Origin of the sequence: Paludibaculum fermentans, assembly GCF_051172195.1 — a bacterium.
Lineage (GTDB): Bacteria > Acidobacteriota > Terriglobia > Bryobacterales > Bryobacteraceae > Paludibaculum > Paludibaculum fermentans_A.
In genome coordinates this window covers 1266570-1497255 of record NZ_JBPJAQ010000002.1, presented here as the reverse complement: position 1 = coordinate 1497255, position 230686 = coordinate 1266570, and the positions used below count along the sequence as shown (strand labels likewise).

Genomic DNA, 230686 nt, shown 5'->3' with positions numbered 1-230686 from the left:
CTTCCTGAACACAGTAATGCTGCGTGGCCAGGCGGACGTGGACGGCCGGGGTTTTGTCCAGTTTTATCCGCAGAAGCTGGTGGCGGCGCCGAACGGGCAGTGGGCGCAGGAGGGCGATCGCGGGGTCTCGTATGACGAATTCCTGGCGTTTCAGAGCCAGGCGCCGTCGCTGTACCAACTGGCGGGCTGGAGCGAGTGGCGTCCGGCCTATGAAGCCAGCGACACGACCGCCAATCCGACGCGCGTGAAACTCGTCTCGTGCGACGCCATGAGCGTGGTGGGGGTACGGCAGCCGCTGTTGGGGCGTTGGTTCACGCAGGATGAGTGCGCGCCGGCGGGCGACGGCTCTGTCGCGCTGATCGGGGAACGGCGGTGGCGGGAGACTTTTCGCGCCGATACCGGCGTGCTGGGCCAGAAGGTGCGGCTGGAGGGGCGGACACTGACCGTCATCGGCGTGCTGCCGGAGTCCTTCGACAACCGCGCCATGGGTGCGGCGGATTTCGTCGCTCCGCTGTCGTTCCAGCGCCTGTTGGGCGCGGACGCGGGGCTGTTCCACACCACACGGTGGCTGGAAGTGACGGGCCGGCTGAAGCCGGGGGCGAACCTGCGGCAGCTGCATGAGGAGTTGAATGCGGTGGCGCGGCAGTTCGATACACAGAATCCGCGCGAGTCGATGGATGTACTGGTGACGAACGGATCGATGGTACAGCGGCCGTTCCTGCGTCCCAAGCTGATGCTGATCCTGCCGCTGCTGCAGGCGGCGATGGGCCTGGTGCTGCTGATTGCGTGCTCGAACGTGGCCTCGCTGCTGCTGTCGCGGGCGGCGGTGCGGCAGCGGGAGGTGGCGGTGCGGTTGAGCCTGGGGGCGGGCCGCGGGCGGCTGCTGCGGCAACTCTTCACAGAGAGCGTGCTGCTGGCGGCGGGCGCGGGGGCCTTGAGCCTGTGGCTGGCGCTGCGAGTGCCGCCGTTGCTGGCGATCATCATTCCCGCTCCGCAGAGGCCGATACTGGCGCCGGAGTTCCACCTGGATCTGAGAATCCTGGCCTATACGGCGGCGGCGGCGCTGCTGGCCGGACTATTGGCGGGGATGGCGCCCGCTTTCGAATCCGTGAAGCTGGACATCTATTCGTCGCTGAAGGGCACGGGGTCGGTGTGGTCGGGGCGGCGACGGTTCCGGGGCTGGCTGGTGTCGGTGCAGGTGGCGGCGAGCCTGGTGCTGCTGCTGGGCTCGGGATTGCTGCTGCGCACGGTGGAGTCGGTGCGTGAGATGGGCAGCCAGTTCCGGCCGGATACCCTGATGGTGACGGATCTGTGGTTCCGTACGGAGACGTACGATGCGGCGCGGGCGCTGCGGGCGCAGGACGAGTTGCGAAGACGGGTGGCGGTGCTGCCGGGGGTCCAGGTGGTGTCGTTTTCCGATGGCCTGCCGATGCGCGGGGCTCACCAGCGCGAGATCGTGCTGCCGGATGGCTCGCGCCGGGGCGGCGCAGCGCGGCTGACCGATGGCGGCTACTTTCCGGCGATGGGCCTGCCGCTGCGGTTGGGCCGGACGTTTTCTCCGGCGGAGTTGGAGTGGACCAGCGCCGAGGTGTGGCCGGCGGTGCTGGCGCAGGAGGCGGCGCGGGCGTTCTTCCCGGGAGTGGATCCGCTGGGTAAGCGTCTGGAATTGGAGCAGCCGGGTGGACGGATCCGGGCACAGGTGATCGGCGTGGTGGCCTCCACGGGCCCCATCCCGACAGAGAGCCCGAATGTGGTGTATCTGCCCATGGCGCTGGCGCACGGGCGGGCGTTTCTATTGACCCGGTTCAGTGGCGAGGGGACGGCGTTAGGGCACGCGCTGCAGGAGTTGCGGCTGGGGTATGAGCCGGGCCTGGTGCGGGGGACGCAGACGCTGACGCTGGTCTATGAGGACATGCTCGCCGCAATGAAGCCGTTGGCCGGAGTGGTGGCGGCGATCAGCGGACTGGCGGTGGTGCTGGCGATGGTGGGCATCTACGGAGTGTTGGCCTTTGCAGTCAGCCAGAGGACCCGGGAGTTGGGCATCCGGCTGGCGCTGGGGGCGAAGGCGGGCGAGGTTTCGTCCCTGATGATGAAGGCGGGGTTGAAGCCCGTGGTGGTGGGCCTGCTGGTTGGCCTGCCGTTTGCCGCGGGCCTGGTGAAGATCCTGTCGCGCTTCACGGCGCAGATGGGCGTAGGGGCCTGGGATGGGCGGCTTTACGGTCTGGTCTTGTTGCTGCTGCTGGGCTCGGCTGCGCTCTCGATGGTGGTGCCTTCGATCCGCGCCGGCCGGGTGGATCCCTTACGCGCCTTGCGGGAGGAGTAGGCGCCCATAAAGACCGGCGCGCCTTCGGCCGATAATCAGGGCATGAGGACCATTGCGTTCCTACTCGCCTTGCCGGCGGCCCTGTTGGCGCAGCAGAGCCAGTCGACCACCGCGGTTTATGACATCAATGGACATCGCGTCGACTGGTCGCAGAGCCAGGCCGGCGACGGGCGGACGGCGCAGACGCAGCGCAACCTGAATGGCCGCACGGTTCCGATTGAAAAAGTGGAAGAGAAGGTGATCCGGAACGAGGGCGGCGTGCGCGTGGTGGAGCGTACGGTGAAGCGCTATGACGTGACCGGCAATCCGCTGCCACCGGAAAAAGTGGTGATCGAGACGGAGACGCGCCAGGACGGGACGGCCGTGGAGAAGTCGACGGTGTACCGCGGCGACCTCAACGGCAGTATGCAGCCGGCGGAGCGGACCGTGAGTTCGACCCGCAAATCCGGCAATACGGCGGTGACGGAGACCGACGTGGAGCGCAATACGATCAACGGCGGCTTTGAGCGCGTGGAGCGGCGCGTGGCGCAGGAGACGAAGGAGAAGACCTCCAGCGAGCGCGACGAAACGGTCTACACGAAAGACGCGAACGGCCGGTTCTCGGAGGCCGGCCGTAAGGTGGTCCGATCGAAGACCGAGGGCGGCGTGCAGCAGGAGCAGGTGGACGAGTATGAATCCGCTACCTCGGGCAGTTTGAAGCTGGCGCGGCAGACGGTGGCCCGGGTGACCAAGGCGGCGGACGGTACGGAGAAGCGCGAAGTGGATGTGTTTGGACCGGCGGCGCCCGGCCGTGCGATCCCCGACAGCAGCGCCATGCAATTGCGCGAGAAGCAAGTCTTCACCTCAAAGCAGAGCGGCGACGGCAGCGTAGTGCAGGTGTTCGCTGTGCAGCGCCCTTCCGTGAACAGCACGAAGGAACTGGGCCCGCTGCAGAAGATCAGCGAGACGGTGTGCCAGGGGAAGTGCCAGTAAACTGCGCTTTGTGGTGATGCCAGCCGGTGCGGTGTTTATGCTCCTCCAGCGCGTTGTAGAGGATGGGGCAGATCCACGCATTGCGGACAACGGATGACATCCGGCTGCCCAGAGTCGAGCCGTGCGCATCCACATGCGGGAAGTTGTGGCAGGCGTCCGGACGGGCTTCGTAGATCAGGCAGAGATTGCCATCGAGGAAGACGCACGCGTCGTTTTCCTGGTGCAGCATGAGCCGGTGATCGGCAGGATCCTCTTCGACGTATTCGTGCAGGTCTGTTTCCACGGGGTCGTGGAGGAAGGCAGCGATGCGGGCGATCTCCGCGGCGTTGACGTTGACACGGGTCTGGCGGCAGCAGTTGGCGCAGGCCTGGCAGTCGATGTGGTGTTCGACCTCGACGGCGACGTCGTAGAAGGCCTGGTCAGGGATGTGGTGATGGCGCAGGAAGCGCCGAAACTCAATGTTTTCGGGTTCCTTTGCGTCGGCCAGACTCCGGATTTGCACCAGATCCGTGACCAAGTTTCAGGATACACCTTCAGTCTTTGTGAGCGATGATCTCGAAATTGCTGCCCATGCGGCGCAACGGCGGGAGGGTCAGGATTGCGTTATCGGCCCAGCGGGCGAGGTGATAGCCGGCGGCCCAGCCGGGGAACAGTCCGGCCAGGGGCGAGGATCCGAAGTCGTAGAAATCGAGGTGGACTACCGGGAAGGCGCTCCGGAAGAGTTCGGCTGTGCGGCCGGGATGCAGTTCGCGTTCATCGTCGGTCTGGTAGTGCTCCATGAGTTTGGGCACCAGCAGGCGGCCCACTTTGCCGGAGAGGCGGTTGACACTGGGGTCGAGCGAATAGAACGCCCCGCCGGGCTCCAGCAGTTCATTCAGTTCCCGGGGAAAGCGCTCCAGTGCGGGATCCGGCAGGTGGTGCAGGAAGAAGATGGCGATCACCGCGTCGAACTTGCGGCCGGCCACGGCGTCCGAAGTACCTTCCACGAATTCGACATTGCGGATGCCCTGGCGTTCGGCGTCGGCGCGGCCCTGGCGGATGGCGGCGGGGGAGAGGTCGAGGCAGGTGACATGGCCCGTATGCGGAGCGAGCAGGAGTTCCGTATCGCCGATGCCGCAGCCGATACTGAGGACGCGGGCGTTGGGTTGGATCCGCGTCCGGGTTAAGATGCGCCGCACCATGTTGCGCCGTAGGGCGCGTACGGCTGGACGGGCGAAATGCATCTGGGCGAAGCCGGAGTAGAGCTCCTCGTGATAGCGCAGCTCGCGTTCCAGGACCTGGCGGGTGTCAGGCCCGTTTTCGGGGGCCGCCATGAGATCTTTAGCGATGGCCCAGGAACATCAGCCAGCCGAGGCCGAAGACGGTGGCGGCGAACCAGCCGAACGACGTCAGGCCGTAGTGCAGGCGTTCCTTGTCGGTCTTCTTGGTCACCACGCCCAGCACGGCGCTGGTGAACAGGGCGAAGAGCATGGTGGCTTCGAAATGGGAGAGATTGATCTTGGGCATGCTGCTAGTCCTTGCGTCCCACGGCGATTTCGAAGGCGTCGACAACGGCCAGAACATTGAAGAGTCCGGCGGCGACGAGGAACTTAGTGCCGTAATCGACGGTGTGGCCCGCGATGTCGGGCGCGGAATAGCCGAACATCTTGGCAAGGATGTAGAGCACCCCATTGGAGAGATCGGCCAGGAAACCGCCCACATAGATGATGGTGGTGAGCAGGTCGCCGGTCATGGGCTGGAACATGTAGCCGCGCATCGTGAGTCCCAGCAGGAACATGATGACGGAACAGCCGCAGAGGATCGCGCCGCGATAGGTCTTTTTCAACAGGAAATGGCCGCCGCCCGGCACCAGCCAGGCGACTGCGACAATGGGCAGCCACTTCGTGATCGGCGGCATCGCCGGGTACGGACTCATGACCTTTTCGCTCATAGGTAGTGTCTCTATCAGCCTAACATGACCTCTTTAGTGAACCGGCTGCGTGGCCAGCCAGATGAGCGCTTCCAGCACCCGGGCGCGCTGTAAATCGTTGACAATCAAATACCGGTCACGGCCGTTGGCGGCGGCCTGGAACTTCGTCATGCCCTTGTCGTCCACGGCCACCTGACCGGGTTGGGACAACGTAAAATAGCCGGCATCGGGCCGCAGGGCGGCGAGCACAGCCGTCAGATCCCAGGTTTCCCGGTCGTAGGGAAACTTCATGTAGTTCTTATAGCCGTCGACCACCGGATTCTTCGCGGACCAGGCGAAATCGTTGCTGATGGAGCGGGCCGGAAACTTGATGGTCTGCCCGATCTCGAAGCCGCTCCAGACCGTGGGCGTCGGCCAGCCGGCCACGAGCTTCTTCGCACTGGGCACATCTTCCTTAACGTTGTACTCGGGACCGTGGTTCGTAAAATCTCCGGCCATGAGGGACAGCAGCTTCACTTTCTTCGCGATCAACTCCCGTCCTCCGGGCGAGTCCAGCAGCCTGGCCAGATTCGTGGAGAAGCCGACTTGAATGACGACCACGCTGCCGTCCGGCTGTGCGGCGAGGGTCTGCCTAAGGAGTTCCACCGCGTCCTGGGTCTGATTGCTGAAAGGATAGCGGCCGCCGTCGATGGATTTGCGGAGGTAGTTGCCATCCTCTTTGGTGACGCCGTTCTTCACCATGCCGATGGGGATGGCGGCGCGGCCGTAGAAGGTATTCACCGCGCTCACAAAACGTGGAGCCCAGGGATTGTCTTTGGTGACGGTGACGGCGACCAGGCGGATTTCGCCGCGCGACTCCAGGCTGTGGAGCATGGCCAGCGCCAGCGCGTCGTCGATGTCGTTGCCCATGTCGGTATCGAAGATGACCGGGATGGGGGGAGCCGCGCTCAACGCCAAGGCGGCGGCAAGAAACAGAATGGCGAGCTTACGTTTCATGGTTAATACTCCACATTCAGCAGGCAGAGTCCGGAGGCCGGGACGGCGGGTCCCGATTTGGCCGGATAGCCGGGTTGCAGGCGGGCCAGCAGATCGTCTGCGGTCAGGTTGCCTTTGCCCACCTCGAGCAGCGTGCCCATGATCATGCGGACCATGTGCTTCAAAAAGCCGCTGCCGCGGACACGATACACCAGTTCCCCGCCCTCGCGCCACACGCTGGACGCAAAGATGCGGCGGACCTTGGAGCGGCCGAGTTCGTCTTTCTCGTCGGCGGCGGCGAAGGCCGTGAAGTCGTGCTCGCCTTCCAGCAGCGGAGCGGCGGCGGTGATGGCGGCCTCATTCAAAGGATAAGGATGGTGGAAGACATAGAGGCGGCGCATGGGCGGACAGATCTCCTCGCGCCAGATCCTGTACTCATAAGTCTTCTCCTTCGCCTGAAAGCGGGGATGGAAGGCGGCGGCGGCCTCTTCCACGGCTGTGACCCGAATGGAGCGCGGCAGCAGGCGATTGACCGCCTTGCGCAGGTTGTCGCAGGGGATGGGATTCTCCAGATCGAAGGCAGCGACCTGGGCGAGGGCGTGGACTCCGGCGTCGGTGCGACCACTGCCATGGACGTGTACGGGTGCGCTCTCGATGCCTGTGAGAATCTGTTCCAACCAGCCCTGTATGGTGGGCAGGCCGGGTTGGACCTGCCAGCCGTGGAACTCCGTGCCATCGTAGGCGACGGTGATGCGGATGCGGCGCATGGGCCGGCTCAGGAAGGGCGCGAGCCGGGCTTGACCACGGGCAAACCCTGCTGGCATAGCGGGCATTCGGCCGGATTGTAGGTGGTGACATTCAGCGTGACGAGAGCGGCTCGTGGGACACTGACGTCGGCTTTGCCGCCGCTGCGGTCGATGACGGAGCCGGCCGCCACCACTTCCGCGCCGGCCGCCTTGAGCAGTTCGACTACTTCCAGGGTGCTGCCGCCGGTGGTGATGACGTCTTCGATGACGACGGCCCGTTCACCGGGCTGAAGGGAGAACCCTCTACGGAGAGTCATCTTTCGATCTGTATCGCGTTCCGTGAAGATATGACGGACACCGAAGGCGCGAGCCACTTCGTGGCCGATCATGAGACCGCCCATGGCTGGAGATACAACAACATCCACGGAAGATGTTCCGGTGGCGGCGGTGATGGCCGCGGCCAGTTCCCGGCCGCAGGTCTCGGCGTGATTGGGATGCTGCAGGACCAGGGCGCACTGCAAATATTCGGGGGAGTGTAACCCACTGGTCAGCCGGAAGTGTCCTTTCAAGTACGCGCCGGTCTGGCGGAAGATGTCCAGGAGGGATTCAGAAGAGAGTGCCACTTCGCGAATAGTCTAACATTGGAGCCGCCCGGGTGAGTGTGATTCGTCCCACCATCGCTACAGTCTGTCCGAAAGCGGACACATTTCATCCGCGGGCTAGGGTTTCCGGGGGCGTCCCTGCGCTACCATTGAGTTGATTTTGCAGGAACATCCGCCTCGTCAGCAGCGTTCTAGAGTTTTGACCTAAAAACGCAATAAGCCGAGCATCCATACAAAGCAGGAAGTTCTCAAGATGAATTTGATCCGACCGATTCTCGCCGTGTTCCTCGCGGCGCTCATGATTGCACCGGCCAGCCTGGCTCAGGCTCCGCAGGCGCCGGGAACGCCCGCGTCCTCGGCCGTGAACACCGATTTTTCGACATTCCCGCAGGCCAAGGGCCGGTTCTTTCTCCGCGACTACAAGCAGGCCGATGTCGCACCGATCAACCTGCAGAACTCCAGCCGCCTGGAAGCTCTCATTCGCGGCGGCAAGATCTATCTCGGGCTGGACGATGTGATCGCACTCGCCCTGGAGAACAACCTGGATCTCGAGCTTCAGCGCTATACGCCTCAATTAGCGCAAGCGGATTTACTGCGCGCCCAGGCCGGCGGCTTGTTGCGCGGTGTTCCGACGGCTGTCAGCAGCACCTCCGGCTCCGCCCAGTCGCAGGTAACCGGCGGCGCCACGGGCGGCACGTCGAGCAATACGTCCGGTTCCAGCAGCACGACCTCCAGCGCCGGCGGCGCCGTGATTACGCAGACCGGTACCTCGATCCCAAATCTTGACCCGTCTTTCTACTTCTCCAGCCAGTTCGGCCACCGTTCCTCGCCGCAGTCCAACACGGTGACCACCGGTACGACGGCGTTGATCTCCGACTCTCGCTACTGGAGCGCGGGCTATCAGCAATCGTGGCTCACCGGCACGACCATGAGCTACGGCTGGAACAACACCTGGTTCAAATCGAACAACTACCGCAGCGACATCAACCCCGGCTGGAATCCCAACATGACTCTGCAGATCACGCAGAATCTGTTGCAGGGGTGGGGGCTGGCTGTGAACAACCGCAACATCCGGGTGGCGAAGAACAACATCCGGCTCTCGGACCTGACGTTCAAGCAGCAGGTGATGACCACGGTCGCGGGCATCGTGAACCTCTATTGGGACCTGGTGAGCTATAGCGAGGACCTCAAGGTAAAGAAGAAGGCCCTCGAAGTGGCGCAAAAGTTCTATGAGGACAATAAGAAGCAGGTGGAGATCGGCACCCTGGCGCCGATCGAAATCGTCCGTGCGGAAGCCAACGTCGCCCAGGCCCAGCAGGACCTGACGAATTCGGAGACCTCGCTGCTGCAGCAGGAGACGATCGTGAAGAGTGCGCTCAGCCGCACGGGTGTGGCCAGCCCCAGCCTGTCGGAGGCCCGCATCGTACCCACCGACACGCTGATCCAGCCGACGATCGACCTGACGATCGATCTTAAGCAACTGGTGGACACGGCGCTGAGGGAGCGGCCGGATGTGGCCCAGACCCAGATCAATATCGACAATACGAAGATCGGTTTGAATGGCAGCCGCAACGCGCTGCTGCCCTCCCTGCAAGTGCAGGCCACTGCGACGAACAACGGCTTGGCTGGTCCCGCCAACACAGTGCCCGCCCCGGCAGGGCAGGACCCCGTTGTACACAATGTGGATCCCTTCTTCCAGGGCGGCTACAGCACAGCCCTCTCCCAGTTGTTCCGGCGCAACTTTCCGGACTATTCCATCGCCTTCAGCCTGAACGTGCCCATCCGGAACCGTACGGCCAAAGCCGACTACGTCCGCGATACTCTTTCGCTGCGCCAGCAGGAAATCAACGCCCAGCGGCAGATCAACGACATCCGCGTGAACGTGCAGAATGCGCAGATCGCCGTCATCCAGGCCAAGGCGCGGTACGATTCGGCGGTGAAGGCGCGCGTCCTGCAGCAGCAGACGCTGGACGCGGAGAACAAGAAGTATGCCTTGGGCGCCTCGACGGCGTTCCTGGTGGTCCAGACGCAGCGCGACCTGGCACAGGCGCAGGGCACGGAAGTTTCGGCACTGGCCGGCTACAGCCGTGCGAGAGTACAATTGGATTTGGCGACGGCTCAGATCCTCAACAAGTACAAAGTGGAAGTGAATGAGGCGCGGGCTGGCAAGAGCTCGCGGCCGATTACGACGCCACAGAATTAGACCTCGGCCTACCTCCTCGGGCCTGTCGACGGGGGCCAGTTGCTAGGGAGTCAAGCGATGAGCAATGACTTCCGTGCGACTGGCCCCCGAATTCATGCAATCCACCCTCAGCAGCAGCTCCAGCTTCCGCACCTTTACCCCGGGCTGAATATTACGTTGCCGCAACTCCGCCCGCAGTAGGGGTAGATCTGTCAGGAACTCGCCGGCCGCCTGGGTGGCATTGGCATTGGTGCCCGCGATGAGCAGAATGGGTCCCTTGTTGGCCAGGTTGGGCAGCAGCGCCACCACGGCGTAGGCGATGCCGGCCGCCTGGTTCTGGGCCGTGGGCACATAGGAGGCCGCTTCGCCCGGCCGCGGCGCACGGTTGAGCACAAGCTGGATTCCGCGCGCCACGTCCACGCTGACGTGGAAGTTCAGGTTGTCATTCACCAGTTCCGCCCAAGGGTTGGAAGGGGCGCTGCCCAGCAGGACCATGGCGCGGTCTTCTTTGAAATCATCCACCTGCATGCTGCGGGCGGAACGGACAAAGGAACTGGCTCCGGCGTGGTCCAACAGGATCCCAATCTTCGCAGCGGTGACCGCGCTGGCGACGCTGGTATAGGGCACGCCGCTGAGTGGCAGCATGGCCGGAGCCTGCGCCTTGAGTTCGTACAGCCAGTCGAGACTGGAGTACTCGGCCAAGGTCATCTCGCGATGATTAAAGGACTTATGGAGCGTGAAATTGGCGTCGGTGAGGACGATACCGGTGTCGGTGCGATTGGCCAGCGCCGACCACGGCAGGATGTCGAGACGCGGCGGAGCGGCCACGGTGGAGCGCAGCCGCCAGTTCTGATAGCCCAGAGCCGCGCAAACCGCCAGAAGCGCCGCCAAGGCGATCAGCATGGGGGTATTGCTCGATGCGGGCCGGGTCGCCATGGGGACGGTAGCCGGCACGGCTGAGGCCGCCTCCGCCGGCTCCACAACCCGCTGAAACTCGGGGGCATAGGTACCAGCAGGCAGGACGATCCGGATACTTGAGCCATTGGGCACGCGGGCATAGTAGGCTTGCAGGCGTTTTCGCACGCTATTCGCTGACACACGGACAATGGCGTCCTGTCCGGTATCGTAGGAGGCATCGCGGCCGAAGATCTCGATGCCGATGGTGCGTTCCTTCAGGCGCTCCAGGCCGCCGCTCAGGGCATTCTCGACGAGGTACGCCAGTAACGTGCGGCCGCGCTCGGAGCCGGTGAATTCCTGGCTGTCCAAAACACGGCGCAACTCATCGAACGCTTCCGTGTTGCGCACTCCGGCATCCTGCATCGCGGGATTTGTGGCCGCGGAGGACGGCACGGGGTCGGGAGTGGCCTTATGTGCCATGTTACGCCACAGCAATGCTAACACCTTAACCGTTTTGCAGCAATTGCCGGAGATCGCTATAAGATTCAACAACGTAGCGAGGAGTTAGCAAACCTGTTAATACCACCATTGACCGTACAGTAAGAGCAGAATTGACAGGCGGGCTTTTGGAATGACTCACTTGGCCCGGGTAAACATACGATTGAGTCCATGTTCCTCAAAGGGGTCAGATTTGAAGCTCAGAGCAATCGCAGCCCTTCTTGTCATGCTTATTGCCAGCAGCTTGACGCTTGTAGCGCAAGCCGTAAACGGCACCTTGTTGGGCACCGTAACAGACGCCAGCGGGGCAGCGGTCCCCAACGTCAAAGTCACCCTGACTGAAACCAACACCGGGTCCGCCAGAGTGGCGACCACCAATGACAGCGGCAATTACAACTATCCCGACCTGCCGCCCGGCACCTATAGCGTGACCTGCGAGGTGACGGGCTTCAAGAAAGTCACCCGGACTGGGGTGACGCTCCAGGTGAACACCACGTCGCGTGTCGACCTGGTGCTGCAGCCGGGCAATGTCTCAGAGACGATTGAAGTGTCAGCGCAGGCCGCCCTGTTGCAGACGGAAACGGCGACCACCGGCAGCCAGATGTCGGCGGTGCACACGGAAAACCTGCCGCTGGGCACAAACCGTAACTTCCAGAATCTATTGAACCTCGTACCCGGCACGAGCCGGGCCTCGTTCCAGCACTCGCAGTTCTTCAATGCCGCCAGTTCCCTGCAGACGCAGGTGAACGGGCAGATGCGCATGGGCAACAACTACCAGATCGAGGGCATCGACAATAACGAGCGGACCGGCCTGCTGCAAGTCTATATTCCACCAATCGAAGCCATTCAGAACGTCGATGTGGCCACCAGCAACTTTGACGCGGAACTGGGCCGCGCGGCCGGAGCCGTCACGAACGTCATGCTGAAGTCGGGCACGAATGAACTGCATGGCGCGGCGTACTACTTCATGCGTAACAGCGCGCTGAACGCCCGCAACTTCTTCGATGCCTCGGTAGGCCACCAGGCTTACAACTACTTCGGCGGCAACGCCGGCGGGGCGCTGATCAAGAACAAACTGTTCTACTTTGGCGACTACCTGAGAATCACCGATCACCAGGCGAATACCAACCGCCTGACCATTCCGGCGGCGGATTTGCGCACGGGCGACCTAAGCCGTTCCACCACGCCGATTTACGATCCGGCTACCGGCAACGCCGACGGGACGGGCCGCAGCCTGTTTACCAACAACGTAATTCCCACCAGCCGCATCAACCCGATCTCGGCCAAGATCCTGGGCCTGGTGCCGGCGCCGACCTCCGCGGGCGACACCAACAACTGGTTCGGCCTGCTGCCGTTCACCAAGGACACCGACTCGTTCGACTGGAAGATGGACTACAACAAGTCGGACAAAGACCGGCTCAGTGGGCGCTTCAGCTTCGCCCGGCCCGTGGTCTTCCAGGCTCCGGCGTTCGGCGCGGCCGGCGGCGCGGCCCAGAGCGCCTTCGCCGGCACCGGCATTCAGCGGACCTATAGCGCCGGCCTGAACTATAACAGGGTATTCTCGACAACACTGGTTTCTGAATTCCGCGTGGGTGTGGCCCACTACCGGAACGATGCCCAGAACGCCGACTTCGGCACCAACGCCTCCGAATCGTTGGGGATTCCCGGGGTCAACATCGACGCGTATTCCAGCGGCTTGGTGGGCATCAACCTGAACAACGGATTCTCGAATCCGTTGGTGGGCTACAGCGCCAGTCTCCCCTGGAAGCGTGCCGAAGCCAATATCGACATTGCCAATACCTGGACGAAGACGTTAGGCAACCACACAATCAAATGGGGCGTCGACATTCGGCGCGTCCGCGACGATTTGCTGCAGATGCAGACGTTCAGCCCGCGCGGCGTCTACAACTTCGGCGACGGTCAAACCTCCATTCCGGGCGCCAAGACCAGCTTTATGAACAACATGGCCAGCTTCCTGCTGGACGTGCCGAGTTCCGCCGGGCGCGACCTGGCCACCTACTTCCCGGCCTACCGAGCTTGGCAGTCGTTCTTCTTCGTCCAGGACCGCTGGCTGGTCACCCCCAAGCTGACCGTCAATGTCGGCCTGCGCTGGGAGCTCTATCCCCCGGCCACGCCGCGGTTTAAGGGCGGCTTCTCGAATTACGACCCGTACAAGAACACCTTGTCGGTCGCCGGCTACGGCAGCATCCCGATGAACCTGGGCATCACGAACCACAAGGACTACATCGCGCCACGCCTGGGCATCGCCTACCGTCTGAACGAAAAGACAGTGATCCGCGCTGGCTCCGGCATCAGCTACACGCCGTTCCCGGATAACAGCTACGCCTACAACTACCCGGTGCGCGCCAACAATTCCTTCAACCCGGCCGTGGCCAGCTACGGTCCGGCGATCCTGCCGGACGGTTCCGTCGCCACCTTCCAGAAGGGGTTCCCCGCGCCGATCCAGGTACCCATCCCGGACAGCGGCATCATTACGAACCCCGACAAGAATCAGGCGTATTTCGTAGTGAATCCGGACTACAAGAATCCGCACGTCATCAGCTGGAACTTCGCCGTTCAGCGCCAGTTGCCGATGCAACTCGCGCTCGACATCACGTATGTGGGGAACCACGGCGTGAACACGGGCCTGAACTATAACCTGAACGCCGCTACCGTGGTAGGCCAGGGCAACAATGGCCTGCCGCAGTTTGGACCGTTCGGCCGCACGGCCTCGACCAACCTGCTGTTCGCGGGCTACTCCTCGATGTATAACGCCCTGCAGGTGAAACTGGACCGCCGCTTCCATTCCGGACTGACCATGACGACCGCGTACACATACGGCAAGGGCATGGCGTTCCAGGACGGCGACGACGGGGGCGCGGCGTACTACATCAACTTCCGGCGCAACTATGCCCGCACCAACTGGGATCGCACGCATACGTTCGTCCAGAGCTATGTGTACGAACTACCTATCGGCAAGGGCCATGCGTTTCTGAATTCCGGCTGGGTCGCGCATGGGCTGGGCGGATGGAAGGTCAACGGAATCCTGACGTTGATGTCCGGGTCGCCAGTCAACTTCAGCTACAGTGCCGCGGGCCTTTCGGCTCCAGGCAACAGCCAGTCTCCGAATCAGATCGCACCTATCGAAGTCCTGCACGGGATCAACGTGGGCAACCCCTGGTTCAGCACCGGCAGCTTCGCCGCCCCGGCGACGGGTGTGTTTGGCAACGTGGGCCGGAACAACTTCAGCGGGCCGGGGTTCTTCAACCTGGACTTCTCGCTGTTCAAGTTGTTCTCCATCACAGAGCGGATGGGTTTGGAGATCCGCGCCGAGTCGTTTGGCCTGACGAACACGCCGCAGTTCAACAACCCGAACACCACGCTCGGGAACGCGAACTTCGGCTTCATCACCGGCGCCGGCGGCGGCCGCAACATGCAGTTGGGTGCAAAGCTCACGTTCTAGAACCTCCTTCTTTTAGGACGTGAAACCGGCCCGGATGTCCACACAGCATCCGGGCCGGTTGGCATTTCCGGCGGCCAATCCGGCGAATGGGGGGTGCTGGATTCCGTTTTGAAACTCAATTCCATTTCGGGACGGAGCATCTGGCGTAAGTGCTTGAATTCACGTTGCTGGTTTTTGGTCAGCCGCCTGCAATAGATGAGACTGTGAACCACAGGGCGAACTCAAGAAGCGCGGCTCTCACCTACTTCCCTGAACTGCTACTCCTCTCCTCCCTACCCTGTTCCCCATCGATCCCCGCTTTCCCTTCCGGCCGGCTTCTTGAGTTCAAAGTTTCTTCGGGCGGCGGCTCAGGTTTCCCTAATCTAGCTGGACCGACTGGCCGATGAGATGTAAAGCATGGATCAATCAATGAAAGATCTCGAAGCGATCATGAAGTTCCAGCAGAGCCTGCTGCGGCTGGTGGTTCATGGTTCGGAAGAAGATGCGAAGAGCAAGGTGGTTGAGCCGGCTCAGGCGCAACAGTTGGAAGTCTGGGTCCGCCGGGTGAACACCAGGCCGAACTAGCTTGAACTGGCGCGCGCCGTACCCGAGCGCCCATACCTTCCTTGAAATCGCCATCGAACACCGGGTGAGGCTGTGTCACGCGTCCGCGCTCCAACATTGCCCCGACTGCAATATGATGTGCGGATCATGCGACATGGCGAAACGGTCGACGAGATCTCCGCTCCATTCGTAACCGTCGCGACACGCGTCGGCGAAATCGCCAGGCAGAACGTGGAGGCTGAGCAGTGAGGCTCCTGGAATACCGCGAACAGCACGCAGGCTGCGCTCCGTTCCTTCTCGTCGTAGCCAACGTCGGCGGCGTCATTGTCGAATTCACGTTCTTCCCCCTCGAGGGAGGAGGGAAGGTCTGCGTGATGGTCCGGAATATCATCGACGACCCGACGTCCAATGTCAGCTACCCTATCGAGGACGTAAAGCCGCTCGCGTGGAGCCACGAGCGCACGCAGGCTTATCGCGAAGGCTTCCAACATGGCTGGCATTGCGCCCTGGCAGAGCAGCGGAAGATGAGCGCACCAAAGGCGGGCTGGTCGTAATGCAGGGGCTGATTAAATTCGTCATGGTCACTTTGTTCTGGGTCTTGGTCGCCATCCCCTGCCTGGGCGTGGCCCTCATACTCGTCGATGCACTGCGGCCAGCGAGGGCCCTCTACCCCGAGCCCAACCCTGACCCGCACTACCTCGACGCCTTCAAGCCGGGGGATCTGGTGAAGACTACGGTAGAGGCCAAATGCGACGGCATAGTATGGTCGCGGAACCTTATCCTGCGCGTCACCGAATGGACCCCACTGAGCGCCAAGGTGTACGGGCCGTTTAACTCCAAAAATAAGCGAGCTTACAACTGCGTGATGGTCAACCCGAGCTTCAGGAAATGCCCGAACAATGACGACCTGGGCTGCTCAGTGCCTAATGTGGTAGACCCGCCCCACCAGACCACCGAAGACATCGAACGCGAAATCCGGATGCGCAAGTTTGACGCCGCGCAATAATTGCTGCAATCCCTAGGACAGAGGTGTCCATGGATCAACTATCATTTGCACGTATTGCACTGGACGCCCTGCTCTGGCAGCGCGAGGAAATCGATGAACGTATTCGCGATCTACAGACGTATATTGGCATAGGGCCTAAGCGTGGTCCTGGCCGACCGTTGTCCGCAAAGCTCATCCCACCTATCCTCCGATCCTCCGCCAAATGGCGCTGAAACGTCTCAAGAACTTCACCGCTGCCTATTTCTACACCCATCCAGTCCGGCGAAGTGCTTGCATTTGTATCCTTTCCCTGGTTTCAGACCTCCGTCTCGTAAACTCAATCACGCCCTTCTGAATCGGGTACAATTCTACTGATTCGGGTCAGGCGCGCACTTGGCGCCGGGACACGGAAGGAAGGGGTTCGTGCATGAGTGAAATCCTCGATCCCGAGAACCGGGAAAAGCGAAAAGGCCGCGGTTTTTCCCGCCGCGGTTTTATGCAGGGCATCGGTGTCACCGGAGCCGTTGCTCCAGCTCTGCTTCCTGAGCAGGCTCAGGCCCAAACGCCTCCTGGCGTCATGGGACCGGGCGCGGTAGCGATTACCCTGAACATCAACGGAAAGCCAATGAAAGCCAGCGTGGAGCCGCGCGAGACGCTGCTCGACACGCTGCGCAATCAACTCGACATCACAGGCGCCAAGCGCGTCTGCGATCGCGGCACCTGTGGTGCCTGCTCTGTCCTCGTGAACGGCAAGGTCTCATACGCCTGCTCCATTCTCGCCATCGACGCGCAGGGCAAGCAGATCACCACCATCGAAGGCTTTGCGATGTCGGGGGGTAAGCCCCATGCCGTCGTGCAGGCCTTCGTCAACAACGACGCCCAGCAGTGCGGTTACTGCACACCCGGCTTCGTCGTTGCCTCCAAGGCGTTCCTGGACCACAATCCGAATCCAACTTATGAACAGGTGAAAGACGGCCTGGGCGGCAATCTCTGCCGCTGCGGCACATACGTCGGTGTCCGCAAGGCTGTGCTCGAAGCCGCCAAGATGATGAAGGGAGGTTCGAATGCCTAATTACAGTTGGCCGCCCATGGCCAGCCGGAAGGTGATGGGGCAGCGCCTCAGCCGTACCGATGGCATCGAGAAGGCCTCCGGCCGCGCGAAATACAATTCAGACCTGAACAAGCCCGGCATGCTGCATGCCGTCGTACTCGCTTCTCCGTTCGCGCATGCGAAGGTGAAGTCGATCGACACCAGCGAGGCCGAGAAGCACTCCGGGGTCGCCGCCGTTCGTGTGGTTGCACCGGCCGGCACTGAGATCCAGTGGGCCGGCTGGGAGATCGCGATTGTGGCCGCCAGCACCGAACTGGCCGCGCGCGACGCGGTGAAGAAGATCAAGGTCGAGTACGACATGATGCCGCACGTCGTAGTCGAGAATGACCTGAAGAAGGTGAAGACCCGCGCCAAGCCGGCGGGTGAACAACTGGAAGGCGACCCCGACCAGGCGATGAAGGATGCCGACGTCACGCTGGAGGCCAGCTACGGCATTCCCACCTTGACCCACTGCTGCCTGGAGCCGCACGGCCAGGTCATTGGCTGGGGCACGGACGGCAAGGTCGAATTCAACCCCTCCACACAGTCTGTCACCAGCATTCGCGGCGACCTGGCCCGCCTGCTGAGCATCCCCGCCACGGACATCCATGTGCATCAGGATCACGTCGGCGGCGGCTTCGGCTCAAAGTTCCAGCCGGACCGTTGGGGCGTGGAAGCGGCTCAACTTTCCAGGGCGGCCGGCGGCAAGCCGGTGAAGCTGTTCCTGGAGCGTTCAACCGAACTGATGATCGCCGGCTGCCGTCCCTCGGGCTTCCTGAATGTGAAGCTGGGTGCAAAGAAGGACGGCACCCTCACCGTGTGGCAAAGCGAAAGCTGGGCCTCCGGTGGAATTGGCGGCGGCGGATCCCCGCCCATCCCATACGTCTATACAAAGATTCCGAACCGGCGCCAGAATCACACGGCTGTCAGCCTGAATACGGCACCCATCCGTGCCTGGCGCGCTCCGAATCACCAGCAGGCGTCCTATCTTACCTGCGCGCCCATCGAAGACCTGGCGGCCAAGCTCAAGATGGACCCGCTGGACATGTTCATCAAGAACGCCAACCTGACGCAGCGGGAGGACACTTATGTCCGCCAGCTGAAGAAGGCCGCAGAACTCTCCGACTGGAAGAAGTTGTGGCATCCGCGCGGCGATGCGGGCAAGGGCCCCATCAAGCGCGGGCTGGGCATTGGCGTGAATACGTGGGGCGGCGCGGGTCACGACTCGACGGCGCGCACCACCATTCATCCCGACGGCACCGTGGAAGTGGAACTCGGTTCGCAGGACCTGGGCACCGGCACGCGCACGATCATCGCGCAGGTGGCGGCCGAGACCCTGGGACTGCGGGTTCCTGACATCCGCGTGAAGTTGGGCGATACGAACTATCCTCCATCCGGCACTTCGGGCGGATCCACGACGGTGGGCGGCGTCACCTCCTCCACCCGCAAAGCGACTGTCAATGCGCTGGACAAGCTGCTGGCGGAAGTGGCCGGCGGATTGGGCGCACCGGTCGATCAATTGGAAGCCGTGGACGGCAAGATCCAGGTGAAGGGCAATGCGGCGAAGAGCCTGACCTGGAAGGCGGCCTGCCAGAAGCTGGGCGTGAAGACCGTTTCAGAGACTGGCTCCAACGTGCCGCGCGAGGCTCCGAAGGAAGGCCTGAACACGGGCGGCGTGGGCGGCGTGCAGATCGCCGACGTCAGCGTCGACGTGGAGACCGGCGTAGTCAAGATGAACAAGCTGGTGGCCGTGCAGGACATCGGTTTGGTCGTCAACCCCAAGACCGCTGAGAGCCAGGTGTTCGGCGCCTGCATCATGTCCATCTGCGGCGCTCTCATGGAAGAGCGCATCATGGACGAACTCACAGGCCGGATGTTGAATGCGGACATGGAGTTCTACAAGCTGGCCGGCATCAAGGATATCGGCGAGATTGTGGTGCACTTCGAGATCGACGAACTGAACGACAAGCGCGGCGTCATCGGCCTGGGCGAACCCCCCGCCATCGGCGGCATTGCGGCCATCTCGAACGCGGTGGCCAACGCCATCGGTACACGGGTACCAACGGTGCCCATGAGCCCGATGAATGTGCTGGACGCGCTGAGTGGGAGGAAGTCCTGATGCAACCCTTCGAGTACGCAAGTCCGAAAACGCTGAAAGAAGCCCTGGCCCTGTTGGGTTCGGGGTGGAACGACGCGGCGGTGCTGGCCGGCGGCACTGACCTGTTGAGCCTGATGAAGGATGGCGTGGTGGCCCCCAAGCGGGTGGTCAACATCAAGGAAATCGCCGAGCTGAAGGGTATCTCCAAGACCGCCGGCGGCGTCCGCATCGGCGCGGCGGTGACGGTGGACGAGCTGATGTCCAACCCCATCGTGCGCGCTTCCCTGCCCGCGCTCTCCCAGGCCGCGCAGGGCATCACCAGCCCGCAGATCCGCAACATGGGCACGGTCGGCGGCGATCTGTGCCAGCGGCCCCGCTGCTGGTATTTCCGGGCCGGCTTCGGCCTGCTGCCGAAACACGAAGGCACCGACCTGGTGACCGAAGGCGACAACCGCTACCACGCCATCTTCACGGATGGCGCGGCCAAGTTCGTCTCGGCCTCGAGTTTCGGGCCCGCGCTGGTGGCGATGGGCGCCAAGGTGAAGTTGGCCTCGGCCGGCGGCACCCGCGAAGTCGATGCGGCGAAGTTCTTCGTCGCTCCGTCGAACAATGACGCCCGCGAAGTGGCCCTGCTGCCGAACGAGATCCTCACGGAGATCGTGGTGCCGGTGAAGGCCGGTGAGAAGAGCGCCACCTACGAAGTACGCCAGAAGGACGCGATGGACTGGCCGCTGGCCGCGGCGGCGGTCACCCTGACCATGAAGGGCGCGACCGTGGCATCGGCCAATATCGTCCTCGGCCATGTGGGGCCAACGCCTTATTGGGCCGAGAAAGCCTCCAGCATGCTGGCCGGCAAGGCGATCACGGAAGAGACGGCCGAGGCGGCGGGCAAAGCCGCCGTGGAGGCCGCCAAGCCGCTCAGCCACAATACGTACAAAGTGCAACTCGCGTCGGTGGCGGTGAAGCGCGCCCTGCTGGCAGCGGCCGGCGTGAAGAGCTGAAAGGAGACCAGGCATGGCAATCGTCAACGGCGAACGCGCAGGTTTGACGCGCATCGGCGATGACCGCTGTGAATGTCTCCGCTGGAAAGGCCTGTATGTCGAGGCCGAGTGGGACCCAACGGTGCCGCACGGCAACGACCGGGCTTTCTGGTGCGAGAAGACGCAAATCTGCATCGGCCCCGACGCGAAGGTGGTCGATGAGTACGAGTGCAACGAAACCCGGAAGTGTTACCGGGAGTTGTAGATCCTGAACACGATAGAATCAAGCCCGGGCCCTGACAGGGGTCCGGGCTTTTTCGTTGTTGGAAGGAGAGAGCGTGAGACTTGGTTATTGGCTGGCAGCGGGTGGGCTGTGCCTGGCGGGCGCGGCGTTGGTGACGGCAGAGAAGACAGGCGTATTCGCGGTGCTTTCGAGTACGGTCAGGGGCGGCAAGCAGCCAGGGGGTGTCTATCTGATCCCCACGACGCAACTCCTGCAGCCGTGGGGCGATCCGGTTACCCTTGCGGGGCGGCCCGTCGACCTGGCCTTCGATGCGGAGAAACGCGTTCTTGCCGTGCTCAACACAAAAGGCGTCCTCTTCTACGAACCCACAGCCATGTCGCTGCTGGGGGAGACGAAGTCGAAATCGACCTCCTACGCCGGCCTTGCGTTCCGGCCCGGTACCCGCGAAGTGTGGGCCAGCGAGACCCTGCGCAATGGTCCGGACGGACTGCTGATTATCACGGTGGACGAACGGGGCATCCCGCGCAAGGAAGAGCGGGTCGAACTGAAGCCCCATCCGCTGCCCATTGGTATCGCCTTCTCGAAGGACGGCGCCACGGCGTATGTCGCTTTCAGCCGCAATAACACGCTGGCCGAGATTGACGCCTCGACGCGCAAGGTGAAGCGCGAGATTCCGGTGGGCATTGCGCCGTTCCACGTAGCGGTGGAGCCGCGGTCGGGCCGGGTCTTTGTCGCCAATCGCGGGGGCCGCCGGCCGAAGGAAGGGGACGTACTGGCTCCGTCGAGCGGATCGAAGATTGCGAGTGATCCGGTAACCGGGTCCTCGGTGAGCGGCACGATCACGGTGATCGATCCAGACGGATCCAACCCGCGCGAAGTGGCCGTGGGCCTGGCGCCCTCGGGGCTGGCCCTGCGCGGAGACGGCAAGGAGTTGGCGGTGGCCAACGGACACTCCGATAGCGTGACCCTGGTCGACACCGCGACACTGAAGACGCGAGAGGTGCGCATCCCCAGCTATCCCGACGGCACGCGTGGGAGTATTCCCACAAACGCAGCCTATTCCCCCGACGGCCAGACTCTGTACGTGCTGTGCGGCGGCACCAATTCAATCGCCGTAGTCCGCAGGAATAAGGTGGAAGGCGCCCTCCCGACGGGCTGGTTCCCGTCCGGCATAGCCATCGACATGGCCGGCGCGCTACGCGTCGTCTCCATCAAAGGGACCGGCAACACCGCGCTGCCGGGCGGCAATTTCAACTCCCGCGCCTATGAGGGCATGATCCAGACGATGCCGGCACCGGCGAAGGCCCAGTGGCTGGCCGGGTTGCGGGAAGTGAGGGCCGCCAATCAACCGAAATTCACTCCGGCCGGCGGTGTGGAGAATCTACGTTCCCTCGGCATCCAGCACGTGTTCTTCATCATCAAGGAGAACCGGACGTACGACCAGGTGTTCGGCGACATTGCCAAGGCGAACGGCGACCCGAAACTGGCGATCTATGGCGGCGACGTGACACCCAACCACCACGCCTTGGCGGAGCGGTATGTCGTGCTGGACAACTTCCTGACTTCGAGCTCGATCAGTTTCGACGGGCACCAGTGGCTGATGATGGCCTTTGTCAGCGACTACACCCAGCGTGCTTTCGCGGCCTCGCCGCGCGGCTACGCCTGGGATATGAGTGACGCCCTCACCGTCTCACCGGCAGGGTTCTTCTTCCAGGGTGCGCCGCCGGACGTAAAGGTACGGATTTTCGGCGAGTTCTGCCTGCCGGGCAAGTTCGATCCCGCCACGCAGCAGGCCGAGGACATCAACGAACGGGTTGGACAGGGTTGGAGCTACTACTGGGATCTGTACAAGTCCGGCAAGTGGCGCGACCAGGTGGGCTGCAGTGCGGCCGGCCTGCCGGCCCTGAAGCCGTTGATGAGCCCCAGCTATCCGCAGGATGACACCGTCATTACCGACCAGATCCGCGCCGAGGAGTTCCTGCGGGAGTTGAAGGAGCGCGAGAAGACCGGCGAGATGGCCAATATCAATATCCTCACGTTGACCTCCGACCACACCAACGGAACCAGGCCCGGTTCGCCGACGCCCAAGGCGATGGTGGCGGACGACGACCTGGCGCTGGGCCGTATTGTGGAGGGCATTTCCAAGAGCCGGTTCTGGGCGCACAGCCTGATCCTGGTGGTGGAAGACGATGCCCAGGACGGGCTGGACCACGTCGACGGCCACCGGACGGTTGCCCTGGCCATTGGGCCCAACATCCGTCGCGGGGCGGTCGACTCGAACCACTACAACCAGATCTCGATGGTGAAGACGATCCAGGAACTGTTCCAGATTCCTCCGCGGACCGTCTTCCTGCAGAACTCGCGCACGATGACGAGTGTTTTCACGCCCGAAGCCAACCTGGAAGCCTACACGGCGATCCCGAACCGCATCCCGCTGGATCAGATGAATCCGCCGCTGAAGGCGTTGAATGGCCGTAAGTTGTGGGCGGCCCAGCAGTCGGCGGCCATGAACTGGGGGGATGTGGACGACATTCCCAGCGACGTCCTGAACCGGATCCTGTGGTGGGATGCCAAGGGGTATGACCAGCCTTACCCCGTGCTGAAAACGCAGGCCCGCCGCTAGAAACGGAGACGCCCGCAGGCCTCGGAAGAGACCTGCGGGCGCTGCCAACAACCGGAGCAAATAGGGTTAGCGGGCGGTCTGGACCTTGGGTGTGGCCAGATAGCCGACGATGACGTCCTTCTTCACTTCATTGACGACGATTTCGTACGGCTGGCGCGCCTTGGAGCTGTAGAACTGAACGGGCTCGTTGACGCCCTTGTCCTTCTTCTCCACCCGCTTGTCGTCGGCCGTGATCTCCACCGTGTACTTGTTCTTCTTGTTGTCGGTCTTCTTCAACTGCATGAAGATGTCGCCGACCTTCTGCGGAGCCTTGGTTTTGGCCAGGTTGAACTCAAAGTAGTTGCGTTCGCCCAGGGCCTTGAGGGCTTGCAGTTCCTTGCCGTTGGTGGCGATGAGGCCGCTCTGGACACCCAGGTCGCCGGAAACCGTCTTGAGGCTGGCGATCGTCTTGTCCAGTTCGGACTTGGTGTTGCTGAGGTCGGTCTTGACGCCGGTGACGTCCGTGGCCACTTCGCCGATCTTGGTATTGGCCGTGGTCGCGGCCTCTTCCACCTTCGAAATCTGGCCCTTCATCGCGGTTTCGCTGGCTTTCTGCTGCTGGGCGAGGCGGGCGGCCAAATCTTCGGCGTGCTTGGTGGCATCCACCTTAGCCTGACCGACGGCCATGGAAGCCTGGCGGCGGGCTGCTTCCAGCTCTTCCTTCAGGGTGTCCATGTTCCGCTTGGCTGCTGCTGAAGTGACTGAGGAGGTTTCCTTCACACGGCCCACCTCTTCGAGGATGGAGTCGCGGTTCTTGGTCATTTCCTGCTTCAGCGTATCGATCTGGAGAAACAGGTATACATTGGCCGCGATCAGCGCGATCACTGCGCCGAACAGGATGGCCATCTTGACACCAGAGCCGCTGGAGGCCGGTGCGGGCAAAACGTAGCTGGGCTGACCGCCACCCTGCGGTGCGCCGTATTGTGGATCGCTCACTTCGATATCCCTCTCTTATTGAACAGTCAGGCTGCTAAACCTATGCTAACACCATAGATGTTGCTGGCATGTCAGACGGTTTCATCCGTTTTGCGGCGTCCCCGGTGACATGATTCTGGGATTGGTGAAGTCCAGATACTCCTGCCTGGGAGCCCCCGGATCGAAGCAGTGCCGGCAGCGCGCTTCGTACATTCCGGTGGCGCCCACCACGATGAGATCACTGGAGTCCACCAGCCGTTGCGTATGCTTGGCCGGATTGCCGCACCTGAGGCAGATGGCCAGTGTCTTGGTAATGGACTCGGCCACGCAAAGCAGGTCTGGAACCGGCGGAAACGGCCGGCCCATATAGTCGGTATCCAAGCCGGCGATGATCACCTGCTTGCCGGAGTCTGCCAATTGCTGAGCGACGCCCACCAGATCCTGCCCCATGAAGTTCGCCTCGTCGATGCCGACTACCTGCGTACGCCAGTCGAGCCGGGTGAGAATCTCCGCCGGCCCCTGTACTACTTCACTGCGCATTCTGACGTCAGCGTGACTCACGATTTCATCGGCCGAGTAGCGAATGTCGATGACAGGCTTAAAAACCTGCACGCGCTTGCGCGCGATCAGCGCCCGCCTCAGCCGCCGGATGAGCTCCTCGCTCTTCCCCGAAAACATCGGACCGCAGACGACCTCGATCCAACCTACATGACCCGAGATAAAGTCCATCGTATGACAGGATAACGCGCGCAGCTTCCAAGGTGGCCGCCGTGTTAGATTGAACCCTGTGAAGCGACTCCTGATCCTGGTACTTTCGTTGGCCGTCATCGCCGTTGCCCTGCTGGCCATCCATCCGCCGCTCCGTTATTGGGCACTGGTACTGATTGGCCGCGGCGCAGGCTGCACCACCCAGCGGGCCTGGGCGATCCAGGCGGAGAAAGAGGAGCTAACCCGGGTGAAGGACAGTATCCTGGCCCATACCCGCCTGCTCCAGAAGGAATACAAGGGGCTGGAGCTCTACCAGACGCCTTACGGCAATTTCTGGGCGCCAGCCGGCAGCCGCTTTATCCTGCCGTTCAACCTGTCTGAGGAAGCAACCCACATCTACGGCACCGGCGAGCAGTTTGTCCACAAGGGCGACATCGTGCTCGACTGCGGAGCTAACGTCGGAACCTTCGCCCGATTCGCGCTGGATGCCGGCGCCAAACTGGTGGTGGCGATCGAACCCGCACCCGACAATCTGGAATGCCTGCGCCGCAACTTCGCCAAGGAGATCGGCGAGAACCGCCTGGTGATCTACCCCAAAGGCGTGTGGGATAAGGACGATACGCTGGAATTGCTGGTGGATGAGGACAACCAGGCGGCCGACAGCTTCGTGATTCACCGCCAGGGCGCCAAGGCGGTGGCGAAGGTCCCCTTGACGACCATCGACAAGATGGTGGACGAGCTTAAATTGGAGCGCGTCGACTTCGTGAAGATGGACATCGAAGGTGCGGAAGTAAAGGCCCTGGCGGGCGGCCGCGCGACGATCGCCAAGTTCCATCCGCGGATGTCTTTGTCGGTGTACCACCAGGACGATCACCCTGTGGAAGTACCTAAGGCCGTGCTGGCCGCCTGGTCGGGGTACACCACGGAGTGCGGCCCGTGCAATGCGGTGGAAAACCGTGTCCGGCCCGACATCATGTACTTCCACTAAACCTGTCTTAGGCTATCTTTCGTCCGAAGGACGACCCAGCCCCGGCAACCCGGCCGGAATTACCTGTTACAACGGGCATTTCTGCTGTGCGTGAGAGTTGCGCCTGGAGGGCGGCGCGGCCCGGGCGGTCCAGCGGACAGGACGCTTCCTCCGCTTAAGTGACTGGAAATAAAAAGGCCGATGGGGACTCGGAGGAAGATCCCCACCGGCACAAAGCCAGCTTGAATCGGAGGAATGCTGGCCTACTCGTACTAGATGTACGCTCTACTGGAGATAATATCACAACCCCCCTAGGCTGCACCCCTCCCGTCAAGCGAATGTGTACTTTTTGTGAAGACTCTTAAGTATCCCTAACATTCCTGATTAAGTTCTTACCATCCAAGGAGTAAGGTCATTTACCTAACTTGACGAATGACGTCAAGAAGTAGCCCGTTTAGTACTATCTTGCGCTGCTTTCAGTACTCAAAAGCAGGTGACAGCCTTAGCTCATGTAGAACAGGCTGAGGCGTGGCAATCGGAAGTGATCATAGACTTTCTTGTCCAGATAAGTCTTCTCCAACCTGATCAACTGATCGGCGGTCATCTTGCCTCGATAGGGCTTCAATTGCAGGTCCAATTCGCGCCTCATCCGGAATAACTCCTCCTCGGAAAGGCGGGTGCGGGCGATGGCGGACATCTTGTCCTCCAGGGCAGTCAGCCGTTGATCGAGCTCTTCCAGGTGCTGGAAATGCTCTTCCATCCCGGCCAGCAGGGCATCCACCGGCTCGGCGATCTGCCCATAGCCCGGCGCCGCCCGCAGCGCTTCGGCGCACTTGGCCAGGTGGGCCTTAACCGACTCGATGGGAAACGGCGACTCCTGCTCCGCAGCCTGCGCTGACGACGGCAGATTGTTGGCCATGGCTTCGGCTTCCTTCATCACCGCCTGGGTGCAGTAGGCCAGCGAATTCACCATCTGCGTCTTCTGCTTGCGCGACCGCCACTTCTCAAAGGCGGCGTCAATGCCACGCAGCACGGCCTCCAGGGGGATGCCGGAGTTCTTCCAGCTCTCCACCATCGCCCAATCGAGCGGAGACATCAGGAACAGATGGCTGGCCCGGGCGCGCTGGAAGTGTTCCTCCACCTCAGTGAAGTAGTTGAAGTAGTTCAGCTGCCAGGCCCCGTCGTCTTTTGGCTCGGTCACCGGCGATTCCGCTCCCAGATCATGCGCAGCCCTTCCAGGGTAAGATCCTCATCGGCGACCTTCACAAACCGGGAGCCGCGCGTAATCAAGGTTGCCTGGCCGCCCGTCGCCACCGATTTCGTATCCGGCCCCATTTCGGCGATCATGCGTTCGACGATGCCGTCGATCATGCAGATGGTGCCGTAGTACAGGCCGGACTGCATGCTCACGACTGTATTCGTGCCGATGAGTTTCCCGGGATCGCGGAAATCGACCATGGGCAGCCGCGCGGTGCGGGTGAAGAGACCTTGGATGGACATTCCGATGCCGGGGCAGATAATGCCGCCCAGGTACTCAGCGTTGGCGCTGACGGCGTCGAAAGTGATGGCGGTCCCGAGGTCGACAACAATGCACGGCCCCCCGTACTTGGCGATGGCGGCCACCGCGTTCACGATGCGGTCCGCGCCCACTTCGCGCGGATTGTCGTAGAGGATGTTCAGGCCGGTCTCTGTATGCCCGGTGACAAACATGGGTTCGACGGGAAAGTAGCGGCGGGCCATGCCGGTAAGGGACGATTCCAGCGGCGGCACCACGGTGGCGGCGATGATGCCGCTGATCTTTTCGAGAGGCAGGCCCTCCAGGGCAAACAGGCTGCGGAGCTTGATGCCCCACTCATCCGGAGTCTGGTCGTGGACGGTGCGCAAGCGCCAGCGGGTGATGATCCGCGGACCGTCGAAGATCCCAATCGTAACGTTCGTATTCCCAGCGTCAATAGCGAGCAACATGGCAGTGAAATCGGTGAACCCTCAGGCTAGCATCGAAGCGGGCAGGGCGTCGTAGCAGGGCTCACACATGTGTGCTGCGGTGATGGGCGCCTGAGCGCAGGACTCCCCTCCAGCAGCCAATAGGCCAAACAAAGAGCAGGAATCAGCCCCGGCATTTGCGATCTCTTTTCAGATAGAATTCTGGCATGTTTGCTCTCGCGCTCTACGCCCTGCTGCAGGCCCCTCCGGACGCGAAGGAGCTGATTGACCGCGTCTCGAAGCACTATACGGAGATGAAGGAATTCCTCGTGGAATACCGGCAGAACGAGCAGTCGCCGCGGGCTTTGGCCATTAACGCGCAAGGCACGCTGACGATTAAAGCAGCAAAATCCGGCGACCGCTATTTCTATGCGGAGTCGGGCCACCGGAGCTTCCAGATCATCGGCGATCGCGAGAATATTTGGCACTACGACATCAGCCGCAAGCAGTACGTCGTGGAGCCGGCGGGCCTGCGCTCTGACCAGTTGGCTCGCGAGGGGCTGCGATCCGCATTCCTGCGCTTCCGCATGCTCGACGGGCTGGCCATGAACGCACGATTGGTGCGCATGGACCAAAGGAAGGTGAACGGCAAGACAGTGCCGTGCGCCGTGATCCAGATTGGTACCGCACGCACGGACCCAAACCCCTGGACGGAAAGGCTGTGGATTGATCCGGAAACCGCCACTATCTACCGCTCGGAGTTCGAGGGCGCCGGAAACTCACCCCATGGCGGCGCACTCAAGACCGTGCGCGAGTTCACCCTGCCGGCCGGCGTGCAGGCACCGGATCCGGCCATGCTCGAGTTCACCCCACCCAAGGGCTCCAAACAGGTGGATCAATTCACGGGCATCAGCCTGGATTCCAGCCCCGGGGGCCTGATCAGATAGGCCGCAAGCCGCCCGCGGTGATCGTGATCTCCTCGCCGTCGTCCTTGCGCAGCAGCAGGAAGCCGTCCGGCGTGAGTCCGGCCGTGGTGCCGGTGACATCTCCGCCCGGCAATTCCACCTTCACGCGCTTGCCCGACACATAGGTGGACGCATTCGCGAACAGCCGCAGGATCGCAGTCACTCCGCTGGTCTCCAGGATCTCGATATGTGTATCCACGGAAGCCGCGATCGCCTTCAGCAACACCTGTTTGTTGTGGATCCGGTCGGTCTCGCGAGCCAATGACGTAGCGATGTTCTTCACATCGTCTGGAAACTCCGACTGGCTGACGTTGAGCCCGATACCGGCCAGCACCGCTCCCGCATGCCATTGCGCCAGGATCCCCACCAGCTTGCGATCGCCCACCATCACGTCATTCGGCCAGCGCAGATCCACGCTGACGCCCGCGAACATCTGCAAGGCATCCGCCACGGCGACGCCGGTCGCCATGGTGACCATGGGCAGTGCGCGCATCTCCACCTTGGGCCGCAGGATCATGGTGAAGTACAGCCCGCCCTCGGTGGAGTGCCACGTCCGTCCGAGCCTGCCCTGCCCCGCCGTCTGAAGATCAGCCCCGACGATGGTGCCGGCCGGGCAGCCTTCCGCCGCCAGCTCCGCCGCGCGGTGCATGGTCGAGTCGATCCTCTCGTGCCACTCGATCCGTCTCATGCCAGGGTCAGCCGGAAGTTGATATCCATCGCTTGCGCCGAGTGCGTGATCGCACCGCAGGAAATGTAATCCGCCCCAAGCACTGCATAGGATCGAATGGTCCTCAGCGTGATGCCGCCCGAAAGCTCCACCACGGCCCGCCCCGCAATGTGCGCAATCCACTCCCGCGCCTCGTCCACAGTGAGATTGTCGAGCAGCAGCCGGGTGGCTCCGCAGGCCAGGGCCTCGTCGAGCTCTTCCATCGTCCGCACTTCGATCTCCGCCGGAATCGGCTGACCCTTCACGGCCTCCAGCGCCTCGCGCACGCCGCCGGCCGCCGTGATGTGGTTGTTCTTGATTAGAATCGCGTCGAACAGACCCATGCGGTGATTCGTCACCCCACCGGCCGCCGCCGCCATCTTCTCCAGGATCCGCAACCCCGGCGTGGTCTTGCGCGTATCCAGCACCTTACATTCCGTGGCGGACACGGCGTATGCGTACTGCGAGGCCAGCGTCGCCACGCCGCTCAAGCGCTGAACAAAGTTAAGAGCAGTCCGCTCACAGCGCAGCAGCGTGCGCGCGTGCCCCTCGACTCGCGCCAGGCAGTCACCGGGCACAACATGTGATCCGCTGGGCTTCAGAATCTCCAGCTTCACCCCGTCGCCGCCCAGCCCGTAAACCACTTCCAGCAGTTCGATACCCGCCACCACCATAGGTTCGCGGGCAAAGAAGGCACCCGACGCCTGTTGGGCGCCGGGCACGGTGAGTTCGCTGGTGATGTCGCCAAGGCCGATGTCTTCTTCCATCGCCCGCGCCACGGCGTTCATCACCTGCGGATGCGTGATGTCGAAGTGCATCAGGCCCCCAGGTCCGCCAGCGCCGCCTGGCTCTTGGCCACTTGCGCTTCGTAGTCGGCCAGCTTAGACCGGATGCCGTCGATGACATGCGCCGGCGCCTTGGCCACGAACGCCTCGGAGCCCAGCTGCTTCTGGCTGTTCTGAATCACCTTCTGCAGCTGTTCGATCTCCTTCACCAACCGCCCGCGCACAGCGTCCACCTGGGCGCCGCTCAGCTTCAACACCATTTCGAAGTCGTTGGTGGCGCGCGAAGCGCCCGCGGCACGTTCCGCCGAAGCCGCGCCTACCTCAAACTTCGTATTCGTCAGCGCCTGCAGCAGCGGCAACTCGGTGGCGCCCAGCATCGCGGCCGTCGCATTGGCCGGATACAGGAACCCGTCCTGCGTCGCCTTCGGGTCCAGCTTCTGGTCGGCCCGCAGCCCTCGCGCCGCCACCGTCATCTCCTGCAGCAGCGCAAACGCCGCAGCACCTTCCGGATCGGCCGTGGAATCCAGCGCCAGCGGGAACGCCGCCAGGCAGATCGACTCCGGCAGGCTGTCGCACTTCTTCATCAGCCGCTGCCAGAGCTCTTCCGTCAGGAACGGCATCACCGGATGCAGCAGCCTGAGCGCGAATTCAAACACCGTCAGCAGGTTCCGCAGGTGCGCATGCATGTGCTCGCCCTGCTGGATGCGGAACTTCTTCACTTCCAGATACCAGTCGCAGAACTCATCCCAGAGGAAGCCCCAGATGAGGTCGGCCACTTCGTGATAGCGGAAGTTCTCCTGCGCGGCGTGGATCTTCGCCGCCGTCTCGTTCAGGCGGTGGAAGATCCAGCGGTCCTCCAGCGGCAGCACCCCTTCGATGCGCTCTGCCGGAGCCACATGGCTCGCCAGGCTCTGGATCTCCAGGCTCTCGACGCCCACCTTCTCCATCTGCAGGAAGATGAAGCGCGCCGCGTTCCAGATCTTGTTGCAGAACGCACGCGAGCTCACCAGCCGCTCTTCGCTCAACACAATGTCGGTACCCGGAGCCGCCCCGCGCAGCAGCGCGAAACGCACGGCATCCGTCCCGTACTGCTCTGTCACCACCAGCGGATCGATGGTGTTGCCCTTCGTCTTCGACATCTTCTGCCGCTCGGCGTCGCGCACCAATCCGTGGATATACACGGTCTTGAACGGCACGTCGCCCATGCACTCGATGCCGAGCATGATCATGCGCGCCACCCAGAAGAACAGGATGTCGAAGCCGGTGATCAGCAGGGTCGTCGGATAGTACGCCGCCAGTTCGGGCGTCTTGTCCGGCCAGCCCAGCGTGGAGAACGGCCACAGTCCGCTGGAGAACCACGTGTCCAGCACATCGGGATCCTGGGTTATGCCGGCGGAACCGCACTTCGGGCACGCCGTCAAATCTTCCCGCGACACGGAGACTTCGCCGCACTCGCCGCAATGCCACGCTGGAATGCGGTGCCCCCACCACAACTGGCGCGACACGCACCAGTCGCGAATGTTGTACATCCACTCGTAGTAGGTCTTCGACCAGTTCTCGGGCACGAAGACGATGCGGCCCTCTTCCACAGCCTTGATGGCCGGTTCGGCCAGCGGCTTCATCCTGCAGAACCACTGCTTGGACACCAGCGGCTCCACGATCGTCTTGCAGCGCTGGCAGCGGCCGATGCTCAATTGGTGCGCGGCGGTCTGCACCAGCAGGCCTTGCGCGTCCAGGTCCGCCAGCACGCGCTTGCGCGCCTCAAAGCGGTCGAGCCCGGCATACGCGCCGGCTTCCGCGGTCATCTCGCCGCTGAGGCCGATCACCTTCACATGCGGCAGGTTGTGGCGCTTGCCGGCTTCGAAATCGTTCGGATCGTGCGCCGGAGTGACTTTCACCACACCCGTGCCGAACTTCGGATCGGCCAGTTCGTCGCAGATCACGGGGATCTCGCGGCCCGTCAGCGGCAGGATCACGGTCTTGCCGTGCAGGTCGAAGTAGCGCTCGTCTTCCGGATTCACGCACACCGCGGTATCGCCGAGCATGGTTTCGGGGCGCGTGGTCGCCACGGTCACAAAGCGGCCCGGCATGTCCTTCACCGGGTACTGGATGTGCCACAGGTTGCCCTGGGTCTCCTCGTGCACCACTTCCAGGTCCGACAGCGCCGTGTGGCACTGCGGGCACCAGTTCACCATATACTCGCCGCGGTAGATCAGGCCCTTTTCATAGAGCCGCACGAACGTTTCGCGCACAGCGCGGGAGAGCCCTTCGTCCAGCGTGAAGCGATTGCGCGACCAGTCGCACGAGTCGCCCATGCGTTTCATCTGGTTGATGATGGTGCCGCCGTATTGCTCTTTCCACTGCCACACCCGCTTGACGAACTCTTCCCGCCCCAGGTCGTGACGGGTGATGTTCTCAGACGCCTTGAGCGCGCGCTCCACCACCATCTGCGTGGCGATGCCGGCGTGGTCCTGGCCGGGCAGCCACAACGTCTGGTCGCCCTTCATGCGGTGCCAGCGCGTGGTGACATCGATCTCGGTGTGCTCCAGCATATGACCGATGTGCAGGCTTCCGGTCACATTCGGCGGCGGGATGACCAGGGAAAACATGTCACGGCCCTCGTGCCTGGAAGAGGGCGCGTGGAAGAATCCACGGTCAATCCACCACTGGGCCCAGTGCGGTTCAAACCGCTGAGGCTCATAGACTTTATCAAGCTGCATGGGAAACCTCTTATTTTATCACGCGGTGTGTTTCCGGCCCCTGGGACTGGGGCAGCCCCGGCGCACACCACGACCTGGACGCATGAATTAGGGAGGGGAGGAGTCTGGCTCGCAGCGGAGCAGGCGGCTAGGCGCGACGCACGCCAGCCGCCACCGGTACAACTACCGCGGTGTGGTCAGGCGCAATGGTCAACGAATTCGTCGGGAATCGCATCGGCGTCTCACGGCAATGAACAACCTCAGTGTAGTCCGAATTCATGAATCAGGCAAGACATGAACCCGCTGCGAATGAAGAGGACATCCTCCAGTCTTACTCTTTTCCATCTTCCAAGAGATCAGTGAATTGCTGGTACCACTTCACCTAGAATGCTAAACTGGCTCGTCACTGATGGCCACAACAAATCGCCATGAGGAGCCCTCGACGCCTCCTCGCCATCTATCCTCCTGGAAAGAGATTGCGGCCGTTCTGGGGATTAGTGTCCGGACCGCGCAAATCTACGAAAAGAGCCGCGGCCTCCCGGTTCAGCGCGATGGCAAGCGAGTCGCCGCCCTTGAATCAGACTTGCTCGAATGGCGCAGCCGCCGCCTGGCCGAAATCCATTGGTGGACCAATGTGGTGATTCTGCAGCGCATCGCCGCCGCGCTGGCGCTGGGCATCCTTTCCCTGGCCGGCATGCTGCTCTGGACAACGCGTAGCGCCTGGCAGACCCAGCGTGTCGCTTATGCTACCTGGCACGGCAATACCATCACCGCTTACAGTGCGGAGGGCAGCCCGGTCTGGCACCGAGTATTCCCATACCCCATTAACGAGGATGTTGACCTCCGGACGCCCCGAGTTGCCTGGGTCGGAGATCTCGATCATGATGGCGAGCCGGAAACACTCTCGATTTATCCACACGTACAGCGCGAATCAAAAGGTTGGGAATTGTATTGCTTTTCCTCCACCGGAGCCAACCGCTGGAAACTCTCCATCTCCCAAGCAGTCCAAAACTCAACCCGCGAGTTTTCGCCCCCCTATGTTGTCCGGAGCTTCGTAACATTCCCCTCGCCGGAGCACGATTCCACCTTATGGACGGCTGCCGTCTTTGTCCACCACACATTGAGCCCTTCCGTCCTGCTGGTGGTCGATTCCAGCGGGCGGCAGCGTGGTGAATACTGGCAGTTCGGCCATATGAATGTCGTGCGCGCCCTGGACCTTGACGGCGACGGCATCGACGAGATCCTGGCCGGCGGAATCCGGGAGTCGGACCATCAGGCTGTTCTGCTTGTGTTCGACCCCCGCAATGTCCACGGCTCACCTCCACCTGAGAGCCCGGCCAGCCAGGTGCAATTGCGCGGCATGTTCCCCGGAACCGAGAAGGCGGTCGTCTATTTCCCCCGCACGATCCTTAACCGCAAACGCGAACCGTTCAACTTCATTGAGACGATAGACCTGATCGGCGACTCCATCCAGGTGACCGTGCACGAGACCCTCGAAGGTCAGAAGGGTTATCTGCTATACACCTTGGATCGTCAACTGCAAGCCGTCGACGTGGCTCCGTCGGCCGCCTTCAACTCCGCGGTCATGCGCCTGCATGCTGAGCAGGATCTCGCCCGTGACCTGGGCCCCGAAGGGATCAACACTCTCCGCAAACAGCTGCGCATCGACCGCCGCTAGCTTCTGCGCTTCGCCACCTCTGCGTAATACAGTAGACTCATGCGCATTGCCGAGATCCAGCAAGCTCTTCGCGAGGAGGGGCTCGACGCCTGGCTGTTCTTCGACCACCACCACCGCGACCCGCTCGCTTACCGGGTGCTGCAACACGAGCCGGGCCAGATGGTCACGCGCCGCTGGTACTACCTAGTCCCGGCCGAGGGTGAGCCGGTAGGGCTCGTACACAAGATTGAAGCCAAGGTGCTGGGGAACCTGCCTGGCGCCCGCCGCCAATATGCGGGCTGGATGCAGCAGCGCGAAGCCCTGGCCGCACTGCTCGCTGGCTACAAGACCGTCGCCATGCAGTACTCTCCTAACTGCGCTGTGCCCTACGTGGCCAACGTCGATGGCGGCACCCTGGAACTCGTCCGGGCGACCGGGGTGGAGATCGTCACCTCCGCCAACCTGGTGCAGCTATTTGAAGCGCGCTGTTCGCAGGAACAGTACGAGTCGCACATGGCCGCTGGGGTGAAGGTCGATGCCATCCGGCGCGCTGCCTTCGCCAAGGTCAGCCAGGCTCTGGCCTCGGGAACGACCGTCACCGAGATAGAGATCCAGCAGTTCCTGCTCGATTCCTTCAAGGCAGAAGGACTCTTCACCGATCACGGCCCCATCGTCGGCGTCAACGCACACGCGGCCGATCCGCATTACTCGCCCTCACCCGAAAACAGCGTGGCCATCCAGCCGGGCGACCTGCTGCTCATCGACCTGTGGGCCAAATTCGACAAGCCTCGTTCCATCTATTACGACATCACCTGGACCGGCTTCTGCGGCCCGGTACCCACCGACGCCATGCTGAACGTCTTCGCGGCAGTGACCGGCGCGCGCGATGCGGCCATCCGGTGCGTGAAGGAAACGGTGGCCACCGGCAAGTCGCTGCAGGGCTACCAGGTGGATGACGCCTGCCGCAATCACCTCATCGAAAAGGGTCTGGCCGAGCACTTCTTCCACCGCACCGGCCACTCCATCGGCGAAGAGGTCCACGGCAATGGCGCCAACATGGACAACTATGAGACCCACGACGAGCGCCTGGTCATCCCCGGCGCGTGCTTCTCAGTGGAACCTGGCGTGTATTTGAGCGACTTCGGCATCCGCAGCGAAATCAATATGTTCCGCCACGAAACTTCGGCCGAAGTGACCGGCGAGATCCAGACTGAGCTGATGCGATTGATGTAGTCCCGGCGGGGGCTACATCGTGAAGGTGCGGGTCAGCGCGAACTGCCAGAAGGTGTTGTGCTGCATGCCAGGCTGCTGGCCCCACTGCTTCCGGTAGCCGCCTTCCAGCGTCGTGTTTTTCCAGGAGATCACCAGCATCGTCTGGTAGCGCCAGATCCGTTCGCCCTGTGTGCCCCAGAAACCCCAGGAATGGGTGTGCGCGGGCCCGTGCCGGAACTGCACCTGCACATCGTCGCGCTTCACCAGCGGATGGATGACCCACCCTTGCGTATGCAGGAGAGTCCCGCGTTGCAGGGTGCTGGTGGGCAGGGTCCACGCGTCACTGGTGACGAGGATGGGCAGCTTCGGCTTCGCCTGGTACTGCAGGTTGATCGGAATCATCCAGTCGTTGACGCCTGTTTTCACGCTGGGAAAGCGGAGCTTGTAAAAACCAGTTCCGAGGCTCAGAAACTGATCCCGGTGCTTCCACACGGGCGCCTTATACGCCAACCCGGCCATCCAGTCGTTGGAATGCGACGGCGAGTCATGGGTATTCCACCCATGTAGATAGAGCATGTCGCCCTTCACCACCGCATTGCTGATCCCCGTTGTCACCTTCGTCTGCCAGGCAGGACCTTCCCCGAACAGGCCGCCGAGGGTAAGTTGGAAACAATCCGCAAACCCGGACGAAACAGAAGTGACCCACCGGCGCGCCGGACGGTTGGAGGGCGCTGAGTCGCTGGAGACAGCCTGGCCGAACAGAGGACCGATGGCAAGGGGAAGTAGGATGGACGCGAGTTTCAACAGACTCATAGTACCATGTAATCGGATCTTTTTATCCTTGTTTGAGTAAATCTTCAGGACAAAAGAAAAGGGGAACCACACTGGGTCCCCCTTTCAACTACACGAAACTGTAGAGTTTTTCTATTCGGTCACATGGAAGGTGCCGACATAGGCGCTCCGCTTGTCGATGCTGGTCCAGCGCGCCCTCAAATCGCCGGTCGGCGAACCGCTGAACTTGCTCTCCATGGTGTAGGCCGGCATCGCGTGTTCGGTTTTCGAGAGCGGATCATACACTGTCGCCTCGTGGCCGCAGGTGGAATCGCTGTCCACCAGTGCCCGGGTCCGGATCTCCGCCAGCGTGCCCGCGTTCAATGTCACGCGCTTTTCGTGGATGTTGTTGTTCGCTACCTCGAACGAGATCGGCAGCGCATCAATTCGTACGATGTCTTCCAGAAGATCGCCCGTCATCCGCTGCGCGAATTCCTTCAGCGCCTGTCGCTGCTCGAGATTCGCCTTCTGGTCGACGATCAGATAGGCTTTCACCGGGTAGGGCTGCCCCGTCCTGTCGCCCAGAGTCGAATTGGCCCGAACCGCCGCGGCCACATTCAGGCCGTCCAGCGATACGCCCTTCCAGGCGCCCTTGTTGATCTGCCAGCCGAAAACCGCCAGGTTTCCAACCAGTTGCACCTCGGAGTTGGCGAAACACGCACCTACGTACACATCGGCCGTGCGTGATTCGACATAATTGCCGGAGACTTCAGTGGTAGGTTCGGCGGCCATGCCCAGCGCCGCGAGCGCCACTGCACAGACACTCGTCTTCCAGAACTGCGTCATCGTATGTTTCTCCCAGATGAGAAGTGAACTACCTCCAGCATAGCGCCTGCCCGCCCCAGCCGTTGGCGCCGCTATTCCGCTGCCAGCGCCTCAGCCCCAAAGCCTGGCTCGGGTTCTGCCTTCTTACGATGCCCCGCCGTCAAGATAATGACAGCCGCCACAATCGCAACCATCGCGCACAAGGCGCGGACGGTCAGGGGCTCACCCGCAATCAGCCACCCCAGGATGACTGCTACCACCGGATTGACGAAGGCATAGGTGCTTGCCTTGGCCGGAGTAGTCGCGGTGAGTAGATAGGTGTAGGCCGAGAACGCCAGAATCGACCCGAATACGACAAGGTAGCCCCAGGCCGCGATCGACACAGCGGAGAACTTCTCGGGGTGAACTTGCGGCAACTCGCCGCGCAACAAGCCCGAAAGGAACAGCAGAGTCCCGCCGCTCAGCATGGTCATGCCGTTCGCCAGCATCGGAGCCGGAGCCGTTGGAGCGTCCATGCCATAGATTGACCCGACCGCCCAACCGAATGCGGCGCTCAGCACCAGGGCGGCGCCGATCAGGTCGGCCCCCGGTCCGCTCACATTCGACGGCCAAACCAGCACGGCCACGCCGGCGAAACCAAGGAAGATACCGGCGAAATCGCGGGCCTTCGGCCGCAGACCGCGCGGTGCGGCCCAAGCCACCAGGACGAGCATGAGCGGCTCGCTGGCCACCAGCAACGCCGCCAGGCCGGACGGGATCCGCTGCTCGGCCAAGGTGACAAAGCCATTGCCACACAACAACATGAGCGTACCCATCACCAGCGCCGTGCGCCAGTGCTTCCAGGTGGGCCGCGCCTTATTGCGGAAGAGGCTCCAGATCAACAGGATCGACCCGGCCGTCAGGAATCGGGTGCCCGCCATCAGCAGCGGAGGGATGGTCTCAATCGCGTAGCGGATGCCCAGGTAAGTCGAGCCCCACACCACGTAAACAATGGCAAAGGCTAGCAATAGCTGCCAGCGGATGGGTATGGTTCTGGTGTCAGACACGGCTCTTTTCCCCCTTCCCCGCCCCGGCCTTTGGCGCCGGAATGGGCAGCGTGGAAACTTCCTTCACTGTTTGGAGAACGATGGTCGTGCGGGTCGAGCGAATGGTGGGAATGCTGCCGAAACTCTCGCGCAATAGGATGGCCAAGGCGTCGGTGTCGTGCACGCGCAGTTTCACCAGATAGCAGTCTTCTCCGGCAATATGGTGGACTTCCTGGACTTCTGGAATCTCCGCCAGTTGGAGCGAAGTCTCCTGCGCGCCGATGCGCTCCTCGGCCCGCACGAAGACAAACGCCGTGAGGCCAATGCCTAGCGCGCGTGCGTTCAATTTGGCTTCGTACGCTCGAATTAGCCCGCGCTCTTCCAACTTCCGGACGCGTTCCAGGACGGCGGAAGGAGCCATGCCCACCTGCCGGGCGAGTTCTACATTGCTGACCCGGGCGTCAAACTGCAGCGCGGCGAGTAGTTGGGCGTCGACGTCGTCAAGCATTGCGAATCTCCTATGCTTCCCAGCATAAGCTTCGCAATTCCGACAGTCAAGACGAATGGAATTCTGTTACGTATCCGTATCTCAGAACATCGTTCTTACAAACGTTGAATCAGGATGTCTTTGAACTCCAGCCAGAAGCCTTGCCGGTGCGCCTGCAGTTCGATGAACCCTTCTTCCAGGTTCTCCAGCGTGGCGTACTCCAGGACGGTATCCCCATCGATGCGTACCCGGCATTGCTTGTCCTTCACCCACAGCTCGAATAGAAACCACTTGCCGTCCTCGATCCGCGGGTAGCGCGCGCGCTTGAAGTGGTACAACGACCCGGTGGGGAAGTGCGCCTCCTCCACATTGTGGAGCTGGATCTCATAGCCTTTGCTGGGGTTGGTGCCGCGGCCGCCGCTGCGGAACAGGACCCCGCCATTGTGCTGCGGGCAACCCCGGATGTAGAGCTGCAACTGGAAGTCGCGAAACTGCTCCTTCGACGCCAGATGCCCTGCTCCGTCGGCGCGCAGGATATCGCCCAGTTCAGTAAAGTTTGGCTTGCCTTCGGAGACCGCCCATTTCGCGGCCAGATCGCCCGGCTGGCTGTAGAGCGGCTGCCACTTCTGCTTGCCTGGCAATTCTTTCACCCGCAGGTTTCGGAACTTGCACTCGGCCGAGGCGGCGACGATCCCCAGGTAGCCGCTGCGCAGCCGCGGCGCGAGGTCCGGGTTGGCGGTAACATCCAGATCCTGCACCACTTCCCCATTCACCGACACCTGCAGTTTCGGCCAGTCGAAGACGACCCGAATGGGATTCCAGCCGGGCTGGACGTTGATCTTCGATGGCGCGATCAGGGGGAACAAGGCGCCAACGGAATAGGGGGTCGGTTTGGCTTCCTTTTCGTGAAAGACCTTGATCTGGAACCCGGCCAGTGATGGACGGCCGAACTCGGGGGCATGCAGGTAGAGCCCTGAGTCCGTCCAGCCCTTCACGAAGAACTCGCCCCGCAGCTCAAAATTCTCAAATTGCCGGCCGGAGCGCAGCCAGCACGGGAAGGAGGCGTGCGAATGCACGGCAACCTCGGAACCGGAGATGGTATAGGCCGAATCAGGCCCATCGACAATCGTCCAGCCGGTGACGGGCTGGAATCCGGACTCGTCCGCCTGCTGGGCGAGGGCGGCCACGGGAACGGCGGCAAGGAAGGTGCGTCGGGAGAGCATTCCCTCAAATTGTGCAACAACCGGGCGTCCCGAGGGTAACTCTCTATCGGATGACGATCTCGACGCCGCCCAACATTGCCCGGCCGGGCAGCGGGATGCTCAGGATTTCCTGGTAGCGGGTGTTGGCCAGATTGGTGAACTGGACGAATGGGCGTACCGGACCACGATTCCGCGCCAGGTATAGATCCCATACTCCGTAGGGATCGCGGGCCCGGCGCTCCATGGCGCCGATGCGCGTCCTGGCCGTGATGGAACCGGGCAAGGTGCCTGTCCAGGAGGCCACTGCGGAGTGGATGGGATAGTTGAAGGAGTACTTCGTATAGATTCCAGGCAGCAACTCGGAGACGCCGCGCAGGCCCGTGTAGCTGACATCGAACAACTGGTGGCGCCAGCGCCAGGCGGCCGAAGTCTCCACGCCGGTGAAGTTCAGCCGGACAATATTGGCGGCCACCCATGGCCCCGTCGGAGAAGCGCTCATGTAGTCGATGCCGTTGCGGTCGCGGCGATGGAAGGCGGTCGCCTGCAGGCGCAGGTTGGCGGTGGGCCGGTACTCGGCGCCGGCTTCCGTGCTCCAGGCGGTCTCGGTTTTCAGAGCCGCGTTGCCCTGGTTGGCCGGATCCTTGTAGTACAGTTCCGTGAAGGTTGGCAGCCGGTAGGCCCGGCTCACTCCGCCTCGCAGCTTGAACTTCGAGGTCGCGTAGTAGCCAACCCCAACCGAGGGGCTCACCTGGTCGAAGACCCCGCGGTAGCTCTCCGTCCGAATCCCGGTCGTGAGCGAAAAGCGCTTCAGCGCCCGGATGTCGAGGGAAACATAGCCCGTCCCGCGCGCCCTGCTATGGACACCCAGGTTGGTCGAATTGATATTCTCACCGAAGCTTTCGACGCCGTAAAAGAGCGTCATCGTGCGGCCCAGCGGTTCGCGGCGGCGTACGCTGGCCTGCCAGCTTTCGGCCACGTGGTTGTTCTGGTAGCGCTGCGGATTATCCCGGTAGAGATAGAACAGATCGGTGTGGCGTCGGAAGCTGAAGGCCGCTTCGGTGCGTTCCCCAAACGACTGGCGCAAGCCGCTGTACCAGGTTTTGGTCCGTTCCCATGACGGATAAGCGCCGTAGAAATCCTGGGCTCCGAAGGGCTTATCGGCGTAACCCAGATCCACGTCAGTCGAACCCAATTTCGAGGCATAGCGTGTAGTGGAGCCGAAGGCCAGGTTCCGGTAGTCGCGATTAGCGATGAAGCCCGTGGAGAAGTCGCGCGAGAAAGTGAACTGCTGCGTGAGCGGGCCAACCAGTCCGGTGACGGTGGCCGATTCCTGGTTCGTCCCGAAACTGCCGGCGGCCAGGCGGATGCGCGCCTGCCAGGCCTCCGGCGGAGCGGTAATGATATTCACCACGCCACCTACCGCATCCGAGCCATATAGCGTAGAGCCCGCACCGCGTAGAACCTCAATTGACTGAATGGCTTCCATCGGCACCGGCAAATCCATATTGTGATGCCCGGATTGCGGATCGTTCATCCGGCGGCCATTCAACAGGACCAGGGTCTGGCCGAAACTGGCGCCGCGGATGGAGAGGTCGCCCTGCACGCCGTTCTGGCCGCGCTGGCGCAGGTCGAGCGACGGGTCCAGCCGGAGCAGGTCGACAAAGGTGTTGAAGAGAAGAGTTTGGCCGCGGACCGGCAATGAGTCGATGCTGCGGTCGGCCTCTTCGAGCGGCAGGGGCTGCCAGGTGCCGGTCACTACAACGGACTGCTTCAGGACGGGCGGATCGGACTGCGCGAACAACAGGCAGGAAGCTGGCGTCAGACAAAGACACAGGAGAGGAAGGCGCATGAGGAGATGAGGGTGGCATCGCGCATTTCGGACAACCCACCCTTCATTTCCATTTTCGCAGATTTCCCCGGCCGGTACGCCTGGACCTAATTGGCCTCAGTGGTGGAAATCCTGACCTTCGCACCCATATCGAGCCGCGTCAGGCTGGAGATGGCGACGGTCTCGCCCTCATTCAGCCCCTCCAGGATCTCGATCTCCTTGGGGAACCGGTCACCGACCTTCACGTCCCGCACGTCGATGGACTCGTCCTTTTTCACGACGTAGGATTTATTCGTACCAAGAACGTACAGAATAGCCTGTGACGGCACTACGCGGATGTTCTCAATCTTGTCTGTATCGAGACGCGCCCGGGCGTAGGAACCGGGTTTCAACTCGTGATTGGTGTTCTGGATGAGCGCCTCAACGACAAACGTCCGCTTGGTCTGGTCCACGGTGGGGGAGATGCGCCAAACCTTGCCTTCAAACTTGCGGCCCTCGAAGGCTTCCACGATGACTTCGGCCCGCTGGCCCAGTTTCACCCAGGGCGCCATGCGTTCCGGCACTTCGACGCGCAGCCGGATGGGATCAATCTTGACCAAAGTGAACAGCGGCGAATTGGCGCGCACATAGGCGCCGACTACAGCCTGGCGATCCTTCACGAAAGCGGCAAAGGGGGCGCGCACGGTGGTATCCCGCAGCTTCTTCCGCTGCAGGTCGAGGCTGGCCTTATAGCGTTCAATCTCCTGCACCAGGTTGCGGGTCTGGTTCAGCGTCTGGTCATACGCGGCCTGCGCCGACTGGAACCGGGCCTGGGCCTGGTCGAGGTCCGACTTCGGGCCGATGCCCTGATCCACCAGTTCGCGGGTGCGCTTATAGCGAACCTCCACCTCAAACAGGTCGGCTTTGGCGCGGCGCACGTCGGGCGCTTCGCGGACGTCCTGCAACCGGTCTTTGTCGTCCTTCAGGCCGAGACGCTCCAGCGCCTGGCGCAGTTGCGCCTCCTGCTGGGCAACGAGATAGCGGGCCTCTTCGTCGGAAATGCGGGCCAGCACCTGTCCTTGGGTGACGAGGTCGCCCAGGTCGACGCTCACCTGCTGCAGAGGACCGTCGGTCTCGGCACTGATGATGGCTTCGTCATAGGGAAAAAGCGTGCCAACGCCTTCAACCGAGCGTTGGATGGCTCGAAGGGAGACGCGTGCCACTTTCACGGGTACGGGTCCGGTGTCTTTCTTTGCAGCGGCCGGGGCGGTGCGCGTGCAAGCTGAGAGAAACAGGATGGATACTGCGCTAAGAAGACCTAAAAAAGAACGATTGAAATCCATGCGGCTACCTGGGGGACACCTTCCGCGCACCCCAATGACTAGGCGCGCTTCGAGGGGGGAAGGTTTCCGGAAGCCGCTATTGTATCGAGGTTTATGGTCCGCCCGCCGCGATATTCTTACTTGACTAAAAGGAAGAACCCGGTGTTGCTGGCCGTATCGTTCGGCTTGCCTTGGCCGTTGGAGACCGGCAGGTTGTTGGAATTGCTGAAACCAGCCAGAAACGCGCTGCCCTGGGCATCCACGGCCATGGTGGTGACGACATCGTTCAGATTGCCGCCGAAGGTGAGCGACCAGACCAGGGCCGAGGCGTCGAACTTGGTTGTATCGATGCGCGCCGCCCACGATTCCACCAGGCGGACGGGCGGCTTGGTGTAGCCATCGATATTCTTCAACGGGAAGTTGGCCGAGGTCGTATAACCGCCCAGGGTAAAGGTTCCGTCCACCGGGCTCTGCGCTAAGGCGTAGGCAATATCGGTGCCGGTATCGCCGAAGTAGGTGCAGTAGGGGATGATCGCCGCGCCTGTCTTGGAGGGATCCACGGCCAGGAGGAAGGCATCGACGCCACCCGCCAGTGACAACTGATAAGCACCGGGCGTGACCGGCAGATCATTGGAGGTGGTATAGCCCGCGATCCAGGCCCGGTCCTGCGAATCGATCACCATGGCCTGGCCGGAATCAATACCGCGGCCGCCGATATAGGTCGAGTAAAGCAGCGAATCGAAGGCTGTCTGGTTGGGATCGAGCTTCGTGAAGAAGATGTTGCCCCCAGCCTTCGCAGAGGATTGATAGCTGGCGCCCGCCAGGGGGAAATCGCTCGAAAGAGTCGAGCCCGAGACGTAAACCATGCCCTTGCTGTCAAAGCCGATGGCGTTGGCGACGTCGGTGGAGTTGCCGCCCAGGAAGGTGGACATGATGAGGGTACCCGGCACCGTATCGGCAAAGGGCCGCACGACAGCGATGAAGGTGTCCTGTCCTCCGCGGTTGGAGGGCTGTAGGGCAACGCCTTCCTTGGCGCCATACAGTACGCCCGAGTTCGTGTAGCCGGTGATGGCCAGCGTGCCGTTGGGGCCGGCGGCGATCGCCTGCCCGACATCGGTGCCGGTGCCGCCGTAGAAAGTCGAATAAGTGAGGGTATCCAGGCCGCCGGCGGCCGGATCGTAGACGAAGACGAAGGCGTCGATGCCGCCCGCCACTTCGTCGTCGTCCGCATCCTCATTGTCAGGATTCGGGTCGCCGAGTTCCAACTGGAACGCATTGCCGCTCAACGGGAAATCAGTGGAGGCCGTGCTGCCGGTCATCGCCAGGCGGGAACCGAACCACGTCAGGCCATTGGCTTCGTCGTCTGCGGTGCCGCCAATGTAGCTCCAATAGACCAGCTTCCAGGAGGCGCCGTCGGAGACGATCTTGGCCAGGAAAACGTCCTTGAGGCCGCTGTTGGTCAAATAGTACGGATTGGTATCTTCCGGGATATCCACCTGGGCCGCGGCTCCGCCCGCTACCCAGAAACCGCCCGCGGGGTCTGCGACCACCGCATTGATGATGTCGGCGCTATCGCCGATCACATAGCCGGCCCAGGAGACGACGGGGTCGATCACCAGCGGCAGGTTGCGGTCGTATTTGCCGAGCCGGAAACCCACTTCGCCATTGCGGGCAATCTCGTAGGAACTGGTCACCGGGAGGCGACGGCCATCCCGCATCTGGTAGGCGACGGGGGCGTGCTGGCGAATGCCGGCCGCAAGTTCCAGTTCGCCGGTCTCCACCAGTTTCGGCCGGGCGCCGGAGAAGCGAAGGCGAATTGCCTTAGGATCGGAACCGGGCTGGACCAGGAAGTCGTACTCGAGCTGCTTATCCTGCGCGTAGTAGAGGACATCGATTCCGGGGTAAGCACCGCGCACGGCAACACGATCAAAATGAGGGACATCGGCGCGCCACTTGGAACGCTGGCGGCCGATGATGTAATTCGAAGTCGCCTGCTGCCGCTGCACGCCTTCCAACCGCGCGTCAGCCTGGCCGCCAGCCAGGGACATGCGCAGCTTGCCGCCTAACATCGCACCAGAGGCGTCGATGGAAACCGGCATGGTGGAGAGGTGGGAGGTGAACCGCGTATTATCCGGTGCCGGTTCGAACCAGGCCGGTAACAGGCTGAGAGCCTTATGGGGATCGGAGGGGCTGGTGCCTGCGACAGCGGTCACGGCGGCGGCAATGGTAAGGATCGGCAGGATGCGCATGCGAGTTTGTGGATGAGGCAGGCTGACTGCCCCAAACTAAACATTATACGGTCCTGGATGGGGGCGCGGGTACAACAAAACCCAAAGGGAGGGTATGCGCTCAATTTTCAGGCAGTTGGCGGTCAGCGGGACTCGCCGGCGACGACCAGAAAACCGGTCTGGACCTCTCCGTCCAGAATTCGGTTCCAGATTGCCCGGGCACGGCCCTGGGCCTTGCTGTGTTCGAACAACACTTCCTGCCCGCGCGCCAGCCCGGTATCGGAATGGGCGGCACGGAAGCCTGTCTCACTGACATCGATCAGGCGGCCTTCGAAGGGCGCGGCCCCGGCGTTGTCCACCGCTCTAAAGGTGACGCGGCCTTCGGCGCGAAATCGCGGCTCACGCCGTTTTTCCAGGTAACTCTCTGTCATGGTTCCACTTATGGCCATTCACCGGCACTTCGGACGGTTCCTCTTCCAGACGGTATTGTCTGAGCTTCCTACTCAAAGTTCGGCGTGAGATGCCCAGCAGATCGGCCGCCCGTTGCCGGTGACCGCGGGTTTCATCCAGCACGCGCATGATTGTCTCGCGCTCCAGCCCATCCAGGATAGCCCCATGGGCGGAATGGGGGGAGGCGGCTCCGGACTGAGGCCCACTGCCGATCTCGACGGGCACGCGCGATGGGATCGACTGTAGGCGGACGGGCAGCTCCAGATCGGAGCTGAGGATGACGCCATTGCGGGCCAGGATGGCGGCACGCGTGATGACATTCCTCAATTCCCTTACATTCCCGGGCCAGGAATGGTGAATCAATGCTTCCAGCGCTTCGGCGGACATGTGCATCGACGGATCGTGCAGATTGAGGAAGTGCAACGCCAGGGCCTGGGTGTCTTCAGGCCGCTCGCGCAGCGGGGGCACTCGCAGGGTCATCTGGCTGAGGCGGTGGTAGAGGTCACGGCGGAATCGGCCCTCGGAAACCGCTACCTCCAGGTCAACATTGGTGGCGGTGAGGACGCGGACATCCACGGTAATCTTCTTTGTACCACCCAGGCGGTAATAGGGCATGCCGTCGAGCACACGGAGCAGTTTGACCTGCATACGCGGCTCCAACTCGCCAATTTCGTCAAGAAAGAGCGTGCCGGTATTGGCCAGTTCGAATAGGCCGGGTTTGGAGGAATCGGCGCCGCTGAACGCTCCTCGCTCATAGCCGAACAGTTCGCTCTCGATGAGATGCTCCGGCAGGGCACCGCAACTGATATCCACCCAGGGGCGGCTGCCGCGCAGGGAGAGATGATGCAAAGCGCGGGCGATCAATTCTTTCCCGCTGCCACTCTCGCCCTGGACGAGCACGGTGGCCGAGGTCCGGGCCACCCGTTCGACCAGGTCGAGGGCAGCCAGCATGCGCGGGCTGGCGACGATCGCTCGCATCCCAAGGAACTCGAATTCGTGAACCGGCGGCACTGGCATGGAAGTGGCCTATTTGTTCATTCGACGATTTCCTCTCCAGGCTATAGCCGAAATCATCGAGAAACCGCACCCAAACTAGCCTTAGATGAGCGTAGGAGTTTGCTTAGCCTCCCAGAATGGTAATGTTTCCATCGACTTCCTCCGATGGTTCACGGGTAGAAGCACACATGTCGAACGTGGCTAAGACCTACACCCGGATCATGATTGTTCTTGGGATCGCTGTGTTCCTGCCGCAACTGCGGTATTGGAACAACCAGGATCCGGTTCAGTACCTGAGCTATTTCACGCTCGCCATCCTGGCCTCGGTGCTGCAGGTTGGTTACCACACGGAACTCGGCGTGGTCCCGATCAACCTGCTGTTTGTACTCATTACGTTGCGGTCGCTGTCCCCGGCCGAGACGATGGCCCTGGGTGCGGCCAGTGCGCTGGCCCAGAAATGGATGTCGTCGAAGAACTCGCGCACCAGGATCCTGGACAGTCTGTTTGCCGTCTCGGTGATGTGCATCGCCATCGCGCTGGCCGATTACGCCTCGCGCGGGGTTTTTGTGATGGAGGGCCGGCGGGAACTGAACGACGCGCTGCGGGCGATCCTGACGGGCGCCACCTTCTTTGTAGGGATCTCGTTCCCCTGGGCGACGAAGGAAGCGCTGGAAACCCGGGTGAAGATGCCGGTGATCTGGAAGAACCGCTACTTCTGGATGCTGCCGTTCTATGTAGCCGGCGCCGTGCTGGCCGGGATCTTCGACATTGCTCGGGGAGAAGTGGGCTGGCAGTTGCCGGTGCTGGCGGTGCCGGTGCTGTTTCTGCTCTACCGTTCCTACCGCATCTATATGGCGCGGCTGGAGGACGGCCGGTCGCATGCCGAAGAGATGGCTTCCCTCCACTTGCGGACGATCGAAGCCCTGGCGCTGGCCATCGATGCCAAGGACCAGACCACGCACGAGCACCTGGAACGCGTGCAGGTCTATGCCATGGAAGTGGCCAAGGAACTGGGGCTCAACGAATCGGAGATGGAGGCCTTGCGCGCGGCTTCGCTGCTGCACGACATCGGCAAGCTGGCCGTGCCGGAGCACATCATTTCCAAGCCTGGCCGCCTGACTCCGGAAGAGTTCGAAAAGATGAAGATTCACCCGGTGGTGGGTGCGGAGATCCTGGAACGGGTGCGATTCCCCTACCCCGTGGTGCCGATAGTGCGTTCGCATCACGAGAAGTGGGACGGCAGCGGCTATCCAGATGGACGTTGGGGGGAAGACATACCGATAGGCGCGCGGATCCTGTCTGCCGTTGATTGCCTGGACGCCCTGGCCAGCGACCGCCAGTACCGCAAAGCGATGCCGCTGGACCAGGCGATTGGCGTCGTTGTACAGGAGGCTGGACGCGCGTTTGACCCGAGGGTAGTCGAAGTGTTGGCGCGGCGTTATGTGGAACTGGAGCGCATGGCGAAGGCGCGCAAGATCGAGCCGCTGAAACTTAGTACCGATATCAAGATTGAGGCAGGGGCTGCGCCCGCGGCCGGCTTCGAAGGCTCGGACAAATCGGCGGCCTCCAAAGCGGCCGCGATTCTCGAGCAACCGGATTTCCTGAGCAAGATTGCCGCGGCGCGGCACGAGGCTCATGCCCTGTTTGAGCTCGCGCAGAATCTGGGCAGTTCGCTGAGCCTGGACGAGACGCTGTCCGTCCTGAGTGTCCGCCTGAAGCGCCTGGTGCCCTACGATTCGATGGCGGTCTATATCCGGCGAGAAAACCTGCTGCATCCCGAGTTCGTCAGCGGCGACAACTTCCGGCTGTTCTCCACGCTGGAGATTCCGGTAGGCCAGGGCCTCTCGGGCTGGGTGGCGGAAAATTCGAAGCCGATTCTCAACGGCAACCCTTCAGTGGAGCCGGGTTACCTGAACGACCCGTCGAAGTTCTCGACCCTGCGCAGCGCGCTGGCCGTGCCGCTGCAGGGGGTGAACGGCGTGATCGGCGTATTGGCCCTGTACAGCAGCGAGCGGGATTCCTTCACCAAGGACCACTTGCGCGTGCTGTTGGTGGTGAGTTCGAAGCTGTCGCTGGCGATCGAAAATGCGCTGCGCTACCGGCAGGCAGAGACTTCGGCGACCACCGATTTCCTCACCGGCCTGCCGAATGCGCGGTCCCTTTTCCTGCATCTGGACAGCGAGATTGCGCGCTGCAAACGCAGCGGCGAGGTGGTGTCGCTGCTGGTCTGCGACCTCGACAATTTCAAGCAGATCAACGACCAGTATGGGCACCTGGAGGGCAACAAGGCCCTAAAGGTGGTGGCAACGGCGCTGCGGGGCAACTGCCGGGAGTACGACTATGTGGCGCGCATGGGCGGCGATGAATTCGTGGTGGTGCTGCCGGGCCTGGATGCCGCCAATGCGGCACAGCGGGCGGAGCACATTCGCAAGATGGTGCTGGAAGAGGCGCGGCTGCAGACTGGGCTCGAACTGTCGGTCTCGATCGGAAGCGCCACTTATCCGCATGGCGGAGCCGATGCCGAGGATCTGCTCTCCTCAGCCGACCGGGTGATGTACAAGGTGAAGGCGGCGAGTCCGGAGCGGCTGCGCTCCCAGAAGAACTGGGCGCTCTGGCAGCAGAGCACCCAGGGCACGCAGACGATCCACTAGCCGCGCGGCTATTCGACCACGCGACCGTGCAGGCGGAAGCGATAGACGAGCGCTCCGGAGACCAGGGTGGCGGCGGCGAGGGCTGAAATCACGGGCGCGAAGCGCAGTCCGACGAAGACGAGCACGACGCCAGGAACCACGAACAGCAGGGGGATGAGCGGATAAGCGAAGCTCACGACACCCAGCTTCTGCCAGCCGGGACGGCCGCGGAATTTGAAGAGGCTGGCCACGGCGAGCATGGCGAACAGGCTGAGCAGATAGCCGATGTAGGTCATCAGGTTGCCGAAGTTGATGAGGGTCATCAGCATCGCGCAGGCGCCCTGGCAGAGGATGGCCGGCACCGGGGTGCGCCATTCGGGGTGGATCCTGGCGGCGACGGGCAGGAATGCGCCGTTCTTGGCCATGGCGTAATAGAGACGGGGCCCGATGGTGACCATTGCGTTCACGGTGGACATGAGGGAGATCGCCAGCAGGCCGCTGAAGAGCCCCGCCACTTTCTCGCCAAACAGCGCCTTCGCCGTGAGGGAGCCGACGGCGAGTACGCCTTTCATTTCCGAGAGCGGCGTGGCGTAGATGAACACAACGTTGAATAGCAGGTAGAGCCCAGCGACCAGGATGGTGCCGATGGTCAAGGCCAGGGGCAGGGTGCGTTCCGGGCGTTGGAGTTCTTCGGCGATATAGGTGGCGGCGTTCCAGCCGCTGTAACCGACATAGATCCAGAAAAGGCTGATGGCGAACTGCGCGGTGAGGGGCGCGGAGGAGGTGCGCACGGTCGACTGCGTGAGATGGCTCCAATCGCCCTGTCCCATCAGGAGGCCGAAGCCGATGAAGGCGACCATGACGAGGATCTTCACGGAGGTGAGCGTGTTCTGGATGCGGGCGATGAACTCGACACCGAAGAGGTTGAGCACGGTGAAGACGAGAATGATGCCGGCGGCCATGATCTGGGCTCCGCCGAACTGGAAGCCGATCTCCCCGGCGCTCCAGCGGAACCAGGCGTTTTGCTGTTTGAGCGCCGGAAAGAAGTAACCCACATAGTCGGAGAGCGCGAGTGCGGCGGCGGCGATGGGCGCCGAGAAGCCGGCGAAGAAGCTGACCCAGCCGCTCATGAAGCCCAGCGTGGGGCCGTAGGCGCGGGTCAGGTAGACGTACTCGCCGCCGGACGCGGGAAAATTCACCCCCAGCTCTGAATAGGAAAATGCTCCGGCCAAAGCGATGATGGCGCCGACCAGCCAGATGCCGAGCACCAGTTTGGGATCACCCAGGTCGCCGGCCAGGAAGCCGGTCGACGTGAAGATGCCGGTGCCCACCATGTTCGAGATGACGAGCGCGGTAGCGGAGTATAGACCTAAACGTCTAAGAAGAGTGGGGGAAGAGGTCATTGGATTGAATTGTAGCGGACGCGAAGAGTTCAGGTTGTGACGGGGCCCGGCGCTGCTGCGTTTCCAGGGATTTTGGGCAAGTTTGCGCTACACCGCGGACAGGAAGGCGCGGCCGGAGGAGAGGGTGACACCGCCGTCGACGGTGAGGACGGTTCCGGTGATGTAAGACGCGGCAGGCGAGGCGAGAAAGAGGGCGACCTCAGCGATTTCGCGGATCTCGGCGAACCGGCCGAGCGGAACGGCGGCCATGGTTTTGGCGCGGGCCTCCGGGGTGGGCGCGAGGCGGCGCATGCCTTCGGTGCCATCGACGGGGCCGGGCGCGATGACATTGACGCGCACTCCGGCTGGCCCCCATTCCAGGGCGAGGACCCGATTCAGCATGTCGACCCCGGCTTTGGCCGCGCAAGCGTGGGCCTGGCCCTCATAGGGATGAGAGCCGTGCGTGGCGGAGATAGAGATGACGGAGGCGCCGGGTTTGCGCAGGTGCTGATAGGCGGCGCGGCAGGTGTTGAAGGTGCCGAGGAGATCGATGTCGACGACAGCCTTGAAGCCATTGGCGGACATACCCAGGACGGGCGCGGGGAAGTTGCCAGCGGCTCCGCAGACGAGGATGTCGATGGGTCCAAAGGCCTGCAGGCAGGCTTCGGTGGCGGCGAAGTCGCGCACATCGGCGGCGAAGGTTTCACAGGGGAAAGTGAGGGCTGCGGCGGCCAGCTTATCGGGATCGCGTCCCTGGATGCCGACGCGGGCGCCGTGTTGGGCGAAGAGTTGGGCGATTCCGCGGCAGATCCCGCTGGAGCCTCCGGTGAGGTAGGCCGACTGGCCGGCCAGAAGGTTATCGCGGAATACGCTGGGCATCGGAGACACTATAGCGGAGAAACCCAATTCGATGTGCCTGTCTGGCCATGACATTTCGAGGAGGCCGTGCAATCTCACAGGCGCGGGGAGAGATCTCAGTACGCGCTGCATTCCCCCTGTCAGAAGGATGATGAAGCACGCGAGTCGCTACGAGAACAAGTCGCATGGGAATTGGAGTATGGTTGAGTGCAGGTTATTGCAGCAATGTGGTACTTATCAGTCGTAATTCTCATCGTGCTTGCCTGGCTCGCGCGGAGGTGGATGAATCGCCGGCGCCAAGGAAAGAGCGCCCCACCTGAGAGCATTGTCCTCTTTCATAGCCATCCGATATCGCTAAATGCGACCACCCTGGCCCAGTGGTTCGGTGCCGCGGCAGGGTGTGAGGTCGAAGTCATCGATTCGTCGGAGGAGACCGGCGTAGAGCCTGACGAGCCGGCGCCAACGAGTTGGTTGACCGGGCAATCGCCACACTTCATCTGCTGCATCCGAGGAACCATGTTCATGGCGCACAACCTGTCTGCCCCCTACATGACAGATCCTCTTGGTGCCAGCCAGGGGCAGATGGAAATGAGACTGAGCAAAGCAATCAAAGAACACAAAGCATGGGCTTCCGTAGACGTTCTTCATCCGCAGGAAGCAACCGCGGAGAATTACCGAATCGTGGCGATGGTAGCTGCAAAGATGGTTGGACCGGACTGCCTAGCCTTGTACTCTCCTAAACTAAGCAAGTTTGCTCCCTGCATGGGTGATGAGACGATCGAGAAGTTGCTTTCTGCGGATCCCCTACAGGCCGTGTTTGTGGAACACGGAACGGTGCCAGTGATTCCAATGCAAAGTGACGACCCGAGGTTGCTAGCAGCTGAGGCTGAGGCACGGAGCAGATTCCACGAATTCGAATCGGCGTTCAACTCTAACTCCAACGGCGGATCTCACTTCTCGGTCAAGACAATGATTACTCGTGGAGACAACTCCGAACATATTTGGGTCGACGTAACTCGGATCGAGGGGGAGACACTCCTGGGGCTATTGGGGAATGAACCAGTAGACTTGGGAGACCTGAAACTCGGATCCGAAGTTAGCCTTGACCGCAGCCAGGTAGAGGACTGGGCCATTATGCGTGGCGGAGAACTGATCGGTGCCTTCACCCTCACAGCACTGCAGAATGCCCATCCGGCCGATTCAGGTGGGGACAAGCAGTAATTAATCGGTGGCCTCGCATACGCGAAGCTATCAACCTCCTCCCGCGTCCTTACTCCGTCCGGTCACACAGATAATTGGGAAAGTGCGCCTGGAACGCGGCGAGAGTCATATTGCGATCGGGCTCCATGCCGTACTGCGTGCTGCGGCCGCTGAGCAGAAGCACCTTCGATCGCGTGTCGATGGTGCACCAGCCGCCGCCCAGGGGCTTCAGACCGTACTTCTCGGCGATGTCGCGATGGAATGTTGCTGAGTCGTCGAAGACGATGGCGAGTTTGCCACCCTCTTCAGGGATGAGGCCCATGACGTACTTGCCCTCCACCTTTTCACGCTCGGCGGCGTGGAGGATGAGGACAATGGTCTGCTGGAGTTCAGGCAGACGCAGGCTTTGGCGCAGGTTCATGTTGGGCCATCCACGATTGCATGGCTTCGAGCAACGCTTCGATGGTGGAAGGGACGGCCTCCACGGTGACAGTCAAGCCGTGGCGGCGCGCGACCTCGGACGTCACGGGTCCGATGGACGCAATTTTAGACGCCGACACCAACTCCGGACCGGCCGCGGCCAGGAGGTTTTTCACGGTCGAGGAACTGGTCAGGGTGATCCAGTTGGGTTTGGCGGCCAGCAGCAGGGCTTGCGCCTGCTGCGCCAGTTCAGGCGGCACGATGGTCTTGTAGACGGGCAGGACGTCGACCCGCGCGCCCAGTTTAGTCAATTCCTCGGGGATCACGTCGCGGCCGACGGAGGCTCGCGGCAGCAGGATGGAACGGCCTTCCAGCCCTTCCGCGCTGAGGGCGGCCACCACACTCTCGGCGAGATACTCATCCGGCACGACGGAGGGCTCCAAGCCGCGCTGACGCAGCGCTTCGGCCGTGGCGGAGCCAATCGCGCACAGCTTCGGCCCTGACTCCGGCTTCACTTTGTCGAAGAAGAACTCGACGCCATTCACGGAAGTGAAGATCGCCCAATCGTACGATTTGAAGTCGGGCGCGGAGAACTCGAGGGGCACAAAGTCGATGACGGGCAGTTCGAGCACGTCGGCGCCTAACGCACGCAGGCGGGCGGAAAGCGATCCGGCCTGGCTGCGGGCACGAGTGACGACGACACGCTGGCCATGCAAAGGCTGATTCGCTCCGTACACCTGCACGAGAATTGCCTGGGCTCCGCCGGCCAGCAGACGGCCCGCGGCGGCGGTACCGAGAGCGGCCGCCTCGGTCACGGGGCCGCTGGTCTCATCCACGATTAAAGTTCCGCCCTCCGGATCGATCACGACTGAGCGCAGTTGCAGCGCATCGCCGGAGACGACGGCGTAGGCTCCGATGGGCACCTGGCAGCCGCCGCCGAGGGAGGCGAGCACAGCGCGTTCGGCGGTGACCGCGGCTCGGGTGGCCGGGTGATCCAACTGACTGCAGACCTTGAATGCATCACCGCCGTCATCACGAGTTTCGATGGCTAGCGCGCCCTGGCCGACGGCGGGACACATGATTTCCGGCGGCATCAATTCGGCGATGCGGTCGCCCCAGCCCAGGCGGCGCAGGCCCGCTCCGGCGAGCATGATGGCGTCGAACTGACCTTCGTCGAGCTTTCGCAGGCGGGTGTCGAGATTGCCGCGCACGCTTTCGATGCGCAAGTCGGGGCGGAGCTTTTTCAACTGTGCGGAGCGCCGCAGGCTGGAGGTGCCCACTCGCGCACCTTGCGGCAGTTCAGCGAGCTTACAGCCGATGATGGCGTCCTGAGGCGTCTCGCGTTCCGGAATCGCGGCGACCGTCAAGCCGGCCGGCAGCACGGTGGGCAGGTCCTTTAAGCTGTGAACAGCCAGGTCAATGCGGCCTTCCAGCAGGGCTTCTTCGATCTCCTTCGTGAACAGGCCCTTGGAACCCACCTTGGCCAGCGGCACATCCGTGATCTTGTCGCCGGTCGTCTTAATGATTTCGAGGTCTGTCTCGACGCCGAGCGCAGCTAGTTGCGAGGCCACCCAGCGGGCTTGCCACAGCGCCAGTTGCGAACCGCGGCTTCCGATCTTGAGCTTCATGAATCCTCCAGCCGGAACATCCGGCGGATCAGGGTGAGTACGCGGTCGCCTTCAGGCTGTGCGGCAGCGCGGCGGATTTCGGTCAACGGCCCGTGCGCGAGCTTGTTGAGCAGGCCTCGCGTGTAGGCTGCCAGGACTTCTTCCTGTTGGGGCGAGAGCGTGCCCAGTTTGCCGCGAATGCGTTCGAACTCCAGGCGGCCCATCTCTTCAAAGCGATGCTGCAGGCTGACGATGGTGGGGGCGACTTCGCGCGCCTTCATGCGTTCCAGCAGGCGGACGATTTCTTCGTCGATGATCAGTTCGGCCTGGTCCGCTTCCAACTGGCGAGCCTTGCGATTCTGTTCCACTTCGCGGCCGAGATCGTCGATGTCGTAGAGGTAGATGTTTTCGATGTCGTTGAGCGCCGGATCGATGTTGCGTGGCACGGCGATATCGATCAGGAAGATCGGACGGTTTTGGCGCTTCTTGAGCACCTGTTTCATCTCGTCCTTCTTCAACAGATAGTCCGGGGCTCCACTGGAAGTGATGACGATGTCCATCTCCGGCAACCGGGTGTGGAACGTCTCGTAATCGATCACCTGTCCGCCTACGAGTGCGGCCATCTCCTCGGCGCGGGCCTTCGTTCTGTTGGTGACCAGGATCTGCTCACAGCCGGCGCGATGCAGGTGGCGGGCCGCGAGTTCCGACATCTTGCCGGCGCCCACCAGCAGCACCTTCTTGGAACTGAGCTGGCCGAAGATCTGCTTGGCGAGTTCGATGGCGGCGTAGCTGACGCTGACGGCACTGCGGCCAATTTCTGTCTCGGAACGAACCCGTTTGGCGACGGTGAAGGCGCGCGTCAGCACGGAATCGAGGAAATTGCTGAGGGAGCCGTGCTCCTTGGCAGCCGCGTAAGCAGCTTTGAGCTGGCCCAGGATCTGCGGCTCGCCCAGCACCATGGAGTCCAGGCTGGCGGCCACACGGAACAGGTGGCGGATGGCCTCTTCATCGCGAAACGTGTACAGGTAAGGCCGCAGCCACACGGCGTCAATGCCGCGGTTTTGGGCGATGATGCCCAACACCTGGTCGAGATCGATTTCGCCGTTCATGGCGATGGCGACCTCCACCCGGTTGCAGGTGGAGAGGATCATCGCCTCTTCGGCGCCGCCTTGGGAACGCAGGTTGCTGAGGGCCTCGCCGAGTGCGGATTCGGCAAACGCCAGGCGTTCGCGCACCTCCACCGGCGCGGTCTTGTAGCTGAGACCCGTGAGCATCACCTTCATGCGCGTGTCTCCATCATTTGGCGAGCAGCGGCCTCAATCCGACGTGCGCGGCCCAGGTAATCACCGCGAATCCAAGAACGGTTAGAGAAAGTACAGCGGCTTTGCGGCCGCGCCAGCCGGCGGAGATCCTCAGAAAGACCATTAGCAGGTAGAAGCCCCAAGTGACGAGGGATACGACGATTTTGGCCTCGCTGATCCAGCGGGTTCCATATTCGATTGAGGCCCAACTGCTACCGGCCACCACGGCCAGGGTAACGGCCACGAAGCCGACACTCATTGAACGCGTGATCAGCGTATCCAGGGTTTCGAGTGGCGGCAGGCGGTCTGGCGTCACCAGCGCGATGAAGTCCTCCGTGCTGCCCTGTTTCCGTTTGAGACGGCGTTCCTGCAGGAGATAGAAAACAGCGGCTCCGGCGCTCAGCAGCAGGCCGGCATAGCCCACCAGCACGAGCAGGATATGGGTGATGAGCCATGCGTTGCGTACGCGCGCATCTTCCCACGAGGCCATGGGGGCGCCCATGGCGGCGATGAGGGTCAAGAGTGAGACCAGCGGAAAGATGAAGATGCTGAGAATCGCGAAATGGTAGCGCCACTCCACGAAGAGATAGACAACAGCGAAGATCAGGCCGCACAAAGAGGCGGTTTCGTAGAAGTTATTGGCCGCCAGGTGTCTCAGTTCGACACTGTGCTCGACGAACGACACAAAATGAAGCACCACTGCGACATGAAAAGCGCCTAATGCGTAGGGGAAGAAGCGGGCGCCCCGGCGGAGCACGGTCAAAAAGGCGTGTACCAGGCCTGCCGCATAGAGCAAGGCGGCGACACGCAGCCAGAATAGGCTCATGTCGGGCATACACCACCAAACAGGGAAGAATTCGCCGGCACGCTTAGAGTATATCGCGGCGAGGGCGGCTTCCAGAGTGGGAACATGTCAGCATGACACTGAATCTGAAGGGAAAAACGGCACTAGTGACCGGCGGAAGCCGGGGGATTGGGCGAGCGGTGGTCGAGCGGCTGCTGGCGGCGGGCGCGAATGTCGCCTTCTGCGGCCGCTCGCAGGCGAGCATTGACCAAGCTTCATCAGAGATCCGGGGGGCGAATAGTACTTTCGCCCTGAAGGTTGCAGGCCGAGTCGCCGATGTTGGGAGTGAAGAGCAAGTGCGGTCCTTGTTTGAGTGGTTGGATGTGGAATTCGGCGTGCTTGACATCTTAGTGAACAACGCCGGAGTGGGGATCTTCAAAGATCTGGCCGCGATGGAGCCAGATGAGTGGCAGACAGTGATCGGAACGAATCTGACGGGTGTATACAACTGCTGCCACCATGGTCTGCCGCGCCTGCGGAAGCAGGGTGGGGGCTGGATCGTGAACATTGCGAGCCTGGCGGGGAAGAATTCATTCGCGGGCGGCGCGGCGTACAACGCATCGAAGTTTGGATTGTGCGGAATGAGTGAAGCAATCCTGCTGGATCACCGATATGAAGGTGTGAAGGTCACAACGGTTCTTCCGGGCAGCGTGAGTACGGATTTTGGACGGGCGGGTAAGGCGGAATGGAAGATTGGGCCGGAGGATGTGGCGGAAACAGTGGCCATGATCCTGGCGATGCCTGACCGGACGTTGGTGAGCCACGTGGAGATTCGTCCCTCGCGGCCGCCAAAAAAGTAGATTAGCGGGCCACACGGCTTAGCGCAGCAGAGTCGAGCGTGAGCGGGGCGGGTTGTATGCAGGCGTACCCGGCGCGGCGAAGGAAAGGAGCCCATCTTGGGCGACGCGTTTCACATGGAGATACCGGCGGACTTCATTTCGCCGGCGGCGAAGGACAACAGGCGCTTTGCGTTCTCCAGGCGGCTGGGGAGCCCGACTTCGCGGGCGGCAGGCGCCGCCAAGGTGAGTCCGGCAGCCGGCAAACTGCTCGATCCCAACCGGACCGGGCGGGAAGCGGCTGTGCTCGAGTCCAACCTGAAGCAGTACATCGTGGGTCAGGACGAGGCGATTGAGCAGATCGTCAACATCTACCAGATGCATCTGACGGGTTTGAATGCGCCGCAGCGTCCGGTGGGCAATTTCCTGTTTCTTGGCCCCACGGGTTCCGGCAAGACGCGCATTGTAGAGGCGACGGCGGAGGCCCTGGTCGGCTCGCCGCGCTCCGTGATTAAGATTGACTGCGCCGAGTTCCAGCACAGTCACGAAATCGCGAAGCTGATCGGTTCGCCGCCCGGCTACCTGGGTCATCGCGAAACCCATCCGTTGTTGAGCCAGGAAGTCCTGAATCAGTACCACAATGAGCGCACAAAACTCAGTTTCGTCCTTTTCGACGAGATTGAGAAAGCCTCGGACGCGCTCTGGAATCTGTTGCTGGGCATCCTGGACAAAGCCACGCTGACGCTGGGCGACAACCGCAAGGTCGATTTCTCGCGGACGATGATCTTCATGACGTCGAACCTGGGCGCGGCGGAGATGAGCTCGATCATGAGCCCACGCCTGGGCTTTCTGGCGATGCCCGACGGGACGGGTGAGGCGGTGACTTCGGCTGTTTCGGGCAAGATCGCCCGCAGCGGGCTGGAAGCGGCGCGGAAAAAGTTCACGCCCGAATTCATGAACCGGCTCGACAAAGTAGTGGTGTTCCAGCCGTTGGGCAGTGAACAGCTGCGGCGGATTCTGGACATCGAACTCGGCATGGTGCAGCAGAGAGTCTTCTGCTCCGCGCCGGATCGCAGCTTCGTCTTCACGGTGACACCGGAAGCGAAGGACCATCTTCTGGCCGAAGGCACCGATTTGAAGTACGGTGCGCGGCATTTGAAGCGCGCGATTGAACGCTTGCTGGTGCAACCCCTGTCAAATCTGATCGCGACAGAGCAGATTCGTGGAGGAGATCTGTTGCGTGTGGATTTTGATGTGGATAGCAGCGAGCTGGCGTTCGCGCGCGAAGCGGAAGGTTTAGCCATTCAGGCGATGGCGGAACTGGTGGATGCTCCGGTGAAAATGTGGATGAAGGCGGCCGGAGCGGGTGTGGTCGATACACAGAAGGCGCCCGCGGTGCGGACGACGCGGCGCGGTTAGCTACGGCGTTTCATTGGCTTTGATCTGACGTGGGGAGAGAGCCGGCATGGCACCGGGCCGTTGCGTAATGGCGATAGCGCGCGACGATCCGGTGCAGCCGGGTAACGGTTCCACGGAGTAGTAGTTCAACCCATACAACCAGTTGCGGTGCAGCGCCTCGACGCAGGTGTTATCAGCGTGCGGCTGGACACGGCGCCAGAAGCCCCGGGCGGAGACGATCTGGTCGAGCACAGGGGCGGCGCTCAACTTCACAAACAACAACCCAAGGGCAGCTCCAACGGCGACAACGGCGACAGCAGCCGTGCGCTTGCTGGTTCGTTCCAGCCACCACGCGGCGAGGGTGAAGGGCAAAGCCAGGGCGAAATACTCCCAGTGGGTCTCACCCAGGTTGGCGCGTCGCAGTCCATACAGGAGTGCGTCGGGCAACAGGGTGGCGATTATTGGACACAAACCCAGCAGAAGTGTCGCCAGTGCCAATTGACGCTTCGCGCTGCCGGCAGCAGCCAGGCCGGCAGCCAGCACGATGCAGAGCGGCGGCAGCAGCGGCAGGATGTAGCCCGGCAGCTTGTTGGCGGACACCGAAAAGAAGACGAGTCCAAAGCAGAAGACCGCCAGCAGGATGCGGCGCCGCCGTTCGCTCCAGCAGTCGGGCCCCAATAGGCTCAACACCGTAGGCCAGGGGAACAGGCTGGCCACCAGGACGGGCACGTAGAACCAGAACGGCTGCTCGTGCAGCAACGCGCCGTCGGCAAAGCGGGAGAAGTGGTGTTTGACGAAGAATTCGTCCCAGAAGGGCTTTCCATGGCGGACGAACATGGCGGCGTACCATGGCACGGCAACCAACAGGGCCGCCACAGCCGGGAGCAGCAATTCCTTCCAGCGTCTCCAGGCGAACCAGAACAGTGGCAGGATCAGCACTCCGGCGACGAGGCCCTTGGCCAGCAGCGCGAGTCCAAAGCAGACGCCGGCGGCCAGGGCAGCTCGTTTTGAGCCGGTCTCGATCCACAACAGGCCAAAGAGAACGGTGGCGTTGAAAGTCGCGGCCAGGGGCAGATCCGTAACGCCGATCTGGCTTTCGGCGGCCCAACCGGCGGTGGTGGAAAGCAGCAAGACGGAAATCCAGGCGATACGGTCGCCTTCCAGTCGTCGTACGACAAGAAACTGGAGTAAAAGATACACGAGACTGAGGATGGCGACGGGCAGGCGCGGGGCGAGATCGTCACCCAAGCCTGCCAACTGTCCGGCGGCCACCATCCAGTACAGCAGGGGCGGCTTTTCGAACCAGGGTTTGCCCCACAGTGTGGGTGTGATCCAGTCGCCGGAACGAGCCATTTCCCGGCCAATCGAGGCATAGCGCGGCTCGTCGGCGCTGAGCAGGCCAACCCCGTCCAAGGCTATGCCATAGACAAGGGCAAGACCGCCAAGCAGGAGCAACAGCAGGATAATAGTACGAGGCGTAAGCCCAGCCAATGGCACGTCACCAGTATAATGGCCGCAATGCCTCGACTAACCTGTCTCGCTGTTCTGGTTTGTGTATTGGCTTGGCCAGCCGCCGCCGATGTGTCCGGATGTGCTTGTGATCCCAAGAATCCCGAGACGCTGAAGGTGCGGGAGTGCAGCCTCTGCGCGGAAGCCGAAAAGCAGCCGGTCGATGTGCCATTCTTTGTGCTGAAGGATGTCAACCCGCGCAAACCCAACCGGTGGCTGGTTTTACCGAGAGTCCACGGCGAGGGGCCGCACCCGATCCACGATTTACCGAAAGCACAGAGGGACGCGTTGTGGAAGTTCGCCATAGCCACGGCGAAAGAGAAGATCGGCGACGGGTGGGGTCTCGCGTACAATAGCTGGCACGTGCGCACGCAATGCCATCTGCACATTCATGTCGGCCGCTATATTACGGCGGCGGAGAATTCGCGGTTCGTCGTGGTCCGGCGGCCGGAGGAATTCCCCGCTCCGGAACATAGCGGAGTCTTCATCCATCCGGTTAAAGGCGGTTTCCACGTGCACACCGGAGAGCGCATTATGGAGACAGCGCTGGTCCGCTGAGCCCGTTTGAGGATAGAGTCAGAGGGAACAATATGAGCCTGGTGGAGATCCAACAACCGCCGACCGCCGAAACGGCCGCGATTCACCTGCACCCGACCGACAATGTCGCGGTGGCGCGGCTGACTCTGGGCGAAGGGCAGACTGTCTCCGCCGGCGGCGTGACGGTGGTGCTGCGCGAACAAGTGCCGGTAGGCCACAAACTGTCGTTGCGCCGGATTGCCGCCGGTGAAAACGTGCTGCGCTATGGGCAGGTAATTGGACCCGCGCTCATCGACATCGAACCGGGCCTCCACGTCCACAACCACAATCTGGGCTATCTGGAGGGGACTCGAGTCTACGAATTCCCGGCAGAGGAGCATGCGGTGCCCGCGCCGCCGGCCTCCGTGCCGACGTTCCTTGGCTATGCGCGGGATGACGGCCGGGCCGGTACGCGTAACTATATCGCCGTGGTGGCGGCTTCGAACTGCGCCGCCCACACCGCCGAGTGGATTGCGTCCAGCTTTGATAGCGAGACGCTACCCCCGAATGTCGATGGAGTCGTGGCTTTCCCGCACGGCGAAGGCTGTGGGCATTCCATCGGACCTGACACTGAGCAACTGCAGCGCACACTGTGGGGCGTGCTCGACCACCCGAACGTCTCTTCCGCCATCGTTCTGGGCCTCGGCTGCGAGGTCAACCAGATCGATCATTACCTCGGCGTGGCCGCCGGCAGTGGACCGCGCGCCTCGCGTATCGTCGGCATGACTTTGCAGGAGAGCGGCGGCACACGCGCCACGGTGGAACAGGCGCGAAAGACGATCGCCACCATGATGGAGCGCGCCACCGAGGAACGGCGCAGCGAGCTGCCGGCCTCAAAGATCTGCCTGGGACTGAACTGCGGCGGATCCGATTCATTCAGCGGGATCACGGCCAACCCGGCGCTGGGTTACTGCTCCGACCTGCTGGCGGAACTCGGCGCAACCAGCGTATTGGCGGAGACGCCGGAGATCGTCGGGGCCGAACACCTGCTGGTCAAGCGAGCCCGCAATCGCGCGGTGGCCGAGAAGCTGCTGGCCATGATCGCGAAGTATAAGACGTACCTTTCGAGGTTCGAGGGCAGCTTCGACGACAACCCATCTCCGGGCAACAAGGAAGGCGGGCTGTCGAACATTCTGGAAAAATCACTGGGCGCTGTCGCCAAAGGCGGCACGTCGCAACTGAATGAAGTGGTCGACTATGCCGAGCGGGTCATAGGCCCCGGCTTCGCTTTCATGAATACGCCCGGTTACGACCCCGTGTCGCTGACCGGCCTGGCCGCCGGCGGCGTGAATCTCATCGCCTTTACCACCGGCCGCGGCAGCGCGATCGGTTTTCCGACCATACCCGTGTTGAAAATAGCGACCAATAGTTACACCTACCGCCGCATGACCGGCAACATGGACATCAATGCGGGCCGGATTGCGGATGGAGAGGCGGGTGTGGAGACGATTGGCCGCGAGATCCTGGACGCCCTGTTGAAGGCCGCCTCGGGCTTGCGCACGAAGAGCGAACTCCTCGGTCACAAGGAATTTGTTCCATGGCGCATCGGTCCGGTCATGTAATTAGTGAATAGCGGTGTTACCCTGAATGAATTCTCCCAGAGGAACCATGAGAATCCTGGTTGTCGAAGACGAAAAGCGAATAGCTGACTTTGTGAATCGCGGCTTGGAAAGCGCGGGGTACACCGTCGATCTGGCCGAAAACGGCGAAGCCGCGTTGGAACTGATCCACGCGCATGATTATGATCTGGTAATCCTCGACCTGATGTTGCCCGACATGGACGGATTGTCGGTCCTCGAAAAGGCGCGCAACCGGAAAGTCAGCCCACCTGTGCTCATCCTCAGCGCGCGTGGTGGAGTAGACGACCGGGTGAAGGGTCTCGAACTGGGTGCCGACGATTACCTGGTCAAGCCATTCGCCTTCGTCGAGCTGCTGGCGCGCGTCCGCGCCCTGTTGCGCCGCGGCCAGTCTACGCCTGAGCGCCTGATGGTAGGCGACCTCTCGCTGGACTGCGTGCGCCGGAAGGCCAGCCGGGGCAACGAGCCGGTTGACCTGGCGCCCAAGGAATTCAGCATCCTCGAGTATCTGATGCGCAACCGGGGCCGCCCGCTGAGCAGGACGATGATCGTGGAACACGTCTGGGACATGGAGTACGACGGGCTGACCAACATCGTCGACGTCTACATCCGGCATCTGCGCAGTAAGATCGACGACCGCTTCCCCGTGAAACTCATCCACACGGTGCGCGGCATAGGCTACATGCTCGATTTGTCGGAAACCCCGGGCAGTGCCTCCGACAAGCCCGAAGAAGCTTGACCGGTTCCCGGCGAAGCCGCGCCGCGCTGTATGCCAGATAAGAATCGCAAGTCCACGTTCTGGCTCCGCACCCTTCGTGGACTGCGCATGCGTCTCGCGGCGACGTATGTGCTGCTGTTCGCGCTCGCTTTGGTGGGCTTGGGCTTTGTCTTCCGCCAGTCGGTCACAGGCATCCTGAACCAGCAGAGTGAACGGGTGCTGGACGAAGAGTGGCGGGCCATGAAGGCCTATCTGCGGTTCCAGCGCGGCGAACTGATGTGGACATACGATCCCGAGGATGCCGAGGAGGCCTATGCGGTGGATCGCCTGCGCCGGGTTCTCCTGCTGACGGATGAGCGTGGCAACGTCCTGGAATTGTCCAACGGCTATTCGGCGCTAGGCAGCGAATCGATGCAGCAGATCAGGAGCGTCGTGCGCTCAAACGAACCCGTAACGGTGGTGCGGCGCGACTTCCGGGGGGAAACCTATCTTGTCCGCATGGGTATCATGCGGGACCAGGGGCGGGCGTTTTTCGTGGCCATCGGCCTGCCGGTGGAAGATACCCTGAGAATCCCGAACCACCTGCTGCGTCAGTACCTGCTTTCCGTGCCGGTCATGCTGCTTGTCATCGTCTTCGTCGGCTGGTATATGGCCGGGCGGGCGTTGCGGCCGTTGCACCAGGTGGCCGAGACCGCCAGTGCCGTGGCCGGGGGCAACCTGAGTCTCCGAATCGTGCCGCGCGGATCGGGCGACGAACTGGATGTGCTCATTGGCGCCTTCAACCAGATGCTGGAGCGGTTGGAGCTCAACTTCCAGCAGATCCGCCAGTTCTCCATCGACGCTTCGCACGAACTGCGCACCCCCATCACCATCATTCGAGGCCAGTTGGAGGTAGCACTCTTCACCGCCGAGACCAGGGAGCAGTTCCGCGAAGCAATCATGACGGCGCTGCTGGACGTGGAGCGCATGGGCCAAATTGTGAAGTCGCTGCTGCTGCTGGAACAGGCGGAGTCCGGCCAGGTGGTGCTGCAGAAGACACCGTATGACATCACCAGATTGTCCGAGGAACTCGTCTCACAGTTCCGCGTCGCTTCGGACGAAAAGGGCATTGATCTGGAAGTAGTCGCGCTGGGGCCGTGCTGGGCGGAGGTGGACCGGGTCCAATTCGACCGCCTGCTGTCCAACCTTTTGTCCAATGCGCTGAAGTATACCCACGCTGGAGGCCGGGTGGAAGTGATTCTGGAACAGGCCGAAGGCGCGGCGCATCTCATCGTGAGCGACAACGGCCAAGGCATTCCAGCGGCCAACCTGCCGCATGTCTTCGAGCGGTTTTACCGTGTCCGTGAGACCACACCCGATCCCGACCGCGGCCTGGGGCTTGGGTTGGCTTTCGTCGCCTGGATTGCGCGAGCTCATGGCGGGCGGGTGGAAGTGAAGAGCGAACCAGGCCAGGGTTCTCAATTCCTGGTGGTTTTCCCCACCCCTACGCCCAGCGGCGAGCCGGGTCCTGAAACGGAATCCACCGCGGGACTGCTGTCCTGACGGCGTGAGATTTCCCTAAACACTCCCGCGGCCGCGCGCGTCTATCGTTTCGATGAATTTCGCACGCTGGATTTTCGCCTTTTTGTCACTCGCAGCCGTTCTCGTGTGGGCCCAGCGCGATCGAGGGATCGCCCCTTCCAGGGATCTGCCTACGTGGGAGTACCGTCACCTACAACCCCAGGAGATCGCACCGGGCGCCTATCAGCAGGTGGACTGGAATCTGGTCATATCCATGGGCGCGCAAGGGTGGGAGCTGGTCAACGTCACGCCCTGGGTTTTGCGCAACGATCTCCACCAGCAGGGTAAGGAGGGGGAACCCAAGCTGGTGACCCAGAACTACATGGCGTTTTACTTTAAACGCCTGCGGGCGGAGCAGCGCTGAACCTCAGGCAGTGCGCAAAGAGCTGGCGATCAGGCTCGACACACGGCCAGTCCGGCCGGCGCTGGGGGTGACTGTCCCTTCGCGGGGCAGGCAGGAAATCAGCACTGTCACCCCATCGCGTGTTTCCACCCAGGCCTGCCACCTGTCCGGCAATTCCAGGGCAGACGGCCACCATGCGGGATGGGCCCTTACAAATACCTTGGCAGGAACTCCAAAGTGCCACAAATGCTCGAGTTGCGCGTACGGATCGGCCTGATCCAACAGGAGTTTCACCGTTTTTCGGGGCCTCTTCGCCGGCAGTGCGGCGGGCGCGGGCAGGAGTGCCGCGGCAGGGAGGGCAAACAAGTCGCGTCTGCGCATGGTCCCTCCCATGGTAGCGTGAGCTTATGGATGCTCCGAAAGATCGAGTGCTGGTTGTCGACGACGAGTCGAATCAACGCACGGCACTCGCGACCATGATCGCTGGCTGGGGCTATGAAACTGCATCCGCCGCCAACGGGGCCGAGGCGCTCGACCGGCTGCGAGAGTTCGAAGCCAGCGCGATTGTCACCGACCTGATGATGCCGGGCATGGACGGCAGCGAATTGCTGCGCCGGCTGAAGGACCAGGGGCAGTCGCCTCCAGCCATTGTCCTTACCGCCTTCGGAAATCTGGAAACTGCCATAGCGTTGGTACACGACCTGGGCGCCTTCTGGTTTCTGGAGAAGCCGCTGCAACCGGGCGCCTTACGCCTGCTGCTCTCCCGCGCGGTAGCCCAATCGCGGCTGGCCGACTACAACGAAGCCCTGGAACGCCGCTTGAGCGAACAGGGTGTACTGGGCAATCTGGTGGGCGGCTCGGAGGTCATGCAACGGATCTTCTCGCTGATCCGGCAGGTGGCCCCGACCCGCGCCACTGTTCTGATCACCGGGGAAAGCGGCACCGGCAAGGAACTGGCCGCCCGTGCCATTCACGACCTGAGCCCGCGCCGCACAGCGCCCTTTGTCGCCATCAACTGCGCCGCCTTGACCGAGACGCTGATCGAAAGCGAGCTTTTCGGCCACGAGAAAGGTTCGTTCACAGGCGCGGTGGAGCGCCGCCGGGGCTGTTTCGAACTGGCCGACGGCGGCACGCTGCTGCTGGACGAAATCGGCGAAATGCCGGCGCCTACGCAGGCGAAACTGCTGCGTGTGCTGGAAGAACGAAAGGTGCGCCGCCTGGGCGCCGCCCGCGAAGTGGAAGTAGACGTCCGCCTGCTGGCCGCCACCAATCGCGACCTGCTGGCCGAAGTGAAGCAGAACCGGTTCCGCGAAGACCTCTTCTTCCGGCTCAACGTGTTTGAGGTTTCGCTGCCGCCGCTGCGTGACCGCCGCGAGGACATCCCGGCCCTGTGCGAGGTGATGATCCGCGACATGAACATCCGCCATCAGTGCCGGGTCAGCGGGGTGGATCCGCAGGCCATGGCCCTGCTGCAGAACCAGGAATGGCAAGGCAACGCCCGCGAACTGCGCAATGTGGTGGAGCGCGCCGTCATCCTGGCCGGAGAAGGCCTGGTCCAACCCTGCCATTTCTTCGGGTTGCACACGGCCGCGCGGCCTCCTGTGGTCAGCGGCGACGAGGTGCGGCTGAGCGTAGGCGCCACCATTGACGAGGCGGAACGCGCGTTGATTGAAGCCACATTGCGGCATACCGGTAACAATCGAACCCGGGCCGCCACCATTCTCGGTATCAGCCAGAAGACACTTTTCAATAAGTTGCGCGAGTATGGCGCGCCCGGTGGAACTGAGTAGAATACGCCCATGTCATTGCGCCTCCGATTACTGTTGTTGATGATCGGCATGGTGGCTGCCTTGTCCGTGCTGATGCTCGGCATCCAGTTGAACTCACTGGTGTCGGTTTGGCTGAACCACACGGCGGAAAGGGCGGCCTCCACGGCGCAGTTTGTCAAAAGCTATGTCCTGGAGCGGGCCCAGGAGCGCGCCAGCAATATCCAGCCTCCACCCGGCGATCTCAACAATCAGATCCGGCTGTGGCGCGCCGCCATCTCGGAGGACGAGGAATTGCCCGATCTGCTCAATTCCACCCTCACGCAGACCCGCTCCATCGTCGAAATCTCCGTGTCCGGCGAGCGCGGACGCATCCTGGCGTCCTCGAATCCTGACCGCAGAGGCCGCATGATCGGCGGCATGCTGCCCTTCAAATCCCTGGTGGATATGAATCCGTTTGACCGCTTCCTGCAGGTGCTGCGCGGCCAGATGGACTATGAAAACCGGGTGGACCTGGGCGTACCTGGACAAAAGGAAGCCGTCTTCACCATCCAGGTGCTGGTTTCCAGTGCCTTGCTGCGCGACGCCATCGTGCCGGAAGTCTATAGAACGGCACTGGCCTCGCTACCTCTCTTCGTCTTTTCCATCCTCATCGCCTGGGTGGCCGCCCAGATCGCCCTGCGGCCGCTCGCCGGCATCAGCCAGACCATCGACCAGATCACGCGCGGTGAATCGATGACGGAGCACTATCCGCACATCTCCTCGACGCGTGAACTGGCCGCCGTGCAGGAGAAGTTGCGCTTCCTGGGCGAGCAGTTCCGCGGAGCGCAAATGGGCGCTACTCAACTGCGGGGCAGCGTCGAGCGCCTGCTGGAACGGCTGGAAGAGGCCATTTTTCTTTTCGATTCCAGCGGCCGGCTGATCGTCTGCGGCGAGCCTGTGGAGCGTCTTCTCAATATGAAGCGCTCGGACATTACGCGACGCAAGATCGAAGAGCTGTTCCCTGCCTCCATGCCCGTCGGCGCGGCCATCGCTTCGGCGATTGTCGAGCGGCGTCCGCTGCGGGACACGCAGGTGGGCCGCCTCATCCTCAATCTTGACTTTCTGCCTGATGGCGCGTTGCTGCTGCGCATCCGGGACGCCGAAGGCCGCCAGCTTGTAGAGAAACAGTTGAGCCTGTCCACGCGCCTGGCCGCCATCAACCGCCTCACCGGCGGTGTCGCCCACGAGATCAAGAATCCGCTGAATTCCATTGCATTGCGGCTGGAACTGCTGCGCTCGCGAGTGCTGCCCGAAGTGCCCGAAGCGAATGGCGAGATCGAAGTCATTGCACAGGAGATAACCCGGCTCGATCGCGTCGTGCGCACGTTTCTGGACTTCACACGCCCGCTGGAGATGCGGACCAAGGAGTGCGACCTGGGCTGTCTCGCGGCCGAATCAGTGGAACTCATCCGGCCCCAGGCGGAACTTGCCGGCATTCGCGTGGAGACTTTCGGGTTGGATTCGCCGGTTGATGTGCGAGTCGACGACGACCTCATCAAACAGGTGCTGATGAACATCCTGAGCAATGCCATGGAGGCGATGCCGGAAGGTGGGCATCTTCAGATTAACTTGCGAAACTCCGGCCGGGAGGCGATACTCGACATCTTGGACACAGGTCCCGGGATTCCCCAGGAGATGAGGGACAAGATCTTTCAGCTCTACTACACAACAAAGGAAAAGGGGACCGGTATTGGATTGGCGATGGCCTTTCGAGCCATGCAAATGCACGACGGAGGAATTGAAGTGGGTGGAGGAGAAGGCAGAGGTACGACTTTCCGGTTACGGTTCCCGGTCCACGATGGAGCAGCAGAGTGACAATGCGATCCATTCATCCCTGGATCCTGGCAGCGGCGATGGCCCTCGGACTGTCAGGATGTTCCAAGTTCAAAAAGGCGCCAAAACCGCCGCCCGCCCCGGCTCCCGTCCAGCCGAAGATCGAGCCTCCGTCCACTCCGGTTCCGCAGGCCAAGCCCATGGAGGAGCCGCAGTTGCCGGCGACGCCCCTACCTGCGCCGGAGATTGAGCAGCAGGTGATCCGGCCGAAGATCGAGCAGGTGGAGCCGCCCAAGCCCACGCCGCCGGCCCGCCGCAGGAGCAGGCCGACCCGGAGCGCGGCCAGTCCTAAGCCGGTGAAGCCGGCAGATCCGGCGCCCTCCGCGCCGCAGCAGCAACCCCCCGTCCAGCCGCCCGTCCAGCCTCCAGTGCAGCCGCCGCCGGACCCGGCACCGGTCAATCCGGCTCCGCAGACGCCGAAACCGGAAATCAAGCTCGCTGAGGTGTTGACGGAAGAGCAGCGCCACAGCTACAACCAGACGATCGATGAGAGTGTGGGGGAGGCCCGCCGGGCCCTGGTTTCGCTGCAGGGGCGAACCCTTAGCCGGGAGCAGAGCGAAAACGAAAGCCGGGTGAAGACGTTTATCCGGCAGGCGGAGGACACGCGAACATCCGATGTGCGGGCTGCCGCCCAACTCTCGCGGCGCGCCGCCCTGCTGGCCAGGGAACTGCTGGAGACGTTGAAGTAGGCTTACTGCATCAGCCCGAAGAGGCTGGCTGCCGCGTCGTTCGCCATGCCGCCCAGCGAAAGCAATGCGTTTGTCACGAAATGGCGTGCTTCGCTGCCGCCTGTGAACATCCAGACGGCAAACGCGATCCAGAAGAGAGTCCAAAGCAGCGACCAGAACGGCGCGGTCTGATTCCGGCCGCACTCCTCAGCCCATTGGGCTCTCATGCGGCCGTGCTCGGCCCGCCAGGCGTGTTTCATCTGCGCCTGCTCGGCCCGCCATGCGGCCCGCATCTGGGCACACTCCGCCGTCCACTCCGCCTTCTGGGCGGCTTGCCAGGCCTTAGCCTGCCAGCGCCAGGTGAATGGGCCGAATGAGGACCCGAACAAGCTGGAGAACGAGTTGGGATTGGATCCGAATCTCATAAGGAACTCTTCCGTCTGTTACGAGTGCAGCACGTTTCCGGTTCAGTAATTCTACATCAACGGCCCAAAGTGTCCGGAATTGGAACTTAGCCGTCCGATCCCGAATTGCACAGGCGTTTAGATGAATTGCGGCGCCAACGGCGGCAACTCCAACTGCAGCAACTCCTTAACGCCATCCGGACCACGCAGGTCCAGCAGCAGGTCGCCGCCGGAGGTGAAGTGCAGGCTATAGCTGACGAACGGGCAACTCTTGCGCTGCAGGCGCATCCACTCGATCACATCGGCGGGCTCGGTGTTCTCGCTATCCAGCACATAACGGAACCCGTCCGAGAGCTCGGTCCGCACATTGGCCGTGCCGATGACGCGGTTTGTAAGCGACTGGTAGCGCTCGCTTTCTGCATCGGAGAGGGATACTTCGGCCGGGGTCGACACGTCTGTGGATGGCGGCTTCCAGGGCTCCGCCGGAAGTGTCATGCAGATCGCAAGCAGGAAAACCAGGTGATGTAGTCTCTTACGCATATCGCCTCTCCGGATGCCGCCGGCCCCTCGCCGGTCTGTCGTTGGAATCACAGTGAATGAAGTTTCCGCCCGGGAACCGGGTCAAAGCCGCACAGGGGAAACAAAGCCGTCATCGGTTGTTACGCACATTGCAAGCAGCGCACCAAAGGTAAACGGCGGTTGGCGGACCGCCCGCCAACAGATGGGGAGCGTATCGATGGTGTACTCTGATTCACTATGAGGAGCACGGAAATCGAGACGGTTCTCGATTCGTTTCTGTCCGAGCAGCAGGCCCGCGTTCAGAAGCTGATTTCCGCGTTCGAAGCCGCCTGGCGCGACACTCAGATCCTGCTCGCCGCGCAGGCCGACCTATTTCGCACTCATCCGGGCAAAACCGAACCAGGCGTAGAACTTACGGCCATCGAGCGCCTGATGGAGTCGTCGGCTCGCCCCTTGCTTTTCGACCTCGTCGCCGGCCTGCGGCGAGTGAAGCCGCAGGAGCGGGCGCTGTCGGGTCTTGAAGACTACGAAACAGCCTCCGAGGATCTGCTCAGCCGCCTGCCTGTCGAAGTCGAAGTGCCGCAGGCGGTCTGGCTCAACGTCCTCACCCCACTGGCCGGCAGCCCCGTAATGGCTATGGCAGCCAGGCTGCGCCACCACCCTGAGGTGCTGCCGCTGCGAGAATTGCTGGGCTGCTTCTTCCAGCAGGAATCGAACCTGAGGGCACGGCTGGACGGGGCAGTCTTCGTGGTTCTCGCCAAGGCCGTGCTGCTGCTTCTGGAACCATGGCAGCAGGTGCGGCGTGAGGCGCTGGGGGTATTGGCGGGGCACAACGGCGGTTCGTTCGAGGAGGCCCGGCTGCGCTGGATGGATGCGCTGCTGGCCCTGCATCACCAGGGGGAAGATGCGCTGCAGAATCAGGCCGCCTGGGCAGCCGCCTCCAGTGAGCGCGCCGCCCGGTTTCTGCTTCGCCACAACGCGCCGTTCTCTCCACAGCAGCATCAGGATCTGCTCGACAACAGGCAGAATCTGTTTCGCTACTGGGCCCGCCAACGCCGCAGCGTCAACGCGGCGGTGGATGTGGAATATGAACTCGGCCAAGCCGCGCTGGAAGGCGTCTCGTGCGGACGCGCCATCCTGCTGCAACTCGACCAGGAGCAGGCCGGCTTGCTGCAGGAACTGGAATCGGTCATCACCTGGCTGCAGACCTTCGGGATGGATGACGCGGGCGACTTCCCCGCCCCCCAGAACAACCTGGTCTCGGGCGAGGACCATGCTTCGGACTGGCAGCGCCGCATGGAAGCGTTCGCCGAATCGCGCCTGCCGCAGGTTTGCGATGCACTGCAGCCGCACAAACCGCTGCCACCGCGGGCCGGCGCCTGGCGGCAGCTTCACCCGCGCAACGTTCTACTTTCCGCCCTCGACGGCATCGGCCATGCCCGGGTGCTGGAGGGCTGCCGCGAAGCGGAGGCGGTCCACCGTTCGGTCGTGCGCGAGATTGAACGCACGCGGGAAGTGGTTGAGTTTGGGCTGGAGACCGCCCAGGAAGAAGGCCAGGGCGCCATTGCCCAGGAAAGCGTCAGCAACGCGCTGGCCCTTGCCATCCATCAGAGGGAACGAACCCAAAGCCCACGGGCGCTGGTGGAGCAGCGGCTGGTGGAGGGGCTGGCGGGCACGTTGTTCCTCACTCACTTCACCCTGGAGCAGCGGCGCCTCGGGCTGTTGACACAGCTGATCCGCAATCGCGGCTCAGAGGCCTTTCAGACCGCGCGTGAACTGGGCTTCCACGGCACATCGGAAGGCGGACGCAGGCTTTATCTCGCGGTGGGGTCAGCTTACCGCGCGGCACTGATCAAGATCGGCTGGGAGCCGCCGCCGGTCGAGGCCCTGGAACAGGTTACGCTGCGCGGATATGTCGATGAAGTACTGAATCTGCGCTCAGACGTCTACGACCTGCCGATGATCTACCGGCGGCTGTTCCGGCTGGCGCCATTGCAGGATCCCCGCTTCCTGGTGGGCCGGGAAACGGAAATGTCGGCCCTGGCCGCGGCGCGCGGTTTGTGGGATGCGGGCCGGGGAGTGGCGGTGCTGCTGGTGGGCGCCCGGGGTAGCGGCAAGACCAGCATGCTGAACTGCGCGGTCGCCGGGCGCTTTGCCGATGTTCCGGTGGTGCAGAGCTATTTTTCGCGGCGGCTGACAACTGCCCACGACATCCACTTGTTTCTGTGCGATTTGCTTCAACTGCCCGAGGGCAGCGACTTTCTCCAGGAGCTGCGGAGCACCCGCAGGGTAGTGATCCTCGAAGAGTTGGAGCGGACGTTCCTCCGGCGCCTGGGGGGCTTCCAGGCCATCCAGGAACTGCTGCGCATCATTTCCAGCACTTCCCGCACGACCCTCTGGGTGCTCAGCATGAACCAGCACTCGTTCCGGTTTCTGGACGCGGCTGTAGGCCTGGGCGAGAACTTCTCCCACCGCATCAATGCCATGGCCGTCACTCCGGAGGAGTTGAAGAGCGCCATCCTCATGCGGCACCACCTTTCCGGGTTGCGGCTGCAGTATCCGCCGCCGCTGAAGATGGATCCGCAGATGGGCCGGCTACGCGCCCTGCTGGGGCTGCAGCAGGATCCGGAAACGCGCTTCTTCGACGCACTCTACCGGCAGTCAGAGGGCATCTTTCGCAGCGCTTTCGAGCTCTGGCAGAAGTTCATGGACCGGGTGGAAGGCGGGGTCCTGTATTTGCGGCAGCCGGAAGAGCCGGATTACGAACCTCTGCTGGCCAGCCTGACCTTGCGCGATTCACAGGCGCTGCACGCCATCGTGCAGCACGGCAGCCTCACCGCGGAAGACCATGCGGGCATCTTCGAATGCACAGTGGCGGACAGCCGGCTTCGCTTGGAGAAGCTGATCGCCCTGGAGTTCCTGGAGTCCGACCCGTTGTGCCCCGGGCTGCGGATCCGCCCCGAGGCCGGCCGTATCGTGCACATGGCGCTGCACCGAATGAATCTGATCTAGGAGGATGCCCATGCGACCAGCATTCCTGACAGTCTCCGGAGGCTTTGATTTCTTCAAGGTGTTGACCTTCGGCAGTGTGGCCGAGGCGATGATCGTGCTGGCAGTGGCCTGGCTGGCCATCCGCTGGCTCACGCAGTGGCTGGATACGCTGAGCGCGCGTAGCACGCAGGCCCGGTTCTTTATCAACTGGCTGCAGCCCGTCGTGCGCATCACACTCTGGTTTGTCGCAATCCTGCTCTGTTTCCAGTTGCTGGCGCCATCGCGGGATACATTCTTCGCCGGGGTGGCCTCCATCGGCATCGCCTTGGGCCTGGGTGCGCAGGATCTGGTCAAGAACCTGATCGGCGGGCTGGTGGTGCTGGCGGACCGGCCGTATCAGCTGGGCGATCGGGTAAAGATCGGCGACGCCTACGGCGAAATCGATCATATCGGGCTGCGCAGCACCAAGCTCACCACGCCCGACGATACGCGCGTCACCATCCCGAACGCGCTGATCCTCAGCCAGCACGTCTTCAACGCGAATTCCGGGGTGCCTGATTGCCAGGTGGTGACGGATCTCTTCCTGCCGCCGGATTCAGACCCCGATGTAGCCGCTCATGTAGGCCGGGAGGCGGCGTTCTGTTCGCCTTTCCTTCTGGCGCGCAAACCGGTGGTGGTGCTGACCCAACAGGGATTTGACCAGGGGCCGTATCTGCGGCTGCGGATCAAATGCTATGTGCACGATCATCGATATGAACCGCGGATCCAGAGCGATATCACGGCACGAGCCAGCCGGGAGCTGTTGCGGTTGGGCGTTCTGCAGCGCTGGATCCCGGAGACCTGAGGCGCGGCCCCCTACTGGGGAGGCCGCACCCGCAAGGGGGATATCAGTCTTCGTCGTGTTGGGCTGAGAGACGTGTCACCACCCCGAGGTCTTCGAGGGTCGTCACATCGCCTGTCACGGTGTTCGAGGTGACAATTTCACGCAGCAGCCGCCGCATGATCTTGCCGCTGCGCGTCTTCGGCAGCGAATCGGCGAACCGGATCTCCTCCGGCCGGGCAAACGCCCCGATCTCGTGGGCCACCCATTGCCGCAGCTCCTTGCCCAGCACGCCGTGATCCCAGTTCCCCTGCTTCAGCGAGACGAAGCAGCACACCGCCTGTCCCGTGATCTCATGGGGTTTACCGACCACGGCTGCCTCAGCGACTGCCGGATGCCGCACCAGCGCCGATTCCACCTCCATGGTCGAAAGCCGGTGACCGCTGACGTTCATGACGTCGTCGACGCGGCCCAGCACCCAGAAGTAGCCATCCTCGTCGCGCCGCGCCGCATCGCCGGTGAAGTAAATACCGGGCATGCGGCTGAAGTACTGCTGCTCAAACCGTTCAGGATCGCCCCAGATGGTGCGGATCATGGACGGCCACGGCTTGCGGATGATGAGGAACCCCTCGGCCCCCGCTGCCACCTTTTCACCGTAGAAGTCGACGACATCTGTCAGAATTCCCGGCATCGGCAATGTGCCCGAACCGGGCTTCAGCGGCACTGCTCCGGGCATGGGGGCAATCAGGATGCCGCCCGTTTCGGTCTGCCACCACGTATCCACAATGGGGCAGCGGCTCTGGCCGATCACGCGGTAGTACCAGTCCCACGCGGCCGGGTTGATGGGTTCGCCGACACTGCCCAGCAGGCGCAGCGACGAGAGATCGTGCTTCTTCGGGTACTCGTCGCCCTGCTTGATCAGCGCACGGATCGCAGTGGGCGAGGTGTAGAGGATGGTCGCCTTGTGGCGCTCGACAATGTCCCACCAGCGGTCCCAGGCCGGGAAATCCGGAGCGCCTTCGTAGATCAGGCAGGTCGCACCGCAGGCGAGCGGGCCATAAACGATGTAGGAATGGCCGGTGACCCAGCCGATGTCGGCCGTACACCAGTAGATATCGTTCTCCTTGAGATCGAATACCCACTTCATCGTGCTCGCGACGTAGGTGAGGTAGCCGCCCGTGGTGTGGAGAATGCCCTTGGGCTTGCCGGTGGTCCCGGAAGTGTAGAGAACAAACAGCGGGTGCTCGGAATCGAGTTCCTCGGCCGGGCACTCCGGGCTGACGCCCGGCAGCAGGTCGTGCCACCAGTGATCGCGGCCGTCGTGCATGGGGCACTCGCCGCCGGTGCGGCGGTAGACCAGGACGTCCTTGATGCCGGGGCAGTCCTTCACCGCCTCGTCCACGGCGCCCTTCAATTTCACTTCCTTGCCGCGCCGCCAGCCGCCGTCGGCGGTGAGCACGAGCGAGGCATCGAGGTCGAGGATGCGGGCTTTCAGGGCCTCGGCCGAAAATCCGCCGAAGACCACGGAGTGGATGATGCCCAGCCGGGCGCAGGCCAGCATCGCAACGATGGCCTCCGGAATCATGGGCATGTAGACAATGGCGCGGTCGCCGGCCTGGAAGCCGCGCGACTTCAGCACGTTCGAGAAGCTACCGACCGCCTCGTACAATTCGCGGTAGGTGAGGGTCTTCTGGTCGCCCGGCTCGCCTTCAAAGATGATGGCGGGCTTGTCGCCGCGGGTTTCCAGGTGCCGGTCCAGGCAGTTGTAGGCGGCATTGGTTTTGGCGCCTACAAACCATTTCACGAATGGCGGATGCCACTCGTAGACGTGGCTCCATTTCTCGAACCAATGGACCTCGCTCTCGGCCCGCTCAGCCCAGAACCCTTCCGGGTCTGCCTCCGCGCGCCGGTATAACTCTTGGTAGGCCTCCAGGGAGCCCACGTGGGCTTGGGAGGAGAACTCTGTACTTGGAGAATAGACTTCGTTCCCAGACATGTTTTTCTGGAGTGTAGCAAAGCCTGTAGAATCTCGTTCATGGCCAAAATTGAATGGAACCGGCAACCGACCTACGAGGACGCCAACTTGTTGCTGCGATTGTACGAAGAGCGGCGCGAGGAGAAACTGCGCAAGGCCCGTGCCTGGTTCGTCTCGGAATGCAAGTACAAGACGGTGGAGGACTGGCAGCGGCTCTGCCCGCCCGGGTCTGAAATGAATGCCTACTACCGGATGGTCACCACTTATTGGGAGATGGCGTCCAGCTTCGTGGTGAGCGGAGTGCTCAATCCCGAACTATTCATCCAGAACGCGATGGAGCATGCCCTGGTATGGGAGCGCATCCAACATCTCGTCCCCCAGATCCGCACGATGAACAATGCTCCACATCAGTTGCACAACCTGGAGACCATGGCAGGCTATACGAAGGAATGGTTGGCCAAGCAGGGAGAAGGCGTCTACGAGAGCTTCGCGGCACGCTTCAAGGTCTAAGCTTCTTCAGGAGCCGTAGTCCCAGGAATAGGGCTGCCGCACCGGCCGGTGAGATGGTGCCGGCGTGCAGTCCCAGTGTGTGGATCAGTTCCGCCTCGGTGGTGAGGGGGATCCGGGTGAGCCCGGGTAGAAACTCATCGCTGAGGCGGAACGGCCCGGAGTGGTCGAGCAACAGCAGGGTGCAGATCTCCGGGCGAAGGTTCAGCAGATTGATGCCAACGCCCGAGAAATAGAGGCGGCTCGGGTCGAGGTCTACGCCCAGTTCTTCACGCAACTCGACGGAGACGGCATTCTCTATCGAGTAAGGGGGTGCAAACATGCCGGAGGGCACCACATGCCACTGGCCGCTACGGTGCGGCATGGCCTTCGGCGCCAGCCTGCCCAGCAGGATCTCCGTGTCGCAGACAACGAGAGTCGCTACTCCGATGGCGGCGTGCAGCGACATGGACGCGTTGCGGAGTTCCAGCCGGCGGTCAAACCGCGCGAAATCGACGGTGGAATGGCCGCGAAGTGACGGCAATTGCGCCAGCAGTTCGATCTCGAGCATCTCGTTGGTGTTCATGGAAGCGAAGTACGAGCCAAGGCGGCAGTCCAGGGAAAGCTGCGGGCGGCGCCTGAGCCGGTCCATCGAATAGACTGCTCCGTCAAAGAGGTTCAGGCCCTGGAAGCGTGCCGCCAATTCAACGGGAGGAGGCGCCGTAAGGTCCAGACTGCCCTGGACCGATTCCACTCGCTGCCACTGGCTGGCCGGTGCAGGGATGCAAGTAACGGGAAACACGACGCCCTCACGACGCAGCAACGACCGCGGTCCGTACTTCCAGGCTAAGAACCCGCACAAGGCATCCATACGTTTATAGGCCCTCACTCCAGTGTGGACTAGGGCGCGTGCCCCACCCCCTATTTCAGGCTAAATCCTCTCTCCTACTCTTCGTCGCGCCGCCGATGGAGAGAGAGAGGTCGGTGAAGTGCAGCGTTTGGCCGTTGTTTTCATGTGCGTGACGGGGCTGTTCCTCCTCCACATCCCCGCCAGGGCCAGGGAAACACAATGGATTCGAGTGGCTTCACCGCACCTCGAAATGTTCACGACGGCAGAGGCGGAGACCGCCGCTCAAGCCCTTATAGAGTTAGAGAGCCTACGAATTTGCTTCCGTTCAGCAGCGCCGGACTCAGCAACCGAACCGGCCCGTCTGCGGATCGTGGCTTTCTCCTCTGAGTCGGAGTACCAGGTATTCAGACTGAACTCCTACTCTCCCGCGTACTTCGTCGGCGGCTCGGGACAAGGAACGATTGTTCTGGGCCGCCTGGCGAAGGAAACCCTTCCAGCTCTTCGACATGAGTATATCCATGCGCTTGTCGAGCAAAGCGGTTGGCACTTGCCGCCGTGGCTGGCCGAAGGGTTGGCGGAACAATTTGCGGGCGTCGATGCGGGGCGGGTCCGGTATCGCAAAAACCTGCTGAAACGGCAGGGCTTTCCTTCCTTGCAGGCGCTGGAAATGGTCCAAAGCGCCTCCCAGGACCGCGAAGCGGCGCTGAGGTTTTACGCCGCCAGTTGGGCGCTGACGAACCTTCTCTTTATCGAGGCTCCTTATCGAGACCATGTGTGGTCCCACATCAAGGGCAGCGAGGCAGGATTGGCGGGGTTACTGGCGGCGGTGGGGCGGTCAGAAAGCCAGCTTCGGCGTGACCTGCTGCGGCATATTGACCGACTCAAAACAGTATCCCCAAATGAGGGTACTACCCCTGTTTCTGTCGTATGCGATGTCCAGCCGGCCGCGGACACGACCGTTCAGCTCGTGCTTGCCCGAGTGCAGGAGCGGGCGGGCGATGCTTCCGGCGCCCGGGCGCGACTGGAGGCGCTGCCGGAATCGGCACGGCAGGAGCCCGAATATTGGGTGGTGGCCGGCGATCTGGCAATGCTCAATTCACCCGTGGAAGAAGCCCTCCATGACTATGAAAAGGCAATGGATCTCGGTTCGCGGGACAGCCGGATGCTGCAGCGATTGGCGGTGCTGCGGCAAGGCCGCGCCGAGGCGGTGCCGGTGCTGGAAAGGCTGGTCGAGGTAAGCCCCTGGAATGACGAAGCGCGGCTGGTATTGAGTTCTCATTACCTGCGCGATCAGCGCTGGCCGGAAGCCCTGACACAGCTTCGGCAAGTGAAACATGCGCCGCCCGAGCGAGAGGACTTTTACCGGCGGGCCATGGCGATCGTAGAATCTCACCTAGAACTACCCCCCGTAATTCTCAGTACACGATAGTCCTACAGGTCGGCGAATCCTTATCACCTGATAAGGGGTTTCGCCTATGCTCGATGGCACCCTTCGGGTCCACAATGGCCCCGAGGAGTACCTAAAAGTGCCTACGTCCGTCCAGTCGCGTCGCAGCCGGTCAGTCCGGTTGTCCGACCTTGTTTCCGCACTCTCCTACGCGCTGGACCTCACGGAAGGCCAGCCGCTGGGTCATGCGCAACGGACCTGCGTGCTGGGTATCCGCCTAGCTCAGGCGATTGGCTTGTCCGAGGAGGAACAGGCAGACCTGTTCTATGCCCTGCTTTTGAAAGACTCTGGCTGCAGCAGCAATGCGGCGCGCATGTACCAGATCCTGGGCAGCGACGAGATCCGCGCCAAGCACGATGTGAAACTGGTCGACTGGCGCAGCGTGAATTGGTCTTCACTGGTCTACTCCCTGCGTCATGTGCGCGTGGGGCGTCCGGCGTGGGAGCGGCTGCTGGCGTTGTCGCAGGTGGCCTGGCAGAGGCATCGCCAACAGAAAGAAGTCGTGGAGATCCGCTGTGAACGCGGCGCTTCCATCGCCTTGAAGATGGGCTTCCCCAGCCGCACGGCGGAGGCGATCCGAAGCCTGGACGAGCATTGGGACGGCGGCGGTTACCCGCTGGGGCTGCGTGCGGACCAAATCCCGATCGCGGCGCGCATTCTCAGCCTGGCGCAGACGCTGGAAGTATTTCACCGGCAGTCGGGCATGCCGGCGGCATTGAAGGTGGCCCGGGCACGCAGCGGGCGCTGGTTTGATCCGGAACTGGTGAAGGCCGCGCACGCGATTGCCCAGCAGAGCTCCCTGGACAGCGAACTTGCCTACGCGGCGCAAACCGTGGCACGCCTGTCACCGGCCGAAGGCAGCGTAGCCGCTGGACGGGAACGAGTGGATGTGATCTGCGACGGATTCGCTGAAGTCGTTGACGCAAAATCACCTTACACGAGCGAGCATTCGCGGCGAGTGACGGAGGCGGCGGTTGGGATTGCCCAACACATGCAGGCCGAGAAGTCGACGATCACCCTGCTGCGCCGGGCGGCCCTGCTCCACGACCTGGGCAAACTGAGCGTTCCGAACTCGATTCTGGAGAAGCCGGTGGCGCTGACAGCCGACGAGTGGGCCATCGTCAAGCGGCATCCGTTCCACTCTGAAGCGATTCTGAAGCGGATTGAAGGCTTTGAACAGATTGCGATCGTTGCCGGCGCGCATCATGAGCGGCTGGACGGCACCGGATACTTCCGAGGGGTGAAGGCCGAGCAGCTGTCGATGCCGGCAAGGATACTGGCGGTCGCGGATGTGTTTGATGCGCTGGCGGCGAAGCGCCCTTACCGGGAAGCGATCCCATTGGATGAAGTTTTCTCCATGATGAGGCGCGACGCGCCGCACGCGCTGGACGGAGCCTGCGTGGAGGCGCTGGTGGAGAGCCAGCGGCTGTCGCGGCCTGCTCCGGCCTCGGAGGGGCTGGCCCTATTGCAACGGGCCATCAGCACGCACCACACGAGCCAGCGTGGTGTCGCCTGAGCTGCGCGCCGTACGCAGCCAGTAAGCGTTAGTGTATTGTGGTTGCAGAGGCGTACTCTGGCGCAATGGCCTTTTCTGTTCGTGACCGTGGATACGGCCCCCCTCCCATGAACCGCATGACGACAGGCGTCAAGTGGTTGCTCATCGTCAACAGCGTTCTATTTGTCGTGTATTTCCTGAGCGCGCGGACGGTGCTGAACGACTTTTTCCTGTTGCTGGGCCTGGTGCCCCGCTCAGTGTTGAGCAGCTTTGCCATCTGGCAGCTCTTCACTTACATGTTCCTGCACAGCCCGTTCGGTTTCGGGCACATCCTGATGAACATGCTGTCGCTGTGGATGTTCGGCACTCCGCTGGAGAGCATCTGGGGCACGCGGCGATTCCTGCAGTTCTACTTCTTCTGCGGCGTGGGCGCGGGCATCTGCGTGGTGATCCTGAACCTCTTCTTCGGGTCGCTGGACACGCGCACAATTGGCGCCTCGGGCGCGATCTACGGCACGCTGATGGCGTTCGGCATCCTGTTCCCGAAAGTGACCACCTATTTCTTCGGGCTGTTTCCGATTGAGGCGCGTTGGATGGTGATCATCATTGGCGCCATCGTGTTTCTGAGCTCCCTGGGCGACAGCGGCGGAGCGGTGAGCCACTTCGCGCATCTGGGTGGAATGGTTTTCGGCTATGTCTGGCTGCGGTTCAACCTGGGGCACAAGGTGAAGGTCCGGACGGACTGGCGGGGCGATCTGCAGCAGCGTTATAAGGATTGGAAGCTGCGGCGGGCCAAGAAGAAGTTTCAGGTGTATCTGAAGCGGCACGGCTCGACCACGCAGGACAAGCGCGGCGGACCGGGCGACTGGATTCAGTAGCGCGTCGCAACCGGCCGGCCCGGGTTGTACGTCTTATCAGCATTAGAAGGGGAATGTCATGAAACTGCGCCGATTCCTTGGACCGACACTGGTAGCCGCGGCTGTCGCGATGTGTGGCCTGCTGCCCGCCCAAACCGGCCCGAAGAAAGAATCGGGCGACACGGTATCGCGCCCCCGCAAGAAAGCTTCGGACGAAACTCCGGCCGAGAAACCGCCGGAAGCACAAGGCGAGAAGATTCCCTCAAAGCTGCAGAAGAAGCCGGGCGAGAAGGCCGAGGCAGGCCAGCCCACCTTCCGCAGCGATACGCTGACCGTGAATGTCGACGTGGCGGTGCTGGACAATCGCGGGCGGTTCATCCCGGGCATTCCGGCGGGCAATTTCCGGGTGCTGGAAGACGGCGTACCGCAGAAGGTTTCGGGCTTCACCACGGGTGAATCGCCCATCACCTTGGCGATGGTGATCGAGTTCAGCAATCTGTACCAACAGTACTGGTCGTACGGCTGGCAGGAGACGCTGACGGCCTGTTATGGCTTCCTGCAGACCCTGAAGCCCGAGGACACGGTGGCCGTGGTTGCCTTCGATATGCGGTCTGAGATTCTCAGCGACTTCTCCACCAACCGCCAGGACACGTACGAGGCCATGGCCCGATTGCGGATCCCGGCCTTTTCGGAATCAAACCTGTACGACGCGCTGACGAGCGTGGCCGACCGCATGAGTGACATTGAAGGCCGCAAGGCGATTCTCTACATCGGTAGCGGCATGGATACCTTTTCGAAGATCACCTTTGATGTGACGCGGCGGCGGCTGCAGACGGCGAGCGTGCCGATCTATGCGTTGGGAACCTTACAGGCGATGCGTGAGTATCTGGACTCGCACGGCTACATGGGCCCGATCCAGCGGCTGGACTTCCTGCAGGCCGACAACCAGTTGAGGACCTTTTCAAAGGAGACGGGCGGGCAATCCTGGTTCCCGCGTTTCTTCGGCGAATATGGCGGCATCTTCCGTCAGATCTCAGAGGCCCTGCGGAATACGTATTCGCTGTCCTACCAGCCGACGAATACGGCGCGCGATGGCAAGTACAGAAAGATCAAGGTTGACCTGGTGGACCCGCGGACGGACGCGCCGTTGAAGGTCACGGATGAGAAAGGCAAGCCGATGAAGTACACCGTCGTGGCGAAGACAGGGTACCAGGCACCGCGCGAAGTAGAGTAGCGATCGGCTGACCACAGCGCTCCTCTGAAGTCAAGCATTGGATCTCGCCCCGGATGAGTGCGATACAAGTTCGTTGACACCCGCAATTCCGCTTTGCTACCTTCGGCAAGGTTTCTCGTAATGGCAGCTCGTTCCAAGTCAAGTTTAGTGCCTTCGGCACGAATCCTCCTCGTGGATGACAATCGCGCCGGATTGATGGCTCGAAGCACGGTTCTGCAGGAGCTGGGCTATGCGACGGATGGAGCCCCGGACGCACGCAAGGCGCTGGAAATGTTTCGCAGCGGCAGTTACGACCTGGTGGTGACCGATTACAAGATGCCGGAGACGAATGGCGTCGAACTGATCGTGCAACTGCGCGCGGAGAAGCCCCTGACGCCGGTGGTGCTGATCTCGGGTTTTGTCGATGCGCTTGGCCTGACTGAGAAGAACACGGGCGCGAACGTCGTGATCATGAAGAGCGCTAATGAAGTGCAGCATCTGATCCGCGCCGCCAATCGTTTGTTGAAGATTCCGCGCAAGCCGATGTCCGAAGAGCGTCCTGCCCTGCGGGTGCGCACGCGCAAAGCCGGCAGCTGAGCTGACGGGCGTGGTCCCGGCCCCTTTGTTCTCTTAACTTTCAACGGCGCCAATTGCGCCCATCATTCCCTACTCGTGTGATCAGTACCTTGCCTGGCGGTGGCCGATGCTAGGCTGGAGCTGATGCGTCTGAGCCTTGCCATCCTAGCCGTGATTCTGCTGAGCGGTATGCCCGCGGCGGCGGCGAAAAAGAAGCCTGCACCAGCTAAGCCCGCGGTATTGCCGAATACGGGCGTAGCGCAGCATTGGCTGAAGTCGATGACTCCGGCCGAGCGAGCCGCGCAGTTGCTGATGATCCACTTCTATGGCGATGCGCCCAATGCGAAGTCGAAGGCGTACAAGCAGTATGTGGCAGCGGTGCGCGATCTCAGGGTGGGCGGCCTGATCGTCCTCAACCGGGTGCAGAACGGCATTGTGCAGAGAGCCGATCCATATCAGATGGCGGCGTTCCTGAACCGCATGCAGAAGCTGGCGAAGACTCCCCTGATCGTGGGTGGAGACTTCGAACGCGGCGCTTCGATGCGGATGACCTCAACGACTCAGTTTCCTCATTTGATGGCCTACGGCGCCGCCAATGACCTGGAAGCGACATTCCAACTGGGCAAGGCAACGGCGCGGGAAGCGCGCGCGATGGGTGTCCAATGGGTGTTCGCGCCCGATGCGGATGTGAACAACAACCCGGACAACCCGGTGATCAACACGCGCTCGTTCAGCGAGAATCCGCAGGTGGTTGCCGCGCATGTCAAGGCCTTCCTGGAAGGGGCGAAGAGCGACCCGAAGGTGCATGTCCTGACTACGGTGAAGCACTTCCCCGGCCATGGGGATACAGCCACCGATACGCACCTGGGGCTGGGTGTCGTGACGGCCTCGAAAGAGCGCATGGAACAGGTGGAGCTCGTCCCGTTTAAGGCCGCGATCGAAGCCGGAGTGGATGGCGTGATGAGCGCTCATCTGCACGTGCCCGCATACGAATCGGAGAAGCTGCCGGCGACCGTGTCGAAGAACATCCTCACCACCCTGCTGCGCGAGGAATTGGGCTTCAAGGGCATCGCGGTGACGGATGCGATGAACATGCAGGGGCTGACCAGCCAGTTCCCGGCCGGCGAATCGGCCGTGCGGGCACTGGAGGCTGGCGCGGATCTGCTGCTGGTGCCGGCCAATGCGCAGGAGAGCGTGCGGGCCATCCTGGCTGCGGTGAAGAGCGGCCGGCTGACACAGAAGCGTGTCGATGCCTCGGTGCTGAAGATTCTCAATGCCAAGGTGCATGTCGGCCTGAACAAAAAGAAGCTGGTGGATGTGGAGACGCTGAGCGATGAAATCGACTCGCCGGAAGACGAAGAGAGCGCGCAACATGTGGCCGAGAAAGCGCTCACCCTGGTAAAGAACGAAGGCGCGCTGCTGCCGCTGCGGAATCCAGGGGGCAGCTGCCATTACATCCTGTCAGCGGGCCGTTTCTCGACCCAGGGCCGGGACCTGGCGGACCAACTCCGAGCTGGACTGCGCGGCGCGAAAGTGCAGTTGCTGGATCCCCAACTGCCGCAGGAGGAGTTCGGTCAACTGGCGCAGGCCGCGGCGGCGTGCGAGACGGTGGTAGTGGAAGCGTACGTCACGGCCAGCGCTTCCCAAGGCAACGTCGTGCTGTCTGGCAACTACCCCGCCTTTGTCGAGAAACTGCTGGCGGGCGGCAGGCCGGTAGTGCTGGTGGCCTTCGGGAATCCCTACCTGCTCAGGACCTACCCGAACGCGCCGGCATACCTGGCAACATACACGACCGTGGCTCCGTCAGAGACCGCGGTGGTGAAGGCGCTGGCTGGCGAGCTGACGGTCGACGGTAAGCTGCCGGTGACGATTCCAGGACTCGCGGAATACGGCTTCGGCTTGAAGATGGAGCGAAGCAGGTAGGGACAGCCGCGGCTTCATTGCCGAATGAATGTCAGCGAGATGTGGAGCCGGCGTCCGGTGCAGCGATTCTCCCTGTAGAGCCACACCGCCTGCCCATGGCGTAGCGCCAGGAGATTGAGGACATCGATCACCGGCATGTCGCGGATCTCCAGCGGCTGCGACTTGGGCGGCTCGGGATCACCGGGCTGCCGCAAAGAACTGACGGAGACGAAGCTGGCCCACATGGAGGCCCCCATTGCCAGCAGGGTCTGGTGAAAGGCAGGGGTCTCTTCCATCTGGCTCAGGGAGAGGGTCAGGTTCGAAGGATCCTTGATGGTCAGCTTTTCGATTCTGACGTTGAGGAGGGCGGGTGTGCCCGAGAGCGGCAAAACGTTGACGACGCCGTTTCGCTCTTCCTCCCGGTAGGCCGCGCCGGTGAGGGCCAGCACCTCATTGAGGGCAGCCTGCAGTTCCATGCCGGCAGGAACCTGGATAGCCACCGGAATATCCGCCTCGCAGGTTCGCAGGGCGGCAAAGCCGGAAGGGACTTCGGCCACCCGCAGCAGGATACTGATGGCCTCAAATGCGGAAGGCTGCTCGCTGTGATAGCCGGTAAGGAATCGCCAACTGCCGCCAGTGGCCGGCTGGGCGAGGGCGCTTAGGGCAAAGAGAAAGCCCAATGCGAACGGGAGTATCCGGCGGTACGGCTGACACATGGATCTTCACCGTGATTATGGCAACTGCGAACCCCGGGTGACAGCGGGTGTCCATCGTGATACTGTGACGCTGGCTGGCTGCGGGACCTGCAATCTGAACCCGGGCCGGCTGGCGGCACGCCATGTGATCCGCCGGCTGCCGGTGACCATTCCGGAGCTGGCCAGCGATGGATCTGGTTGGAAATGGGACGGCTCAAGCGATCGCCACAGGAGGTAAGTATGGCGTTCCGAGTTCGAGTTCCCGCCTGCGATGAAGGCGGAACAATGCCTAAGCGGCACACGGGCGAGGGAGAAGACGTTGCCCCGGCCATCGAGTGGGAAGACGCGCCGCCCGGCACCAGAAGCTTTGCGTTGATCGTCGACGATCCGGACGCTCCGGCCGGAACGTGGACCCACTGGCTGTTATGGGACATTCCGGGAGCCGAGCACGGCCTGCCTGAGGGCTTTCTGCCCGGCAGCCTGGGCACCAGCGGAGTGAACGATTTCGGCAACGAGGGCTATGGCGGGCCGATGCCGCCAGTGGGGCATGGTCCGCACCGCTACCAGTTCAAGCTCTATGCACTGGACACTGGGCGCCTGATGCTGCATGTGGATTCAAGCCGCGCCCAATTGGACAAAGCGTTGCGCGGGCACGATCTGGCGGAAGCCTGGACGACAGTGAAGTACGAGCGGCAGTGAGCCGCGAGTTTCACTAGAATAGTGCCCATGATCGAAATCACGTGGCTTGGGCATGGCACGTTCCAATGGAAGCTGGATAGCGGCGAAGTCGTGGTGATCGACCCCTGGGTACAGGGCAACCCGTCGTTTCCCACGGGTTTTGAGTTCGAGCGAATCGACACCATGCTCGTGACACACGGGCACTTCGACCACATCGCCGATGCTGTGCCCCTCGCCCGGAAACACAAGCCGAAGGTGATCTCGAACTACGAGATCTGTCGCTGGCTGGAATCGAAAGGGGTAGAGAACGCCTGCGGCATGAACAAGGGCGGCTCGCAGGAAGCCGGGCCGCTGCGTGTGACGATGACCCATGCCGTGCACTCGTGCGGAATCAGCGACGAAGGCAAGATTCTGTATGGCGGTGATGCGGCGGGCTTCGTGGTCACGTTGCCCGATGCCCGGCGAGTCTATTTCGCGGGCGATACAGCGGTGTTCTCGGACATGGCCCTGATCGCCGAGATCTACGAGCCGGAATTGGCTTTCCTGCCGATCGGGGATCTATTCACCATGGGACCGAAAGAGGCGGCGGTGGCGTGCCGCCTGGTGAAGGCGAAGAAAGTGATCCCGATGCATTTCGGGACCTTCCCCCCACTGATCGGGCGGCCGGCGGACCTGGCGGAGCTGATTCAGGGCCACGTAGACGCGGAGATCTGGCCGCTGGAAATTGGCGTCGCCGCGGAGTGGTAAGCGGCTAGGGTAGAAGGATGCTTTCGCGCCGTACGCTGCTCACCGCGCCTGCCTTCCTGCAGGGCCTGTCCCGTTCCAAACCGAATCTACTGCTGTTGATGAGCGACCAACATAGAGCGGATTGGATGGGCTGCGACGGCAATGCGGCGGTGAGCACGCCCAATCTGGACGCACTGGCCGGCGAGGGCGTCCGCTTCCGGCACGCCTTTTCCTCTACGCCCACCTGTACTCCAGCGCGCGCCGGATTGTTGACGGGGATGTCGCCCTGGCGCCACGGCATGTTGGGCTATGGGCAGGTGGCACGGCAGTATCCGGTGGAAGGTCCGCGCGTGCTGCGCGACGCCGGCTACTACACGACCGGCATCGGCAAGATGCACTGGACGCCGCAGCGCAACCTGCACGGGTTCCATCAGACCCTGCTCGACGAGAGCGGCCGCGTGGAATCGCCGGACTTCAAAAGCGACTACCGCGCCTGGTTTGCCTCCGAGGCTCCGAATCTCGATCCCGATGCCACAGCGATCGGTTGGAATGACAACACGGCGAAACCGTACGTCCTGCCGGAGCGCCTGCATCCAACGACGTGGACGGCGGACTGCGCGGTGCGCTTTCTGGAGTCGTACCAGAGGCCGCAGCCGTTTTTCCTGAAAGTCAGCTTTGCGAGGCCTCACAGCCCCTACGACCCGCCGCAGCGCCATTGGGACCGCTATGCCGAGGCGCGCCTGCCCGAAGCCGTGGCGGGGCAATGGGCCGCCGGGAACAAGCCGCGCAATTCGAATCGCGATGACATCTGGCATGGAGACGTCGGTCGCGAGTTGACACGGCGTGCGCGCGTCGGCTATTCCGGATCGGTCTCGTTCATGGACGAGCAGCTCGGCCGGGTGACCGAAGCGCTGCGGAAGCGCGGCTGGCTGGACGAGACGCTGATTGTTTACCTCAGCGATCACGGAGACATGACCGGCGATCACTACTTATGGCGCAAGTCGTATGCGTACCAGGCATCGGCGCGCATCCCGATGATCGTTCGTGGTCCGGGCGCCGCCAAAGGCACAGTCAGCGACGTGCCGGTGGAGATCCGCGATGTCTTGCCGACTTTACTCGCAGCGGGAGGGGTGTCCGTGCCGGCGGCCAGCGACGGGCAGAACATGCTGCAGGCTAAACGCCAGTGGATCGACCTGGAGCACGACGTCTGCTACGACAAAACGAATCATTGGACGGCCTTGACCGATGGGCGTTGGAAGTACATCTACCACGCCTTCGACGGCCGCGAGCAGTTGTTCGACCTGGTGAGCGATCCGCACGAGCTGAGGGAGTCGCCGGATGCGGATGCCCTGCGGCTGTGGCGCGGTAGGATGACGGCCCACCTGGAACCGCGCGGCGAGAAGTGGGTGCAGGGCGGCAAGCTCGTGCCCCGCCCCGCCAGTATGCTGTATTCGCCGAACTACCCGACCACGGCCTCTTCATCCACAGCGGCGGCCGAGAAATAGGCACAGTCCGGGTGGTGGAAGACGAGGGCGCTCACCGACGCCTCGGGCTCCATCATCATCCCCTCGGTCAACTGGACGCCGATCTCCTCAGGCTGCAGCAGGCGGAACAGTTCCTGCTGGTCGTCGAGGTTCGGACAGGCCGGGTAGCCGAAGCTGTAGCGCTTGCCGCGGTAGCGCGACGTGAACCGCTCATGCATCGTTAGCGTGGGAGGATCCGGCGCACCCCAGTCTTCGCGCAGCCGGCGGTGCAGCCACTCGGCCGTAGCTTCGGCGGTCTCGATAGCCAGGGCCTGTAAGCCGTGGGCCATGAAGAACTCACCCTTAGCCTTCGCGGCCTCGGAGTGTTCCCGAACGCCGGCCCCGGCGGTGACCACAAACATGGCCATGTGGTCGCGGCGGCCGTTCTCGTCGGGATCCAGAATGTAGTCGCTCAGGCACAGGCCGGCGGGCTTGTTCTGGCGGGCGAAGTGGAAAGTGTGCAGCGGCTGGGTGGCGCCAGGCTCGAAGAGCTGGATATCATTGCCGGCTCGTTCCGCCTCGAAGAAGCGCCACACGGCGCGGATCTTCATGAAGCCCAGGGCCGCCTGCCTGACCTCCTCCATGTCGTGGAAGAGCGAGAGAGCCTTCTCTTCGCGATCGTGCAGCGCCTTCTCGAAATTGCCCTTGTAGCCGAGATGGCGGCCATAGAGCATGAAGGGATTGATGTACGACCAGACTTCCGAGAGTTGCGGCACGTCGCGCACCTTGCGGTCGAGGTAGGGCGCCGGCGGGATGGGGATGTCCGTGCGGACCTTGGACGAGCGTTCGGTGCCGAGTGAGAACTTCTCCTCGACGGGGCTCGCAGCGGCCGGCAGTGCGACGGGCACGGTGAACGTATGGGAAGTCAGGGAACTGTCGCGAGTCTCCGGATCCATGATCTCGTTCATGAGGCGCAGGCCGGTCATGGCGTCCTTGGCATAGAACGTGGGCGCCGAGTAGGCCGGGCCAATCTTGCCGTTGGTATAGCGCTCGCTCAGCGCGGCTCCGCCCACCAGCAACGGTACGTTGACTCCGGCGTTCCTGAGATCCTCGCCGGTGATCACCATCTGCTGGGCCGACTTCACCAGCAGGCCGGAAAGCCCGATGGCGTCGGGCTGGTGCTGCTTGAAGGCCTTGATGAGCTCTTCCGGTGGAACCTTGATGCCGAGGTTCACGACGTTATAGCCGTTGTTGGACAGAATGATCTCGACCAGGTTCTTCCCGATGTCGTGGACGTCGCCCTTCACGGTGGCGAGCACGATTTTGCCGCGCGCCGCTGTGTCGGCTTTCTCCATGTACTGCTCGAGGTGGCTGACCGCGGTCTTCATCGCCTCAGCCGATTGCAGCACCTCGGCCACGATGAGTTCGTTGTTGTTGAACAGGCGCCCGACCTCGGCCATGCCCGCCATCAGCGGCCCGTTGATGATATCGAGCGGCGCCATGCCTTCAGCGCGCTTGCGCTCCAGGTCTTCCACCAGCCCGTCTTTCGTGCCTTCGATGATGTAGTTGCCTAGGCGTTCGTCCAGCGGCAGTTCGGCCGCGACCTTCTTCACGCGGGCCTGGGCTCCACGGAAATGCTCACTGATCACCGCAATGTTGTGCTGGTTGACGGCGATCTTCTCTTCCCGCGACTGCTCACGCCAGTCCTCCGAGACACCCGGCATGGATGCTGGCGGCGTATTGAACAGCAGGGCCTCGGCCAGGCGGCGCTCCTCCACCGGGATCGAAGCGAAGCGCTCCAGCTTCTCGGCGTTGACGATGGCGAGATCAAGGCCCGCCTTGGTGGCGTAATACAGGAAGACCGAGTTGACGATTTCACGAGCTGATCCGGGTAGACCGAAGGAGACGTTGGAGACGCCCAGTACAGTCTTGACGAACGGGATCTTCTCCTTGATCAGCCGCAGCCCTTCGATGGTCTCCACGGCGCCGCCGATGTAGTTCTCATCGCCCGTGGCGCAGGGAAAGACCAGCGGGTCGATGATGATGTCTTCCGGCGGAATGCCGTACTTGGTCGTCAGCAGGTCGACACTGCGCTGGGCCACGGCCAGCTTGCGCTCACGGCGGAATGCCTGCGCCTCCACCGGATCCTCATCGATGGTGCCGACCACCAATGACGCGCCGTAAGCCTTCGCAATCGGGCAGATGCGCTCGAACTTCTCTTCGCCATCCTCCAGGTTGATGGAGTTGATAATCGACTTGCCCTGGCAGTAAGTGAGCGACAGCTCCACCGCCTTGGGGTCTGTCGTGTCGATCATGATCGGCGCTTTGATCTTGCGGATCAGCTTGTCGTAGAACACCGGGATGTCGGTGATCTCTTCGCGGTCGGACGACTGCAGGCAGACGTCGATGATGTGGGCGCCGTTGCGCACCTGGCGGCGCGCGATGTCAGTGGCTTCTTCCCACTGCTCGGCCGCGACCAGGTTCTTGAACAGGCGGCTGCCAATGACGTTGGTGCGTTCACCGACAATCAGCGGACGGTTGGAGTCGTCGGCCTCCACCATCTCGACGCCCGAGAAATAGGCGCGATGCGTAGGCTGGGCAGGCCCGCGGGGCTGTTTGGTCTGGACCATCTGCGAGATGGCCTGGATATGTTCCGGCGTCGTGCCGCAGCAGCCGCCAATGATGTTCAGCCAGCCGTGATCGACGAACTTCTCCAACTGGCTGGCGAGCGAAGTGGGCGTGGTGTCGTACTTCCCATCTTCATTCGGCAGGCCGGCATTGGGATAACAGGAGACGCGAGTGTTAGAGAGTTCATGGATGGTGCGGATATGGTCCGTCATGAACTCCGGGCCGGTGGCGCAATTCAGGCCGACGGCGAGCAGGTCTGCATGCGCGATGGAAGTGTAAAACGCGTCGGCCGTCTGGCCGGCCAGCATCGTGCCCATCGGCTCGATGGTGCCCGAGACGACCACCGGGATGCGCCGCCCCAGCTCTTTCGAAAGCTGGTCGATGGCCAGCAGCGCGGCCTTGATGGTACGTGTGTCGTTGCAGGTCTCCACCAGCAGCAGATCCGCGCCGCCTTCCACCAGTCCCTTGGACTGCAGGTAGTAGCCGTCGCGCAGTTGCTGGAAGGTGACGCCGCCCGAAACCGAGATGGCGCGCGTCGTGGGGCCGATGGAGCCGGCCACAAACCGCAGTCGGCCGGGCTGGTCGTATTCAGCGGCAGCTTCACGAGCCAGGCGCGCCGCCAGCGTATTGACTTCCAAGCACTTATCTTCGATGCCGAACTCAGCCAGGGTGATCAGGTGCCCGCCGAAGGAGTTGGTCTCAACGATATCCGAGCCGGCGGTGTAATACGCACGATGGACGTCCTTGATCCACTCCGGGCGGGTGAAGAGGATGTTCTCCGAACAGTTCTCAAACTTCGAGCCGCCCCAATCCTCCATAGTGGGATTGCGCTGCTGGATCATAGTGCCCATGGCCCCGTCGAGTACGAGGATGCGGGTGGCTAGGGCGTCTAGTAGAGCCTGTTGGCGGTCTTGCCAGTTATTCATTCGGGGATGTATCTATTCTATCGCATGTGATTGAAAGCACCCGGCGTGAGGCGCTTCCGGATTGGGTCGCCAGCTTCTACAATCAGGAATGCATCCGCCGGTCGAAGGTGGAGATTGAATCTTTCATGTGGAAACTTTGCTTCGCGGTACTCATTCTGCTGTTCTTACCGGCTGTCGGCTGCAAGCGTGCGCCCGACGCCGCTGCACCCAGTCCTCTGGTTTTCGTCTCCAGGAAGTTCGACAAATCGGTCCCCGGCTGCGGGGATAAACAGAAACGCGAGGAGGCCTGCGTCACCTTCCGAGTCTCGTGGGTGGAAGCCAGCAGCGCCGCCTCGGACGAAGTGAAGACGAAAATCAACGCGGCAATCCTGGCCGCGCTCCAGCCCAAGGAGGCCCCCCGCGGGTTTGACGCGGAGGCCGCCGAGGTGGCGCAGGACTACGACCGGTTCCACAAGGAATTCGACGACAGCGCCATCACCTATTTCATCCGCCGCACGGCCGATATCCTGATGAGCAACGCCACCATGTTGAGCCTCGAGATCACAGAAGAGGAGTTCCGCGGCGGCGCGCATCCGGAATCGCGCCGCACTTACCTCAACCTGAATCCCGCGAATGGCCAGGATGTGTTCCTCAAGGACCTGGTCCGCGATGGATCCATGCAGAAATTGACCGAACTGGCCGAGAAACGCTTCCGCGGTGAACGGGAGGTTCCGGAAGGGAAGAAGTTGTCGGAGGCGGGCTTCACTTTCGCCGACGATAAATTCGCCCTCAGCAAAACCTGGGGCGTTTCCCCGCGCGGCCTGGTGATTCACTACAACGCGTATGAGATTGCGCCTTACGCAGTCGGGCCGACGACGATCATGCTGCCCTGGAACGATATCCGGCCCCTGATCCGGAAAGAGGCTGGCATCCTGCCCCCGTCCTCCTAATCTGCGCGCGTTCGGATTAGACTGGAATGCAGCTTTATGGAACTCACGGACTCCGCTCCTCCTCCTCCCAGCTCTGAAATGCGCCGGTTGACCGGCGTCTGTTTTGAGCCAGGAGCCGTATTCACCGATATCGCCAACAATGGCCGCTGGTGGGTGGCCTGGCTGATTATCGCTGTACTGATCTCCGCCTTCACCACGCTGATGGTGAACCGCATCGGCTACGACCGCATGATCACAAAGGCGTTCGAGACCAATTCCCGCATGCAGGAGATGCCGGCGGACCAGAAGGAAAAGGCCTACGAAATGCAGCGCAAGATGATGCCGATCTTCGTGCGCATCATGCCGCCGGTAGGCCTGCTGGTCGTCATGCTGGTAGCGGCCGGGGCTCTGTTGTTTGTCTTCAATTTCATGCTGGATGCGGGACTGAAGTTTAAACAGGTGCTGAACCTGCACGCCTATGCGGGCATCCCACCTGCAATTGTCTCGACGGCAGCCACAATTCTCGTGTTGTACCTGAAGCCGCCGGACGATTTCGATATGCAGAATCCGCTGGCCTTCAATCTCGGCGCATTTCTGCCGGAGAGCACCGCCAAGTGGCTGCACAGCTTGGCTTCCTCGCTCGACCTCTTCACCTTCTGGCAGATTGCCCTGCTGGCTGTCGGCTTCTCGACGGTGTGCGGCGCCAAGCGGATGCCCTTCAGCAAAGCGCTGATCGGGGTGATCATACCGTGGCTGGCCTACGTGCTCGCCAAGGCCACCTGGGCCGCAATGTTCGGGTAGAGAACGCTTTCATCAGCCAGAGGACGAGCTCCGCCTTCCGGGCTACACTGGAAGCAGACGCATGCAACTGGTGATTTTCGACCTGGACGGCACGCTGGTCGACTCCGTTCAGGATCTGTGCAATTCCGTAAACGCTACCCGCACCTATATGGGCATGGAGCAATTGCCCATGGAACTGGTGGCCTCGTATGTCGGCAACGGCGCGCCCATCCTCATCCGCAGGGCCATGGGACCTGGCGCTTCCGAGGCCAAAGTCGAAGAGGCCTTGGCCTATTTTCTCGGGTACTATCGCGAACACATGCTCGATCACACCCGGCCCTATCCCGGTGTGGTGGAGGCGCTGGAGCAGATCCACGAACAGGGCTCGCGCATGGCCGTCCTCACCAATAAACCCGAGCGCTTTTCCCGCGACATGTGCACGGGGCTCGGCTTCGGCAAGTACTTCTTCCAGGTGTACGGCGGCAACAGCTTTGAACAGAAGAAGCCAGACCCCATCGGCATTCACACGTTGGCCAAAGAGTGCGGCGCTCACCTGTCGGGCACCTGGATGATTGGTGACTCTTCGACGGATATTCTCACGGCCCGCAATGCCGGCGTCCGCTGCGCCGGCGTCACCTATGGCATCAGTCCGGAATCGCTCAAGGCTACGCCGCCTGACTATCTGATGGATTCCATGCTGGAACTCCCAGCCCTCCTGACCGCCAAAGCCTGACCTGTGGCGCGCCTGCGGGAGCACACACGCGCGCCGGCCCATCCAGTCCGCCTCTCGTCATCCCGCGCAGACGGAAACGCACTGGATTCCTCCAATCAATGACGGTCCGTGCCTAAGACCCGCCACCCGCCAATTCCACTACAGCCCAATTCCCTTTCAGCCTCATTCCGCGGGTGTGATTCAATGGACCTCGTGCGCCTTGCCACTCTCCTCATGCTCTCTGCTTCCCTGCCCCTGGCCGCGGCCGACCGCGCGCAATCCCGATCCATTGTCTATTCCCAGGACGGGATTGTCTCCACCAGCCACGTTCTCGCGTCGCAGGCGGGAGCCCAGGCTCTGGCCCGGGGCGGCAACGCAGTGGACGCCGCCATTGCAGCCAACGCTGTGCTGGGTGTCGTGGAACCGATGATGTGCGGCATCGGCGGCGATTTCTTCATGCTCTATTGGGAGGCGAAAACCGGCAAGCTCTACGGCCTGAATTCCTCGGGCTGGGCGCCGCAGGGCCTTTCGCCCGCCTTTCTCGCCTCAAAGGGCATCACCGCGATGCCGAAGGCAGGCATCCACACCATTACCGTGCCCGGAGCGGTAGAAGGCTGGTCCAAGGCCCATGCCCGCTTTGGCCAACTTGCGTGGAAAGAACTGTTCCCCGCCGCAATTCACTACGCCAACGACGGGCATCCCGTCCATGAAGTGATCCACGCCGTCTGGTCCGACGCACGCCTGAAAACCACACCCGAAGCCGCACGCGTCTTCCTGCCCAACGGCCATGCTCCGGCGGCCGGCGATGTCTTCAAGAATCCGGAACTGGGCGCCGCGCTGAAGCTGATTGCCGAACAGGGCCGCGACGCCTTCTACAAGGGGGAGATCGCCCGCAAGCTGCTGGCCGGTTCCCGCAAGCTGGGCGGCACCATGACGGAGGCCGACCTCGCCGAGTTCGCGGCCGAATGGGTGGAACCGATCTCCACCACCTACCGCGGCTGGCGCGTCTACGAACTGCCGCCCAACGGCCAGGGCATGGCGGCGTTGATGATGCTCAACATCATGGAAGTTCTGGGGCACGACTGGCACGCGAAGATTGAGGCCATGAAGCTGTCCTACGCCGACGTGATGGCCTATAACGCCGATCCGCGCTTCGCCAAAGTGCCGGTGAAAGGTTTGCTCGACAAGGCTTACGCCGCCCAGCGGGCCAAGCTGATCGATCCGGCCAAGGCCCAGTGCAACGCGGTCTCCGGCCAGCCGTTCGGCAGCGACACCACCTATTTGTCCGTCGTCGACAAGGACGGCAACATCGCGTCGTGGATCCAGAGCATCTATTCGGGCTGGGGCTCCGGCGTGGTGATGGAGGGCCTGGGTTTCCCGCTGCAGAACCGCGGCGGCGGCTTTGTGCTCGACCCGAAACACCCCAACGTGCTGGCCCCTCGCAAGCGCCCGTTCCACACCATCATTCCCGCCTTCATGGAGAAGGGCGACGTCCACATCGGCTTCGGCATCATGGGCGGCCCCAACCAGCCCCTGGCGCATGCCCAGTTTGTCTCGAACCTGGTGGACGAGGGGATGAATATCCAGATGGCGCTGGAGTCGCCGCGCTTCACCAAGGACGGGCCGTCGGGCTGCGATGTCCAGATTGAGAACCGAGTGCCTGCAGCCGCGCAGCAGCAACTCACAAGCAAGGGCCACAAACTCGCCGTGCGCGGACCCTACTCGACGAACATGGGCCGCGGCGCGGTGGTCCTCTACAACGCGAAAACGAAGGTAAAACAGGCGGCGGCCGATCCACGCTCCGATGGCGCGGCGATTCCCGAACCGGTCCGCTAAAAATGAGGAGCCGGCGCGCCACGCACGCCTCGTGGCGTACTTGGTGCTCCGGCTCCCAGTGGGAGAGAGAACTTTACTGCGCGCCCCGCCTTAGCCGAGGAAGCCGAGGTTGCGCGTCGTGAAGTTCTTCAGGTTGGGGAAGACCAGATTCAGGGCCGTGTCGTCGAGCCCGAACCAACGCGCCATGGTGGCTCCGTACTGGTCGAGCGAAGTGCTGGGCAGCAGCGCGCCGCGTGAGCCGGAATCATTCGGCCCGCCCAACGCCATCACCGGGAATTGGCCGTACAGGTCGCCGCCCTGCACACCACCGCCCATCACCACGTGGTGGCTGCCCCAGCCGTGATCACTGCCCTGTCCGCTGGGCTGGAGCGTCCGGCCGAACTCCGATTCAGTGAACGTCGTCACCTGGTCGGCCACGCCCAACTCCTGCGTGGCGAGGTAGAACGCATTCATCGCCGCGCTCAGTTGTTTCAGCAGGTCCCAGTGCTGCCAGCTCTGCGAACCGTGTGTATCGAACCCGCCCAGCGAGCAGAAGAACACCTGCCGCTTCAGTCCTGTCTGGGTGCGCAACTTGATCACTTTCGCCACTTCTTTCAGCTGGTTTCCGAGCTGTGTGCCCGGAAAGACCGTCGCGATGGGGCTGGTGGTCGACGCGCTCTTCAGCATCGCCGAAAGCGCCATCGCGTCCTGGCGTACTTTGTTCGCGGCCTGGACGACAGCCAGTCCACTGTCCATGCTGATCACTTCCTGGAGACCTTGCAGCCGGGCCGCCGCCGCCGTCGAGGGCCAGATGTTCATCCCATACGGCTCCATGTCGAACCCGGGGAGGAAGCTGGCGGATTGCACGTCATTGCCCGCGCAGAAGAGCTGCGGCCCCGACATCGAGATCGATACCGGGAAAGTCGCCGCTCCGTTGATGGCTGTCACCGAGTCGGCCACGCGGCCCGCCCAACCGGTGCCGCCGGAGCCGCTGGGGGTCGCCGTCTGCATCTGCAGCACCTGGTCGGAGTGCGAGAACAGGTTCGAGGGCAAAGGCACCGCGTTTCCCAGGTATTGAGTCCGGGTCGTGGGCTGCACCAGGTTGCCGACATTGGCCACCACGGCCAGCTTCTGCTGCGCCCAAAGTGGATGAATGCCTGCCAGCCCGTCGCTGAGCGCATAGGGCGTGCCGTTCTTCGCCGTCACCGCCAGCAGCTTCGCATCGGTACCCGGCAATGCCAGGGATCCGCGAATCGACTTATAGGCGTTGTACTCCGACGAGACCTGCGGAATCACTGTGTTGTGTCCGTCATTCCCGCCGAACAGGAAGATGCAGACCAGGGCCTTGTAGTCTGTCGCCTGCTGAGCATAGGCATTCATCAGGCCGAAGCGAGCCAGGCCGGCCGCTGAGATCGCGCCGCCCGTGGTGAGCCGCAGGAAGTTTCGCCGTGTCGCTTTTGTGTTTCGTTTCATGTCTGTATTTCCTTTTCGCATCAGTACTGCACGGCAAACTGCCCGCTGAGCGCGGTGAGATAGAGCGCGGTAAGCACCCGCTGGTTGTTGTCCGGCATGGCCACGATGGCGGTCGCCAGGCTGTTCTTCATCGACTGCGGCATGCGGCCGAAAAGCAGCGTGTTGTTCACGGTTTCGATGAGCGTCGGAATGTCGCTGGCGGCATTCTGGAACGGCGCCAGGTTCACCACCACCTCCGAGCCCATCTGGCCGGTAAGGATGAAGTAGAAGAAATTGGCCCGCACCAGTGATTCGGTGGGCCCGTAGATTTGGAACTCGGGCCCAAACAAAGCCGTTTTGGGGATCCGATAGAGCATCGGGTAGAAGCCGAAGACCGATGGCGCTTCCAGCGGGCTCATGCTCTGGTCGACGAACATATAGCTGAACGAGTTCGACTGCGCAACGCTGCCGTTCAGGCTGCGCACAAACTCGGCAAACTGGAAGTGCGGGTCTTTCACGCGGCCCTGGTTCGTCGTAGCCACATCCTGGCGTGCTTCGCTGTCGGTCAGAATCGCCAGCAGCACCGCTTTCAGATCGCCCCGTACGCCCGCGCCATTGTCGTTGAACACTTGCGCAACACGTTCGATGTACGCAGGGCTGGGGTTGCTGGTCACCATGTCGCGGATCAGGCGCGTGGCCACAAACGGGCCGACGTTCGGATGCTGGAAGATGCAATCCAGCGCGGCGTTGGTCTCCACGGCGACAGTCAGGCCCGCGGGGATGGCGCAGCCGCCCACCAGCGTCTTGGCGGTTGTGTCGTGGTTCTGTTCACGCGTCTCCATCGACGCAGCGGAGAAGTTCTCCCAATTTGTGGCCTGCGGCTGGGCGCCCGCGGCCGTGGGATAGGTCCAGCCGGTCAGGGCACGGGCGGTTTGCGCCACCGTGGCCTGGTCGTAGGTCGGAATCGCGTTCCCCTGGCCATCCAGCTTGGTCGAACCATCGGGATTCAATTGCACCAGCCCGATGCTGAACAGCTGCATGATCTCTCGCGGGTAGTTCTCGTTGGCCCCACCGCCCACGCCCGGCTTGGTGGAGTTAGCAAGGTCGAGATACTTGCCCATCTGCGGACTGACGGTGATGTCCCACAGCAACTGCCGGTAGTTGCCGAAGGCGTTCCTGCTGAGGATCTGCCAGTAGGGCGCGATCTCATTGGAGTAGACGTTTTTATTCGAGGAGAGGACGATGATCTTGGCCAGGGCGTTGATCGTGCGCTGCCTCAATTGATCGGGAGCGTGCACCATGCGCCACAGGAACTGGGCGCGATCCTGGCTGACATCGCCGGTGACGGGGATGGTCGTCTCCGGCATGGCCAATTGCTGGGACAGCCAGGCGTTGATGCCCAGCGTCGCCACCGCCTGCGAATCCGCGGCGGACGGTCCAAAAGCAGCCTGCTCCAGCAATCGAGCGCTGCTCAGGTTCACCGGAGGCACCACCACTGTGATCGTGACAGTTGAACTGCCCGATGCCGTCGTCACGGCCACGCTGGTCGCCTTGACGGTCACCGTTGCCGGATTGGGCACGTTTACGGGCGCAGTGTAGAGCCCTGCAGCCGAGATGGTCCCGACGGTCGCATTCCCGCCCGCCACGTTATTGACAGTCCACATCACCGACTGATTGGCGTTGTTGTTCACCACAGCCGTAAACTGGCGCGTGGTCCCAGATTGCACACTGGCCGTGGGTGGCGTCAACGTCACGCTGGTGGCCGGCACTGTCACCGTCACTGTCGCACTGGCGGTCGCCGTGGGCACCGCCACACTCGCCGCTTTCACCGTGACTGCCGCGGGGCTCGGCACGGCCGCGGGTGCCGTGTACAGCCCGCTCGAGGAGATGGTGCCCAGCGTCGAGTTGCCGCCTGCGATGTTGTTCACCGTCCAGGTGACCATCTGGTTCGCGTTGTTGGCCACTGTCGCCGCGAATTGCCGAGTACCGCCTGTCTGGACGCTGGCTGTCGCCGGAGTCATCGTCACGCTGGTCACAGGTTGTGTCAACGTGATGGCAGCGGTGCCGGACACCAACGGGTCCGCCACGCTGGTCGCCTTCACTGTGGCCGTTGCCGGGTTGGGCAGCGCGGAAGGTGCGGTATACACGCCCGCGGAGGTGATCGTGCCCGCCGTTGCACTCCATGTGACGGCCGTGTTCGCCGTCCCGCCTACCGTCGCCGTGAAGGTCCGCGTAGCATTCAAACCCAAACTCGTACTGGCGGGCGAGACGGACACCGTTACGCTCGACAGCGTCACGGTCAGGTTCAGGGGATCGCTGCTCACCGCCCCGGGCGCGGGCTGGGAAACCCGCAATTGCGCGGTTCCCACCATCGAGGCCGGAACATTGCCCGTCACAATCAGCTTGGTGGGCGATACGTAAGTCGCCGTCATCGCCTGATTGTTGATCGTCGCCTTGGTCGTCGGCATGAAGGCCGCGCCGTTCAAGGTGAGCGAAACGGGCCCGGCTGCGAACTTCGAGGGACTGCTGCTCCAGATGTACGGCAGCGGGTAAGTGATCGTCAATTGGGCGGAGCCAACTTTCGCAGGATACGCGGTGCTGGTGGCGGCCACCGTGATCACGTTCGAGGCGGGCGGCACGGTTGGGGCGGTGTACACGCCAGCCGGGGTGATTGTGCCGTAGGTGCTGTTGCCGCCCACGACTCCGTTGATCGACCAGTTTATGGTCGCCGGGGACAGCGGCACATACGCGGTGAGAGTCCGCGTGGTGCCCACCGCGATATTCGCGGGTCCGGGATAAACAGTAATCGTTTGTCCAAGGGCCAGGGGCCCGAATGCCAGAAGGCAAAAAGAGAGAGCTGCAGAGATCCTCACAATTAAGTATGCGAAAACCCGGCACTCGCTTTGCCAGCTACGGCTAAATTAAAAGGACTCAGTGATTTACCTGAGCTTAAGTAAGGCCGATTCAGCGGCTTCCACGCCTTTTTGGATCTCAGGCCTAGCCGCTTCCGGCCCACCGGACGAAGCGGCTAATTTCCAATTCTCGAGTGCGGCCCGCCAGTGTGCCGTCTGTTCGCCTGGAACTTTGATTTTCGGAATGGCATCGGCGTGGCATTTTGCTAATTGCTGATACATGGGCGAAAGATGATCGGGCCAGTTTTTGTTGGTCGGATCATCGACAATCAGGTCCTTGAGCATCTGAATGGCGGTCCGGTTGGGTTCGATGCCCTCCAGGGGACGCCCCATCAGCCGCAATACTTCGCCGATATCGCGCCACGCCTCCAACTGGGAAACCCGCAGATCTTTGTCCTTGGGATCCTCGGCAGCCAGCGCGTTGTATTGCCCCAGCGCCCAGCGGATCTCCTTCAGGCTCAGCTCCAGTTGCGGGATCTCAGCCAGGGCCGCGCCCAGCCGTTTGTGGTTATTGGCGCTGTGCGTGCGGTATTGCCGGCTGGCCGGATTCTTCTTCGCCAGTGCATCGGTGATAGCGACGGAATGACGAAACGCCTCCACCGCCTTGGGCCACTGCTGCTTGTCCTCGTGCCAGCCGCCGATGTAGTTCCAGATCACGCCGACATCCACCTGGGCCTGCAGATTCGTGGGATCGGCCTCCGCCACGGCCTCGATGATGCCGCGCGCCTTCTGCATATGTACAAAGGCTTCGTCCAGATTGCGGAGCTTTCCTGCGCGCGGGGTCGACAGATTGTCGCTGAGGCCCAGGTGATTGAGGAACTCATAGCGCTTGTACACCTGATTCGAAGGATCCTCGGCACTGGCGGCCGCCGCTTGCTGGATCCCCTTCCTGCGCGCATCGATCGAAGCGGGGATGTCACCAGTGAACGAGAGCATGCGCCCCATCTTGTAGTAGGCGAGGCTCAGCTCGGCGCGGCTGCGCGTATCCGGTTTCTCCGCGATCAAAGCCAACATGTTGTCGCGTCCGGCCTGGTAGTGGCGCAGGGCATCCCCCGCGCGGTTCGACTTCTCGTCGAGGTCGCCCAACCGCATGTGGCAGCGGATCCGGGCGACCGTGACCGGCCGGCCCGTCAGCTTCGTTTCTGTCGCCAGCTTCAGGCCTGACTCGTACTCCACCCGGGCCTGAGCCGTCCTGCCGCGCATGTCGTGCATATCGCCGAACTTCAGGTGAATCAGCACCAGGTCATGCAGATCTTGCGCCGTCTCAACAGGCAGGTGCGACCGGAGTTCCATCGCCCGGCGGTAGCTCGCTTCGGCTCCGTCGATATCGCCGATATTCGGAAAGTAGGAGTTGCCTTGAGCATCGCCCACCCGCTCATAAGCGGTGCTCAATTCGCTCAACAACTTGGGATCGGAGGTATGGTTGGCGGCCAGGGCATCCAGGTATTCCAGCGCCGTCTTGACGACCAGGCGCCGCGCCGGCGTGGAGCCCGGCAGAAACTGGATGGCGTCGTGAAAATCAAACAGGAACCGGTTCGCCAGTTGCCGGACCTGCTGGAAACGGCTCTCGGAAATCGCGCGCAGCCGGGCCTGCTCGCGGGCGTTCCGGTCCGCCTGGATCGCCACCAGCGCCAGGCTGCCGACGATCACCGCGGAAGCCGCGACCCCCACCCAGTGCCGCCGCACAAACTTGCCGGCTCTGTACAGAACCGAATCACCTCGAGCCAGCACGGCTTCGCCTTGGAGGTATCGCCGCAAATCAGCGGCCAACTGATCGGCGGATCCGTAGCGGCGGGCGGGTTCCTTGTCCAGACAGTGCAGGACGATGTTTTTCAGATCCGACGGGATCCTGGCCTTGGGCGGATGGACGGGCAGGTCAACAATGCGACGGACGAGCTCCGTCATCGAAAGCCCTTCGGTTTCGTACGGCCGTTCGCCGGATACCAGTTCGTACAGAATCGCACCCAGTGAGTACACATCGGTGGCGGTGGTGATGGGCGCGCCGGTCAACTGCTCCGGGCTGGCGTATTGCGGAGTCATCAGCCCGGCCGGCACTTGGGTTTGTTCCGACCAGTCGGTGGTGAGCAGCTTGGCGATGCCGAAGTCCAGCAGCTTGGGTTCGCCTTCGGTGTTTACCAGGATGTTCTGGGGTTTCAGGTCGCGGTGGACGATCAGGTTCTGGTGGGCGTAAGCCACGCCTTCGCAGACCTTTACGAAGAGCGCCAGGCGGGTCCGCAGCGGTGTTTTTCGCTGTTCGCACCATTCGAGCAGCGGCTGGCCTTCGATGTAGTCGAGAACGAGATAGGGCTGGCCATTCTCCAGCGTGCCGCCGTCCAGCAGCCTCGCCACGTAGGGATGGTCGAGCTGCGCGAGAATCTGGCGTTCGCGCAGGAACAGGGTGTGGGCTTCGATGCCGGAGACTCCGACACGCAGCAGCTTGATCGCGACCCGTTTTTCAAATTGGTCGTCGGCGCGCGTCGCCAGGTAAACCGAACCCATGCCGCCACGGCCCAGCAGACGCTCCACTCGGTAGGCGCCGATCCTCATCCCGGGTTGCACCGCGCCGGCCATTTCCACGGCGGACTCGGCCGCTTCCGCAATGGACGCCCTCAGGCTGGTCTCGCCCCCATCGTCCTGGGCGAGCATGCGGGCCACCTCCGAGCGCATACCGGCGTCTTCGCAGTGCGCGTCCAGCCAGGCATCCCGTTGACATGCAGGCACTTCCAGAGCTTCATGGAACAGCTCTTCAATACGGCGCCAACGTTCGGCAGTCATTGGGCGAGATAAGAGCGCAGCCAGGCCTTGGCGGCCCGGATCTCCCGCGCAATGGTCGACTCGGACAACTCGAGGACAGCCGAGATCTGGGAGGCTTCCAGTCCCCCAAAGTACCGCAATTCCAGGATCTCCGCCTTCCGCTGGTCGAACTCCGCCAACTGGCTGAGGGCTTCGTGGATCCCCAGGACATCCGTGGGTCGGCCGCCGGCCAATTCCTTAGCCTCCTCCAGCGAGACGGGGGGTATGCCGGAACCACGCTTTTGTGCCCGCTGCTCGCGCGCGGCATCCACGAGAATCTGCCGCGTTAGCCGGGCCGCGATCGAGTAGAAATGGGTTCGACTGTCCCATTCCGGTGAATTCCCGGTGGCCAGGCGTAAATAGAGCTCGCTGACGAGTTCGGTGGTGCTGAGCGGTTTGTGGCCGAATTCTCGTTTCAGATGGGCGTGGGCGATGCGTTTGAGTTCGGGGTAGATCAGCGGGACCAGGCGGTGCAGCGCCTTCTGGTCGCCATCTCGCCATTCGTGCAGCAGTTGAGTAAGTTCCGCCGGCTTGACTTCGTGCATCCGCGAATTGTTCCCCGATTGGACGGGCCAGAGGCCTGCCGTATAGGTAATCATCTTCGCGGCCGGGGACAGCGTTGTCAAGTTATCAAAAACACGAAAGGCTCCGGTTGCCCGGAGCCTTTCGATCGCCTGTAAACCGTACAATAATCTACTTTTTGCCCTTGGCCGGAGCGCATTTCACCCAGGCCTTCTTCTTATTGCTTTCGATCACCGCTTCCAGCAGTTGCATGCCGCGCAAACCGTCAGCAAACGTCGGATACTCGATGGGCAGGCTGCGGTCCATCACGCGCGACCAGAAGCGCTTATAGAGCTGCTTGTGCGCGTCGTCGTAGCCTTCGCTGTGCCCGCCGGGGTAGTCGGCATAGCTGGCGGCCTTCGGATAGTACAGGCTGCCGTCTTTCAACAGCAGGCGGTTGGGCACGTTCCGCTCGCCGATCCAGAGCTCGTCGGGCTTCTCCTGGTTCCAGCTGATACTGGCTTTGCTGCCCGCGATCAGCCACTCGAAGCGGTTCTTGCAGCCGGCCGAAACCTGGCTGACCGTATAGGCGCCGCGGCAGTTGTCGCCCAGGTGCAGCATGGCCATGCCGAAGTCTTCCGTGTCGATCTTGACTTCGTTGTAGTCTTCCGGCGTCAGGGTCTTGCCGGCAAAGGTCTCGATGGCTACCTTGGGCTGCTTGCGGGTCTTGTGGATGATCTTGAGGTCGGCGCAGAGGGCGGTAATGGAGAGGCCGGTGACGTGCTGGATCATGTCCATCCAGTGCGATCCAATGTCGCCCATTACACGCAGCGGGCCGTTGTGCTTCCGCAGGATGCGCCAGTTGAAGTCGGTGTCGTACAGCAGCCAGTCCTGGGAGTAGGTGCCCTGGACGACCCGGATCTCCCCGAGGTCGCCGTTGGCGATCATTGCGCGCGCCTGCTGAACGGCCGGGTAGTAGCGCAGGTTATGATTGGTGGCGTGGCAGAGCTTCTTCTTCTCAGCCAGGTCCAGCATTTCCTTGGCTTCCTTGGCGGACATCGCCAGCGGCTTCTCGCACAACACATGCTTGCCGGCGGTAAGGGCATCCTTGGCGACGGGCGCGTGCAGCGCGTTGGGCGTACAGACGTGAACGCCGACAATCTCCGGGTCGGCCAGCAATTCCTTGTAGTTGCCGGTGGCTCGCGGGATGTAGTGCGCGGCGGCGAAGCGATCCGCTTCGTCCTGGGTAATCCCGGCCACGGCCGCCACCTCGACGAACCCCAAACGGCGCAGGTTCTCCACGTGGGTCTTGCCCATGAAGCCGGCGCCAATGACTGCGACTTTGAGTTTGCTCATAAAGTTTTATCCTTGCGAGCCGATAATAGGCTCAAGGTTTAGACCTTCTACACTCTATAACAAGTGCTCCGGGTCCCGTAACATGATCGTTCGCCTTCGCTTCAAACACGCAGCACTGAGACCCGTCACGCCACACCGCGGGCAGGACAGGCCGCATGTGGTCGAGATGCCTTCGCCGGTCGCACCCGCTCCGCCCGGGAATCCCAACCATGTGAGTACACAGGAGATGGCCGGCGGCCTGGCAGCTCTGTTGACGCCCGCGGCGACACTCACTTTCGCCATCGCCTTATGGCGCCTGGGCCAGGATCTCGGCCTGACGAAGAACTTCTTCATCACTGAGGGCCCCTTTTCACACTGGCAGGTATGGGTTGCCCTCACCGGCATGCTGTCCGCGTCCAGCTTCTACCTCAACAGGAAAAGTGAGAGGGCGGCGCGTAGCACCGCCATCAACTGAGGACTACTCCCAATCGCACGATAGAGCAGCCATCCCGATCGGCATTCCGGGCGGGGGCTCCGGCGCCTTCGGCAACTTCATCTGCTTGGGATCCTTCTCAAACGCCGCAATCTCCGTGAGCCCCAGTGCGATATTGGCGCTCCCCGGCCGGGCGGCCAGCCAGGTCTTCAACTTGCGGATTTCCGACAACGCCACGGCCCGCACCTGACCGGAAGCGTCGTCATCCACAGCCAGGTTCATGACGTTCCGTAGCGCCGCATACTGCACGGTATGAAGCACTTCGCCGGCCAGCCCGGGCTTCTCGGGCGCTTTCCACGTGACGCTGAAGAGCCGGTCGAGCACCTCGCCCAAGCCCGGCATGGCTGCATCACGGGCATGGTACTCCACCAGCCGCGCCGCCCGCTGCGGATTCACGACCAATTCGATCGTCATATCGGCGGCGGACTCGGCCGCGGCCACCGGATCGAAGGTCAGCCCAGTCCGATGACGGAATAGTTCGCGTGTCCGGTCGAAACCGGCGGGCCGGGGTGGGATTTGCTGGATCACTGATTCGGGCAGTGTGAGCGCCTCTGGCCGGATGGTGGCCAGCACCGCCTCCAGCGCCCGGCGCTGCTCCGCGGCAGCCACCATCTGCGTGGGCGTCTGTCCATCCCCCCGAAGCGCATAGGAATACCGGAGTCCTGCCACCGACTTCACGGCTGCTTCCACCTGGTAGCGGTGCGACAGGTACAACGTGACCAGCACGTCTTCCAACAACGCCAGCGGGGTGCCGGTGCGCACGTTATTCTCCCCGAACCGGGCCAGCGCCGCGGCGCGGACGCCCATCCAGCGATTCAGCTCATCCACGGCGTTGGCCCCGCTATCCCATAGGTGGGTCTCGGGATGCGCTCCGCCGGCCGGCCGGGCATCCTGGTCCGTCAGGAAGGTCAGGCCGCGCTGCCGGGCGGCGTCGATGATCGCGTTGAGCGCCTTTTTCTCCTCGGTGCCAGGGGCGAACTGGGAGTAGCCCCAGGTAATCGCCACCTTATCCCACTCGCCGATGCCCTTCGCGTAGGCATCGCTGAGATCCGGCTGGCCGTTCTTCAGCGTGACCCACGGATGGGGGTAGTCCATCACGGAGGCGCGGTCGTGTACTGAGGCGATGTAGTTGTGCCCTAGTCCCAACGTGTGGCCGACTTCATGGGCCGACAACTGGCGCAGACGGGCCAGGGACATCTCCAGCATGCGGGGATCGGTCCCTGCCGCGGCGTAAGGAGCCAGCAGCGATTCGGCGATCAGGAAATCCTGCCGGACGCGCAACGAACCCAAAGTCACATGGCCCTTGAGAATCTCACCCGTGCGCGGATCGCTCACGCTGGAGCCGTACGACCACCCGCGTGTCGACCGGTGCACCCACTGGATCACGTTGTAGCGGACGTCCATCGGATCGGCGCCCTCCGGCAGCAATTCCACCCGGAAGGCATTGCGGTAGCCGGCCGCTTCGAAGGCTTGGTTCCACCAGCGGGCGCCTTCCAGCAGGGCACCGCGGATGGGCTCGGGCGCACCGGGGTCCAGGTAGTAGACGATCGGCTTCACGGCCTCGCTGACAGCCGCCGTGGGGTCCTTCTTCTCCAACCTGTGGCGCGGTGTGAAGCGTTTGACCACGGGTTCCGACACCGGGGTGGCGTAGTCGACGTAGGACGCATCGAAGAACCCGGAGCGCGGATCGAACTCGCGCTTCTGGAAACTCAGGTCAGGCAGTTCCACGAAGCTGTGGTGCATCCGCACGGTGATAGCCCCGCCTGACGGCGTAACCGACCGCAGCAGCCGCCCTGCCGGCCCCCCGGTGAAGGTGATGGTGGCCTCCACCTCTGTGTTCCGGGGGAAGTTCTTCGTGCGGGCCAGGTAAAATGCGCTCCGCGATGAGTCCAGTCGATAGTCGCCCTGCTTCTGCGCCTTCAGGGTATCGGCGACCCCGTGCGCGTCGCGCAGGAAGAACGAGGTGGCGTCGACCAGTACCCGGCCATCCTCCTGGACCGCCGCCTCGAAGCCCCAAATCACGCTCTCGGCGAAGCTGTCCCTCACGGCACGGCGTTCCGCCGGATCGCGGGATTCGGCTCGATAGTCGGTGTTCGCGGCGACCAGCAGCACTTTGTTGCCGCTGCGCTCCCAGCGCGCGACGAAGCTGCCGCCGAGCTGGCCGCGATCGAGCCCGATGTCATTGGACCCTATTCCGGCAGGCAGCGACGTGTAGTACAGAAACTCCTGCCCCCAGCGTCCGACTTCCAGCCACAACTTCCCCTCCGCTTCCTGCCAGTAATACGGAACGAAGCCGTCGACGCGCAGATTCTTGGGGACCGCGGGCGGCGCCGCGGCCAAAACGGGGAGCAGAGTGAGGGCCAGAGCGAGGAAGCGCATATTCTCACCACTGTACACTGGTCTTATGCGGATGCTTTCGCTGCCCCTTCTGGCCTTCGCCGCCGTGACGGCCTTCGCGCAGAAGCCCTGCGGCAACACACCGGTTTATTCGCCCTGCGAAATCGTGGTGGAGCTGCCGCCCGCCGTCGCTGCCAAACACCCGAATCCGCCCGCCACCGTTGAGCTCTGGGCCGAGTTCCGCTCGCCGGAATTCAAGACCTACAAGTTCCCGGCCTTCTGGGATGGCGGCCCGAAGATGGTCTTTCGAGTGACACCGGTCGAGGTGGGCAACTACACCTACCGGTTGAGCGGCAACATCGCCGAATTCGAGGGCAAGGAAGACAAGTTCACCTCGGTCGCGAATCCTGACGCCACGGCATTCATCAAGCGCGCCAATGCCCACCACTGGCAGTACACCGAAGCCCTGAAACCGCATCTCTACTTCGGTACCGACTTCACAGACCTGGCCGCGGTGGAAACCCGTGCCAAGCAGAAGTTCACGCACCTGTCGCTGCCGGTTTTCTCGTCGAAGATCGATCCGGCCTTCTACAAGCAGATAGACGAACGCGTGACGGCGATCAACGGCAAGGGCATGGTCGCTGACCTGATCGTGATGCCGACCCCGGCGGACCTCGCCGCGGCCTACACCACTTGGAGCGACCGCGAGCGGTTTCTGCGCTACCTGGCGGGCCGCTACAGCGCCTTCAACATCACCTGGCAGCTCGCCAATGAATGGGAATCTTCGCCCAATGCCCGGCCGATCCTCAAGGAGGTCGGCGTCGCACTGAAAGGCCTGGACCCGTATGGCCATCCGCGATCGTCCCGCTCCGCCGTGACCTCGGCTCCGCTGGGGCCAGACGGTTGGCTGGACTTCGTGATCAACGGCGCTCCGGACCTGACCGTTCCGGCGATTGAACACATCGCCAACACCGTTCCGCAGGTTGTTCTCATCGACGCCGCGCTGCCGGAAGAGGCGTTCCGCAAACGCGTCTGGAACGCCGCCATCAGCGGAGCCTACATCTCCATTACCGGCAATCTCGTGGACGGCTCAGCCAACGCCAAGACGGCAACCGGCTGGTTCGACACCATGTCGCGCACGCGCTTCTGGGACATCGAGCCCTATTTCGACCTCGACGGCGGGCGGGCGATCGCCAATCCGGAAACCGAGTACCTGGTCTATATCGAGCATCCCCAGAAGGTCGAGATGACGGTGGAGAAACACGGCTACGACGTCTACTGGGTGAACCCCTCGACCGGTGAGGCGGTGAAGGAGAAAAAGGACTGGAAGGGTGAACTCTACGAGGGTACGCCGCCCGACGCGACCCGCGACTGGATCCTGCATCTGTCGCGCGACGGCCGCAAGGAGGGCATGCTGAGGAGCTACAAGTTCGAATCGTGGCCCATCCCCGTGCAGGAACCCGAGCGCAGCGCGGTGAAGGCGCCCTTCGAGCTCGTAAACCCGCCCAGCGACATGACGCTGAAGGCGGGCGAGCCCATCAAGTTCGAAATCAAGCTCAAGAAGAAGACGGCCGGTACACGGCGCATGATGTACATGCTGGCGGGGGAGATCGTGCCGGACGGCCAGGGCACGCGCATTCTGGCGACGGGTTCAGACGGAACCCTGGTGGTGCCGGCCGTGATGCTGGCGAAATCAGAAGGCCCGATGAACGTTCGCCTGTATGTCCTGAACGCCCCGGGCAAACTCTATATCCTCGACTATGTGTACACGGTGAAGAAGTAACGCATGCCGCGCATTGTCGCCCTCGATACAGCCTCGGAATTCGGCTCCATCGCACTGCTGGAAGACGGCGCTGTTCTCGAAGAAGTCATCCTCCACTCCCCCGAGGGCTTTGGCCACGTCCTGTTTCCGCAGTTGGACCGCCTGATGCGGCGGCATGGCTGGAAGTATGCCAGCGTGGCCGGCTATGCGGCCGGGTCGGGACCGGGTTCGTTCACGGGCGTGCGTGTAGCGCTGTCCGCCATCAAGGGTCTGGCTGAGGCGACGGGCGTACCGGCCGCGGCGATCTCGAATCTGCAGGCCATGTCGGTCTACGGGACAGCCGCACTGCGGGCGCCGTTCTGCGATGCGCGCCGGGGCGAGATCTACGCGGGTTTGTACAGCAGTGACCAGGAACCAGCCGGCCCCGAATTGGTGACGAAGTTCCAGCCCTGGCGCGAGACTCTTCCGAGCGTGGTGGAGCTGCTAACGCCCGATCCGGCGGTCTTTGGGGTGGAGGCGACGCAGACGCCGCGAGCGCTGGCGGGTGCGATTGGGAAGCTGGCGGCCAGCCGCCTGACCGATCCCATGGCGCTGGATGCGAACTACGTGCGCCGGTCGGATGCGGAATTGAACTGGGTGGATAAGTAGGCGGGCCGCGGCGCAGCCCGCCTGTCACTGCATTACTCGACCGTGACCTTCAGCACTCCGTAGAGGAAGTCCTTCGTCCCCACAACCTGGTGCGGCACAGCCGCTGGAATGTGAGCGATGTCGCCAGCCTTCAGTGTGACCTTCTCGCCGCCGGTAATCGTGCCGCCGCGCTGTTCGCCAGGACCCGTCACCCGGGTGCCGGTGGCCTTGCCGCCAACAGTGAGCGTAGCCTCACCGTGCTCGACGATGAAGTAATCCACCTGCTTTTCGTGGACCTCCACCTCACCGTCGCCGGTACGGTAAACCATCAGCTGCGAGTGGTTGCCCCAGTTCGCGATCTCCTGGTTGGCCACATTCTTGCCGGCCAGTTTGGCCTGCAGCTTGCCCTTCCAGCCCAGGAACTCCGCCTGCGACCAGTAGCGGAAGCCTTCCTGCGACTGCGGCGCGGTCTGTTGCACCTTCACCACGTAATAGAGAAACTCTTTCGGTACCAGCAACTGGTGCGGCATGTTGGCAGGGATCTCCACCATGTCGCCGGGCTTCATTGTCACCTTGCGGCCCCCGGTGATGCCGGTGCCTCGCATTTCACCCGCACCGGCCGAGGTCGGGCTGGTGAGCGTGCCACCCACCACCAGCGTGGCTTCCCCGCCCTCGCAGATGAACAGGTCAGTCACCTTCTCGTGCAGTTCGCCCACCCCGTCCGCATTGCGCCGGGTGATGGACGACCAGTGGTTGCCCCACTTGCCAAGATCCTGGCCCAGCACCTTCTCGGTCTTCATCCGGGCCGCGATCTTGGCCATGTAGCCGTGAAGCTCGGCGTTGTTCCAAAGGACAAAACCCGGCACGGCGGCCCACAGCAGGGCTCCGCCGGCGCAGGCCGCGAAAATCAGGAGAATTGATTTCTTCAAGCAGGCACCACCTTGGGGAGTCGGTCTTTCACGGCCGGAAGGGCCGGCACTTCGGTTGTGGGTTTGTCCTGATACCAGTAGCAGCAGCTATAGAAGCAGTCGCCGCGATCGTTGGCGTGGCCGTGCTCCATCGTGTGCTTGAGGTACCTGGTGAAGGTTACGGGGTTGTCGCCATGGAAGCGGTAGCAGCAGTAACGGCCGCCCACGCGTTCCGGACTCTGGATGAGATGCGCGCCGTACTGGTGGTAGCCGAAGGCCTTGGCATTCTCGCGCCCGCCGAAGTTCCAGCTGCCCAGGAAGTAGTCTTCCGAACCCGTGCCGACGATCAGCGGCTTGGTCTCGTCATCGACGAAGATCATGTCGTCGCCTTCGCCCATCCATGCTTCCTTGTTCTGCACCACACCCAGGGTCACGCCCATCAGGTGGCCGCGGCCGTGGGTCTCGCAGTACACGAAGTTCGTCTTGCCATCGGGATTCTTGCTATCCGGCAGCTGCTGCGCCACATTCGGAGCCGCCTGCCGGTATTGCGCGTGGAAGTAGAGCGCGTCCGCGGGCAGCGCCTCCACGGCCATGAAGTCGATATTAGAGTAGAACGACCCGACGTCACGCGTACCCTCATTCGTCACGGTCATGCGTGCCGACGTCCGGTAAGGCATCGCAAAATAGCAGTTCAGCGACTTGCCGGGTGAACAGGCGAGGTACTCGCTCTCGTAGAGCACATAGTCGCCCAGATTCAGGCCGAAGAAATCGCCGATGGGCACTTCGATGCTGGGCTTTTCACTGCCGTCCCAATAGGCGCGCAGGATCAACTCCTTCAAGTGCAGCGGGCTCTGCGCGGAGATGGTGAACCAGATGTGCGAAATGACGCCGGGCCCCTTCTGATTGAAGATCTCGTGCGTCTGGCCGCCGGCGATAGGCCAGCGGTCGGAGTTGCCGCCGGTGGCATCGTAGCTCGACTGTTTCAACGACCGGTAGTTCTGCGCGCGGCAATATTCCGGCAGAAATCCCGCCCGTCCCGCGGCCGCCGGCCTGGGAGCTTGCGCTTGCGCGACCGCCGGAGCGGCCCCAATCCCCAGCGCGGCCAAGGCGCCTTGAAAGAATCCACGCCTCTGAAAACTCTTCATGGTAAAACCTGCACCTTCCTCCGTGAAATCGTCTCTGCCCGGCCCTCGACGCGAGCGGTCGCTTTGAGCATTGTATGCCCTGCGGCCGTGGGCGACACAAGCGGCAGTTGCCAGGTGTGCGCGCCGTATGCAGGCAGTTCGAAGGCGAACTCTTTCGACGGCCCGTCCACGAACTCCAATCGCAGTTGACCCTTCACCGGAGCGCCCTCATCATTCACCATCATTACGGCGTAATTGCGCGTCTCTCCGGGCTTGAGAGTCGGCTGCCAGAAGTTAATATAGACGCCCAGCGGCCGGAACGACTCGCGCACCCAATCGGCGAAGTTGGGCTCCAATTCCAGCTTCTCCACATCGCGCCAATGATCCGACGTCTTCACGCCGGGGTAACTGCACGTCAGCCACGTGAAGTGCAGGACCCCCGCAAAATTGCGGTGTGCGCGCCAGAACTCGGTGAGCCCGGCGAGATCGTAGGCATACAATTCGAACCGCTGCTGCGGCGTGGCGTTCTTCCCCAGCAGCCGCTCGTAGACCTTCTCTGTCAACAGCGTGGGCGTGCCATCGCGGTTCAACCACAGCCAGCCGTATTCATTCGCGATGACGGCATGGGCCGAGGGGTGTCCGGCATTGGTGGTCTTGGCACCGGTCATGCGCTCCAACTGCGTCATGGAGAAGTTTCCCTCGGGCCGCGTCAGCGCGCTGAACAGATAGGGATGATCCTCCACCGCGTCGTCAAAACCCATCGGCACGGCGTAGCCGTTGTCCCACGGCCGGTTCGACAAATCGAGCTTGCGTACCTGCGGAATCACCTGCTCGCGCAGCATGGCTGAGTCGGTCTCGTTCGACGCATCCCAGATCGCCTGGCTGGGGTGATTCCAGTGGTCGCGCATCCACTCCTTGTACTGCGTGATCAATTCGTCGGATTTGTACGGCGGGAAGTACTCGCGCCCGTTCCAGATGAAGAACTCGTTCTGGATCAGCAGGCCCGCCTCGTCCGCGATGTCGAACCACAGCTCCGGCGCCGGGCCAATGCAGAACCGAAACGCATTCCAGTTCATCTGTTTCGGACCCTCCACCAGCAGCTTGCGGACCCACGCCTCTTCCCACGGATGCCGCTTGCACAACGGATCTTCAAAGAAACGGTGCAGCGTGATGTTGGAGCCGCGCAGGAAGTAGATCTTGCCATTCAGGTAAGCGCGCTTGGTGGCCGAGTCGAAATGGAACTCGCGCATGCCGAAGCGTGTGCGGAGCGTGTCTTCGCCCACGCCAGTCTCCAGCCAGTGCAGGTTCGGCTCCTCGGGCGTCCACAGCTTTGCGCCCGGCAGTGGCAGCGTCTGCTGGACGGTCTTCCGCTCGCCGGGTTGCAGCGTGACGGCCAGCGCCTGCGCCTTCCACGGCTTCACCTGCTGGACGAGCTGCGTGCTGACAGGCCGTCTGCCCAGGTTCACCAGCACCGTCTCGACCACAGCCGACGAGTCGCTCAGCCGCGGCCCCACCTGGACGCTCTCGACGTAGGGCAGCCCGGTGAGGATCAGCGACACGTTGTCGTAGATCCCCGGAGTCCATTTGTATTTCTCGAAATCGGTGCCCGCCGGCGCCCAGACAGGCAGTGCCGCCGGGTGCGCGCCAATGCGGATGACGAGATCGTTCTCGCCGCCCCAGTTCACAAAGGTCGTGACGTCGAAGTAGCCGGCCGTGAAGCAGCCCAGGTGCTCGCCCACCTTCTTCCCGTTGAGCCACACCGCTGTGCCGAACTGCGCCTTGGCCACGCGCAGCATCGCCACCGGCTTGCGTTCAGGCACCCGGAAGCTGCGGCGATACCAGAAGTAGTTGCGGGATTGGCGCGGCACACCGGCGGTCTCGACGCGCGCGCTCTCGGGCAGGCGCTTCTCTCGAATCGATGTCTGGATGAACTCGCGGCTGTCGAAGCGGTCGACGTCCGGAAACGCCGGCTGCGCCTGGTTGGTCAACCCGGGCACGGCCGCCGTGTGACCGAACTCCGCCGGAGCCGGTTCGGCCGCCACGCTCTCTCCTACGCGCCAATCTCCGTTCAACGACAGCGTCACTCGGCCGGCGGCGGCGTGCAGCACCAGCGGGCACAGCCAAATCAGACAAATGCGTCTCATAACGCGCCCATCGTATCATCGAAGATTGACGTACGATGCCATTGTCCTGGGCGGTGGAGCCGCCGGATTGTTCTGCGCCGCGCAGGCCGGCCGCAGGGGCCGCAAGGTGGCCCTGATCGAACACTCCGACCGGCCCGGCCGCAAGATCCTCATCTCCGGCGGAGGCCGCGCCAACTTCACGAACCTGCGCGTCGAGGCGCGCAACTTCCTCTCGGGCAATCCTCACTTCGCGAAATCGGCCTTGGCGCGCTTCACTCCGCGGAACTTCGTCGAGCTGCTGCGTGAACACCGCATCCCCTATCACGAGAAAACGCTGGGGCAACTGTTCTGCGACCGGTCGGCGCAGGATCTACTCACCATGCTGCTGACCGAGTGCTCGGCTGGACACGTGGACCTGCATACGTCGACGAAAGTCACATCGGTAACGCGCGACACCCGTTTCCGAGTCGAGACCTCGCGCGGCCCAATGGACTCGGCGGCCCTGGTGGTCGCCACCGGGGGGCTCTCCATCCCGAAGACCGGCGCCACCGGCTTTGGCTACGACCTCGCGCGCCAGTTCGGCCTCAGCATCGAACCCACCTTCCCTGCCCTGGTCCCCCTCACCTTCACCAAGGCGGACGCAACCCGCTGGGGCGAACTCTCCGGCGTGTCGACGGAAGTGGTCGCCTCCCACGGCAAACAACATTTCCGCGAAAAGATGCTGTACACCCACCGCGGCCTCTCGGGTCCGGCCATCCTGCAGATCTCGTCCTACTGGAAGCCCGGCACGCCGTTGAACCTCGACCTGCTGCCCGGAGTCGACTTCTCGACTACCCTGCCCCACGAGGCCCGCAAGCAGTTGTCGTCGAAACTGCCGCAGCGCCTGGCCGAGCGCTGGCTGGACGTGGAGGGTTTCACCCAGCCGGTCCCGAGTGTGAAGAAGATCGACACGCGCCTGCATCAATGGAGCCTCGTACCTGCCGGGACGGAAGGCTTCGAAAAGGCGGAAGTGACCGGCGGCGGAGTCAGCACCACCGAACTGTCTTCCCAGACGATGGAAGCCCGCCAGGTCCCCGGCCTCTTCTTCATCGGAGAGGTAGTGGACGTGACGGGCTGGTTGGGCGGCTACAACTTCCAGTGGGCCTGGGCCTCAGCCTATGCCGCGGCCCAGGCGCTCTCAGTTGGATAGTTGGAAATTCACATTGACCTCCGTCTCGACTTCCACAGGATTGCCATTCAGCAGCGTGGGTTTGTAGCGATACGCCTGCACCGCCTCCTGTGCCGCCTGAATCAGCAACGGATGCCCCGAGGCGAGCGTCATATTCGCGACTGATCCGTCCTTGCCGATGATGACTTTGAACCGCACCGTGCCGCTAATCCGAGCCTGTCGGGCCAGGGGCGGATAAACAGGCGCTGGCGACTCTGTCAGCATGGCCTGCTGGACATTGCCGCCCACCGAGATACGGGGCGGAATCCCACCGGCCGTCGTGCCGGCGGTTTGCACAGGCGCCGCCGAAGCAGGCGAAGGGCTCACGCTGTCCGCGGGTAGCCTGAACTCCACCATCGTCATGATCCGCTGCTCGGCCGGCCGGGCCGCAAACTTCCAGGATTTCACTGCCTCCAGGGCAGCCTTGGCCAACAGTGGATGCCCGCCCATCAACGTCGCCTCACTGACAGAGCCGTCGCTCCGCACCGAGAGCTCCACCATCACATTGCCCTGCACGCGTCCCAGTTTCGCTAGCGCAGGATAGACCGGCAGCGACGAAGACACCGGCTTCTCCGGCTCCTGCGGCCGTTCGAACAGCGGCTCGCCCGCATCCAGCCGGGCAAGCGCCCTGGGCCAACGTTCGTCGGCAGGGGCAAGCGCATGTGCGCGCTCGAGCAGGGTGCGCGCCAGGGCGGTTCGCGTGCGGCTCAATTCCTCCATCCTCTCCCGTATGGCCGGTGGTATGTTTTGCGACGGATGAAACCGGGGTGGGCCCAGCCTGATGGCACTCCGCCCCAGCAACTCCGCATCGTCGCTCTTTTCCAATGCCGCCCTGATCCGCTCAGACCTTGGGAGCAGTTCCGGAGAAGGCCGATTTTGCCCTTCGGTGATCGCCACGGCTGTCACGTGGAGAGTGACCAACTCCTCAATGCAGTTGAGATTCTCCGGAGCCACCTCGCGCGCTCGCAAATAGAACGGCAGAGCCGCCTCCGGATCCCCCTCCCGGAAGAACCGGGCCGCATGCACCAGCACCATGGGATCGGCGGGATGCAGCGCCGCCTGCTTCTGCCACAACTCAGCCAACTGCGCTTTCATCGCCGCGTCAATCAACAGGGACCCGTTGCTCCCTGTCGCCAGGGCCATCGTGTCGTGCACATACGACTCAGGCGCATTCTCCACCATCCATAACAGTTGCTGCCGGTATTGCTCAGTCGCGGCGTGGCGGAAGTAGTAGCCCGTGATCAACAGGCGTGCGTCGATATCCCGGCTGTTGCGCGTTACCCGAGCCTCCAGCATCGCCGCCTCCGCCGCCGTCATGTCGCCGCCCGCCACCACGGTGGAGGAGGGCGGCAACGGGCCAAAGGTGCCCGTCGACAGGGCGGGCGGTTCAAATGGTTCTAAAGCCGAAGCCGCATACAACACCGGCAAAGCAAGCGCGAGCAGCACTACCCACGCCGTTTTCGTCATCGCCTGGGACCACATCAGCTCACCCTCCAGAATCCGTTCAATGCGTCCAACCACCTTGCTCGACCGCGCCATCGCCGTCGCTTCCCAGCTCAACCTCGATCCTGAGGCCGCCATCACCGCGGCGAAATCCAGCACGACGCCCGCATAGCGCCGCCCGTCCCCGACATTCGCCATAGCCGCTCCATCGCACGCCTCTTCCGCCAATCCAGCCAACTTGCGCCGCAACCACCACGCCAACGGATGGAACCAGAAGATGGCCTGGTTGAAGGCCGCCGCCAGTGCAATCAACCAATCCCCGCGCCGCATATGCGCCATTTCGTGGGACAGCACGGCGCGCTGTTTAAACTCGCTCCACCCGCGCCAGTCCAGAGGCAGCACTATGGCCGGATCCTGCCAGCCAGCGGTGAACGGCACCAGCGCCTCCACCGATTCCGCCACCCGAGGCAAAGGGTAGCCGGTACCCTGCTCCAGGCTGATCACCCGCATCATTTCCCGCAGCCGGTCGTCCTCTAGGGTCTCCGCACGTTCCACCAGGCCGGTCGCCCGGCGTACTGCGATCACCACCCGCAGGGAGGCGATGGCGGCGATCAGGCAGTACGCCGAAATCAAAAGGTCAATACCGGTGCGGCGATCAGTCAGCGGCGCAGGCCGGGTGCCCTGATCTACACTGATACGTCCTGAAGCGGTCACCGTCATCACAGTGCCGTATTGCGGAGTGGAAGACGGAACAGGCGCAGGAATCCTTGGCGTCAACGGCCATTCCAGCGTCCGTGCCCAACGCGGTGCGGCCATAGGCGGTACCACCAGCGGCAGCATCGGCATCACCAGCATGGCGCCCAGGACGACGGTCCAGACCGCATGCCGGACTTCCGCGCCACGCCGCCGGACAATCAGGGCGATCCCGCCGGCGAGTGCCGCCAGCAGCAGAATGCGCACTGACGCTGTGCCCACCGTGAAGCCCAGGAAATGGATCAACCCGCGCGCGAAATCCATCGCTACTCCTCCTTCTTCCGGGAACCCTCTTCCAACTTCGCCGCCAAAGCCCGCAGTTCCGCCGGATCGATGACTTCCTGCTCCACCATGCCCGCCACCAGCGCCTCGGCCGAACCGCCCCAGAACCGGTCAATGATCTGGCGGATCGCCGTCATCGCCACATTCTGCGGCTGCTCCGCGCCGGAGTAGATATAGGTGCGGCCCTCCTCACGGTGGGTCGCGTAGCCCTTCTCCTCCAGCCGGCGCAGGATCGTCCGCGCCGTGGCGTCTTTCATGGGATGAGTCTCATTGAGAGCGGCCCGCACCTGTTCAGCACTAGCCGGCCCCTGGGCCCACAGGAAATCCATCACCAGTTGCTCAAGGCCGCTGAGGTTTTTTCGCGTTGCTTTACTGTTACGCATCGTACCGCTACAATTTGTAACTCTATTCGGCGAACGTGTCAATAGAAATGTGTGCGGCGTAGCAACCCCGCGCTTTTCCCGCGCGTACGCTATAGAGTGGGGAGAGAGGATGCCTGTCGTGACACGATTACTTTCGCGCCTGCTGCCCAGCCTGCTGGCCGCCGCCACGCTGCTTTCCGCCGAAAAACCTAAGCCAAAGCCCGGGGAACCCGTCAGCGGGGAAGGCTCCGATCCCCGCGTCGCCATCCAGGCCAAGGCCTACTACGACCGCGACCAGGTGAAGACCCTGCTCGGCATGGACCCCGGCGAATCCATCGTCGTCGTTGAGGTCACCTTCACGCCCGCCCAGGGCGAGGAGATCAATCTCAATCTCGACGACTTCCTGCTGCGCAGCGATCGCGACGGCCAGAAATCGCGCCCGCTGGAGCCCACGCAGATCGCCGGCACGGCTGTCATGGTCGTAAAATCCCAGGGCGGTACCCAGGGCACCGGCATGTCGCAGCAGCGCCGCGTCCCCTACGGCGTGCCCGGCATCCCTGGCGGTGGCGGGCCCATGGGCCAGAGCCTGCCCATGCCGAACGAAACGCCCAATGCCGGCACCGCCACGGCCGACACTTCCAGCGCGGTGGCCAGCATTGAGGACCGGAACGTCAAGAAGAACCCGCTGCTCGATCTCCTCAAAGCCCGCGTCCTGACGGACGGCGAGATCAAGAAACCCGTAACTGGCTTACTCTACTTCCAGATGGAAGGCAAACTGCGCCCCAAGGATCTGGAACTGGTCTACCGCAAGGCGCCGCCGCGGGTCAGCGTCCGGTTCGTCCCGGTCAAGAAGAAGTAAAATGGCCCCAAGGCCATTCATGCGAATCTCTGACCTCGATACGCCCGCCATTATCATCGATCTGGACCAGATGGATCGCAACCTCACTAAGGTTGCCGATTACGCGCGCAAACACAATCTGCGCCTGCGGCCCCATACCAAGACTCACAAGATTCCGGCCCTCGGCCGCCGTCAGGTAGACCTGGGCGCGGTCGGCCTCAGCGTCGCGAAATCGACCGAAGCCGAGGTGATGCTCAAGTCGGGTACCCCCGACATCCTGGTGGCCTATCCGGTCATCGGGGCGAAGAAACTGGCGCGGCTCACGGAAGTCGCAAAGAAGGCCAATCTCACCGTGTCCCTCGATTCCCTGGCCGCCGCCAAACCGCTCAGCGACGCCGCAGTGGCCGCAGGGGTCCAGATTGGAATCCTGACGGAAATGGATGTCGGCCTGCACCGCGTCGGCGTCCAACCCGGGGAAGACACCCTGGCGCTGGTCCGGGCCGTCTCTGCCCTGCTCGGCCTGAAGTGGCGCGGCCTTGCCTTCTACCCCGGTCATATCAAAGACTTTAGCGAGAAGGGGAAAGAGGATGTCGCGGCCCTGGGCGCGGCCCTCACCAGCACCGTGGCATTGTTGAAGTCGAACGGCTTCAGCCCCGAAGTCGTCAGCGGGGGCTCCACGCCGCTCCTCTGGGTGTCCCATCTGATCCCCGAGGTCAACGAAATCCGCCCCGGAACGTACATCTTCAACGACCGCAATACGATCCTCTCCGGAGCGTGCTCGAGAGACGAATGCGCCGCTACCATCCTGACCACCGTGGTTTCCGTGGCCCCCTGGCGCTTCATCATCGACGGCGGTTCAAAGACATTCTCGTCCGACCGCCTCTCCGGCTCCAGCGAGGTGACCTTTGGCGAAGTCCTTGAGGCACCCGGCGCCCTCTTCCACAAAATGAATGAGGAGCACGGCTTCATCGAACTCGCCGGCGACAGCGCGAAGCTATCGGTGGGCGATCGGGTCCGCGTGCTCCCCAATCACATCTGTGTCGCCATGAATCTGCACGAGCAGGTATACGGCGTTCGCGGGGACGAGGTCGTCGAGACCTGGACCGTCGAAGGCCGCGGCAAGCTGCAGTGATCAGTTCGCCAGCAGGGCTTCAATCTGTTGCTGATCGGGCGCGCCGGTCGCTTGCTTCTGGTGCGTCCGATCCACACCGCTGGGCCCGGCGGTCAGCATCAGGCTCGTCTTGGACTCGCCGTACCGGCCCTCGAACGACAGCACCCACTTGCCTTCAGCCGGCCACTGCCTGGCCACGGTGTACATCCCCGGAGTGGACGTGGGCTCCAGCTTCAACGGCAGCACCTTCCGCTGGCCGTTCACCGTGCCAATCGCGGTGCCGATCACTGTCGCGGTCTCCGGCTGGTGGCAGCCCACCGCCTTCACCGTGACCACGGCCTGCTTATTCTTCGCGTCGGCACTGGCCTCCGGGTTCCCCGAAATCAGCCAGAAACCGCCGGCTTGCAGTTGAACACTCACAGCGAGCACGGCCAGGGCCGCGCGGAAGATGGTCATCGTTTTCAGCATCGTAATGCCCTCCAGAATTCGGACTCTGTGGGTAGGACGCCGACTTTCCGCCAAGTGTGAACCAGCAACAAAAAATGGGAGACACCCTTCTTCAGGGCGCCTCCCATTCTTTGTAAACTTCTGCTTGAGCTGGAAAAACTACTTGGCGGCAGCGATGCTGGCGATGGTCAGGGAGTCATCTTTCAGGTCGCCGCTGACCGTTACCTTCTGGCCGTACAGATCGGCCGGCACCTTATCGGTGTTGGCGATCGCGACAACCTTGCCATCGCTGACCAGCACGGGCTTCGAGCCGCGGCTGATGCAGCTCTTTACACAGGCCACGCTACCGGCGGAAGCGTCGGCGTGCTTCGCTCCGCATTTCGTCTCGGAAATGTAGCCGGTCCACTCGCCGGCGAATGCGCACATCGTGGTGACAGCAAGGATCAAACCCAGTTTTTTCATCTTGAACGCCCTCCTGGCGAAATCTTCACACAAGAGTATCCGAGATGGGCGCAATACACAAGGGGGGGTAGCCGCCCCCCATCTTTCGGGTTAGGCGTCGCCGGACGCGGAAACATGCCGCTCCGCCATGGGAACTACGTGACGCTCGTCGTGGCCGGTGTAGATCTGCCGGGGCCGCGCAATCTTCTGCTCCGGATCCAGCAGCATCTCCTGCCACTGAGCCAGCCAACCCACCACGCGCGGAATGGCAAACAGCACCGTAAACAGATCCGGCCGGAAGCCCATGGCTTCGTAGATGATGCCGGAGTAAAAGTCCACGTTCGGATACAGTTTGCGCTTGATGAAGTATTCGTCCTCGAGAGCAATGCGCTCCAGCTCCAGCGCAATCTCGATCTTCTTGTTATAGCCGGTGACCGTGAACACCTGGTCGGCTGCCCATTTGATAATTCTGGCGCGCGGATCGTAGTTCTTGTACACGCGGTGGCCGAAGCCCATCAGCTTGCCGCCGCCGTCTTTCACCTGCTGGATGAAGGCAGGCACACGATCCTTTGAACCGATCAGGTCCAACATCTTGAGGACTTCCTCGTTGGCGCCGCCGTGCAGCGGGCCATACAGAGCCGCCGCCGCCGCCGAACAACCAACGTACGGATCGCCCTGCGCGCTGCCCACGCACCGCATCGTGTTAGTGGAGCAGTTCTGTTCGTGATCGGCGTGCAGAATGAAGAGGATATCGAGCGCCCGGCTGAGGATCGGATTGGCCAGGTACTTGGGCTCGAACATCTTCCACATCATGTTCATGAAGTTTTCGGTGAAGTTCAGGTCGTTGTCCGGGTAGACATACGGGAGCCCGAAATGATGCCGGTAGCAGTAGGCGCAGATGGTCGGCATTTTGGCGATCAGCCTGGCAATCTGCAGCTTGCGGTTATCGGCGTCGAAGACGTGCTTGGCTTCCGGATAGACCGTGGACAGCGCGGCGATGGTGGAGATCAGCATCCCCATCGGGTGGGCATCGTAGCGGTAGCCCTCCAGGAACTTCTTCGTGGTCTCGTGCAGCATCGTGTGCCGCTTGATCAGCCCGGTCCACTCGCCGAGCTCCTCGGGAGTGGGCAACTCCCCGTTCAGCAGCAACCAGGAGACTTCCAGGAAACTGCACTTCTCCGCCAGCTCTTCGATGGGATACCCGCGATAGCGCAGGATGCCGACGTCACCATCGATATAGGTGATGCTGCTACGGCAGGAGGAGGTGTTGAGGAAGGCAGGGTCGTACGTCATCAACCCGAAGTCGTCGGGCGAGGTTTTGATCTTCCTCAGGTCCATCGCTCGGATGGTTCCATCCACGATGGGGACCTCATATTGCGCACCGGTCCGTTGATCGGTGATGCTCAGTCGGTTCTGATCCACGATTGCTCCCTTCGCCGGCGGAATCGCCGCACAGGGATCAACCCCGGGTGTCAGCGACTCAGCGGATTGAGTCCACGGGTATATTGAAACCCGTTTATCCTCATTTGTCTAGGAGAATGATGCGGAGATTCACCACGGGTGACGAATCATGCACTGTTGTTAATTTCAGCGGGCGGAAAAGAGGTTACCGCGACCCAGAAGCCACTGCGGATCCAACCGGCTCTTGACTGCTTTCATGTCTTCAATCTGAGCTGAGGTGAACATCAGGGGCAACAGGTGCAGTTTGCGCTTGCCCAGCCCGTGCTCGGCACTCACCGTGCCGCCCAGCGAAACCGAATGCGCCGCGGCGGCGGTCATCCACTGCTTCCCATTGTCGAAGTCGGCCTGCGACTCTGACAGGATGTTGACGTGAACGTGAGCATCGCCGATATGGCCGTAGATCGTAAACTTGCCGGGAAAGTCGCGATTCAGCGTCTCCTGGTAGTAGCTCAGCATCTCGGCGTTGCGCTCCAGAGGAACTGCGAAGTCGGAGCTCAGCTTCTGGAACCCGTTCATCCGCACCTTGGCATTCACCAACTCCGGCAGGGTGTGGCGGTAAACACGGAAACGCTCGCGGTCCTTCGCCGTCTCCCCAAACCAGGAGTCTTCCAGGGCGCCGGCCACTTCCATCCGTTCCACCCACTCATCCACCGGATCACCGGCAAGTCCATCGAGTTCCTGCTCAATCATGAGGCAGGCTTTGGCCTGGCGCGGGATCTCGCTGCCATACGACGTTCGTAGGAAATTGAGCGATGGCTCGTCCATGTACTCCAGCATGCGGAGCTGGGGCACACCGCGCCACTCGTCGACTGCAGCCAGCGTGGCTGCATCTTCTTCAAAGAAAACGACCCCCGAGAGGATGTCCTTGGGCTGAGGCAACAGCGTGACGTCCGCCTCCAGCACGACACCGAGGGTGCCTTCACTGCCACAGATCAGGTCGACCCACTCGGCCTCGGGCGGCAGGAAATACCCCGCCGTGTTCTTGGTGGTAGCCGGAGCGGGCAGCGGAGTATACGGGAACTCCACCTTGTCGCCCCGTTGGAATGTCCGGACGGATCCATCCATAAAAGCGACCGTAAGCGACCGCAGATGACGCCTCGTGGAACCGAAGCGGAAACTGCGCGACCCGGATGCATTGGTGGCGATGGTGCCGCCGAGAGAGGCGGTCCACTCCGTCGGGTCCGGCGCATAGAATTGCCCCTTGGCGACGGCTGCGGCCTGCAGGTCCTTCAACAACGTACCCGCCCCGACCTTGGCGAAGCCGGAACCGGCCTCCACCTTGCGGAACCCGTCCAGCGAGAGCTCCCACCCACCCTGCGGGCAGCGGCCCCCTGTGATGCCAGTGCCGGCCCCGGAAATCGTGACCGGAATCCCAGCTTCGTTGGCCTGCCTTAGAACACCGGCAGCCTCCTCGAAAGTGGCTGGAGTCACTACTCGTTCGGCTTCCCCCTGGAAACCGGATGCGTCGTCGATCAGGATGCTCACTCGGTCAGACCTCGAGGATGACGGGCATGATTAAGGGACGGCGCTGCGTCTGCTTGTTGAGGAACCGCTTCAGGTCGGCGCGGATCTTCTCCTGCATGACGCCCCAGTCCGTTCGCTCTTCATTCGAGGAGGTTTCCAGGGTCCGCAGGACCACCTGGCGCGCCGCAGCCATCAGCTCGGAACGCTCTTCCATCGAAACGAAGCCACGCGAGACGATCTCCGGCAGGCCTTCGCACTTGCCGGTGTGTTTGTCGATCGCGATGATGGGGATGACGAACCCGTCTTCGGAGAGGTGCCGGCGGTCGCGGATGACCATATCCTCCACCACTTCGTCGATTGAGCCGGAATCGATGCAGATACGGCCCACAGTGACCTTCTCACCCTTGCGGGCGCCGTGGCGGTCGATCTCCAGCGTCTGGCCGGTCTCCAGGATAAAGGTGTCTTCCAAACCGTAGGAGCGCAGGTGCGACGCCAGTGCGGCGTGCTTCGACATCTGCCAGTATTCGCCGTGAATCGGGACGAAGTACCGCGGCCGGATTAAGTTCAACAATAACTTGAGCTCTTCCTGGGATCCGTGTCCAGACACGTGGATTGGCGGATTCATTGAGCCCGCGACCACCTCCGCGCCGCGGCGCGCGATATGGTTCATCATGCGACCGATGGACTTCTCGTTGCCGGGGATGATGCGGGCGCTGTGCACGACAACGTCGCCGCGTTCCAGCGAGAGGCTTTTGTGATTGTCCACAGCCACGCGGCTCATGGCGGACATCGGCTCGCCCTGGGTGCCGCTGACGACGCAGACGACCTTGTGCGGCGCGACGGACATGATGTCCTGGGGGCGCAGCAGCAGGTTGTCCGGGATCGTGAGCAGGCCCAGGTTGTGGGCGATCTCGGTAGCCGACAGCATGCTGCGGCCGATGAAGGCGACCTTGCGGCCCACCGTGGCGGCGAGGTCTAGAATCTGCTGTAAACGGTGGATGGAACTGGAGAAACAGGCGACCACCACGCGGCGCTCGGCGCGATTGAAGATCTCTTCAAAGCGCGGCAGGACGGCCCGTTCGGAGGCCGTGTAGCCGGGGCGATCGACGTTCGTAGAATCCGACAAAAGTAGGAGAACGCCGCGTTTGCCGTACTCGGCCAGTGTGTGGAGATCGAACAGGACGTTGTCGGTGGGGGTAGGGTCCACCTTGAAGTCGCCCGTGTGGATGATGACCCCGAGCGGCGTCGTGATGGCGAGGGCCACGCAGCTGACAATCGAGTGCGTGACGTGGACGAACTCGACGTGGAAGGGGCCCAACTCGATCTTTTGACCGGGCTTCACGCGATGCAGGTGGGCTTCGTCGAGCATCTCGTGCTCTTCCAGCCGGCGTTCCACCAGGGCCAGGGTAAAGGCCGTGCCGTAGATCGGTATGTTGAGCTGGGACAACAGGAACGGGATGCCGCCGATGTGGTCCTCGTGCCCGTGCGTGAGCACGAGGGCACGAACAAACTCTTTATTTTCTTCTAGATAAGCAAAGTCAGGGGTGACAATGTCGACGCCCAGCAGTTCGGCGTCAGGGAACATCATGCCCGCGTCTACGACAATGATGTCGTCGCCGTAGCGGATGGCCATGCAGTTCATGCCGAACTCGCCGAGGCCGCCCAGCGGGATTACTTTAAGTTTTTGGTCGGACATAGGTGGAGGCGAGGCTCCGAAGTAATCAGACTAGCATACACAGCCCGTCCATCTGCCCAAGACTATGGCGGATAAGCACTTGAGGGGCTGGAAAAAGCAAAGGGCCTACCCATAGGGATAGGCCCTTACTCTGATGTTCAATGGGAGAATCAGATTCAACGGTTTCGCGACCGTAAAACCTGTATGTGATTTGAGGGTAGACGCTGAGCCAGGTTAAGTCAAGGGAAAAACTGGAGCGCTCAAAAATCAAGCCAACCAATTGATTGCAATTGACTTACGAGCATTCCACAGGAAAAGCCGGGAGGCCGGGGCGGGCCGGGAACCCCAGCGAAGAACTTGTGGTTTCCGCTGTAAAGTGGAGATAAACAGAGGGTTATCCGCTCGGCCCAGGGAGTCCGTAAAAACAGCCCGAAACGCCTCAGGTGAGGCAAAATTCGGCAATTTTTACTGACTTTGTGGGTGGTCGTGGAAGCGGATGACGGTGATTGTCTCGTCTCCGCCGTCCAGCCGGATGCGCCGGTGACGCAGATACACCCACAAACAGGCAAACAGGATTCCCCCGCCTAGACATACCACTAGGAGTACTCCGGTCAGTTCGAAGATAGCCACCAGCATCCCGCCAACGTTAGGCATCTTGGGCAGTTTGCCAGGGGTATTCCAAGTGAACTGGGCATTCCACTCTGTTTTGCCAAGGATCGCGGAGGCGACTTTGGGGTCGGCGCCGCCAGGGACGACAGAGATGTACGGCCCGGTGCGCTGCACCGTCCAGCCGGCCTGTTTCTCGAATTCCCTGGTCCGTAGCATGGCCAGTTGAGGCGTATGGTAGTCGAAGACCAGGACGGACAGTTCCCCGCCTCCAGGGGCCAGGAAGCGGCCCATTTGGGCCTCTGTACCGTCTTCAAAGCCCACCAATGCCGCCGGAATGCCCGGCGCGAACTTCTCCAGCGAGTGCAGGCCGACAATGTAGCGCTCGCTGTTCCTCACCCGGTTCTTTTCCGGCAGGTAGCCGGGCAGGTTGGGCAGGCCGCCTCCGGAACGGATGCGGGGCAGCTTGGTGAACAGCTCGTTCAGTTCCTGGTCCAGCGGCCGCCAGCCGTCAAAACGCAGCACATAGTTGTCATGCGCCATGTACTGGCTGCCGGAAGTCGTACAAATCAATGGGAGATTTGGCACTCCGGCACAGGTGGCCGGGCGAACGGCCTGATACCAGGCCAGCGCCGAGGTGGCGTCTTTCAGGCGCCAGGCAGTGGCCTGGAACTTGCCCACAGGGCCGTTATAGGCGGCCTGCTCGGAGGCGTCTCCGCCGTACTCCACCCAAAGCATGGGGTCTTCGGCCGGCACGGGCAGGACCTTGCCGCGCGCTGAGCCGTGCCAGGATTCCGGCCAGATCTGGGCCGAAGCGCACGATCCGGTGGCGGCGGCCAACAGGAGAATCGTCGCGGTGGTCTGAATCGATTTGGTGAGAGTTTGGATCAGGACCCGTGGCATTTTTTATATTTCTTGCCGCTGCCGCAGGGGCAGGGATCGTTCCGGCCGACTTTATCGCCCTTGATTACCTGGGCCGCCGGTGTTGCTACCGCGGCGCCCCCGGTAAACTGGAGCATCTCCATCTCCCGCTCTTTCTTCTTCTGGATGTTCCGGGTGAGATCCACGAACGAGGCCTGGGCCTCCTTGCGGTCCTCTTCGGACTGGGCGGCCTGCGCCGCCGACTCCCCCCCCTGGTCATCGTCCTCCCCGTCCTCATCGGGCCAGGAGTCCTGGGGCATGGGCACATCCGGACGTTCACCAACAACAGGCTGCAGGAAGAACAGAAACCGGATGGTTTCGTCTTCGATGCGGTCCATCATCTCCTGGAAGATGCCGAAACCTTCCTTCTTGTACTCGATCAGCGGGTCTTTCTGACCGTAGGCCCGCATCCCGATGCCTTCCTTCAGGTGGTCCATCGAGAGCAGGTGATCTTTCCACTGCTGGTCGATGACGGAAAGCCAGATCATGCGCTCGGTCTCGCGCATGACTTCGGGTCCGACGACTTCTTCCTTCTCGTTGTAGCGCTTCCGCAAACGCTCGAGGACATGCTCCTCGATCTCGGCGCGGGTCATCGAGGCCACTTCGGCCGGCGTGAACCGGAGGCCGAACTGCGAATTGATGTCGGTGGCGAGCCCGGTGAGATCCCACTTATAAGGATCGGATCCCTCGGCGCAACGGGTTTCGATGAAGGTGGCGAGAATGCCGTCGACGATCTCGAAGATCTTCTCCTTCATGTCCGCGCCTTCGAGCAGTTGGCGGCGCAGACCGTAGACGGCCTTGCGCTGCTTATCCATTACGTCGTCGTACTCTTTGACGTGTTTGCGGGAGGCGAAGTTCTGGGCTTCCACCGTCCTCTGGGCAGCGGCGATGCGCTTGGTGATGAGCTTGGACTCAATCGGCACATCCTCTTCCATACCCAGGCGCAGCATGAGGCCCTGGATGCGGTCTCCACCGAAGACACGGAGGAGGTCGTCCTGCAGGGAGAGGAAGAAGCGGGACGAACCGGGGTCGCCCTGACGGCCGGCGCGACCGCGTAACTGGTTGTCAATACGGCGGGATTCGTGGCGTTCGGTACCAACAATGCAGAGCCCGCCGGCCTCGACCACCTTCTTGTGCTCCAGCGAGCACTGCTCCTTGTACTTGGCGTAAATCTCGTTGTACCGGGCCAGCGGAACACGGTAGTGCATGTCGCCGCGCTGGAAGTAGTAGAACTGGTTGTCGGCGACCAGCGGAGCTTCGTCCGGACGGATCGACTCGACGAGCTTCAGCTTGAGCGAGTCTTCCTGCGCCAGGAACTCCGGATTGCCGCCTAACAGAATGTCGGTACCGCGGCCCGCCATGTTGGTGGAGACCGTGACGCCGCCGTAACGGCCGGCCTGGGCGATGATGTATGCCTCGCGCTCGTGGTTCTTGGCGTTCAGCACTTCGTGCCGGACGCCCATGCGCTTGAGGATGCCGCCCAGCTTCTCCGACTTCTCGACGGAAATCGTACCAACCAGGACGGGTTGTCCGGTCTTGCTGCGCTCCGCGATCTCCTTGGCTGCGTTGCGCCACTTCTCGTCTTCGGTGCGGTAGACGATGTCGTTGAGATCCTTACGCACCATGGGCGCGTTGGTGGGGATCAGCGTGACGTCCAGGTTGTAGATCTTCCCGAATTCGGCGGCTTCCGTGTCGGCCGTACCGGTCATGCCGGACAGCTTCTTGTACATGCGGAAGTAGTTCTGGAAGGTGACGGTGGCGAGGGTCTGGTTCTCGCGCTCGATCTTGACGCCTTCCTTGGCTTCGACAGCCTGGTGCAGGCCATCGGACCAGCGGCGGCCCGGCATCAGGCGGCCGGTGAACTCGTCGACGATAATGACCTCACCATCCTTGATGATGTAGTCACGGTCGAGCTGATAGAGAACATGGGCGCGCAGGCCCTGCTGGACATGGTGGTTGAGTTCGAGGTTTTCCGGGTCGTACAGGTTGACGATGTTCAGCAGGCGCTCGACTTTGCCGACGCCCTCTTCCGTGAGGGCCACGCTGCGGTGGCGCTCGTCCACGGTGTAGTCGCCGGTGGTGTACTTCTCGCCCGGCTCGCGGCCTTCGATCACCTCACCCCGTATGAGCTTGGGGATGATGCCGTTGACCTTGAAGTACTTATCGGTGGACTCTTCGGACGGACCGGAGATGATGAGCGGGGTACGGGCCTCGTCGATGAGGATGGAGTCGACTTCATCGACGATGGCGAAGTGGTGACCGCGCTGGACACAATCGTCCAGGCGGAACTTCATGTTGTCGCGCAGGTAGTCGAACCCGTACTCGTTATTGGTGCCGTAGGTGATGTCGCAGTGGTAAGCGGCCCGGCGCTCATCATCGTCAAGCCCATGGACAATGAGGCCGACGGAGAGACCGAGGTACTTATACAGGCGGCCCATCCACTCCGAGTCGCGGCGGGCCAGGTAGTCGTTGACGGTGACGACGTGCACGCCCTCGCCGGCGAGGGCGTTGAGGTAAACGGGCAGCGTGGCGACCAGCGTTTTACCTTCACCGGTCTTCATTTCGGCGATTTTGCCGTGGTGGAGAACGATGCCGCCGATCAACTGCGAGTCGAAGTGCCGCATGTTGAGGATGCGGCGGCCGGCTTCGCGGACCACGGCAAAGGCGTCCACCAGGATGTCGTCAAGGGTAGCGCCGGAGGCGAGCTGCTGCCGGAACTCCGGAGTTTTTGCGGCGAGTTGTGCGTCGGTGAGCGCCTGCACGGCGGCCTCGCGATCGTTGATCGCAAGGACAAGCGGCTTGATTTTTTTGATCTCGCGCTCGTGCTTGGTGCCGAAGATCTTCGCCAGTAAGGAATCGACCATAGAGATGCTTATTTTGATTCTACCGCACGGGTTTAGACACTCCGCAGTTAGTTATGGTTTCCGTGAGGTTTACGGGATGGGCCGGATTCAAGTGAAAGCAGTCAGGGAGCCGGCTGCCCGCGCATGCATACGGAGGAGGAGCGTCGGGCGCGGGCAGCCGGTTGGGGAGACTCAGCTCCGGAGCGAGGACGAAAGCCCCGGAGCGTGGGCGAAACCCTACTTCGCGGCCGGCGGCGCGTCGGCCGGGGCGCCGAACGATTGGAGCGCCAAGTAGCTGAGGCCGAAGCGCTTAATGTTCTCGAGCTGCTTGTCGAAGGCATCCTGGTGAGCCTCTTCGTCAGCCACGAGGGCTTCAAACAACTGTTTGGTGGCGGCGTCCGCATTGGCGCCGCACTGCTGGGCCGCCTTGTTGTAGTCGGCAGCGCTCTGGCTCTCCATGGCGATCGCCTTGGCGAGAATTTCGGCTGGGTCCTGGATGGCGGCCACCGGCCCGGCCACCGACATGTTTACGTCGCCCTTCAGGAAGAGGATGCGCTCCGCCAGGGTCTCGATGTGGCCCATTTCGACGATGGCCGTCCTCTTGAAGAGGGTAGCCAGGGGACCGAAGCCCTGATCGTCGAGATGGAAGTGGAAGTACATGTACTGATGAACGGCCTGGAGTTCGTCGGCAACCGCTTTATTGAGTAGGTCAACGCTGGGATGATTCATGATAAGTACCTCGCAAACTCTGATTATATCGGAGTCGACCGCGGACGAAAGCGGAATCGGGGCAATTCATGTCATACCCGAAGGGGGGAAAGACAGGTGTGACGGCGGGATGCGGATCCCGTAGACTGTGGAGAGACTTGGCAACAGGCAGGAGGGCGCGAACAATATGAACACTTCCAGTTCAGTCACAAGCGTCGAAACAGCTCCGGCGCCCGCGGCGGGTTCCGGCAGGCTTCCAGCCGCGGTAGCAGTCCCGAGAAATATCGCTGTCGATGCGTATCGCGGCTTCGTGATGTTGCTGATGATGGCCGAGGTGCTGCGGTTGGGGGCCGTGTATAAGGCCTTTCCCGACAGTTGGTTCTGGGGCATCCTGGCGTTCAACCAGAATCATGTGGCGTGGGCCGGTTGTTCGCTGCACGACATGATCCAACCGTCCTTTTCGTTCCTGGTCGGCGTGGCGTTGCCGTTTTCCATTGCGGCGCGAATGGCCAAGGGCGGCACGTTTCCGAAGATGTTCGCGCATGCCGTCTGGCGGGCGTTCCTGCTGGCCGCATTAGGAATCTTCCTGCGGTCGACCCACGCACAGATTACGAATTTCACGTTTGAGGATACGTTGACCCAGATTGGCATGGGCTATCCCTTCCTGTTTTTGCTGGGGTTCCGCAACGCCAAATGGCAATGGGGCGCGCTGGGCGCGATTCTTGGCGGCTACTGGCTGGCGTGGGTGCTCTATCCCCTGCCTCCCACCGGATTCGATTACCAGGCCGTTGGGGTTCCGGCCGACTGGTCGCACCACTATTCCGGTTTGATGGCGCACTGGAACAAGAACAGCAACCTGGGCAGCGCCTTCGACCAGTGGTTCCTGAACCTGTTTCCACGGGTGAAACCCTTTGTCGCCAACAATGGCGGTTATCTCACGCTGAGTTTCATCCCGACCCTGGGCACGATGCTGCTGGGCCTGATCGCGGGCCGCTGGCTGCGAGCCGAAGCTCCGTCGATTCCTTACCGCAAGTTCCTCATTGCCGGCGCGGCGCTGATTGCCGGCGGCCTGTTCCTGCACTTCGCCGGGATCTGCCCGATTGTGAAGCGCATCTGGACTCCGGCGTGGACGTTGTTCAGCGGCGGCGTGTGTTTCCTGATGCTGGCTGGCTTCAGCTGGCCCATCGAGACCAAGGGCTATAAGAAGTGGGCGTTCCCGCTGCTGGTGATCGGCATGAACTCGATTGCGGCCTACCTGATCGCGCACCTATTCCCGGATTTCATTGCCAGTTCCTTCCGGATTCACCTGGGCCCGAACGCATTCCGGTTCCTGGGCGAGGGCTTAACGCCTTTGGTGGAGGGAGCGGCGCTGCTGCTCACCTTCTGGCTGATGCTGTACTGGATGTACCGGCGCAAGCTGTTCCTGAGAGTGTGAACAACCATGGAAGAGACTCATCTATCCGACAACGACCTGGAACGATACGTGACCGGATTGATCCACCACGATGCCGAACTCGTGTGGATAGAGCAACATCTGCATTCCTGCGCGGAATGCGTCGACAGGATGGAGAATATGCAGGATTCGGCCGACCATCTACAGGCCGATCCGCGCAGCCTGCTGGGCGACGACGATCCGTCGCTGCGCTAGGCGCTAGACCAGGACCGCTCCGCGCAGGTCTGCTCCCTTGAGGTCCGCCTTGCTCAACCTGGTGTCGATGAGGCGGGTACGGGACAGATCCGTGTCCAGCAACGTAGCTTCCGAGAGGTCCGCACGCCGCAGGTTCGCTCCATTCAGGGACGCTGAGGAGAGATTGGCGGCGCGGAGATCGGCATCGATCAGGTCAGCCAGCCCCAGGTTCGCGCGGATGAGAATCGCGGCGGGCATGCGTGCCGCGGTGAGGTTGGCGACACGCAGGTCGCAGCCAGTAAGGTTGGCGCCCGTAAGATCGGCGCCCCGGAAGTTGCCGCGGCTTAAGTCGGCTCCACTCAGGTCTTTACCGACGAGATCGGCGCCGGAAAAATCGGGCCGGTCTTCGGGATTGCGCGACCGCCAGTTGTTCCAGCCGGGCACGCCCTGCTGAAGAATGTAGAGATGTTCAGGGTTGGCCACTCGATTTCGTACCTTCGCCTCTTTAAGTCTACGATGAAGCGCCGTTGGAATGTATGGGGCCGCTCCTTGGGATAATGAAGGCAGCTCAACAAACTGCATGCGCGTGCTGGTGCTGGACAACTACGACTCATTCACCTGGAACCTGGTTCATGCGCTGGCCGGACTCGGCGCGGAGTGTACGGTCTGGCGTTCCGATGCAGTCACACTACGACAAGTGGCGGAATTCGAGCCGGAGCGCATCGTGCTGTCACCTGGCCCGTTTGGTCCGGACCGTGCCGGCATCTGCCCTGACGTCGTGCGAACCTTCTCGGGCCGAATCCCCATCCTGGGCGTCTGCCTGGGGATGCAGGTGATTGCCGCGGTGGCGGGGGCGCGAGTGGCTCCGTCCGGCCATCCGGTACACGGGCAGGCGTCGCGGGTCTTCCATGATGGACGTGGGGTGCTGGCCGGGCTGCCGGACCCGTTTGAGGCGGCACGCTACCACTCGCTACAAGTGGAACGCGCTTCAATTCCGGCGGGGTTGGAAGTCTCGGCCTGGCTGGCCGACGGCACGGTGATGGGCTGCCGGATCCCGGATAGCCGGACGGAGGGCGTGTTGTTCCATCCCGAGTCGTTCCTCACTCCCGACGGGCCGAAGTTGTTCCAGGCGTTCCTGCAATGACGTGGTGGACGCGGCGGGACGCCGTAGCCCGACAGGCCCTGGTCCACAAATTGCTCGCGGTGCTGCCGGCTCCAGCCGCCACGACTACGCGGTCAGTCAAATTGGGTTCGAACGTTCAATCCTTGTGGGTCGCCGAGGCGCTGCAGGCACAGCCGGGCTTCGTCTGGCTGGATTGCGCCGGGGCCGCCAGCCGGTTGTTCACGGATCCGCTGGTCACGCTGGAAGTAAAAGGCAGCGAGTTGACGGTTCAGGGCCCGGGCGGCGTCTACCAGCAGCAGGCTGGTGGGTTTGACGTAGTGGAAGCCGCGCTGGAAGCATGGTCCGGGCCTGAGGGCGCGCTGCTGGTTGGCTATCTGGGCTACGACCTGGCTTGGGAACTGGAGGAGTTGCCTGCCCTGCCCGAGGAGCCGGACGCGGTTCCAGATCTATACCTGGCTCTCTATGATGCGCACTGGCGGCACGAGGCGGGTGAGTGGACTCATGTGAGTACGGAGGCTTGGCGGGCGCGATGTGCGACGGAGCCGCCCTCGATTGAACCCACGGCGCCGGCCGCCCGGCTGTCGGACGGGCCGGTATCGAGCGTCCCCCCACCGTTGGAGTTCGAGGCCGCTGTGAGGCGGACGGTGGAGCGGATCTACGCAGGCGAACTTTTCCAGACGAACCTTTGCCGGCGGCTGGAGGCGCCCCTGGCGGCGGAGGCGATATGGCCGTTGTACCGGCGGCTGCGCGCGGTGAATCCGGCGCGATTCGGAGCATACGTTCCGCTGGGCGGCGGACGGGCCGTGCTGTCCACGAGTCCGGAGTTGTACCTGCAGGTGGAGGACGGACGTGCGAGTTCCTCGCCCATCAAGGGCACCCGGCCGTTGGGGGGCACCCCGCAAGAGAATGCGGGGCTGGAAGCAGAACTGACGGAAAGCGTCAAGGATCGGGCCGAACTGGCCATGATCGTGGACGTCGTGCGGAACGACCTGGCGCGCGTGTGCGAGCCGGGCTCAGTGGTGGTTGAGTCGCATGCGGAGCTGCTGCGGCTGCCCACCCTCGTGCATACGGTTTCCACGGTCAGCGGTCGAGTGCAAGGTGGAATCGGCGGCCTGCTGCGCGCTTCGTTTCCACCGGCTTCGATTTCCGGCGCTCCGAAGATTCACGCGATGGCGGTCGCGCTCGCCGAGGAACAGCGGCGGCGCGGACCGTGCATGGGCGCCATCGGCTGGCTCTCACTGGACGGCCGGGCGGAGTTGTCGGTGGCGATCCGGACGGCGGTGGCGGCCAACGGCCGGATTCGGTACGAGACCGGCTGCGGAATTACGGCGCAGTCTGACCCCGCCCAGGAGTTGGCGGAAACGCGCCACAAGGCGCGCGCGTTCCTGGCTGCGCTGGGGTGCGCCGAAGCCGGCTGAAGAATCTGCGGAAGACGTGACGGTTTCCTCTCCGGATCCGCGCATTGCGGGATGAGGAGGAGGTGGAACCCTTGAATCGCAAACCGTTCCTGATGGTGCCGGTGGCCGCGGCGGGGCTGATGCTGGGGGGCTGCGGGGCTCGGGTAAGCGGGGTTTACAAGCCCGACGGCGCCGGTTTCCTGGATGGCATGAACTTCAAGCCGGACGGCAAGGTGGACCTGACCTTCATGACGATGACCAAGGAGGGGACCTTTGCCGTCGATGGGAAGCGGGTGAAGGTCACCAATGGCGGAGATACCCAGGTGTTCACGCTGGATGACAGGGGCTGCCTGGACGGCGGCCAGTTGCTGGGCCGTTATTGCAAAGATGGCAAAAGTGGAGCGGAGGATGCGCTATCGGGCGCCTTTGTGGCGCAGCGCGAAGGTACGGCGATCCAGCTGAATTTCCACGGGCCACAGGCGGTCAGGGTCTCGGTGGTGGAGCGCGGCGTGACCCAGAATACGGCCGAGGGCAGCTACCGGCAGCGCGGCGACCGGATCACGGTTTCCGTCGCCGGGGGTGAGCCTCTGGAATTGCGGCGCAGCGGCGACGGATTGGAGGCGACCATGGAAGGCCACCTCGTCAAATTCGTCAAAAGATGACGGCTGCGGACTGATCCCTCAAGCGGCCGAGCGGACTAGTAGCTGCTCGGGATGGGCTCCGGTACAACTTTGGTGCCTTTCCGGCGGCGCAGCCAGTCCTGGAGACCGGCCATATAGGTGTAGACCACCGGGGTGAGATAGAGCGTGACGAGCTGTGAAAACAGCAGGCCGCCCACGACCGCCAGGCCCAGGGGCTGACGGGCTTCGCCGCCGGCGCCATAGCCGAGCGCGATGGGCACGGCGCCCAGCAGCGCGGCCATGGTGGTCATCATGATGGGCCGGAAGCGGATGAGGCAGCCTTGATAAATGGCCTCGCCGGGACTCATGCCGTGTTGCCGTTCGGCATCCAGCGCGAAGTCGATCTGCATGATGGCGTTCTTCTTCACGATACCGATGAGCATGATGAGGCCCACGAACGCATAGATGTTCAGGTCCATGTGGAAGAGGTAGAGCGTGACCAGGGCTCCGAAGCCGGCCGACGGCAGGCCGGAGAGGATGGTCAGCGGGTGGATGTAGCTTTCATACAAGACGCCCAGCACGATGTAGACCACGAGGATGGCGACGATCAGCAGCAACCACAGGTTCGACAGGGAGCTCTGGAAGCTCTTGGCCGCGCCCTGGAAGGCGGTGCTGACGGTGGGCGGCAACTGTTCCTTGGCCAGATCCTGGATGCGCGTCACGGTGTCGCCGAGGCTGGTGCCGGGGCGCAGGTTGAACGAGATGGTGACGGCGGGCAGCTGGCCGAAGTGGTTGACGGTCTGCGGGCCGGTGTCGCTGGTAACCTGGGCGACGGAGTCCAGCGGAATGAGCCGGCCGGCGGTCGTCTTCAGGTAGAGCATGGAGAGCGCGGCGGGGTCGGCCTGATACTTCGGCATGAGCTCCAACAGCACTTTGTACTCGTTCACCGGGGCATAGATGGTGGAGACCCAGCGCGGCCCGTAGGCATCGTAGAGGGCGTTTTCCACCTGCTGGGCATTGATCTGCAGCGCGGCGGACTTGTCGCGGTCGATGTTGACGTGAATCTGTGGGCTCGATACCAGCAGGTTGCTGGTGACGTCTTCCAGGCCGGGCATCTCGGCGATTTCAGCTTCCATCCGGCGCGCGGCCTTGTAGAGCTCTTCCTTGTCAGGAGACTGCATGGAGAACTGGTAGATGCTCTTGGTGACCTGGCCGCCGATCTGGATGGCCGGCGGATTCTGCAGGTAGACCTTCATGCCGGGGTACTGCGTGAGCTTGGGACGCAGGTTGTCGATGACCTCGTTCACCAGCATTTTGCGGTCATGGCGCGGCTTGAGGTGGACAATCATCTGGCCGAAATTGGGTCCGCCCAGGGTGGTCGAAGTGTTGCCGCCGATGCTGGAGACCAGCGAGTCGACGTTGGGATCGGCCTGTACTTCCTCGGCAATCGCCTGCTGGTAGTTCACCATCTGGTAGTACGAAGTGCCCTGCGCGGCTTCGGTGGTGATCAGCATTTGGTCGGTATCCTGATCGGGAATGAAGCCCTTGGGGATGTCGACGAACATCCAGCCGGTGATGATCAGCACGACGAAACTGACGGCGAGGGTGGCGCGGCGAAAGCGCAGGACGACCTGGAGCGTCGAGTCGTAGAGGCGCAGCATGCCTTCAAAGAAGCGTTCCGTCGAGTTGTAGAACCAGCCCTTGGATTGGTGGTGCGCGGCGCGCAGGAAGCGGCTGCACAGCATTGGCGTGAGGGTCACCGACACAACGCCGGAGATCAGGATCGACACGCAGATGGTGACCGCGAACTCCTTGAACAGGCGGCCCAGCACGCCGCCCATGAAGAGGACGGGGATAAACACAGCGGCCAGCGAAAGGGTCATCGAGACGATGGTGAAGCCGATTTCGCGGGAACCTTTGAGGGCGGCGGCCATCGGCTCTTCACCCATCTCGATGTGGCGCACGATGTTCTCGAGCATCACGATGGCGTCGTCGACGACGAAGCCGATGGAGAGAATGAGCGCCATCATCGACAGGTTGTCGAGGCTGTAGTCCAGCAGGTACATGACGGCGAAGGTGCCGATGACCGAGAAGGGCAGCGCGAGGCTGGGAATGACGGTAGCGGAGAAGTTCCTCAGGAAGAGGAAGATGACCATCACGACAAGACCGAGGGTCAGGACCATCGTGAACTTGACGTCATCATAGGATTCGCGGATGGTGTCTGAGCGATCGTAGAAGATCTCCATTTTGACCGATGGAGGCAGCTCCGACTGGAATAGCGGGATGAGTTGCTTGATGGCGTCGGTGACGGCGATGGTATTCGTACCAGGCTGGCGTTGGATGGCGAGAACGACGGCGCGACGGCCCGGGCCATGGCGGTAGAACCAGGAAGCGGTTTTGTCGTCTTCCACACCATCGATCACCTGGCCGAGTTCTTCCAGCCGCACAGGCGTGCCGCTGCGGTAGGAGACCACCAGGGGCCGGTAAGCGGTGGCGTTCGTCAACTGGCCGGAAGCCTGCAGCGTGAAGGCTCGCTGGGGTCCGATGATGGAACCGGCCGGCAGGTTGACGTTCCAGTTCTTCAGCGCGGTTTCAATCTCGTTGATCCCCACCTGGTGCGCGGCCAGTTTCTGGGGATCCATCTGGACGTGGACAGCGTACTTCTGCGCGCCGAGAACCTGCACCTGGGCGACGCCACTGACCATCGAGATACGTTGGGCAATGCGGGTTTCCGCATACTCATCCAGGGTGTAGAGCGGCAGCGTGGGCGAGGTGAGGGCGAGATAGAGGATGGGCTGGTCAGCCGGGTTCACCTTGGTGAACGTGGGCGGCGTGGGCATGCCCGGCGGCAGCAGGCGTGAGGCCTGCGTGATGGCCGCCTGGACATCGACAGCGGCTCCGTCGAGGCTGCGGCTGAGGTCGAACTCCAGCGTGATTTGCGTGGCGCCCTGCGAGTTCACGGAGGTCATCGAATTCAGCCCGGCGATGGTGGAGAACTGATTCTCCATCGGGGTGGCGACGGCGGACGCCATGGTCTCGGGATTGGCCCCAGGCAGGCTGGCCGTGACCAGAAGTGTGGGAAAGTCCACATTCGGCAGATCGCTCACCGCCAGGGAGCGGTAGGCCACCATTCCGAACAGAATGATGGCGCACATGAAAAGACTGGTGGCGATGGGCCGTTTGATAAAGAGTTCGGAAATGTTCATTTGGCAGTTCCGCTGGTGGTGATTCCGGCCGGGATGGCGTCGAGGGAAACCTTCTTATGCCGCGACCGCCAGCGATCCACGATGGAAGCCATGTAGGTGTAAACCACAGGCGTCAGATAGAGCGTGAGCAATTGTGAGCAGACCAGGCCGCCCATGACGGTGAGACCCAGCGGGCGGCGTGCCTCGCCACCGGCTCCATACCCCAAAGAGATGGGCAGGGCGCCAAGCAAGGCGGACATGGTGGTCATCATGATGGGACGGAAACGCGTGAGGCAGCCTTCATAGATCGCCTCGGCCGGTGTCTTCCCTTCCTTGCGTTCGGCCTCGAGCGCGAAGTCGATCTGCATGATCGCGTTCTTCTTCACGAGTCCGATCAGAAGGATCATGCCGACGAAACCATAGATGTTCAGTTCGACGTTGAAGATGAGCAGGGTGAGCAGCGCTCCGAAGCCCGCCGACGGCAGGCCGGAGAGAATCGTCAACGGGTGGATGTAGCTCTCATACAGCACGCCCAGCACGATGTAGACGACCAGGATGGCGACCAGCAGCAGCAGGCCCAGGTTCTTCAACGAATCCTGGAAGGCTTTGGCGGTGCCCTGGAAGCTGGGGGTAATGCTGGCCGGCAGGTGCCTGATGGCGGCGTCCTGGATGAGGTCCACCGCATCGCCCAGCGCCATGCCCGGGCGCAGGTTGAACGAGATGGTGACGGAAGGCAACTGGCCGGAGTGATTCACGGTGAGCGGCCCGGCGTCAATGTACATCTTGCCGAACGACTGGAACGGGACAACGTTGCCGTTGTCCGATTTGAAGAAGAGCGTCGGAATCGTATCGGGGTGGGCCTGGAACTTGGGCTGCAATTCCATCAGCACGCGATTCTGGCTCATGGAGGAGTAGATGGTGGTGGCCCAGCGGGGCCCGAAGGCGCTGTAGAGCGAACCCTGCACCTGCAGCAGATTCAATTGCAGGGCGGCGGCCTTATCGCGGTCGATGCTGACGTTGACGCGCGGGTTCTTCACTTCGAGGTCGGAAGAAACATCGAGCAGGCCGGGCAGTTTGCTGACGACCGCTTCAAACTTGGTCGCCTCGGCGTAAAGCTCGGCGGTATCTGGCGACTGCAGTGTGAAATCGTACTGGGCCTTCGAACGGCGGCCGCCGATGCGAATGGCGGCGGGCACTGAGGGGAAGGCTCGTACGCCGGAGACCGTGGCCAGTTTCGGGCGCAGTTCGTTCACCACTTCGAAGACGCTGAGTTCCCGTTCGCGGCGTGGTTTCAACTGGACCATCAGGCGGCCGGAGCTGGCGCTGGCGTTGAACGAACCGCCGGCGCTCAACATGATCGTCTCGATGTTGGGGTCGTTGCGCAGAATTTCACCGATGCGCTGCTGATACTTCGCCATCTGGAAGAACGAGGTGCCCTGCGCGGCCTCGACGGTGACGAACATCTGGTCGCTATCGACTTCCGGGATGAAGCCCTTTTGCACCACCGTGAACAGCCAGCCCGTGACTCCGAGGATGATCACAAAGACTGCCAGCATAACGGGCCGGTGATGCAGCACCCAGCCCAGGCTGCGTTCGTAGACGCGGTGGATGGCCATGAAGCCGCGCTCGATGAGGTTGTAAAGCCAGCCGTGCTTCAGGTTGTTGACGGGCCGCAGGAAGCGGCTGCAGAGCATCGGAGTGAGGGAGACCGACACCATGCCGGAGATGAGAATCGCGACGCATATGGAGACGGCGAATTCGCGGAACAGCCGGCCCAGGATGCCGCCCATGAAGAGCAGCGGGATGAACACGGCGGCCAGCGAGATGGTCATCGAGACGATGGTGAAGCCGATCTCGCGCGAGCCGCGCAGGCTGGCCTGCATGGCCGTCTCGCCCTTCTCCATATGGCGGACGATGTTCTCCAGCATCACGATGGCGTCGTCGACAACGAAGCCGACACACAGGATGAGGGCCATCAGCGAGATGTTGTTCAGGCTGAAGTCCAGCACATACATGATGGAGAACGTGCCGATGATCGAGAACGGCAGGGCCATGGTGGGAATGGCTGTGGCGGAGAGGTTCCGCAGGAAGATGAAGATGACCATGATCACCAGGCCGAGGGTGACGGCCATGGTCATCTGAATGTCGGTGAACGATTCGCGAATGTTTTTGGAGCGGTCGCCGCGCACGGCCAGCGTCACGCTGGGGGGCAACTGCGCCTGGAACATCGGGAGCAGCGCTTTCACGGCATCGGTCACTTCGATGGTGTTGCTGTCGGGCTGGCGCATCACCATGAGGTTGATGGCGCGCTCTTTCGTTTCACCGGAGTAGATCCACGAGGCGGTCTTGTCGTCCTCGACACTGTCGAGAACATTGGCCACGTCGCGCAACCGGACCGGAGCCCCATTGCGATAAGTGATCACCAGCGACTCATAGTCCTTGGCGCGCATCAGCTGGCCGCTGGCCAGGACATTGTAGGACTGGTGCGGTCCATAGAGCGTGCCCGTGGGTTCGTTCACGTTCCAGTCGGAGAGCGCCTGGCTGACTTCGTTCAGGCCGATCTTCCTGGACGCCAACTGGTCAGGATCGATCTGTACCCGCACGGCGTACTTCTGGGCGCCCATCACCTGCACCTGCGCCACGCCGTTCACCATGGAGAGCCGCTGGGCAATGATGTTCTGCGCGTACTCGTCGAGCTTCCACATGGGCAGCACTTTGGTGGTGAGGCTGAGAAAGATGACAGGCGCGTCGCCGGGATTGAACTTGCGGAACGACGGCGGGCTGGGCATACCGGGCGGCAGCAGCGGCATGGCCTCAGCAATCGCGGTTTCGACGTCGACGGCCGCGCCGTCCAGATCGCGGGAGAGGTCGAAGGTGAGCGTGATCTGGGAATTGCCGGTGGAGTTCGACGAGATCATCGAATCCATCCCGGCGATACCGGTAAACTGGCGCTCCAGCGGAGTGGCCACGGCCGAAGCCATGGTGTCCGGATTGGCTCCAGGCAGGCTGGCCGAGACAACCAGCGTGGGAAAGTCCACACGCGGCATGTCACTGACGGGTAGGGCCCGGTAGGCCAGGATGCCAAACAGCGCCACAGCCAGCATCAGCAGGCTGGTGGCAATGGGTCTACGGATGAATGTCTCGCAGATGTTCACTGTTTTGTGTGCTCGCCCTTGCGTCCCTTGCGGGCGCCCGGAGTTGTACTACCGTCCTGTTGAGGCGGGGCGTCCGCTGCCGGAGCGCCCTGCGGAGTCTCGGCCGCGGCTGCACTCCCGCCGCCCTTCTTGCCGCCCTTGCCCGGTCCGCCGGGCCGTGCTTCCCGCACACGAATCTTCATGCCGGGCGCCAGCCGCAACTGGCCTTCGACAACGACCTTTTCCCCCGCTTCCACGCCCTGGTCGATCACCATGTCCTGGCCACTGCGCGAACCCACTTTCACCGGCCGTTGCTCCACCGTCATCTTGTCAGTAGCGACATAGAGGAACTGTCCGTCCTGGCCTTCCTGCACCGCCTGGGCCGGTACAATGAGCGCGTTCTTGCGGGTCGACAGGCGCAGGCGAACGCGAACAAAGGAGCCGGGCCACAGGTGGCGGCCGGCATTCTGGAACGTCCCCTTCAGCTTGATGGTGCCGGTGGTGGCGTCGACGTTGTTGTCAACGAAAGTCAGGGTGCCGATCTCGGGCGTGACTTCCTCCCCCTCAGAGGGCAGGACCGTGACAGGCAGCTTCCCTTCCGCCGCGAATTTCTTGATCTCGCTGAGGTTCGACTCCGGAGCTGAAAACGTGACATAGATCGGCTGCACCTGGTTGATGGAGGTCAGCTCAATCGTATTGGAGGAGACGATGTTGCCTTCCTTGACCGTGATGTTGCCGGTGCGGCCATCGATGGGCGAACGGATAGTGGTGTAGCCGACCTGGATTTTGGCGTTGTCCACCTGTGCGCGGGAAGCGACGAGCGATGCCTCGGCGCTGCGGATGGCTGCCTCGTCGACGCGAATGATCTCGGCGTTGGTATCGGCGGCGGTGGTGAACTGGTCCACCTGCTCCTTTGAGACGATCCCCTCTTTTTGCAGCGACTTGTAGCGGTCAGCCTGCTGTCCGGAATACCGCGCCTGCGCGATGTCGCGCTTCAGTGTGGCCTGCGCCTGGCCGATCTGCGCTTCCGCGCGGGCCAGATTCGCCTCGGCTTCGCGCAGGGCTGCATTGAACGGGCTGGGATCGATGGAGAACAGAACCTGTCCTTTCGAAACGAAGTCGCCTTCCTTGAAATGGACCTTCTGCAGCAGACCGCTCACCTGCGACCGCATGGAGATCACCGAGTAAGCCTCGACGTTCCCGATCACTTCCAGGTCGAGCGGCACATCCCGTTGAGCGACGGCGGTGAGACTCACCGGTACGGCGTCGCCTTTCTTATTCGATGCATCCTTCTTGGAAGCCGTTCCGCCACGATTGCAGCCAGTTCCGGCCAATGCAAGAACAGCGAGAGTAATGGCGGCCCATCGGCCGGAGATAGTTCTAGTGGTCAACAGGGTTTCCGTCATTTCAGAATTTGAGTCACCCAGCACAGGGGGGGAGCGAAGAGCACTAAATAGAGTGGCGACCGTATTGCTTACGACGTTACTTTTCAAGGACCAAGAAACTTTTGATAGGCTCCATCGAGGCACCGCCGCGGCCGCCTTGCACTTCACTTCTGTTTTGGATGGAATAGGGGGTTCCCGCTACCGGGCGGGACTCATCCATAGAAGTTGATCGCGAAGGACTTATCCATGTACAAGTGGTTGTCTAGCTTAGCATTGATGGGGGCGGCTTTGCTGTCCGCCGCACCCGCGGCCGTGAAGCCATCCGGGCTCACCGTGGAGCACCGCAAAAACCCGTCAGGCATCTCGGAAACAGCACCACGTCTGAGTTGGTTGCTCGAAGCCCGCACTCCTACCGCTCGCGGCTTGGCGCAGTCGGCCTACCGCATCCTGGTCGCCTCCTCGGCCGCTAATCTAAAGGCCGGCACTGGGGATTTGTGGGACTCCGGCAAAGTGGAGTCGGCTCAGAGCGTGCTGGTCGCCTACAACGGCAAACCACTGGAAACAGGCATGGCGGCGTACTGGCAGGTGCAAGTCTGGGACCAGTCAGGCCATCTTTCGGCGTGGAGCGAGACCGGCCAGTGGTCCATGGGCCTGCTGCAGGCGTCGGATTGGAAAGCCAAGTGGATCGGCCAGGGCGCGTATGCGGATTACAAGTCGCCCACCAGCCCATTCCAACTGATCACCACCTCCAAGTGGATCTGGTTCAATGAGGGCGATCCGGCAGTGAAAGCGCCGGCTGCGACGCGCTGGTTCTCGGCCAAGGTGACAATGCCCGCGGGACGGACCATCCGGCATGCCATGTTCGTGCTGGGCGCCGACAACAGCTTCGACCTGTCGATCAACGGCAAACCAGCGGGCCGCGGAAATCAGCCCAGCTTGCCGGAAGTTCTCGACGTGGCGCCATTGCTGAAGCAGGGCGAAAACGCGATCCTCGTCCAGGCGAAGAACACTCGCGAAGATGCGGCCGGGCTCATCGGCGCCCTGCATGTGCAATTCACATCGGGAGAACCGCTGGTGTTCCGCACCGGCTCCGGCTGGCAGGCGGCGGCCTCCGAAACGGGTCCGTGGACTGCGGCTCGGGAATTGGGCGATTACGGCATGAAGCCTTGGGGCGACGTGGGTTTCAAGGGTGAGCGAGCCTTGCCCGCGCGCATGCTGCGCAAGGAGTTCACGGTGGCCAGCGGCTTGCGCCGGGCAACGGCGTACATTTCAGGCCTGGGCTTGAGCGAACTTTACGTGAACGGAGCGAAGGCTGGCGACGACGTCCTTTCGCCCAATCTTTCTGAATATGCCAAGCGGGTCTTCTACCTCACGCACGACGTGACAAAGCAGTTGAAGCCCGGCGACAACGCGTTGGGTGTGATGCTGGGCAATGGCCGGTACTGGGCTCCTCGCAACAGCGTGCCCATCGGCACGGTAGGCTACGACGTGCCGAAGCTGCTGCTACAACTGGAGTTGGAGTATGCCGACGGCAAGCGCGAAACCATCGTGAGCGACGCCACCTGGAAGGTCACGTCGGATGGACCGGTGCGCGTCAATAACGAGTACGACGGCGAAGAGTACGATGCGACGAAGGAAATGCCTGGCTGGGCCAACGCCGGTTTCGACGATGCCAAATGGCAGCCGGTGGAAGCCCTGCAGCCACCCCAGGGCGCGCTGGAAGCCCAGATGGCCGAACCGCTGAAGGTCATCGAGACCATCAAGCCGCTCAAGGTGAGTGAGATCCGGCCCGGGGTCTACATCTTCGACATGGGCCAGAACATGGTGGGCTGGCCTCGTCTGCGGGTCACCGGGCGCAAGGGCGACCAGGTGACGCTGCGCCACGCCGAGACACTTCGTCCAGATGGCAATCTGTATCTCGACAACCTGCGGTCCGCCCGCGCCACTGATCTCTACACGCTGAAAGGCGGCGCTCCGGAGACCTGGGAGCCGCGCTTCACTTATCACGGTTACCGGTTCGTGGAAGTGACCGGATATCCCGGCAAGCCCATCCTGGCCTCCATCGACGGCCGCGTGGTGCACGATGCCATGGCGCGCACCGGCGACTTCGAATCGTCCGACCAGATGCTCAACAAGATCCACCACAACATCTATTGGGGCATCCGGGGCAACTACCGCAGCATTCCCACCGACTGCCCGCAGCGCGACGAGCGGCAGGGCTGGCTGGGCGACCGCAGCGTGGTGAGCCGCAGCGAGAGCTACCTCTTCGACATCGCCTCGTTCTACACAAAGTGGATGAACGACCTGAAGGATTCGCAGCGCGAAACGGGCAGCATTCCGGATGTTTCCCCCAGCTACTGGGTCCTCTACAACGACGGCATCGTGTGGCCCAGCACGTTCATCCTGGCGCCGAACATGGTGTACGAGCAGTACGGCGATTCACGCGTGATCGAGCGCAACTACCCTGCCATGAAGAAGTGGGTGGAGTACATGCGCGTCTTCCTGAAAGACGGCATCATGCCCAAGAACACCTACGGCGACTGGTGCGTGCCGCCGGAGAAGCCGGAGCTCATCCATTCACAGGATCCGGCGCGCGTCACTGCCGGAGCGCTGCTCAGCACGGCCTACTACTACCACATGCTCGACCTGATGAGCCGCTATGCGAAGCTGGCGGGCCAGACCGCCGACATCGCCGAGTATCAGACGCTGGCCGGAACCGTGAAGGCGGCCTTCCTGCGCGAGTACTTCAAACAGGCCGACTCGAAGTTCGACAACGGCACTCAGACCTCCAGCATCCTGCCGCTGGCCTTTGACCTCGTCCCCGGCGAGAATCGCACCGCGGTGTTCGATCGCCTGGTGACGAAGATCGAGAAGGAGAGCAACAATCATGTGGGCGTCGGCCTGGTGGGCGCGCAATGGCTGATGCGGACCCTCTCCGACAACGGGCGCGCTGACCTGGCGCTCACCATTGCCACACAGAAGACCTACCCAGGCTGGGGCTACATGGTGGAAAAGGGCGCCACCACGGTGTGGGAACTCTGGAATGGCGATACCGCCGACCCGGCGATGAACTCGGGCAACCATGTGATGCAGATCGGCGACCTGGGCGTGTGGATGTACGAGTACCTGGCGGGCATCCGGCCCGATCCGGCGCACCCGGGCTTCAGGCACTTCTCCATCCGGCCGTTCACCGCCAGCGGCTTGACCAACGTGAAGGCCAGCCACGTTTCACCCTACGGCCGCATCGTCAGCAACTGGACGAAGCAGGGCGGCAAAGTGACGATGAATGTCACGGTGCCGCCGAATTCGTCGGCCACCGTCTATGTCCCCGGGGCGGGCGCCAGCGGATCCGGCGGACTGAAGCCGGACCACGTGGAGGGCGGCGCTTCCGTCTTCGAAGTGAAGTCCGGCAGCTACACCTTCCTCGGCCAGTAGACTTGGTATTGGCCGCAGCACGGGCAGGGCTCCTCCGGGTTCCCTGCCCTCTCTGTTTACAATGAACACCATGCGGATTCTTTTGGTTAGTCTGGCCCTGGTGTCGCTGCTCCCCGCAGCCGAGAAATGGACTGTTGACGATATTCTGCTGCAGGAACGAGCTTCCGGTCTGGAACTCTCGCGCGACGGCAAAGTGGCCGTCTATGTGAAGTCGAGGATGAATAAGGAGCAGGGCGAGGCGGTCTCCCACCTCTACCTCAAGCGCCTGGGCGATCTGGAAGAGGTGCAACTCACGCGCGGCAACGACAGCGAGAGCAGCCCCAAATTCTCGCCCGATGGGAAGCGGATCGCCTTTTTGACGTCACGGAAGCCTCCGGCCACTGGGCCGGCTCCGACCGACGCAGCGCCCAGCGGGATGCAGGTCTGGTTCCTGAACCTGGCCGGCGGTGAGCCGTGGTCCGTCACCAAATTCGAGAAGGGCGTCCGCACCTTTGAATGGCTGGACAACGATACCTTGCTGATTGCCGCTCCCGAAGATCCGTCGCTTTACGACCAGAAAGTGAAAGAACGCAAAGACACTTCGCAGGTGGTGGATGACGAGAAACATGCGCCGCCGGTTCGCCTGTTCAAGTTCGAGGTGAAGGGCTCGAAGTCCACACGGTTGACAGCGAATGCCGACCGCATCACAGCCGTCTTTGCCTCGCCGGACGGCGCCTGGGCCGTGACGCTGCACAATCGCAGCCTGGCCGAGATCTACGACCAAAAGGTGAAGCCGGTGACCTTTCTGCACGACCTGAAGTCCGGCAAAAGCACCCAGCTGTTCACGGACGGGAAAGTGCTGCCGCGCGGCTTCAACTGGACCAACGACAGCAAAGGCTTCTACTTCTCGGCTCCCTATACGACGCACCCCTACCTCTATAACGCCTCGGTGAACCTCTTCTACCACTACGATGTCGCCGCCTCGAAAGTCACCAAGGTGGATCTCGGCTGGGAGAACGGGCTTAGCTCCGGTGTCAGCCTGACCCCGGATGGCTTCGTGGCGCTGCTCGCCAACGGGGCCCGCAACCGGGCCGCTCGCTATACGCGTGCGGGCGACACCTGGACCCGCGCCTGGATCGACACGGAAAACGTACAAGCCGTGACCGTCACGGACGACGGCGAGCAGATCATCTACACCACCTCCACCTCTGGCGAACCCGCGAAATGGCTCGTCGCCAAACTGGACGGCGCTCGCTTCGCAGACGCAAAGACCTTCCTCGAACCGAACTCCGACTGGAAGAAGAAGCCCATCGCCAAGACCGAACTGGTGACATGGAAAGGCGCGCAGGACGAGCAGGTGGAGGGGATCCTCTACTACCCGCACAACTACGCGCCGGGGAAGAAGTATCCGCTGGTGGTCATGATCCACGGCGGTCCGCACGGTCACGATCCTTACGCCTTCAACGAGTCAATGGGCTATCCGCACCAGCTCTACGCGCAGCGCGGAGCGTTCCTGTTCAAGCCGAACTATCACGGATCGTCAAACTACGGCCTGAAGTGGGGCGAGTCCATCTCCGGCGGCAAGTACAACGACCTGGAGTGGATCGACGTCGAGAAAGGGGTCGACTCGCTCATTGCCAGGGGCATCATCGACGCCGACAAGATGGGCGTGATGGGCTGGTCGAACGGGTCGATCATCACCATCGAGCTCACCACGCGCACGACGCGGTACAAAGTGGCCGGAGCCGGTGCCGGCGATGTGAACTGGTCCAGCGACTGGGGCAATGCCGTATTCGGCGACTCCTTCGAACAGTACTACCTGGGCAAGACGCCGATGGACGACCCTCAGCTCTATATCCGCAAGTCGCCGCTCTACCGCATGGACAAGGTCAAAACGCCCACCATCATCTTCTTCGGCACCGAGGACAAGCAGGTGCCGACGGAACAGGGCTGGCAGCACTACCGCGCCCTGCAGCACTACGGGCAGGCGGATGTGAAGTTCATTCTCTTCCCCGGTGAGGCGCACGGGCCGCGCAAGTACGTCCATCAGCGCCGCAAGGTGGAAGAAGAACTCGCCTGGTTCGACAAGTACCTCTTCGGAACCGCCAGCGATACGAACGAGGCCCTGAAGCCGGAGTCCGCCCTGGCGGCGCTGCTCAAGACCCGGAGCCTGCCGCAGACGCCGGAAACCGTCGAGCGCGGCGCTATCGCGATGGGCCGCTTCGAAGTCACGCGAGGCCAATTCCATTCATTTGAGGGTTCGTACAAAGTCGCGCCCGGCACGGATGCCTATCCGGCCGGCGGCATCTCGGTCGACCAGGCGAAGGCTTACTGCGCCTGGCTCTCGAAGCAGACGGGTCAGAACTACCGGCTCGGCACGGAAGAGGAGTTGGGCTCGCTGCTGACTCGCTCGAAGAACGAGAATACGCTCGACCATTGGGCCGGCTATACAGTCAACGCGGACGATGAAGCTCGCCTGAGCTCCCTCATTGAGGGCATGGCCCCGGGCTCGCTGCTACAGCCGGTGGGCAGTTTCACCGGCGCCGGCGACGATCCCCTCTTCGACCTTGGCGGCAATGTGGCGGAGTGGGTCACGAAGAAGGACGGTTCCTTCGTAGCGCTGGGCGGCAGCGCCGACCGGCCTGCTGACTCCAAGACGACCACCAAGGCTCGCCCGGACTACATCGGCTTCCGCGTGGTGCGCGACCTGAAGTAGGCCTCAGAATAGACCACCACGCTTAGGTGATACGGAAAGATCTGTTGGGATCACGGACGAATCCGAGGCCGATAGTGAAGGAGTATGGCCTCGGACCGCGTGTTGAGCCAGGACGAGATCGATAGCGTATTTCGTAACCTGCAAGGGACCTCGAACGAGGACGATCCGGCACGTAAGGCGCAGCCTTATGACTTTCGCAGACCGGACCGTATCGCCAAAGACCAGTTGCGTGCTATCCACCTGTTGCACGACAACTTCGCCAGATCGCTGGCCTCCAGCCTCTCCGCCTACCTGCGCGCCTATGTGATGGTCAACCTGATCTCGGTGGAACAGCTGTCGTTCCTCGAGTTCTCGCAGTGCCTGCCGGCGCCGACGTGCATCGTCAGCCTCAGCATGCGGCCCTTCGACGGCAATGCCGTGCTGGAATTGAACCCCACGATGGTCTTCCCCATCCTGGAGATGCTGCTGGGCGGCAGCGGCAAGACTCCGTACAAGGTCACGCGGGAGATCACGGAAATCGAGCAGTCGATCCTCGACGGGCTGTTCCGCATCATTCTGCACGACTTGCGCGAAGCCTGGTCGCCAATCTCCCAGATCAACTTCGCGATCGAAGCACATGAGACTGAGCCGCAACTGCTGCAGATTCTGGCCCCCAACGAGGCCGTGGTCACCGTCGGCATGGAGATCCGAATCGGCGAAGTGGCCGGGATGATGAACCTCGGGATTCCGTCCATCATCATCAAGATGCTGCGCCAGAAGTTCGACCAGCAATGGTCGGTGAGGAAGTCGGAATCGACTGAGGAGGAGCAGGCGCGTATCCTGCGGCTCATCAAGCCGGCCCAATTGAAGTTCGATGCCCGGCTGCAGGGGCCGTCCCTGACTGTGGAACAGATGCTGGGCCTTCAACCGGACGACGTGGTGGAGTTTGACTTCCCGGTGAACCGGCCGGTGAACCTGCTGATCAACGGTGCACTGAAGTTCAACGGCCGCATTGTGAATACGGGTAGGAAACGCGCCTTCCACATCCTGGTGGACCAGACTGAGGACTAGGATTCCATACAGAAACAGACATCATAGGGGACCGGAGAGTCCCCTCCAAGCCGATCAGCACCCTGGGATAGCTCAACCTGGATGCGGACCAATTTACCCTCCGGTCCTTACATGGGGTACCGCCCAGTCCCTTGCGGCGCCCCGGACGCGCGTTTGCGCCAATCCACGCGGCGTGCTCCTCCGACCGGCCGGAACCGGCACTCTCACGCCGAAGGCAGTATCACGACCAGGGGGGCACATGTGCTACTGCATGTGGTGTATACTACCCCTGGCATTAAGAAAAAACCAGACTTTTCGACCCGATTAACGGTAAAGCTGCACTATCTCTGTAGATTCAGATGTTTGCAGCCAGGCGCCCGGACGCAGTTAACATGCGGACCGGACAGGGAGGACGTTAAGAGGCAGCCGTCATGCCCGTCGAACCCCCATCTCCGACCATTGCCCCGACGCAACACCAGATCCGGAGCCAGGTTCAAAGGATTCTCAATGCCCCAGCCTTCGCTGAAACCGAACGGCTCCGTGGTTTGTTCTCCTGGCTGATCGACGAAACCCTGGCCGGACATGGCAGTCAGCTGAAGGAGTCCCTGATCGGGGTGGAGGTCTTCCACCGCGATACCACCTGGGACCCGCAGTCGGACGCCCTGGTGCGCGTTCAGATGCGCAACCTGCGCATCCGGTTGGCCCGTCACTACGAGTCAGACGGCCTGAATGACCAGCTCATCATTACCATCCCCCGGGGCCAATATGTCCCCAGCTTTGAGTTCAGAACGCCGGAGCAGGAGACCCCTGTCTCCGCCCGTTCACGGCACAGGACTTGGCTCATCGTTCTGACCGCCACCCTGGCCGTGGCTGCCAGTGCCGGTCTGCTGGCCCTGAGCTGGCATCCTTTCGGCTCCACTCTCAAGCTCGGTCTTCTCCCGTTTCAGAACCTGAGCGGAGATGCCGCGAATGAATTTGTGGCGTTGGGGCTGACGGAGGAACTGACGGCCCTGCTCGCCCGGTCGCCGGCGCTGCGCGTGGCATCACTACCGGCCATGGCGGGCAACAGCGCCGAGTCCACGGCGGACCTCCAGAAGAAGGCCCAGGAAGCGCATGTGGAGTTCATTCTTGTCGGATCGTTGCGCCACACCGGCCCGCAACAAGGGAATGCCTGGTCTGTCACCGCACGCCTCCTGGATGTAAGGAGAGGCTTCTATATCTGGTCGGAACACATCAGCGTAACGGCCGCCGACCTGGAGGCAGTGCCGGAATCGTTCGCTACCGCCATCCGGCAGACACTCTCACTGCCGCCATCAGACCCCGCCCAGCCGCCCGCACTCCCCGTGCAGCGGTCCAGGAACCTGGTAGAGGCGCACGAACTGTATCTCCGCGGCCTCTACTTCCGATCGAGAACAACCGAGGGTGGGCTCCCAAAGGCCAGGCAGCTCTTCGAACAGTCGGTCAAGCTGGACCCGCACCACGACCGTGCTCATGCAGCCCTGGGCGACGCCTACCTCACTCAGGGATTTCACGAGGACCGCGAGCCCATGGGCTACTTTGAGGCCGCACGCCGTGAAGCCGATATCGCACTGGAACTGGACCCGGGCCTACCCGAAGCCGCGGCGTTGCGCGGCCGCATCGCCATGGTCATCGACTGGAATGCACAGGCGGCGGAAACCTACCTCCGCAAGGCGCTGCAGTCAGCCCCCGGCATCGCCCGGACGCACCAGTCCTACGCCATCTTCCTGATGAGCCGGGCCCGGGATGCCGAGGCCCTCGACCAGATCCGGCTGGCGCGCGAACTCGACCCGATTACAATGAGCACCGCCAATGACTATGGCGTCACACTGTACGCTGCCCGGCAATTTGACGAGGCCCTGCACGAAACCAGCCGGCTGTTGGCGGTGGCGCCGCAGTCGAGTGGCGCTCATTTCCTGCGCGGCACAGTGCTGACCATGCTCGGACGGCACACTGAGTCCCTGGCCGAGTTTGATACCGCCCTGAAAACCCAGCCGCACGCATCGGAGATCATGGCCCGCTATGGGGCTGCGCTGGCCCGCGCAGGCCGCATCGCGCAAGCACGGGCCGTCCTCACCGAACTCGAGAAGGCGCCCGTTGTGCATGTCCACTGTGCCCTGCTGCTCACCGCCCTGAACGAACCCGAAAAGGCGGTTGCCGAGTTGAAGAAGGGTATCACCGCGCACGAGACCGACATGCTGTTCCTGGATGCGGAACCACTCTTCGACAGCCTCCGCCCCCTGCCCGCCTATCAGCAGGTCAGGCGCCGCGTGGGGTTGGCGCCCTAGTCCGTATGGGAGTGGCAACTCCGATATCATAGGGGCCGAAAAGGAGACCCTGATGCTCTCTGCGTTTGCCCTCGCCCTCATGCTCCAGGCCGCACCGGTTGCCGGCTGGACCGATTCCTATGTCTACGGCAATGGAATCCGCATCCACTACTGGCATGCCGCCAACCCTGGCAAGCCGGTGATGATCTTCGCCCACGGCTCCTCCGACGACGGACTCTGCTGGACGGGTCTGGCCAAGGAACTCACCAGCGGCTATGACATCTACCTGGTAGATGCCCGCGGCCATGGCCTGACCGATCCACCAAAGGTTGGCGATGGGCCCGACGCTCAGGTGGAAGACCTGGCCGCCTTCATCCGCGAACGGAAGATCGTGAAACCGATCCTGATGGGCCACTCCATGGGCAGCAGTTCAGTCGCCTGGTTCTCCTCCAGGTATCCAGACGTGCCGAAAGCAGTGATCCTGGAAGATCCGGGCCTTGCGCCGCGCAGGCCGGGCGCACCAGCTCCGGGAGCCGCCCAGGGCACGCCCGAAGAGCGCATTCAGAAGATGATCGAGCGCAACAACATGTCACTGGAAGAGCTGACCGCCGACTGCATGAAGAACTCGCCGAAATGGGGCGAGGACGAGTGCCGCCTGTGGGCGCCCTCCAAGCGCCGTCATCATCCGGCCACGACCCAGGTTGGCATGGCCGGCCGGCCGCCGATGACGGAGATTCTACCCAAGATCACGGCGCCCACCCTCATCCTGAAGGCCGACGCACAGGGCGACCTCCGCAAACAGAACGAGGAGACCGCTGCCCTTTTGCCCAAAGGCAAAATCGTGCACATTGACGGCGCGGGCCATAACGTCCGGCGCGAGAACAAGCCGATGGCCCTCGCCACCCTGAAAGCGTTTCTAGCCGGGTTGAACTAAGCGGTTCTCTTCGAACCGGTCAATAGCCAGCTGTCCATCCAGCGTTTGGCGGCGAACAGGTCGTCCTGGCCCAGTTCGTGTCCGCCGGGATGCCAGTGCAGCTTCACGTCCGCTCCGGCGGAATCCAGGATCGACGTCAACAGGTCCGTGTTGCCCGTTTCCACGATGGGGTCGCGTTCGCCTGCCGCGAGCAGGACGTGCACCCCATCCAGCCTGGGCGGATCAAAGGGCACAAAAGGAACCATCGGCCGCAGCAGGGCGGCTCCATCGAAAATCCCAGGCACCGAAAGCAGGATGCTGGCCGCGATGTTGGCGCCGTTCGAGTAACCCACCGCTACAGTGGAGTGGTGCTGGATGCCGTAGGACTCCTTCGCCGCCGTCACAAACTTGCTCAACTCCGTGGTGCGCAGCGCCAGATCCTGCTGGTCGAAGATCCCCTCGGCCAGCCGCCGGAAGAACCGTGGCAGGCCGTTCTCCAATACTTTCCCCCGGGGACTCAGCAGCGCCGCCCCCGGTGCAAGTTCCCGTCCCAGGCTGAGCAGATCGTCTTCATTACCGCCCGTACCGTGCAGCAGGACCAGGGTGACCGGCGGACCGTCCTGGGCGGCCGGCACAAAGCGGTGGCGGAAGCCCAACTCCTGGGCGGTCATGCGGCCACCCCCTGTCGGCGCTGGATGGACGGCAAAGCATCCTCGATCACGCTGCGCTGGGGTTCCAGCCAGCTGGGCAACTTCAGTTCGGAGCCGAGCGACTCCACCGGCTCATCCACCGCAAAGCCGGGCTGGTCCGTCGCGATTTCGAAGAGGACACCGCCATGCTCCCGGTAGTAGATGGAGTGGAAGTAGGCGCGGTCCATCACCGGTGAGACGTTGTAGTCTTCGCGCTCCAGAATTTGCAGCCAGGCCAGTTGCTGAGCCTGGTCCGGAGCCCGCCAGGCGATATGGTGCACGGTGCCCACCGCCACTCGTCCGGGCTCTCCGCCCGGCACGGAAACGACGTCGGCGGTTTGACCCGGGCCACCGGCCGCAACCTCCAGCCGTTGCCGGTTCCCTTCCTCGCCCACCAAACGGAAACCCATCGTCTCCTGCAGCAGTGATACCGTCGGGCCTGCGTCGGCCGCCGAGATCGTCGCACTGTGAAAGCCGTGGATTGCCATATCGGGCGGCACCGGCGAACCGGTCCAGGCCCGGCTGTGATCCAGTTGCTCCGTTTCAATCAGCTCAAGGCTCAGGCCGTCTCCGTCGGGAAAGGCCAGCACCGGCCGGCCAAAGGGGCCCGACCGCGCCTGAATCGGAACGCCGGCGGAGCGCAGCCGGTCTTCCCAGTAGATCAGCGAGCCCAGGGGCACGGCGAAACTGGTGCCCGTCACCTGTCCCGTGCCTTTGCGTCCACGCCGCGCACCCGGCCAGGTGAAGAAGGTGAGGATGGTGCCGGGGGAGCCGGTGCCATCTCCGTAATAGAAGTGGTACGAGCCGGGATCATCAAAGTTGACTGTAGTCTTGACTAGCCGCAAGCCCAGGATCCCGGTGTAGAAATCGAGGTTGTCCTGGGGATGGCCGGCAATCGCCGTGATGTGATGGATACCGGATATGAGTGGAGCCATGGGTGTCTCTCCTAGCTGTTTTGTGGTTGCGCCGGGCGGCCGGCGGGAACATGCGGGTGGATGGGATGCTCGATCACGACCGGTTCTCCACTGCGGAGGTTTGCGGGCCCGCCGGCATCGTCACGCCCGCAGCCTTGCCCGTGGGGCCGCCGCACATCGCCTTGGTACTCGCCTCCGGAGCCTTGTCCTTCAGCAAACGATCCGTCGACGTGTAGCCTAGCGTCATCGCCACTACCAGCAAGGCCCCCGGCAATACCGGAGGGCTGGGCACGGGGATATCGAAATAACGGCAGCCTACCCCAACCAGGAAACTAACCAGCAAGCCAATCGCGATCTTCATCAAGTGTTTCTCCAGGACCGGAAGGTTCTCAAAACTTGTAAGTGGCCCAGACCGCCACAAAGTTCACATTGCGGGCCGGCGGCGCCTGCCTCAGGAATTCACCTGGAAAGAAATGCAGGTAGATGCCCGTAACGCTCCAATGGCGGTCAAGCCGCCACTCCGCCTGGGCACTGGTGTGCGACCCCACAAAGCGCGCCTCTGAATTCCGGCCGGACTGTATCAGGTTGGCGGCGATGCCGTAGATACCGTCCCGGGTGCTTTGCCGCCAGAAGAAGTCGCCATCCACGGTCAGCGAGAGATTCTTCAGGAGGTGCAACTCCACCGACGGATGCAGGTCCATCACGTTGTACGGGCCCAGCAGGTCTGCTTCGCTGAAGTAGGCGCCTTTGGGAAACATGGCGTTGAATGTGCCCAGTGTGCCGTCTCCTGGATGGTGATCCCCGCTGGCGGCATCCGCTTTCAGCCCGAGACGCGGATGAAAACGCAGGGCGGTCAGGTGGTAGCCGGTGTCCGACGCAACCGTCCAGGCCCGGATGTCTCCCGAACCAAATCGGCCCCACTGGAACACGGGTTCGAAGTTGTAGTCCCAGGCCTCGGTGCCGCCCCAGATGCGGGCTCCTGATGAATGCCGCTGCTCCCGGCCGGCGCCGGAGTCGAAGCGCGCCGTCTTCCGGTCAATCCCGAAATAGTAGAGGTCGATGTGCCCCTTTGGCAGCAAGGGCAGCTTGTGTACCGCGTAGGCGCCCCAGAAGGAGCGGCCGTGATCCGGTGAATCGTCAAACGCGCCGCGATTGGTCTGCACGGGCTTCGTCGCGAAAACATCGAGCCGCCAGCCTTCCTGCAGCACCGTGAGCCGCGCCCCGTCGAAGGTCTGCCGCACATTCGGTCCTTCCCGGAACGACACCAGGCGCGAAGTGCCAAATGAAATCTCCTGCCGGCCCACACGCAGCGCGACACCCTGTGCGGCAGTCCCCGTCAACTGCGCCTCCACGAACGCCTGCTCCACATCCGCTTTGTCCGCGTCGGGCGGACGAGGGCCACCGTTGCGGCCATTCTCCAACCCGCTTTTGAACTGGCCGAAAAACCGCAGCCGGCTGCCCAGGTGGAAATCCGCGTGCAGCATATAGCGCTGCAACAGGTAGCCGTTGGTGTCCTTCGGCTCGCGGCCCCAGCCGCCATTGCTGAAGAACTCGAACCGCTCGCGGACCTCGCCGCCCAACGAAACATAGCTGCCGCCTTCCGCCGACAGCGGAATGTACTTCAGCACGTCCAGCTCATCCTGCCGCAGGGCCGGATCCCTCAAGTAGCTGTAGTCTTCATCCACCCTCTGGGCTTTGAATGGCGGAGCCGTTTGCGCGGTCGCCTGCGCAAACAGCCCAGCGCCCAATAGCGGCAGGACCAACACGAAACGTGCTGGGGAGTGGTTCGCCACCTTACCGCTTCCATTCCGCATTAGAACGCCCAGCAGTTGCAGAACAGCCCATCCGGCCAGGCTGCCCACCCGTGGCCGCCGTGGGAGCAGTGTTGGTGCGCCGTCGCACGGCTCGCCGTCGCGGCCAATCGCGACTGGTAACCGCCGTATACTTTCACCGGCGACCAGTCCGGACTCACCGGCAGCGACGGTGGATCCAGGTGCCGGAACTCGTCCGCCGCGTAAACCACCTTGCCGCCCACCATGGTCAGGACGGATTCCAGGCCGCGGATCTCTTCCTCGGGGATCGAGAAGTAGTCGGCCGTCAACAGCGCCAGGTCCGCCAGCTTGCCCGGCTCGATGGAACCCTTCTCGCCCTGTTCGTTCGAGAACCAGCTGCTGCCCTCCGTGTAAAGCCGCAGTGCCGTTGTGCGGTCCAGCCGGTTCGATTCCGGGTAAAGCGTCAGCCCGCCCACGGTCTTCCCCGTCACCAGCCAGGACAGCGAAACAAATGGATTGAAGCTCGCAACCCGGGTCGCATCTGTCCCCGCGCCAACAGGCACGCCCATGTCCAACATCCGCCGGATGGGCGGGGTCCGTTCCGCGGCCTCACGGCCGTAGCGCGCCGTGAAATACTCACCCTGGAAGGCCATGCGGTGCTGGATGGCAATACCGCCGCCCAGCGCGCGGACCCGTTCGATGTTGCGGTCGGTAATCGTTTCCGCGTGATCGAAAAACCAGTGCAGCCCGTGGAACGGGATCTCCCGGTTCACTCTCTCGAAGACGTTCAGGAAGCGCGCAATCGACTCGTCATACGTCGCGTGCAGGCGGAACGGCCAGCGCTGCTCGGCCAGCAGGCGAACCACCCCTTCCAGTTCCGACTCCATCCCCGCGGCCAGGTCTGGACGCGGTTCGAGGAAGTCCTCGAAGTCGGCCGCCGAGAAAACGAGCATCTCCCCGGCTCCGTTCATCCGGTAGAAACTGTCGCCTTCGCCCGGCCGCGTCATGCCAGTCCAGCGGGCGAAATCCTCCAGCTCCTGCTTCGGCTTCTGCGTGAAAAGGTTGTAGGCGATGCGGATGGTGAGCTGACCCTGGCGGCGCAGATCCTCGATCACCGCATAGTCGTCCGGATAGTTCTGGAATCCACCACCGGCATCGATGGCGCTGGTCAAACCCAGGCGGTTCAACTCCCGCATGAACTGCCGCGTGGAGTTCACCTGGTCCTCATAGGACAGCCGGGGCCCCTTGGCCAGGGTCGCGTAGAGAATCGATGCATTCGGACGCGCGATCAGCAGGCCCGTCGGATTGCCGCGGTGATCATGCTGGATCTCGGCGCCGCCCGGCGCCGGAGTGTCCCTGGTATACCCAACCGCACGCAGCGCGGCGGCGTTCAATAGCGCTCGGTCGTACAAATGAAGGACGAAGACCGGAGTCTCCGGAGCCGCCTCGTTGATCTCCTCCAGGGTGGGCAGGCGCCGCTCGGAGAACTGGAACTCATTCCAGCCGCCGACGACACGCACCCATTGCGGCGCCGGCGTGCGCTGGGCCTGCAGCCTCAGCATCCGCAGGGCATCGGCCAGCGACGGCACGCCATCCCAGCGCAATTCCATGTTGAAGTTGAGTCCGCCCCGGATGAGGTGCAGGTGCGAATCATTGAGACCGGGAATGAGGGTGCGCCCACCGGCGTCAATCACCTGCGTCACCGCCGCCCGGTAGGGCTCCACGTCGCGCTCTGTGCCCACAGCCACGAAGCGCCCGTCCGCGATCGCCACGGCGGAAGCGGGCGCGTTGCCCGCTCCCAGTGTGGCGATTCGCGCATTGCGAATGATGGTGTCTGCGATCATGATGCGGCTCGGCTCCCCACGCTTCTAGTGACCGGCCGCGCTCAACACCGGCTCGTACTCGGGGTACTTGGTCTCAGGCGCGTGGTGCACCATCGTGTAGGCATACTCGACCCCGGCGCCATAGGCTCCGCAGTGCGTCTTCACGATGTCCATCACCGCGTCATACGTCCCACGCAGCGCCCAATCGCGCTGCAGTTCCAGCAGCACCTGCAGCCAGGTCACCGGCTTGGCGCCGGCCTGGATCACGCGCTGCATGGCGGCTTCGTGCGCCATCTGCGAAACGTCCCCGCAGGCATCCACCACCACATACACCTCATACCCGTCGTGGATGGCTTGCACTGCCGGGAAGGTGACACACGCCTCCGTCCACAGGCCGGCGAGAACAATCTTCTTGCGGCCCGTCTGGCGGATGGCCTCGACAAAGTTCTCGTCATCCCAGGCGTTCATCGAAGTACGCTCGATGGGCTCCACGTTCGGATACACGGCGCGCAGCTGGGGCCAGAGCGGTCCGCTGAACGACTTCGTCTCGACGGTGGACAAGACCATTGGCACATCGAAAACGCGCGCAGTCTTCGCCAGGCCCACCGTATTGCTGATCAGCAACTGCCTGTCGATATTCGACACACCGAAGATCATCTGGCCCTGGTGGTCGATTAAGGCGAATACGCAGTTGTCCGGGGTCAACAGACCCTTCTCGCTCAGCCCTATGCGAGCGCCATTGCCGTTGGCCGTGGGTTTGTTCATTCTGGGGAGTTCTCCTTACCAGCGGGAATCGCAGTCCTACGCGCATGACTGCGCACGGCGGTGAAGCGGAGCTTCTGCTTTGCGTCCACCACCGTGCCCTTGCAGGGTAAGGCTCCTGACAGGTGTGCCGACACCCCAATGGCTCATAGAGCTCCTCTACCCCTATAGGGGGATGGCTCTGCTGCTATCTAGGGGGATCCAAGCCTAAGCCTGGATCAGATGTTTTGACGGCCCATCAAGGGGTCGCTGACTCCGGCTTGGCCGGTCTCCACTCGCCCCGTGTAGCGGCGCAGGTAGCCTTCAGCGCCTTCCACCGTGACGCTGAAGTCGTACCAGCGATGGCTGCGTTCCAACTGGAGGACCAGGCTTTCCCGGCCCTTCGGCCGGAGTTCCACTTCACGAATGGCGGCCCCATAGGCGTTGTCACGCACCTGCAGCCGCCAGGCGCGCTCAGCAGCGCGGTTGGTCAACTCCAGGACGATGTTGCCGGTGGGCCTGCCGCGGCCTCCGGAATCGCGCTGGTACTCGCAGCGCACGTCCAGCTCGGGATCGCCGGCGCCGCCCGCCACCTCGCGCAGAAACCCGTTTGGCCCGCAGATTCTCAGGTGATAGGCACCATGTTCGAAGCCTTCCAGCGCCCACTGGTCCGACAGCTGGCTGCCCGCCGAGACCGCATACGCCCGGGTTCTCAGCGCCGTGCCGCCACGGAACGAGCCTGGAGTATAGACATGGAAGGGCGAACCCGCCGAACGGCCGCCGAAAAACTCGTGCCCCGCCCGCAGCGAAATCTCCACATTGCGCCGGTCCGTTGAGAGCGCAGCCTCGGCGTACAACTGATACGGCAGCGCAGTGGACGGCCGCGTGCCCGGCTCCTGGCGCGGCATCCAGTCCACCTCGGCCAACCTGGTGCGTCCCTGCTCCACATCGGAAGCACTCAGCCGCCGGAAGCCCGTTGGCATGGGTTTGTACTGTGCCTTGTGGATCCCCGCCAGGAACTGCTTGCGCGCTGGAAACGGCAACGCATGCGCCGGACCCTCCGGCGCCTGCCGGAAGACCGAAGACAAGTCCCCGCAGACGGTTCGCCGCCAACCCGTGATATTCGTCTCCTTCACCGCCTTGCCCAGCCGGTGGCTCAACACGTTCTCCATCATTTGCAGGACCGAGGTGTGGTCGAACACCTGCGAACACACAAAACCGCCGCGGCTCCACGGCGAAGCAACTACCAGCGGCACACGGTAGCCCAGCCCGATCGAACCGCCGCGCGCATCTTTCTGCAAGTTGCGCTTCAGGTCCTGCTGCAGCGGCAGGTACTCAAGCTCTGACTGTAGGCCCGCTGACGTCTTGCCGGATTCCGCATTCGCCGGATCGGGCGCCACAAACGGCGGTACATGGTCGAAGTAGCCGTCGTTTTCGTCATAGGTCAGGATGAAGATCGTCTTCTTCCACACCTCCGGCCTGCGAGTGAGGATGTTCAACGCTTCAGCTACATACCAGGCGCCGTACCAGGGCGCGCCAGGATGGTCAGAGAAGTTCTGCGGCGCCACCAGCCACGACACCGCGGGCAGGGTGCCGCCGTCGACGTCCTGCCGGAACTGGTGCAGCACGTCGCCTTTGGGCATGGGCATCCGGCGGCTCTCCGCGCCGTCCTGGTAGGCAAAGTACTCCAGGCTGCGATAGTCCGCATCGCCTGTGTTGGTCGTGAAGGCCTTGTCGTGCAGCGCACGCTGGCGCGGCGTGAGTTTGGCGACAGCTTCTTCCGTCCACTTCGGCTGCTCCACCTTCACAAACTTCAACAGCCGTTCCTTATCCAAGAGCTGCTTCCGCAGCTTGCGGGTCTCGGCGGCCTGGTCCGTAGCGCCCACCAGCTGCTTCTTCAACTCGTCAATCTCGCCCGGCAGTACCTTCGACAGCCGGACCAGTTCTTTGCGGTAGTTCGCCGATGCGCCCACGTTGAACTGCTCGAAGAACTCAATCGGATTGTCGGTGAAATTCGCCAGCCAGTCTTCTTCCACCTCACTGAAGCCGGTGGGCACACTGAGTTCGTTCTGGTAGATCTTCCACGAGACACCAGCGTCCTCCAGACGCTCGGGGAACGTTGTCCAACGACCCGGGACGCCGTAATCCACCTCGGAGTTCCTGACATTCGGCGGCGACTGCACCTCCGGCTTCTCGCGAACAGTGCCGGTCCACAAGTAAAGCCGGTTGGGCGTTGTCCCGGTCAGCGACGAACAGAAGTGCTGGTCGCACACCGTGAACGCATCGGCAATCGCGTAGTAGAACGGTACGTCGTCACGATCGTAGTAGCCCAGCGTCAGCGGCATCCCCGCGCACTCTTTGTTTCCTGAGCCCTTCGCCTGCAGCCACTTGTCGTGGTTCCCATGGTTGCGGGCATCCGTCTGGTCCCGCCACGAATGAGGCAGCGAGCCTAGCCAGGTCGCCTTCGTGTCTTTGATGTTCAACCGGAACGGAGCGTACGTCTCACCGTTGTCGTTCGTCTGCAGCCAGACCGGCTTCCGGTCCGGCAGTTCCACCGCCCGCGGATCGTTGAACCCACGCACCCCGCGCAGGCGGCCATAACAGTGGTCGAACGACCGGTTCTCCTGCATCAGCACAACAATGTGCTCGGCATCCAGGTACGAACTGCCCGAAATGGGCTCAATCGCCGACGCCCGCTGGACGGCAGCAAGCAGCGTACGGGTCAGGCCGGCGGAACCGGAGAGGACGGCCGCTCGTTTGAAAAAGTCTCTACGCGTGGACATACAGAAGGAAAGGGTACTGAGCTCCAGATCGATGTGCGGATGCCGCCGGCTCTCGTATCCAGAGGGGCGCGGCCGCGTGTTTCTCCATTGTGCCTGAACGACATTGCAGTCAGGTGAGAGCTGCGTGAAATCAGGGCACCGAAGCCAGGAACACGGACCGTCTACTGAAATATCAGAAATCTGCAATGAAATGTTATAGGCTGTCTGACACAGCTTTGTGGGCGGCGCACCCCCATCGGGGGCCGGAAGAAGCCTGGGAATGCTTCGCTCCGCTCGCACTGAGTGTGAAGTCTGGGTTCGATCTTCCAAGTCGAGAGGGGTACTTCAATGTCGAAATGGATGTGCTTGGTAGCATTCCTTTGCGCCCTGAACGCGCCAGTATACGCGCAGGTCGCTTCGGCCGAAATCAGCGGGACCGTACTGGATGCCAGCGGTTCGGCTGTGGCCAATGCCAAAGTCAGGGTCACCAACTCAGGTACCAACCGGGATCACGAAACCTTCAGCAACTCTACAGGCGGCTACATCGTGCAGCTGCTATCACCGGGTGACTATGTCGTCACCGTGGAGGCGCCGGGCTTCCGCCGCCTGGTTCGCAGCGGCATCACTTTGCAGATCAACCAGCAGGCTCAGTTGGACCTCACCATGCAACTGGGGCAGACCTCGGAAGTCATCGAAGTGACGGAACAGGCGCCGTTGCTGGAATCCGAATCCTCGGTTCTCGGTACGGTCGTGAACGAGCAACTGGTCAATCAGTTGCCCCTCAATGGCCGCAACTTTGTCCAGCTGGCCACGCTCAGCCCCGGTGTCAACGGCGTAGGCTACTCCGCCGGCGGCACCATCATGAGCGGCTCGCGTCCCGACGATCGCCGTCCCGGCACCGAGATCTTCTCCAACGGCAACCGCGAAGGCTCGAACAATTTTCTGTATGACGGCATCGACGACAACGAGCGCCTGACGCTCTCCATCGTGCTGCGTCCCCCCGTCGAGGGCGTGCGCGAGTTCAAGATCCAGACCAACCTCTACAGCGCCGACGTCGGCCGCAACTCCGGAGCCGTGATCGATGTCATCACCAAGTCCGGCACCAACCAGATGCACGGCAGCCTGTTCGAGTTCCTCCGCAACTCGGCCATGGACGCCCGCAACTACTTCAGCCCCAAAGGCACCGCGTTCCCGGCCTTCCGCCTGAACCAGTTCGGCGGCTCGTTCGGCGGACCCGTCGTCCTGCCCAAGCTGTATAACGGCAAGAACAAAACGTTCTTCTTCTTCGACTACGAAGGCTACCGCCGCGACTCCCAGCAGTTGCTGCTCGGCAATATCCCCACAGCCAAAATGCGCACCGGCGACTTCAGCGAAGCGGCCACCATCTACGACCCGCTCTCGACGCGCGCCAACCCCAACGGCTCCGGCGTCATTCGCGATGCCTTCGCGAACAACGTCATCCCGTCGGCCCGCTTCGATCCCATCGCCGTGAAGATGGTGCAGGCCTATCCCAATCCGACCGCCCCCGGCCGCTTCAACAACTACCTGGCCAACCTGGTGCAGAACCAGAAGTGGAACCAGGGCGATGTTCGCGTCGACCACCAGATCTCGTCGAAGGACAACTTCTTCGCCCGCTGGTCCATCCAGAACACCGAAACCCGCGTACCCAGCAGCTTCCCCGCCACGAACATTCCCGGCATATCCATCCCCGTCAATCTGGGGGATGAGGGCTCCTTCGCGGGCACCTCGTTCTCACCCGATCAGCACGCCGTGGCAAGCTGGGCCCGCGTCATCACCCCGAAGCTCGTTAACGATTTCCGGCTCGGCTTCAACCGCTTCCGCCTCGACTACACGGCCGACCAGTTCGCCCCCGGCCAGGCCCTCGGCAATCAGCTGGGCGTCCCCAATTCCAACGTGACACCCAATGAACAGAACCTGCCCATCTTCTCGCCCGGCAGCTACATCGGCATCGGCCAGACCCGTTCGCTGCCTATCTTCCGCCGCGAGAATACCTATCAGATCGTCGACAACATGAGCTTCACCAACGGCAAACACACCCTCAAGTGGGGTCTCGACTTCCGCCGCCGCCAGCTCACCATCTACCAGACCAACCAGGGCAACGGCCGCTTCAACTTCTCGCCCGCGCTCACTGATTCCCGTGCCGGCTCCGGCGGCGACAGCATGGCCAATTTCCTGCTCGGATACGCCACCACCGCCGCCCACGACTACACCCTCAACTGGCCCGGAGAGCGCGGCAGCGAATGGGGCCTCTACTTCGCCGACGACTGGCGCATCTCCCGCAAGCTGACCCTCAATCTAGGACTCCGCTGGGACTACTACACCCCCTACAGCGAAGTCGCCAACCGCTGGGCCAACTTCAACATCTCCACCGCCAAGATCGACATCGCCGGCCGCAACGGCGTGGACAAGTACGCAGGCGTCCAGCCTTACCGCAAGAACTTCGGCCCGCGCTTCGGCTTCGCTTATCAGCTCATGGCCCACACCGTCCTGCGCGGCGGCTTCGGCATCTTCTACAACCCCACCGGCAGCGAAGGCGGCAGCCTCCGCCTGTTCCGCCAACTGCCCTTCGGCTCCACAGTCACCATCTCACCCGGAGACATCAACGTCGGCCCCCGCGTTCGCGATGGCTTCTCGCCTCTGGTGCCCGTGGACTACACTCTCGCCGACAGGCCCTTCGGTGCCGTCTTCGCGGTCGACGCCAAGTTCCGGCCGTCTTACGCGGAACAGTACAACCTCACGCTCGAACACGAGATCACACCGCTCGCCATGGTCGTGAAACTCGCCGGCGTGGGCAATCTCGGCCGCCGGCTCTACAACACCTACAACGCCAACCAGCCCATCCCCGGAGCCGCGGCCCTCAACACCCGCCGCCCGCTCTATGGCATCGCCCCCAACATCAGCGACGTCAGCTACTTCTCCACTGATGGCCTGGGCTCCTACCATTCGCTGCAGTTGACCGTCGACAAGCGCTTCGCCAAGGGCATCAGTACCCTGGTCGGCTACGCCTGGTCGCACTCCATCGACAACGTGCCCCTGGAGTTCGGCGGTGGTTCCGCCGGTCCTCAACCCCAGGATCCGCGCAACATCAAAGCGGAGCGCGGCAACTCCATCACCGACATGCGCCACCGCCTCACCGTCAGCTACCTCTACGAACTGCCCTTCGGCAAAGGCAAGTCGCTGCTGAACCACGGCGGCATCGCCAACGCCGTCATCGGCGGCTGGCAGACCAACGGCATCCTGGTCATCCAGAGCGGCCTGCCGTTCTCGCCCGTCCTCCAAACCTCCACCACCAACGGCACCGGCAGCCGCCCGGACGTCGTCGGCCCCATCAGCTACCCCGGTACCCGCCTCCGCTGGTTTGACGCCGCCGCCTTCGGCACTCCGGCCGCCTATACCTATGGCAACGCCGGCCGCAACATCCTCTTTGGACCCGGCCGCTGGAACTGGGATATGTCCCTGTTCAAGAACTTCGTGATCAAGGACCAGATGCGTTTCGAGTTGCGCGCCGAGGCGTTCAACATCTTCAATCATCCCCAGCTCGGCCAGCCCAATGCCAACATCGGCAATGCCCAGGTGGGCCAGATCACCAGCACCGTAGGCAATCCGCGCCAACTGCAGATGGCCCTCCGCTTCCAGTTCTAACCAAAAGCTTCAGGCGCTCCACGCACGGGCCGCCTCAGTACACAATCAGGGCCGGCGCCTCTTCCCATCGAAGGGTCGCCGGCCTTCTGCTTTTCAAAAGTACGTTCAGGTCAGCTTCGGCTCCAGGATCGGCTTGTCGACGAACGCGTTGGCGGCACTACTGTTGGTGAATCGTTCTTTGACTGGATCCCAGTTGAGCTTGCCGCCTACATGCGCCGCGATGTTCGCCAGATGACAGATCGACATCGTGCGGTGACCCACCTCCCCATCCTCGAGAGTCGCACCCCGGCTCTTCACCGCATCGATGAAGTCCTGCTTGTCCGACTTGAGCGGAAACCGGGTCTCGTCCTCCCGGATCTTCGATGCCAACACCGCGGGGGAGGACGCCTGCAGTTCCTTGTTGTACTCAGCCAGGATCCAGCCCTCCGACCCTTCAAACCGCACGTACGGACTCCCCGTCTTGTAGAAAAGGCGGACTCCGCTGGCAAACCGGTACTCCGCTTCAAACCCGATCATCACGTTCCAGAAACTATCGGCGGGCGGGAATGTCCCGCGCGCCTCCACCTCCACCGGTCCCGTCCGCTCGGAGTTGTTGCCCCATTGCGCGATGTCGATCAAGTGGGCGCCCCAGTTCGTCACCATCCCGTCGCAATAGTACTTGTGGCGCATCCAACCGCCGCGATCGTAGGAATGCGGCATATGCACCCGCTTCTCCGTGTAAGGCGCAGGCGGCGCGGGCCCCTGCCAGCGTGCGTAGTCCAGCTCAGGCGGCACCGGCATTGCGGCCTGCGGCGGACAGCCCACATCCATACCCGGCACGCCCGCGCGAATCGTGTGGATTTTACCGATGCGCCCATTCCGCACCAGCTCCGCCGCCCGGTGGAAGTTGGCCAGCGACCGGAATTCACTGTCGTTCCGGAACACGCGCTTGCGCTTCACTGCCTCGTCGCTCAACTGGCGCCCCTGTGCAATGAACCGCGTAATCGGCTTCTCACAGGAAACGTCCTTCCCTGCCCGGAACGCCGCAATCGAAATCGGAGTGTGCCAGTGGTCCGGAGTGCTCACCATCACCGCATCGATACTCTTGTCGGCGAGCAGTTCGCGGTAGTCGGCAAACGTCCTGCAGCCCCGGTACGTGCCGGAACGCGTCTGCTGTCCGTAGGCCTCTTCCACCTGCTTCTTCGCATTGGCCAGCCGCCACGTATCGACGTCGCACACGGCCACCACCTGGACCTCGGGCATGCCGAAGAACTGCTTCAGGTTGACCACCACGGTCTGGCGCCCGACTCCGATCACTCCGACGGTGATCCGGTTCGACGGGGCGTTCTGCCCCAGCAGTGCGGCCGGCAATACCAGCGGCGCAGCCAGGCGGGCTGCCGGCGCAGAAGCAAATCCTGCAGCCGCGGTGGATAGAAACGAGCGCCGGGAAAGCATGGAAACAGGAGCCTCCTTGAGATCGGCGCCAGTATATCGCAGGCGTCGCAAAACCGGCCCGGCCTGCCTCCGCGACGGTCTATTCTCATGTATGTTTGTTCCAGACGAGAGGCTTCGTTCGGATGGATAACAACCTTTGAGCCGCGGGAAACGGCCGCAATGCCAGCCCCGCCGGCCTTGTACTGCACACTCCAGGCGATCCGCCTGCAACAACAAGAGGGGATTCGATGACGATCTCACGGCGCAATCTCGCCATCCTCCTGCCCGCCCTGGCCGCCAAGGCACAAACTCCGCCAGCCCAGGACCCGGTTCTGCCCTCCAGGGTCTATCACTCCTCCGCCCTGCCATACAGCGGCGACGCGAAGAAGAAAGGCCGCCGCTTCTTCCGCGGCACAGAACACTCGGGTTTTATCCTGGAATCCCACGAAACCGTCCTCGGCCCCGGCATCACTACGCATCCTCCGCACAAACACGAACACGACGAGTTCGCCATCATCGTGGAAGGCACGGCGGAAGCTCATCTCGATGGTAGGACCGAAACGGTGGAAGCCGGCTCCGTCGTCTTCTTCGCCTCCAACCGCATGCACAACCTCCGCAATGCGGGCGAAGTTCCGTGCAGGTACTATGTCATTGAACTGCGCGGCAAGCAGACTTAAAGCCCGCGTCCCGATCTTTCGGAAGAGGAGTTCAGCCATGTTGCGAATCGGATCGATGCTGCTGGGGCTGGCCGTCGTCTCGGCCCTGGCCCCCGCGCCTGCCTCCGCCGGGCAGGTGCCCACCGGCAAGCCGGAAGACGTGGGCCTGTCGGCGCAACGCCTGCAGCGCATCCACGAGGCCGTCCAGCGCCATGTCGACGCCGGCGCCATCTCCGGAGCCGTCACCATCGTCGCCCGCCGCGGCAAAATCGCCCACTTCCAGACCCACGGCCTCATGGATCTCGAAACGAAGAAACCCATGGCGCCCGACGCCATCTTCCGCATCGCCTCCATGACCAAACCCATCACCGGAGTCGCCGTGATGATGATGGTCGAAGAGGGCAAGATCCGCCTGAATGATCCCGTCTCGAAGTTCATTCCCGAGTTCAAGGACATGAAAGTCGCGATGCCCAAGGAGTCCATCACGCCCCGCCCCGTGGGCGCCCGCGCCGCTGACCCCGACTTCTACCTCGTCCCCGCCTATCGCGAAATCAGCGTCCGCGATCTGCTCACCCATACCTCCGGCCTCCTCAGCGGCGGCCTCGGAGCGCGCGAAGCCCCCAAAATCAATCCCAGGCAGCCGTCCGACACCCTCGCCACCTACGTCCCCCGTCTCGCCGCCGTCCCCCTCGACTTCCAACCCGGCACCCAGTGGGCCTACAGCGGCGGAGCCGGACCCGAAGTGCTCGGCCGCATCGTCGAAATCGTCTCCGGCCTGCCCTATGATCAGTTTCTCCGCACCCGCATCTTCGAACCGCTCGGCATGAAGGACACTTTCTTCTACCCGCCCGACGACCGCCGTCCGCGCCTGGTGACCCTCTATTCCAAAAGCCCGCAAGGCCTGAAGAAAGCCGACAACCAGGACGGCTTCTCCACGAAGACTTTCTTCGGAGCCGGCGGCAGCCTCATGTCCACCGCCGAAGACTACCTGCAATTCGCCCAGATGCTCTGCAATGGCGGTAAGTTCAATGGCCATGTCCTGCTCAGCCCCAGGACCGTGCAACTGATGGCCTCCAATCACGTCGGCGGCATGTTCAACGGCAAACTCGGCCGGCCCGCCGCCGGCATGGGCTATGGCCTGCTCGTGGGCGTCGTCGAAGACTCGGTCGCCGCGGGCCTCCGCGTCTCCACCGGCAGCTTCGGCTGGGACGGCGCTTTTGGCACGCAGGCCTGGATCGATCCGGCCGAGAAGATGGTCACCATCGTCATGATCCAGACCCAGGTGACGCCCGTGCAGCGCGACTTCGAGAACGCCGTGATGCAGGCGATTCTGGAGTAAATTGCCCGCCTCCAGGCCCGCTCCGACGGCTCGCGGTGAGGGGTTGACGGCCGTCTCGCTGCTGCGATACCGTCAGCTTTTCGCGTACTGCTATTCTCAAATGTTGCTGAGACCACGTGGAATCTGAAGTCGATGAAATAGGTGCCAATATGAGGACCCCTCTCCAAGTCAAACTCTACCGCTCTGACCTGCCCATCATGGAGGATGGCGCCGCCGATACCGTGCAGGCCGCGGCCGAAGCCGGCGGCGGCGTATTGCGCTGTTTCCCCAGCTTCGTCGGACGCAAGTTCTGCCTGCCCGGCAAGAACCTGGAACTGGTCGACCCCGACTACTTCCCGGAAGGCCCCAACGGCTGGGCCATCGATGAACGCTGGAACGGCAGCGCCATTCTCGCCGACACCGGCAACGGCATTCACGGTGAAGGCCTGTGCCACTTCCATCATCCCGACGGCTTCCTCATCCCCATGGATGCAGCCGTCCACGGCGCCTCCGACTTCATGGTCGGTCCCCTCTACCGCACCTTGGGAGGCACCGGCTTCTATAACAAGGAATTCGATAACCTCTATCCGCTGGGCCACCACATGCATCCGTGGAAGCCCGAGGCTTACAACTTCAACCCCTGGCGCAACAAACGCTACAAGAACGACTGCCACACTTCCCTCGGCCTGATGGAGTACTTCGATGAGGAAATGATGGCCGACAGTGTTCGCGATTTCATCGCCGGCAAGGACAACCACCTCCGCAGCCATGCGCGCAATTTGCTCATCCGCATGGGTACCGGCTTCTTCACCCCCACCCGCATCCTGCACGGGCCCGCCGCTGTCAACACCGAAGAACCACAACGCGATCGCGACGACTTCCGCTTCTACCAGAGCCACGTGCTCTGCCCCGACGGCGAAGTGTTCCTTGGCCAGGACCTCCTCTACCGCCACCTGCCGGAAGGTCTCGAAGGCGAAGACCGCGTCCAGCGCCTCGTCTCCGACATCGACATGCGCCGCAATAAGGACCCCTACATCGTCGAAAAGCACTTCCTGCTGCCTGTGGTCGACGAAGAAGCCAGCCAGGGCGGCTTCCACGACGAGTGGCGCGTTTTCGGCAAACCGAACGGCGACGAGGTGTTCAGCCTACGGCAGTTCGAACTCGCGCCCGGCGCCGAGACCATCCTCACCGGTCCCGCCGCGCTCTGCATCATCCACTTCAGCCACGGCCACGGCACCCTCGCCAACCATCAGGTCGAAGTGAAATCGGGCATTCGCCTCGGCGAACCGTTGAACGACGAATTCGTCATCCCCTACGCCGCCGCCAAACAGGGCGGAGTGAAACTGGTGAACACCAGCACCACCGAACCGTTGGTGGGCACCCGCTGCTGGGGCCCCGAGGCCTGGGGCCATAGGATGCCCAAGGCGCCGTTCGAAACCTGGCCAGACTAATCCAAATTCGAAGTCAGCCAAGATGCCGGGCGCGCTCCCTCAGGGGCCGCCCGGCTTCTACCTTTCCGGCAGGCTGATTTCCCTCCCCGCGCGGACGCTACAATATAGAAACCAAATGATTTGCCGGCACCCAGCATACTGGTTAGCGACGTGCATATTCATTTCGTTTCTCCACGCGGAAAGCCGCACGAGCGCCATCGCCGGCGCTGTCACTGACGAATCAGGGGCAGCCATCCCCCGCAGCTCCGTCACTCTCCGCAACCTCGAGACTGGCAATGTCCGCACGGCCGCCGCCGACGAGGCCGGCCGGTTCCGCATCGCCTTCCTGGAACTCGGCCGCTACGAAGTCACTTTTGAAGCCCCAGGCTTCAGCACACAGACCGTCAGCCCCGTGGAACTCACCCTCGACCGCGAGGCGATTGTGAACCCCGCGCTAAAGGTCGCTGGCCACACCTCCGCCCTCCTGGTCAGTGCCACTGTGAAGTCTGTGGACGCATCGGCGGCGGCCCTCTCCACCCTCATCGGCCAGAACCAGATCCAGGAATTGCCACTCAACGGCCGCGACTACCTCCAACTCGCCACCCTCCAACCGGGCGTCCTGGTGGCCCGCGCACAAGGCCGGAATGCAAACACGGGATTCGGAATCCAACTCTCCATCTCGGGCTCCCGCCCCGTCCAGAACAGCTACCGCCTCGACGGCATCAGCGTCTCCGACCACACAAACTCCACCCCCGGCAGCATCAACGGCCTGAACCTCGGCGTCGACGCCATTCGCGAATTCGTCGTTCTCAACAACACTTACGGTGCTCAGTACGGTCGCGCCGCCGGCGGGGTCATCAACGCGGCCACCCGGTCTGGCGGCAACGACCTCCACGGCACTCTCTACGCCTTCCTTCGAAACGATAACCTCGACGCCAGAAACTTCTTCGACGGCTCCGGCCCACCGGAGTTCCGCAGAACCCAGGCCGGTGCCAGCGCAGGCGGGCCCGTCGTCAAAAACAAGCTCTTCTTCTTCGCAAATACTGAGTCGCTGTGGCAGGCCCGGGGCTCCACCACAATCAACACAACTGTCAGCGATCGCACGCGCACCGGCGTCCTGAACAGCACGACCGTCCGCGTCGATCCGGCCATCGCCAGGGTGCTCGCGTTGTTCCCCCATGCAAATGGTCAGTATTTCGGTGAAACAGGCCTTTTTATATTTTCCAATCAAACCACTGGGCACGAGCGCTTTCTTTCCACCCGGGTGGATTGGCTGGCCACCTCCAGCGACTCGCTGTTCCTGCGCTACAACCTCGACTCCGGCAACCGCAACAGCCAGACACCCTTTGCCCTCGGTGAGCAACTCAACAACACCCGGACCCAATCCGCCGTCGTGGAAGGTCAGCACGTCTTCTCCGCCCACGTCATGAATGCGGCCCGCTTCGGGTTCAGCCGGTCCGTCACGAACTTCAATGTCACCCGCTCCACACAATCCGCAATCGACGACCCGGCCCTCATCTTCGTCCCCGGCGCCCGCTCTGTCGGCTTGATCAATGTACCGGGCCTGACGCAGTTCCCTGGCGGCTCCGAGGCGCTCGACGCGGAGCTCGACGCGTTCTCTTCCTTCCAGGCTTACGACGATTTCACCCTGAGCGCCGGACGCCACATCCTGAATGCCGGAGCGTTTGCCGAACGCACCCGGTTCAACCAGGACAGCCGTAGCAGCCAGAACGGAGAGCTGACCTTCGCCAGCCTGGCCGACTTTCTCACCAATACGCCCCAACGGCTCAGGGCCCAGTTGCCCGGCTCCGGCACCGTCCGGGGCTTTCGCCAGTCGATCGCTGGAGGCTACCTGCAGGACGCCTGGCGCCTCACCCCTCGCCTCCGAATCGACCTGGGCCTGCGCTACGAATGGACGAGCGTGCCGGCCGAAGTGAATGGCCTGCTCTCCAACCTCGACGAGCTCACCAGCCCCCAGATGCGCACCTCCGGGCCGCTCTTCGCCAACCCTTCGCGTCGCAACTTCGCACCCCGCGCGGGTCTCGCCTGGAACCTCTCCGCCCGCCTCGGCACCGTTCTGCGAGCCGGTTACGGCCTCTACGACGACCTCGTCCTCTCTCAATTCCTGCTCATCACCGGCGTCCGGAACCCGCCTTTCTATCTGCGCGGCGACGCCAACAGCCTTGCCCCCGGCGACTTTCCCAATGGCCTCTACCAGAAACTGGTGAACTCGCCCAGCATCGATCTGCGGGCCGAGCGTATCCCGCGCAACTTCACACAGCCCTATCTCCAGCAATGGAACGTCAACCTGCAACAGCCGCTCGGGTCTGCCAGCCACCTGGAACTGGCCTACGTCGGCTCCCACGGCCTCCATCTCTCCGCTCTCATTGAGGATGCGAACCTGGCCGTGCCCACTACCCTGCCGGACGGCCGGCTCTACTGGCCCGCGGGCGGAAAGCGCCTGAATCCAGCCTTCGGCATGATTCGCAATCGCACCTTCGACGGCCAGTCGTTCTACCAGGCGGGGCTCCTGAACTTCACCGGCCAGTCGCGCCGCGGCCTCACGTGGCAGGCGGCCTACACCTTCTCAAAAAGCATCGACGACGACTCCGTCACCTTCGCCCACAATGAGTCGTCCAACTCCATCGGCATCCCCGTGAACAATGTCCGCTTCAATCGGGGCCTGTCGAATTTCGACCTCCGCCACACGTTTGTCGCCAACACGCAGTGGCTGTCGCCGCGGCTCAGGTCCAATTGGGGCCGCTTGTTCAGCACCTGGCGCATCGGCGGAGTGATCACTCGCACCACCGGGCTGCCCTTCTCCGCCACCCTGGGCTACGATGCGGCGCGTACCCTCACGGGACGGCCCGACCGCCTGGGCGGCCAACGGCCCAACCTCGCGCCCGGCGCCTCCAACAACCCCGTCACCCACAATCCCCTGCGCTGGATCGATCCGTCGGCCTTCCAACGGCCCACACCCGGCTTCCTGGGCAACCTCGGCCGCAACACCATCACCGGACCGGACCTGTTCCAGTCCGACCTCTTCCTCGGCCGCATCTTCCATCCATCCTGGGCTGGCGATCGCGTCAGGCTCGATTTCCGCGCGGAAGCCTATAACGCCACAAACCACACCAATTTCGATCTCCCCGACCCCACTCGTATGCAGGTCTTCAGCAGCAACTCCACACCGGAGGACGTCGGGCGCATCACCAGCGCCGGCCCCAGCCGCGAGATTCAGTTCGGCTTGAAGGTGGTCTTCTAACCCCGTGAGCATCCTCGACGAGCTCCGCATGACGTTGCGCTACACCCGCGGATTGCCCTCGTTTCTGCGCCATCCCCTGACGCCGGACGCCTCACGCCAGCTCCTCCGGCAGTGCATGGCGGCCCGCAATACGTCATTCCTGACCCTCTTGGAACGTGGCATCTTCCGCAACCCGCAAAGCCCCTACCGCCCCTTGTTCCAGCACGCCGGCATCACCCTCGCCGACCTCACCCAGAGAACCAACGACCTGGGGGTGGAAGGCGCGCTGCAATCGCTGCTGGACGCCGGCCTGTTCATCCAGCTCGCCGAGTTCAAGGGCCAGCGGCCGCTCGATCGACTCGGCTACACAGCGCAATTCAAATCGGAGGACTTTGACAATCCCCTCGTGCGAGCCCAGTTCTCGGGCCGTACCGGCGGCTCCAGCGGGCCCGCCCGCCGCCTTCTCCTCGATCTCGACTTGCTCAATCACGACGCGGCCTGCCACTACCACCACCTGCTGGGCCTGGATGCGCTCCAGCGCCCCTACGCGGTCTGGCGACCCGTTCCACCCGACAACTCCGGAATCAAGAAGCTCCTCATGTTCGCCAGGCTGGGCATTCCCCTCGAACGGTGGTTCTCCCAGTCCCCGGTCGACGCGGGCAAGGGGCAGTGGAAGTACTTCTTCTTCACCCGGCAGACGCTCGCCTTCAGCCGCCTCTTCGGCCGCCCCCAGCCCTCGCCCATCCATGTGCCCGTCACCGAGGCCGGCCGCATCGCCCAATTCCTCGCCGGCATGCGGAGCCAGGGCCGGCCAGCCTATCTCGACACCCTGGCCGGTTGCGCCGTGCGCGTCTGCCAGGCGGCGCGCGCAGCGGACCTCGACATCAGCGGAACGCTCTTCCGGGTTGGCGGTGAAGCCCTCACCGCTGCCAAGGCGCAGGCTGTGGCCGACGCCGGCTGCCGCATCGTGTGTCACTACTCGATGTCTGAACTCGGCCACGTCGCCATGGCCTGCACAGACGCCACGGACATTGATGACGTTCACCTGCTGCTCTCCAAAGTCGCCGTCATCCAGCGCGCCGACGGCGCACTCCTGTTCACCTCCATCCATCCCAACTGTCCAAAGTTGATGCTCAATGTGGAGACCGGCGACACTGCCACCCTCGAACGCCGCACCTGCGGCTGCCCGTTCGGCCAGCTCGGCTTCGACCTCCACCTGCATCACATCCGCAGCTACGAGAAGCTCACCAGCGAAGGGATGCACTTCCTCGGCATGGAACTCACCACCCTGCTGGAGGAAGTGCTGCCGCGCGCCTTTGGCGGAGGCCCCTCCGACTACCAACTCATGGAGCACGAGGTCGGCGGACTCTCGCGCGTAGCCCTCATCGTCAGTCCAGGCGTCGGCGCCATCGACGAGCCCCTCATGCTCCGCACGGCCCTTGAGTTCCTGGCTTCGCACTCCCGCGGCCACCAGCTCATGGCCAAATTCTGGCAGGACGGCTCCACCCTGCAGATCAGACGGCAAGAGCCTTTCGCGACGAAAGCCGGCAAGATCCTGCCGTTGCACATCCACTCATGAAGCCCGAGTCGAGACTCGCCCGCTGGAGCGCCTCCATCGGCCCCGGCATCGTCTTCGCCCTCACCGCCAGCGGTCCCGGCAGCTTCGTCTCCAACGCCGCCGCCGGCGCAACCTATGGCTATGCCCTGGTCTGGGCGCTCGGCTTTACCCTGCTCTTCCGCTACGCCTGGCTCGATACCTCGGCCCGCTACGTCCTCGTCACCGGCGAGACTCTCCTCGATGGCTACCGCCGCCTCAGCCGGCCGCTCGTGCACGTCGTCCTCGCCGGCACCATCGTCGTCCGCCACCTTTCCAACATGTACAAGGTGGTTCTCCTGGGCAGTTGCATCCACCTCCTGCTGCCCCTGCCCTTCCCCTGGAGCGCCCGGTTCTGGTCCGTCTTATCCATTGCCCTCGCCTACACCATGATCCGTTGGGGCGGCTATTCGGTCGTGGAACGCTGCTGCAAGGCTCTGGTCGCGATCATGACCGCCTCCCTCATCGTCGCCGCGTTCCTCTCCCACGCCGATCCCGCCGCGCTTTGGAAGGCATTGATTCTCCCTGGACTGCCCGCCGACAAAGGCGCCTACTCCGCCGCGCTGCTGGTCATGGCGTTGATCGGCACGGAGGCCGGCTCGCTCACCAATCTCACCTACTCTTACTTCCTCCGCGCCAAAGGCTGGACCTCCGCCCGCGACCTGCCGCGCCAGCGCTTCGACCTCTTCACCAGCATCACCTGCATCTTCCTGCTGGGCACGCTGGTGCAGATCGCCGCCGCCGCTTCCATTCACCCGCTCGGCCTCAAGCTGAAGAACGCCGATGACCTGGTCCGCATCTTCTCGCAAAGCCTGGGCGTGGCCGGTCGCCTCATCTTTGGCGCCGGCATGTGGGCCTCCGCCTTCTCCGGCTTCATCGGCGGCACCACCGGCTACGCCCTCATGGTCACCGACATCCTGCGGCATGGCATGTTGCGTTCCGGAGCGGCCGGGCTGGACTCCAAACGGCCCGCGCCCGAGACACGCCGCGATCCCTACTTCCAGGGCTTCGTCGCCTTCTGGTGCTTCTCGCCGCTCTATGTCCTCTTCACGAATTGGGAACCGGTCGTCATCATCCTGATCGTGAACTCCCTGATGGTCGTCCTTATTCCCGTGCTCGCCCTGGCGCTGCTCCGGCTGACCAACGACAGAAAACGCCTCGGGGACCATACCAACCGCTGGTCGAGCAACGTGGTTCTGTCGGTCATGATCGTGGTGTCCATCTGGCTCATGCTGCGCAATCTCATCAATTGGTGGTAGCGCCCGTCGTCCTCTCCCTTCGACACACCCGCGGGAGATGATGTATTGTCAGATCGGCAGTTTGACGCCGGCCCTGGTCCTGGCGTCATTTCGAGATTGAGGAGTAAAACGATGATAAAGAGGATGGCATTCGGCCTCCTTGCTGCGTTCGCAGCGGTGGCCCTGGTGAGTCAGGTTGGCTTCGCCCAACAGCCGGCAGCCCCGGAAAAGCCCTTGGTTTGTCCTCCGGAAGGATTCAGCGGCGGTTTCACGCGCGGCTGTCCCCAGCGGCAGTTCGCCTATCCGGCCGACATCGCCGCCATGATGGCCGCCTTGCCCGACAAGGCGCCCGCTACTCCGCAGAAGGTGCGCCGCGTCCTCGTGTTGGGCCGGGCCGTCACCTGGGTCCACACTTCCATCCCGCTGGCCGCCAAGATGGTCGAGTACCTCGGCGACAAGACCGGCGCCTGGATGACCACCATCACCTATGATGCCGCCGACATCAACCCGGAGAACCTGAAGCAGTACGACGCCGTCTTCCTCGCCAGCACCACCGGCGAGTTCCTGGACGATCCCAAGGACAAGCCCGTCACCGACATCCGCCGTAAGGCGCTGCTCGATTTCGTCAAACAGGGCAAGGGCATCGCCGGCATCCACGCCGCCACCGACTGCTACCACAAGACCATCAAGGGAGCCACGCCCGATGCTCCGCCGACGCTCACCGGCACCTGGCCCGAGTTCAACGAAGTGATGGGCGGATTCTTCAAGTTCCACTGGGTCTACCCCACGCTCATCACCGTCAAGATCGACGACCCCAAGAGCCCGCTCACTGCCATGTTCCCCGCCCGCGGCTACGAGATCGTGGATGAGACTTATACCTTCGCGCAGGACTCCTACAGCCGCAACAAGGTCCACGTCCTCACCAGCGTCAACTACGGCAAGATGAGCGCCGAAGACAAGGCCAAGGAACCGGCCAACACCAAGCGCACCGACGGCGACTACGCCTTGAGCTACATCCAGCGCGTGGGCCAGGGCCGCGTCTTCTACGAAGCCCACGGCCACGACGAGAAGGTCTACTTCTCGCGCCCCTTCGTCGCGCACATGCTCGCCGGCATTCAGTACGCCCTGGGCGACCTGCCCGCCGACGATTCACCCAGCGGCACGGCCAAGCCCTAGCCGCCAGCGTCGAGTCCCTTCCTCATGGCGGGTTTCCGGCACTGGCCGGAGACCCGCCCTAGTTCTTGAACCCCGCCTCAGTCCCCGAGCGTTTGATCCCACTCTCATCGATCGTGCCGGGCTTCCAGTCCCGGGCCATCTGGACATCCGCCGCCACCTCCGCGGTCTGCTTCGGAATGTCCACCCAGCCTGAACGGTTGTAGAGCACCGGCTGCACGTACTGCCGGGTATATGCGGCCGAGTAGTGCTTCCAGTGCTCCAGGGCGGCCGTCAGGTGGCCCACCGCGGAGCCCTGCTGAGTGGCGTCTCCGGTCTTGTCGAACAGGGCCAGGTCGCAGGCGCCTTGGATCTTCTCCGAGTAGTAGAGACCCAGATGCGCCATGGTTTCGATGTCGCCCAAGGTCGCCGTATACTCCTTTCCATTGCCGACTGGGGCCACGCCACCGCGCCGCAACTGGGGGAGGGCCTGCAGCGCCTTGTTCGAATTGGCGGAAAGCGTCGTGGCGATCTCCAGGGGTGTGACGCCGGCAGGCATCTTCTTCGCCAGCAGGCCGTTGCGCCACTCCATGATGTTCAGTACGCCGGCGCCCGGCATCGTGCCGCCCTCCATGAAGTGGCGGACATTGTAGTAGCCCTGTTTCCTCCGGCTGGCCTCGGGGAACCACTTCAGATCAATGTCGCCCCAGAAGAAGCGAGTGATGTAAGGGAACGTCCTGGAGGCATCGGCCCAGGCGCCCATCAGCCGGGAGACATCCGCCCTGGGAAAGCGCGCCGCCACTAGCCGGGCAAAGGTGGACTCAGGCAGTTCCGGCTCGTAGGCCAGCCGGCCCCACATGGCGAACGACAGCCACTGCTTCTGCATCACCGTCTGCCGTGGTGAGGCCGCATCTTTGGTCAGGAAGTCGCGGCCCCACACATAGCCGTCCGGCCCCATGTAGAAACCAGCCACCTTGTCCGGCCCCGGGATTGCCTTGATGAAGGCGCGGGCATAGTCGAGGTCGGCCCACCGGAAGCTGTAAATGTCATCGTTCCGCACGGTCAGCCAGCTTCGTAATTGCGGCGACAGCAGCGGCAGCAGGGGATCGATCATCGCGGGCCGCGGTACGGAGTACATGTGGGCGATAGCGTATTTGAAGCTCACGTCCAGGGTGCAGGGCAGCTCAGTGAACGTCTCGCGGATCTCGCTGAGCCCCGTCATGTGGAAGCGGTGGATGAGACGGAACTTCCGCTGCGGCGACTCTTTCAGGGCATCGCGAATGCCTTCGCCGTAGGTCTTCCAGAGCCACTGCTCCTTGCTGATCCCGCCGATGTTCGTTGGCATGCTCTCGCCGGCCGTGATGCCGATGCCCGCCAGCAGAGGGTAAGTCCGGATGGTTTCGCGGACGCTGGCGCGGAAGTACTCGATGGTGCGCGGCGCGCCTTTGTCGGAGGTGATGCCATCCTTGCCTTCCGCCCCGTGGAGGAAGATGTTCCAGGTGAAGAAGTAGACGTCGATGCCGCGGTCCCTGGCCATTTGCATGACTTCGCGCCAGAACCGGATCTTCTCCTGAATGGGCAACTTCTTCACTACCTCGTGCTGTGCCAGCATCCCGGGCCGCACGAAATCGTTGCCGGCATTGTCGAACTTCTCGTCCAGTTTGGCGGTGGTCCGCCAGACATCGTCGAGCGCGACATGGGGGAACTCCGGCACCTTCACGATGCTCGGGAAGGGGTGCAGATTCCAGAGCGAGATGACGTTGTAGCGGTGGCGCGCCATGTCGTCGAAGAACTCGCCCCAGAAGGTGAGGCTCCACATCTCGGGGATGTTGGCCTGTGCGGCGTCCGAGGTGTCCGAGTAGCTGGGCGTACGCAGATCCAGGGGGAGGTTGAACTTGATGCCGCGCTGGGCAATATGGGGCGTGTGGCGGGAGTCTTTCAATTGCTCCAGGGTGCCGGTGTGAAGGGCCTCGGCGATGTCGAGGCCGCCATACATGACGCCGGCGGCATCGGCTCCGCGCACGTTGATGGTGGTCGAGGCGCCCTGGCGCTGGACCTGGATCTCGTAGCTTTGGGCAACGGCGCCGGGGCTGACAGCCAGGCTAATGACTGTTGCGCCGGAAGCAGTGACGGCGATCCCCTGCTGTGCCGCGGTGCGCCGGATCTCGGCCTCGGCGAACCGGCCGGGTCCCCCCGCTGCAGGGTCGACCCGAATCGACAGTGAGGGGGCGGCAGCCAGGGCGCCGGAAAGCGCGATCAGTAGCAACGATGTGGTCACAGGAGAGTGATGCATTTTAGAGTCCTTTGCTTCCAGTCCGAACCATCTCACGGTTTGCCGGCCGGAGCCAGGTGATGCATTTGGAGGCCGAGAGCCCAGCGCCGCTGGAAACCCTTCCAGTAGGTGTGGCCTTCCTTCCCTGCTCCGGGACTGTAGCTCGCGCCCGTTCGTTCGCCTCGCGTCACGGGCCAGGCACCGTCATTCGACCGGACGACTGGCACATCCAAGTAAGCGCGGCGGCCGGCGTCGCCCTTCAATTGGAGATCCAGAAACGCGGTGATGAAATGCTGGTTGATGGCGGCGATCCGGTCTTTGCGCCAGACGGGTTCATCGAAGCTCTCCTGCGTATTGAACTCGCCGAGGGCCTCGGGCGGAGGCGGGTTTCCGCCGACGTTGTGCCGGGCGTTCTCGTATACGAGCAGCCAGCGGTCAGAGTTGACTGCCCCTTCGAACGCCGGCTTCACCCCGGCCGCATAGTCCGAGATATCGTCCTGGTCGCCGTCGATGAAGAGGGACGGGACGCGGATTCCGGCGAGGCCTGCTTTGTCCCAGGCATTCTGCGGCGGCTGTGCACCCCAAGGCGCGATGGCGACAATGGCCTTCAGGTTGTCATGGCGCAGGCCGGTAAACTCCGGACTGCCCGCGATCCACTTGCTGTAGTAGCCGCCGGGCACCATCCGGGCGATGCCGCTCGCCGCACTGTAGCCGGCTCCGCCGCTCGCCAGGGCTCCGTAGCCGCCCATGGAGTAGCCGACAATGGCCGCCCGGGATGCATCCAGCACGCCATGCAGGAAGTGGTCCGGCGCAGCGGCCAGTTTTTCCATCGCCTCCAGGGTGAAGAGCTGGTCAGCGGAACGGTTCAGGAGGGTGCTCTGGAATCCCTTTACCGCGCCGAAGACAGAGTCCGTGTGATCGATCGCGACCACCACGTAGCCCTTCGAGGCGAGGTTCTCAGTCAGGTAGCTGAGGAAGGTGCGGGAGCCTGGATAGCCGTGCGACACCACCACCAGCGGGAACGACTGGCCTTTCTCCGGCGGCGCATCGCGCAGGGCCTTGCCTGCGGTCTCAAACGTCTTCGCACCGCCCGCGGGGTTGTTGCCCGGGAGCGGACTGGTGTAGACGGTCTGTTCCTGCTGGCCGGCGGGGAGCGTGGCCGGATACCAGACCTCCACCGTGAGGGGCCGGTCATAGAGCGGGGCCTTGCCTGTCTCGCGATCGAACTTCAGAATGTCCACCTGGCCGGCATGGACCAGTTCGAGGGTGCGGACACCCACGGCGTGCGTGCCTCTCCGCGCCAGTTCGGGCGCATCGGCCCCGGGCACACTGAAGTAGTGCGGGGCTGCCGATTGGGCGAAGCCCGGGGCGCAGAGGGAAAGCATCGCGGCGAGACAGCGAACGTGGCGGCGCAACAGCATCCCATCATTCTGTTACGTGGGGGCCCTTCCTGCAATCACCACGCCTTGCCCGCAGGCGGCTTGGATACAATCCCCAGTATGCCTGGACCCCTGCTTCGCCGGAGAGACCTGCTGGCCGGCGCGCTGTTTGCCGCCTCCGGCCGCCTGGCGATCAGCAAGCTGACGTCTCGCAAACACTCCATCCAGAACCGCGACTATCTGTTCCTGGAGATCGAAACCGATGGGGGCATTACGGGGCTGGGCGAGGGTTCCATTTCCGGGCGGATCGAGATTGTCGAAAAGGCGATTGAGTGGTTCACGCCCTTTCTGACCGGCAAGGATCCGGCGGGCATCGAAGATCACTGGAATCGCAATTACTACGAACTCTCGCGCTACCGTGACGGTTCGGTGCTGATGACCGCGCTGGCCGCTGTCGACATCGCGCTGTGGGACATCGCCGGCAAGCGCCTGGGAGAACCTGTGTGGCGCCTGCTGGGCTCATCGGCCGCCAAACCAATGCGCGTCTATTACAGCCATTGGAGCCAGGGCCTGGAGCCGCGCACGCCGGAGCGCCTGGCCGAACTGGCGGCCCGCACGCGGGAGGCCGGCTGGAGCTGCATCAAGTGGGTACTGCCCAAGGGAGGCACGGAACCGGAGCGGCTGCGGCGCCTGGTGGCGGAGGTGGAGGCCGTGCGCAGGGGCGGCGGTCCGGAGCTCGAGATTGGACTGGAGATGTGGGAGACGTTCACGGTCCGCTCGGCGATCGATTTCGCGAACGCGGTGGCGCCGTTCCACCCGCTCTTCATTGAAGAGCCGACCTGGCGGGAGATGCCGCAGGCGTTGGGGGAGATTGCCGCCAAGAGCCCGGTGGCGCTGGCCGGCGGAGAGGGTCTCGTCTCGCGCTATGAGTTCAAGCACCTGTTGGATGCGAGGGGCGCCCGCATCCTGCAGCCGGATGTGATCCACTGCGGCGGCATCACCGAGATCAGGAAGATTGCCTCTTTGGGCGAAGTCTATGGTGCGGAGATGGCACCGCATATGTACTACGGCCCGGTGGCGCATGTGGCATCGCTGCAATCGATGGCGGGCCTCCGCAGTTTCCTCATGCAGGAGTGGGACGCGGGCATGGAAGGCACCTTCACGGGCATCACGCGCGGAACATTTCCGCTGGCGCGCAAGGGGCAGGTGACGCTGCCGGACAAGCCGGGCCTGGGCCTGGAGATGGACTGGGCGGAGTTGGACCGGCGATTCCCTTATCGCAGTCAAAGCCTGCGCCCGCCTGGCGGACGTTGAGAGGCCAACGGCAGCGCTGCAAGTTTCGCCGGGGGTGTTGAGAATCCTCCGTTTGGGTGATGATCCCCGCCGTGCCACAGCTCCATGATGGATTCACATAGGAGCTTGAATTACACGCGAGGTCAATTATGTCGAACAAGGGATTAGCGCTGGCATTGCTGTGTTTTCTGGCCGGCACGCTGAGGGCGCAGGATGCCCAGGTGGCGTCGCTGATGGTCAAACCATTGGAAGACATTCCCGGCAAAGAAGTGGAGATGATCACCGTGGTTTATGCGCCAGGCGGTGAGGATCCGATTCATCGCCACAACGCGCATGGGTTCATTTACGTGTTGGAAGGATCCATCATCATGCAGGTCAAAGGCGGGCAGCAGGTGACGCTGGGACCGGGGCAGACTTTTTACGAGGGCCCCAACGATGTTCACACTGTAGGGCGGAATGCGAGCAAAACCAAACCCGCCAAGTTTGTGGTGCTGCTGCTGAAGGACAAGGGCGCGCCGGTATTGGTGTTGGAGAAGTAGATTACCCTCTCCAGGATAGAGGCTTCGAACCAGGAGGTTCATCATGAAAATCGTTGTAATTGGAGGCAGCGGCCTCATCGGTTCCAAGGTTGTTTCGCGGTTGAAGGCGGAGGGCCACGAGGTGGTCGCCGCGTCGCCGAAGTCGGGCGTCAATTCAGTGACGGGCGAGGGGCTGGCCCAGGCACTCGAGGGCGCCTCAGTGATGGTGGATGTGTCGAACTCAGCGTCGTTCGATCCGGAGCCGGTGATGGCGTTCTTCCGGGCCTCCACTACCAACCTGATTGCCGCCGCGAAGGCGGCGGGGGTCGGGCACTATGTCGCGCTGTCGGTGGTGGGTACGGACCGCCTGCTGAGCAGCGGCTATTTCCGGGCCAAGATGGTGCAGGAGACGATGATCAAAGCGTCGTCGATCCCCTATTCGATTGTGCGGGCGACGCAGTTTTTCGAGTTCGCCAACAGCATCCTCGAGTTCTCGACGGTGGGCGATTCCATCCGCGTGGCACCGATCCTGATCCAGCCGATGGCCGCGGCGGACGTGTCGCAGGCGGTGGGCGATGTCGCGTTGGGCATGCCACTGAATGGCATGGTGGAAGTGGGCGGCCCGCGTGCGTTCCCGATGGCGGAGCTGGTCAGGATCACGCTGAACCATCGCCACGAAACGCGGGAAATCGTGATCGACCCGAAGATGGGCTACTTCGGCGCGGAGGCATCCGAGCGGAGTATTGTCCCGGATGGAGGGGCGCGGCTGAGCGCGATGAGCTATGAGGACTGGCTGAGCCAGCAGCAGGCCGTCGCCGCGGCACGCTGAGGATTCCCCCCGCTTCGTGGGCCTGGCGCGCAACCCGGCAGTCCTGCCAGTGAAGTTCCTGGACCGGGTGCAGCGTGCACGAACGATGCCTCGTGCAAAGAGTCAAGGTTTAGGATTCAAAGAGCTTTGGGCGCGGGGGCCGGAGGAATTGGGTTCGATTGGGCGGCGACGGTGCTGATTCAGCTTGAGGGCGCAGGCGGACCGTGGGCGGTCAGCGTGAGAGGCAAGGTGACTGTCCGAATGGGTTCGATTGGTGTGTTGGGGTTGGGTTCGCAGTTCGATGCCGGCGTTGATGGACCGGCGGTCCCGTGCGTGGGCTGGGAGCCGGCCGACTGCATGGTGTGGGTTGTCCACGGAAGGGTACTGCCGAGTGCCATTGCTCCAACGTCGGTCTGCTGGTTATCAGGGTGAAGCACTTGGAGGAGTGGGCGGGGTTCCGAGGAGCCTTGGGCTTGGCTTCGTTTGGTGTCGCCGGCCTCGATGGAAGGCTGCGGAGCCGTGGCTTCGTTTTGCGGCTGCGGCGCGGCGGGGCAGCGGAGATAGAGGCGATAGCGGCCGCGGATGGGGTGGACGACGGGGGGTTTGGGGGGCTGCGGCGGTTTTGGGGGTTGAGGCGCTCCGACGCGGCCGCCGAACAGGCCGGAGAGGCCGGCAAAGCTCCAGCCATCGTCGCTGAAGGAGATGGGGAGAGTGCTGCCGGGGCCGAGAGCGGCGGGTGTCATGTCGGAGAACACGGAGCCTCCACCCGCTCCGGCTGCCATGGTCTTGGGGACTTCGGCTTCGATTCCGGCGGAGTGCGCGGCGAGGGTGGCCAGGGAGCGTTCTACCAGATTGATGCGATGGGTGATCCAGCGCTGGTAGGTCTCGAGGCCTTTGGCGGCGGCGAGTTGCTGGGCGAGCCAGACGGAAGCCGCTTCGAGACTGCCATCGGTTTCGGCGCAGGCGACGTCGAAGAGGGTGCGTTCGAGGGCGGCCCAGCGGAGTTCGTGGGCCTGGAGCATGCAGCGGTTGATGAGCAGCAGGCGGGCGCGGGTGTCGCGGCAGGCTTCGGTGCGACGGAGAGCGTCGAGGAACCAAGGGCCGGCGAAGTGGGCCGGCAGCTCGAAGGTGAACGGGCAAGGCGGGGTCTTGCGGGCGTTCTGGGAAGAGGCGCGTTTGCCGGCTTCGGTGCGGGGTCCGGTGGATTTGCGGGCATTGGCCCGGTTGGCGGCGAGGCGGTGGGGGGCGAGGGCGGCGCTGGCTGACATGGTTAGCGGTCCTTCCTTGGGGACAGACCGGCGGCAGCTTGCCTGGCCTGGTTGGCGCGGGTGAGGCGGTCGGCATTGGCGCGAGAGGTGAAGTGGAGCCGGTGCTGGAGGCCGAGCAATGTTTGCAGGGTGGCCTGTTCGCGGCGAGAGAGGGACCGGACGGCCTGGAGCAGGCGGCGGGCCGGAGCGGCTTCGGGGGTACCGGGCGCCGCCTGGTCCCAGCCCTCGAGCAAGCGGGCGTTGAGCAGGCCACATTCGAAGCGGGCATAGCGTTTCTGGCTCCAGAGGCTGGACGCGACAGAGGCGGCGACAACCTGCTCGTGGAGAGAGCGGGGTTGAAACCCGTCGGAGATGGCTTGGCATAGCTCCTGGAAGCGTGCGGGGTCCTCGTAGGCGGCAACCGCGGCCGCAGCGGCAGAGTGCAGGTCCAAGTTGGCATCCGTTTGCTGGATGCCGCGAGCGAGGGCGGCAGCGGCCCTCGCGTCGTTCGTCGTCACGTCGTTCCTCATCAATCACGCTCCGGGCAACATCATAAGGGAGGGCTGCCAAATCCCGGCTTGGGGTAAGTCGGTTAACTCTTTGAAAGTAAATAGAGATAGATTATTTTCTCGAGGTGTGACCGCTTTTTGTTCGCCTGGGTAGAGGGGCGAGCGCTTCAGGAGAGAGCGTAGGGCTTGGCTTTGAGGGTTCGCGTGGGGGCGCCCCGCTGGAGATTCGGCGCGAGGGAAGGTGAATGCTCGGGAAATAGATGGAGTATCTGCTCTTGGTGAGAGGTGCGCGTGCCGCTGTTCCCGATCCCCGCTGGCGGCCTGAGTGGAACGGTCCTCGTGTGGTTCGTGGAGAGGGATTGAACTGGGCTCCTCGCTTACCCGGCAGCGCCGAGGATCGATTCCATCGCGGCGCTATCGAAGGGAGGCACTGGGCCTTTGGCCGGGATTGGCGATCTGTCCCACTGGCAATTGTGGTTGCTGGAATGTGCACTCAGGAATACGTGACGAACGGAGGAGTGGCTGCGGGGGCGACTGTATGTTGCTGTATCCACAGTGGGTTGGATCGCTGGAAAAGGGCTTGGGGGCGTCCACTTACCTGGTCTTTGAGAACCAGTACAACTGCTGCGCTCGGCGGTAAGCCTTTCTTTTTCTATTTGTTAGAAGAAGGTGTACGCCCGGCTGTCCCCCGTGCCACATTTTTGTGGGATATGGCGCACCGCTGGACCGATTTTGACGGGCTGGCGTTGCCAGTCTGCGCGGGGCGGGTGTCGAACCGAGGGAAAGGATCAGAGATCAGGTCGGTCTGGCCGTGTTTTTGGGTAATTACGCTCAGTCGGCGGCCTGATTCTGGCGTTTTTCAGTGGGACGGGCCAGGCTGACTACCGGCCGGATGCTTTCACGGCAAAATGGAGAGGGACACACCAGGACGTCCACCGATCCTCAATAACTACCCCACACACACACAGTCGCAGGAGAAATCTGCAAGATTCGCAAAGGAATCCTTCGAGAGGCTTCTCTGGTTGAGGATCTCGGCATATACTGATGGCCCAGTTCAGGCCGAAAGTCGCGATTACTTTCCATGGAGATGCAATGCCACGCCTTAAGTCTAAACCGTCGTCAACTAGCCAAACTCGGACCGAGGCTAGACCGTTCTGCCGGATGCTGCCACAGGCGACACCACCGCTTCGCCCGGCTGTCGCCGCAGATACCCTACGTGCCTCGGCGATTATTGCGACCAGGTCGAAGTGGGTTAGTGGAACCGTCTTGCACTATTGTTTTTTCACAAAGGGACATTTCGCAGTTCCGGCAAAACAAGGGGCGGCGGTACGAGCAGCATTTGGAAAGTGGAAAGCAGCTGGAATCGGTCTAGAGTTCAAGGAAGTTTCGAGACTAAGCGAAGCTGAGGTGCGAATCGGCTATTCAGATACTGACGGGTCTTCCGCTTCCGCTGTCGGGCGAGGCGTTTTGAAGGTTCCGATTAACGAGCCAACGACGGTTTATGGGTGGGATCTCACGACGCCCTATGGAAGCGGAACGGCGCTCCACGAACTTGGTCACGTACTCGGAATGGAACATGAACACCAGAGCCCGTTCGCGGGGATCAAGTGGAACGAGCAGGCGGTGTACGACTCACTGGCGAAGCCTCCCAATCGCTGGGACCACGAAACAACCTTCCACAATATTATCGAGAAGCTTGATTCTAGCCAGGTGCAGGGCTCCAAGTGGGATCCGGACTCGATTATGGAGTATGAATTCGAACCAGGTCTGATTGCTGCACCGCCGCCGTATGACACGCAAGGCCTTACGCCGCCCGGCACCCTCTCAGCAATGGACAAGCAATGGGCTCTAAAGTGGTACCCACCGATGCCGAAGGCGCTTCCGATCCTCCGGGAGTATAAACCCGCAGTGCTGGAGCTCGCAGCTGGCAGGCAGGCCGACTTTATCATCAAGCCCGAGGCATCCCGCAAGTATACGATCGAGACTAAAGGCGGGACAGATGCCACGCTAGTGCTCTTCGAGGACCTGGATGGGACGCCTAGGTACATTGCTGCCGATGACGATAGCGGAGATGACCGGAACGCGTCGATCTGTTACAAGCTCTTCGCTGGCCGAAACTACACTGCGCGGGTGCGGTTAAACCACCCAGGTCCGTCCGGCAAAATCTCGTTGATGTACTCGTAGTTCACACAGGAGTTGACAAGTCTGCGGAAGTTGAGAGGCGAGGTGCCCGGGTGAATTCCGTCTGAAACCGTCTGAAGGGCTTCCTGTATCTGGGCGAGCGATGCGGATCAGAGTTCCGATCTCAAACCGATCAGGATTCAGAACCTAGGCCGATCGTCATTCCCAAACTGACGCCGATCACCTTCGCCTCGCCTCGGCTCGGCTCGGTATTCGCCGTCCTGATCTGGCGGCGCTGGACAATCGAAGCTGCGGCTCGCCGATTATCCCAGGAGTTTGGGGTGCCCCAGTAGAGGTTGTCCACGAATAACTTGAAAGTCGTAATATGGTTGGCAGACGACGGATTGCGCCGGTGCCGGATCGCGGCCAGCAGTCCACCTGTTCCCGTAGGGTAGAGCCCACTGGCGCGAACTGGAGACTGCTGCAGGTGCTGGCGGAGCGAATTCGCTGCCTCCCTAACCTCTGTCGCGCTTACTGGGAACAGTTCGAAGAACTCTTGTTGCCGGTTGAAGCCCCTGGGGGAAGAGCATAGGCAGCAAAGTACAGTTTCAACCAAATCGCTGTTGGGTCCACTGAATCGACCTCGACTGTCTGGCGTCAACTATTCCGGCCGGCGGTCGCGACAACTACAGACTTTGCGTAGCGGCCTGCCTCGCCTACACTGGTGCTGGCCGGAGCAGAGGGTAAGGCTCTGCAGGGATGCAACCTGAGCGCTGACTCCGGGGCCAGACCAGGCTCGGGGCGGGGTTCTCTCGCCCCAGCGGTTCCGGTCCTTCTCCTGGGCTGGCAGGGTGGCGTTAAATCCCGGAGGTCTGGAGGCAGAGCCTCCAGATCAATCAATGATAATTTCCTTGTTCGCCGCGCCGTCATTCGTCCTCCGCTTTCTTCTTCTTGGCCTGCTCCATCCGGTAACTGGAGATGTTCAATTCGAGGATCACGCCGTGATGAACCAGCCGGTCGACGGAAAAAGGCGGCTCGGTGAAGCAAATACGCCGTATCAGTTTGCCATCAGCAATGTCACCGAGCCAGTTGGCGAGGTCGTGGGCCTTCATTGTTGCAAGGCAGGGCTCTGTGAGTTCCCATTGCTGGTGAGGGGTGACGGACCTGCCAAATACCATCAGCCAGTTTGAGTCCCAATCGTGCGGAGTCTCACCCATCAGATCCCTTACAGGTAAGAATTACGTATTAAGTGGGGATGAAGCGATGCATCGGTTGCTCCGACGGATTTCCCGCCTTTCGAGAGAAGCACTGAGTTCGGTCGAGCCGGTCGCAGAAGGGAGTCGCCATGGTTTGGCCTCTGAGCGGTGTCTGTAGTCGATTCGGGGCGGTGCTTGCATTACCGGGCACCCTGTTTGCGGCTGATTTGTAGAAGGCTTTTGCTGAGGACGGCCGAGGCTAGGGGAGAGGTTCTGGGTGAAGTACTCAAATTCAGGAGGGAAACCGGGGCTGCGCGTTCCGAGAGGCCATCCCGGACTATTCGCGTGGTGATAGCCGAATTGGGCGCCACGCTGAAAGTCGGTGGGGCCCGAGCGAGGGGCAGGGTGCAGTCACACGTGAGGTAATTTCTCGGTGGGACGGGACAGGCTGAGGTGGATTCCTGCGGGTTTCCTCGAGTGACTTTCCTTGGCCGAAGACTCGATTCTGGGGGGAAGGTAGGACTGGCCAAGTTGATGGGGCTCCATTCACGCTGAAGCGCGTCCCGATCTCACGGGCGAGTGCCGGGGGGAGGCTAGTTCTTGCCACATTGCAGCGAACGATATCGGCTGGAAGGTTTCCAAAGATAGTCTACGGAAGGTGCGCGACCTTCGGCACTGTCTGCCGCAAGCATCAATAGACATTAAATCACAATTTTTCTTTGCCAGAACCACATTTTATGCCACTATGTCTCCCATGGCATATTGGGGAATTGAGACGAGGCGAGCAGTTCGTGGGATGGGCCACATCGAGATGTCTCCAGGACTTGGAAGGGCGCAGGCAATCCCGTATGGCTTGCGAGCATCACTTTCTGCCGTACTCCTGCTTTCAGTCTGCACATCCGCAACAGCGAATATCACAGTCAGCCCGCAGTCCGTCCAAAGAAAGCAGAGCCTCACTCTTGTAGTGCAGGTGGACAACTGCACCAAAACATCCGACCCCCATGCTTTCGATACAACGGACGCTGTACGCAAAGCGCCTCCCATCAGTCTTTCCGGTAGTGGAATTGAGTTGAGTTGGGGGAGTGCGGTTTCGACGGGGTGTACCCTTTCGGTTCCAGCGCAGGTGACCGAGAGTGCGGCGTTCGAGGACAAAGTCCTGATTGCCTACAACAAGGACAAAACTGAGGTGCTTGGAACTGCTAAGTTGCAGATCATCGACATACAGTCCGGTCCGATACCGCCAGGGCTGGCCCCTCAAGTCGATATCATCTGGAATGTTCTCAGCGATGTCGGCTGCAAGGATCAGTTTGGCACAAGAGTGTCGCGACACTACTACTGCCTTGAAGTCCAAATTGGAAATAACTCAGGGTATGCATTACTGATCTCTGGGCTTGGCTTCATGCGGCACCTTCCCGGCCTCGACTATAAAGAAGCGACGTCGACTTACGCGCAAATACGATCTGTTCTTCAGCGGGACCAAGTGATCAGTGGCAGAAACCTGACGTTGAGAGGCCTGCAAGGGGCAGGAGCGGTGGTTGCCGGCTTCGCACCGTTCGCGCGAAATCCGTTTGAGCGTAATAGGATGATCCTCTGGTCATCCATAATGGGGGGGGTCCTTGCTGGGGCGTGGGATTCTTTCGCTAAGGATCGCACAGTGCTGCAGATGACGAATCTCGACGATTCTGCGCTTCGAGATGGCAAGATCATCCCTAATAACTCACCCGTCAAATTCACCGTGTTCGCTGATCGGGATTCTGTAAAGCCCTTGTTGGCGGGCCCAACATGCATCGCGGAGTATTATGGGGGGCTGCTCGATCAGGAACTGGCTCGTGTGCAGGCAGATCTGACTCTAGCTACTGGACTCGGGTGGGATGAGTTAAAAAGGATGAAGCTTGAACGGGAGAGAGATAGGCTCCGAGAAAGCAAAGCCAGCTTAATGCGAGCAGGAGGGCAGGCTTCAGCGCAGGATAGAAGGTGCGCCGAGGGCAGGATTCCTGTGAAGGGGGGAGGAAAATTGCATTTTCTCGGACGCCCTCAGTCCCTTCGGGAAAACGACCTGATCGCCGTACGCCAAGCACTCGGAAGCCTTGTCATTGTCGGAGACCAAATCGAGTACAAGCAGCGCCTGCGTGTGGATTCGAGCGCTACTGTTTCTGAAGTAACTCCTTTACCCCAGATCGCCGGCGTGGTAGACGGCATTGTTCCGAGTCAAGGCGGAGAGCCCCTCGACGTGAAACTATCAGGGCGATGGTTAACGGGCGCCACCGTCTTGTCACCAGATTGTCAGAAATGCTATGAGACTGCCAAAGTCAATAGCACAGGAACAGAGATTACTTTGAAGGGGTTCAAAGTGCCGGATGACTACGTTCAGTCGGTGGTGACACTTCAGGTCGCCACCGCAGGGAAAATGGCGGAATTTATAATTCCTGTTAAACTTCACGCACCAGTGGTGAATGTTGTGGCGCCCGCTGAAGTCATCATCGTCCCGGACGCGGAGAATAAGGGTGTAGGGATCACCGCTACAGGTGCATACCTGTCAGGAAGCACATTTAGTGGGAAAATTACCGATACAACAAGCGCGACTGTTAAAGAGTGGGTTTTTGATGAAAAACATCTCCGAATCGCCTCGCCTACCTCTGCCGAGATGGTTGTTGACCTGACGGCAAGAGAGTCGAGAGCGAATTCGAAAGTTAGCATTGTCGTAACGAAGGGGTCAGAATCAACCAAAGAAGTCATGGTGATACTCCGACCGCCAGCACTGACAGTTCTGCAAGTTGCCGACAACCATATGCCAAAAGCAGGAGACGCAGCAATGGATCTCAGCCTCATTGGCGCCGGGTTCTATGGTGTCACAGTTACTTCATCGAATTGCGTAACTTGTTTCAAGGCCGATGCCGTAAAGACTAGCCCCGACGGCAAGATGCTCACTTTGGAGAAATTCTCTGTTCCCACCTCCTTCGCGGGACAGGGTGTGGATTTGACCATCACCGCTGGGGGTATGACTGCAAAATACACAATAAAAATTGGAACGAAGTAACAGTGTTTGTGACAAGGGAGTAAATAGTATTAGCGTGGCGGGAGTAAGCATTGCAAAATGGAATCTCAGCCTGCGTATGCCAGAAGGATGGGAAATTGCCTCTTGGTGGAATTTATGGATAGGGGGTTCTGGTGCGTTGCGCCCCAGGGATCATAACGCTTTCGGACGAAGATGGCGACCCGGGGTAGTGGAGTGGCTAAAGACGTGGATTGCGTGATGAAATTACCACGTGTTGACGGGACAGCTGAATCAGTGGACGAAGGAGGCCTAGCAAGTGATGCGCGGCTGGAGATTTGATTAGAAAATATGAAGGAATAAATCGGCGGGGTTGCTAGGATGCGAGATTATGACTGAGAAAAGTACTGAGCTGACGTGGCTAGGTATTTGGTTCAAGAATAGAGCTAAGATAATAGGTGGGGTTATTGTGATTGTGGCTGTGGGAGTTACAGCCATTATGAATTGGCCAGGATCGAAGAGTATTGGTGGTGTTCCTGCAGTCGAGGCATCTTATGCGGGAAGCGGAGATCATAAGAAGCCTGTTGTGGTTGTCTTTATTCATGGAATTTTTGGTGATAAGTCGACATGGGGAAGGCAGGAGTCGTCTTTCCCGGAAATGCTAGTTTCAGACCCTGCATTAAGTGGAAAGGTCGACGCATTTTCGTTTCGATATTATACGCCGGCATTTCAATCAGCCGCTAACGTGTCTCAATTGGCGGTCCAGCTTGATGGCGTGCTAGAGGATAAAGAAGTTATGCAGGATCATGAGAAGGTTGTCTTTCTGTGCCACAGCATGGGCGGGCTGGTCCTAAGGCGGCACCTTCTCATGACGCACAAGCTTGACAAGGTAGCCATGATTTACTTCTATGCTACTCCCACGAATGGAGTTGAAATTGCAAATATTGCGAAAGTAGTGTCAAGTAATCCTCAACTGAGAGCTATGTTTCCCTTGGAAGGAAATGAACTACTGCAGAATCTTCAGGATGATTGGCTTCACTGGGAAGAAGCACGACGACTACCTTCTTATTGTGCGTATGAGGCCGTACCAACAGTGGGCAATATATTCATTGTGCCTCAGTCGAGTGCAAGGGCACTTTGCAGCGAGGTATATCCGATGAACGCCAATCATATGCAAATTGTGAAGCCGCCAAGGCGGGATGATCCTCGGTACTCGAGATTTGTCACCGCTATGCGTAAAGCAGTGGGAGCATCTCTATTGAACCCTGCCACGACAATCAGTGACCAGCCGTATCCGCGCACGGTGGCGGTGGAAGTGCCCGGTGCGAGGGAGCAGGGAACATACACTGAGGTTTTTGTAAAGAAGGGAGATGTTTTACGCTTTAGCGCCCGCGGTATATGGTGTTGGGGTGGGACGTCCGGCTGTTCAGATGCAGATGGTACGCCGGGTCGGCCAAAGGCGGATGAGGACCCGGAGGCTGTCATGCTCAAGGGGCAACATTTCGGAACTCTAATTGGACGTGTAAAGGATTGGTACTTTGCGATTGGAACATCGAGAGCAATCGAGGCCAAAGAGACGGGGAATCTAGTCCTGCTCATGAATGATCGGAAGGGCACGTATGATTTTGACAACTCTGGCTCAATCCAGGTTACCGCTACTGTAGAGGCGGGCATGTCAGGGAGGCGCGAGTAATGTCGCAACTGTTACGCAACGGCGAGATGAGGACGGAGAAGGAGAGATGATGTGGATATTCTGGAGATGAGTGATTGTTGCATATTATCCAAAACAGTCATCAGATTGCGGTTGATGAGCCTAGAGCAAGCGGCGTGGATTCATACGACAGGGAAGAGGGAGAGTATAAATAATCGTTATTCCTTGGACGGTTGAGGCAAGACTCTCTCCGGGATAACGCGCCGTCGCAATTCTCACTACAGTGCACGAAAGAAGGCCAAGACAGTTTTATTGGCATCAAATCCGCTAGATCCTGTGCGCGAAAGTGCTATCAGGTGAGTAATCGTAAGTCCTAACCCTGTATGCGTAGCCGAATATTATTGTCCAGATGCATTCGATTCACTGCTGTCCAAGACTGAAGAGACCTGTCTCATCTGGTGTTGAATCCAAAGGGTTGGCGGAGCGTTCGGCGCCGTGCTTCTTGACAAGAGCGGCAAACTCATTGCGAGGGAAGCGGTGCAGCAGTTGATTGAAGAGGCTGGCGGTTTGTAGGATTGTCTTGCCCTCCTTGGGTATGGTGCGGGCGCGGTCCTAGTGCGAAAACGAAACTGCGCCACCGCCTAATTGTAGGGGGCACCTCTCTCAGCCGTCCAACCGGGCCGGATTGGGGATTCGCGAATCTATCTTGGACAGGAGTGACCTCGCATATTCCACTCATGTCCTGGTCTGGGCATACCAACTTGCACTGAGCCGGACTGGTGATTGGTGTCCAATTGGGCAGCGACTCCAAATGTCACCCCTTCAACTCGGTAGTCCGTCTTGAAGAGCCACCGCCCTCGTTCCGCATCATCAAGCGAAATCTCAACGGCATCTGCGGACGTTGCTGTCCAAGATCACTCTTGTTCAGAATATTTTCTCGCCCAGCGTTTTGGACCGGCCGGAGCACCCCCCCAGCGCTGGTGGCTGGGCCTGAATGCCTCCGAAACGGACCAATATCGGGGTCTCGGGGGATTTGGAGGCCGCTGAAGGTGGCAAGCCGCCGTCCGCTGTTTTGGACGGGGTTGTGAATGTGACGGAGACCTCATTTCGGCTGGAAGGGATGCTGCGATGAAAACGGATGACTTTACCCGCCCAAGGCGCCGACCTTCAGCTTGTTTTGGACGGCAGTGCATTCGATTGCTCAATTATGCACAGAACGGTCTGTACACTAAGAAATGCCTAACTGTTTTGATGCCCCACGAAAACAGTATTAGTGCCAGGGGCTCCCTTTGCCAGAATGCCTGAAGTTACCCCGCCTTTTCGATGATCCGGAAGATCGGCGCCCCATACTGCTCCACCAGCCTCAGGCTCATCCCGGGCACCTCCAGCAACTCCCTGGTCGTCTGCGGCCTCCTGGCCGCTATCGTCTGGAGTGTGCGGTCCGTGAGAATCCTAAACGCCGGGAGGCCCTTCTTCTTCGCCTCTCCTAAAGCGCCAGGCTTTCAGGGCGTCTTCCAGTTTCAGGTTCCTGGCGGGCGGCGGGGTCGCGGCCCTGGGGGCGGAGGCGGCGTGCTCCACTTCCGCGGCTGGGCGCTTGGGGGGCTTGGTTTCCGATTTGGACGTCGACCTGGGTTTGCGCTCGCGCTTGGGTTTGGACTCGCCCGCCTTGGCCGCTGGCCTTGGTGCTCTCGCCGCGGCTGCGGTGGTCTTCTTGCGACTGCGTTTGGCTCTGGGGATTGCTTCGATTTCCACCGGCAGGCGGAGGGCGGCTACCGCGTCTTCGGCCCAGCCGGCGTCGGAGATGCGGACTCGGCGGAATTCGATTTCCTTGCCGTCCTTGGTGAACGAGGTGTCCGTGATCACGATCAGGCCGCTGCGGGCCATGGCTCCGATCAGTTCTTCAAAGGTCCGGCGGTCCAGGACGGCGTCGGGGAAGACCTGGGTGTAGAGGCGGCCGGCGGAGACGGCTTCGATTTTCTTCAAGGCCTCGAGGATTTGGGTGGCTCTGGCGGTTTCCTTGGGGGTGGCTTCGCGGAGCTGCTGGGCTATGGTTTCTTGGGGCGAGCAGATGTCGCAGTGGCCGCAGCGGCGGTTCAGGTCCTCGCTGTCTCCGAAGTAGCGCAACGGGGCCAGCATGCGGCAGGAGGAGACTTCGCAGTACGAGAGCTTCTTCTGGAACTGCGCCATCTTGTGCTCGCGCTGCTCGATGTAGGATTCGCGCCATTGGACAGCGCCATCGGACAGAGCCGAGGCTGAGGTTTTCGGCGTAGTCGATGACCGCTCCGCCATGGATCCAGAGTCTTTCCATGGCGATGTCGAATTCGTCCTCGGCCACGGACTCGGCCATGCGGACGCGGGCGCGGACAAGGTCCTTGGGCTGGGCGTCGGGGGTGAGCGACACCAAGTCCCCGACATTGGCGCTCTCTATCTGACTGGGAAGCAGGAATTTCCGAGCCGGCTCCGATACTGATGCCGTTGGTGGATGGGCTGGCGGCAGCATGGGATTTGAGGCCTGCCGCGGGCAGAACTGGTGGTTCAGTTGGATGCCGGGACACCGGCGCGGAAGACGACGTACTCGTCCTCCCGCGCGAATGCGGTTTCTTCCCCGTTGACCCTCACAACGACTGCGTTCGGAGCCCACGCCCGGATCATGCCCTGTACGCTTCCGGTCAGATCGAGCGTGTTGCCTTCGTCGATCCAGTCAAGCTCGGCAGATCCGGCTGTTTCGAGTTCCAGCATTTTCCGCGAGCGGGCCATGACCAAATTGCCGTTGCAGATTATGGCGCTGACCGGATCGGAATTCCGCGTTCGCAAAAACGATAGGGTATTGGCTGCATCTAATCCGATTGTGTCTTCAAAGCCGGCGTGCACGATGCTGTAGAGGCCCGGTCCGGTTTCGAACGAACGGATGGCGGACTGCACCTGATAGGGCTCCATCAGTGAAACGAAGCGGGTTGCCCACGCCTGCCGTCGTGCGAGTAGAAACGGAGCGCTCGGCGTGAGGTCGTTGGCCAGTCCATAGCCGGTCATCACGACGGTCGCGGGCTCGCCCTTCATCCAGACACGCAAGCGGGACGAAGTCCGCTCAAAGTCCTCGACCACGCTCGGGCCGGATGGGAACTCGAGGGAGATGTCGTCGACATAGATGGCTCCAGTTCGTGCCTTGCCGCGCGCAGACAAGATCTGGGGGCTGACGGTCAGGACGGGCAAGTCGAAGATCGCGTCTCCGGAGCCGCTGCTGCTGTTCGCGGCAGGCGACCCGCTTGGGGGTGGTCCTCGAGTGGTTCGTGGAGGTGGACCTGAGCGGGCTTCTCGTTTACCCGGCAGCGCCGAGGATCGATTCCATCGCGGCCCAATTGAGAGGAGGGACTCGGCTTTGGGTCTCGATTGGCGATCTGTCCCACTGGCAATTGTGGTTGCTGGAATGTGAACTCAGGAATACGTGACGAACGGAGGAGTGGCTGCGGGGGCGACTCTATGTTGCCGTATCCAAGGTGGTTACATGGCAGGAAGAGGGCTTGGGGCGGGCCGTATTGCATGATCTTTGAGAACCAGTACAACTGCTGTGCTCGGAGGTAAGTCTTTCTTTTTCTATTTGTTACGAGAAGGTGCACGCCAGGCTGTCCCCCATGCCGATGGGGCGATCCCACCTCTGGACGGCGATCCGCTCTGTTCAATCGAATCCCATGCGGGCAGGCCTGGTGGAACAACAGGTCGACTGGTCGAGTGCCGAGTCGCGTTTCAGTGGCCACGACCGTCGCCGACTCCTGGATATGGAGTTCTTTCGACGGTCAGGGGGGGCGAGCATTGGGGCGAATTGTCTGGGATGCCGTTGCCGGAAGCGGAGTATCGCCGCCTTCGAAAGTCGACACACGCCGGGCAACCTCTTGGGGATGAGATATTTCTGGAGATCATTCGCTATCAGCAGCAGGCCCGTAACGCGCCTACTGGCGAAGTCGCACGTGACCATCACGGTGAGGAACTGGCCTTGGTGGCCGGCTGTTGGACCGGCGATGGGGGTTTGCGCTCCCTCTCTGTGAGCTTGCACTCGTGCGGAAATAACATGAATTCCGGATGCCCTCTTGCCTGGGCCGGGGTGGAGATGATCCGAGAGCGGACGCCTCTTCGAATCGCGGCTAGCAGGCTGAGCTTTGCTGTCGCTTTGCTACTCCCATCGCAGCGCGCGCACCGGGTCCACTTGCATCGCCCGCCTCGCGGGGGCTGCGCTTGCCAGCACCACCGCGGCGCTCAGCAAGAGCACCACACTGCAGTACGTTCTCGGGTCCAGCGGATCGATACCCGGAAGAGAGTGGGCCAGCAAGATGGATAGGCCAGTTGCCCCGCCGATCCCCCACCCCAGTCCCCATACAAGTGCGCGCGCGCTGGAACCTAGCACCAGGCGCACGATTTGCGGGGGCTGCGCGCCCAAGGCCATCCGTACTCCAATTTCCCGCGTGCGCTGGCCCACGACGTAGGCGAACACTCCGTGCATTCCCACCGACGCGATCGCCAGGGCGAGCAGGCCAAGGAAACCAGCCAACTCAGAGCCGTAAATGGAAGGCTGCAGCTTGCGGCTGAAACTGGCTGTCAGCGGCTCCGCGCGAACCTGTGCTCGCGGCTCGATTTCCTTAACGATCGCCGTGATGCGGTCTAGCGAAGCGGCTCCGCGATCATGCACCACAACGGATGGCGGTGCCCAGCGACCGGTTATCGGATAGTAGATGACCGCCTCGATAGACGAGAGATCGTTGGTGTATACGTCGGAAATTACGCCGACAATCTGCCGCAGCTTCTCGTCCGCCAGTACGGTTCTGCCCAACGGGCTCTGTCCGGGCCACCACCGCTTCGCCGCCGCTTCGTTGATGACCACGACGTCCCGCGCGGTGTCTTCGGGAACAAAGTTGCGCCCGGCGAGCAGGCGCATCCCCATCGCAGCCAGATAGCCACTCGAGATTTCGTTGGAGAAGATATGCAGCAGTGGAGCTCCCGGCTGGCCTGTCACCTGGAACGACGTAGTGTAGTTCGTGTTGCTCAGCGGTGGATTGAGCGCGAGCCCGCACGCCGGCAGGTCTTCCGAGTGGTCGAGTTGCGCCAGCAGATTCCGAGTCAGTTCCATCGTGCGCGGGCCGGTATACTGGCTCGCCGGTAAGTCAATTGACAGCACGGTGGAGTTTTGGACGTCGAATCCCGGGTCCAGCGCTTGCGCGCGCTGCATGCCGCGAACCAGGAGTCCTGCGTTGGCCAGCAGGATGACGCTGATCGCAACCTGCACGGAGAGCAACATGCTGCGCATCGGCAGTCGAGCGTGCTGTGCACCTTCTGATCCCGCTCCGGCCTTCAATGCGGCGGAGATGCCGCCAACACGTGTCCCGTGCAGTGCCGGCGCCAGACCGAATGCGAGACAAGATAGTACGGCCACCGCCATCGTGTAGGCAAGGACGTTCAGATCTGGTGTCACATGAAAAGCCTGATTTTCCGCCAGACGGCGAAGCACTGCGGCTGGAACGACCGTCGCCATTGCCAGACCCAGGCCCGCCGCCGCAGCAGCCAGCATCATGCTCTCCACCAGGAGTTGGCGAATGATACGAAGCCGGCTGCCGCCGAGCGAAAGCCGCACCGCCATTTCCCGGCGACGCGCGGCCGCCCTGGCTAAGAGGAGGTTGCCAATGTTGGCGCAAGCCAGCAGCAAGACCAGCGTGACTGCGAGAAACATTGTCAGGATCATGGGTACGACTTGCCGCTTCTTGCGAGGAGTATCGATCCATGATGTCCCGGACGCAATAATACGGGGTTGTTGCGGTTCCATCTGGTTATGGAGCCGGAACTGATCGAGCAGAATGGCGAGTTCGGCCTGCGCCTGCGTTCTCGTGACGCCCGGCGCCAACCGGCCGGCCATTGGTGTGCAGCAGGAGGTGGACGAAGTGAGCCAGCTTTGGACCGACGGGTCGTTTGGCCGCAATAGTTTCCTGGCCGGCAGGGGCGTCCAGATGTCGTTTCGCAATGGGCTCGTGCCGGTGAAATCGACAGGCGCGACGCCAACGACCGTAAAGGGAATGTCATCCAGCCGGATGACCCGGCCTACGATCCGCGGGTCCGCGCCCAACCGGTTCTGCCAGAACTCATGACTGATCACGGCTACGGCCGCGGGGGCGCCGGTGAGATCTTCCTGGTCCAGGAATCCACGTCCTCGCTCCATCTGAACACCCAGAACGCCGAAATAATTGCCGCTGACATACGTGAGTTGCTGGAGGTTGTCCTGCATTTTCACCCGCTCGCCATTGCGGACCGCGAAGAGTCCGCTGAAGGACCGGGCATACTGTGCGAGGTAGCGGTACTCTGCGATCCCAAAATCCCCCCCGCCTTCGCGGACAAAACGGTTCACCATAACCACCCGTGACGGATCATGAACGGGCCAGGGCTGCAATGCGACTGCGTTGAAGATGGTAAAAAGGCTCGTATTGAGCCCGATCGCGCTTCCCAGTGCCAGCAATGCCGTGACCGTGAAGGCGGGTTCCCGCCGCATTGCGCGAAATGCGTACACCGCGTCCTGACACAGGCTCTCCAGCCATGGCCAGATCCAAACGGCCCGCGCGTCCTCTCGCGAAAGCGTTATGTTTCCCATAACTGCCGGCGCCTTTCCGTGATCCGCCAGCATAGCCCGGTGGAATTCCATCTCTTCGGCTAGCTCGGCCTCCATTTTGTGGCGGCGCAGCCAATATTGAAGACGGCGTAATAGCTTGAACATGGTGTCTCCGTCAGGCGGTCTCAAGCACTCGTCGTATCGCGGCGACCATGCGTTCGAAATCGGCCCGTTCGACCGATAGCTGCTTTCGCCCTGCCGCAGTGAGCGTGTAGTAGCGGGCGCGGCGGTTGTTTTCGGACACGCCCCATTCGGCTGTCACCCAGCCGTTGAGCAGCAGCCGCTGGAGCGCGGGGTAGAGCGAGCTCTCGCCAACGGTGAGGACCTCTTCTGAGGTCACCTTCAGCATGTGGGCGATGCCATAACCGTGCATTTTGCCCCGGACGAGCGCCTTCAGGATGAGTAGATCCAGCGTGCCAGGGAGAAGTTCGAGCTGTTCGTGTCGTCCCATCGTCTATCGATGGAAGTATGCCCATAAATGGATTGTCTGTCAAGTCCCATCGTTTGTCGATGTGTCGAGCGGGGGATTCGGTTTGAACAGCTCGATCGGCTCGATCCGCTTCATTAGTTTCGCGTGGTTTCGCTCGTTGGTTGAGGTGGGATCAGGCTCGTGCCCAGAGAACAGAGATTCCTCCCGGGAGGTAGCGCAGCGTAGATCGATCCAGAACGTGACGGCGCTTACGAATAGTGCTGCCGTGAGTCGAAGTGCATGACCCCTGACCCAATGGGCGTACCGGTCCTGACACCGAAACGTGGATCGCACATGCGATCCCAGCAAGTTCAACGACCGACTCGGGATAACCGGGAACTCGGAATAACGTGGTAAAAGCCGTGGGGCTCGCGGGATTTCGACCAAGGACTGCCAGGATGTTTGGCATTCGAGCGCACGCCTGGAGACATGACCGGTGCCACGACTGCCGCTGAGGGCTCGCGTATTACTGGCGGTGGAGTTTTCTGAGTTTCGACGAGGCTAGGCTGAAGCCCAGCGCAGCATAAATGCCACCCCACAAGATCCAGGACTTGAGGTTAGGTCACACTGGCCCTGAGTATTCCGGCGCACTTGGAGTCTCGGATTCTGCTCCAATCCGGATCTTCGGGAATGGGACGCCGCGGAATTGAACCAGAAGACCGTTGCCCGATTTGGCTGGTGGAGGAAGAAGGTGGGCAGCCGGATTAAAGACGTTGGTGACGGTGCGCGCCTGAGCGCAGCGCGCCGGCCCCCGTTCGCGGCTACCACTCCAACAACGGAGAGAAGTCGATATCCGGCCGGTCGTAGGTGCGTGTTCCGGCCCCTGTATCGGTATAGTCTTTCCGCCAGTAGTAGTTGTGGCCCGACTCCACCTTCCAAGTCTCACCGGTGGCTGGATCTACCACGTCCGTGAGGCCCAGGATGTTGTTTTCGGTCCGGCGGCTGGTGGTGTCCCACATCTGCTGCCGCCGCCAGTAGGCGTCGTCCAGAGTCTGCGTCACCATGGCGTGCGACTCGGCCACCAGCGTCGCCTGCCGCGCATTCAGGTGGCGCTGCCTGGCCAGCCAGCCTTCGTTAAAACGGATGGTCCTGGCCATCGTCCCAAACGCCTCGAGCGCCCAGGGAATCGCTTCCGGCGCTGCCAGGAAGGATCCCAGGTAGGGCACACTCCACATGCCGATTCCGGACGCCACAGCGCGTTGCGTCCCGGCGAAGACATACCCCGCCATTTCGCGGCCCTGCGCCACACAGAGGAACGAGACCGCGCCCATCGTCAGTTCCTGCTCCAGAATGCCGCCGCCGATCTGGCTGAAGAACTGACTGATCTGGCGTGCGATCTGGGGATGTTCGCGCCGGTCCACAATCCTGAGTTGCTGGCATTGCCGGCCATAGCGCAGGGCGGCGTACTCGGCGGCAAATTGCACCGCGGGTATGTACCGGCGCACCATCATCTTCACTCCGAACGGTGACGGGTACCAACTGCCCTCGCCGAATCCGGTCGACGCCAGCGTGCGGTTCGGCAGGGTGAAGGGAGGGATATTCTGGTCGCCGGCCGTCACGATGACGCGCCCATCCGGTGATGCCATCTCCACCCCGGTCCGCGTATCCACCGGCGCCAACCGGTGCATACCGCCGTTCACACTCCACCCCCGCGGCACCTGGAAGGAGAAGGCTCCTTCTTTGGGATCTTCCCAGCGCAGGAAGGCAAGTGCAGGCAGTCCGCCTGCCGGCACAGCTTCCCGGGTGAAGCGGAAAGAGCGCAGCACAGCCACCAGGACCGGCAGTTGTGCGGCATATCCGGCCTGGCCCGCAGCCACCGCATACAGCATCCCGGCCATGCCATCCACACTGCACAATACGGTCGCCTGGCCACGTCCCTGATCGAAGCGTATCGACGCCAGCATCTCGTCGGGCGCCCGGCTCAACTGCCGGCTGCGGCCAACCTGCGCGGCCGGAAATAGACCTGGCAGGTAGCCCGGCAATTGTTCGATGAACTGCCGGGCCGGGACCCGGGCCCGCAGACGGAACGGATGGACCAGGACGAATGCCCGGTCATCCCCGGCGCGGACGACAATCTGCGCCCCGGGGCGAGCCTCCACCTGCCACTGCGGCGGCAGGTCCACGCTGAATCCCGAAGGATCGCTGTGCCGCCTCCAGCCTGCCTGGACTGTCTGCTGCCCGCCGGGCGACGATGGCAGGTCCTTCGCGGAGACATCCCAGCCGCCGCCCCGCTTTGTTTGTGGTTGTGACGGAGCCGCCAACCCGGCGGCCGCCAGTAAAACAGTAGAGAAAACGATTTTCATCTCCTGTTACCTGGTTTAGTATCATAGAATGTTCGGCGCCCGGCATGGGATCCACTTCATCCTGGCGGCCTGCTTCCTGACGGCCCCAGTCCTCGCACAACGCATCTATCGCGACCCGGAAGGGATCTACACCTTTACCCTGCCCGACGGGTGGCGCGTGACCGAAACCAGCCGCGGCGCCGTGCTGCAGGGGCCAACGGCAGGCATGCTCATCGCCGACGGTCCGGAACGGCGCGCTGAGAATGTCGTTGCTTCCTTGCAGGAGGCACTCTGCAAACAGTGGCAGGACTGCAAGGTGGTGGACCGGGGGAACAGCCTGGCCGGCGGCATGATCTCGCCCTGGAGGCTGATTTCCGGGACCGTCCCGCAAAAGGGCACGCTCTACGCCCGCCTGCTCTGCGTCAGCGTGGGCGAGGGCATCGTCTCTCTCATAGGAACATCCGCGCAGAAGGACTTCCCGGCGATGAAGCCCGTGTTCGAGAGCGTCGAGCGCAGCCTGACCATCAGCCAGGAGGCGATGATCCGCAAGCGGGAGCACCGTGAACGGGAAACCGATGAGATCCTGGCGGAAGGGAGCCGGCCAACTGCGGAGGTGGCGCGTCCGGTAGCCCGGCCACCAGAGGGTGCGGCCTACCGCGACACCCGAGGCCGCTTCTCGCTGCAACTACCGGCCGGTTGGCAAGCGCGCGAGGTGGGGGACGCGACGGCAGTCTCTCGCGGAGAAGCATCCATGAACATCCTGATCGCGGATGGGTCCCAGCCGCCCCGGCAGGTGGTGGCGAATCTCGGCCGCCAGATGGGTGAGCAATGGAAGGGCTTCCAGCCGGTGCAGAGCGGCGACTGGCAACTGGGGGGAGCCCCTGCTGCGTTCGGCGTCTACAGCGGCGTCAACCCGCGTGGTGTGCAGGCCCTGGCCCGCATCGTGGCGGCGGCCGCCGGGGGACGGAACTATGTGCTGATCGCGTCCGTTCCGCGCTCGGACTGGGATTCCCTGAAGACCGATCTGCAACGCATGGAAGATTCTTTCGAAATGGGCCCGGCCGGCGGTTCCACACCAGCTTCCGGCGCCACTCTCGGGCTCCACAGCCGCGACCTGACGCCGCGGGATTCAGCGGCCAGCGGCGTCGCGCAAGGCATCATCGTGGGTGAAGTGGGCCCCGGTTCGCCGGCCGCGGCGGCGGGCATCCGCCCGGGTGACATCATCATTTCGTTCAATGGCCGCGCTCTCTCCAATACGCAGCACCTGGTTCGATTGATGAGCGAGCGACGCGCGGGAGACATCGTCGAACTGGTGCTGATCCGGAGTGGCGCTCCGGTAAAGGTTTCTGCGCGTCTGGGCGACCGGCGCGAGGCCCGATGACGGCGTGTGGCAGCGGTCGCACCGCCGCCGGTAACGGAACGGAAACTCAGGGCGATTTCGAACTGAGGACTGGTGAGCCAGCAACCGGCGGTCGCGGCCGCCCGCTGAAAATCTTCATGGGAAGGAGACCCCACGGGCGGCGGGCCTGCGGCGGAACGGCATGAGGCGGCCGTTGGCTTCCGGTACACGATCCAGATTGACGTGGAGCGTGCCTTGGTCACTGGTCTCGTCCGGGAGGAGGAGGAATTCGCGGGGATCGGTGGTGCTGAGTGTTTGCGACGGAACGGGCGTGCCTTCGCGATCCAGGCTGAGGCCGTGGGCGGCCAGCGGGCTGACGGGCGCGGTGAAGCGCACGCGAATGGCGCGGCGGCCGGCCCACACGAGCTCGGAGACGGACTCCAGATCGGAGGAGCCCAGTGCCGGCGCGGCTCGGAAGGCGAGGTCCTGGCCAGCGAACTGGCGGCCCTCGAGGCTACGCAGGGCGCTGCCGGCTGTGAGGACGTAGGCGGCTCCGGACTCCAGCGGCTGTGCCGGCCGGAACTGGACGATGCCGCCGTCACGCAGGGAGACCTCGCCCGGCACGAGGCTGGCGCCGCGGCGCAACCAGACGGACTCTGCGTTCACGGAGGAGGGGTCGAGCTGGGCGCTGAGTTCGAACTCGAGGATGGAGTCGACCGGAGCGGTGGGCAGGAAGCCCCTGCGGGTGAGTTCGAGTGGCGCAGCAAGCGGGGCAACTCCCTCCACTCTCAGGCCGATGGGCCACATGCTGCCGGGGTTGAATAGCTGCCCGTCTGGATCCTGGGCCGTGCCGAGGAGGAAGACTTTCACCAGGGCACCGGGGCCGAAGGGCGCAGCGGGATGGAAGCGATAGGAGCGATCGCCGGCGAGCACCTCGATGGAGCCCGCGGTGTTCTGGCCATTTTCGGTGACACGAAGGGCGGTCAGGACGGTGGCAGGGTCCATGGGACGGTCGAAGGTGACGGTGATCTGGGTATCGGCCGGCATGGACCAGACGCGGGCGGGTTCGGTCAACTGGGCGGTGGGCGCTCCCGTTGGCGCATTTTCGCCGGTGTTGTATTCGAGGACGAAGGGCTCCAACGGGTTGTCGGCGTTGTCTCGGATGTCGGAGGAGCCGGCGAAGGTGACGCGTGAGTTGGGCGGCGGTTGGAGGTTGAAGCTCACGCCGCGGAAGTCCTTGGAGAAGGTGCCGGTGACGTTGGCCCTGGTTGCTCCATAGAAGACCTGGAGCGCGGTGCCGGACACAGAGACAGGCTTGGAGAAGCGGAGGGTGACGGTGGCGCGGGCGCCGGGGATGGTGGAGCCCGCAGGCGGCTCGACGGATTGAAGGACAGGCGGAGTGGGATCGTGGACCGCGGCGGTCTTGAAGCCGACGGTGACATCCCGCTCAAGTTTCGCGCCGGTCCAGGACGAGAACGTGGGCAGGCCATAGTGAGTGGTGGGGAACAGGACGAGGCTGATGCTGGAGGCGGCGGGCCAGGAGGGCGCGGCGGTGAGGGTGAAGACGGAGCCGCTGGTTTGGGAGGTGAGGGTGAAGGGCATGGCGCGGCTGGTTTGGGGCCCAAATTCAACAAAAGTGAAGGGCAGCAGCGGCTGGTTGAAGGTCATGCTCCACGGAGTATCCGGGGAGACACCGGCATCGCCATTGGCGGGCGAGGTGGAGGTGAGGCGCAGGGGGGCGGGCTCAGTAGCGGAACCGGTGGTGAAGGTGGCGCTGGAAGCTGCGACTTCATTGTCGAGAGCATCCCGGAAGGCATCGACCTCGATGCGGTAAACAAGGTTCGGCTTCAGCACACGCGATAGGGTGACCAGGCCACCCACGGTGAAGTTTCCATAGGTGGAGCCCAAGACAGCGGGCACCAGCACGCCATTCTCATACAGCCGCACGGCGGGCATCGCCAGAGGCAATTTGCTGAACGTCACCTGCATCTGAACATTGAGTGGGACGCCGGTGGAGCCGTCCAGCGGCACAAACGTCAGCCTGGAGGGTGAGAGATCGGGCGAGTCAGAAGGTATGAACGAAAAGGAGTTGGGTGACAGCGAGCCGCCAGCCGAGCCGGTTACTCCGGCGAGCGAGAGTGAGTAAGTGGAGCCGAGCACGAAGGGCTTGCGGGGGGTGATGGTCAATTGCATGCGATCGTCCGACCACGTGATGCCGGTGGGAACGGGGAGATTGGAACCCGTGGAGGAGGAATCGTAGAGGGTGAGCCGCTGCGGGTCGTCGAGCAGCGGCGTGATGTCTATGGGCCGCGAGAAGCGTGCGGTGAGCGGCGAGGCGACTGACTGGAAGCGGTAGACCACGGTGGTGACGGGTTCGTTCATGCTTTCCCCGGTGACGAAGGAGACCACGGCGCCGCCCACCAGCGGATTGCCCGAGGAATCCCGGAGGCCTTCGACGATCAACTGGTAGGGGGTGAGCGGGTCGAGCAGGTATTGCGGGGCGAGGGTGATGCGGTTGCCGCTGGTGGACTTGACAGCGAGGGGCACATCCCCGCTGGCGGTGGTCAAGCGGACCGGGCGCAGGTCTTCGCTGCCAAGCAGCTTATTGAACAGCAGAGTGAAGACGGAGTTGAGCGGGAGGCCCTGCTGTCCGTCGAGGAGGGAGACGGCGCGGAGGACGAGCGGGGTTCCATCGCTGTCGAAGCCGGTCCGGAAATAAGTGGAGGCGCCTGAGGAGGGATTCCCGAACCAATCGGCTACGCGCGGGCTGAGGGAATAATCTTCGCCGCGTTTCCAGCCGGCGGCGGGCATCATGTAGAGGGACCGGAGGTCGGGGCTGAGGCTCCAGGGGAAGGCCTGGTAGGAATAGGAGAAGCCATCGCTGGCGGCCGGGTCGAGGGGTTTGTCGAACGTGAAGACGGCGTTGACCTGGGGATCCAGGTTCGAAATCACGTTGGTGTAGAGCAAGGTGGGGGCTGTTACGTCGACGGAGTCTCCGGTGGTGAAGGACCAGGTGATGGGCGGGATGGCCCGGCCCAGGCGATCTTCGAGACCAGTGATGGCGACGTCGACCTTCGAGTTGGCCGGAAGCAGGGAGAGCGGGGCGAGGGTGAGGCGGTCGCCAGGCGCGGGTTGAAGGAGGGTGGCCGGCAGTTTGACGCCGTTGGTGGTGAGGGTGACGCCGGCCTCGGTGGCGCTGACGGAGTTGATGTCGGCGGAGAAGACGATGGAGACGCGGGCGTTGAGGGCAATGGCGGCGCTATCAGGCAGGGGCGAACGGTAGAGCGGCTGGGCCGGGGGCGTCTGGAGGGCCGGGCGTACGACGGCGGTGGGTGAACTCCAACTCAGGGTGGAATCCGGATTTGAGGTCAGGCTGATATAGGCACCCAAGGGCGGCGAGGAGCGCGGCACGAGGCGGACCACGTTCGGCCGCGGGCGTAGCTCGTCAAAGGGGAAATCGAAGAGGGGATTGCCGGCTTGCAGCCGCACGGGACCACGGCCAGCGGGGATGTCCTGATTGAACTCGACATCGATGACGGCGTTGGCGGGGTGGGGATCGCGCAGGGAGGTGCGGAGCACCTGGAGGCCACCGGGAACGGCAGCGGCGGTTGTGAAATAGGAGTTGTTATCCAGCGCCAGGATGGACTCCACCTGCATCACCCGGATGACGCTGGCGGCCGGCCAGGGTTGCGCGGGCTGGAAGGTGGCGAGCAGGCCGTCGCCGGAGACGCGCCAAACGCCATCCGCGCGGCCGTTCGGGGTGACGATCCAGACGGCCCGATTGAGCTGGCCGGCCTCGACGGGCCCCGACAGATAGAGAGCGAAGGAGGAGCGGACATCGACCTGGTCCACTCCTCTGCCGGGCCAGGACCTGGAGATGGAGGGCAGGCGGGCAGACACGCCCTGGGTATTGAGGGGGAAGCGCGCGGTGAACGCCTTTGCGGGATTGCCGGAGAGGTCGACCAGGGCCGAGGTGACGGCCAGCGTCATGGGCAAACCGGAACCCGGGATGCCGGCATAGAGATAGAAGGGGAGGATGGTGGCGGTGGTGCGGTCGTCGCTCCAGAGGATGGTGGGGGTCCAAGTGGAGCCTACCTGGGAGGCAGTCAACCCGCCATTGACCTGGCTGGCGTTGAATACCGGCTTGGAAAAGGTGAGGCGGATGGCCTGGCCGGGGCTGAGGGGGGTGCCATTGGCGGGCGACAGGGAGACGACCTCAGGGCGATCGGTATCACCCGCGGAGGCGGCGAGAAACAGGTTGGAGTAAGCAGTCGAGCGACCCCATCTGTCCTGAACGTTGACGGAGAGTGAGATGTCGCGCCGGGCGGGCCAAGGCAGCAAGGGCGTGACGCGAACAGTGGAGCCGGAGGACTCGACGCGGACCGGATGAGGAAAGGTAAGGTAAGTGTCCCCCTGCCGGGCGGCGACGGAGACCGTGGCGGTGGCGACACCGGACGCCAAGGGCAGATTGAATTCGAAGGTGAGCGGATCCAGCGGTCCGACGGCACCGGAATCCAGGTTGGTGCTCACCAGGCGCGGATAAGCAGCGGGGGCGGTGGGATCGGCGGCGGTCCTGAAGTGGATCTTCCGGGCGGGCATGACGTTGCCAGCGAGGTCGGCGACACCCACCAGTTCGATGTCGTAAGCCGTGGCCGGGAGGAGAGGGGTTTCGGGTGTGAACTCAAATATGTTCGGCGCCGCCTGACTGGAGTAGTAGGGGGAGCTGAACAGGAGTTGTCCGGCCACGGCCTGGCCGTCCCTGGTGAGGCGTACCGCGTTGGCGGGCGTCATCAGGCCCACGGGTTCGCTGAGGATAAAGCGCAGGTTCCCCTTGGTGGAGACATCGACATCGCCTTCCATGGGGGAACTGGCCACCAGGGTGGGCGGATCGGCGTCGATTTGATCGTTGGTAGTAAAGGACAGGGATTGAGTTTGATCAAACCCAGCGACATCCAGGAGGGTGGGCAAGACCAGGTTGAGTTTTGCCCAGGCGGGCAGGAGATCCCCGGGTGTGACCACGAGAGTCCGGCCGTCATCCTGAAGGGTGGCGGTAACGGCCCGCGGCGCGCAGGAAGACGAGGAATACACGCACTGGTTGATGGCCGTCACCAGCAGCGGCGCAAACGCGGGCAGGCGGCTGGCAGAGCGGAGAACGACCCGTGCGTTCCTGGGCGCCTGCAGATTCCAGGGTCCCAGTTGGGCCGAGACAGTGGGCGCTGGATCGGCGGCTGAGGAGGTGGTGAAGTCAGACGTCATCTCCTGGATGACAGCCACGCCGTTGGCATCGAGCAGGCCGGTGGTGATCCGCACACGATAGGAGGTATCGGGCAGAAGGGTGACTCCGTTGAGCCGGACGAGCGCGCTGGAGACAACGGGCTGGACAGGGAGACTCACGCCGTTGGACTCCAGTACGATGGCGCCCTGCTGTGCTGAGGCGTAGTCAATGGGGCGGTCAAAAAGGAGCTGGATGGCCGAGTTGGTGGTGACGCCGGAAGCTCCGGATTCGGGAGCGATGCCGAGGAGACGGGGACCGCCGGCATCAGTGACCAGCGAGGTGAGGAAGCGGAAGGAAGTGGCCGTTCCGGCGCCGGGATTGTTGTTGAGATCCCTCACCGAGTTAGGGGCAAATTGGATCACGATTACGGGCGGAATGGAGTCTGTGAACTGAGGGCGGATCACGATGCCCTGGCGATCATCCATCAGACTGGCGGAGACCGCGCCGACGGGGTTGCCGACGCCGTTGACGAGGGAGACGACCCCCTGTGATTTAAGCAGTGGCTGATCGAAGCGCAGGGTGAAGGGGCCAAACGGGCTGGTGTCCCTGGCGGCGGGATCGGGCGTAACGGAGATGAGACGGGGGCCCTCGGTGTCCAGATCGGGTCCGGTGGTGAACTGGAAGGTCCAAGTCTGCGGCGTGCAACCGGTGACTACGGTGTATTGGGTGGAGGGCAGAAGCGGAGCTTGCGGGATGAAGATTTGCTCAGAGGAATTGCCGAAGGAGTCGCCCTGTAAGCCGTATAGATACTCGTCGGCGGCGCCGGCGCGCGCGAGTTTGAGACTGCCGCAGTATTGCCCGGGCACCGGTAGCTGGCGCAGCAGGATGACGGTATTGCGGGGGACTCCCGTCGCGCCGGGGGCTGGATACTGGCTGGCGAGGAAGGCAGGCAGGGGTTGACCGGACAGCGTTAACGACAGCAGGAAGAAGGAAGAAAGAGCAAGGCGCCAATAGGAATTCATACAAAAACCGGACCTTTGTGTGGGACCGAGACCGATCGCGCCCGCCGATGCGAGTGCGAATCTTCGCATTCTAGCAGATAGTAATTTTTTGGTTTTCTACGGTGGTGATAAGAAGATCGGAATTGTCGCGTGGAACTCGAATGCTGTTTCACTTTGGATTGAGGTTGGTTTCCGGGCATATTGAATGGGGGCGGAGGCGGAATTACTGGGGCTTGGGGATTGATGAATTGTTGGTGGGCGTTGTGTGCGGCGGCGGAGATGCAGGGTATGGGCGGTGGCGTTGGGGAGTTGGGGGAGTATCCGCTCCGGTGAAGATGCGTTGGTAGCCCGTCGCTCTTGCTTCCGGGACTGGGGCTGGGTACGAGGCTTCCTTCGCTTGGGCAGCCCGGAGGGGCAGGCGGGGACTCCCATACGGTCACGGCTCCATGTGCGGCGGCTCGGATGGTGGTCGGGGATGTGAACGCGGGGGCCCGCTGCTCAGAGGAAGGTGCTGCTGGTTCGAGCCTACAGCATGCCTCTTCTGGGCTGATTTTGTGAGGCTCCGCGATAAGGACCGGACCAGTGTCGGATTCCGTCCGACGCCGTGCAGCGTTTCGAGGTCATGCCGATCCCGTTTCCGAACTGAAGCCGATCCTCTCAGGCTGGGGGCGGAGCGGCTCAGGCTAGTGGCTGCCGGCCGCCTGGAGTTTTCCCGACGCTGCCTGTAGGGCCGCTATGGCTTTCGGCATGGTCTGGCCGATGGCCGCGCATTCCGAAGTCAGTTCGTCCAACAGGGGTTTCTTTGAGGGGAGCTGCCGGGCTTGTTCCCAGATCGCCTCGGGCTTGGCGGTGCTGAGCTTTACCGAAGGAATGGCGTGGCCGGTGGCCGTGACCAGCCAGTAGAGCTGGTCGGCGCAGTACACGGCGTGGTCGAGGCGGCTGGCGCGGGCGACTCCGGCGCGGTCGTCGTGGGCATTGACGGCATGAATTACCGGTTCAGGGAATTGCAGGCCGCGCAGAATCCCGGCGCCCAGAATGCCATGACGGGCGAGGTCGTTCGCCGTCTCGGCAATGTCGATGTCGTGGAGGAGGCCGGCCAGGGCCCAGTGATCCAAATTGTCGGTGCCTGGCGTTGCCAACTCGCGCATGATCGCTTCCACGGCCAGGGAATGACGCTGGTATTTCTCCTGAGGAAGGCGGGACTGGAGCTCCTTCCAGGCTCGGGCCCGATCGGAGGGCGGGCGTGACGGCTGGGCCGCTGCGGCGGCATCCAGTTCAGCCTCAGTGGGGTAGGTGTCGAAACGACGGTCGATGGTCTTGCCCCGCAGGTGTTTGTCGAAGAAGTCCAGCATGGCGGTCCAATCCTCGGCGGTGAAGGCGTGCCCGTGGTTCGCGTAGTGGACGCCCAGGCGGTCTTCCGCGTTGAAGAGGGCGTAGGCGGGGCGGGCGGCGAGGATCGATTGGCGGACGGCTTCCGGAAGGGAGATGGTGTCTGTGATGCCTTCGAGCGCGAGGAACGGACGAGGGGCGGCCAGGGCCAGGAACCAGTGCTCGTCGAAAGGGAGTTTTTCGCGCTGGCCCCAAAACTCGTGGAGGTGTGGCGAGAACCAGTTGGGGTATTTCTTCTGCATCACGTCGAGCGTTTCGCTGCGGCGGGGGCCGGCGAAGCGATAGGCTCCGACACCGCCGCCACCGGTGACGACGGGGGCGCCCATCAGGCGATCGTCGAACGCGGCAGCGACCATGGCGGATTTCCCGTTGCGTGAGGCTCCGGTGACGATGAGTTTCGTCTTATCGATGGAGCGATCGGTCTCGAGATAGTCGGCGACGCGGGATGCGCCCCAGGCCCAGCCGGCGAGGATGCCCCAATCGTAGCCGGGGTAGGCGGGATAGAAGCGGGTGGTGCGGAAGGCCCAACTGCCGTCGGACTCGCGCAGGGTGGTGTCTTCGGCGCAGTCATTGGGATTGAAGAGGACGAGGGCATAACCGCGGCGGAAGAGGTCGGCGCGCTGGGCGGCGAGGGCTTCGGCGGTGGGCGGAGGAGCGGAGGCGCGCGGCGCGGGCGGAGTGCCGGCCGCGGGTCCGACCAGAAGGAGGACGTTCTCGCCTTTGCCTTGATTGGGGCCTTGGGGGAGACGGGGCAGAACGGGGGCGCCTGGCGGCGTACCGCCTTGCAGGATGATGGCGGGGAACGGGCCGCCGGCGGCGGGGGCAAAGATGCCGATGTTCAACTCAAGCTTCGCGTTGGGGCCGAAGGTGAGGCGCACAAGGCGGTAATTCACCGTACCCTCCAGGAGGGTCTCGGACTTGAGGACCTGGCCTTTGACGTTGCCGGGCGGAGGGGGCATCTGGCCTACGGCATAGTAGGCGAGGATGCGCCGCATCTCTTCGCGGCGACGCTGCCATTGACGCTGGTTTGTGACCTTCACGCCGGCATTGGTCAAGAGCACAGGGGGCATGTCTGTTCGGACGGGGAGTTCCGCAACCCCGGGCAGTTTCGCAATTGGGGCGTTTATCGCTGGAATGGCTATTTCGCGCGGGTCTGGTCCGTTTGGCGGTGAAGCCTGCTGGCCGATGGCGGCGGGCAGGAGGAGTGCCAGGGAGAGCACGGCACCGCTGTAGAGGAGAAGTTGCGACCGTGTCTGCATGTGCATATTCGAGTGCCTGCCTTGAGTATGTGGGCTGTCCACCCTGCTCGTCGCTCCCCGGCGATTGTATCTCACTGGCCGTGGCGGCACTGTGCGTTGGAAGCCCGCGGCGGCCTGGCCGCATTGTGTGGAGCTGATCGCGATAGAGTAATCGGAAAGGAGGGTCCTGATTCATGGCTGTAACCATTAGTGCGTCCGTGGGACGAGCCTGTACGAACCATCCCGCGGATGTCAAAAAGATACAGACGGCGCTCAATGCGTTTCCGCAGCATTGGGGCGGACCGCACCCGAAACTTACGCCGGACGGCGACTGCAAGGCCCTGACCATCGGAGCGATCGAGAATCTTCAACGCTGGCAATTTGGATGGAAAGACGGACAGGTGGGCTCGAGTGGCGTGACCCTGCAAAGAATCAACGACATGCTGGTGTCTCCGGAGAGGCCGGGTTCGCCGGAGCACTACAGGATCAAGTGGGAGATGAGCTTCCCATTTGTGAGCCAAGTGAAGGCGATGGGGTGTTGGGCGGCGACGGCGGCGATGATGATGTCGGTCCGGGATAAGAAGACGTACTCGTTGGAAGACGTGCTGACGAAGGCGGACAACGGCCCGGCCGGCACTTACCATTTGGCCTTCCAACTGGATGCCGGGCTGCGGTGGGAACTGCACGACAAGTTCGTCAAAACGTTGGGGCTGAAGCGGGAGGGACTGAAGAGCTTCCCGATTTCCACCTTTGCGAACTGGCTGCGGGCCGATCCCGTGGGGCTGACGTTGAACTTCAAGAACCGGGCGCATATTGTGTGCCTGAACGGAATTGTGGGCGATGGAACGCAGTACGGCACATACGGTTTCGGCTACGACCCTATGGGCAGCGACTTCGTGTACTCCTGGCGAACGTTGCGCGGGCAGTTTGAGATGGTCGATTACAAAACCCTTTGGCGCTGCTGAAGAGGGCTGGTGAAGAGGGGCAGGCGGCCTCCCTGCCCCATGAGTACGCATGGGCGGAAAGATCCTAGGGCACAAAGGGTTCAGCGAGGCGGCCGAGAGTCGTGCGGCCATGCCGGGCGGCGAGGCGGAGCAGGCGCTGGAAGACAAGAGCGGTCATGAAGGCGTCGCCGGCGGCGGTGTGGCGATCGTGCGGGGTGATGTCGAAGAGGGCGCAGAGCCCGTCCAGGGAGAACTGCCGGATGGCCTCGCGGCCGGCGAAGGCCCCGTCGCGTTCGAGGTGGAGGGTGAGGTCCATTGTGTCGAGGCTCAGATTCTGCATCCGAAAGCCGAACTGGCGTTCGTAACCGGCATTGAAGGTCTCGACGTCGTGGCCGATGTGGTGGCCGACGATGACGCCGTCGCCCAGGTAGGCGAGGAACTGTTGGAGTGCGTCTGGTTCTTCCAGGCCGGCAAGACTTTCTTCGCGGGTGACGCCATGGACGGTGACGGCGCTGGAGTTGTACGCCACCTTGACCATGGCTTCGAAGGAGTCGTCGAGGAGGATCTCGTGGTTGACGACGGCGACGGCGCCGATGGTGACGATGCGGTCTTTGCGCGGGTCAAGTCCGGTGGTCTCGGAGTCGAGCACGACGAACCGGACCTGCTCGTTCGGTGTTTCGAGGGGCCAGGTCAAACGGCCTCCAGCCATTCCCAGGATGCCGCGAATTCGAGGAGACGGTGGATGGAGCGGAAGCCGCTCTTGATCACCTGGCGGTCGTGGCGGCTGAGCAGGGGCAGGGGCAATTCGGCGCCGTTGGAGCGTAGGCGGAGGCCGGCGCGGGCCTGGTGGAAGAGCATGACGCTCATGGTATCGGCGGCTTCGCGGAAGAGGTCCGACTGGGCCGGCAGCAGGCGTCCGGCGGCTTCGAAGCGGGCCGTCGTGGAGGCTCCCAGGGGGATGCCGGCGGCGAGGCTAAAGACGCGGGCCACATCGGCAAGGGGCTGTACGGCATTGCTTTCCAGGCGGAACGTGTCGGTGAGTTCGCCGGACTCCTCGACGACGACATCGCGGAAGAACGTCAGGGGTGGGAGATTGGCGAGGCAGTCGTTGGCGAGCAGTTGGAGGAAGCCGGGCTCGGCGGCGAGCTCGCGGCGGATATGGGCTTCCAGTTCACCGAACGGCTGGCCGGGGCCGTGGAAGAGGCGCAGATCGAAGAGGGGGCGAGCGCGGTACATCTGCGTGCGGATGGGATCGCGAATCCAGCCGGAGAAACGGGACTTCCATTCGTCGAGGCTGTCGAGGGCCAGAGTGTCTGGCGAGTGGTAGCCGCAATCGGCGAGGGCAAGGGATGCAGCAGGGGTACCGGCTCCGATGATGGCGATGGACGGGGCGGCGGCGGTGAGGAGTTCCTGGCGTCCGGCTGAGCCGCAGAAGCACCAGGAGAGACGGGACGAATCGAGGCCTTGGAGATCGAGAAGACGGCGGATGATGCCACGGTTGACGAAGTCAGAGAACGAGGCGAGCCAGCCGGCCGCGGAGGGTGCGGAGAGGTTGTCGAGGATCCAGGAGCGCGCGCGTTCGTTGAGGATGCGCAGGGATTCGACGGTGGGGGCCGAGACGATTTCGCGCAGGATGGCGACGGGGTGATCGCCGAAGGCCTGCGTGAGGCTGGGGATGGTGATGATGCGTTCCAGGGTGCTGCCGGGCGAGCCGTCATTGGTGAGGGCGGCGGCGTGTGTGCCGGACTGGGCCATGGCGAGGACGCAGTCGCTGACGAGGGTGTTGGGGGCGACGGTGATGGGATCGGCGTTGGCGATGTTGGAGGCGGGCTGGCGCGGGTTGGAGGCTCCGGCGGCGACCCAGCGGAGGAGGTCAGCGGAGGTGAGGATGGCGGAGAAGGCCCCGTCTTCGGTGAGGGCAATGGCCTGGGCACCGGAGTCGTGGAGGAGGCGGGCGGCGTCCTGGATGGGGGTGGAGCCGGAGCAGTGCAATGGGGCGCGGTCGCGCAGCAGGTCAGACAGGAAGGTCTGGTGGGGATAGGAACGTTCACCAGGAGGTTCGTAGTCGGCGGTGACGGCGGAGTAGGCGATGACAAACTTCTTTGCGCGGGGATGGCGCTGAAGCAGGGGTTCGAAGTCAGCGGCGTGGAGGGCGTAGAGGACTACGTCGCTGGCGGCTTTGGCGGAGACGAGGCTGGTGGGGATTCCGTTGAAGCGTTCGAGGCCGATGCTGTCGCCGGCACCGCGGATGTCGCGCAGGACGGGTGGGTTGACGGATTCGTCCCAGAGGGAGACGGAGCCCTGCTGGATGACGAAGAAGAAAGGGGTATGGGCGGCGGATTGCCAGCAGATGTACTCGTCGGATTCGTGAAACTTCACGCGGCCGCGCGCGGCGAGGGCGACGAGGTCGGGAACTTCCATGAATTCGAAGGGCGGGTGCTGTTTGAGGAAGTCGGCGACACGATAGGCGATGGCGGCGGTGTTCATGCTGAAACTACGATTGCGTCCCCTTTTACTGCGGCAGCGGCGAAGCTGTGAGGCCTGGGACGAAACGGGGTCCAGCGGTTCATAGGATTCTAGCATTGAAACGGTTTTGTCATGGCTGCGAGGCGAGAGGCGGAGGAGGATGCGTGTCGCGAAGGTCAGTCCGTCTCCGCCAGGAAGGGTTAACATACTACTCGATGAAGATCCTGCCGCTATTCCTCTGTCCGCTGTTCGCTGTCTTACCGTGTGCCGCGCAGACTCCCAGCCTGGAAGAGGCAATGGGCCGGCCGATTCTGGCCGCCAACCAGCCGTTGGTGGAAGTCCAGGTGTATACGGCCTCCCGTGTGAAATCGATGCCCCTGGTGAGCAGTGCGCAGCAGTGGACTCAGGCGAAAGAGGAGCTGCGGCAGCGGGTGCTGAAGGAAGTGGTGCTGCGCGGCGAGGGGCGGAAGTGGGCGGACGCGAAGACGCGGGTGGAATGGTTGGATGTGCTGCCCGGGCGTGGCTACCGGATCAAGCGCCTGCGGTATGAGGTGATCCCTGGTTTATGGATTCCGGCGCTGCTGTACGAACCGGAGAAGCTCAGCGGAAAAGTGCCGGTGATCCTGAATACGAACGGGCATGAAGGCGCCGGAGTAGCGAACGACTACATCCAGATCCGTTGTATCAACCAAGCCAAGAAGGGGGCGCTGGCGCTGAACTTCGAGTGGCTGGGCATGGGGCAATTGAAGGCGGACGGCTTCAGCCACACGCGGACCAATCAATTGGACCTGCTGGGTACGAGTGGCGTCGCCCTGCACTATCTTTCCCAGAAGCGCGGGCTGGACATCCTGCTGGGGCATCCGAACGCCGATCCCTCGCGGGTGGCGGTAACGGGGCTATCGGGCGGAGGCTGGCAGACCATCCTGATCAGTTCGCTGGATCCGCGGGTGACGATTGCGGTTCCGGTGGCCGGCTATTCGAGTTTCGTGACGCGCGCCCAGTTTCCGGACCAGGACCTGGGCGACAGTGAACAGACGCCGGTGGACCTGGCGAGTATCGCGGATTACACGACGTTGACGGCGATGCGGGCTCCGAAGCCCACGATGATCAGCAACAACGCGTATGACAACTGTTGTTTCCGGGGTGATTATGCGAACGCTCCGCTGATCTGGGCGGCCCGGCCGTACTACGAACTTTACCGTGCTGGGGAAAAGCTGAGCGCGCATATCAACTTCGATGCGGGCCACAACTACGGGCAGGAGAATCGAGAGGCGTTCTATCGTTTCGTGCGCGACAACTTCTATGGTGGGCACGAGGCTGCATTTTCCGAGAAGGAGATTCCGTCAGAGGGCGACGTCCGGACACCGGAAGAATTACGGATGGAATTACCCGCGGACAACCTGGATATCCACAAGCTCGCGCTGAGACTGAGCGAGGGGCTGCCGCGAAAGGCGGGCGGGCCAGGCCTGGCGGAGGTAGTCAAAGCGCATACGTACCGGGTGAGTGCGACCGAGGCGGGGCCGGGCCAGGAGGTGGAGGGGATCCGGCTGCGGTACTGGCGGCTGCGGCTGGACAATGACTGGACGCTGCCCGTCATTGAGATGGGCGACTCCGCGAATCCGAAGGTCACCCTGCTGATCGGCGACCAGGGGCGCGGGGCACTGGCCGGTGAGGCGCGCAGGCTGGTGAAGCAGGAAGGCCGGCGGGTGATTGCGGTGGATCCGTTCTACTCTGGTGAGTCGAAGATTGCGAAACGAGACTGGCTGTTCGCGCTGCTGGTATCGTCGGTGGGCGACCGGCCCCTGGGTATCCAGGCAAGCCAGATTGCGGCCGTGGCGCGCTGGGCGAAGGCGGCCGTGACGGTGGAGTCATTCGGGCCGCGTACCAGCCTGATCGCCGCGGTGGCCGCCGTATTGGAACCGAAGGCGATCCCGGCCACGAAGCTGCATGGGGCGCTGTCGTCGTTGCATGATGTCCTGCGCAGCGACATGACGGTGGACAAATTCCCGGAGTTCTTCACTTTCGGACTGCTCGCCGCGTGGGACCTGCCAGGGGCGAATCAGTGGCAGTCGCTGTTCGATGGCAAGACCAGCGCGGGTTGGCGCACGCTGGCGAGGCCGCAGTTCCCCACCAACGGGGGATGGAGCGTGGAGGAAGGGTCGATCCGATCGCTGGCGAAAGGGAAGCGAGCGGACATTTCCACGGAGCGCAGTTTTCGCAACTTCGAGCTGATGTTCGACTGGAAGCTGGCGAAGGGCACCAATAGCGGGGTGAAATACCTGGTGTTTGGCATGCGCCCGAATCCGGAGGTAGGGCGCATCGATCCTGAGGTACCCAAGGCACTGGGGCTGGAATTGCAGTTGATCGATGACGAACGCGTGGCCGATGCGAAGGTGGAGCCGAGCCATGGAACCGGCGCTTTGTACCTATTCGCGGCGCCAACGGCGAAACTGCCGCCGCTTCAGATTGAGGAGTGGCACACGGCGCGGATTCTGGTGCAGGGGAGCCACGTGGAGCACTGGCTGGATGGGGTCAAAGTGCTCGACGTGAATCTGGAATCGGAGGCGCTGCGCAAGATGATGGCGGCCCAGGAGCGGGAGGATATCCCGAAGCTTAAGAATCTGGACGAGCTGAAGGCGGATGCGTTGAAGAAGTATCCGCTGGTGATCACTCACCATGGCGGTGATGCGTGGTATCGCAACATCCGGATTCGCGAGTTGGAGTGATGCGGCCGGGCGGGCCAGCGCTTTGAAACCGTCACAGGATGTGAAGCGCGCAACGAGCTGAAGCTGACGCCCGCATCCAATGGTGATGACCTTGCGATGGAAGGGACCCTGGGATGCAGGCGGTTCATTCACTGCTTCCGTGGGGAAGCCGACGGAAGCAGCCTCCGCCGAATACCCCTCAGCCTCCAGGCGGTCTCTCAACCCGTCGCGCACGTTCGTAGAAGCCAAGGGCCGCCGAGTTCGCCATTTTGGAAGCTCCTCCATCCTGTTGAGGCACGGGGGCAATGAGCCGGATCGAGTCGATCCGCCGACTCCGCCCGCTGCCATCCGCCACTGACCCTTCCGCCAGGTCAAATCGATTCATTGGGTTGTCGATGGCTCAAGGATTGCAGTTGTCGCCATGAACAGAGGGCTCAACCTGGCGTCTGTCAGAGACTGTTCAGGCGAAGCGCGAGGCTCACAGGGGGAGAGATAAGGAGAGTAAGACGATGAAGGAATCCGACAGCCTCAGTTACGGCAAGCTGCCGCTTCGAGAAGGCGCAGGCCAGATGCCCGCATTGGGGTTTGGCACGCTGCTTCGCGATCTCACGGAGACGAGAACCGCAACCGCGACGGCCATAGGAGCCGGGTTCCGGCACTTCGATTGTTCCGAAAGATACCGCAACGAGGAGCAGGTGGGGCAGGCGATTGGAGAAGCCATCGAGGCCGGAGATGTCCACCGCAACGACTTGTTTATCACGACGAAACTGTGGAACAACAATCACCGGCCGGAGCGGGTTCAGCCGGCGTTTGAAGCCAGCCTCGAGAGATTGAATTTGGACTACCTCGATCTCTACCTGATCCATACTCCTTATGCCTTCCAGCCGGGAGAGAACCAGGATCCCAGGGATGCAAACGACAACGTGATCTATGACAAGGGCACCACTCTGATCGACACGTGGCTGGCGCTGGAGAAGCTTGTGGACCTGGGCAGATGCAGAGCGATCGGCCTGTCCGACGTCAATGTTGACCAATTGCGCGAGATCTTTGTGCAGGCGAGGATCAAGCCGGCCGCGGTCCAGGTGGAGGCGCATCCCCATCTGCCGCAAACCGAGCTCGTGGAATTCTGCCAGAGCAGCGGAGTGGTGATGGTCGCCTTTGCGCCGTTGGGGCATGGAATCAAGCCGGGGGTTCTGGAAGAGCCCGCCATCCTGGCCATTGCTCAAAGAGTGAACAGGACGCCCGCCCAGGTCCTGCTCGCGTGGGCGGTGCAGCGGGGGACTGCCATTCTGACGACACCGAGGACTGCTGAGCGCGCCCGTGAGAACTTCGGCGTATCCATCCTACCCATGGATGCGATGGAAGAGATCGATGCCATCCAGACGCGCCAGAGGTTCAACCTGGTGACGGGGACCGGCATACCCGGGTTCATCGACAAAGGCAAATAACAGGCAAGGCCGACGGGATCGAGTTGAATCGGGGTTGCGGGGCAGTTGGGCCGCCCGCAAAGAGAGCGTGACCGCTCGTATTCAGGGGGTAATGGCGGGGGACCGCACCTGGTAGGAGCGAGGGGAGGAATGGAAGGTGCATCCAATCTTCCGGCGCTGCCAAGTCCTCCAGCGCTGCCAAGGGTCGCTGTCCGTGGCGCGGCTACGTGGCTCGTGCGAGCGTAACGGCGTACCACTCGCGCCGATCGGTCCAGACTTCCTGGAAGCAGAAGCCGCTGTCTTCGAGGAGTGTGTAAATTCGTGCGTGCGTGAACTTGTAACTGTTCTCGGTATGGATGGTTTCCGATGCCTCGAAGTGAATGCCAAGCTGCGCCCCGGCGATAAACACGTGCTGATCGCGCGTGCTCTCCAGGTGCATCTCGATGCGGGACTCCGCACAATTCCAACGGGCGAGATGGCGGAAGCAGGTGGTGTCGAAGTTCGCGAAGAGCTCGCGATTGAGGCGATGCAGGAGGTTCAAATTGAACGCCGCGGTGACGCCTTGCCTGTCGTCATAGGCTCTCAGCAGGGTCGCCTCGTCCTTCACGAGATCGGTACCCAGCAACAGCGCATCACCGGCCCTGAGTTGAGAACGCAGATTGCGCAGAATCGTCCTGGCCTCCTCCGGGGAGAAGTTGCCAATGCTTGAACCTATGTAGATTGCGAACGTAGTTCCATTGAAACTTCCTAGCCTCGGCGGGTGGGTTACGTAATTGGCCACGAGCGGCTGCAGTTGTACATGCGGCAACAGGCAAGCAATGCTGTCGCACGCCGCATCGAGCGCATCCGGCGAGACATCCACCGGAATATACACGACGCGCTTTCGCAGGCGCGACAGGGCGTCGAGCAGGATACCGGTCTTGGCGGCCGTGCCCGCGCCCAACTCCAGCAGGCGGACGGGCGCAGGATTGCGTGAGCAGACCGCAGCGACAATCTCGTTGGCAGACTCTGCGAAGATCTCCCGTTCCGTGCGCGTCGGGTAGTATTCGGGCAGGGCTGTGATGCGCTCGAAGAGACGGGAGCCCTCGGCATCGTAGAGCATCCATGGAACAAGGGATCGGGGCCGCTTCAGCAGGCCGCGCTGAACTTCATGGATCAGCGCCGCGCGAGCGCCCAGGAAGGAGTGATTTTCCGCTCCGAATGAATTGGAGTAGGATGCAATATTCATGCGTAGGTACCTTTGATTTGCTAAACGTATTCCGGTGAACTGCCACCGCGTCGACGACTGAAAGAAATTGCGGTAAATCACGCGTAGATGGCTGGCGGGCGTGGGTACCTGGCATGAATGTGAGAGATCCCGCAGGTTTCTCTGACCCGGCTCAAGCGGATTGCAGTGTTTCGTGCATGCACGATCTGGCAGGATGCATTTCCCGAACCAATGCCCCGCAGTGCTTGGAGTCGTGCACGCTACTGAAAAATCGGTACTTGTTGCTAATGAATGGGTTCCCGTGTCGGGCCGGCAGTTCGGAAGGGCGTTGGGCTGACACCGACCTTCGACAATTGACAGGGAGGCACGCATTGGCGCACGCGTGGACCGGAAGACCGAGGTCCGTTGCACACGCGCCGAAGGTTCCCGGAAATCAGCTGATACGTCGATGGGTGAACTCGATTTGTTACAATTTCCAGTACTCGCCGCGTGACGCGATTCTGCTCCCCTGCTTGATTCTGATGCCCCTTCTCTGCCTTCATCTACTCCCGGCCGTTCACGCCTATGAGGTAGAGGGCAGATGATCGCTGACCGGTACGAAATCCTGGCGACGCTCGGCCGCGGAGGCATGGGTGAGGTATATCTCGCGCGCGACCATCGTCTCGATACCGAAGTTGCCTTGAAACGCGTGCCGCTGGAACTGGCGATCGAGCCGAAGATCCGGGAAGCGCTGGTGAGCGAGGCCAGAATTCTTGCCCGTCTTTCGGATAACCACATTGTCCGACTGTTCGACCTGGCCGACACGGCGGATGGCCTGTTTCTGGTGTTGGAGTACGTGTGTGGGCCGAGCCTGGACAAAGTGCTGAGCCGGCGCGGGACACTCTCGCCGGAAGAATTGCAGCATGTGGTGGATCACGTGGCCGAGGGGTTGAAGCGCGCGCACTCGATGGGTGTCATTCATCGTGACTTGAAGCCATCGAACCTGCTTGTTCAACTCAGCGGGGACGAGCGCCGCCGGTATTTGCGGGACGGAGAACTGCCGCCCACACTGTTGAACGCCGACATCAAAGTGACGGATTTCGGGCTTGCGAAGGCCGTGCAGCAGTCGCGCATTGAAATGTCGCAGAGTATCTCGGGCACGCCCGCCTACATGGCTCCGGAGCAATTTCGAGGCGAGATGCCGAGCGCGGAGACTGACATCTACGCGCTCGGCTTCGTCGCCTATGCGTGTCTTGCGGGCGGAGTTCCCATCGGCAAGGCCCAGCCGGTGTACTTCCATATGCAGGTGACGCCGCCGCCGATCGCGTCCGCCCCGGCGCATATGAATGCCGCGATTCAAAAAGCGATCCGGAAAGAGCGCGCGGACCGTTTTCACAATGTCACTGATTTCGCCCTGGCCTTGCGGCAGGAGCCGCCGGCCGCTCCCATAGCCGCGGCTCCGATTCCAGCGGCGGGTGTGCCTGGGCCGGCGCCAAAGCCTGTAGAGGACGAAACGAAATCGATCTCCTGGCCGGGATGGCGCTTCCGAACGAAAGATCAGAAGCGCGCGCTACCGTCCGGCATCGCAGTGGCGCTGCTGGGACTTCTGGCGGTCATCCCCTTCCTGATGCGGGGCCCAGCCAAGAGTCCCGCTGCTCCGCCGGCAGCCGTTGCGGAGGCGCCCGAGGCATCGCAGGAGCTCTCGCCGATCGCTCCACTGAATCCGGCTCAACGAATCGACGATCTTCCGCCGGTGATCGAGGGAGCGCAGAAGCGCAGCGATGCCAACCCGTTACCGCGAGGAATCGCGAAGCCAGAAATACTGGCGCGGTTTCGCGTGACGGGCGCACGGATCATGACGTTCGGGCCGGATGGCACGCTCTACGTAACCAGCAATGGATCGGATATCGGCGCGATTCGCGACGGCCGGGTTCTCTGGCAGTACAGACTGGCTGGAGATAGCGCCGGGTTGTCGATCGCGGCGAACGGCCTGCTCTGGATTCGTTCCTACGCCGGAGTAGAGAAGCTCTACTGTTTCAACTCGGCGGGACAAGGCGGAGAGATTACCGATCCCGCGGTGGTCGCCAAGCGGACGCTGGAACTGAGCCGGGAGATGTCGCTGATTCCCACTGCGAGGTGTGCGGAGGCCGGAGGCGAAAATCGTGAGCCTGGCATTGAGATGCCGCTCAACCCCATAAAACTCAAGTGGCGAACGGCCCTGGACTACGGCTGCGACCATGAACCGGTAGCCGGACGAAATGGGGACCTTGCCGTGCAGACACGCTCGAACAACGAGTATCTGATCGCGAACGATGGACGGGTGCTGTGGACCTATGCGGCGCCGTGCGCGTTCTCCAGCCAGATGCTGCTCGCGAACGGCACGGCGCTGGGTCTCTGTTCCAACCCGAATGAACTGCTGGGCATTCGGGACGGACACAAGATATTCGCAATTGCAGCGGAGCACGGTGTGTCGATTCCATTCGCGGAGGACGCCGACAGTCATTTCTACCGGCTCGAGAGCTCAGAGCTGTATGACGAGAAGCGGCTGATTCGAACTGATCCCCAAGGCAAAGTGGTGTGGAACGTGGGCCTGAAGGTAAAACTCAGCATGGAAGCCGCGTTGGGGCCGGATGGGCACATCTATATTCTCAGCACCGGTCCCAGCGGGGCCATGGCGCTGCTGATTGGCGATCGGCGCCAGTGACCGCTCAGGACGCCCTCATCCCGCCGTAACCATTTGATTCTACAACCTTTGATGAATGCGTCCCGGTGGGCACGTCAGGAATTTCCTGCCGGTTTGGACCTTGACGAGCTCGGCCGGCGTCCGCTGATGCGCCCGCAGCGTTCGATTCGCAGCGCTCCTCCGGCCACGACTCGCTAGAATAGAAAGTTACCCCTCGAAGACAGCGAATCACCATGGGTCACATCCTCCAATCTCTTCCCGCCGGCGAAAAGGTCGGCATTGCCTTCTCGGGCGGCCTGGACACTTCCGCCGCCATCTATTGGATGCGTCAAAAGGGCGCGATCCCGTATTGCTATACCGCGCACCTGGGCCAGCCGGACGAAGCGGATTATGATGCCATTCCCCGCCGGGCGTTGGAGTGCGGCGCGGAGAAGGCTCACCTGATCGATTGCCGCCAGCAACTGGTCCGCGAGGGCCTGGCCGCCCTGCAATGCGGGGCCTTCCACATCACCACGGCCGGGGTCCCGTACTTCAACACCACCCCCATTGGGCGCGCGGTCACCGGCACGATGCTCGTCTCGGCGATGAAGGAAGACGACGTAAACATCTGGGGCGACGGTTCCACCTACAAGGGCAACGACATCGAGCGGTTCTACCGCTATGGGCTGATGGTCAATCCCAAGCTCCGCATCTACAAGCCCTGGCTCGACCAGACGTTTATTGATGAACTGGGCGGCCGTAAAGAAATGTCGGAACTGTTGGAGAAGGCCGGCCTGGGCTACAAGATGAGCAAGGAGAAGGCGTATTCGACCGACTCCAACATCTGGGGCGCCACGCACGAAGCCAAGGACCTGGAGTTTCTCGCCAACGGCATCAAGATCGTTGAGCCGATCATGGGTACCGCGTTCTGGCGGTCCGATGTAGATGTTCAGCCGGAGACGGTCACCGTTGGCTTTGAAGAAGGCCTGCCGGTCACGTTGAATGGCAAGTCCTTCGCTGATCCTGTGGATATGGTGCTGGCGGCCAACGCGCTGGGCGGACGGCATGGCCTGGGCATGTCGGACCAGATTGAGAACCGCATCATTGAAGCCAAGAGCCGCGGCATCTACGAAGCGCCAGCCATGGCGTTGTTCTTCATCGCCTACGAGCGCCTGGTGACGGGCATCCACAACGAAGGAACGCTGGAGCAGTACCACACCATGGGGCGCCGCCTGGGCCGCCTGCTGTACGAAGGCCGTTGGTTCGATCCACAGGCCCTGATGATCCGCGAGACCCTGCAGCGCTGGGTGGCCAAGGCGATCAGCGGCGAGGTCACGCTGGAACTGCGCCGGGGCAACGACTACTCGATCCTCGACACGAAGAGCCCGAACCTGACCTACAAGCCCGAGCGCCTGACGATGGAAAAGCACGAGGGCGCCTTCTCACCGCTCGACCGCATTGGCCAGTTGACCATGCGCAATCTGGACATCACCGATTCGCGCGACAAACTGTTCGTGTACGCACATGCCGGGCTGATTGCCCCGCAGACGTTCGAAGGCATGCGACTGCTGGACGGCGAGAAGGAAGACTAAGGTCTATCCGGATTAGGAAGGCGCGGCGCGGCCGCCGCCGGTTGTTCGAGGAAGGTGCTCCGATTGGATCGAAACTGCTTGTGAAGACGCCGCCTTCACGAGCCGGCCAGGCCCGCCCTGCGCCACGCAGACGGGGTGATGCCTGGAGAAAACCGGAGCACTGGAGAGTCTTGCCCTCCGATGTTCAGCGTGGCAGTTCTTCCCTGGCCCGACCTAGGCGTTGAGGCGCTGCCGTCTGCGCCGGCCCAGGAACCAGCCTGCCAACCCTCCAATCACAAGGCCTGCGCCGCCGGCATACCATAAGGCCTGCGTCAGCTCAGTGATCAATTGGTTGGTGAAGACATTGGACGACAAGTGAAGCGAGACGATTTTCCACTCGTCGCCGGACTTCGCCGCAGTCGTGCTCCATCGCGAATTCAGGCGAAACGGACCACGGATCACCGGAAAGAATTCGTCTTCCATACTGCCATCAGCTACCGCGACGTCTCCGGCCGGTCCAAGGAAACGTGCGTGATCGCCGAGTTTAGCCTGGGTCGTGTATCTGGTGATATAACGTCCCGGATCCTTGACCATCTTCCGGTAGTAGGCGCGAATTTCGTCATGGCCGCGGGAAATCTCCGCGTTCCACCACGTCACGGTACAGTCGGGGCGCATCTGGGCGACCAAGCCGTCAATATCCTGCGCATTGATGGCTTTTTCCACTTCGTTCAGAATCTTCAGAAGAGCCTGGCGGTCTTCCTGGTGCAATTCGTTTTGAGCTGTCATAGTTGGCGACCAAAGCAGTGCGGCGAGCGTCAGAGAGCGCAACAGCCTGAGGGTAGTCGACATGAGCGTGATCCATGTTACTACAGGTGCAATGGAAGCCACGGCGTGCGACGTTGAAACGGAAGATGCGAAATCAACGAGAAGTCGGTCTTCCCCGGGCTGATGTCACAGCGCGGGAGTCCAGCGCGATCTTGGCCGCTGGCTAATTCCGTGCCTTGGCGAGGGAGCGCAAGCGCTCTTTATCAACTTTGAGGACGATCCCCGCGTTGCGGTCGGCCACTTCGGTCACTTTGTATTCCGCTGCCGTACCCAGCACCTGTGCCACCTCAGATGCGGTCAGGCTGTAATCGTCGGCCAGCCATTGAGCCATGCCCGCCGTTGCGGAGCGAAACGCATCATCCAGGGATCCCGCGTAGCCTAGCGCCATGATGTGCGATGCAGATTCCACCCTGGGGCCTGGAAGGCGCTTGCCGGGAAGCACGTCGACTGTGAACTCGACGTCCATCGAGGTCTCGAGGGCGTCGCCTGTTAGTTCGCCATCCCCCTGGACAGCGTGGCCATCTCCCAGGTAAAGCAGCGCCCCGGGGACCTGAACTGGAAGATAGATCGTGGCGCCTTCCACGACCTCATTGAAATCCATATTGCCGCCCCAGGAGCCAGAATCATGCGTGGGCGCGGAGGTCCACCCATACATCGAGGGTGCGACTCCGATGCATCCCAGCATCGGACGCAAAGGAACCGAGTAGTTCTTGAGTCGCTCGGTCGGGGTGCTCGGAGTGGCCACGCCGCGCTGCAAATCGAGACGCCACCGAACCGCCTTGCCGTTGTCCTTAGCGATCGAGGCGAGTCCACTGTTCAAGCCGCGTTCGACGATGGCATCGGTGCTGAGCGCCCAATCGCGATTCAACCGCAGGCGCGAAAGGCGCACCACCAAGGTGTCTCCAGGAACCGCCGTCTCGATATAGAACGGCCCCGTTTGGGGATTGCCACCGAGCACATGCGTAACGCCCTTTTCGTCGATTCCGCTGGCATCCACGGTGGTCGTGTGAACACTGTCTCCCGGTGCGATCGTCAGCACGGGGGTGTTCGCCGCCGAAAACTCCCGATGGAATACCTTGGGCTGAAAATCGTGCCGTCGAGGACCACCGGCGGACCGCGACGAGACGGGCCTGGCGGTGAATGGGCGAGTTGTCGGGTACTGTGGGTCGCCGACGTCGGTAAATGTAAGCGAGCCGGCCATCGAACCCGCGGCAACCCTCGCGGTGCACCGGGTGGTGTTTCCGCGTTCGTCTTTGGCGAAGAACTCGAGTGCGCCGTTCAATAGCCCGCCTTCCAGCGGGTTACCGTCAAATTTGCCGGTCAGGGCGTCTTTCTGCTGGGCGAGTTCCAGAATGTAATGCAAAGGCGTGCCATGGAAATCAGCGGTGACTAACCACCGTCCGGACACGGTTGTCGTCTGCGCCGGTAGTGCCCCCAGCATCAGAAACAGCAAGAAAAGCAGTCTGCACATGGAATCTAAACGCCCCCTGCGAAGACTAGCACAGCGATGAAGTGCGGACGGATCACGCACTGCTGGGGAAACAGGAGCTATCGGAAGGCCTCCCGCCGGACGGGGTGAATGAGTTGGCTCCCCACCTGACAAACTGCAATTCACACGTAATCGCAAGTGACTGCAAACAAACCAGATGGCGACACGAGTTGGCCTGATTGGAGCAGATGTTCGCAAGTGCCTCCGGGGGACCATCCCCAGTCTTCGAACCGCACGCATGCCGTTCCTGCCGTTGCCTACATGCCGTAGAATGAAAGGAGGACAGCTCATGAGCACGCGCGAACTTATCGCCCAGGAACTAGGTCGGCTTTCCGAACGTGACCTCGATCGGCTCCTCGCCTTCGTTCGGAAGCTTGAGGAAGACCAGGCGGAGTCTGCTGCCCCCGCTGTAGCGGCCGAATCCGCGCTGGCCAAGGACTGGCTCTCCCCTGAGGAGGACGCAGCCTGGGCCAATTTGTAAAAGGCGACGTCGTCGTCCTCAACTTCCCCTTTTCGGACTTAAGCCAGACGAAGCGGAGACCGGCCTTGGTCCTGGCAGCGCTGCAAGGTGACGACCTGATCCTCTGCCAGATCACCAGCCAAGCACGGGAAGACGGATACTCCATCCGCCTGGATGCGCCGGATTTCGTCGCTGGCGGGCTGAGCCAGAGTAGCCGTATCCGGCCGAACCGGCTCTTCACTGCGGACTCGGGGATCGTCGTCTATCGTGCCGGCCACGTCTCCGCTGAGAAGCTCAGAGAGACCAGAGACAAGCTGATATCGATCCTGGACTCGAAGTAGCCGCCCCTCTATTCATCCAGTGACAGCCATTCGATCTCGACTCTGCCGCTGGTGGGGTCGTACACCACGTGATCGACAAGTTGCCGGATCGATTGGCTGATAATGTCATCTCTGGTGCGGTTCGGTAGTTGGGCAGCGACGGCGTTCTCCAGCAGTCCCGCCGGTACTTGGTATCCGCATGGTGAGCGCCCTCCG

Annotated in this window: 172 protein-coding genes and 1 pseudogene (2 of these 173 only partly in view); 82 read left to right on the top strand and 91 right to left on the bottom strand. The window is 62.4% G+C overall.

What is annotated here, in order from left to right; genetic code table 11:
* A protein-coding gene (locus tag ACR9Y2_RS32640) for an ADOP family duplicated permease (protein ID WP_435046069.1) crosses the window boundary here: on the top strand, positions 1-2323 show its 3' portion. Its footprint begins 341 nt before the window's first position; the window shows 2323 of its 2664 coding nt (coding positions 342-2664); the start codon falls outside the window, past its left edge; its stop codon occupies positions 2321-2323.
* A gap of 42 nt (positions 2324-2365) precedes the next feature.
* On the top strand, positions 2366-3295 hold the full coding sequence (locus ACR9Y2_RS32635; protein WP_435046068.1) for a hypothetical protein: 930 nt from the start codon (positions 2366-2368) through the stop codon (positions 3293-3295).
* On the opposite strand, the gene ACR9Y2_RS32630 is transcribed toward ACR9Y2_RS32635, so the two are convergent.
* Genes ACR9Y2_RS32630 through pyrE form a run of 7 tightly spaced genes read right to left on the bottom strand, consistent with a single transcriptional unit; the run spans position 3261 to position 7548 of the window.
* Positions 3261-3797 carry a YkgJ family cysteine cluster protein gene (locus ACR9Y2_RS32630; RefSeq protein ID WP_435046067.1) on the bottom strand — a complete coding sequence of 179 codons (537 nt, stop codon included), beginning with the start codon at positions 3795-3797 and terminating at the stop codon, positions 3261-3263. The two genes, ACR9Y2_RS32635 and ACR9Y2_RS32630, sit on opposite strands and share 35 nt — an antisense overlap.
* Before the next feature lie 31 nt (positions 3798-3828).
* Positions 3829-4608: a class I SAM-dependent methyltransferase gene (locus tag ACR9Y2_RS32625; RefSeq protein WP_435046066.1), complete on the bottom strand. Its 780-nt coding sequence runs from the start codon at positions 4606-4608 to the stop codon at positions 3829-3831.
* 7 nt (positions 4609-4615) lie between these two features.
* On the bottom strand, positions 4616-4801 hold the full coding sequence (locus tag ACR9Y2_RS32620) for a hypothetical protein (RefSeq protein WP_435046065.1): 186 nt from the start codon (positions 4799-4801) through the stop codon (positions 4616-4618).
* A 4-nt stretch (positions 4802-4805) separates the two neighbouring features.
* Positions 4806-5225 (bottom strand): DUF6677 family protein, encoded by a 420-nt coding sequence (locus tag ACR9Y2_RS32615; protein WP_435046064.1) that lies wholly within the window; start codon positions 5223-5225, stop codon positions 4806-4808.
* Positions 5226-5258: 33 nt separating this feature from the next.
* Positions 5259-6200, bottom strand: coding sequence for a nucleoside hydrolase (locus tag ACR9Y2_RS32610; RefSeq protein ID WP_435046063.1), 942 nt, complete (start codon positions 6198-6200; stop codon positions 5259-5261).
* Between the two features lie 2 nt (positions 6201-6202).
* Positions 6203-6946 (bottom strand): tRNA pseudouridine(38-40) synthase TruA, encoded by a 744-nt coding sequence (truA, locus tag ACR9Y2_RS32605; RefSeq protein ID WP_435046062.1) that lies wholly within the window; start codon positions 6944-6946, stop codon positions 6203-6205.
* A gap of 8 nt (positions 6947-6954) precedes the next feature.
* Positions 6955-7548, bottom strand: coding sequence for an orotate phosphoribosyltransferase (gene pyrE / locus ACR9Y2_RS32600; RefSeq protein WP_435046061.1), 594 nt, complete (start codon positions 7546-7548; stop codon positions 6955-6957).
* A gap of 232 nt (positions 7549-7780) precedes the next feature.
* On the opposite strand from pyrE, the gene ACR9Y2_RS32595 reads away from it, so the two are divergent.
* The gene (locus tag ACR9Y2_RS32595) at positions 7781-9730 is read left to right on the top strand and encodes a TolC family protein (protein WP_435046060.1); all 1950 of its coding nucleotides are present in this window, start codon (positions 7781-7783) and stop codon (positions 9728-9730) included.
* Positions 9731-9772: 42 nt separating this feature from the next.
* On the opposite strand, the gene ACR9Y2_RS32590 is transcribed toward ACR9Y2_RS32595, so the two are convergent.
* Positions 9773-11086 carry a hypothetical protein gene (locus ACR9Y2_RS32590; protein ID WP_435046059.1) on the bottom strand — a complete coding sequence of 438 codons (1314 nt, stop codon included), beginning with the start codon at positions 11084-11086 and terminating at the stop codon, positions 9773-9775.
* Positions 11087-11330: 244 nt separating this feature from the next.
* Here ACR9Y2_RS32590 and ACR9Y2_RS32585 point away from each other — a divergent pair, with 244 nt between their 5' ends.
* The 9 genes from ACR9Y2_RS32585 (at position 11331) to ACR9Y2_RS32545 (ending at position 23130) form a co-directional block, all read left to right on the top strand.
* Positions 11331-14567, top strand: a complete 3237-nt coding sequence (locus ACR9Y2_RS32585; protein ID WP_435046058.1) for a carboxypeptidase regulatory-like domain-containing protein — start codon at positions 11331-11333, stop codon at positions 14565-14567.
* Between the two features lie 408 nt (positions 14568-14975).
* Positions 14976-15131 (top strand): hypothetical protein, encoded by a 156-nt coding sequence (locus ACR9Y2_RS32580; protein WP_435046057.1) that lies wholly within the window; start codon positions 14976-14978, stop codon positions 15129-15131.
* Between the two features lie 224 nt (positions 15132-15355).
* Positions 15356-15664, top strand: a complete 309-nt coding sequence (locus ACR9Y2_RS32575; RefSeq protein WP_435046056.1) for a hypothetical protein — start codon at positions 15356-15358, stop codon at positions 15662-15664.
* A gap of 23 nt (positions 15665-15687) precedes the next feature.
* Positions 15688-16116: a hypothetical protein gene (locus ACR9Y2_RS32570; RefSeq protein ID WP_435046055.1), complete on the top strand. Its 429-nt coding sequence runs from the start codon at positions 15688-15690 to the stop codon at positions 16114-16116.
* 406 nt (positions 16117-16522) lie between these two features.
* Positions 16523-17167 carry a (2Fe-2S)-binding protein gene (locus ACR9Y2_RS32565; protein ID WP_435046054.1) on the top strand — a complete coding sequence of 215 codons (645 nt, stop codon included), beginning with the start codon at positions 16523-16525 and terminating at the stop codon, positions 17165-17167.
* Positions 17160-19304: a xanthine dehydrogenase family protein molybdopterin-binding subunit gene (locus tag ACR9Y2_RS32560; protein ID WP_435046053.1), complete on the top strand. Its 2145-nt coding sequence runs from the start codon at positions 17160-17162 to the stop codon at positions 19302-19304. Before ACR9Y2_RS32565 ends, ACR9Y2_RS32560 begins: the two co-directional genes overlap by 8 nt.
* On the top strand, positions 19304-20284 hold the full coding sequence (locus ACR9Y2_RS32555) for an FAD binding domain-containing protein (RefSeq protein ID WP_435046052.1): 981 nt from the start codon (positions 19304-19306) through the stop codon (positions 20282-20284). Before ACR9Y2_RS32560 ends, ACR9Y2_RS32555 begins: the two co-directional genes overlap by 1 nt.
* Before the next feature lie 13 nt (positions 20285-20297).
* Positions 20298-20528, top strand: coding sequence for a hypothetical protein (locus ACR9Y2_RS32550; protein WP_435046051.1), 231 nt, complete (start codon positions 20298-20300; stop codon positions 20526-20528).
* Between the two features lie 73 nt (positions 20529-20601).
* Positions 20602-23130 (top strand): bifunctional YncE family protein/alkaline phosphatase family protein, encoded by a 2529-nt coding sequence (locus ACR9Y2_RS32545; RefSeq protein ID WP_435046050.1) that lies wholly within the window; start codon positions 20602-20604, stop codon positions 23128-23130.
* A 66-nt stretch (positions 23131-23196) separates the two neighbouring features.
* Here ACR9Y2_RS32545 and ACR9Y2_RS32540 read toward each other — a convergent pair whose 3' ends face one another.
* A complete protein-coding gene (locus ACR9Y2_RS32540) occupies positions 23197-24105 on the bottom strand; it encodes a hypothetical protein (protein WP_435046049.1) in 909 nt (302 codons plus the stop codon).
* A gap of 81 nt (positions 24106-24186) precedes the next feature.
* Complete coding sequence (locus ACR9Y2_RS32535; protein ID WP_435046048.1) at positions 24187-24813, bottom strand: thymidine kinase; 627 nt, start codon at positions 24811-24813, stop codon at positions 24187-24189.
* A gap of 58 nt (positions 24814-24871) precedes the next feature.
* Between ACR9Y2_RS32535 and ACR9Y2_RS32530 the strand changes: the two genes are divergently transcribed.
* Positions 24872-25780: an FkbM family methyltransferase gene (locus tag ACR9Y2_RS32530; protein WP_435046047.1), complete on the top strand. Its 909-nt coding sequence runs from the start codon at positions 24872-24874 to the stop codon at positions 25778-25780.
* 481 nt (positions 25781-26261) lie between these two features.
* Here the strand turns inward: ACR9Y2_RS32530 and ACR9Y2_RS32525 are convergent, their stop codons facing one another.
* Positions 26262-26960 carry a hypothetical protein gene (locus ACR9Y2_RS32525; RefSeq protein WP_435046046.1) on the bottom strand — a complete coding sequence of 233 codons (699 nt, stop codon included), beginning with the start codon at positions 26958-26960 and terminating at the stop codon, positions 26262-26264.
* A complete protein-coding gene (locus tag ACR9Y2_RS32520) occupies positions 26957-27724 on the bottom strand; it encodes a type III pantothenate kinase (protein ID WP_435046045.1) in 768 nt (255 codons plus the stop codon). Before ACR9Y2_RS32520 ends, ACR9Y2_RS32525 begins: the two co-directional genes overlap by 4 nt.
* Before the next feature lie 185 nt (positions 27725-27909).
* Here ACR9Y2_RS32520 and ACR9Y2_RS32515 point away from each other — a divergent pair, with 185 nt between their 5' ends.
* On the top strand, positions 27910-28629 hold the full coding sequence (locus tag ACR9Y2_RS32515; RefSeq protein WP_435046044.1) for a LolA family protein: 720 nt from the start codon (positions 27910-27912) through the stop codon (positions 28627-28629).
* Here the strand turns inward: ACR9Y2_RS32515 and ACR9Y2_RS32510 are convergent.
* Genes ACR9Y2_RS32510 through ACR9Y2_RS32500 form a run of 3 tightly spaced genes read right to left on the bottom strand, consistent with a single transcriptional unit; the run spans position 28622 to position 32858 of the window.
* Complete coding sequence (locus ACR9Y2_RS32510; RefSeq protein ID WP_435046043.1) at positions 28622-29335, bottom strand: biotin--[acetyl-CoA-carboxylase] ligase; 714 nt, start codon at positions 29333-29335, stop codon at positions 28622-28624. The genes ACR9Y2_RS32515 and ACR9Y2_RS32510 overlap by 8 nt on opposite strands.
* Positions 29332-30171, bottom strand: coding sequence for a carboxylating nicotinate-nucleotide diphosphorylase (gene nadC, locus ACR9Y2_RS32505; protein WP_435046042.1), 840 nt, complete (start codon positions 30169-30171; stop codon positions 29332-29334). Before nadC ends, ACR9Y2_RS32510 begins: the two co-directional genes overlap by 4 nt.
* Positions 30171-32858: a valine--tRNA ligase gene (locus tag ACR9Y2_RS32500; RefSeq protein WP_435046041.1), complete on the bottom strand. Its 2688-nt coding sequence runs from the start codon at positions 32856-32858 to the stop codon at positions 30171-30173. The genes nadC and ACR9Y2_RS32500 overlap by 1 nt, the downstream gene beginning before the upstream one ends.
* Before the next feature lie 388 nt (positions 32859-33246).
* Between ACR9Y2_RS32500 and ACR9Y2_RS32495 the strand changes: the two genes are divergently transcribed.
* Together ACR9Y2_RS32495 and ACR9Y2_RS32490 are read left to right on the top strand one after the other, a co-directional pair.
* Positions 33247-34515 (top strand): helix-turn-helix domain-containing protein, encoded by a 1269-nt coding sequence (locus tag ACR9Y2_RS32495; RefSeq protein ID WP_435046040.1) that lies wholly within the window; start codon positions 33247-33249, stop codon positions 34513-34515.
* Positions 34516-34554: 39 nt separating this feature from the next.
* Positions 34555-35727, top strand: a complete 1173-nt coding sequence (locus ACR9Y2_RS32490; RefSeq protein WP_435046039.1) for a M24 family metallopeptidase — start codon at positions 34555-34557, stop codon at positions 35725-35727.
* Between the two features lie 12 nt (positions 35728-35739).
* Here the strand turns inward: ACR9Y2_RS32490 and ACR9Y2_RS32485 are convergent, their stop codons facing one another.
* The 10 genes from ACR9Y2_RS32485 to ACR9Y2_RS32440 all read right to left on the bottom strand — a co-directional run bounded on the left by ACR9Y2_RS32485 (position 35740) and on the right by ACR9Y2_RS32440 (position 46801).
* Complete coding sequence (locus tag ACR9Y2_RS32485; RefSeq protein ID WP_435046038.1) at positions 35740-36519, bottom strand: hypothetical protein; 780 nt, start codon at positions 36517-36519, stop codon at positions 35740-35742.
* A gap of 111 nt (positions 36520-36630) precedes the next feature.
* A complete protein-coding gene (locus ACR9Y2_RS32480; RefSeq protein ID WP_435046037.1) occupies positions 36631-37323 on the bottom strand; it encodes a DUF1326 domain-containing protein in 693 nt (230 codons plus the stop codon).
* A 71-nt stretch (positions 37324-37394) separates the two neighbouring features.
* On the bottom strand, positions 37395-38348 hold the full coding sequence (gene yedA, locus ACR9Y2_RS32475) for a drug/metabolite exporter YedA (protein ID WP_435046036.1): 954 nt from the start codon (positions 38346-38348) through the stop codon (positions 37395-37397).
* Entirely contained in the window at positions 38341-38835 is a 495-nt protein-coding gene (locus tag ACR9Y2_RS32470) for an Lrp/AsnC family transcriptional regulator (RefSeq protein ID WP_435046035.1), read from the bottom strand. Before ACR9Y2_RS32470 ends, yedA begins: the two co-directional genes overlap by 8 nt.
* 95 nt (positions 38836-38930) lie before the next feature.
* A complete protein-coding gene (locus ACR9Y2_RS32465) occupies positions 38931-40037 on the bottom strand; it encodes a 3-keto-disaccharide hydrolase (RefSeq protein ID WP_435046034.1) in 1107 nt (368 codons plus the stop codon).
* Positions 40038-40080: 43 nt separating this feature from the next.
* Positions 40081-41865: a TonB-dependent receptor plug domain-containing protein gene (locus tag ACR9Y2_RS32460; RefSeq protein WP_435046033.1), complete on the bottom strand. Its 1785-nt coding sequence runs from the start codon at positions 41863-41865 to the stop codon at positions 40081-40083.
* An 86-nt stretch (positions 41866-41951) separates the two neighbouring features.
* Complete coding sequence (locus ACR9Y2_RS32455; protein WP_435046032.1) at positions 41952-43052, bottom strand: efflux RND transporter periplasmic adaptor subunit; 1101 nt, start codon at positions 43050-43052, stop codon at positions 41952-41954.
* 230 nt (positions 43053-43282) lie between these two features.
* Positions 43283-45394: an SBBP repeat-containing protein gene (locus tag ACR9Y2_RS32450; RefSeq protein ID WP_435046031.1), complete on the bottom strand. Its 2112-nt coding sequence runs from the start codon at positions 45392-45394 to the stop codon at positions 43283-43285.
* A 122-nt stretch (positions 45395-45516) separates the two neighbouring features.
* Positions 45517-45804: a PilZ domain-containing protein gene (locus ACR9Y2_RS32445; protein ID WP_435046030.1), complete on the bottom strand. Its 288-nt coding sequence runs from the start codon at positions 45802-45804 to the stop codon at positions 45517-45519.
* Positions 45773-46801, bottom strand: a complete 1029-nt coding sequence (locus ACR9Y2_RS32440; protein WP_435046029.1) for a sigma-54 interaction domain-containing protein — start codon at positions 46799-46801, stop codon at positions 45773-45775. The genes ACR9Y2_RS32445 and ACR9Y2_RS32440 overlap by 32 nt, the downstream gene beginning before the upstream one ends.
* 704 nt (positions 46802-47505) lie before the next feature.
* Between ACR9Y2_RS32440 and ACR9Y2_RS32435 the strand changes: the two genes are divergently transcribed.
* Positions 47506-49470, top strand: coding sequence for a diguanylate cyclase (locus ACR9Y2_RS32435; protein WP_435046353.1), 1965 nt, complete (start codon positions 47506-47508; stop codon positions 49468-49470).
* An 8-nt stretch (positions 49471-49478) separates the two neighbouring features.
* Here ACR9Y2_RS32435 and ACR9Y2_RS32430 read toward each other — a convergent pair whose 3' ends face one another.
* Both ACR9Y2_RS32430 and ACR9Y2_RS32425 read right to left on the bottom strand, forming a co-directional pair.
* Positions 49479-50852 (bottom strand): APC family permease, encoded by a 1374-nt coding sequence (locus tag ACR9Y2_RS32430; RefSeq protein WP_435046028.1) that lies wholly within the window; start codon positions 50850-50852, stop codon positions 49479-49481.
* Between the two features lie 87 nt (positions 50853-50939).
* Complete coding sequence (locus ACR9Y2_RS32425) at positions 50940-51710, bottom strand: SDR family oxidoreductase (protein WP_435046027.1); 771 nt, start codon at positions 51708-51710, stop codon at positions 50940-50942.
* A gap of 186 nt (positions 51711-51896) precedes the next feature.
* On the opposite strand from ACR9Y2_RS32425, the gene ACR9Y2_RS32420 reads away from it, so the two are divergent.
* Positions 51897-52910 (top strand): DUF2314 domain-containing protein, encoded by a 1014-nt coding sequence (locus ACR9Y2_RS32420; RefSeq protein WP_435046026.1) that lies wholly within the window; start codon positions 51897-51899, stop codon positions 52908-52910.
* A gap of 49 nt (positions 52911-52959) precedes the next feature.
* Here the strand turns inward: ACR9Y2_RS32420 and ACR9Y2_RS32415 are convergent, their stop codons facing one another.
* The 5 genes and pseudogenes from ACR9Y2_RS32415 to ACR9Y2_RS32395 all read right to left on the bottom strand — a co-directional run bounded on the left by ACR9Y2_RS32415 (position 52960) and on the right by ACR9Y2_RS32395 (position 57043).
* Positions 52960-53310 carry a hypothetical protein gene (locus ACR9Y2_RS32415; protein WP_435046025.1) on the bottom strand — a complete coding sequence of 117 codons (351 nt, stop codon included), beginning with the start codon at positions 53308-53310 and terminating at the stop codon, positions 52960-52962.
* Entirely contained in the window at positions 53279-54046 is a 768-nt protein-coding gene (locus ACR9Y2_RS32410; protein WP_435046352.1) for a uroporphyrinogen-III synthase, read from the bottom strand. The genes ACR9Y2_RS32415 and ACR9Y2_RS32410 overlap by 32 nt, the downstream gene beginning before the upstream one ends.
* Positions 54041-54937: pseudogene (gene hemC / locus ACR9Y2_RS32405) on the bottom strand (hydroxymethylbilane synthase); the annotation flags it as partial. The gene ACR9Y2_RS32410 and the pseudogene hemC, both read right to left, overlap by 6 nt.
* Positions 54934-56199 carry a glutamyl-tRNA reductase gene (hemA, locus tag ACR9Y2_RS32400; protein ID WP_435046024.1) on the bottom strand — a complete coding sequence of 422 codons (1266 nt, stop codon included), beginning with the start codon at positions 56197-56199 and terminating at the stop codon, positions 54934-54936. The gene hemA and the pseudogene hemC, both read right to left, overlap by 4 nt.
* 13 nt (positions 56200-56212) lie before the next feature.
* Positions 56213-57043 (bottom strand): cytochrome C assembly family protein, encoded by an 831-nt coding sequence (locus tag ACR9Y2_RS32395; RefSeq protein WP_435046023.1) that lies wholly within the window; start codon positions 57041-57043, stop codon positions 56213-56215.
* A gap of 92 nt (positions 57044-57135) precedes the next feature.
* Here ACR9Y2_RS32395 and ACR9Y2_RS32390 point away from each other — a divergent pair, with 92 nt between their 5' ends.
* Positions 57136-57861, top strand: coding sequence for an SDR family oxidoreductase (locus ACR9Y2_RS32390; RefSeq protein ID WP_435046022.1), 726 nt, complete (start codon positions 57136-57138; stop codon positions 57859-57861).
* Positions 57862-57957: 96 nt separating this feature from the next.
* Positions 57958-59256 carry an AAA family ATPase gene (locus tag ACR9Y2_RS32385; RefSeq protein ID WP_435046021.1) on the top strand — a complete coding sequence of 433 codons (1299 nt, stop codon included), beginning with the start codon at positions 57958-57960 and terminating at the stop codon, positions 59254-59256.
* Here the strand turns inward: ACR9Y2_RS32385 and ACR9Y2_RS32380 are convergent, their stop codons facing one another.
* A complete protein-coding gene (locus ACR9Y2_RS32380) occupies positions 59257-60690 on the bottom strand; it encodes an ArnT family glycosyltransferase (protein WP_435046020.1) in 1434 nt (477 codons plus the stop codon).
* Between the two features lie 63 nt (positions 60691-60753).
* Between ACR9Y2_RS32380 and ACR9Y2_RS32375 the strand changes: the two genes are divergently transcribed.
* The 5 genes from ACR9Y2_RS32375 to ACR9Y2_RS32355 all read left to right on the top strand — a co-directional run bounded on the left by ACR9Y2_RS32375 (position 60754) and on the right by ACR9Y2_RS32355 (position 65539).
* Positions 60754-61302 carry a hypothetical protein gene (locus tag ACR9Y2_RS32375; RefSeq protein WP_435046019.1) on the top strand — a complete coding sequence of 183 codons (549 nt, stop codon included), beginning with the start codon at positions 60754-60756 and terminating at the stop codon, positions 61300-61302.
* 32 nt (positions 61303-61334) lie between these two features.
* Complete coding sequence (locus tag ACR9Y2_RS32370) at positions 61335-62882, top strand: UxaA family hydrolase (protein ID WP_435046018.1); 1548 nt, start codon at positions 61335-61337, stop codon at positions 62880-62882.
* A gap of 46 nt (positions 62883-62928) precedes the next feature.
* Positions 62929-63636: a heavy metal response regulator transcription factor gene (locus tag ACR9Y2_RS32365; RefSeq protein ID WP_435046017.1), complete on the top strand. Its 708-nt coding sequence runs from the start codon at positions 62929-62931 to the stop codon at positions 63634-63636.
* A 30-nt stretch (positions 63637-63666) separates the two neighbouring features.
* On the top strand, positions 63667-65157 hold the full coding sequence (locus tag ACR9Y2_RS32360) for an ATP-binding protein (protein ID WP_435046016.1): 1491 nt from the start codon (positions 63667-63669) through the stop codon (positions 65155-65157).
* A gap of 82 nt (positions 65158-65239) precedes the next feature.
* A complete protein-coding gene (locus ACR9Y2_RS32355) occupies positions 65240-65539 on the top strand; it encodes a hypothetical protein (RefSeq protein ID WP_435046015.1) in 300 nt (99 codons plus the stop codon).
* Between the two features lie 3 nt (positions 65540-65542).
* Here the strand turns inward: ACR9Y2_RS32355 and ACR9Y2_RS32350 are convergent, their stop codons facing one another.
* Entirely contained in the window at positions 65543-65899 is a 357-nt protein-coding gene (locus tag ACR9Y2_RS32350; protein WP_435046014.1) for a hypothetical protein, read from the bottom strand.
* Between the two features lie 26 nt (positions 65900-65925).
* Between ACR9Y2_RS32350 and ACR9Y2_RS32345 the strand changes: the two genes are divergently transcribed.
* From ACR9Y2_RS32345 to ACR9Y2_RS32335, 3 genes are read left to right on the top strand one after another with little or no spacing between them, the layout of a single operon-like run.
* Positions 65926-67308 carry a sigma-54-dependent transcriptional regulator gene (locus ACR9Y2_RS32345; RefSeq protein WP_435046013.1) on the top strand — a complete coding sequence of 461 codons (1383 nt, stop codon included), beginning with the start codon at positions 65926-65928 and terminating at the stop codon, positions 67306-67308.
* A 9-nt stretch (positions 67309-67317) separates the two neighbouring features.
* Positions 67318-69141, top strand: a complete 1824-nt coding sequence (locus tag ACR9Y2_RS32340) for a sensor histidine kinase (protein ID WP_435046012.1) — start codon at positions 67318-67320, stop codon at positions 69139-69141.
* A gap of 2 nt (positions 69142-69143) precedes the next feature.
* The gene (locus ACR9Y2_RS32335; protein WP_435046011.1) at positions 69144-69848 is read left to right on the top strand and encodes a hypothetical protein; all 705 of its coding nucleotides are present in this window, start codon (positions 69144-69146) and stop codon (positions 69846-69848) included.
* 2 nt (positions 69849-69850) lie between these two features.
* Here ACR9Y2_RS32335 and ACR9Y2_RS32330 read toward each other — a convergent pair whose 3' ends face one another.
* Together ACR9Y2_RS32330 and ACR9Y2_RS32325 are read right to left on the bottom strand one after the other, a co-directional pair.
* A complete protein-coding gene (locus ACR9Y2_RS32330) occupies positions 69851-70252 on the bottom strand; it encodes a hypothetical protein (protein WP_435046010.1) in 402 nt (133 codons plus the stop codon).
* 117 nt (positions 70253-70369) lie between these two features.
* The gene (locus ACR9Y2_RS32325) at positions 70370-70771 is read right to left on the bottom strand and encodes a hypothetical protein (protein ID WP_435046009.1); all 402 of its coding nucleotides are present in this window, start codon (positions 70769-70771) and stop codon (positions 70370-70372) included.
* A gap of 216 nt (positions 70772-70987) precedes the next feature.
* On the opposite strand from ACR9Y2_RS32325, the gene ACR9Y2_RS32320 reads away from it, so the two are divergent.
* Positions 70988-73762: an ATP-binding protein gene (locus ACR9Y2_RS32320; RefSeq protein ID WP_435046008.1), complete on the top strand. Its 2775-nt coding sequence runs from the start codon at positions 70988-70990 to the stop codon at positions 73760-73762.
* 10 nt (positions 73763-73772) lie between these two features.
* On the top strand, positions 73773-74585 hold the full coding sequence (locus ACR9Y2_RS32315) for a mechanosensitive ion channel family protein (RefSeq protein ID WP_435046007.1): 813 nt from the start codon (positions 73773-73775) through the stop codon (positions 74583-74585).
* 43 nt (positions 74586-74628) lie between these two features.
* Here the strand turns inward: ACR9Y2_RS32315 and acs are convergent, their stop codons facing one another.
* On the bottom strand, positions 74629-76557 hold the full coding sequence (gene acs, locus ACR9Y2_RS32310; protein WP_435046006.1) for an acetate--CoA ligase: 1929 nt from the start codon (positions 76555-76557) through the stop codon (positions 74629-74631).
* Positions 76558-76596: 39 nt separating this feature from the next.
* On the opposite strand from acs, the gene ACR9Y2_RS32305 reads away from it, so the two are divergent.
* Positions 76597-77046 carry a DUF4760 domain-containing protein gene (locus tag ACR9Y2_RS32305; RefSeq protein ID WP_435046005.1) on the top strand — a complete coding sequence of 150 codons (450 nt, stop codon included), beginning with the start codon at positions 76597-76599 and terminating at the stop codon, positions 77044-77046.
* On the opposite strand, the gene ACR9Y2_RS32300 is transcribed toward ACR9Y2_RS32305, so the two are convergent.
* On the bottom strand, positions 77036-77824 hold the full coding sequence (locus ACR9Y2_RS32300) for a hypothetical protein (protein WP_435046004.1): 789 nt from the start codon (positions 77822-77824) through the stop codon (positions 77036-77038). The two genes, ACR9Y2_RS32305 and ACR9Y2_RS32300, sit on opposite strands and share 11 nt — an antisense overlap.
* A 187-nt stretch (positions 77825-78011) precedes the next feature.
* Here ACR9Y2_RS32300 and ACR9Y2_RS32295 point away from each other — a divergent pair, with 187 nt between their 5' ends.
* The 6 genes from ACR9Y2_RS32295 to ACR9Y2_RS32270 all read left to right on the top strand — a co-directional run bounded on the left by ACR9Y2_RS32295 (position 78012) and on the right by ACR9Y2_RS32270 (position 85383).
* Entirely contained in the window at positions 78012-79301 is a 1290-nt protein-coding gene (locus ACR9Y2_RS32295) for a hypothetical protein (RefSeq protein WP_435046003.1), read from the top strand.
* Positions 79302-79398: 97 nt separating this feature from the next.
* Positions 79399-80835, top strand: a complete 1437-nt coding sequence (locus ACR9Y2_RS32290; protein WP_435046002.1) for an HD-GYP domain-containing protein — start codon at positions 79399-79401, stop codon at positions 80833-80835.
* 107 nt (positions 80836-80942) lie between these two features.
* A complete protein-coding gene (locus ACR9Y2_RS32285; RefSeq protein WP_435046001.1) occupies positions 80943-81692 on the top strand; it encodes a rhomboid family intramembrane serine protease in 750 nt (249 codons plus the stop codon).
* 58 nt (positions 81693-81750) lie between these two features.
* On the top strand, positions 81751-82905 hold the full coding sequence (locus ACR9Y2_RS32280; protein ID WP_435046000.1) for a VWA domain-containing protein: 1155 nt from the start codon (positions 81751-81753) through the stop codon (positions 82903-82905).
* 120 nt (positions 82906-83025) lie between these two features.
* The gene (locus ACR9Y2_RS32275) at positions 83026-83481 is read left to right on the top strand and encodes a response regulator (protein WP_435045999.1); all 456 of its coding nucleotides are present in this window, start codon (positions 83026-83028) and stop codon (positions 83479-83481) included.
* 123 nt (positions 83482-83604) lie between these two features.
* Positions 83605-85383: a glycoside hydrolase family 3 protein gene (locus ACR9Y2_RS32270; RefSeq protein ID WP_435045998.1), complete on the top strand. Its 1779-nt coding sequence runs from the start codon at positions 83605-83607 to the stop codon at positions 85381-85383.
* A 14-nt stretch (positions 85384-85397) separates the two neighbouring features.
* Here ACR9Y2_RS32270 and ACR9Y2_RS32265 read toward each other — a convergent pair whose 3' ends face one another.
* Complete coding sequence (locus tag ACR9Y2_RS32265) at positions 85398-86042, bottom strand: hypothetical protein (RefSeq protein WP_435045997.1); 645 nt, start codon at positions 86040-86042, stop codon at positions 85398-85400.
* A gap of 300 nt (positions 86043-86342) precedes the next feature.
* On the opposite strand from ACR9Y2_RS32265, the gene ACR9Y2_RS32260 reads away from it, so the two are divergent.
* From ACR9Y2_RS32260 to ACR9Y2_RS32250, 3 genes are read left to right on the top strand one after another with little or no spacing between them, the layout of a single operon-like run.
* A complete protein-coding gene (locus ACR9Y2_RS32260) occupies positions 86343-86756 on the top strand; it encodes a YbhB/YbcL family Raf kinase inhibitor-like protein (RefSeq protein ID WP_435045996.1) in 414 nt (137 codons plus the stop codon).
* Between the two features lie 27 nt (positions 86757-86783).
* Complete coding sequence (locus ACR9Y2_RS32255) at positions 86784-87482, top strand: metal-dependent hydrolase (RefSeq protein WP_435045995.1); 699 nt, start codon at positions 86784-86786, stop codon at positions 87480-87482.
* Positions 87483-87499: 17 nt separating this feature from the next.
* On the top strand, positions 87500-88966 hold the full coding sequence (locus ACR9Y2_RS32250) for an arylsulfatase (protein ID WP_435045994.1): 1467 nt from the start codon (positions 87500-87502) through the stop codon (positions 88964-88966).
* On the opposite strand, the gene metH is transcribed toward ACR9Y2_RS32250, so the two are convergent.
* Positions 88921-92478, bottom strand: coding sequence for a methionine synthase (metH, locus tag ACR9Y2_RS32245; protein WP_435045993.1), 3558 nt, complete (start codon positions 92476-92478; stop codon positions 88921-88923). The genes ACR9Y2_RS32250 and metH overlap by 46 nt on opposite strands.
* A 125-nt stretch (positions 92479-92603) precedes the next feature.
* Here metH and ACR9Y2_RS32240 point away from each other — a divergent pair, with 125 nt between their 5' ends.
* From ACR9Y2_RS32240 to ggt, 4 genes are all read left to right on the top strand, one after another.
* Positions 92604-93407 (top strand): DUF3298 domain-containing protein, encoded by an 804-nt coding sequence (locus tag ACR9Y2_RS32240; protein WP_435045992.1) that lies wholly within the window; start codon positions 92604-92606, stop codon positions 93405-93407.
* A 36-nt stretch (positions 93408-93443) separates the two neighbouring features.
* Entirely contained in the window at positions 93444-94187 is a 744-nt protein-coding gene (locus ACR9Y2_RS32235) for a YIP1 family protein (protein WP_435045991.1), read from the top strand.
* A 61-nt stretch (positions 94188-94248) separates the two neighbouring features.
* Positions 94249-94899, top strand: coding sequence for an HAD family hydrolase (locus ACR9Y2_RS32230; RefSeq protein ID WP_435045990.1), 651 nt, complete (start codon positions 94249-94251; stop codon positions 94897-94899).
* 183 nt (positions 94900-95082) lie between these two features.
* The gene (gene ggt / locus ACR9Y2_RS32225; RefSeq protein WP_435045989.1) at positions 95083-96714 is read left to right on the top strand and encodes a gamma-glutamyltransferase; all 1632 of its coding nucleotides are present in this window, start codon (positions 95083-95085) and stop codon (positions 96712-96714) included.
* Positions 96715-96804: 90 nt separating this feature from the next.
* Here ggt and ACR9Y2_RS32220 read toward each other — a convergent pair whose 3' ends face one another.
* From ACR9Y2_RS32220 to ACR9Y2_RS32200, 5 genes are all read right to left on the bottom strand, one after another.
* The gene (locus ACR9Y2_RS32220) at positions 96805-98166 is read right to left on the bottom strand and encodes a DUF1501 domain-containing protein (protein WP_435045988.1); all 1362 of its coding nucleotides are present in this window, start codon (positions 98164-98166) and stop codon (positions 96805-96807) included.
* A gap of 20 nt (positions 98167-98186) precedes the next feature.
* The gene (locus tag ACR9Y2_RS32215) at positions 98187-100919 is read right to left on the bottom strand and encodes a DUF1800 family protein (RefSeq protein ID WP_435045987.1); all 2733 of its coding nucleotides are present in this window, start codon (positions 100917-100919) and stop codon (positions 98187-98189) included.
* 165 nt (positions 100920-101084) lie between these two features.
* On the bottom strand, positions 101085-103778 hold the full coding sequence (locus ACR9Y2_RS32210) for a protein kinase domain-containing protein (protein ID WP_435045986.1): 2694 nt from the start codon (positions 103776-103778) through the stop codon (positions 101085-101087).
* A gap of 50 nt (positions 103779-103828) precedes the next feature.
* Entirely contained in the window at positions 103829-104476 is a 648-nt protein-coding gene (locus tag ACR9Y2_RS32205; RefSeq protein WP_435045985.1) for an ECF-type sigma factor, read from the bottom strand.
* Positions 104477-104543: 67 nt separating this feature from the next.
* Positions 104544-105707: a Gfo/Idh/MocA family protein gene (locus ACR9Y2_RS32200; RefSeq protein ID WP_435045984.1), complete on the bottom strand. Its 1164-nt coding sequence runs from the start codon at positions 105705-105707 to the stop codon at positions 104544-104546.
* An 82-nt stretch (positions 105708-105789) separates the two neighbouring features.
* Between ACR9Y2_RS32200 and ACR9Y2_RS32195 the strand changes: the two genes are divergently transcribed.
* Positions 105790-106161 carry a hypothetical protein gene (locus tag ACR9Y2_RS32195; protein WP_435045983.1) on the top strand — a complete coding sequence of 124 codons (372 nt, stop codon included), beginning with the start codon at positions 105790-105792 and terminating at the stop codon, positions 106159-106161.
* 3 nt (positions 106162-106164) lie between these two features.
* Here ACR9Y2_RS32195 and ACR9Y2_RS32190 read toward each other — a convergent pair whose 3' ends face one another.
* Positions 106165-108558: a zinc-dependent metalloprotease gene (locus ACR9Y2_RS32190; RefSeq protein ID WP_435045982.1), complete on the bottom strand. Its 2394-nt coding sequence runs from the start codon at positions 108556-108558 to the stop codon at positions 106165-106167.
* Between the two features lie 25 nt (positions 108559-108583).
* Here ACR9Y2_RS32190 and ACR9Y2_RS32185 point away from each other — a divergent pair, with 25 nt between their 5' ends.
* Positions 108584-110299, top strand: coding sequence for a DUF5060 domain-containing protein (locus tag ACR9Y2_RS32185; protein ID WP_435045981.1), 1716 nt, complete (start codon positions 108584-108586; stop codon positions 110297-110299).
* Positions 110300-110302: 3 nt separating this feature from the next.
* The gene (gene tsaB, locus ACR9Y2_RS32180; RefSeq protein WP_435045980.1) at positions 110303-110926 is read left to right on the top strand and encodes a tRNA (adenosine(37)-N6)-threonylcarbamoyltransferase complex dimerization subunit type 1 TsaB; all 624 of its coding nucleotides are present in this window, start codon (positions 110303-110305) and stop codon (positions 110924-110926) included.
* A gap of 32 nt (positions 110927-110958) precedes the next feature.
* Here tsaB and ACR9Y2_RS32175 read toward each other — a convergent pair whose 3' ends face one another.
* From ACR9Y2_RS32175 to ACR9Y2_RS32165, 3 genes are read right to left on the bottom strand one after another with little or no spacing between them, the layout of a single operon-like run.
* A complete protein-coding gene (locus ACR9Y2_RS32175) occupies positions 110959-111834 on the bottom strand; it encodes a hypothetical protein (protein WP_435045979.1) in 876 nt (291 codons plus the stop codon).
* Positions 111831-112958 (bottom strand): glycoside hydrolase family 172 protein, encoded by a 1128-nt coding sequence (locus ACR9Y2_RS32170; protein WP_435045978.1) that lies wholly within the window; start codon positions 112956-112958, stop codon positions 111831-111833. Before ACR9Y2_RS32170 ends, ACR9Y2_RS32175 begins: the two co-directional genes overlap by 4 nt.
* Complete coding sequence (locus ACR9Y2_RS32165; RefSeq protein WP_435045977.1) at positions 112955-115081, bottom strand: glycosyl hydrolase 2 galactose-binding domain-containing protein; 2127 nt, start codon at positions 115079-115081, stop codon at positions 112955-112957. The genes ACR9Y2_RS32170 and ACR9Y2_RS32165 overlap by 4 nt, the downstream gene beginning before the upstream one ends.
* On the opposite strand from ACR9Y2_RS32165, the gene ACR9Y2_RS32160 reads away from it, so the two are divergent.
* Complete coding sequence (locus ACR9Y2_RS32160; RefSeq protein ID WP_435045976.1) at positions 115071-116249, top strand: NAD(P)/FAD-dependent oxidoreductase; 1179 nt, start codon at positions 115071-115073, stop codon at positions 116247-116249. The two genes, ACR9Y2_RS32165 and ACR9Y2_RS32160, sit on opposite strands and share 11 nt — an antisense overlap.
* Here the strand turns inward: ACR9Y2_RS32160 and ACR9Y2_RS32155 are convergent.
* Both ACR9Y2_RS32155 and ACR9Y2_RS32150 read right to left on the bottom strand, forming a co-directional pair.
* The gene (locus tag ACR9Y2_RS32155; RefSeq protein ID WP_435045975.1) at positions 116238-118727 is read right to left on the bottom strand and encodes a M56 family metallopeptidase; all 2490 of its coding nucleotides are present in this window, start codon (positions 118725-118727) and stop codon (positions 116238-116240) included. The genes ACR9Y2_RS32160 and ACR9Y2_RS32155 overlap by 12 nt on opposite strands.
* A 2-nt stretch (positions 118728-118729) precedes the next feature.
* Positions 118730-119128 carry a BlaI/MecI/CopY family transcriptional regulator gene (locus ACR9Y2_RS32150; RefSeq protein WP_435045974.1) on the bottom strand — a complete coding sequence of 133 codons (399 nt, stop codon included), beginning with the start codon at positions 119126-119128 and terminating at the stop codon, positions 118730-118732.
* 118 nt (positions 119129-119246) lie between these two features.
* Between ACR9Y2_RS32150 and ACR9Y2_RS32145 the strand changes: the two genes are divergently transcribed.
* Both ACR9Y2_RS32145 and ACR9Y2_RS32140 read left to right on the top strand, forming a co-directional pair.
* A complete protein-coding gene (locus ACR9Y2_RS32145) occupies positions 119247-119966 on the top strand; it encodes a hypothetical protein (protein WP_435045973.1) in 720 nt (239 codons plus the stop codon).
* Positions 119967-119985: 19 nt separating this feature from the next.
* On the top strand, positions 119986-121077 hold the full coding sequence (locus tag ACR9Y2_RS32140; protein WP_435045972.1) for an alanine racemase: 1092 nt from the start codon (positions 119986-119988) through the stop codon (positions 121075-121077).
* Here ACR9Y2_RS32140 and ACR9Y2_RS32135 read toward each other — a convergent pair whose 3' ends face one another.
* From ACR9Y2_RS32135 to ACR9Y2_RS32100, 8 genes are all read right to left on the bottom strand, one after another.
* On the bottom strand, positions 121078-121524 hold the full coding sequence (locus tag ACR9Y2_RS32135; protein WP_435045971.1) for a hypothetical protein: 447 nt from the start codon (positions 121522-121524) through the stop codon (positions 121078-121080).
* Positions 121525-121662: 138 nt separating this feature from the next.
* The gene (locus tag ACR9Y2_RS32130) at positions 121663-121965 is read right to left on the bottom strand and encodes a hypothetical protein (protein WP_435045970.1); all 303 of its coding nucleotides are present in this window, start codon (positions 121963-121965) and stop codon (positions 121663-121665) included.
* A 90-nt stretch (positions 121966-122055) separates the two neighbouring features.
* Positions 122056-123366 (bottom strand): citrate synthase, encoded by a 1311-nt coding sequence (locus ACR9Y2_RS32125; protein ID WP_435045969.1) that lies wholly within the window; start codon positions 123364-123366, stop codon positions 122056-122058.
* Between the two features lie 165 nt (positions 123367-123531).
* Complete coding sequence (locus tag ACR9Y2_RS32120) at positions 123532-124890, bottom strand: FAD-binding oxidoreductase (protein WP_435045968.1); 1359 nt, start codon at positions 124888-124890, stop codon at positions 123532-123534.
* Positions 124891-124894: 4 nt separating this feature from the next.
* Positions 124895-126565 carry a ribonuclease J gene (locus ACR9Y2_RS32115; RefSeq protein ID WP_435045967.1) on the bottom strand — a complete coding sequence of 557 codons (1671 nt, stop codon included), beginning with the start codon at positions 126563-126565 and terminating at the stop codon, positions 124895-124897.
* A 444-nt stretch (positions 126566-127009) separates the two neighbouring features.
* Positions 127010-128053: a hypothetical protein gene (locus ACR9Y2_RS32110; protein ID WP_435045966.1), complete on the bottom strand. Its 1044-nt coding sequence runs from the start codon at positions 128051-128053 to the stop codon at positions 127010-127012.
* On the bottom strand, positions 128038-130935 hold the full coding sequence (secA, locus tag ACR9Y2_RS32105; RefSeq protein ID WP_435045965.1) for a preprotein translocase subunit SecA: 2898 nt from the start codon (positions 130933-130935) through the stop codon (positions 128038-128040). The genes ACR9Y2_RS32110 and secA overlap by 16 nt, the downstream gene beginning before the upstream one ends.
* Before the next feature lie 216 nt (positions 130936-131151).
* The gene (locus ACR9Y2_RS32100) at positions 131152-131643 is read right to left on the bottom strand and encodes a bacterioferritin (protein WP_435045964.1); all 492 of its coding nucleotides are present in this window, start codon (positions 131641-131643) and stop codon (positions 131152-131154) included.
* A gap of 166 nt (positions 131644-131809) precedes the next feature.
* Between ACR9Y2_RS32100 and ACR9Y2_RS32095 the strand changes: the two genes are divergently transcribed.
* Together ACR9Y2_RS32095 and ACR9Y2_RS32090 are read left to right on the top strand one after the other, a co-directional pair.
* On the top strand, positions 131810-133057 hold the full coding sequence (locus tag ACR9Y2_RS32095; RefSeq protein WP_435045963.1) for an acyltransferase family protein: 1248 nt from the start codon (positions 131810-131812) through the stop codon (positions 133055-133057).
* 6 nt (positions 133058-133063) lie between these two features.
* Entirely contained in the window at positions 133064-133270 is a 207-nt protein-coding gene (locus tag ACR9Y2_RS32090) for a hypothetical protein (RefSeq protein WP_435045962.1), read from the top strand.
* 3 nt (positions 133271-133273) lie between these two features.
* Here ACR9Y2_RS32090 and ACR9Y2_RS32085 read toward each other — a convergent pair whose 3' ends face one another.
* Entirely contained in the window at positions 133274-133732 is a 459-nt protein-coding gene (locus ACR9Y2_RS32085) for a pentapeptide repeat-containing protein (RefSeq protein ID WP_435045961.1), read from the bottom strand.
* A gap of 97 nt (positions 133733-133829) precedes the next feature.
* Between ACR9Y2_RS32085 and ACR9Y2_RS32080 the strand changes: the two genes are divergently transcribed.
* The 3 genes from ACR9Y2_RS32080 (at position 133830) to ACR9Y2_RS32070 (ending at position 136431) form a co-directional block, all read left to right on the top strand.
* The gene (locus ACR9Y2_RS32080) at positions 133830-134393 is read left to right on the top strand and encodes an anthranilate synthase component II (RefSeq protein ID WP_435045960.1); all 564 of its coding nucleotides are present in this window, start codon (positions 133830-133832) and stop codon (positions 134391-134393) included.
* On the top strand, positions 134390-135790 hold the full coding sequence (locus ACR9Y2_RS32075) for an anthranilate synthase component I family protein (RefSeq protein ID WP_435045959.1): 1401 nt from the start codon (positions 134390-134392) through the stop codon (positions 135788-135790). The genes ACR9Y2_RS32080 and ACR9Y2_RS32075 overlap by 4 nt, the downstream gene beginning before the upstream one ends.
* 71 nt (positions 135791-135861) lie before the next feature.
* Positions 135862-136431, top strand: coding sequence for a hypothetical protein (locus tag ACR9Y2_RS32070; RefSeq protein ID WP_435045958.1), 570 nt, complete (start codon positions 135862-135864; stop codon positions 136429-136431).
* Positions 136432-136466: 35 nt separating this feature from the next.
* Here ACR9Y2_RS32070 and ACR9Y2_RS32065 read toward each other — a convergent pair whose 3' ends face one another.
* The 3 genes from ACR9Y2_RS32065 to ACR9Y2_RS32055 are packed head-to-tail and all read right to left on the bottom strand — an operon-like array spanning position 136467 to position 144099.
* Positions 136467-139595, bottom strand: a complete 3129-nt coding sequence (locus tag ACR9Y2_RS32065) for an efflux RND transporter permease subunit (RefSeq protein ID WP_435045957.1) — start codon at positions 139593-139595, stop codon at positions 136467-136469.
* Positions 139592-142729 (bottom strand): efflux RND transporter permease subunit, encoded by a 3138-nt coding sequence (locus ACR9Y2_RS32060; protein ID WP_435045956.1) that lies wholly within the window; start codon positions 142727-142729, stop codon positions 139592-139594. Before ACR9Y2_RS32060 ends, ACR9Y2_RS32065 begins: the two co-directional genes overlap by 4 nt.
* Positions 142726-144099, bottom strand: a complete 1374-nt coding sequence (locus tag ACR9Y2_RS32055) for an efflux RND transporter periplasmic adaptor subunit (protein WP_435045955.1) — start codon at positions 144097-144099, stop codon at positions 142726-142728. The genes ACR9Y2_RS32060 and ACR9Y2_RS32055 overlap by 4 nt, the downstream gene beginning before the upstream one ends.
* A gap of 282 nt (positions 144100-144381) precedes the next feature.
* Here ACR9Y2_RS32055 and ACR9Y2_RS32050 point away from each other — a divergent pair, with 282 nt between their 5' ends.
* The 5 genes from ACR9Y2_RS32050 (at position 144382) to ACR9Y2_RS32030 (ending at position 154471) form a co-directional block, all read left to right on the top strand.
* Positions 144382-147528 carry a family 78 glycoside hydrolase catalytic domain gene (locus tag ACR9Y2_RS32050; RefSeq protein ID WP_435045954.1) on the top strand — a complete coding sequence of 1049 codons (3147 nt, stop codon included), beginning with the start codon at positions 144382-144384 and terminating at the stop codon, positions 147526-147528.
* Between the two features lie 70 nt (positions 147529-147598).
* Complete coding sequence (locus tag ACR9Y2_RS32045) at positions 147599-150223, top strand: prolyl oligopeptidase family serine peptidase (RefSeq protein WP_435045953.1); 2625 nt, start codon at positions 147599-147601, stop codon at positions 150221-150223.
* A gap of 84 nt (positions 150224-150307) precedes the next feature.
* Complete coding sequence (fliM, locus tag ACR9Y2_RS32040) at positions 150308-151273, top strand: flagellar motor switch protein FliM (RefSeq protein WP_435045952.1); 966 nt, start codon at positions 150308-150310, stop codon at positions 151271-151273.
* Between the two features lie 410 nt (positions 151274-151683).
* Complete coding sequence (locus ACR9Y2_RS32035) at positions 151684-153558, top strand: tetratricopeptide repeat protein (protein ID WP_435045951.1); 1875 nt, start codon at positions 151684-151686, stop codon at positions 153556-153558.
* A gap of 52 nt (positions 153559-153610) precedes the next feature.
* Positions 153611-154471 carry an alpha/beta fold hydrolase gene (locus tag ACR9Y2_RS32030; RefSeq protein ID WP_435045950.1) on the top strand — a complete coding sequence of 287 codons (861 nt, stop codon included), beginning with the start codon at positions 153611-153613 and terminating at the stop codon, positions 154469-154471.
* Here ACR9Y2_RS32030 and ACR9Y2_RS32025 read toward each other — a convergent pair.
* From ACR9Y2_RS32025 to ACR9Y2_RS31995, 7 genes are all read right to left on the bottom strand, one after another.
* Complete coding sequence (locus tag ACR9Y2_RS32025) at positions 154468-155121, bottom strand: alpha/beta hydrolase (protein WP_435045949.1); 654 nt, start codon at positions 155119-155121, stop codon at positions 154468-154470. The two genes, ACR9Y2_RS32030 and ACR9Y2_RS32025, sit on opposite strands and share 4 nt — an antisense overlap.
* Positions 155118-156074 carry a ring-cleaving dioxygenase gene (locus tag ACR9Y2_RS32020; protein ID WP_435045948.1) on the bottom strand — a complete coding sequence of 319 codons (957 nt, stop codon included), beginning with the start codon at positions 156072-156074 and terminating at the stop codon, positions 155118-155120. Before ACR9Y2_RS32020 ends, ACR9Y2_RS32025 begins: the two co-directional genes overlap by 4 nt.
* 73 nt (positions 156075-156147) lie before the next feature.
* A complete protein-coding gene (locus ACR9Y2_RS32015; protein WP_435045947.1) occupies positions 156148-156414 on the bottom strand; it encodes a XapX domain-containing protein in 267 nt (88 codons plus the stop codon).
* A 28-nt stretch (positions 156415-156442) separates the two neighbouring features.
* Positions 156443-157846, bottom strand: coding sequence for an alginate export family protein (locus tag ACR9Y2_RS32010; protein WP_435045946.1), 1404 nt, complete (start codon positions 157844-157846; stop codon positions 156443-156445).
* Between the two features lie 20 nt (positions 157847-157866).
* Positions 157867-159669 (bottom strand): amidohydrolase, encoded by a 1803-nt coding sequence (locus ACR9Y2_RS32005; protein WP_435045945.1) that lies wholly within the window; start codon positions 159667-159669, stop codon positions 157867-157869.
* A gap of 24 nt (positions 159670-159693) precedes the next feature.
* Positions 159694-160413: a hydrolase gene (locus tag ACR9Y2_RS32000; RefSeq protein ID WP_435045944.1), complete on the bottom strand. Its 720-nt coding sequence runs from the start codon at positions 160411-160413 to the stop codon at positions 159694-159696.
* A gap of 215 nt (positions 160414-160628) precedes the next feature.
* Complete coding sequence (locus ACR9Y2_RS31995; protein WP_435045943.1) at positions 160629-163172, bottom strand: phosphocholine-specific phospholipase C; 2544 nt, start codon at positions 163170-163172, stop codon at positions 160629-160631.
* A 339-nt stretch (positions 163173-163511) separates the two neighbouring features.
* On the opposite strand from ACR9Y2_RS31995, the gene ACR9Y2_RS31990 reads away from it, so the two are divergent.
* A complete protein-coding gene (locus ACR9Y2_RS31990) occupies positions 163512-166814 on the top strand; it encodes a carboxypeptidase regulatory-like domain-containing protein (protein ID WP_435046351.1) in 3303 nt (1100 codons plus the stop codon).
* Positions 166815-166919: 105 nt separating this feature from the next.
* On the opposite strand, the gene ACR9Y2_RS31985 is transcribed toward ACR9Y2_RS31990, so the two are convergent.
* Complete coding sequence (locus ACR9Y2_RS31985; protein WP_435045942.1) at positions 166920-168248, bottom strand: Gfo/Idh/MocA family protein; 1329 nt, start codon at positions 168246-168248, stop codon at positions 166920-166922.
* Positions 168249-168475: 227 nt separating this feature from the next.
* Between ACR9Y2_RS31985 and ACR9Y2_RS31980 the strand changes: the two genes are divergently transcribed.
* The 7 genes from ACR9Y2_RS31980 to ACR9Y2_RS31950 all read left to right on the top strand — a co-directional run bounded on the left by ACR9Y2_RS31980 (position 168476) and on the right by ACR9Y2_RS31950 (position 178880).
* On the top strand, positions 168476-168904 hold the full coding sequence (locus ACR9Y2_RS31980; protein WP_435045941.1) for a cupin domain-containing protein: 429 nt from the start codon (positions 168476-168478) through the stop codon (positions 168902-168904).
* Between the two features lie 37 nt (positions 168905-168941).
* A complete protein-coding gene (locus ACR9Y2_RS31975) occupies positions 168942-170222 on the top strand; it encodes a serine hydrolase domain-containing protein (protein ID WP_435045940.1) in 1281 nt (426 codons plus the stop codon).
* Between the two features lie 149 nt (positions 170223-170371).
* Positions 170372-171652, top strand: a complete 1281-nt coding sequence (locus tag ACR9Y2_RS31970; protein WP_435045939.1) for a hypothetical protein — start codon at positions 170372-170374, stop codon at positions 171650-171652.
* A gap of 115 nt (positions 171653-171767) precedes the next feature.
* Positions 171768-174893: a TonB-dependent receptor gene (locus ACR9Y2_RS31965; protein ID WP_435045938.1), complete on the top strand. Its 3126-nt coding sequence runs from the start codon at positions 171768-171770 to the stop codon at positions 174891-174893.
* Positions 174894-174897: 4 nt separating this feature from the next.
* Positions 174898-176451: a hypothetical protein gene (locus tag ACR9Y2_RS31960; RefSeq protein ID WP_435045937.1), complete on the top strand. Its 1554-nt coding sequence runs from the start codon at positions 174898-174900 to the stop codon at positions 176449-176451.
* Positions 176448-177725 (top strand): Nramp family divalent metal transporter, encoded by a 1278-nt coding sequence (locus ACR9Y2_RS31955; protein ID WP_435045936.1) that lies wholly within the window; start codon positions 176448-176450, stop codon positions 177723-177725. The genes ACR9Y2_RS31960 and ACR9Y2_RS31955 overlap by 4 nt, the downstream gene beginning before the upstream one ends.
* Before the next feature lie 123 nt (positions 177726-177848).
* Positions 177849-178880 (top strand): ThuA domain-containing protein, encoded by a 1032-nt coding sequence (locus ACR9Y2_RS31950; RefSeq protein ID WP_435045935.1) that lies wholly within the window; start codon positions 177849-177851, stop codon positions 178878-178880.
* A gap of 58 nt (positions 178881-178938) precedes the next feature.
* Here ACR9Y2_RS31950 and ACR9Y2_RS31945 read toward each other — a convergent pair whose 3' ends face one another.
* Together ACR9Y2_RS31945 and ACR9Y2_RS31940 are read right to left on the bottom strand one after the other, a co-directional pair.
* Positions 178939-181149: a carbohydrate-binding family 6 protein gene (locus tag ACR9Y2_RS31945; RefSeq protein ID WP_435045934.1), complete on the bottom strand. Its 2211-nt coding sequence runs from the start codon at positions 181147-181149 to the stop codon at positions 178939-178941.
* Between the two features lie 32 nt (positions 181150-181181).
* Positions 181182-182549, bottom strand: a complete 1368-nt coding sequence (locus tag ACR9Y2_RS31940; RefSeq protein WP_435045933.1) for an alpha/beta hydrolase family protein — start codon at positions 182547-182549, stop codon at positions 181182-181184.
* A gap of 78 nt (positions 182550-182627) precedes the next feature.
* On the opposite strand from ACR9Y2_RS31940, the gene ACR9Y2_RS31935 reads away from it, so the two are divergent.
* The 3 genes from ACR9Y2_RS31935 (at position 182628) to ACR9Y2_RS31925 (ending at position 185147) form a co-directional block, all read left to right on the top strand.
* Positions 182628-183821: a mandelate racemase/muconate lactonizing enzyme family protein gene (locus ACR9Y2_RS31935; RefSeq protein ID WP_435045932.1), complete on the top strand. Its 1194-nt coding sequence runs from the start codon at positions 182628-182630 to the stop codon at positions 183819-183821.
* Between the two features lie 128 nt (positions 183822-183949).
* Complete coding sequence (locus tag ACR9Y2_RS31930; protein ID WP_435045931.1) at positions 183950-184339, top strand: cupin domain-containing protein; 390 nt, start codon at positions 183950-183952, stop codon at positions 184337-184339.
* A 43-nt stretch (positions 184340-184382) separates the two neighbouring features.
* Positions 184383-185147, top strand: coding sequence for an SDR family oxidoreductase (locus ACR9Y2_RS31925; RefSeq protein WP_435045930.1), 765 nt, complete (start codon positions 184383-184385; stop codon positions 185145-185147).
* A gap of 179 nt (positions 185148-185326) precedes the next feature.
* Here ACR9Y2_RS31925 and ACR9Y2_RS31920 read toward each other — a convergent pair whose 3' ends face one another.
* The gene (locus ACR9Y2_RS31920) at positions 185327-186394 is read right to left on the bottom strand and encodes a hypothetical protein (RefSeq protein WP_435045929.1); all 1068 of its coding nucleotides are present in this window, start codon (positions 186392-186394) and stop codon (positions 185327-185329) included.
* A 2-nt stretch (positions 186395-186396) separates the two neighbouring features.
* Positions 186397-186903, bottom strand: coding sequence for a hypothetical protein (locus ACR9Y2_RS31915; protein WP_435045928.1), 507 nt, complete (start codon positions 186901-186903; stop codon positions 186397-186399).
* 1446 nt (positions 186904-188349) lie between these two features.
* Here ACR9Y2_RS31915 and ACR9Y2_RS31910 point away from each other — a divergent pair.
* Positions 188350-189066 carry a hypothetical protein gene (locus ACR9Y2_RS31910; protein WP_435045927.1) on the top strand — a complete coding sequence of 239 codons (717 nt, stop codon included), beginning with the start codon at positions 188350-188352 and terminating at the stop codon, positions 189064-189066.
* A gap of 863 nt (positions 189067-189929) precedes the next feature.
* Here ACR9Y2_RS31910 and ACR9Y2_RS31905 read toward each other — a convergent pair.
* The gene (locus ACR9Y2_RS31905) at positions 189930-190220 is read right to left on the bottom strand and encodes a WapI family immunity protein (RefSeq protein WP_435045926.1); all 291 of its coding nucleotides are present in this window, start codon (positions 190218-190220) and stop codon (positions 189930-189932) included.
* A gap of 775 nt (positions 190221-190995) precedes the next feature.
* Here ACR9Y2_RS31905 and ACR9Y2_RS31900 point away from each other — a divergent pair.
* Both ACR9Y2_RS31900 and ACR9Y2_RS31895 read left to right on the top strand, forming a co-directional pair.
* The gene (locus ACR9Y2_RS31900) at positions 190996-193236 is read left to right on the top strand and encodes a hypothetical protein (RefSeq protein ID WP_435045925.1); all 2241 of its coding nucleotides are present in this window, start codon (positions 190996-190998) and stop codon (positions 193234-193236) included.
* 346 nt (positions 193237-193582) lie between these two features.
* Positions 193583-194884 carry a LecA/PA-IL family lectin gene (locus tag ACR9Y2_RS31895; protein ID WP_435045924.1) on the top strand — a complete coding sequence of 434 codons (1302 nt, stop codon included), beginning with the start codon at positions 193583-193585 and terminating at the stop codon, positions 194882-194884.
* A 378-nt stretch (positions 194885-195262) separates the two neighbouring features.
* On the opposite strand, the gene ACR9Y2_RS31890 is transcribed toward ACR9Y2_RS31895, so the two are convergent.
* From ACR9Y2_RS31890 to ACR9Y2_RS31860, 7 genes are all read right to left on the bottom strand, one after another.
* Positions 195263-195418: a DUF4372 domain-containing protein gene (locus ACR9Y2_RS31890; RefSeq protein ID WP_435046350.1), complete on the bottom strand. Its 156-nt coding sequence runs from the start codon at positions 195416-195418 to the stop codon at positions 195263-195265.
* Positions 195419-196149: 731 nt separating this feature from the next.
* Positions 196150-196266, bottom strand: coding sequence for an HRDC domain-containing protein (locus ACR9Y2_RS31885; RefSeq protein ID WP_435046349.1), 117 nt, complete (start codon positions 196264-196266; stop codon positions 196150-196152).
* 28 nt (positions 196267-196294) lie between these two features.
* Positions 196295-197131, bottom strand: a complete 837-nt coding sequence (locus ACR9Y2_RS31880) for a RecQ family zinc-binding domain-containing protein (protein ID WP_435045923.1) — start codon at positions 197129-197131, stop codon at positions 196295-196297.
* Positions 197132-197377: 246 nt separating this feature from the next.
* Complete coding sequence (locus ACR9Y2_RS31875) at positions 197378-198052, bottom strand: hypothetical protein (protein ID WP_435045922.1); 675 nt, start codon at positions 198050-198052, stop codon at positions 197378-197380.
* 955 nt (positions 198053-199007) lie between these two features.
* The gene (locus tag ACR9Y2_RS31870; RefSeq protein ID WP_435045921.1) at positions 199008-201587 is read right to left on the bottom strand and encodes an ADOP family duplicated permease; all 2580 of its coding nucleotides are present in this window, start codon (positions 201585-201587) and stop codon (positions 199008-199010) included.
* A gap of 10 nt (positions 201588-201597) precedes the next feature.
* Entirely contained in the window at positions 201598-201933 is a 336-nt protein-coding gene (locus ACR9Y2_RS31865) for a PadR family transcriptional regulator (protein WP_435045920.1), read from the bottom strand.
* A gap of 779 nt (positions 201934-202712) precedes the next feature.
* Positions 202713-204254 (bottom strand): hypothetical protein, encoded by a 1542-nt coding sequence (locus tag ACR9Y2_RS31860; protein WP_435045919.1) that lies wholly within the window; start codon positions 204252-204254, stop codon positions 202713-202715.
* Positions 204255-204282: 28 nt separating this feature from the next.
* Here ACR9Y2_RS31860 and ACR9Y2_RS31855 point away from each other — a divergent pair, with 28 nt between their 5' ends.
* The gene (locus ACR9Y2_RS31855; RefSeq protein WP_435045918.1) at positions 204283-205614 is read left to right on the top strand and encodes a S1C family serine protease; all 1332 of its coding nucleotides are present in this window, start codon (positions 204283-204285) and stop codon (positions 205612-205614) included.
* A gap of 114 nt (positions 205615-205728) precedes the next feature.
* Here the strand turns inward: ACR9Y2_RS31855 and ACR9Y2_RS31850 are convergent, their stop codons facing one another.
* Complete coding sequence (locus ACR9Y2_RS31850; protein WP_435045917.1) at positions 205729-211809, bottom strand: Ig-like domain-containing protein; 6081 nt, start codon at positions 211807-211809, stop codon at positions 205729-205731.
* A gap of 662 nt (positions 211810-212471) precedes the next feature.
* A complete protein-coding gene (locus ACR9Y2_RS31845; RefSeq protein ID WP_435045916.1) occupies positions 212472-214436 on the bottom strand; it encodes a glucuronyl esterase domain-containing protein in 1965 nt (654 codons plus the stop codon).
* A gap of 173 nt (positions 214437-214609) precedes the next feature.
* Here ACR9Y2_RS31845 and ACR9Y2_RS31840 point away from each other — a divergent pair, with 173 nt between their 5' ends.
* Positions 214610-215380: a papain-like cysteine protease family protein gene (locus tag ACR9Y2_RS31840; protein ID WP_435045915.1), complete on the top strand. Its 771-nt coding sequence runs from the start codon at positions 214610-214612 to the stop codon at positions 215378-215380.
* 64 nt (positions 215381-215444) lie between these two features.
* Here ACR9Y2_RS31840 and ACR9Y2_RS31835 read toward each other — a convergent pair whose 3' ends face one another.
* Both ACR9Y2_RS31835 and ACR9Y2_RS31830 read right to left on the bottom strand, forming a co-directional pair.
* Positions 215445-216053 carry a 3'-5' exonuclease gene (locus ACR9Y2_RS31835; RefSeq protein WP_435045914.1) on the bottom strand — a complete coding sequence of 203 codons (609 nt, stop codon included), beginning with the start codon at positions 216051-216053 and terminating at the stop codon, positions 215445-215447.
* Complete coding sequence (locus ACR9Y2_RS31830) at positions 216050-217846, bottom strand: putative nucleotidyltransferase substrate binding domain-containing protein (protein ID WP_435045913.1); 1797 nt, start codon at positions 217844-217846, stop codon at positions 216050-216052. The genes ACR9Y2_RS31835 and ACR9Y2_RS31830 overlap by 4 nt, the downstream gene beginning before the upstream one ends.
* 143 nt (positions 217847-217989) lie before the next feature.
* On the opposite strand from ACR9Y2_RS31830, the gene ACR9Y2_RS31825 reads away from it, so the two are divergent.
* Positions 217990-220551, top strand: a complete 2562-nt coding sequence (locus ACR9Y2_RS31825) for a family 16 glycoside hydrolase (protein ID WP_435045912.1) — start codon at positions 217990-217992, stop codon at positions 220549-220551.
* A 488-nt stretch (positions 220552-221039) separates the two neighbouring features.
* The gene (locus ACR9Y2_RS31820) at positions 221040-221978 is read left to right on the top strand and encodes an aldo/keto reductase (RefSeq protein ID WP_435045911.1); all 939 of its coding nucleotides are present in this window, start codon (positions 221040-221042) and stop codon (positions 221976-221978) included.
* A 202-nt stretch (positions 221979-222180) separates the two neighbouring features.
* Here the strand turns inward: ACR9Y2_RS31820 and egtD are convergent, their stop codons facing one another.
* Positions 222181-223185 carry an L-histidine N(alpha)-methyltransferase gene (gene egtD, locus ACR9Y2_RS31815; protein WP_435045910.1) on the bottom strand — a complete coding sequence of 335 codons (1005 nt, stop codon included), beginning with the start codon at positions 223183-223185 and terminating at the stop codon, positions 222181-222183.
* A 559-nt stretch (positions 223186-223744) separates the two neighbouring features.
* Here egtD and ACR9Y2_RS31810 point away from each other — a divergent pair.
* Both ACR9Y2_RS31810 and argG read left to right on the top strand, forming a co-directional pair.
* On the top strand, positions 223745-225847 hold the full coding sequence (locus tag ACR9Y2_RS31810; RefSeq protein WP_435045909.1) for a serine/threonine-protein kinase: 2103 nt from the start codon (positions 223745-223747) through the stop codon (positions 225845-225847).
* Positions 225848-226059: 212 nt separating this feature from the next.
* Positions 226060-227397, top strand: a complete 1338-nt coding sequence (argG, locus tag ACR9Y2_RS31805; protein ID WP_435045908.1) for an argininosuccinate synthase — start codon at positions 226060-226062, stop codon at positions 227395-227397.
* 213 nt (positions 227398-227610) lie between these two features.
* Here the strand turns inward: argG and ACR9Y2_RS31800 are convergent, their stop codons facing one another.
* The gene (locus tag ACR9Y2_RS31800) at positions 227611-228225 is read right to left on the bottom strand and encodes a YybH family protein (RefSeq protein ID WP_435045907.1); all 615 of its coding nucleotides are present in this window, start codon (positions 228223-228225) and stop codon (positions 227611-227613) included.
* A 139-nt stretch (positions 228226-228364) separates the two neighbouring features.
* Positions 228365-229672 (bottom strand): acetamidase/formamidase family protein, encoded by a 1308-nt coding sequence (locus ACR9Y2_RS31795; RefSeq protein ID WP_435045906.1) that lies wholly within the window; start codon positions 229670-229672, stop codon positions 228365-228367.
* 307 nt (positions 229673-229979) lie between these two features.
* Here ACR9Y2_RS31795 and ACR9Y2_RS31790 point away from each other — a divergent pair, with 307 nt between their 5' ends.
* The gene (locus ACR9Y2_RS31790) at positions 229980-230171 is read left to right on the top strand and encodes a DUF2281 domain-containing protein (RefSeq protein WP_435045905.1); all 192 of its coding nucleotides are present in this window, start codon (positions 229980-229982) and stop codon (positions 230169-230171) included.
* Positions 230156-230491 carry a type II toxin-antitoxin system PemK/MazF family toxin gene (locus ACR9Y2_RS31785; RefSeq protein WP_435046348.1) on the top strand — a complete coding sequence of 112 codons (336 nt, stop codon included), beginning with the start codon at positions 230156-230158 and terminating at the stop codon, positions 230489-230491. The genes ACR9Y2_RS31790 and ACR9Y2_RS31785 overlap by 16 nt, the downstream gene beginning before the upstream one ends.
* A gap of 8 nt (positions 230492-230499) precedes the next feature.
* On the opposite strand, the gene ACR9Y2_RS31780 is transcribed toward ACR9Y2_RS31785, so the two are convergent.
* Positions 230500-230686 carry the 3' portion of a recombinase family protein gene (locus ACR9Y2_RS31780; RefSeq protein ID WP_435046347.1) on the bottom strand. 431 nt of this gene lie beyond the right edge of the window, so 187 of the gene's 618 nt are visible here — the last part of the coding sequence; the start codon falls outside the window, past its right edge; its stop codon occupies positions 230500-230502.

What these genes read in the sequence shown, in the direction of transcription:
- ACR9Y2_RS32595 (WP_435046060.1), top strand. Translation starts at nt 7,781, where the DNA reads ATGAATTTGATCCGACCGATTCTCGCCGTGTTCCTCGCGGCGCTCATG.
- ACR9Y2_RS32390 (WP_435046022.1), top strand. Translation starts at nt 57,136, where the DNA reads ATGACACTGAATCTGAAGGGAAAAACGGCACTAGTGACCGGCGGAAGC.
- ACR9Y2_RS31925 (WP_435045930.1), top strand. Translation starts at nt 184,383, where the DNA reads ATGAAAATCGTTGTAATTGGAGGCAGCGGCCTCATCGGTTCCAAGGTT.
- ACR9Y2_RS32555 (WP_435046052.1), top strand. Translation starts at nt 19,304, where the DNA reads ATGCAACCCTTCGAGTACGCAAGTCCGAAAACGCTGAAAGAAGCCCTG.
- ACR9Y2_RS32450 (WP_435046031.1), bottom strand. Translation starts at nt 45,394, where the DNA reads ATGCGCATCCTGCCGATCCTTACCATTGCCGCCGCCGTGACCGCTGTC.
- ACR9Y2_RS31800 (WP_435045907.1), bottom strand. Translation starts at nt 228,225, where the DNA reads ATGTCGACTACCCTCAGGCTGTTGCGCTCTCTGACGCTCGCCGCACTG.
- ACR9Y2_RS32620 (WP_435046065.1), bottom strand. Translation starts at nt 4,801, where the DNA reads ATGCCCAAGATCAATCTCTCCCATTTCGAAGCCACCATGCTCTTCGCC.
- ACR9Y2_RS32375 (WP_435046019.1), top strand. Translation starts at nt 60,754, where the DNA reads ATGCCTCGACTAACCTGTCTCGCTGTTCTGGTTTGTGTATTGGCTTGG.
- ACR9Y2_RS32585 (WP_435046058.1), top strand. Translation starts at nt 11,331, where the DNA reads ATGCTTATTGCCAGCAGCTTGACGCTTGTAGCGCAAGCCGTAAACGGC.
- ACR9Y2_RS31945 (WP_435045934.1), bottom strand. Translation starts at nt 181,149, where the DNA reads ATGCATCACTCTCCTGTGACCACATCGTTGCTACTGATCGCGCTTTCC.
- ACR9Y2_RS32490 (WP_435046039.1), top strand. Translation starts at nt 34,555, where the DNA reads ATGCGCATTGCCGAGATCCAGCAAGCTCTTCGCGAGGAGGGGCTCGAC.
- ACR9Y2_RS32190 (WP_435045982.1), bottom strand. Translation starts at nt 108,558, where the DNA reads ATGCGCTTCCTCGCTCTGGCCCTCACTCTGCTCCCCGTTTTGGCCGCG.
- ACR9Y2_RS32535 (WP_435046048.1), bottom strand. Translation starts at nt 24,813, where the DNA reads ATGGACTTTATCTCGGGTCATGTAGGTTGGATCGAGGTCGTCTGCGGT.
- ACR9Y2_RS32170 (WP_435045978.1), bottom strand. Translation starts at nt 112,958, where the DNA reads ATGAAGAGTTTTCAGAGGCGTGGATTCTTTCAAGGCGCCTTGGCCGCG.
- ACR9Y2_RS32570 (WP_435046055.1), top strand. Translation starts at nt 15,688, where the DNA reads ATGGTCACTTTGTTCTGGGTCTTGGTCGCCATCCCCTGCCTGGGCGTG.
- ACR9Y2_RS32160 (WP_435045976.1), top strand. Translation starts at nt 115,071, where the DNA reads ATGCGTCTCATAACGCGCCCATCGTATCATCGAAGATTGACGTACGAT.
- ACR9Y2_RS32430 (WP_435046028.1), bottom strand. Translation starts at nt 50,852, where the DNA reads ATGACCTCTTCCCCCACTCTTCTTAGACGTTTAGGTCTATACTCCGCT.
- ACR9Y2_RS32550 (WP_435046051.1), top strand. Translation starts at nt 20,298, where the DNA reads ATGGCAATCGTCAACGGCGAACGCGCAGGTTTGACGCGCATCGGCGAT.
- hemA (WP_435046024.1), bottom strand. Translation starts at nt 56,199, where the DNA reads ATGAAGGTGATGCTCACGGGTCTCAGCTACAAGACCGCGCCGGTGGAG.
- truA (WP_435046062.1), bottom strand. Translation starts at nt 6,946, where the DNA reads ATGCGCCGCATCCGCATCACCGTCGCCTACGATGGCACGGAGTTCCAC.
- ACR9Y2_RS32035 (WP_435045951.1), top strand. Translation starts at nt 151,684, where the DNA reads ATGCCCGTCGAACCCCCATCTCCGACCATTGCCCCGACGCAACACCAG.
- ACR9Y2_RS32335 (WP_435046011.1), top strand. Translation starts at nt 69,144, where the DNA reads ATGCGATCCATTCATCCCTGGATCCTGGCAGCGGCGATGGCCCTCGGA.
- ACR9Y2_RS32305 (WP_435046005.1), top strand. Translation starts at nt 76,597, where the DNA reads ATGGCCAAAATTGAATGGAACCGGCAACCGACCTACGAGGACGCCAAC.
- ACR9Y2_RS32580 (WP_435046057.1), top strand. Translation starts at nt 14,976, where the DNA reads ATGAAAGATCTCGAAGCGATCATGAAGTTCCAGCAGAGCCTGCTGCGG.
- ACR9Y2_RS32065 (WP_435045957.1), bottom strand. Translation starts at nt 139,595, where the DNA reads ATGAACATTTCCGAACTCTTTATCAAACGGCCCATCGCCACCAGTCTT.
- ACR9Y2_RS31865 (WP_435045920.1), bottom strand. Translation starts at nt 201,933, where the DNA reads ATGGGACGACACGAACAGCTCGAACTTCTCCCTGGCACGCTGGATCTA.
- ACR9Y2_RS32255 (WP_435045995.1), top strand. Translation starts at nt 86,784, where the DNA reads ATGATCGAAATCACGTGGCTTGGGCATGGCACGTTCCAATGGAAGCTG.
- ACR9Y2_RS31880 (WP_435045923.1), bottom strand. Translation starts at nt 197,131, where the DNA reads ATGGCGGAGCGGTCATCGACTACGCCGAAAACCTCAGCCTCGGCTCTG.
- ACR9Y2_RS32515 (WP_435046044.1), top strand. Translation starts at nt 27,910, where the DNA reads ATGTTTGCTCTCGCGCTCTACGCCCTGCTGCAGGCCCCTCCGGACGCG.
- ACR9Y2_RS32460 (WP_435046033.1), bottom strand. Translation starts at nt 41,865, where the DNA reads ATGCGCCTTCCTCTCCTGTGTCTTTGTCTGACGCCAGCTTCCTGCCTG.
- ACR9Y2_RS32440 (WP_435046029.1), bottom strand. Translation starts at nt 46,801, where the DNA reads ATGCGAGCGATCGTCGCCAGCCCGCGCATGCTGGCTGCCCTCGACCTG.
- ACR9Y2_RS32470 (WP_435046035.1), bottom strand. Translation starts at nt 38,835, where the DNA reads ATGCTTGACGACGTCGACGCCCAACTACTCGCCGCGCTGCAGTTTGAC.
- ACR9Y2_RS31990 (WP_435046351.1), top strand. Translation starts at nt 163,512, where the DNA reads ATGTGCTTGGTAGCATTCCTTTGCGCCCTGAACGCGCCAGTATACGCG.
- acs (WP_435046006.1), bottom strand. Translation starts at nt 76,557, where the DNA reads ATGTCTGGGAACGAAGTCTATTCTCCAAGTACAGAGTTCTCCTCCCAA.
- ACR9Y2_RS32465 (WP_435046034.1), bottom strand. Translation starts at nt 40,037, where the DNA reads ATGCTCTCCCGACGCACCTTCCTTGCCGCCGTTCCCGTGGCCGCCCTC.
- ACR9Y2_RS32155 (WP_435045975.1), bottom strand. Translation starts at nt 118,727, where the DNA reads ATGGATTTCGCGCGCGGGTTGATCCATTTCCTGGGCTTCACGGTGGGC.
- ACR9Y2_RS31955 (WP_435045936.1), top strand. Translation starts at nt 176,448, where the DNA reads ATGAAGCCCGAGTCGAGACTCGCCCGCTGGAGCGCCTCCATCGGCCCC.
- ACR9Y2_RS32250 (WP_435045994.1), top strand. Translation starts at nt 87,500, where the DNA reads ATGCTTTCGCGCCGTACGCTGCTCACCGCGCCTGCCTTCCTGCAGGGC.
- ACR9Y2_RS32345 (WP_435046013.1), top strand. Translation starts at nt 65,926, where the DNA reads ATGGATGCTCCGAAAGATCGAGTGCTGGTTGTCGACGACGAGTCGAAT.
- tsaB (WP_435045980.1), top strand. Translation starts at nt 110,303, where the DNA reads ATGCCGCGCATTGTCGCCCTCGATACAGCCTCGGAATTCGGCTCCATC.
- ACR9Y2_RS32115 (WP_435045967.1), bottom strand. Translation starts at nt 126,565, where the DNA reads ATGTCCGACCAAAAACTTAAAGTAATCCCGCTGGGCGGCCTCGGCGAG.
- ACR9Y2_RS31795 (WP_435045906.1), bottom strand. Translation starts at nt 229,672, where the DNA reads ATGTGCAGACTGCTTTTCTTGCTGTTTCTGATGCTGGGGGCACTACCG.
- ACR9Y2_RS32220 (WP_435045988.1), bottom strand. Translation starts at nt 98,166, where the DNA reads ATGAAACGAAACACAAAAGCGACACGGCGAAACTTCCTGCGGCTCACC.
- ACR9Y2_RS31995 (WP_435045943.1), bottom strand. Translation starts at nt 163,172, where the DNA reads ATGTCCACGCGTAGAGACTTTTTCAAACGAGCGGCCGTCCTCTCCGGT.
- ACR9Y2_RS31855 (WP_435045918.1), top strand. Translation starts at nt 204,283, where the DNA reads ATGTTCGGCGCCCGGCATGGGATCCACTTCATCCTGGCGGCCTGCTTC.
- ACR9Y2_RS32615 (WP_435046064.1), bottom strand. Translation starts at nt 5,225, where the DNA reads ATGAGCGAAAAGGTCATGAGTCCGTACCCGGCGATGCCGCCGATCACG.
- ACR9Y2_RS32185 (WP_435045981.1), top strand. Translation starts at nt 108,584, where the DNA reads ATGCGGATGCTTTCGCTGCCCCTTCTGGCCTTCGCCGCCGTGACGGCC.
- ACR9Y2_RS32020 (WP_435045948.1), bottom strand. Translation starts at nt 156,074, where the DNA reads ATGGCTCCACTCATATCCGGTATCCATCACATCACGGCGATTGCCGGC.
- ACR9Y2_RS32095 (WP_435045963.1), top strand. Translation starts at nt 131,810, where the DNA reads ATGAACACTTCCAGTTCAGTCACAAGCGTCGAAACAGCTCCGGCGCCC.
- ACR9Y2_RS32200 (WP_435045984.1), bottom strand. Translation starts at nt 105,707, where the DNA reads ATGAGCAAACTCAAAGTCGCAGTCATTGGCGCCGGCTTCATGGGCAAG.
- ACR9Y2_RS31820 (WP_435045911.1), top strand. Translation starts at nt 221,040, where the DNA reads ATGAAGGAATCCGACAGCCTCAGTTACGGCAAGCTGCCGCTTCGAGAA.
- ACR9Y2_RS31940 (WP_435045933.1), bottom strand. Translation starts at nt 182,549, where the DNA reads ATGCTGTTGCGCCGCCACGTTCGCTGTCTCGCCGCGATGCTTTCCCTC.
- ACR9Y2_RS32560 (WP_435046053.1), top strand. Translation starts at nt 17,160, where the DNA reads ATGCCTAATTACAGTTGGCCGCCCATGGCCAGCCGGAAGGTGATGGGG.
- ACR9Y2_RS32435 (WP_435046353.1), top strand. Translation starts at nt 47,506, where the DNA reads ATGCCGGTGATCTGGAAGAACCGCTACTTCTGGATGCTGCCGTTCTAT.
- ACR9Y2_RS31870 (WP_435045921.1), bottom strand. Translation starts at nt 201,587, where the DNA reads ATGTTCAAGCTATTACGCCGTCTTCAATATTGGCTGCGCCGCCACAAA.
- metH (WP_435045993.1), bottom strand. Translation starts at nt 92,478, where the DNA reads ATGAATAACTGGCAAGACCGCCAACAGGCTCTACTAGACGCCCTAGCC.
- ACR9Y2_RS32315 (WP_435046007.1), top strand. Translation starts at nt 73,773, where the DNA reads ATGCGACCAGCATTCCTGACAGTCTCCGGAGGCTTTGATTTCTTCAAG.
- ACR9Y2_RS32135 (WP_435045971.1), bottom strand. Translation starts at nt 121,524, where the DNA reads ATGCTGAAAACGATGACCATCTTCCGCGCGGCCCTGGCCGTGCTCGCT.
- ACR9Y2_RS31845 (WP_435045916.1), bottom strand. Translation starts at nt 214,436, where the DNA reads ATGCAGACACGGTCGCAACTTCTCCTCTACAGCGGTGCCGTGCTCTCC.
- ACR9Y2_RS32165 (WP_435045977.1), bottom strand. Translation starts at nt 115,081, where the DNA reads ATGAGACGCATTTGTCTGATTTGGCTGTGCCCGCTGGTGCTGCACGCC.
- ACR9Y2_RS31915 (WP_435045928.1), bottom strand. Translation starts at nt 186,903, where the DNA reads ATGAGGAACGACGTGACGACGAACGACGCGAGGGCCGCTGCCGCCCTC.
- ACR9Y2_RS32370 (WP_435046018.1), top strand. Translation starts at nt 61,335, where the DNA reads ATGAGCCTGGTGGAGATCCAACAACCGCCGACCGCCGAAACGGCCGCG.
- ACR9Y2_RS32415 (WP_435046025.1), bottom strand. Translation starts at nt 53,310, where the DNA reads ATGAACCTGCGCCAAAGCCTGCGTCTGCCTGAACTCCAGCAGACCATT.
- ACR9Y2_RS32090 (WP_435045962.1), top strand. Translation starts at nt 133,064, where the DNA reads ATGGAAGAGACTCATCTATCCGACAACGACCTGGAACGATACGTGACC.
- ACR9Y2_RS32425 (WP_435046027.1), bottom strand. Translation starts at nt 51,710, where the DNA reads ATGCCCAGCGTATTCCGCGATAACCTTCTGGCCGGCCAGTCGGCCTAC.
- ACR9Y2_RS32140 (WP_435045972.1), top strand. Translation starts at nt 119,986, where the DNA reads ATGCGAATCTCTGACCTCGATACGCCCGCCATTATCATCGATCTGGAC.
- ACR9Y2_RS32130 (WP_435045970.1), bottom strand. Translation starts at nt 121,965, where the DNA reads ATGAAAAAACTGGGTTTGATCCTTGCTGTCACCACGATGTGCGCATTC.
- ACR9Y2_RS31830 (WP_435045913.1), bottom strand. Translation starts at nt 217,846, where the DNA reads ATGAACACCGCCGCCATCGCCTATCGTGTCGCCGACTTCCTCAAACAG.
- ACR9Y2_RS32500 (WP_435046041.1), bottom strand. Translation starts at nt 32,858, where the DNA reads ATGCAGCTTGATAAAGTCTATGAGCCTCAGCGGTTTGAACCGCACTGG.
- ACR9Y2_RS32285 (WP_435046001.1), top strand. Translation starts at nt 80,943, where the DNA reads ATGAACCGCATGACGACAGGCGTCAAGTGGTTGCTCATCGTCAACAGC.
- ACR9Y2_RS32110 (WP_435045966.1), bottom strand. Translation starts at nt 128,053, where the DNA reads ATGCCACGGGTCCTGATCCAAACTCTCACCAAATCGATTCAGACCACC.
- nadC (WP_435046042.1), bottom strand. Translation starts at nt 30,171, where the DNA reads ATGCACTTCGACATCACGCATCCGCAGGTGATGAACGCCGTGGCGCGG.
- ACR9Y2_RS32610 (WP_435046063.1), bottom strand. Translation starts at nt 6,200, where the DNA reads ATGAAACGTAAGCTCGCCATTCTGTTTCTTGCCGCCGCCTTGGCGTTG.
- ACR9Y2_RS32340 (WP_435046012.1), top strand. Translation starts at nt 67,318, where the DNA reads ATGTCATTGCGCCTCCGATTACTGTTGTTGATGATCGGCATGGTGGCT.
- ACR9Y2_RS31790 (WP_435045905.1), top strand. Translation starts at nt 229,980, where the DNA reads ATGAGCACGCGCGAACTTATCGCCCAGGAACTAGGTCGGCTTTCCGAA.
- ACR9Y2_RS32325 (WP_435046009.1), bottom strand. Translation starts at nt 70,771, where the DNA reads ATGCGTAAGAGACTACATCACCTGGTTTTCCTGCTTGCGATCTGCATG.
- ACR9Y2_RS32195 (WP_435045983.1), top strand. Translation starts at nt 105,790, where the DNA reads ATGATCGTTCGCCTTCGCTTCAAACACGCAGCACTGAGACCCGTCACG.
- ACR9Y2_RS32395 (WP_435046023.1), bottom strand. Translation starts at nt 57,043, where the DNA reads ATGAGCCTATTCTGGCTGCGTGTCGCCGCCTTGCTCTATGCGGCAGGC.
- ACR9Y2_RS31950 (WP_435045935.1), top strand. Translation starts at nt 177,849, where the DNA reads ATGGCATTCGGCCTCCTTGCTGCGTTCGCAGCGGTGGCCCTGGTGAGT.
- ACR9Y2_RS32075 (WP_435045959.1), top strand. Translation starts at nt 134,390, where the DNA reads ATGACGTGGTGGACGCGGCGGGACGCCGTAGCCCGACAGGCCCTGGTC.
- ACR9Y2_RS32445 (WP_435046030.1), bottom strand. Translation starts at nt 45,804, where the DNA reads ATGACAGAGAGTTACCTGGAAAAACGGCGTGAGCCGCGATTTCGCGCC.
- ACR9Y2_RS32030 (WP_435045950.1), top strand. Translation starts at nt 153,611, where the DNA reads ATGCTCTCTGCGTTTGCCCTCGCCCTCATGCTCCAGGCCGCACCGGTT.
- ACR9Y2_RS31840 (WP_435045915.1), top strand. Translation starts at nt 214,610, where the DNA reads ATGGCTGTAACCATTAGTGCGTCCGTGGGACGAGCCTGTACGAACCAT.
- ACR9Y2_RS32350 (WP_435046014.1), bottom strand. Translation starts at nt 65,899, where the DNA reads ATGCGCAGACGCGACTTGTTTGCCCTCCCTGCCGCGGCACTCCTGCCC.
- ACR9Y2_RS31905 (WP_435045926.1), bottom strand. Translation starts at nt 190,220, where the DNA reads ATGGGTGAGACTCCGCACGATTGGGACTCAAACTGGCTGATGGTATTT.
- ACR9Y2_RS32100 (WP_435045964.1), bottom strand. Translation starts at nt 131,643, where the DNA reads ATGAATCATCCCAGCGTTGACCTACTCAATAAAGCGGTTGCCGACGAA.
- ACR9Y2_RS32565 (WP_435046054.1), top strand. Translation starts at nt 16,523, where the DNA reads ATGAGTGAAATCCTCGATCCCGAGAACCGGGAAAAGCGAAAAGGCCGC.
- ACR9Y2_RS32625 (WP_435046066.1), bottom strand. Translation starts at nt 4,608, where the DNA reads ATGGCGGCCCCCGAAAACGGGCCTGACACCCGCCAGGTCCTGGAACGC.
- ACR9Y2_RS32360 (WP_435046016.1), top strand. Translation starts at nt 63,667, where the DNA reads ATGCCAGATAAGAATCGCAAGTCCACGTTCTGGCTCCGCACCCTTCGT.
- ACR9Y2_RS31810 (WP_435045909.1), top strand. Translation starts at nt 223,745, where the DNA reads ATGATCGCTGACCGGTACGAAATCCTGGCGACGCTCGGCCGCGGAGGC.
- argG (WP_435045908.1), top strand. Translation starts at nt 226,060, where the DNA reads ATGGGTCACATCCTCCAATCTCTTCCCGCCGGCGAAAAGGTCGGCATT.
- ACR9Y2_RS32495 (WP_435046040.1), top strand. Translation starts at nt 33,247, where the DNA reads ATGGCCACAACAAATCGCCATGAGGAGCCCTCGACGCCTCCTCGCCAT.
- ACR9Y2_RS31980 (WP_435045941.1), top strand. Translation starts at nt 168,476, where the DNA reads ATGACGATCTCACGGCGCAATCTCGCCATCCTCCTGCCCGCCCTGGCC.
- ACR9Y2_RS32520 (WP_435046045.1), bottom strand. Translation starts at nt 27,724, where the DNA reads ATGTTGCTCGCTATTGACGCTGGGAATACGAACGTTACGATTGGGATC.
- ACR9Y2_RS32230 (WP_435045990.1), top strand. Translation starts at nt 94,249, where the DNA reads ATGCAACTGGTGATTTTCGACCTGGACGGCACGCTGGTCGACTCCGTT.
- ACR9Y2_RS32275 (WP_435045999.1), top strand. Translation starts at nt 83,026, where the DNA reads ATGGCAGCTCGTTCCAAGTCAAGTTTAGTGCCTTCGGCACGAATCCTC.
- ACR9Y2_RS32045 (WP_435045953.1), top strand. Translation starts at nt 147,599, where the DNA reads ATGCGGATTCTTTTGGTTAGTCTGGCCCTGGTGTCGCTGCTCCCCGCA.
- ACR9Y2_RS32280 (WP_435046000.1), top strand. Translation starts at nt 81,751, where the DNA reads ATGAAACTGCGCCGATTCCTTGGACCGACACTGGTAGCCGCGGCTGTC.
- ACR9Y2_RS31850 (WP_435045917.1), bottom strand. Translation starts at nt 211,809, where the DNA reads ATGAATTCCTATTGGCGCCTTGCTCTTTCTTCCTTCTTCCTGCTGTCG.
- ACR9Y2_RS31985 (WP_435045942.1), bottom strand. Translation starts at nt 168,248, where the DNA reads ATGCTTTCCCGGCGCTCGTTTCTATCCACCGCGGCTGCAGGATTTGCT.
- ACR9Y2_RS32260 (WP_435045996.1), top strand. Translation starts at nt 86,343, where the DNA reads ATGCCTAAGCGGCACACGGGCGAGGGAGAAGACGTTGCCCCGGCCATC.
- ACR9Y2_RS32150 (WP_435045974.1), bottom strand. Translation starts at nt 119,128, where the DNA reads ATGCGTAACAGTAAAGCAACGCGAAAAAACCTCAGCGGCCTTGAGCAA.
- ACR9Y2_RS31935 (WP_435045932.1), top strand. Translation starts at nt 182,628, where the DNA reads ATGCCTGGACCCCTGCTTCGCCGGAGAGACCTGCTGGCCGGCGCGCTG.
- ACR9Y2_RS32025 (WP_435045949.1), bottom strand. Translation starts at nt 155,121, where the DNA reads ATGACCGCCCAGGAGTTGGGCTTCCGCCACCGCTTTGTGCCGGCCGCC.
- ACR9Y2_RS32240 (WP_435045992.1), top strand. Translation starts at nt 92,604, where the DNA reads ATGTGGAAACTTTGCTTCGCGGTACTCATTCTGCTGTTCTTACCGGCT.
- ACR9Y2_RS31920 (WP_435045929.1), bottom strand. Translation starts at nt 186,394, where the DNA reads ATGTCAGCCAGCGCCGCCCTCGCCCCCCACCGCCTCGCCGCCAACCGG.
- ACR9Y2_RS31900 (WP_435045925.1), top strand. Translation starts at nt 190,996, where the DNA reads ATGGGCCACATCGAGATGTCTCCAGGACTTGGAAGGGCGCAGGCAATC.
- ACR9Y2_RS32320 (WP_435046008.1), top strand. Translation starts at nt 70,988, where the DNA reads ATGAGGAGCACGGAAATCGAGACGGTTCTCGATTCGTTTCTGTCCGAG.
- ACR9Y2_RS31970 (WP_435045939.1), top strand. Translation starts at nt 170,372, where the DNA reads ATGAGGACCCCTCTCCAAGTCAAACTCTACCGCTCTGACCTGCCCATC.
- ACR9Y2_RS32485 (WP_435046038.1), bottom strand. Translation starts at nt 36,519, where the DNA reads ATGAGTCTGTTGAAACTCGCGTCCATCCTACTTCCCCTTGCCATCGGT.
- ACR9Y2_RS32510 (WP_435046043.1), bottom strand. Translation starts at nt 29,335, where the DNA reads ATGAGACGGATCGAGTGGCACGAGAGGATCGACTCGACCATGCACCGC.
- ACR9Y2_RS31975 (WP_435045940.1), top strand. Translation starts at nt 168,942, where the DNA reads ATGTTGCGAATCGGATCGATGCTGCTGGGGCTGGCCGTCGTCTCGGCC.
- ACR9Y2_RS32235 (WP_435045991.1), top strand. Translation starts at nt 93,444, where the DNA reads ATGGAACTCACGGACTCCGCTCCTCCTCCTCCCAGCTCTGAAATGCGC.
- ACR9Y2_RS31965 (WP_435045938.1), top strand. Translation starts at nt 171,768, where the DNA reads ATGATTTGCCGGCACCCAGCATACTGGTTAGCGACGTGCATATTCATT.
- ACR9Y2_RS31930 (WP_435045931.1), top strand. Translation starts at nt 183,950, where the DNA reads ATGTCGAACAAGGGATTAGCGCTGGCATTGCTGTGTTTTCTGGCCGGC.
- ACR9Y2_RS32480 (WP_435046037.1), bottom strand. Translation starts at nt 37,323, where the DNA reads ATGACGCAGTTCTGGAAGACGAGTGTCTGTGCAGTGGCGCTCGCGGCG.
- ggt (WP_435045989.1), top strand. Translation starts at nt 95,083, where the DNA reads ATGGACCTCGTGCGCCTTGCCACTCTCCTCATGCTCTCTGCTTCCCTG.
- egtD (WP_435045910.1), bottom strand. Translation starts at nt 223,185, where the DNA reads ATGAATATTGCATCCTACTCCAATTCATTCGGAGCGGAAAATCACTCC.
- ACR9Y2_RS31895 (WP_435045924.1), top strand. Translation starts at nt 193,583, where the DNA reads ATGACTGAGAAAAGTACTGAGCTGACGTGGCTAGGTATTTGGTTCAAG.
- ACR9Y2_RS32000 (WP_435045944.1), bottom strand. Translation starts at nt 160,413, where the DNA reads ATGAACAAACCCACGGCCAACGGCAATGGCGCTCGCATAGGGCTGAGC.
- ACR9Y2_RS32590 (WP_435046059.1), bottom strand. Translation starts at nt 11,086, where the DNA reads ATGGCACATAAGGCCACTCCCGACCCCGTGCCGTCCTCCGCGGCCACA.
- ACR9Y2_RS32015 (WP_435045947.1), bottom strand. Translation starts at nt 156,414, where the DNA reads ATGAAGATCGCGATTGGCTTGCTGGTTAGTTTCCTGGTTGGGGTAGGC.
- ACR9Y2_RS32005 (WP_435045945.1), bottom strand. Translation starts at nt 159,669, where the DNA reads ATGATCGCAGACACCATCATTCGCAATGCGCGAATCGCCACACTGGGA.
- ACR9Y2_RS32365 (WP_435046017.1), top strand. Translation starts at nt 62,929, where the DNA reads ATGAGAATCCTGGTTGTCGAAGACGAAAAGCGAATAGCTGACTTTGTG.
- ACR9Y2_RS32270 (WP_435045998.1), top strand. Translation starts at nt 83,605, where the DNA reads ATGCGTCTGAGCCTTGCCATCCTAGCCGTGATTCTGCTGAGCGGTATG.
- ACR9Y2_RS32635 (WP_435046068.1), top strand. Translation starts at nt 2,366, where the DNA reads ATGAGGACCATTGCGTTCCTACTCGCCTTGCCGGCGGCCCTGTTGGCG.
- ACR9Y2_RS31860 (WP_435045919.1), bottom strand. Translation starts at nt 204,254, where the DNA reads ATGAAAATCGTTTTCTCTACTGTTTTACTGGCGGCCGCCGGGTTGGCG.
- ACR9Y2_RS32080 (WP_435045960.1), top strand. Translation starts at nt 133,830, where the DNA reads ATGCGCGTGCTGGTGCTGGACAACTACGACTCATTCACCTGGAACCTG.
- secA (WP_435045965.1), bottom strand. Translation starts at nt 130,935, where the DNA reads ATGGTCGATTCCTTACTGGCGAAGATCTTCGGCACCAAGCACGAGCGC.
- fliM (WP_435045952.1), top strand. Translation starts at nt 150,308, where the DNA reads ATGGCCTCGGACCGCGTGTTGAGCCAGGACGAGATCGATAGCGTATTT.
- ACR9Y2_RS32330 (WP_435046010.1), bottom strand. Translation starts at nt 70,252, where the DNA reads ATGAGATTCGGATCCAATCCCAACTCGTTCTCCAGCTTGTTCGGGTCC.